The following is a 164,936-nucleotide window of genomic DNA, read 5'->3' on the forward strand; positions in this document are numbered from 1 at the left end:
AAGCCCTTCCACAGATTCATCATATCTGAACCCTTTCGCAGCTGTATACTCCCTTTACAGCTGCACCTTTCTCATTGCTAGCCAGTTATCCCAGGTGGATATCACCGATCCATCCTGTGATCTCCATTTCATCTCCACAATAGGATAAGATCTGAAGATCTTTGCCACAGACCGTTACTTTACCATGGGATGTTCGTAACACCAGCTTTTCACTGGTATATAAAAGAATACCACGATAGTTCTGAATCACAGCCCGCCTATGCCCTGTCACTGTAACCACAGGCTGGCCATAAGCCAGATCCTCTGGGATCCCGGCAGCTTTTACCAGATTATCCTTCCAGTTCAGCCTTTTTTCCATGGCATTTCATTCCCGGCTTTTTCAACATTGTATGCATCTGTTTTTCAAAATATACAGGTAAAGCCATCAGCGGATCAGGATCAGTGAAAACCATAAGATAGTATTCCCGCCAAGATTGTATTCCATGCCCTGTTCTTCCACAATATCACTAACTACCACTCCGTGGCTCTCAAGGCAGGGATGCATCCGATCCGGATACCGGCAGGGTTTGCCTTCTTTGTAGGCGCATTTAGGACAGATATCACAGGATTCTGTAGAAAGAATATAGATCTGAAAGCCTTCCTTTTTCAGAAATTCTCCAACCTGTCCGGTAAGATCCTCATGGGCATGGCGGGTTGAAAGCATCTCCTCCATATTCATGAGATCCGATACCTCTGCCACACTAGAAAAGAAAATCCCCTTGGAAAAGCTGTGGATCTTATCTCCACATTCTTTCAGGCTTCCTACGCCAGGCGGGCACGCCCAGGTAGTTCCATATCTTTCACATTCCTGTCTGCAGATCACCCGAACCCGTTCTTCAATGGCAATGGCCCCGGCGTCCAGGATACGATACTCATATATAGGATAATCTGCAATAAAATTCTCCAATCTGGCTGTATCTAGTTCCATGTGTTCTCTCCTGGTATATTCTTTCCTGAAGTATTCTCTCCTGCTGCATTTTCACCGGATGTGTCATCCTTACTGCCAAATATCAGCTCCTGTTCTGCAAAAAGGCTGGAAACAGCAGCCTGATATTCCTTAAAATGCTGGGCTTTACGGATCTTCTTCAGATATTTTTCATAATTTGTAAAAGACAGTCCCATATAAGACCATAGCTCTTTCATTCGGAAAAGCACATTTTTCTCTCCGGAAAGAAGCTTTTGATAACGGATATAAACCTCCTCATGAAAGGCAGAAAGCCGGTCCTTATCCGGATGGCTTCCCTCCCTGATCTGACTTACAAGCCCCGGATCTGTGATCAGCCCCCGTCCATACATATAACATTCTGTATCCGGAAATTGCCCAGATATCTGTACATAATCTTCCCTGGTAAAAAGATCTCCATTATAACAAAGCGGAAGCGTCCTTTTCTCATATGCTTTTTGGTAAGCCTGAAGTCTTGGCTGATTCTTATAAAAATCCTGACGGATCCTTGGATGGATGATCAGTTCCTTTACCGGATACTTCTCATATATGGAAAAAAGTGCATCCCACTCTTCTTCCTCATCAAAGCCAACCCTTGTTTTTATGGAAATATCCATGTCCGGCAGACCTTCATAGATCTTTTCCAGAAAACGATCCAGCTTCAGGGGAAAGGCCAGGAAGCCAGCCCCCTTTCCTTTTGCTGTTACAGTACCGGAAGGGCATCCCAGGTTCAGATTGATCTCTTTATGTCCGTATTTATCCCGCAGGATCCTGGCTGTATTTATGAAATCATCTGCATTATTTGCCAGAATCTGAGGAACTACATGAAGCCCTTCATTTGTTTCAGGAGAAACCTCACAGATTTCCTTAAAACTTAATTTCTTATCCGGCTTGGCTGACAGGAAAGGGGTAAAATATTTATCCATAGGATGGTAATACCGATGGTAAGCACTGCGGTAAACATGGTTGGTGATCCCCTCCATAGGTGCCATATAATCTTTCACTGCTCTTTTTGTTCTCCTTTCGCCACCCTAAAATATTTTCTTAATTATACATACATTTATGTTTTGAAACAATCCCTATTTTTTCCTTGGTAAATGAGAACGGCAGATGCAAATAAGAGCCAGAATCTGAATCATTTTCTCTTGTCAGATAAAAAACAGGATGATAAAATAAAGCCCGACCCAATATTTTAGGAAAGAAGGAACTTAAGATGCAGTTTTCCAAACGATTGGAACTATTCGGGGATGAGATTTTTGCTGCCCTGAACAACAAAAGGATCCAGCTTGAACAGCAGGGTAAGAAAATTTATAATATGAGTGTTGGAACGCCTGATTTCCATACACCGGATTATATCAAAGAAGCACTGATAGAAGCAGCAAAGGAGGACTCCAGCTGGCGGTACAGCCTGCGGGATCTGCCGGAACTTCTTGATGCTGTCTGTGCTTATTATCAGAAACGTTTTCAGGTAAGTATTACCCCGGATATGGTAATGTCTGTATATGGCAGCCAGGAAGGTATGGGACACCTGGGTATGGCTCTTTGTGACGAAGGAGACATTGTACTCCTGCCAGATCCCTGCTATCCGGTTTTTGCAGCTGGCAGCAAGCTTGGCGGTGCAACTCCTTACTACTATCCGCTGGTAGCAGAGCATGATTTCCTGCCTTATGTAAATGGAATTCCTGAAAATATTGCACAGAAAGCAAAATATATGGTGGTTTCTCTTCCTTCAAACCCGGTAGGCAGTATCGCAACCCCCGGCTTATATGAAGAGATCGTAGCCTTTGCAAAGAAATACAATATTTTGATCATACATGACAATGCCTATAGTGATATTATTTTTGATGGTGTATACGGCGGAAGCTTCCTAGCTACACCAGGCGCAAAAGAAGTAGGTGTTGAATTTTTCAGTCTTTCCAAATCCTTTAATGTAACAGGCGCAAGACTTAGTTTCCTGATTGGCAATCCACAAGTGATTGCTGCCCTTCGAAAACTTCGCAGCCAGATTGATTTCGGTATGTTCCTGCCATTGCAAAAGGCTGCTATCGCAGCGCTTACCGGCCCTCTGGACAATGTAACGGAGCAATGTCGTATGTATCAGGAACGGCGTGACGCCCTTTGTAATGGTCTTCACGAAATTGGCTGGGAAATGCCTAATGGCAAAGGTACCATGTTTGTGTGGGCAAGGATCCCCGGCGGCCGTATGGACAGTATGGCATTTTGTATGGAGCTTATGGAAAAAGCAGGGGTGATCGTAACACCAGGATCCAGCTTCGGACCTCACGGAGAAGGTTATGTACGTTTTGCATTAGTACTCCCGCCTGAGAAGATCCGTGAAGCTGTTGAGGCGATCCGCATCAGCGGGATCTGATAACGATTTCCATTTATTTATGATATGGCTCATGATTGATGATCCTGAAGGAGCGGTAGATCTGCTCCAACAGGATCATTTGCATTAACTGATGTGGAAAGGTCATTGGCGAAAAGCTAAGACTGTAATTTGCCCTCCTAAGGATCTGATCCGAAAGGCCTAAGGATCCGCCGATCACAAATGTGATGGAGCTGGTTCCCTGTACGCCTAAGGCTGCGATCTTCTCTGACAGCTGGACAGAATCAAGCATTTTCCCGTTAATAGCCAATGCGATCACATAATCCTGCTCCCGGATGTGCTTCTGGAGCCGCTCCCCTTCTATTTCCCTGATCTGGGTATTTAAAGCCTCTGAGGCCTTATCTGGGGTCTTTTCGTCCGGTACCTGGATAAATTTAAGCTTGCAGTATCTGCCAAGCCTTTTCGTATACTCCCCGATCCCATCATTCAAATATTTTTCTTTTATTTTCCCTACTGATAAAATACGAATTTCCATTTTTATATTACTTCTATTAGTCCATCATATAATCCATAGCTGCACGATTACAGGTATATGGACGGACGTATGTATTTGCTACATTCTGATGATTTGGATTCACTGCATAAGCAGCTAATGCTTCCGGTGTCTCCAATTCTGTAACAAGACAGAAATCATGACTGCTGGAAGCGAGCGGCTCTGTGATCACAAATGCGCTGATCAGACCAGGTACAACACCTACCAGTGCTTCCAGTTCTTTTTTGGCTTTCTCTTTGATAGCCTTTTTCTCACCTTCCGGAACATCTTCTTTGAAATTCCACATTACAATATGCTTTACCATTTGTAAAATCCTCCTTTTATTGTTGTGAGCTTCCGTCTATATAAGACTGAAATTCTTCTTTACTCATAAGTACCTTCCTGGGTTTAGTACCCTCTTCAGGACCTACTACTCCGGCGTCTGTAAGCTGATCCATGATCCTTGCCGCCCGGTTAAACCCGATCTTAAACATCCGCTGGAGCATACCAATGGACGCTCTTTCTTTTTCGATGATCAATTTACCAGCTTCTTCAAAATATATATCTCTGTCATCCCGGTCAGCCGCTGCACCAGGCATCACCGGTGTATCAACCTGCTGCTGGATCTGGGAACTGTAGGTAACTGCAGGATTCTTGTCAGATAGGAAATTCACCACTGCGCTCACCTCTTCATCTGAAACAAAAGCTCCCTGCAGTCTGGCAGGCTTCTGATAGCCCTGTGGATAAAAAAGCATATCTCCTTTTCCAAGCAGCTTCTCAGCTCCGTTCATGTCAAGGATCGTCCTGGAATCCACACCAGAGGAAACGGAAAAAGCGATCCTTGAAGGCATATTTGCCTTGATCAGGCCTGTAATAACATTTACAGATGGACGCTGTGTAGCTATGATCAGATGGATCCCTGCTGCACGGGCCAACTGTGCCAGCCTGCAAATGGCATCCTCCACTTCTCCAGGTGCCACCATCATAAGATCTGCAAGCTCGTCTACAATAATAATGATCTGAGGCATTTTCTCAGGTGCTGCCTCGTCTTGAGACGCAGGCATAGAATCCACTTTACGGTTATATTCTTCCAGATTACGTACTCCATACTCTGCAAAGGTGTTGTATCTGGTAGTCATTTCTGATACCGCCCAGTTCAGGGCGCCTGCTGCTTTCTTAGGATCTGTTACCACAGGAATAAACAAATGAGGGATCCCGTTATATACACTTAACTCCACCACCTTTGGATCGATCATGATCATCTTTACTTCTTCAGGCTTTGCCTTGTAAAGGATACTCATGATCAGTGTATTGATACAAACAGACTTACCTGATCCTGTAGCTCCTGCGATCAGCAGATGGGGCATCTTGGCAATATCTGTTACTACCGGCTTGCCTGCAATATCCTTACCTGCAGCAAAGGAAAGCTTTGATCTTGCATTCTGAAACTCCGGTGACTGAAGAAGATCCCTTAACATAACCGGACTGTTCTCTTTGTTAGGCACTTCGATTCCTACTGCTGCCTTACCTGGGATCGGTGCCTCGATCCTTACATCGGAAGCAGCAAGATTCAGCTTGATATCATCTGCAAGTCCTACGATCTTGCTCACCTTCACCCCCTGATCCGGTGATAACTCGTATCTGGTAACAGTAGGACCGCAGCTTACATTTGTGATCGTTACATTCACTCCAAAATTGCGAAGGGTTTCCTGCAGCTTCTGGGCTGTTTTTCGCAGATGGGCATCCGAATCCCCCTGGGATTTGCCACTGCCCTTCTTTAACAGAGTCATTGGCGGAAACTGATATTCCTTCTTAACTTCCCCTTCTTTGCTGTTGATCTCATGCTGGATATTGCGAATCCCATTCTCAATCTCTTTCCTGGAGGATTTAGGGTTCTTAGAGGGCTGCCTTGCGGCCTTCTCTTCCGGCAAAGCCTGGGCTTCCTCCGCCAAAGCCTCAGGTCTTATATTATCACTGCTGTCTTCCTGTATCTGAACAGGCTCAGCCCGGTGTATGGAAAACTCCAGCTGTCCCTGGTCACGCTCCGGTGCCTCTACAACAAAGGTATTGGGGCCAGGTCTGTCATTTCGCTTTTCATGATGCCTGGAAGCAGCACCATTTCTTCTTTCTTCCTGTTCCTCTGACTCTATCGCCTCTTCCAGCCTGCGGACTTTCTGTGCACGCTTTTCCTGCTTAGCCTGTGCTTTTGCCCTTGCACGAAGCTCCCTGGCCTTTTCACGGTCAGGACGGCCGTCCAAATAGCTGTCCTTGCCGCCTTTGATCAAAAGCATCAAACGGTCAAACTCACGGAAAACAAATCCGAAAAAGGACTTCTGGGTGATCAGCACCAGGCATACCATCAGCACCATAACGATGATCACACAGCCGCCTACCGTACCAAATGCAGAAGTGGTGGAAATACAGATCGCACCACCGATAAGGCCTCCTCCGGTATGGTATGCAGAACACTCCCTGTAATAATCCTCCAGTGTGGTCCCGCTGATATATCCCTCTGTGATCAGCTGCACAAATCCGCATAATCCAAGAAAAAAGACAGCTGCTGCAGCTACCTTTTTCCGGGCAAGCGGGCTGGTTTTGTTGGAAAGCAGGAAGGCTGCTCCAATGAAAAATACTACAGGAAATGCATAAGCCAGAACTCCCATAATGCCAAAAAAGAAGCTGCTGATTCCATTGCCTACAATGCCTCCAAGACCAAAATCGCTTACAAGAAGGATAATGGACGCAGCCAGGATCACCAGAAGGATAATATCATTTTGAAATCCATTGGCTGCTGCCTGCTTCTTTTTCTTTTTTGAACTGGCTGTACGCCCGGATGTACGTCTTTTGGATGTCTTAGAACCTGCCATCAGTGAACAAACTCCCCTTTACTTTACTTTACTTTACTAAATTAATTATTCAAAATACATGCTACGTTCTTGCTGAATTCTCTACCTGTAATTAATTACCAGTGCAATAATCCCTGCCAGGAAGCAGTAAAATGCAAAATAACGCAGCTTTGTCTTCTGAAGGATAACAAGCAGAAACCGGATGGTAAAAAATCCAGTCACAGCTGCAGCCAGCATCCCAAGAATATAGGTAAAACCAAGTCCTACTGTCATTCCAGGTGATGCAAACTGACCAAGCTCCAGGACCAGAGCACCTGCCACTGCCGGAACGCTCATAATAAAGGAATATTTCACAGCGAACTTACGGCTCAGCCCGCAAAGAAGTCCTGCACAGATGGTCATACCTTCTCTGGAAATCCCTGGAAATACACTCAGTCCCTGGCAGATCCCCATCCACATGGCACTGTCGTACCCGGCTTCCTTGGGGGTCTTGTTCATGCCTGCCTGACCCAGATCTGTTACCAGCAGGAAAATCCCTGTGATCAAAAAACAGATCCCCGGAAGCAGTGGTGAAACAGCCGCCTTTGCAGCCAGTCTGCGGCAGGTATAACCAAGAACCGCTGTAGGAACAGATGATACAAGGATCAGTGCTGCAAACTTACGGTATGTGCCATATACGATCTTTGCATAATGCAGATGCTCTCCTGTCCTTCTGTTATGTATATACAGGTTAAGATTACCTGCAAGATCCATGGCCATGCCAAGAAGCTCTTCTCCTATCCTTTTAAGATCTGACCAGAAAACAATAAATATGGCTGCAAGCGTACCTGTGTGCAACATCACTTCAAAAAGAACACCCGCCTGTCTCTCTGCGCCGAAAAGCTTCTCTACTGTAGCCAAATGGCCAAAGCTGCTTACCGGGAGAAATTCGGTGATCCCCTGTATAATTCCTAACAGAATTGCTAATAATGGTGACATGCTATACTTTCCTTTTCTCAATAGTTTTGTTCATTATAGCACAAGAATCTAAAAGTTACAACTTTTCTCGAACAACTGTTTCTGTTTTGATTCTTCACATTTTTTTAGCATACTTGTACAGATTTTAGGTGATTTTTTCCAATTTTTGCACGGATATTTCTTGCCTGTATATTCATATTTATGGTACTATCATAAGTGTGTTAAACACCCAAATCCAGATATGGATTCAAAGCTACCAATTATGATACCTATGGATTGCTTCGTGCTATGCGCTCCCACAATCCTGCCCTGGTATCTTATGTATGGCAGATTATAAAATACAGGAGGATGGGTATGAATATACAGGAAACCGCAAAATTTGCAGCAACTATACTAACCAATTATTATAATAACGATATCCGGCTCTTTCTGGAATCCTGCCACAAAGATGTATTGTGGATCGGTCCTGCCGAAAAACAGATCATCCGCACTAAAGCAGCGCTGATTGAAGCCTTCAGAAATGAACATCACAACCTTAAATTCATTATTAACAATCTTACAGTTACACCTATTTCCGCCGGAAGTGCCAAGACCTGTGAGATACTTCTGTTTTTCCTGGTGGATACCATCTGGCCGGATAAAAGCGTAAGCCGGGTAAACCAAAGAATACAGCTTACCTTTGTAGAAGAAAACGGGCGGCCACAGATCAAACTTTGCCACATTTCCAATGCCATCACCTATGATGAGCGTGACAATATCTACCCTGTCCATTATGATGAAAATTATGAGCACTATAAACATTATACCATGGCCGGTGAAGCCCGTTCTGAAAGACTAATCATTAAAAGCGTAAACAAATCCCTTTTATATCTGCAATGGCCCAGGATCCTTTATGTGGAAAGCCTTGGCTCCCATACCCTGATCCATACCCTGGACGGTGATTTTGAATCTATTGACAATCTGCTTTCCATTAAAAACCAGTTCAGTGAGCTGTTCTATCAGATTCACAAATGTTATTTGATCAATCCGAAGCATGTACGTGAGATTATAAGATTTCAGGTCACTATGACAGACGGCACCACTCTTCCGATCCCCGAAAAAAAATATACAGCAGTCAAAGCCGATCTTACAAAAACTGCTGACTGATTTTTTATCTGAGATCTTTTATCTAAGATTTTTAATCTGAAATCTTTTATCCTGTATTTGACATCTGGGATTTTTTAACCTGAAAAAAAGCAGGAATTTCCAGTGTATTTTCCTTGGGTCAGCACATACTAGCAATGTAACATCAAACAAAACAACCAAGGAGGAAAATCAAATGACAAATTCTACTTCTTCTAACAAAGCAGTTGTACCAGAAGCCAAAAGTGCTTTAGACCGTTTCAAATTTGAAGTTGCAAATGAACTGGGTGTCCCCCTTACAGATGGATATAACGGAAACCTGACTTCCAAACAGAACGGTTCAGTTGGAGGCTATATGGTCAAAAAAATGATCGAGTCCCAGGAAAGACAGATGTCCGGAAGCCAGGGCGGCCAGTCTTACTAAAGAACAGGCAACGGCAGCGTGTATCTGGCATAGAACACAAATTCAAAAATGCGAAGAATTTCCAAACTGTTGGGGCCAATCCGGCCCCAACTTTCATGTGTGATGCTTATCTAATCCGTTCTCTGCTTTTGCTTTTCTTCCGATCCTGCCGCTGCTGTTCATAATACTGGCTCTGGTCACTTTGTCATTGCCATATTTCAAACGTATGGAGTCCAGGGCAGCATCCAGCTTCCGTCTTTTCTCTTTGTCCCTGGTATCTTCAAACATGCTCATCTGCTCATACATCCCATCGTTAAGTCCTGTCAGGGAAACCCCCACCAGACGTAAAGGCTGCCCCTTCCAGAAATCCAGAAAAAGCTTCTGTGCATATTTGAAAATCTCATCCGTAATATCTGTTGCACTTTCAATGGTCATCTGATGAGAACGGTTTTTAAAATCCAATGTACGGAAAGAAACCGCAATACAGCTGCATTTCTTTTCTTTTTTCCGAAGTCTGGCTGCAAGTATGTCACACTGGGCCAAAAGCACCTGAAAGACCTGCTCCTTCGAAACAAGATCCTCATTAAATGTGGTCTCCACGCTAAGCCCTTTGCTTTCTTCTGCTTCTGCCCGAACAGGAGAGTCATCCCTCCCACAGGAATACTGATACAGCTGATGTCCGTTCTTTGTTCCCAAAAGCATCTGTATATGGGATTCATCTTCATGTGCCAGATCACCGATGGTGTGGATCCCAGCCTCCTCCAGTTTCCGCCGGGATGCTTTTCCAAGGAAAAGAAGCTCCCCCACAGGAAGAGGCCACATCTTTGTGGGGATTTCCTCCGGAAATAAAGTGTGGACTTTATCCGGTTTTTCAAAATCAGAAGCCATCTTAGCCAGAAGCTTGTTTACGGAAATCCCTATATTTACAGTAAACCCCAGTTCTCTGTGGATCTTGTCCTTGATCTCACAGGCCAGGGCTACAGGATCCGGATAAAGCAGGGATGTACCTGTCATATCCAGGAAAACCTCATCAATGGAAAAGGATTCCATTACCGGTGCATAAGATGCACAGATTTCCTTAAAGGCCCTGGAGCACCTTAAAAACAGGCCAAAATCTCCAGGCACAACTACCAGCTCAGGACATTTTTTGAGAGCCATCCCTACAGGCTCCCCTGTACGTACCCCATATTTTTTGGCAGGAATTGATTTGGCTACCACAATCCCTGTCCGGGTCCTGGGATCTCCGCCAATCGCAGAAGGGATCTCCCTCAGATCCGGAAGCCCTTCTTTTACCCGGCGTACTGCTTCCCAGGAAAGAAAAGCACTATTTACATCCACATGAAAAATCAATCGCTCCTGTTCCATAGTCTATTCTCCAACATATACCAGGATCTTATGAAAGGATCCTTCCGTTTCATGTTAAAAAGATTCAATGATCTTATTTTCATTTTCCCATTTATATCCTTTATATCCATGTTTCACTTCGGTTATCAATAAGCAGCATATTCAGTTTTTTCCAGCGCCGGATATCTTCTTTTGTAAATAACAGTCTTTGACGCAATTCCTCTGTAAGTTCCATCTGCTCCAGGGAAACCAGGCACTTAAAAGCACATGGCATAAGGTCCGCACTGGAAATCCCGCATAACAGCCCGTCTGTCAAAGTACGAAATTCCAATGGATTAAAAATATACAAGAGATCTTCCTCCAGTGGATTACACTGGTTTACAAAGGAGAAACGGATCAGCATATCACTGTAAAGCACGTTACCGGTATAGTAGATCTCGCTGCTTCTCCCATTACCGGTCACTGAGCAGATAGAAAAGGTAGCCGGACAGCTTCCTGTCAGCTCCTCGCTTTGGTGGATATCAATGATCCCATCCTTCATACGGTTATAACGTCCATCGTAAAAATAAAAATACAACCTGTCCGCCTGAAAAAAAGGACTTTTCCGTACCTGAAAAGAAGAAGTCAGTTCCTTTTCCCTGACACTTACAGAAAAGTCGTCAAAGCCAGTCAGCTTCCCAACCGAAATCTGCAGTGCCTGGCAGATCTCATACATGGTGGCAATATCAATAGATATTTCCCCATTCTCATATTTACATACAGTGGCCCTGCTTTTATGAATCTCCTCAGAAAGCGTCTGCAATGTCATCCCTGCTGCAAGCCTGTATTTTCGCATTCTCTGTCCCACATGTCTGTTTATGTCACTTACCATCTTGTATCCTTCCCATCCACATTGTTTCACAAAAATATCCAGAAAACACTTTCTGCTTTCCAAACACCACCATTATATCATATATCCAGCCAAAATGTAATGTTTCAAGAAACTTTTTACAAAAAAGTTTCTTTACAAGAAATTCACTACGTTTGCATTTTATTCCTTGTATATTAAAATAAAAGTTAAATATTATAAATGTCTGTCAAAAATCAGTCGTTTAACAAAAGAATATGAATTGAGGTAATATCAATGAAAGAGAAAAAGAGTAACTTCAGTAATTCTATCGGCTTTGTCCTGGCAGCTGCGGGAAGTGCAGTAGGCGTAGGAAATATCTGGCGTTTTCCCTATCTTTGTGCTAAAGATGGGGGCGGACTTTTCCTGATCATCTATCTTGTCCTGGTGCTTACCTTTGGCTTTGTGCTGCTTACCACAGACATTGCCATCGGAAGAAAAACTAAACAAAATGCCCTGAAGGCATTTGGCACTTTGCATCCTAAGTGGAGATTCCTTGGATATCTTACATTCCTTGTACCTGCTTTGATCATGACTTATTACTCTGTGATCGGTGGCTGGATCACCAAGTATTTCTGTGAATATATTATTTCCGATGGATCTGCCCTTTCTAGGGACAGCTATTTTACATCATTTATTACATCCAAGGTTTCACCTATTGTTTTTATGCTTATATTTCTGGCACTAACCGCCTGGATCGTATATCGCGGCGTAGAAAAGGGAATCGAAAAATTCTCCCGCTTCATCATGCCTGGACTGATCATTTTGATCCTTGCCATTGCCATTTTTTCCCTGACCCTTTCCAAAAAAGATACAGACGGCACAGTACGTACAGGCCTTCAGGGATTATGGGTATACCTGTATCCTGATTTTTCCGGTCTGACTGTAAAGCGCTTCCTTGAAATCCTTCTGGATGCTATGAGCCAGTTATTCTTTTCTTTAAGTGTTTCCATGGGTATCATGGTCACTTACGGCTCCTATGTAAAAGATGATGTAAATCTGAATAAATCCATTAACCAGATTGAAATATTTGACACAGGTGTGGCTTTCCTGGCTGGTATGATGATCATCCCTGCAGTATTTGTCTTCCTGGGCACCGATGGAATGGCTTCCGGCCCAAGCCTGATCTTTATTTCTTTGCCTAAGGTTTTTGAAGCTATGGGGCCTGTAGGAAAAATAACAGCCATTGCTTTCTTCTTAATGATGGGCTTTGCTGCACTTACTTCCTGCGTATCCGTTATGGAAACCCTGGTTGCTAACTGCATGGAGATCTTCCATAAAACCCGTAAACAGATGTGCAGCATGATCGGGATCTATTCTCTTATTACAGCTGTGCTGATCTGTCTTGGATATAATGCACTGTACTTTGAACTGCCTCTTCCAAATGGTGCCACTGCACAGCTGCTGGATGTAATGGATTATATTAGCAACAGCTTCCTGATGCCGTTTATCTCCTTCCTTACCAGTATTCTGGTGGGCTGGGTGATCGGTCCTAAATATATTATCAGCGAGGTGGAACGAAACGGGGAACATTTTGGTCGTGCCCGCCTGTACAGCTTTATGATCCGTTTTGTAGTACCTGTAGTAATGCTGGTCCTTTTCCTGGTGTCTACCGGCATCGGAAATCTTTTTTAATAGATTATTTTCAAAATGCCGCCGGATGATTTCCTGTAAAATAATATAAATCTTCTTCTAAGCAAAAACGCCACTTCTTTCCCGGAAGTGACGTTTTTGTTTTTATAACGCTACAGCTTCTGGCCTGGTTCTGATACTTTTATCAGAATAGCTTATTTTACTGTAACTTTTACTTTCTTATAAAGTCCGTTCTGTGCATAACAGTAAACGTAGCATTTACCTTTTGCTTTCGCTTTGATCACACCCTTTTTGCTTACTGTTGCAACAGAAGTGTTGGTAGAAACATAGCGAATATTGCTGGTGTACTTTTTGAATGTACCCTTGGAAGCAATGGCTTTTGCCTTGATGGTGGCTTTCTTACCTTTCTTTAATGTAAAGGCCTTCTTGTTTACAGTCACTTTCTTAATGTCTGCTTTCTTTCCGCCGGTTGTGTTTGTATAGATCACTGCTGACTTGGTGATTCTTCCATAGCTGTCAAAAGCTGCCACATAATACTTATAAGTTGTTCCTTTTTTCAGCTTCTTCTGTGTCCAGGATCTGGTCGTTCCGGATACCGTTTTCAGAAGTTTTACCTTACCGTTATTCTTTGCGCCATAAATCTTGTAATTCTCAACGCCATTTACCTTCGTCCAGCTAAGTGCCACAGATGTTTTGGCTGCTTTTGCTCTGGCAACAAGTACCTGTCCACGTTTCGCAGGTGCCTTTGTAGGCTGAGGTGCCTCTGTTGGATTCGGTGCAGGTGTTACCGTTGGCTTAGGTGCCTCTGTGGGTGTTGCAGGTACTTCTGCTGCTTTTACCTCAATGTCTTTCATAGCCACTGCATAATAGGTATATGGTGCATTGGATACGTATAATCTGTAGGAACCGGCCTTCTCTGCTTTAATTACTGCAGATCCGTTTTCATCTGTTACAGCCTGTGTCTTTTCACCGGTTGCTTTGTTTTCCAGGGTAAGTGTACTTCCTGCCACTAACAGTTCCACAGTATTCCAGTTGGAATCATATCCGTAGGTCTTCAGCGTTACAGCAAATTCTTTTCCAGCCTCTACAGAGGATGGAACATCCTGGAAGAAAAGGTATTTATCGGTCCATCCGGTTGTATCCGCATATACAAAGATGCTGAACTGATCGCCGGTATTTACCACACTGTTATGTGCAGCAGTCATATTTCCACTTGCATCCATAGGATACTTATCATTGATCAGGTAAGAAACATTTGGATTCTGAGCCTTGAAGATGGTAGTGATCTTACCTGTATTGTTTACAGCCAGATATCTGCCCGGATCGTTCTCAAAATCTGTTCCATATAATTCTTTATGGATTGCATAAAGAACATCCACAACAGCCACTTTATTCTTCATTTCCTCCGGCTTTTCATAGCCATAGGATCTGGCTGTATCTGCAGCTACTGTCATGGACAGAAGCTGTCCCGGCTGGTTTGGAGTCTGATTAAGCCTTACTGTGATTGCTGCTGTCACCACATTCTGAGCATCCTGTGCCTCTGCTGCAGCGGCTTTCAGCTCACGGATTGCCTGACGGAGCTCTTCCTCTGTTACATTTTCCTTTACCTGAGCTGCTTTTGCAGTATCCAGAGCCTGCTGAAGCTTTGCCTTTGTTCCAGCCGGATACTGTCCAGGCTCCTGCCCTTCTGCCATAGCATCCAGTATTTCCTGTGTGCTCTGGATCAGATCAGCCAGACCTTCTGCTGCTGATTTGGTACCTACAACAGTAACGGTAACTGAAACAGGCTGTCTGTAAAGCTTCTGCAATGCCTCATTATCCGGATGTTTCTTTGCAAATACACCATACCTCTGACTGCTGAGCAGAGACGAAATGGTGATCTCTGTATCTGTCTCACCAGGATAAACATTCAATGTATCATGATTGATATACCTCTGGTTGGTAGATCTGAAACGATTATATCCAGCGCCCTCCATGATCCATGGATCATCAAAGAAATCATCTGCAATAATGCCTTTTCCTGTTCTGTCAGTAAAACTGTAGATCCATTTTGGATTTCCATTTTCATCCAGAACCATTTCCTGGAACGGATGCAGATTTCCAGTAATAGAACCCTTATCCGCATACCGGCCGTCATTAATACCGTCAAAGTAATGCAGCTTTGCCTGCTCCATCATTGCAAGCTCATCAACAAGAACACTTGCATCAAGAGGCTTCACAGTCATCGGGAATCTCTTTACTGCAGTTACATTTTCCCTGGTAAATGTAACTACAAGATCTCCTGTAATATCCTTGGTATAGAAACCGTCTACATATGTGCGATAACCATTAACTGTAACTGCTTCATTTTCGGAGGTTACAGTGATTTCACCATTGTTAAATACTAAATGATCGTTTTCATCCTTGATTCTGGTGTACCTTGGCAAACTAAAATCAGCCTGGCAATTGTTAAGATCAACAACTTCGTTTTTATTTATAAAATCTGTAAACTGATCTGTTGTATAATACTTATTAAGGATTGCCAGAAGCTCTTCCTCTGTAGGAGGTGCAATGTTTGTCCCTTTTACAGTAACGGTAAAATCCTTGGTGCAGCTTGTAAAAGCATTTACTGTTTCTCCACAATAAGAATTAAGAATCGTATCATTTGCATTAAAAGTAGCTGTAAGTGTAACCTCCGTATCCTTTGCAGGAGCATGGATCACACCTTTTACTGGCTCTGTTACTTTAATGCTGGTTGCATCTTCCACACTGATCACGGTAGGATCAGAAGATGTCCAGGTAATTTGTGACCATGCATAAAATGCACCATCTGTCATGATCTGCGGAAGAGAAAGATCAGATTCAACTTCTGTCTGAGAAGTATTATTGCCCTTGATCATATCCCAGGTAAGGCTGTCTTTTTCCTCTGCCATCTTACGGCTGAAGTGATCTCTGTCCCATCCAACAGTTACCCTTGTAGAATCAGTATCTGCATGTGCTCCATTCAATTCAAATGTAAACACAACATCCAGACTCACACTATTAATATTATTAGATGCCGGTTTCTGAGATGCAATATAATGAATCACACCATCCACTCCAATGACATCTGTATTATCTGATGATTTTACAGCAACCTTGATGCCAGCTGTATCAATGGTGTAAGAAGCAAGCTTGGCTTCTACAAAAGCATTAATATTTTTGTATTTATCATAGCCAGGTCTTAAAGCGCCAAGTTCTTTATTAAACTGGGCAACTGCTGCGTCAACCTTAGCCTGATCTGCAGGATCAATAACCACATCCTTCTGCATTGCAACCGGATATGCGATCTCCACCTGATTTCCGGAAGGTGTATATGTACCTGTTGCATCCTTATAGCCATCTGCCTTAACAGTATAGGTATACTCAACACCCTTACTCAGACTATAGACGCCATTAGTAGGTGTTACTGTTACAGAATATGGGCTGTCATCCCATTCGTCCTCTTCCTCATATGTCACCTTAACTATGGCATTATCAACTGCCTGTCCCAGATAGGTTGGCTGGAAGGTAACTTTATATGTAGAAATCTCCTTGGTCAGCTGGATAAGGATCTCTTCATCCTTTGTTACAGTAAAAACATTATCAATAGAATTTTTATAGTTTTCTACATTTTCTACAGACCATTTATACTCTTTTCCTTCAACAAGAGTATAACTGCCGTCCTCATTGGCCTTAATAGTGTCATAATATCCCAGTTTTACCTGAGCCTTTGCACCAGAAATGACCTCGCCTGTATCCTTATCTACAATCTTAAATGTGATCTTATGATTTACGATTGGAACTAAGGTAACAGTAATCGTTTCGTTCACATCATTGCCTGAAACAGTAATATTATTCGTATATTTATTATATCCGTCTTTTTCTACTGTCAGTTTGTATGATTGTCCCTTTTTTACCTTGTAAGTTCCATCTTGTTCTTTTTTAATGTTCTCATATGGAGACACAACTTCAAGCTGTATAGTAGCATCTGTAATCTCTTCCTGCGCAGGATTCTGCACCTTTACAGACAGAAAATACTCTCTCTCCGCTGCCGCTAATGTGATCGTAAAATCCTGTGAAGCCAAAGCTGCTGCTTCTGCCTGTGTCGCATCATCGATCACATCTGTACTGGTATCTGCTGCAAATAAACGAAGAGTCGCTGTAAAACTCTGGTTTCCTTCTTCTGCGGTTGGACGAGTAATACCTAGACTCCCTGGCGCTGAAGGCTTTTTACTTCCCCAATTAACATATTTACTGTTAATATACCAGCCACTTCTATATGAGCTGGTACTTCTTTCAGTTTTTAATCGCAGAGATGAAATACTCGATCCAGAGGGAGTTGTCAGTCCAACAGTATAGCTTAATCCATCATCACTTTTTACTACATTTGCACCACCTGTGCTAGTGATTTTATTTGTACCATCAATATAATTAGTTTTCAAATACGCTGCCGCTGCCTTGGCATCCTCTGCCTCATCATAAGCAGCATCCGGCTCAGCCAGCTGGAAATCATCTGAATCTTCCAGGATTTCCTCCGGTTCATCCGCAATTACATCTCCGTCAGAAAATGCATCTTCTGCAGATACTTCTTCCCAGGTCTTTTGACCATCTGAAAAAGCGCTGTCAGATGCAAATGCATACGACGGCATCATTGTGAGTGTCATCATTGCAGCCATGGATATAGCTGTCAACCTTTTAAACAGTTCTTTTTTTCTCACGTTTCCTTCTCCTTTTCTTTTTCAAGGTTTATTGTTTGAACAGCCAGAAATACTCCCATTGTCCCTCTCTCATAAGCATAAATGGCAACAAAAAACAGAGCCCCATTGTCCACATGAGTCTCTGTCCTATACAACGTGTTGGAGGCTGACTTAAGGTACCCGCCATACCTTACACAGCATTGGTTCCGGATTCTCACCGGATTTCGTCAAATCAGCCAAAAGGCTGAACCACGCCTGGTTATTCATTGTTTAAAAAGTATAACATTTTGCCCAATAACTGTCAACCTCCAGAACACATTATCGAATTATAATATGTGAACCATTTATCGAATTATATCTCCAGAACATATTATCAAATTTTACCTTTTTCATTTTTATCTTCAGAATCTTTTCTATCTGCCATACTATAAATGATTATCTATATCCCTTGCTCCATACATTAAACGTCGAACTTCCATTACATCGTCAATCACCACATAATAGACAACATAATTTTTTACATAAATTCGATAATAAGGATAGTCTCTTTGTTTTACTGAATGATATGGTTCAAAAGAAACTGGATTATTCAGTCTTTTCAAAATTGCAGCTTCGACATCATTAATTAAACGAAGAGCCGCATCCTCATTTTTTAACACATTAGCAATATAATTCACTGTATTGTTTAAGTCTTGTTCAAATATTGGCAAATATCGAAGCTTATAGGACTTATTTCCCATGAATCATACCCCTTGCATTTTTAAAAACACTTTCGTGAGATAATCGTTCTTCTGTCATTGAAGCCTGGCGATCAGCTTCATCAAGCTTCATTTCGATATTATCGGTCAAATTTGCGTATTCCTGCAAGCTTAAAACTACCATAGCACCATAACCGTTTTTAGTCAGATAAACAGGTTCTCCACTATTTACGATAGTTTCAATCTCCGGAAACTTGTTTCTAAGATCCGAGACAGGACGAATTTGTATCATATCCAAGCACTCCCTTCATTTACATCATCTTGACGTTATCTTAATTTTATCAAAATCTTATCACAAAAGCAATATTGTATTTATTGTAAAATTCATTGGTAGAATGTAGAACCTAAAGAGCTGCATTGTGGAAAAGATCTTGGTTATATATCATGCGAGGCTTTCGCAGATTTCGACTGGGCTAATTTCTCTGTAATTTGCCGTGTCTGAACGCCGCAGGCGTGAGTTTGGCAAATGACAGAGATAATAAATGCCCGGGAGAAATCCGAAAACGAAGCCCTGATATATAAACATATCTTTTCCGCCAAATGCAGCCCATTTAGCTTTAAACATTCTCCAAATGATTTTTACAATCCCCTACCGAACCGTCACCCGTATCACCTTCCTCTTCTTTCCTGACTTAACCGTAATCTTTGCGCTCCCCTTTTTCTTCCCGGTAATCACCCCTCTCTTATTCACGGCCACTATCTTTGAATTGGATGACATATAACTAACCTTTTCCTGGGAAGTAATGGGTGAAAGCACAGGCTTCAACGCCAGCTTTCCTTTTCTTTTCAAAGTCAGCTTTCCTTTCAGCCCGGTAATACTTTTGGTTTTCACAGTCTTAGCTTGCACAGTTACAGTAAGACTTAATTTCTTTCCGCTTGCCAGAACAGCTGTTACAGTGGCTTTTCCCTTACGTAAGCCCTTGATCACACCTTTTTTCGATACAGACACGATTTTCCTGTTAGAACTGGTCCAGGTTTTCACCAAATCCCCGTTAGCCAAACCTGACACTGACACCTTAGATGTAGTCTGCCGAATCTTAAGGGGAATGCGCTTTACATTCAGCTTCCCTGTAGGAGACAGCTTCTCACCCACTGTACGGGTCTGTACAGTACCCTTGCTGCCTGTCCGCTGCTGTACCTCCGGTTCAAACACCGTAGCAGGTGAAAGAGTTGACCAGGTGCCAAAAATCTCTGGTTCATCCGGTACCGGCATAGGTGTTGGCGTAACAATGATCTCTTTTCTTTGGACCGTCAGTATATAATCACCTGTTTTTCCGGTACGGGTACGAACTGTGATCCGTACCTTTGCCTCCTGGATCTCAGGACTTTTATCCAGATAAATGGCGATCCTGCTGGCATTACCGCTTCCTGTGGTTTTGCCAAAAATACTTACCTTCAAGGTTCCCTGGATCCCTGCTGCCGTTACTTCTGCATCTGATTCTTCTGTTTCTGCAAAAATATTGATAAAATCACGGTTTCCGGTATAAAGCACCCGGTATTCCGCTGTATTTCTGTCAAACGCCGGAGAGATTGCCAGCCGTGCCTGAACATTACTGTAAGTATTGCTTGTGCTTACTGTCAGATTCCCAAGCGCCGGAACAGACTGATCCCTTGTAATATGAAATACGTATTTTCTGCTTTTTCCAAGACACTGCGCCAGCACCTGCACCTCTGCCTGTCCTGAAGATACATCAACCGTATAAGCACCGGTAATATTTTGTCCATTCACGGACAAGGTACAGCCATCCAAAGCCTTAAACTGCAAAGTTACAGTTTTTGTTTCCTCCCCGATCAGCAGAGTATGCTCTGTTTTACTTTTCCGGAACATATCCTTCCACTTGATCGTACCTGCATCTGATTGTGCGGTTACACTGTCAATATATGCTCCGTTACATTCCACTGCCATCAGATAATTGGAATCATTCTTGAAATAAAGAGTTCCATCACGGTCAGCACAGATGGTACTGATACAGTATTCTGCCTGATCTTTCTCAGGTCTGAAAATCTCTGCAGCTGTGCCGGAGGTCTGTCCTGGTGCATCTGTCAGCATATAAATACCGCCAGGCTTTGCATTATAAGTAAAATACAGATACACCCGGCCGTCCGGAAGCCCGTCTCCGTTATAATCCCGGTTCTCGTAAGCGGTAGACATCAAGGGGGCAGCCTGAGGGTATCCTGGAATGGAAACATTATAAGCAAGGGACAGACCGGAAGATGTTTCTGTAAGGACCGCAAAATGGTGTCCTCCATCCGGATTAAACTGGCCGCCTGTACCGCATACGCCCACATAAATTCTGCCCTTGTAAATTACAGGAGAAGCAGTTGCCATCCCCCCAAGACTGATGCTGTCCGTCTGACCGAAGGTTCCGTTCTGATTCATGGCGATCCTATATAGATAACCGCCTTTGGTGGTAAAATACACATACCCGTTCTGATAAACGATGGTAGACCGGATATCTCCATTCAGCCCGGTTTTCTGATCTATCAAAAGCCCTGTATGGGTATTGACAGAATACAGAATTGCTGTATTGGTGTAGTCGTTTTCGGCCCCGTCATCTGACCCAAACACAAGATAATCCTTGGATGCATAGGCTCCTGCCCAGTAAAAACCACCTTTATGATTATATTTCCAGGTACAGTATTTCACCTCATCTCCCCTTGTGGGGTCCTCATCTGTAACAGACAGGCAGAAATAAGTTCCTGCTGTTGTTTCATTATCCCAGGTACCTGTATAAATATATCCGTCTTTATATGTAACAGGTGAAATCGTCTGTCCACCTATAGATTCACTGATCCACAGGGACTTAAGGGTAGTGGCACTGATTGCCTGGATTTTTCCGCCTCCAATCTGTGCAAACAGCATCCCTTCTGCATAAGTCAGCGGAATCATAGCATAGACCATGCTTCCTGATAGCGGATCACTGGTTGCCTGGATCTCCCCTGTGTTCCTGTCCAGTCTGTAAATATATTTTCCGGAAGCTACATACAGCTGACCTCCAAGGATCAGCGGCGGAGTTACAGAAGCTTCCCAGCTGCCTCCCAGTTTTTTGGACCATTTTTCCAGTGCAGTTGAAGAGTTTTCCGGAGTTTCCCAGTTCACAACACCATTATTCGTATCACTGTTTCTGAAATTAACCCAGTCATTGTCTTGGATCTCTGTATGGCGTGCAGCAGCTTCCTGAAGGTCTGCCTGGATCAGGGCTGTTTCCCCTCCTGTAAATGTGCCATGGGCACCTACATAACCATAGCAGGAGACTGTCCATGTATAAGCTTCTCCATTTAATATATTATGAAATAAATGCAGATTATCCGAATCTGGTACCTGTCGGCTTCCTGCTGCATCATATACACTGACTACAGCCTGGGAAGGCGTGACCTGAAAGGCAAGATCTGTGCCTGCTTTTCTGGACACTGTCACACAATAATTTCCCTGTGATGTATATGTACTGCCCTGGTAAGCCGGATCCTCATAAGTATCCTGCACTTCCATGGAAAGCTGGATCCTTGTTTCCTCAGTGCCAAGGGGAACATCTACTGGATCGGATGTGGATACCGTGATTCCATTCACCTTCAGCTGGTACCAGTTCTCTTTGAAAGCATTTGCCAGAAGCTTTACGCTTGTATCAACGGCAGGAACAATTGCCTCATATTCTCTGGTTTTTCCTGTAGTATCAAAATTCCGGACCAAATTTTCTGTAAGATCTGTGTCAGAAGATCTGTAGCATCTGATATTCTTAAGATCCAGGCGGCGAAGCACTAGGATTTTATATACCTGGCTGTCTCCTTCAGTTCCTGCTGTAATGGTATAAACTGCCCTTTTTCCACCCTGTGCGCCGGAAGTAAAGATCCTGCTGCCCAGACTGTAACGAAGTCCTTTTGAAGAAGCAGCAACATCCATTTCTGTTGTTTCCTGGGTATGGTCAAGGGTCCATGCAGAAAGTACCGCCTTCGCCTCTTCCGGTGCGGCAGCTGACAGATCTCCAGTCACATAAAAGGAACCTGAATCATAATTGGAGCTGTATTCTACTGTATAAACCTTTCCCTGAAGTTCTTCATCCAGATCCTCCCTGCGGTTCATTTCCAAAGGCGTATTTTCAGAATTGCCGGCATATACCTTCAGACCTGTCAGGTATTCCTCTGACTGGACATTGGTATCCTGTACCTCTTCAAACAAGGACTCCTCTTCTGTTACATCATAAACCTCTTCCGGCTCTGTCGCTTCATCTGCAAACTCTGAAGAATCTTTCCCGAAAGCTTCGCTTTCATCTGAAGTAAAATCTTCGGTAGAAAATACATCCTCCGGCTCTATTGTATCCTGCCGGGATTCCTCTTGTATATCCTCTGCCACATCAACAAACTGTTCTTCCCCATACACCGATGCACTTCCGGTTATAAGTGTTAATGCCAGCAAAGCAGCCATCCATTTTCTCATTTTTCTAGCCATACACCCTCCTTGCTCCTTTTGGGTCATGCCCTTATCCTTCTATCCGTTCTTTTGTACATCCTTTTGTAATGCCTTTTAGCAGCGGTAAAAAGCAGGATATATGCCAGGCCTGCCACTGCGCCTGCCAGCATCAGCTTTGTGGAAAGCCGCAGCCCCTTAAAAGCAGAAAAAATACTTTTTTTACCGGATGAACTGATTTTCTGCAGATCTTTCGTATCAGGTGCCTGACTTTTGTCACCGGTATCCTGGGAAAAAGAAGATTTTATATTTTCCGCTTTGTCTTTTTCACTGCTTTTGGTTTGTTCCTTTGCAGTTTCTTTCTTCTTATCCTTGTTTTTCTTCTTAGCTGTTTCTTTATCTTTAATCTGACTTTTCTTTTTTCCAGTAGCCAACTGAGCAGATCCCATTGCCCCGGCACTGCCTGCTGCCCCGGATGGATTTTTCAGAGATCCTGCAGTTCCCTGTACGTTTTTCAGCTTGTCAATAGATCCGTCCCCGCCAGAACCAGGCTTTGTGGCCTGGGATTTATTCCCTCCGTATCCTGGTCTTGATGCCAGGCTGCCTGATGTGGCAGCTTTTATATCCGGGACCCGGATCACAAGCTGTTCACTAATATTGCCTGCCAGATCCTTCACTGCTATGACCAGATCCTTTTCCCCTGCAGTCAGGCCGGTAAGGGCGATGGTATCTGTTCCTTCACCTACCTGGGTTCCTTTTTGGGAAGTATCCAGCTTTGGCAGGGCTGCACCAGCCTGTGTCACCTGATAATACCGGTAACCTTTTTCACTGGTCTTATATACCACAGAAGCCGTATCCGTGGAAATTCGGCTTGCACTTATTTTCTTTAATACAGGAGGGGTTGTATCCATTGTAGACAGAGTCAGGTAGTAATCCTTTTTCATACCGTCAGAAGCTGTTACCTGGATCCTCACCTCCAGTTTTCTTTCGTTATCTGCAAACACAAGCTTCCAGTATCTATGCCCCATTCTATCATCATGATCTTTGATAGATTCATCCTTTTCCACAGTAGAAGCTTTCACACCGCTTAATGCATATACATGGATCTCACATTCTCCTGCTGCCTCAGGCCACAGATTCAGGCTCTTTCGTTCCCCCTCATAAACTGCTTTATACTTATTGTGCTCTACAGACAGCTGCGGATCCAGCTTCAGGATCCCTTTACCGTAAGTATCAGAACTGGACACGTATAAAGCCTGAAGTACAGGTGTTTCTGTTGGCTGTGGTTCTTCTGTTGGTAATGGTATTTCCGTTGGCAGCGGTGCTTCTGTTGGCAATGGTGCTTCCGTTGGCAATGGTATTTCTGTTGGCAGTGGCGCTTCCGTTGGTAATGGCACTTCTGTTGGTACCGGCGCTTCCGTTGGTAATGGCACTTCTGTTGGTACCGGCGCTTCCGTTGGTACCGGTGCTTCCGTTGGTAATGGCACTTCTGTGGGCAGAGGTACTTTTGTTGGCACTGGTGCTTCTGTTGGTACCGGCACTTCTGTTGGCAATGGCACTTCTGTTGGTGCCGGAATCTCTGTAAGCACAGGTCCTGCTGTAGGCAATGGATTTTCGGTTGGTATCGTTTCTCCTCCTGTTTCGGTTTGCAATGACCCAAGAAGAAGAACGACAAGAAGCATTCCTGTTAATAATCGTTTCATTACCAGTCCCCCCATGTTTCTCCTGTTTGGCCGGCTCCTACATCAGCACCGGAATACAGGGAAAAACGAAGCCGTATCTCATCTCCATCTGCCGGATAATAAGCAGACATTCCCACATTCATATACTCTCCGTTTACAAAGTACAGCCATCCGGATTCCATTGTAAAATCAAATTCTCCGATCCAGTTTGCATCATGCTCTGACAGCTGACAGTTGGCAGCGATCAGATGATCCATCAGATCCTGCGGAATAGCAGCGCTGGCAGCAATCCCACCTCGTCCAATAGCTTTCAGATAAAAGCCTCCGGAAACATCGCCATCATTTCTCCAGTCAAAGCCTTGGGTCTGCAAAAACCTTAAAAGTACGGAAGACAGCTGTTCTCCCTGATAAAACCCTATGGCGGTAGATGGAAGAATAGTTCCAAGACCAATGGTACCAGCTTCGATACTGATGGTCACAGATCCTGCAGGCTGCTGCTCCTCTGAGCCTTTATAAATGGTAAACACAGGAAGAGTGGTACATCTGCCTTCCTCATCTGTGGCACGGATCTCTATGGTATTGGTTCCTTCTGCCAGATCCAGCCGGTAGGCAAAGATTCCATCAGAAGGCTCTCCTCTGGAAGAAAGCCGCTGTCCATTTCCTGTGATCTCAAGTGCCGAAGCCGAAAGGCTGTTGCCATACCAGTCCTTTGCCTGCACATAGAAAGTTCGGTAAGAAGCATTAACCGTCTCTCCATCCGTCAGATCTGTGGCAACCGTGGGATACTGATTTACCGGCTCCTCAGGCACCGGCGAAGGAGCAGGCGTTTCGGTAGGAGCAGGCGTTACCGGTATCTGTGCTCCATCTTGATTACGGTCGTCATCCTGATCAGAAGCATTTTCCTCATGTTCCGTGCTGTTTTCTTCCCCTGAAGGTTCATATACAATGGTATTGGTCTGGGAATCCGGATCCGGCACTGTAGGTGCGTCTGTCACCTGAACAGGGGTTGGATCCGTCTTATCCTGTATTTCTTCTGGATCTGCAGGCGTTGCAGTAGGAACAGGGGAAGGTGTTATTTTTTCTTCTTGGGGTGTTACCGTAGGCTCAGGCAAAGTCTGAGCCTGCTGGATAAAATCCTGTTCTCCCTGACTGTTTCCTTTGTCCTGTCCGCCATATGCATATCCCTTGCCAAGATATCCCTTTAAGGAACTTTGGGCATTGATCCCCTGAATAGGATCTGTCTGGATCTCCTGCTTTTCCTGACGAAATCCGCTGTACAACACAGCCCAAAAAAACATCAGAAATGCCAGTAGAAGAACACTTGTCCATATTTTGTTTTTCCTGTTTTTTCCCTTGCTCCTTTTTTTCATTGCTTTCTTTAATATAGCCTTTCAATATATTTCATAACCCAGTTGTCAAACCAGCTTTTCTGTTTCTTTAATTCCTTTTTCAGGATCCGGATACATTCCCTGCAGGTATCCTTTTCCTGAAGCTGTATTTTGTGCTGGCTGAAAGCCGCCTTCTGCCCAGCCTGATAAACCTGCTGATACAGCTCCTCTGCCCTTTTTGAATACCCATTCTCTCCCCTGTTATAAAGATCCTCTGCGTATCCGGCCATTGCACAAAGGGCTTTCTTATCATCTCTGCTTAAAAACCGTTTCCTGCGCCTGTATGAAACACGTATCCGAAGCATAACCACAGTAAAAATAAAAAGCACGCAGAAGCCATCAAAAACAGCCAGAAAAAGAAGGAAAAACTTTTCTATTCCAAACAAGGCAAGCTTCAGACTCCAATGAGTCTGTATATTTTCCTCTTCCTGCATGGTCTGTGTTTCTTCTGGCACAGCCTTTGCCTGTCTGCCCTTTGCCTCCAGGCCTGTTTTCAGGTCAGCCTCTTCCATAACCCCATAATATTCGGGAGTCATTTCCACGGGTATCCATCCAAGTCCATCAATATAGATTTCTGTCCAGGCATGGCCGTTTTTACCCGGGATATTAATAGTATCTTCTGATGTCTTATCCTGAATGTCAGAAGGAGTGACCAGATATCCTTCCACATACCTGGAAGGAATGCCATAATATCGGAACATTAAGGCAGCTGCTGTTGCAAAATGTACACTATAACCAATCTTCTTATCTTCCAGAAATTCACGGACAAAATCACCACTTTTGCTGTAAGGATCTGCAGCACTGCTGTATGTCATATGCTTTTCCAGATAAGCTCGGATCCTGGTAATGGCTGTATAGTAATCCGTATGTCCCTGATTTCTGTCTCCTGCCTCTCCCAGTTCCTGCTTAAATAAATTTTCAAGAGCTTTTGGCAGCTGCAGGTCATTGGCGTAAACAAAAGCATTATAATAGCTTTCCGCCTGCCTGTATCCCGAATCTTTCCCTGAAGCAAGAAGCTGGTATATCTGCGCCCCCAGGTCTGTAAACTGGCTGGTAAGAGGCTGAACAGTGGTAAAAGAATAGTTTCGCTGGCCCCAAAATCCTTTTGCGCCAACTGTACTGTCTGCCAATCCATCCTCTCCCTGACATCCTTCCGGAAGCAGCTGCATTTCATAGGGTGTATAAAGATATCGGCTGTCCGCAGCCAGATTATTTACGCTGACCTTCTGGCTGCTGATGCTGGTATCTGTAAGCCTGGCGCCACTGGCAAGCTGTGTTTCCCCATAAAAGCCTTTCTCATGCAGCCAGTAAAAAAGATTACGTTCCTGATAAGCACTGGAAGGATCTATGCTTTTCCAGCTGCTGCCATCATACCTGGAGCCCACAAAGCCACGCAGGTACATGGGCTGAGGCTTTTCCATGGAGATCCTGAGAGCTGTTTCATCAGAACCCGTCCAATTTCCTGTATTTTTCAGATTTCCGCTAGTAAGACCATTTAGCTTGCCCTTTTTGAAACGAAGATCATACAAGGCTTCTCCTGCTTTTTCCTTTGCATCAGACACAACTTGCAGATCCTGATATTCTTCCTGTGGAAGCATTCTTACAAGGATCAGGCCTGCAGCCAGGATCACAGCTGCCAAAAAAAGTATCCCCTCCCCAAAAGCCAGGTTCTGTACAAGGGTATCCTTGCCTGTGTGCATCCGGATCAAGCCAAGCACCAGTGAAAAATAAAAAATAACAAAAAGATCAGGATCCGGGAAACTGCCTGTAAGAACCATAAGCACCACAGGCGCCAAACCATACAAAACCAATATCAGGCTGATCCTCCAGTGAAAAAACAGATATCCTGCTGCTCCGGCAGCTATCCCAAGGCAGACCAGAAAAACCGTTGCTGCCAATTCCGTATCCACATCTGTGACAGTCTGATACCGTACAAGATAAATCCCGGCACTGCTCCCAAGCAGATCTGCCCCTTTATTCCAGAATACCACAGCTCCTGCCAGTAAAAACCTGCGAAAGAAAAAAATGCCGGTTCCTGCGATCAGAAAAAGCAGGATTTCTGTAATCTGTCTGCCTTTTTTCATAGTTCCGGCAAATAAACAGACCAGCGCCGTAAAAAACACACTGCATAAAAAAGGCAGTCTGTCTGCGGCCCCTGTAAGCATTTCAAGAAGCAAGAATATCCCTGCCCCGCAAATCCCCAGGATCAGTCCAGCTTCCAGCAAAATACCGGGCAGCTGCTGTCTGTATTTTGTTTTTTGTTTTTGTCCTGGCATTGTAAGCCAAACTTCCATGTAATCTGAACTCCTTCGCTGTCTGAGCCTTTGCCTCCGCACTTCAGGACAGTAACCTGTCCCCTGTTTTTCAGAAACTGTGCAGAGATATCCTCTGGTTCCCCTGTAAGATAGATATACTCTGCAAATCTTACTGTACCTGGATTTTCCAGATATTTCCGTACAACTACCGGTTCATCTTTAGTTCCTGTGCTTTGCAGGAAAAGATAAAGAACTCTTTCCAGATCTTCCCTGGTACCGATCTTCTGTATATGTATCCTTCCTGCAGACCTGTCAAAAACCCCAGCCTGGCAGGAGATCTTACGTTCCATAAAGTCTTCCAGAATTGCAGCAAATACTTCAGCTGCTGCTTCTGCTCTTAATGGGTTTCTATCTTTCTGAAAGCTTTCTGCCAGAAGCAATACTGTGTCATCTACAGGATAGCTTTTTTCCCGGATCATCACGTCATCCAACTTGCCTGTAAGCTTCCAGTGAATCTGACGGATATTGTCCCCTGGCCTGTATGACCGGATATCATATGTTTCTCCAGGATCATCACCGGGACGCATCCCTGAATAGCGGAAGCTTTCCATGTCAAAGCTCTCTCCCAAAAGAAAAGAAAAGCTTTTTTTCTGTCTGTCAGGCATAACTACCACTTCCCTACTTTCTTTTGTCTGCCTTTTTCCTGAAAAAATATGGAAAAGATCCTGGCAGTACCATTTTCCAAAAGTAAAGGCAACACATCCGCACCATCTGCTTTCCCCCTGAAACTCAATGATCTGTTTGCCTTTACTTTGTAAGGAAAAGCTTATGGGAAGCCATCCTTTTTCTCCAGTCAGTGTATTTTCCCACCACAGCTTTCCTTTTCCTGCAAAAACAGGAATGGCCGAAAGATTCCGAACCTGCAGCTCCCCTGTGAATTCCCTGCCTCTTTCTGCTGCTCTTGGCAGTTTGATCTGAACCTGCAGCTTACGTCCTGTACAGATCAGAAGAATTCCGGACATTACAAACGCCACACAGGAAATCAGAAGCAAAGCCATATACAGATATTCCCCTGTAAATACTGATGCAGCCGCCATGCCCGCCAGCCACAGAAGCCAGATCAGCCTGCTTTTCATCATCCGTCTACCCTTGGCACAGGCACCTGTAAAAGGATCTGCTCCAGGATCTGTCTTGGACCTTTGTCCTCATACCTGGCTTTGGTATCCAGCACCATCCTGTGACCTGCCACATCTGCGAATACTGCCTGTACATCCTTTGGCACCACATAATCCCGTTTCTCCATAAAGGCATGAGCCTTGGCCATACGCATCAAAGCCAAAGTACCTCTGGGGCTTAAGCCTAAGGTGATCAACTCATCCGCCCTGGTAGCCTCTGCAAGAGAAACGGCATAGTCCAGCACTGCATCGGATACATATACCTTTTGTACCTGCTCCTGAAGGGAAAGCAGTTCTTCTCTTGTGAGCACAGGTGCTGTATGTTCCAGCGGGTTTTCTTTTTGTCTGTCACGAAGCAGTTCCACCAGGCTGTCATGATCCGGGTACCCCATACTCAGGCTGACCATAAAGCGGTCCAGCTGGGATTCCGGCAAAAGCTGTGTACCAAGGGAGCCTACCGGGTTTTCGGTAGCGATCACCACAAAGGGCTGCGGTACAGGATGGGCTTCCTGATCAACTGTTACCCTTCCTTCTTCCATAACCTCCAGAAGCGCAGACTGGGTCTTGCTGGAGGTACGGTTGATCTCATCTGCAAGAAGCATATTGCACATCACTGCCCCAGGTCTGTAAAGGAACTGGCCAGAAGCTTTGTCATACATTGTAAATCCGGTTACATCTGACGGCACCACATCCGGTGTAAACTGGATCCTGTTAAAATCCATACCCATCAGCCTGCTTAAAGCCAGAGCTGTGGTAGTCTTTCCTACACCGGGTACATCCTCCAGCAGGATATGTCCTTTTGCCAGCACTGCCATCAGCATTTTATCTGTGATCTGTTTTTTACCTTTTATGATTTTCCCAAGCTGTTCCTGCAGCAGGGTGATCTTATCAGCCAATATCCTTTCCTCCCTCTATTTGTTATCGGTCATATTATATAAGCTGTTTTGCTTTTCCTGTAATCTGTGATAGGCTGCCAGGGCACAGAAAGCCTGGTCAGTTGCCAAAGGATCTGCCTCTCCCTTGGGAATATGGGCAAAGCCTCCATCACCCGTTGAAAATTCCATCAGTCTGTCGTAAAGACCCTTCCCGTCTTTTTTAAACCGGCTGTCTTCATTACAGTCCACCCCATGTGTGGAAAGGGCGATCACTGTCTGGGAAATGGATTCTGAGCTTTTTGTACCATATGCAGTGTATCCTCCATCCTTATCCTGGGCATCAGCCAGGAAGGTGATCCCTTTTTCTATGGTTTCTTTTACATCCTTATCCTGCTGATAAGGCTCCAGGCAGGTCAGTGCCATTGCTGTGATATCCACATCTGCTGTATCTGCCTGATCACTCAAAGAAAAACCGCCTTCCGGTTTTTCTTTTTCAAGGATAAAATCCAGATATTGTTTCTCAAGTGGCCCATCCACATCCAAGCGGTCTGCATTCAGGGCAAGAAGTGCAAAAACAGCGCCGTTCAGTCCTTGGGAAACCACGGTGTCATAATCCTCCAAAGCCTTTGTCAGATCATAGCCTGCAACATCTTTCGGATCATCCCCGATGGCTGTCAGGGCAAGGATCGCCCTGGAATATTCCGTATAACGGTTATCGCTTAATACGCCTTCCTGTTCCTTTACTCTTTTTTCCAGGTTGGCTCTGTATTTTTCATAATAATTATCCTCCACCTTAGCACCTGATCTGGCAAGTGCCAGCACCGTCCACTCTCCTCCAAGAGTATTAGATTCAGGAGAAGTAACCGTTTCCATTTCATAAGCAGCTGTTTTCTTAATAGCATCCTGTGGTGTTTTGCTGCTCTTCCCACATCCTGTAAGCATTACTGCCCACAGCCCGGCTAGCAGAAGCCATTTTCTTATTTTATATTCTCTCACCATTATAAGGCTCCTCCTTCCAGTGCTCTGATCTTTTCCCAGCATAGCTGTGCATCCTCTTTTTTCATACATTCAATAGTCCATGTCCGTTCTTCTGTAAGGGGAAGGTTTTCCAGAACCTGCTGATAAGGCAGATTTCCCCGTCCAAGACCTGTATGGGCATCTCTGTCCCCAAGGTTGTCATGTACATGCACATGGGTCACATAAGGTGCAAGGGCTTTCGCCCACTCCCGCACATCCACAGACGAATAGCAGTGTGCATGTCCAATGTCCAGGCAAAGCTTAAAATTAGGGTGATCTACTTTCTTGTATACATCTAACAGTAATTCCCAGTCATCATCAAAAACATTCTCAAGCACAATTTCCAGTTCCTGCCTGCCGTCCATAAATTCACTGAAAAACCGTGACACCTGATCTGCCCAGCCCTGTTTATAATATACATACGGATTCATTCCGGAATGAAAAACGATCTTTCTGGCTCCAAGAAACAAACCAGCCTGATAGCACTGGTCAAACCGCTTCATAGTTACTTCCCGTACCAGTCTGTCATAGGCCGCCGGATTCACATCCAGGAAAGGACCATGGAGAATCAGTTCCCTGGTTCCCATCTTTTTTAATTTTTCCCTGTATACATCTATGGATTCAGAAAAATGATCCAGGTTATCTGCAATTGAAAAGTCAATGCTTTCTACTCCCATCCCGGACTGACGGATCAACTCCTCCATCTGGTCATCCGGAAATAAATGGCTGATATATATCATATATTAGTTTTACCTCATTTCACCGCTGTATAAGCCCGTATTTTGCCTTGATCCTTTCCAGCTTTGTAAGCAGGGGCCGGCTCATGATACACAAAAAGACCACTGTAGATGCTGCATGTACCAGATCTACCGGAAGCCCCGAAATATAAAAAGCCAGCAGGCTTTCCTTTGTAATATGCCCATAGGCCATAAGGATGCTGGCCGGATTCATGATCCCGCCATAAATCAGCACTACGCTTAGAAAACCATAAATACAAAGATCTGCCTTTCTGGCCTTCAGGATTCCTTTTTTATACAGGATTCCTGCAAAAAATCCAATGATTCCAAAGGAAAACATCTGCCATGGTGTCCATGGTCCCTGTCCCATAAACATATTGGAGATCAGCATGATCAGACAGCCTACCAGAAAACCTGCCTCGCCTCCAAAAGAAATCCCGGTAAGGATCACAAAGGCAGCCACAGGCTTAAAGCTTGGCACCATGAAAAAAGCAGCCCTGCCTGAAACTCCAAGTGCAGCCAGTACAGCGATCACCATGATTTCCCTTGCCTTTGGCTTCCTGCCTTCAAACACCATAAAAAAGGGCAGCATAGCCGCAAATACAACGATCAGGCTGCTGATCATATATTTCTTCCCATGGAAGATCCTCACGGACAGATATAACAAAGCAGGCACGATCAGCAGCATCAGCACAAGGGCAAACCAGGTGCGGCGCCCTACCTTACCATCTTTTTCCATCTGTCTGATGATCAGTCCGTCTGTTGGCAGCTGATATTCCTCCAAGTTCTCTTCGGCTTCACTGCTATTCTCTCTTGAAGCCGGTTCTTCCCCAGGTATTGCAAGAAAGCTGTCCAGGAAATGGTCTAATTCCCGTTCTGTAAGCATGCAACCACATCCTTTCCAGTTATTGCATATGGAAAATATTGTCTTGCCATCCGGTTAGCTGCTGTTGTATAGAAATTATTCCCTGCAAAAAAGCTATTTACATCATTCTCAGTTACAATATTTCCTTCAAAAAATAATCCTACACGATCTGCATACTCTGCAACAAATTCTATATCATGTGAAATCATAAATATAGTCATTCCATGAGATTGAAGCTTTTTCAATATTTTTCCCAGTTCTTCCTTATATTCTCCGTCCATTCCCTTTGTTGGCTCATCCATCAGAAGTACCTTTGGCCGCAGAAGAAGCACCTTGGCAAGGGCAAGTCTTTGCTGTTCTCCGCCGCTTAAATCATAGGGATGACGTTCCAGAAGACCTTCCAGCTTTGTCAGGCTTACTATCCCTTCAATTGCTTTTTCTTTTTTCATTTGGGACTGGTATTCCAGAGACATACGCTCCTTCTTCCCTCCGATCACAGAATACAGATCCTCCAGTACCGTCTTCTTCAGGAATATACTTTGAGGATTCTGGGGAAGCACTCCCAGACAGCCAAAATACAGTTCTTTATCCTTATAAGAACGAAGATCTCTGCCATAAAGGCGAATCCTTCCTCTGTACGGCTGATTCACCCTTGACAGCAACGATAAAGTGGTGCTTTTCCCTGTACCATTTCCTCCTACAAGTGCATAGAATTCCCCTTTATTGATCTGCAAGGAAAGATCCCTGACCACATCCTGGCTATCCTTTTCATACCGGAACCACAGATCTTTTGCCTGGATGGCAGGCTCTGTCGAACCTGAAGCTGCCTTCGTTTTCTTTATACCTGTAGGGATCTGGGGATGATCTTTTACATACTCACCCAGCCATTTTCTTCCCTGGCTTACGGTAAGAGGGCATTCTCCTGTTCCTTCCACTGCACTGAAGATCTGTACAGGCACAGGCATGGAAAGAAACATTCCCTTATCAGCATCATGAAGACCAGCTCCAACCTCTCCTGGTGTTCCCTGCATCTGGATCCGCCCATCCGCCATTACATACACCTGATCTGCATATGGAAGGATCTCCTGCAGCCTGTGCTCCGTCAATATCACAGTAGTGCCGATATCCCGGTTGATTTTTTTTACTGTTTCCAGAAAGTCAGAGGCTGCAATCGGATCCAGCTGGGAGGTTGGCTCATCCAGGATCAAAAGAGAAGGATGCATTGCCATAACAGCAGCCAGATTCAGAAGCTGCTTCTGTCCCCCTGACAATTCTGATACATTTTTATAGAACCACTGGTGGATGCCAAAATAGCTGGCCATCTCTGCCACACGAAGCCGGATGGTTTCGCTGTCATAGCCAAGACTTTCCAGACCAAAAGCCAGCTCATGCCATACTTTATCGGTAACGATCTGATTATCCGGATCCTGCATCACAAACCCGATCTCCTGGCTTTGTGTCCTGTGATCTGTTTCAGCCAGACTTTTCCCTTTATAGAGGATCTCCCCTTGGGTTTTCCCATAAGGAGCAAGTGCTGATTTCAGGTGACGTAAAAGGGTACTTTTCCCACATCCACTTCTGCCGCAGATAATGTTTAAAGTGCCCTCTTTGATCTTCAGCTTTGTATGATCCAGTACCCTTTTGGAACTGTCAGGATAGGCAAAGCAAAAGTCACATATCTCCACAATATTCATAAATCTTATCCTTCCTGTTCCAGTTCTTCATAGATCCGCCGGTAGGTCATACCAATATCCGCACCTGCATGCTTTCGGCTGTTTTTCAGATGTATCTGTTCTGTAAACTCCAGGATCACAGGTAAAAAACAAAAAAGTCCATAACACAAATAGGTGGCAGCAGTTAACAAACTGCCCGCCGATACCGGAGACGTCCTGCCCTGGATCGTAAATCCAGCCAGCAGGATCCGTGGGTTATATGAGGCATAAGCTGCCCCTTTAGCAATGCCCACAGTAAAAATCATGGACAAAAAGGCCATGACTGTCCCAAGGATCTTATCTCTGTTTGTAAACCTGTATATGGAAAAAGCAGTCCGTTCTGGAAGGCCATACCCTCGGCTTTTCATGGAATCTGAGGTTTCAATGGCATTCTCCAATGCCCAGGTGATCAAAATAGACAAAATATTCAGCCCATACCGGATACGCCGGAATAAATTGCCTTCAGATACATCTCTGCCCATCCCTTTCTGTCCATTACGGATCACCTTTAGCTGGTGCAAAAACTCCGGCACAAAGCGAAGAGCCATGGATAACACCAAGGACAGAGCAGGAATGATCCTGCCAAACAAATAAACAAACTTGTCGCTGGTCATTACCTGATTGTAACAGGAAAACCATTGTATCACCACAAACATCACCGTCCCAAGTACCACGCCGTATACCAGCGCTTCAAGAGTCACCCAGTTCCCGCTGCTTTCTATATAATAAAGCATGGTAACACCATAATGGTTGAACATAGGATTCAGAAGGGCAATGATCAAAAGGGCAGGCAATGTAAAAAGAAAGCTTTGTCTCAAGGTCTTTCCTGCTCCATTCAGCAGTATCCCATAGCTTACAGCCCCGGCATAGGAAACTGCAAGAATCAGCGGATGCTGACCGAACATGGTAAATATGAGCACAACAGCAAAATAAAAGAAATTCAGCAGCGGATGACACCTGGAAAAGGTATCCGCTGCCTCAAAGGCTTCAGCCTTCCTTTCGGTCTTCTTCACAGATATACTCCCTTTTTAATTCGTATTCATCACAATAAGCGTCTATTTTACTGCCCTTTCTGCATCGGATGGTACAGCTTTTATTCACGATCCAGGGACCAATATACTCAGGATCATGGAAAATATCCAGATATTCCAGCCTGCTGCTGCCATGAAATACCCAGCGTCCCAGCGTTCGCACACTTTGGGGGATCCTTACATGACGCAAGTTCTTACATCTAAAAAATGCGCTATCCCCAATCTCAACCAGTCCTGGCGGCAGAACCAATTCTTCAAGCCCACAAAAATAAAATGCCTGCTCTCCAATAAAACGCAAAGAGGAAGGAAGCTGGATCTTCTTAAGCTCCTTACATCTGTAAAAAGCCATCTTATCGATCACACGCACGCTTTTAGGCAAAATAATTTCATTCAGCCGTACACAGGAATCAAAAGCACCCTCTGGTATAGCTGTACATCTGGAAGGCTGTGAAAAAACAACTTTCTTCAGATTATTACATTCTCTGTATGCCTGTGCTCCAAGAATTTCCAAGGATGAAGGAAATACTGTCTGCCGCAGATTATGGTTCTCTGCAAAAGCACGCTTTTTGATCTCTTTTAATGTATTCGGGAATTGTACGGATTTGCGGAACTGGCATCCTTCAAATGCCTGCCTTCCAATGATCCTGCATTTAGGCGGAAGTATTACCTCTTTGATCTTTCCATTACCCATAAAACACTTGTCATCAACAAAGACATATTCAGGCGGGATCACCCCACACTGTTCTTTTTCCTTTTTGGTATCCTGAAATGTATAGGTACGGGAGTCGAATCTTAATGTATTCCATCCCGGTTCATTCTGATCTATGTACATATATAAGCTGGTTTCTCCTGGAATTTTATCGTTACTTTGCACTCTGTTAAAATGTATTCCCAGTACCTCCGATGACAGCAACTGGGATATTGCCTGTGAATAGTACAAATAAGTAACAAAAACAGAGCCCCACGATCTGCTGTGAGCCTCTGTCCTCTTAACAACGTGTTGGATATGCTGACTCAAAATGCCTCTGTGGCATTTCACACAGTGAAACGGTTCCGGAATCTCACCGGATTTCCTTTAACAGGTCACGCCTGACCTGACCACGCCTGGTAATTTACAATTTTTATATTATATCATTTCGTATTTTTAGTGTCAATAATCAGACTACTTTGCTTCCGCCGGAATAGGACCCCACTCATTAAGTCCCAGGCTTTGTCTGTACCTGGCCTCCTCCATGGTAAGCTTCGGTGTATCCTGAGAAAGATAATCAAGGAGCTCATCTATTCCTTCCCGGGTCACATTGTTCACAAGGAAAATCCGTTCACAGCCGGCATTCTCCAGCCACTGGCGTACCATAGGGATATTGGCATAAGGGGAATCGATCTTCGTGATGATCCCAATAAGAGGACGCAGAATAAAGGACTGGCATCCTTCCCCGAAAAGATTAAATGGCTCGTCTGCGGCCTGTACGATCCCTACTACATCTGCTTCAAAAGAAAAACAGGCCAGACCTACGCTAAATCTCTTGGACTCCGCATATTCTCCCGGGGAATCAATGGTATCCTCATCTGACTTTGTATACTGGGTCTTTTTGTAATGAAGCTCTTCTCCTTTCAGAGCCTGGGTAAGGGATGTTTTCCCGGCTTCACTTCTGCCCATCAAAAATAATTTTCTCATACTGTCTCCCTAGCTTCTGTGAATGGAACAGGTTTTAAAATCCAGAACTTCATCAAAAAATTTAACTACTGATTCTACAGCTGTCTGCACCTGGCTTAACCCTCCGGTAATGATCACAGAGCCACAGAACCTGTCCATAAAACTGATCTGTATATCTGCACTTTTCACTGCCACATCAGCAGCTACCACAACTGCCTCCCAAGGGGTAAAACGGATCATGCCAATGGATTCCCCTGTATGGTCTTCCCCTTCATGGACGCCGATATGAAGCCCCAGGTTCTGGTAAATACTGGTCTGGGAAGAGCTGATAATGTGTGCCAGACATACTTCCTTGCCCGGTACCCTTACCCGGGTCATACGCAGCTTTTTCCCTTTCAGCTTCTCATAGTCTTCATGGAAGATCCGCTCCAGAAGCTCTTCTTTCGTCATTGAACTCATGGAACCACTTCCTATCTTTTTGTAATATTGCAGACAACGTATCCCAGGGTGTCCCTGAAATAATCCACGATCTCTGTCAATGCGGAGATCACATCTGAGATCTCTCCTGTAATGATCAGCGTACCTGTAAAGCGATCTGCAAATCCCAGGTATACATTGCCGCTTTTCACTGCAATGTCAGATGCGATCACTGCAGACTCCGGCGGTGTCATATTCATGATCCCAATGGCAGATGACCGGTAATCCAGCTGGGGATTCAGTCCCAGTTTCTGATAGATCACAGGTGCCGGGCCGCCCATTACATGGGCAAAGGTAATCTCCTTGCCTGCCACAGTCTCCTGTACAATTCTGATCTGCTCTTCATGTTCTTTTCCCATTTGTAAAAACCCTCTCTTTCAATGCATGTACTGCCTGCCGATCTGTGCTGACAGCATCTCTTATACAAATCGTACTATCCCCTATATCTTATGTCAAGTCGATTTTTTACGATAAAATGTAACTTGATTATTGATTATTTACGGTTGCTGCTCACAGTTCACCCCATTTATGATAATCTTTACTTATTTCACCAGATCCTTAATAACCTCTCCTGCAATGATCAGTCCTGCCACAGAAGGCACAAATGCCACAGATCCGGGGATATCTCTCCGCTCTGTACATTTATGTGCCGCCCCTGGCGGACAGATACAGTGGCTCTTGCAGCTGATGGACATATCTTCCAAAGGACGGGTTGGCTTTTCCTGTGAATAAACCACTTTTAATTTTTTAATGCCACGTTTTTTTAATTCCCTGCGCATTACCTTTGCCAGAGGACACACAGATGTTTTATAAATATCTGCCACCTGAAAAGCGGCTGGGTCCAGCTTGTTCCCTGCTCCCATACTGCTGATGATAGGGACTCCTGCTTCTTTTGCATCCATAACCAGCTGGATCTTGGCTGTTACTGTATCCACTGCATCAACCACATAGGAATACTGTGAAAAATCAAATTCGTCTTTGTTCTCCGGAAGATAAAAGCACTTATGAACATTTACCACTGCCTTTGGATTAATATCCAGGATCCTGTCTTTCATCACATCTACTTTATATTTCCCAACCGTACTTCTGGTGGCTATGATCTGACGGTTCAGATTGGTAAGGCATACCTTGTCATCATCGATCAGGTCAATGGCTCCCACGCCGCTTCGTACCAGTGCCTCCACTGTATAACCTCCAACGCCGCCGATCCCGAATACGGCTACTCTGGACTGTTGTAATTTATCCATAGCTGTTTTTCCCAAAAGAAGCTGGGTTCTGGAAAATTGATTCAGCATAATATTGTCTCTCCCTTTATTCTGTCTTACTTTCTATCATAAACCCTGATTAAAATTCTCTTAAGGCTTTCCGTAAAATATTAACATACTTTCTCATTTTTAGCAAAAAAAATCCCGGAAAATCATAAGATTTCCCGGGGATATGTGTGTAAAACAAACAGGATCAAAGATCGATGTAATTACCGTCAGCCTCTCCATTAACAACATAGTAAGCTTTGTTCTCTTCAGGCTTAACATAAACCTGCAGCTCTTTGATGTCTTCTTCTTTTTTTCCTGTCATGCCTGCCCATGCTTTCTTAACATTGGCAACGATTTCTTTTGTCAGTAGTTCCCTTCCCATAAACTGAACATAAACATCTGCAGAAACTTCCTTCTTGGCAACCACTTTCTTTGCCGGAGCTTTCCTTGCAGTGGTTTTCTTTGCAGCAGGTTTCTCAGTCTCTTTTGCTGCAGTAGTCACCTTGGCAGCCTCTTTTACAACCGGTTCTTTTGCAGGCTCTGCTTTTACTGTCTCAGCTTTTGTCTCTGCAGCTTTTACAGTTACCTCTTTTGCTGCTTCCTTAACAACAGGTTTTACAGCAGCCTCTTTTACGGTAGCCTTTGCAGCAGCCTTGGCAGCCATTGTCTCTGCTTTCTTTACGGTTCTTTTTGTAGCCATATAATAGCCTCCTTAAAAGGTGAAGATTAATTTTTACTAATCTAGGATACTACTGTTTTTTTCTTTTTTCAAGTTAGAGTTTTTTCATGTAAAAGCTGATTATCTGTTCCAAATTCAGTAATTTTGTATTTAATTTATGGATTTTCCGGTCATTATCTATAGAAATAACCATTACTTTCCAATAAATATGTGGGTGGGTTGCACATTTTTTTCTGTTTTTCAATAATTTTTCATTTATTTTGTACAGACAGTTTTTCACTTTTTGTGAATACAGAGCCTTAGAATCCGTAAAATTCAAGAATGCCGAGGCATTCTTGCTGCGAGGTGCGCGTCATGCAATTGTATGACATACTTCTCCTGCGCACCTCTACAATCCCAGATTCTCCAGATGGTCTTTCAGGTAGCTGCTCATATGCTTTTTCAGACCTGCATGCTGTGGCAGATCCAGCTCCGGATCCAGTTCCAGGATCTGCCCTCCTGCCTCACTGGCCATCTTCAGTACATCTGCATCATTATAAATATCGCCGATCTTAAATTCCATTAAGCCACTTTGACGGATCCCGAAAAGATCCCCTGGGCCACGAAGTTTTAAATCTTCTCCGGCAATAAAAAATCCATCATTGGATTTGTTCAGGATATCAAGACGCTTAGAGGTTTCTTTTTCCTCATTGCCCTGGATGAAGATGCAGTAAGACTGATACTCACCTCTTCCTACCCGGCCGCGAAGCTGATGCAGCTGAGCAAGCCCGAAGCGTTCTGCATTTTCCACCATCATCACGGTAGCATTAGGCACATTCACCCCCACCTCCACTACAGTGGTAGATACAAGTACCTGGATCTGCCCTGCTGCAAAAGCCTCCATAACAGCATTCTTTTCTTTAGGTTTCATCTTGCCGTGAAGGGCAGCTACTGTAATGTGAGAAGGCAGGATTGCTTTCAGAGATGCAGTATAGTCCGTAACATTTGCTCCATCCATCCCTTCACTTTCTTCCACCATAGGACAGATGATATACGCCTGTCTGCCTTCCTGTATCTGCCGCTCAATAAAAGAATAGGCTTTTGGCCGATATGAGGTGTCCACCACACAGTTCTTAATAGGACGACGTGCTGCAGGCAGTTCATCGATCACAGAAATATCCAAATCTCCATACAAAATAATCGCCAATGTCCTTGGAATCGGAGTGGCACTCATAACCAGTACATGAGGCGACTCACCTCTTGTTGTCAGCGCCTCTCTTTGTTTAACCCCGAATCGGTGCTGCTCATCTGTAATCACAAGCCCCAGATTCTGATAGGTTACTTTTTCCTGGATCAGGGCATGGGTGCCGATGATCACATTGGCCTCCCCTGAATCTATGGCCTGATAGATCTTGCGCTTGGATGCAGCAGTTACAGATCCAGTAAGAAGAACCGGCCTGCAAGAAATGATCTGCTGCTGGTCAAGCAGCTTCTGAAATGCTTCAAAATGCTGATTGGCAAGTACCTCCGTGGGTACCATCAGTGCTGCCTGATATCCATTTTCCACTGTAAGGATCATTGCCAGAAAAGCAAGGATCGTCTTGCCGCTTCCCACATCTCCCTGAATCAGCCTGGACATCAGGGAATGGCTGCACAGATCTCTTTCCACTTCATGCCATACATTCATCTGAGCCCTGGTAAGAGAATAGGGCAGATTATCAATAATATTCTCCGTGGTCCACACAGGCTTCATAGGAAAGGCATTCCTGGCTGTTTCTGTCTTTTCTTTCAGCTGCTGTACAGCCAGGATAAACATAAGGAACTCATCAAATACCAGCCTCTTTCTGGCAGTAAGAAGCTCTGTCATGTTCTTTGGAAAATGAATGGTCTGCAAGGCATAATTACGATCTGCCAGATGAAGCCTTTCCCTCAGGTCTTCAGGAAGAAATTCTTCTTGCAGACTTTCTTCATTCAAAGCCTGATGTACCAGCTTTATAATTGTTTTGTTGGAAAGCCCTGCAGTCAGTCCGTAGATTGGCTGAAGGCTGTGCAGGATCTCTTCATAAGCGCCATGGGTAAAAATCTCCGGGTGCTCCATCAAAAGCCTGCCCTGCTTCCAGACTGCACGACCACGAAATACAAAGCTGCTGCCTCTTTTTAAGGTAGAGCGAAGATAGGGCGTATTAAACCAAGTCACAGGAAGCTTTCCTGTGGCATCTGCAATGGTAACTGTCACTATCTGCAGATTTCGCACTTTATTTACATATACGCTGGAAATAACCGTACCAGAAACAGCGGCAGTCTCTCCCTTGGAAAGACTGCCGATGGTAACAGGTTCTTCATATGCATCATAATTTCTCGGAAAATATTCCAGAAGATCCTCAGTTGTGATCACACCGATCTTCTGAAAAAGCTTTTCTGTTTTATCCCCGACTCCCTTCAGACTGCGGAGTGGTTTCATCATTGTCCTGTCCTCCTGTCTGCCGGATCACTCTACAGAAATAATGTAATAGTAAATAGGCTGTCCACCCATATTTACTTCTACTTCACAGTCCGGATATGCTGCTTCCAGCTCTTCTCCAAGCTTCTCGGCTTCTTCTTCAGGCACATCCTCGCCAAAGTAAATACTGATCACTTCTGCATCCTCTGTATCCATTGCAGCAACCGTATCTTTTGCTACATTGGTACGTCCTTTGCCTACTGCCAGGATACCATGATCTCCAATACCCATTATATCCCCTTCATGGATCTCTTTCTCATCCAGTCTGGTATCACGCACTGCATAAGTGATCTGGCCTGTCTGTACCATAGAGATCGCTTCTGTCATTGCTTCCAGATTCTCTTCCGGGCTCTTCTCAGGCACAAAGCTGATCAAAGCTGAAATACCCTGTGGAATAGTCTTTGTAGGCACAACAATAATGGTCTTGTCCTCTGTCAGATCCCTTGCCTGATTGGCAGCCAGAACAATATTCTTGTTATTAGGTAAAATATAGATGGTTTTTGCATTTACCTGATCAATAGCATTCAGCATATCTTCTGTGCTTGGATTCATGGTCTGTCCGCCTTCGATCAGATAGTCAACTCCAAGATCCTTGAAGATAGCAGAAAGTCCGCTTCCTACGGATACGGAAATAAATCCTACTTCCTTGGCCGGCTTTGTTTCTTTTGCTGCTTCTGCTTCTTCCTGCTCCCTGGCAAGCTTCTCTGCATCCTTGATCAGCTTCTCCTGATGCTCTTCGCGCATGTTATCGATCTTCATACGTGAAAGCGCACCATAGGTAAGTGCACGCTCAAATGCCTGACCCGGATGATTGGTGTGTACATGCACCTTTACGATCTCATCATCTGCTACCAATACAATGGAATCACCAATGGAATTCAGGAATTTCTTGAAGCTGTGAAGCTCCACATCCGGAAGCGGCTTATCCAGAAGAATGATAAACTCTGTACAGTAGCCAAACTTAATGTCCGCTTCTGCCTGGGGAGAAATCTTTGTAACAGCCGAACCTGCAGATGTTCCTGCAAACTCTGTATAATCAATCTCTTTTCCAAGGAATCCGTCAATAGCACCTCTGAACACCTCAAGAAGTCCCTGTCCGCCGGAATCCACAACGCCTGCCTCTTTCAGCACAGGCAGCATATCCGGTGTCCTGGCAAGAGTCTTCTCTGCATGATCAAAGATCTCAAGGAAAAACGGCTCCAGATCCTCTGCTGACTCTGCAATCTCAGCTGCCTTGATGGCTGCTTCCTTTGCTACTGTCAGGATGGTGCCCTCCTTAGGCTTCATAACTGCCTTGTATGCTGTCTCAACGCCCTTCTCCATTGCTGCGGCGATAGCTACTGCATCCAGCTCCTCCAGCATACGTACACCTCTTGTAAAACCACGAAGCAGCTGAGAAAGGATCACACCGGAATTACCTCTTGCGCCTCTTAAGGATCCGGAAGAAATGGCCTTTGCCAGTACCTCCATATTCATCTGGGAAATATTTCCTACTTCAGATGCAGCAGACATGATCGTCAGTGTCATATTGGTACCGGTATCTCCGTCAGGCACAGGAAATACGTTTAATTCGTTGATCCATTCTTTCTTCGCTTCCAGGTTCTTGGCACCAGCCAGAAACATCCTGGAAAGTACATTGGCATCTATGGTCTGTTTACTCACCACAAGTTCCTCCTCTTAATCCTAATCTATGGCACGCACGCCTTCTACGAAAATGTTGATCTTCTCAATCTCAAGTCCTGTGAAAGCTTCTACTTTATATTTTACATTGCTGACAAGATTATCTGCAATCGTACTGATATTCACACCGTATGCCACGATAACATGGAAATCCAGGCGAATCTTATTGTCCTCAGTAATCCGTACATTAATTCCATGCTTCAGGGAATCCCTGCGAAGCAGCTTAACAAGACCATCCTTCATGCTTACTGCTGCCATACCAATAATACCGAAGCACTCCACTGCTACACTTCCGGCATATGTGGCTATTACATCTGTATCAATGACAATCTGACCCAATCCGGAATCTATGCGTCCATTCATATGGTTTACCTCCATAAAATTCATATTCGTGTATCTGTATTATACCCTTTTTCATATCATTTCGCAATGATAGAGTTTTAACTCGTACCATCATATATCAAAAAACTTTCATTTTCAAGGCATTTTAACGGAGAAATAGATCTGTCTTTTAGCGGATAAACAAATTTGTCAAGAAATTATTTTATATTTTTCCTTTTTTTACTTGCAAAAGACCATTTCATCTGTTAAAATAAAATCTGTTGAAAAAAAGCGTCAAGGAGGTGCTATCATGGCTAAATGCGCTATTTGTGAAAAAAGTGCTCATTTCGGAAACAATGTGAGTCATTCCCATAGAAGATCCAATAAGATGTGGAAATCTAACGTGAAATCCGTCAGAGTTAAAACAGAAGGCGGCTCAAAGAAGATGTACGTATGTACTTCCTGCTTAAGATCCGGAAATGTAGAGAGAGCCTAAATGACACCTTACCCTCGCAGAGATGCGAGGGTATTTTTTTGCCATTTTATGTGAAAGGACCGCACTCCCCTTTTAAGATATGCGGTCCTAATACACAACGTATGAAGCTTAATGACAAAACATATGATAACCGCAAAGCATACAGGCGGCTGCCACCATAAAAACTAACAGGCTTTCTGTTACAAGAATCCCAATGACCATCCCGATCCCTATAAAGAACAGGATGAGTCCTAACAGTCTGTTCATCTCTATCCTTTCTTTCTGTGGGATTATTATATCTTATGCAGTTCCCCTGATTTTAGTATCTATTACCCCTGTTCTTCCTTTGGTTTTAGTATCTATTACTCCTGTTCTTCCTGATCTTTGGAAGCAGCTGTATCCGGTGCAAAGCGGTTTACAAAATCCGGAACCATATCAAGCACCTTGGTCAGCCCGTCCTGATTCTTAACATTTACAAGCTTTGTAGTACCATTCTGGATCACCAGTACTGCGCATGGACTCATCTTGCCAGCCAGACCGCCGCCGCCATTATTCTTCTTATCTCCTGCAAATGCTCCGGCACCTACGCCAAAGGAAACATCTACCAGTGGAAGGATAATGGTATCCCCAACATGGATCGCATCACCTACAACGGTTTTAGCTGCTACAAAGCCATCCATTCCTTTAAACAGGGAATTGACAGTTTCTTTAAAATTGTTTTCATTTTCCATAATTCAGATCCTCCTTATGTTTCCACTGGTTAATGATATGCTTTATATTTTTGTTAAAATAAATACGGATTCCTGTTCGCAGCAGGACGAATCCGTAGATCCGTCCTTTCATATTTATTTCCCCTTCCAGAAAACTCTCTTCATTTTCAAAAGCAGGAGAAACCTGGATACAGTTCTTATGAAGGGGAATGCTCATGCCAAGCACTGCAAGGATCATTCCTGTTACTGCCGGATTTTCGCACCCGAATGCTGCGTTTCCACTGATCTTGGTGGGAAAAATGTGTTTCAGAAGGTCTGTACACTGTTCCTTAATAAGGCCAAATGCTTCTTTCATTTCTTCTGACCTTAAAAAGCCCATCCACCATTTTGCCTTTTTCATGATGTGTGCAAATGTTTGCCTGATATTTTTAAGCTTTTTAAAAAATGTCCTAATCCTTTGAAGCACTGTTTTTAGTTTTGCCCTGATTCCAAGGAAAAATCCTTTTCTTTGTGAAGATTGAGATTTCTCAGGCTTTGGAGCAGGTGGTTCTTTGACCTTTCTGTTACCTGATGCTGTATCTGTCTGTTCTGAGTCTGTATGCATTGATACTGTCAGCTTTTCTTCTATTTGCGTTGGCATGGATGGCATTTCATCTGTCTGCTTAGAAACAGGCTTCTTTGGGGCGGTTACTGATTGTACCTGATCAGTTTCAGGCTTCTTTTTTCTTCTTTTTTTCTTTTTTCCAAACAGCGAGATACCAGCAAGCTTCAGACTGTGTTTTTCTTTTCCATCCTGATAACAGATCCGCAAGGATACCAGTCCTAAAAGCCAGCTGACCCTGGCTGTGCACCTGGCATGTTCCCAGTTTCCCCGGTCTTTGCTGCCCCACATCCGATAACGTACCGGACAGAACAGTATAAGAAGTATGACTGCCAAGGCAAGTCCGATCAACACGCCTGCCAGAATCAGTATGAACTTTATGATCGCCCATAATATATGTAACATACGCTCACCTGTTCTTAAAATAATCTTTTACCTGAAAATGACCGGTTGTCTCATAAATCTCTTTTATGATCCCTGCTGCCATATCAATAGCCGCATCCTTGCCTTTCTCCATCCCTACAATCGTAGGGCAGATCCTGGCATATGACTTCTGCACCAGCATAGATGCAGGAATGATCTCCAAAAGATTGCCTGGATTCTCTGACAAAGTGATCAGGTATACATCTACTGTAAGGTGCCCTGCATCAATCTTCTTACGGGTCTTCTTGGGATGCTTGATCCCTGCTCCTATATAATAGTCTGTGATCCATTTTGGCATAAGCCTGTCACCCCTTTATCTGTAATCTGAGCATACCCATATTATCCATGATCTAAACAGGGACTGCTGCACGGATCTGATCACGGATGCAGCAGTCCCTCCTTTAAAAATATTTCTGTCCTCTTGCCCACAGACCTGCACTTCGCATCTCCAGATACTCCTGGTATGCCTTTTCTACGATCTGCTTCTCATTGGAAAAACGCAGCAAATGGTAAATCTCATGAAACTTGTAATAGCCGGAATCCACGAAGAACTCTTCTCTTTGAGGCTTGCTATGATAATTATCAGCCGTCATAAGATACCAGTGTACTTCTTTACTTACCATATCTTCCGGAACTGTAAAATTATACTGGCTTTTCCCGATATATTTTACAATGGAAGCCTTAACATCTGCTTCTTCTTTTACTTCCCGCAGAGCAGTCTGCTCATGGCTTTCTCCCAGCTCCACTGTTCCCTTTGGTAATACCCATCCTTCATAACGGTTTTTGTAGGATTTGTAAAGTGCCAGAATCTTACCTCGATGAATTACCACACCGCCACAGCTCGTTGCTTCTATCATCTTGCAATCCCTCCTGTAATGCGTGTGTTTTACTGCTGTATAGTATACCTCTTTTTTAGAATACTGGCAACCATAAGTTATCAGGAAGCATAATATGCATCGAAAACCTGTCCCGCGATAGGCACTGCAGCTTCACTTCCTGCTCCGCCATTCTCAACGATCACCGCGATCACAAGTTCCGGATTATCTACATTCGTATAACCAACAAACCAGGAATGGCTGTCTCCCTGCTCATTAAACTCTGCAGACCCTGTCTTGCCGGCAACAGTATAGGACCTGCCATTCAACGCAGAAGCTGTACCTGAAGTCACTACCTGGCGCATCATTTTCCCAAGAAGATTGGCCTCATTGGAAGACATCAGCCTTTTGTAGGTACTGCTCTGTGTTCTTTTCACCAGATCACCGGAATCATTCTCGATCCGGTCGATCAGATAAGGCTTCATCAGCATACCATTATTAGCCACTGCAGCTGTGATCAGTGCCATATGCATAGGGGAAACCAGTGTTTCGCCCTGGCCGATGGCGGTTTGCATCACTGTAGAAGTGCCAGACTTTCCATCCAGGGTAAAACTGCTCTTCCTGTAGGAATTAAGAGGAAGTGCCTTATTAAATAAAAGATCCTCGGCAGTATTTCTGATGGATGAACCTCCCAGACTGATCCCTATATCTGCAAAAGCACAATTACAGGAATTTGCAAATGCACTGTAAAAATCTTCCTGTCCATGTACATGGCCATGATAACACTGAATGGTATGGTCTCCTACTGTAATACTTCCCTGACACATATAAGAATATCCTTCAAAGGTGCCTTTTGAGCGGAAATAATCAAGAGCAGTTACAATCTTGAAGGTTGACCCTGGAGGATAGGCTCCATTGGTAGCCCTGTTCAAAAGACTGCTGTCATTCTCATCATTTACAAGTATATCCCAGTTCTGTGACAATGTGTTGGGATCGAAATCAGGTCTGCTTACCTCTGCCAGGATCTTACCTGTAGAAGCCTCCAAAACGACCACTGCCCCTCTCCTGTCACCAAGGGCATTGTAGGCAGTCTGCTGTAATCTGGAATCTAACGTGGATACTACAGTATCTCCCATATTCTTCTGGTTCAGGAACTGATTCTTCATCTGATCCAGGAAAAAGGCATGGGAACTTAAAAGCGAGAAATTAGCCTCAGACTCCAGCCCGCTCTTGCCATTGGTATCATACCCGATCACATGGGCAAACATATTGGAGAAAGGATAATACCGTTCTTCTGTACCGTCCTCAGCCACATTGGTCTGTGCAAGTACCTGTCCGTCTGCGGACAAGATCTTTCCTCTTACCACACGGTCTGAAAAAGTGTCCTGTCTGGTATTGTACGGGCTATTAATAAAATCGTCACTTTTCACAGAATTAAAATAGATCAGATATGCGATCATACTGAAAAAAACAGCTGCAAAGAAATAAGAAACAAAGGCATATTCCCGATTTCTTTTCTTCTTTTTCTTAGTAATCTCCTTCTCTTTGCGCCTGTATTCTTTCTCTAGCTCTCTTTGCCGCTTCTTTTCGGAATCTCTCAATTTCTTCATCCTCGTCTTCTCTGTAAATATATATTCCCTGGATAATGGCAATCATAAGGAGGGTACTTACTACAGAACTTCCTCCATAAGCCACCAAAGGCAGGGTAACTCCGGTCATAGGGATAAATTTAGTAACACCGCCAATGGTCAGGAATACCTGGCAGGCATATTCCGTACCAAGTCCAAGTGCGATCAGCTTATAAAAAGGATTCTTGATTTGCAGTGCAATATTCAGGATCATCAGGAAAAAGCTCATGCATACAAGAATCAGGCAGATTGCAAATATACCGCCCAGTTCCTCACATATGGCGCTGAAAATAAAGTCATTCTTTACTACCGGGATCTTTTCAGGGGAACCCTGGCACAGCCCCATCCCAAACCATCCGCCTGTCCCAATGGCAAACAAAGACTGAACGATTTGGTATCCTTCATTCTTGTAAACAGCCATAGGATCCTTCCATGCGCTCACTCTCTGGCGCACATGGCCGAACAGGAAATAAGCAACCACTGCCGCCCCGCTTCCTCCTGCAACTCCGATTCCCAGAAGTGCCGGGCTTTTGGTAGCTACATAGATCATCACCAGATAGGCAGTAAAGAAGATCATTGCACTTCCAAGGTCCTTGGACAGTACAAGGATCCCTACGTGAAGGCCTGCGATCACAGTGGCCTGGATCACCTTTTTCAGGTTCACATCCCTCCATAAAAGAGATGCCATGAAAAATACAAAAGAAAGCTTAATGGCCTCTGAGGGCTGGATCCCCATCAGGGATAGCTTGGCCCCGTAGCTGGTCTTTGCCAGAAGAAAAACAGCTGCCAGAAGCACAACACCAATCCCTGCATATACCCAGGTCAGATTCTTAAGAAATTTCATCTTGCGGATCATAACCGGTATCAGAAGAGATACCACACTGCCTGCCGCTACGATCAGCAGCTGCTTATTGGCAGACTTGATATCCAGCCGGCAAAGCATAACAAATCCAATGCTTAACAGCATACACATATTATTCAGTAGAAGCAGCGACGCATTCTTGTAGATGATCCGGTACAGAATCTGGATCAGTGCAAAATAAACCATCATCTCCACATAAAACAGGATCACGCTGAAATCAAAGGTCTTCAGATAGATCACAAGAAATGCTGTAAAATCAATAAAGAAAATAAGCATCAGCTGCCTGGTAAGCATCTCCCGCCTCTCTTCCTGATCCTGTCTTCTTACCATATAAAAGCAATGAAAGGTATATACGATCATCAAAGTCAGGATCACATATTTTGACAGTTCAACAATAATATTAATCATAGGCCTTTACTGGGCTCCTCTTTTAAAATGTCCTTTTGTAAACTTCCGGTCCGGCACATCCTGTCCATTCCTGTAAGCGGCTGTAAAATCCTTCAGAATATGGACAGCTTCACCAGGAGACTCCATGGTAAAGGAAAGCCGCACTGAATCTATCCCCAGATTCTTTACCTGCCTGCTTTCTTTCAGAAGTCCAAAAGGAAGTGTATTGTAAATGATATTATAACAGGGCAGAATTTTTTCTGTATTTCCTGTTTTCCAGGGATCGCATTCACATACAACAGGAAACAGATTCTCATATCGATCCTTCAGATATACATCTGCCCTGTCTTTCTTTATTTTCTGCTGTGTGCAGTCAGTTTTCTTGCAGCTATATACATTCCTGCGGACACACTGTGCAGAATACATCAGTGGCAGATAACCATAAACCAGCATCTCACTGCCTTGATTATCCCTGTGTCCCAATTCTCCCTGATTTAATTCCAAGGGGACCGTATTGCCAAGCACCTTCTGCGCTCTCCAGAAATCCACAGCCTGATTGTTCCAGGTATAAAGAGTATGGTCGATCCTGCATTTTTCTCCATATCCCATTTCGGAAAGCATGGCATAGGATTCCAGATTACGTACCAGGAATCCTTTCATCCCCTTTGCAAGCCAGCCTGGTATCTTCTCCTGCACTATATCTGGCATCTGACCTCTGGTAATATAAGGCAGGGCAAGATACATGGAAATCCCTGCTCTGACTCCTTTATCAAGGAAAAATTCCATCAGATCAAAAGGCAGGTACATGCCTTGAAAACCACCAGTCTTCAAAAGTGCCTGTGCAGTATCCCTGTCTTCACAAGATACACTGATCCCCGGAGAGTGAAGTATGCTCTTCTGACTGTCTGTCAAAGCAGAGGGAAGCTTTCCTGTAAGGCTGCGGCGGTAGGGCTTAAGCAATTCTTCCTGAAGCTTGGTAAGCGCATCCCTGCGAATCTGGTTCAATGCACTCATAGGCACAAAAATACTGTCCTCCATCTGGATCTTAAGATCTCCCCAGACAAACGGTGTATTTCCCAGCTTCTCCATCTGCTGCCGGATCCGCTCCTGTGCCATAGGATTATTTCTCGCATACTGAACCTCTCCGCCAGAGACTGTTACCTTCTTACCCTGGCAGGTTATTTCCAGTATAACAGGACTTCCGGGAAAAAGTATTAAATTCCCATAAATTTTTTCTTTACTTTTTCTTAGATTCAGGGAAACCTCCCCTGTTTTCTTCTCATTAGAAAAGGCCATCATGGAAGGTCCGCCCTGCATTTTATAATAGCCTGTACAAGATCCGCCCCTATTAAAGAGATCCAGCAGATATTTCCTGTCTTTTTCTTCCACATGATAGGATTCTTTTCCATTCTTTTCCAGAAGATCCAGATATTTCCTGTATACAGCCGTCACTCCTGCTGTATACTCTGGCTGTTTCATCCGTCCTTCTATCTTAAGAGAAGTCACTCCTGCTTCCAGGATCTCCGGTAATATCTCAATGGTGCAGATATCTTTCAGGCTTAACGGGCACATCTGGCCTTTACCTTTATAATTCTTTCTTCCGTCCAGGGAGGTATCATAAGGAAGGCGGCAGGGCTGTGCACATCTGCCTCTGTTACCGCTTCTGCCGCCAAGAATACTGCTCATCAGACACTGGCCGGAATAGCTGTAGCACAAAGCCCCATGTACAAATGCTTCGATCTCCAGGCTGCTTTCCTGATGCATTCTTTCCAGTTCTTTAAGGGTCAGCTCCCTGGCTGCCACCACTCTGACCGCTCCCTGCTGTTCAAGAAATCTCATCCCCTTAGGTCCTGTTACTGCCATCTGAGTGCTGGCATGAAGATGAAGCAGGGGAAAAGCTTCTTTTAATGCTGTAAAAACTCCAAAATCCTGTATGATCACTCCGTCCAGCCCAGCCTGGTAAAAAGGCTGAAGATACGGGATCAATTCCTCATAAAGTTCTTTATTCTTTAAAAGGGTATTCACTGTAAGATACAGCTTTTTTCCATAAATATGTGCTGTATCAATTGCCTGAAGCAGTTCTTCATCTGAAAAATTTCTGGCATAGGCTCTGGCTCCAAACCTGGTGCCTCCTACATATACTGCATCTGCACCTGCGCCCAAAGCCGCTTCAAAGCCCTGATACGAGCCTGCCGGTGCCAGCAGTTCTATCTTTCTGTCCTGACCCAATATGCTCCCTCCTATAAAAAAGAGGATTACCTGTAAGCAATCCCCCTCGTTCTTATTTCAGCATTTCATCCAGTTCTTTTTCCAGTTCCTTTACTTTGCCTTCCAGACGGTTCTTCTGGTCAATCGCATCCTGCTCTGTCTTTCTGGCTTCCTCCATCTGTATTTTCAGCGAAATCAGTTCATGCTTCAGATCATACATCTCCTGATCCTTCTGCTGCAGATCCTGTTCATAAGTCTCTACCTGCTTTCTTGCCTTAAAATAATCATCTGTAATATTCAGGCTGAGAAGGGTATGCTTCGTCTCCATGGGCTGTCTGCTATAACCTGGCATCTCGCTAAGCTCTGACAGCTTTCTGTTCATATAATTCGCAACCTGCTGAAAATACTCAGAAGATTCGTAACCTCCCAATGTAATGATTTTCCCGCCGATAATAACCTGCGCCGTATTTTTGACCGCCATCCGTACAAGCCTCCTGCTTTTCTTCTATCTGTAATCATTTAACCAATATAAATGGAATAATTTCTCTTTTTGGCACTTCTGCCGTTCTATTATAATCGAAATGTGTAAAAATGTATAGCATTATTTTTCGGATGGTATGGGATACCCCAGATGTTCATAAGCTGCGGCAGTTGCAATACGCCCTCTTGGGGTTCTTCCAAGAAATCCATTCTGCAGAAGATAAGGCTCATATACATCCTCCAGTGTACCTGCATCTTCTCCTAAGGCTGCTGCCAGTGTTTCCAGACCCACAGGACCTCCCTGAAAATTACGGATCATAGTCTGAAGGATCCGTCGATCCAGCTTATCCAGTCCATAGGAATCCACTTCTAACAAGTCCAGTGCAAAATTCGCCACTTCCAGTGTGATCCTTCCGTCATATTTTACCTGAGCAAAATCCCTGACCCTTTTCAAAAGGCGGTTAGCAAGACGGGGAGTACCTCTGGATCGCTTGGCAATCTCAGCAGCTCCCTTTGGATCAATTTCTACTCCAAGTACCTGTGCAGAACGAATTACAATAGTTGTCAGCTCCTGCTGGCTGTAAAACTCCAGATGATGCACCACCCCAAAACGATCCCGTAAAGGTGCCGATAAAAGGCCTGCCCTTGTGGTGGCTCCTACCAGTGTAAACCTGGGAAGATCCAGACGGATGGATCTGGCCGACGCCCCCTTACCGATCATAATATCAATGGCAAAGTCCTCCATAGCAGGATAAAGAACCTCCTCCACCTGCCGGTTCAGCCTGTGGATTTCATCTACAAACAATACATCCCCTTCCTGAAGATTATTCAGTATAGCTGCCATCTCACCCGGCTTCTCAATAGCCGGCCCTGACGTCACCTTCAGGTGGGTGCCCATTTCATTGGCAATAATACCGGAAAGTGTAGTCTTTCCAAGTCCCGGAGGACCGTAAAACAATACGTGATCCAAAGCATCATGTCTTTGCTTTGCTGCTTCTATGTATATCCGCAGGGTATTTTTGGTTTTTTCCTGTCCGATGTACTCCTCCAGGGTTCTTGGACGAAGGCTTCCTTCCAGCGTATAGTCTTCTTCTGTTACATCTGTGGTAATGATCCTGTTCTCCATTTCTTATATTCCCCTTATCTGACGTCAGAAATTCTTAAGAGCTGCTTTCAGAATCTCTTCCACATTCTCCAGATCCACCCCTGCAACAGATCGCACTGCCGCATAAGCCTCTGTGCTGCTGTATCCCAAGGCTGTCAATGCTTCTACCGCTTCTCTTTTGGCATCCGTCATGCCGTCTGAGGATACCACTATCCCTGCGGTCTCATGGGACAGCTTCTGTTCAAAGGCTTCTTCAAGGCTTAACTTATCACGAAGTTCCAGGATCAGTTTCTGGGCAGTCTTTTTCCCGATGCCAGGAGCCTTAGAAACAGTCTTGGCATCATCTGCCAGAATGGCGAATCTTAGTTCATCTGCAGACAGGCCGGACAGAACTCCCAAAGCTCCCTTGGGGCCAATGCCATTCACCCCAAGCAAAAGCCTGAACATAGAAAGATCATCTTTCTGAAGAAATCCAAAAAGAACCATAGCATCTTCCCTCACCTGGAAATACGTATGTATTTTATATTCTTCACCCATATGGATCCTGGAAAGGTCATTTCCTGTCATAAAGATCTCATAGCCAATGCCATGATTCTCAAGGATCACAGATGTTTCTGTCATATCTGCTGCTTTTCCCTTAACAAATGAAATCATGAAGTGCTCCTTAAATCCATAAATTTGTTTTATCATACCACAGGTCAGGAAAAAGTGCAAACATCCATTCGATAAAACAAAGCAGACAAATCCGGCTCAAGTTTCTCAATCCCTGAATTCATATGAAAGACCGCCCCACAGCTTAGCAGGACGGTCTTTCATGTTACAGCTATTTTGTTAGGATTACCGGATGATCCCTCTTGGACAGACTTCTTTACATTGACCGCATCCCGTACATTTGTCAGGATCGATCTGTGCGCAGAAATCTGTTACAGTGATAGCTCCATTCGGGCAGGTCTTCTCGCATTTCTTACAGCCAATACAGCCTACATCACAAGCAGAAGTTACTGCTTTACCCTTTGCATGGGAACTGCATCCCACAAAAATCTGCTGTTCGTATGGAATCAGCTGGATCAGATGTCTTGGACACTTTGCCACACACTTCCCACAGGCTTTACAGGCTTCCCGGTCCACCACTGCCACACCATCGATCACATGGATAGCATCAAAAGGACAGACCTTTACGCAGCTTCCAAAGCCAAGGCAGCCATAAGTGCACATCTTAGCGCCGCCATTTGGCACAAAAGCCATCATCTCGCAGTCTTCCACGCCGGTATACTGATAATAATCCTTTGTTTTATCACAGGTACCTTTGCACTTTACATATGCAGTCTGGCGGATACTTTCTCCTGCTTCCTGTCCCATAATACCGGCAATGATCTTGCCTACCGGTTCGCCGCCTACCGGACAACGGTTCACTGGCGCCTCTCCTTTTGCAATGGCAGCTGCAAGACCGTCACAGCCCGGATATCCGCATCCACCACAGTTATTCCCAGGAAGGGCCTCCCGGATCGCAACTTCTTTTTCATCTACTTCCACAGCAAACTTCTTCCCTGCAGCCCCAAGGAAAATACCAATAAAAAGGCCAACAAGGGCAACGAGTACAGTTGCTGTTACAATCGCCCCAATATTCATCTTACACCCTCCTTAAATCAGTCCGGAAAATCCAAAGAATGCAATGGCCATAAGACCGGCTGTGATCAGCACGATAGGAAAGCCCTGGAATGACTTTGGAATGTTGTTATATGCAATTTTCTCACGGATACCGGCCATAAGTACAATGGAGATCGTAAATCCCACTGCAGTGGCAAAGCCGTTTACAGTTCCCTGAAGGATCCCGTAATCCTTCTGTACATTGATCAGGGCCACACCAAGAACTGCACAGTTAGTAGTAATCAGCGGAAGATACACACCCAGGGCCTTATAGAGGGCCGTCATGTTTTTTTTCAGAAACATCTCCACAAACTGTACCAGTGCTGCAATGATCAGGATAAATACGATGGTCTGCAGATAGGTCAGATCCAGCGGTACAAGAATGAACTTGTAGATCAGGCTTGTAACAAAGGAAGACAATGTGATAACAAAAATAACAGCGCCGCCCATTCCAGCAGCTGTATTTGTAGTCTTAGACACACCAAGGAATGCACAAAGCCCAAGGAATTGGCTAAGTACCACATTATTAACAAGCGCTGCACTTACAATGATCAAAAGCATTTCTTTCATGATTCTTTGCCTCCCTTCCCACTGCACATGGTATTGCCGCAGGCAGCACATCCGCCGCCGCATCCGGAACCGGAATTACTTGGATCGATTCCCCGCTTTGCAGCACCAATCTTAAATTTATTCTGGATGGCCGAAAGGGCTGCAAGTACAAAAAATGCACCTGGTGCAAGAACAAAGATGGTAACCGGCTGATAACCGCCTTTACCTGCCGCATCTGCCAGTGGGATGATCTGATGTCCGAAAAGAGCACCTGCGCCAATCAGCTCCCTCACTGCGCCGATGCAGGTAATACTTACCGTGAAACCAAGTCCCATACCAATGCCGTCAAACAGGGATGCAACCGGCGGATTCTTGGATGCATAGGCCTCTGCCCTTCCAAGGATGATACAGTTTACCACGATCAGCGGAATGTAAATACCAAGGGAAGAATAAAGGGTTGGTATAAAGCCCTGGAGAAGCATCTGAACAATTGTAACAAAAGAAGCAACTACAACAATATATGCGGGCATCCTGACTCTGTCTGGAATGAAATTACGCAGAAGGGAGATCATCAGATTGGAGGCCGCCAGGATCACTGTGGTGGTAAGCCCCATACCAATACCATTCACAGCTGAGGTGGTGATTGCCAGTGTTGGACACATGCCCAGCAGCAGCACAAATGTAGGGTTTTCTTTTATGATTCCGTTATAAAGCCGTTCTGAAGGCGAATTCTGTTTCATCACTGATTGTCCCCCTCTCCTGCCAGCTGCATCTCATAACGATAAGCACACAGTCCGGCATTTACGCCGTTTGTCATGGCATTTGTAGTAATAGTAGCACCGCTTAATGCATCGATCTGATCAGCCCCGGCTGCTCCGGTCTTGGTATATGTGATCTTCTCTGTCTTTCTGTCCTTGAACTGGTCTTTAAAGTCGTCCGTATCTGCACGCATACCCATGCCTGCAGTCTCGCTGATAGAAAGGAAGGAAATACCTGTCATAGTACCATCGTCCTTTACTCCCATAGCAAATTTAATATCTCCGCCATATCCTTCAGATGTGGTAATGGTAAACGCATAACCAAGGACATTACCTGAATCATCCTTTGCAAGCATCACTTCGTTGATGCTTTCACCTTGATATCCCTGATCATCCAGATAAGCTTCCAGATCCGGATCCTCTGTATCGGTTAAAGTTTCAAAAGAAGCTGCATCTGCAAAAACAGCTTTATAGGCCTCTGACTTTTCTTTGGCTTCCTGCTTTGCAATAGGATCCGCAGTAATATCATGAACCAATCCCAGGAGAAGACCTGAGATCAGTGTGATCACAGTCAGGGCAATGGCATCTTTTACGATTCTGTTACTCATGTTTTTTCCCTCCTTTTCCAAAGGCGGTAGGACAGGTAAAACGTTCGATCTGCGGCACAAGAAGATTGCAGAAAATGATCGCATAGGAAACACCCTCTGCTGAAGCGCCAAACAGGCGGAACACACCGGTAACAATACCCAGACAGATACCGTATACATACTGCCCCTTTTGCGTGATCGGCGATGTTACATAATCAGTTGCCATGAACCATGCACCTAGCATCAGACCGCCGGAAAACAGTTCACTAAGCAGATAATTCATATCAAAGCCCTTTCCCCAAAAGCAAAGGTACAGGACTACAAAAACAGAAAATGTACCCAGATATGTAAGCGGGATCTTCAGATCGATCACCTTAAAGGTAAGAAGGATCACTGCACCCAAAAGGATCGCCAGTGCAGAAGTCTCGCCAATGGTTCCCTGTATATTTCCCACAAAAAGATTCCTGATAGGAACAGACCCAGAAACAAACCCATGATCCTTTAATGCTGCCAGTGGTGTAGCACCTGTCACAGTATCCACCACTCCCTTAAAACTGTCTGAAACAGAAAAGTCTGTCATCCTTGCAGAAAAAGAAATCAACAGGAAACATCTGGCAGCCAGAGCAGGATTCATAAAGTTCTGTCCTAATCCTCCAAACAGCTGCTTTACAACAATAATTGCAAAAACACTTCCAAGCACCGGTATCCATAAAGGAATGGAAACCGGCATATTCATGCCAAGCAAAAGTCCTGTAACAGCTGCACTCCAATCCTTTACTGTGTTAGGTTTATGCATGAAATGATCGTAAACCCACTCTGAACAGACTGCTGACAAAACAGACACACACAGCACAAGGAGAGCCCTAAGTCCAAAATTCCATACACCTACTGCAGCTGCCGGAAGCAGTGCCACAAATACCATCTGCATTATTTTTGCTGTTGTCATCCTGTCTCTTACATGAGGATTGGATGACACATGTAACATTTCTCCCATAATGTATGCCCCCTCTATTTCTTTCTACGGTTTGCAAGAACAATCTTACGCATGGACTTAATGCTTTGGGTCAGCGGACGCTTTGCAGGACAAATGTAACTGCAGCATCCACATTCACAGCATTCCATACCATCCATCTTCTGGAAGCCTTCCAGATCCCCATGTTCTGCAAGTGTTGCCAGTCTTGAAGGCATTACATGCCCGGGACAGACTTTTACGCATCGTCCGCAGTTAATACATGCAGTAGCTTCTGATTCGGAAGCAGGATCCTCTGCCATACAAAGAAGTGCGGAGCTTGTCTTTGTACAGGGTACATGCAAATCAAACATGGCAAATCCCATCATTGGACCACCACTGATCACTTTTTTAACATTGTCTTTCAAACCGCCGGCTGCCTGCACCAGCTCCTCCACATTGGTACCGGTAAGCACTTCATAATGTGCAGGATGGCTGATACCGTCACCTGTAATGGTAATGATCCTGCTCATAACCGGGCGTCCCAGCAGTACAGCATTACAGATAGCTACCATGGTCTCTACGTTATCAACCACACACCCCACATCTGCCGGGAGCATGGAAGAATTGATCTCTCTGCCAGTCACTGCATAGATCAAAGTACGCTCACCACCCTGAGGATATTTTGTCATCAGTTCTTTTACTTCGATCCGTGGAATATCCTGTACCAACTCCTTCATCTTCCGGATGCAGTCCGGCTTATTATCCTCAATACAGATGCAGCCCTTGGCATGTTCAAAAAGGGTAAGCACGATCCTCAGCCCGTCCACCACCTTCTGCGGCTCGTCCATCATCCTGCGGTAATCACTGGTAATGTAAGGCTCACATTCTGCCCCGTTCACCAGGATATATTCGATCTTATCAGGATCCTTAGGAGACAGCTTGACCTGGGTGGGAAAGCCTGCACCGCCCATACCCACAACGCCGCCTTCACGGATCCTGTCCAGGATCTCTTCTCTGGACAGATCTTCCAGTCTGGCTGGCACGAATTCTGCTTCTTTATATTCTCCGTCATTCTCAATGATAATGGAACTGACCATAGAACCAGTCGAGGTCAACCGTGGCTCAATCCCCTTTACTGTACCGGATACGGATGCATGCACAGGGGCAGATACAAAACCGCCTGCTTCAGCAATGACCTGACCTGCCAGCACATGATCTCCTTTAGTTACCAGCGGCTTGGCCGGTGCACCGATATGCTGGGAAACCGGATATACCAGTTCTCCTTTAGGCAGATACTTTTCTGTAGGACATTCTTTTGACATGTCTTTTCCGTCAAAAGGATGCACGCCGCCTTTAAAGGTTAAAAATCCCATACTCTTTATTGCCTCCTCCAGTTTATTTTATTTAGCTTCGTGTTCCTGCCGTTCTTTTCTGTGCAGCTTGTAACCTCTGTTCAGATTCGGATATGACTTCACGAAACGTTTTATATTATGACCAAATTTACCGGCCATACTTTCTTTGTATTTCCGAAGCTCTTTGTTGATGTCAGCCATGATGGCAGCCCTTTTCTTCTCAAGCTCCACAAGTACTGCCGGATAATCCGGCTTTAAGGATATTTTCTCTTTCAGTGCCTGCCTTGTAACCCCCATAGACTCTTCCAAGGCATCCATCTTCTGCCTGCCTTTCAGCAAAAGTTCTCCCTGCATCTGCTCCAGAGCCTGCTCCCATGCCGGAATGCGATCTCGCAAATGGAAAGCTGCTGCTGCAGAAAAGCAAAAATCCACTGCGTATACAACTACGATCACATAAATCACAATCTCTCCCACCCTCTGAGGATAAAGAGCAACGATCTTCTCTACTGCCGGATGAAGGATCTTAAATAACCCCACTGTAAAAAATCCCCACCCGACGGAAGCTCCCAAGCAGATCCGACCCTGGAAATTAAACTTCTTATCGCTATAATCCCACCAAGAAGTATGGAAAATGTTCTCCATCAGCACAGCAGTTACATACTCCAGGGCAGTAGCCACGATAACGCCTCCAAAGTACAGAATCAGCAGGTTCTCCTGAAACGGATACAGCACCAGATAAACAGCCAGGGCACCACATCCGTAAATCGTACAAAAAGGGCCATTAATAAAACCACGGTTCACCCATTCCCCTTCCTTTGCAGACACATAGCAGGTCTCCCAAAGCCAGCCTAAAAAGCTGTATATAAAAAACCAGCTGACAAGATGATACATGTCTATGCCTCTAATTGTCAAACTCCACATATGCTCCCCTTTCACAACTTTATCTTTTTATTACTATAACTCATTTTATGAAAAAATTCACTACCATTTTCAAAAAAATTTGTTTATAATAAATAAAAATACATAAAAAGGAACGAGATCAATGATTGTTAAAAAAATGCCGATTTTACAAGGTTTTCCAGACTTTGAGTGTGTCAGAAAATTATCAATTTCAACCGGTCAAACCTCTGATTTCAACCCTGTTTTTTATGATATCGAAACCACCGGACTATCACGAAATTCCACTTTTTTATATTTGATTGGAGTTATCTATTATACCGGTGAAACCTGGCAGATGTGTCAGTGGATGGGCGAATCCCCACAGCAGGAAGAAGAAATTCTCACTGCTTTTTCATCCTTCCTTAAGCCTTTTACCTGCTCCATCCAGTATAATGGGGATCAGTTTGACCAGCCTTATCTTGAAGCACGGCTGGCAGCCCATCAGATGGAAAATCCTTTTACAGAACTTTCTTCTGTTGATCTATATAAGAAATTAAAGCCTGTGAAGGCCCTTCTGAAGCTTCCTGGCATGAAGCAGGAGCAGATGGAAAATTTCCTTGGTATTTCCGCCAGACAGTACTGTAACGGAGGAGAATGTATCCATTTATACAAAGATTACATCAAAAACCAGGATCCGGCACTTCTTTCCTCTTTGCTTGGACACAACCAGGAAGACCTTCTCGGACTTGGCAGCGTCTATGAAATGATGGCCTATCTCTGTCTTCTTGATGGCAGATACACATGCACGGATCTTACCTGTACATCGGACAATCTTATCCTTTCGCTTGAGCTTCCTTATCCCCTTCCTGTTGCCTTTTCCAACAAAATTCAGGATTTTTATATAACAGGAGAAGGGAAAAAAGTTCGTATCCTGATAAATACTTATCAGGGCAAAGCCAGACAATATTATATGAATTACAAGGAATATGATTATATTCCAGGAGAAGATACCATAATGCCCAAAAGCCTGACCCGCTTTATGGACAAAAGCTTGCGAAAGCCAGCCACCAAAAACAACTGTTATACCTGGTTTGACTGCACAGGCGCTTTTCTTACAGATCCGGCCATTCAGAAAAAATACCTGGAGCACACTTTGCCCTGGATCATTCAAACCATTCATTAATGCAGAATAACGCTTACAAATTCTCTTTGATCATGCAAAAAGCCATACAAAAACCGCAGTCAAACCAGATGAACACTCAACTGATTTAACTGCGGTTAATTATTTCTTTGTATTAATCTCTTTGTATGAGCAAAGCATCAGTGTCAAATGATCGATACTGTTTGCTTCGTCCCAAGCAACTTGCCTGGCAGCAGCAGATAGATTATTCTTCTACCGGCTCTTCCTCCTCTGCAGGAGCAGCACTCTCAAGTGCTTTCATGCTAAGGCTGATCTTCTTGTCCTCGCCATTAAAATCAACAACCTTTGCTGTGATCTCCTGACCGATGGATAATACATCAGATGGCTTTGCAACATGCTCACGGGAAATCTGTGATACATGAAGAAGAGCGTCAACACCAGGTGCAAGTTCAACAAATGCACCAAAGTCTGTCATACGTGCAACCTTGCCAGTTACTACATTACCTACTGCAAATTTCTCATCTGCTGTAAGCCATGGATTCTCCTCAGGGAACTTCAGAGAAAGGGCAATCTTGTCACCATTGATATCTTTGATCAGAACAGTCAGCTTCTCTCCAACTGTGAATACTTTCTTAGGATTCTCAACTCTGCCCCAGGACATCTCAGAGATGTGAAGAAGTCCGTCAGCTCCGCCAAGATCAATAAATGCACCGAAATCTGTAACATTCTTAACAACGCCTTCTACCTTATCGCCAACATGGATCTTCTCCATAAGCTCTTTCTGTTTCTGAGCCTTCTCAGCAACCAGAAGCTGCTTGCGATTACCAATAATACGACGTCTTCTAGGATTAAACTCAGTGATCACAAACTCGATCTCCTGTCCTGCATATTTGGACAGATCCTTCTCATATGTGTCAGATACCAGGCTGGCAGGAATAAATACTCTTGTCTCCTCAACATTCACGCATAAACCGCCATCAAGTACCTGTGTTACAGGTGCTTTGAGAACTTCCTGGCTCTCAAATGCCTCTTCAAGGCGCTTGTTGCCTTTCTCTGCTGCAAGTCTCTTGTATGTGAGGATAACCTGACCTTCACCATCATTAACTTTCAGTACCTTTGCTTCCATTGTATCACCTGGATGAACAACTTCTGTTAATACAACATTTGCATCATTAGAGTACTCGCTCTTTGTAATGATACCGTCTGCTTTATAGCCGATATTCAGAATGATCTCGTCCTCTTTCACATCAATGACAGTACCCTGTACAATCTCTCCATTCCTAATAGTTTTTACGGAATCTTCCAGCATTTGTTCAAAACTTAATTCTGACATGTTCTTGAACCTCCTCAATAATTTTCTTTGGGGTGGAAGCCCCTGCTGTAATACCTACATAACTACTGCATTGGAACATTTCAGAATCCAAGTCTACAGGTGTTTGTATATAGTAAGTATTTTCACATTCCTTTTTACATATTTCAAACAGCTTTTGAGTATTGGAACTATGTCGGCCGCCAACAACCAGCATAGTGTCTACCTCTCCGGCTATGTGTTTTGCTTCTTTCTGCCGTTCTTCGGTAGCATTACAAATAGTGTTTAAAATATTGAGAATATTTAAAACAGTATTATCATACCTCTTTTTCCTAAGAATTTCAACTAAATCTTTAAATTTGTTGTAATTAAATGTCGTCTGAGACACAACACAGATCTTTTTACCCATAATTGGTACAAATTGATCTGCATCTTCCTTGTTACGGATCACGGTGAAAGGTCCTGTGCACCAGCCGCAGATCCCCTGCACTTCCGGATGCTCACGATCACCAATGATCACGATCTGTGATCCTGCCAGGCTTTCTCTCTCTACGATCCGATGGATCTTCAGTACAAAAGGACAGGTGGCATCTACATAATCCAGACCCTGTGCTTTGATCCTGTCGTATACATTCTTCCCCACACCATGGGATCGGATCACCACAGTTCCTTCCTGAATCGTCTCCAGCTGGTCTTCCTGGATCACCTGGACTCCTTTTGTCTCCAGGTCTTCCACCACACCCTCATTATGGATGATCGGTCCTAGAGTATAAATCGGTGCCACATTCTGGCTGATCAGCTCATATACCTTATCAACAGCCCTTTGCACGCCAAAACAAAAGCCTGCTGTCTTTGCAGTTACTACTTTCATTAGTCTTCCGCCTTTTCCCGGTAAATATCCAGGATCCGCTGTACTACCTGAGAAATGGTCATATCTGAGGAATCCACAAGCACTCCGTCCTCTGCCTGACGAAGGGGTGAGATTTCCCGCGTCATATCCCTGTGATCCCTGTCGCGGATATCCTGGCAGATTTCTTCAATACTGTGTTTTTCTCCCTTGGCTTCCAACTCCAGGGCACGTCTTTTCCCTCGTGTTTCTACGCTGGCAGTAAGGAAGATTTTTACCTGTGCATCCGGAAGTATGGTAGTACCAATATCCCTTCCATCCATAACCACATTATTCTCTGCTGCCAGAGAACGCTGAAGCTGGAACAGATGCTGGCGTACTGCCGGGACTGCGGAAACCACAGAAGCCATATTACCCACTTCTTCTTTACGGATCTGGCTGCTCACATCCCTGTCATTCAGCCATACCTGCTGTTCCCCATCCACATAACGGATAGAAACATGGGCATCCTGGCATTTTTCACTGATCTGGTCTTTCTGCTCAGCAGTGATGCCAAGCTCCATAAGATATAATGCTACAGCCCGGTACATAGCTCCTGTATCTACGTAGATAAAAGAAAGCTCTTTTGCCACAGCCCTGGCAATTGTACTTTTTCCGGCACCTGCCGGGCCGTCAATGGCTATATTAAAACCCATTTTCAAGTTCCCTCCTTGTAACCATCTAATTCATTCAATTTTACGGGATGGCCTGTGCTGCCAGATAAGCGGTAGACCAGGCGATCTGAAGATTGTAGCCACCGGTAACGCCATCAAGATCCAGTACCTCTCCTGCAAAATATAAGCCTTTCATTTTCTTTGATTCCATTGTCTGTGGGACTATCTCCTTTACAGAAACGCCGCCTCTGGTGATGATTGCCTCCTTAAACTCACCCATACCGGTTATGGTAAAAGGAAATGCTTTCACTACCTCTTCAAAATGCATCCTTTCCTCCCTGGATATATCATGGATCACTTTATCTCCCGGAATCCCGCCAAGAAGCAGCATAACAGGGGTAAGGGAAGAAGGAAACATATGCCCGATCACATTTTTAAACTGTCGGTTCTGTCCACCTTCAAATTCCCGGAGAACTCTGGCATCCAACTGCTCATTTGAAAGAGCAGGCTTCAGATCCAGATATCCTTTCAGTTCTTCTCCCTTGTCCAGATATCTGCCCAGATGCGCACTAGCGGAAAGAATCATAGGGCCGGTTACGCCAAAATGAGTAAACATCATCTCCCCAAAGTCCTGGTAAACCACCTTTTTGCCTGATTTCACAGTAAGCTGTGTGTTCTTCAAGGAAAGCCCCTGCATCATGGGAATATAATCTTCCTTGGTCTTCAGTGGAACAAGTGATGGGGAAAGTCTGGCAATGGTATGTCCTGCATCTTTAGCAAAGCGATACCCATCACCTGTGGAACCGGTAGCCGGGTAAGATAAGCCTCCTGTAGCAATAATCACTGCATCCGCTTCCAATACTTTCCCATGATCAAGGATCACGCCTTCCACATGGTCATCATGAAACTGCAGTTCTTTTACCTTCGTATTCAAATGAATCTGTACGCCTGCCTTTTTCAGTTCTTTTTCCAGGGCTCGGATAATATCTGAAGAATGGTCTGACACAGGAAAAACCCTGCCTCCCCGTTCTACCTTTAAAGGCACCCCTGCTTCTTCAAAGAAGGTATATACATCCTGATTGGTGTAAGTATAAAATGCGCTGTACAGAAACTTTCCATTACTCATCATTGCAGGAAAAAGCTCTTCCACATCACAGGCATTTGTAACATTACACCTGCCTTTTCCTGTAATATATAATTTTTTCCCTAGTTTTTCATTTTTCTCCAGGATATGAACCTGATGCCCCAGTCTTCCGGCATGAACGCCTGCCATCATCCCTGCAGCACCGCCGCCTATGATCAAAACTCTGCTCATAAATTCTCAACTTTCTGTTTTCTGTGTCTCAGTATGGTGATATGGCCTGTTGGAACCATCACTACCTATAAAAAGTAAGGGGTTGTTGTATAAGCCTGCAAACTTATGCCTGCTTATACCCCACCCCCTTATCAATCTGCAAAGCTGCGAAATGTATTCTGTAACTGAAGCGTTACATCATTTCATTATACCGGATATGCTCCGTTCTTTGTATCTGCTTTTGTTTCATCAACCTTTGTTTCCTGAGCCTGACGATATTTGAAGAACTCAGTTGCAACCTGCGGGAACAGTGCATAGGACAGAACATCCTCATCCTGCTCCTTATACTGTGCCATCTCGCTTTCAAGCTTATCCAGCTCATTGTCAAGAAGGTCAGCCGGACGGCATGTGATCGGTGTTGTATCGCCGATGCACTTCTTCTGTACTTCTTCGTTAAACGGTTTTGCTGTAGCACCATATTTACCGGAGAGTACATCCTTTGTCTCTTTTGTTACCATCTTGTATCTCTCGCCAAGGATCACGTTGAATACAGCCTGGGTACCAACGATCTGGGATGACGGAGTAACAAGCGGCGGCTCACCAAGATCTTTACGAACACGTGGAACCTCTTCCAGAACATCATAGAATTTGTCTTCTGCATGCTGTTCCTTCAGCTGAGAGGTCAGGTTAGAAAGCATACCGCCTGGTACCTGATACAGAAGAGTCTTGATATTTACGCCAAGGTTCTTAGGATTGAGAAGGCCGCTGTCAAGAGCTTCATCACGCATTGGGCGGAAGTAATCAGCAATCTCAGCCAGAAGCTTCTGGTCAAATCCTGTGTCATATGGTGTGCCCTTAAAGGTTTCAACCATAACCTCTGTTGCTGGCTGGGAAGTACCAAGTGCAAACGGAGACATAGCTGTATCAATAATATCTACACCAGCCTCAACAGCCTTCAGATATGTCATGGAAGCAACACCTGAAGTGTAATGTGTATGAAGATCGATGGGGATCTTTACAGTCTCTTTCAGGGCTGTTACAAGCTCTGTAGCCTTGTATGGAAGAAGAAGACCAGCCATATCCTTGATGCAGATGGAATCAGCGCCCATCTCCTCGATACGTTTTGCCATGGTTGTCCAGTATTCCATTGTATAAGCATCACCCAGTGTATAGGAAAGAGCTACCTGTGCATGGCCTTTTTCTTTGTTAGCAGCCTTAACTGCTGTCTGAAGATTACGAAGATCATTCATACAGTCAAAAATACGGATGATATCAATACCATTTGCAAGGGATTTCTGTACAAAATACTCTACCACATCATCTGCATATGGACGATATCCAAGGATATTCTGTCCACGGAAAAGCATCTGCAGCTTTGTATTTTTGAATCCGTCACGTAATTTACGAAGTCTGTCCCACGGATCCTCTTTCAGAAAACGAAGGCAGGCATCATAGGTAGCACCACCCCAGCACTCTACTGCGTGATAGCCAACCTGATCCAGTTTATCAACAATGGGAAGCATCTGTTCTGTGGTCATACGTGTTGCGATCAGGGACTGATGTGCATCACGGAGAATGGTTTCCACAATTTTAACAGGTTTTTTTTCAATTTCTGCCATGATTGTACTCCTTATATTATTCTAAAATATTAAACTCCATAAATAGCCATAAATGTACCGGCTGCTACTGCTGTACCGATAACACCTGCCACATTGGGTCCCATAGCATGCATGAGAAGGAAGTTGGTAGGATCTGCCTCTGCACCAACCTTCTGGGATACACGGGCAGCCATAGGCACAGCGGATACACCTGCAGAACCGATCAACGGATTGATCTTGCCGCCGGAAAGCTTGCACATAAGCTTACCAAGCATAACACCGCCAAATGTACCAAATGCAAATGCCACAAGACCAAGAACTACGATCTTCAGTGTAGCAACATTGAGGAATGCTTCAGCACTTGTAGATGCACCTACAGAAGTACCCAGAAGGATAACTACGATGTACATCAAAGCATTGGATGCTGTCTCTGTCAGCTGTTTTACAACGCCAGACTCTCTGAACAGGTTACCAAGCATCAGCATACCTACAAGAGGAGCTGTGGTAGGAAGAATCATACATACTACGATGGTGATCACGATTGGGAAGAGGATCTTCTCAAGCTTGGATACAGGACGAAGCTGATCCATTCTGATCTTACGCTCTTCTTCTGTTGTAAACAACTTCATGATCGGAGGCTGGATGATAGGCACAAGGGACATATAGGAATATGCCGCCACAGCGATAGGTCCCATCAATGAGGACTGTCCCAGCTTACCTGCAAGGAAAATAGATGTAGGACCATCTGCACCGCCGATAATGGAAATAGCTGCTGCTGCCTTTCCGTTGAAGCCAAGGAAGATGGCAAGGAAGTAAGCAACATAAATACCAAGCTGTGCAGCTGCACCCATGATAAAGCTCTTAGGATTGGCGATCAGCGGACCAAAATCTGTCATCGCACCTACACCCATGAAAATAAGGGATGGTAAAATACTCCACTCATCCAAAATGTAAAAATAGTGAAGAAGTCCACCTACACCATTGGACATATCTTCCGGATTAGCCATAATATCCGGATAAATATTAACCAAAAGCATACCAAATGCGATGGGAACCAGAAGAAGCGGTTCAAATCCCTTTGCAATAGCCAGATAAAGGAATACGCATGCAACCACGATCATCAGGTAATTGCCCCATGTCAGATTAAAAAATGCTGTCTGGTGAAGCAGGTTGGACAAAGTATCTGTTACATAAGACATCTGAATACCTCCCGACTTAGTTTAATGTTGCAAGGGTATCTCCATTTTCAACAGAGGCACCTTCTGCCACATCAATACTTGCAACTGTTCCGTCCTGTGGAGCTACTACCGGAATCTCCATCTTCATGGACTCAACGATTACAATGCTGTCACCGGATTTAACAGCCTGTCCTACAGATGCAACGATCTTTAATACTTTTCCAGGCACCTGTGCTGCTACCTTTACGGAACCTGCACCAGCAGCTGCTGCTTTCGGTGCCGGTGCTGCCTTTGGTGCCGGTGCTGCCTTCGGTGCCGGTGCTGCTGCTCTTGGAGCTGCTGCCGGTGCTGCACTTCCATTCTCTTCTACGGTTACATCATATGCAGTTCCATTAACTGTGATTGTATAATTTTTCATTTTGAAATCCTCCTGTTATTTACCATTTCTTACGATTAACTTTGCGGATAGAACGTACAACAAAACTGTCTGTGCTGGTGCCCTCTGCAGCAGCAATAGCAGCTGCGATCACTGCAACCAATTCACCATCGTCTGCTGTTTCTTCAACAACAGGTGCTGCTACTGGTGCCTGTGAAGGAGCCTGTGTCGGTGCTTCTGCTTTTTTCTTGCTGCCATTGGGAATAAAATGGAACAGCCAGATCACAAACATCAGGAAAAACAGAACTCCAAATACGGTAGCAAGACCCATCACTGTATTCATTGCAGCTCTTTTCAGTGTATCACTCATTGAATATTGGATGTCCACATTTACAGATGTAGGAGCACCAGACTCATTAAATACGTATACAAACTTTGCATCTGATTTTTCAAATGCTACAGGAACAGTAATGGTATACTCACCATTTGCCTCAGAGAAGTCTGTCTCTCCGGCATCCTTCTGATCCTCTTTCATGGTTCCAAGCTCATCCTTTGCACTAGCCCATGCTGTCATAGCACTGGTAGTAAAGCTGTCACTGGACTTGGAATAAGCCTCTACCTGATCATCTGTCAGCTGGACAATGGTCTGGGTCAGGCCTTCTGCAGTTGTGATCATCTGCTGCTTCAGCGTATCATCCACATCTGCCCATACAGCTCCGGCTGTACCCAGTACAAGGGCTGCCGCACATAAGATCGAAGCGCAGAAGCAGGATACTTTCTTAAAAATACCTTTCATATGCTCCACCTCACTTAGACCGTTGTGTGTTTCTTGGACGGACGTGCTTCTCTTTTTGTGAAAAGCATCTCAAATGCACCAATCACATATTTTCTTGTGTCTGCAGGGCTGATAATGGTATCTACATATCCTCTCTGTGCAGCAGACTCAACGCTGGACTGAAGTTCTTTGTACTGAGCTGCCTTCTCATTCAATGTAGCTGCATCTGCACCTGCATACATGATCTTGGCTGCCAGGGATGCGTCCATCATACCGATCTGTGCATCTTCCCATGCATAAACCATATCTGCACCAAGGGCTTTACTGTTCATCACTGTATAAGCGCTTCCGAATGCTTTGCCGATGATCACGTTAACCTTCGGTACAGTTGCATCTGCAAAAGCATGTACCAGCTGTCCAAGAGAAGCTGCAAGAGTTCTTTCGTTGCATTTGTCTGCTTTAAAGCCTGTTACATTGGTAAGAGTAAGTACAGGAATCTGGAAAGCATCGCAGAATTTCACAAAATCTGCTGCTTTTCTTGCGCCTCTTGCAGAAAGGCTTCCGTCTAACTCTTCGGACTTGTTGTCCTGTGCATCATAGATCTCGCTTCTGTTGGCAACAGCACCTACAGTAGCTCCGTTCAGACGGATAAATCCTGCTGCAATATCTTTGCCGAAGTCTGGTTTGATCTCAAAGAATTGCTCATTGTCAGCAATCCTTGAAAGTGCAATAGCAGTATCTCCTGTGCAGTTTGCAATATCCTCACATACACGGTTCAGGTCATCTGTGCACTCCATATATGCATCAGAATCCTCATTATTAGACGGCAGGTAGGAAATCAGCTCACGGATCTTCTCAAGGATCTCTTCTTCGGTGCCAACTCCGTCGATCAGTCCTGTCTCACTGCTCTGGAATGCAGCATCAGATGTATCACATTTGTCAATGTGATTGCCTTCCAGTGCATTTGGGGAATTCACAAACATTTTTCCTTTTTTGCTCTCTATAAAAGTAAAATCAGTAAGCGCCGGAACAACAGCCATACCTCCACCGCAAGTACCGAAAATACCTGTAACCTGAGGAATCACTCCGGATGCCAGAGTCTGTTTGAAGTAGATCTCTCCAAAAGCCTCCAGTGCATCGGTAGCTTCCTGAAGACGAAGTCCTGCACAATCGATCAGGCCGATCACCGGTGCGCCTGTCTTAATGGCAAGGTCATAAAGTCTGGTGATCTTCTTGGCATGCATCTCGCCAACTGTACCGTTTAATACGGATACATCCTGGCTGTATACATAAACCAGATTCCCGTCAATGACACCATATCCGGTAATAACTCCGTCAGAAGGTGCTTTTTTTTCAGCTAAGTTGAAATCAGTACTTCTGGCTGTCACACTTTGGCCGATCTCAACAAAACTGTTTGCATCAAGCAAAGAAGTAATTCTTTTGCCTGCTAAGCTTTGTGTTGCATTACTCATTCTTATTTGCCCTCCGTTTTATAAAAATTTAAAAGTATAACCAAAAAATCTGCCGATTGTAATTGTACAATTTTTCAACCTTTTTTTCAAGTCTTTTTATACTGAAACAGCAAAAAAGAGCCTTGCAAAAAGTTCCCTGCAGGAATCTTTCGGCAAAAGCTCCTTTCCATACTTTTTCTTCTTTCTTTTTTTGTTTCAGCTATGAAAAAATAAGTGAAACACCTGATCCACACACCAGAAATAACTGATCCGTTCCACATTCTTATCTGCAACAACCGGATAAGCAGCCAGCAGTTCATCTCTAAGCATGTATCGCACTTCTCCGATCTTCTGTCCCTTTTGCACAGGAGCCTGAAGTTCCTTTTCCAGTTTCAGGCTGCAGCTTACCTTTTCATCGGTACGAACCAGTACTTTTTTCTTTTTATCTGTTTCTTTTGCCCTTAATTTTCCCTGGATCCATACCTTTTGTCCCGGCCTGCTGCCTCCTGTGGTTCCATTTTCAACAGAAATCCTTGGGATCTTAAGCTCTTTCCAGTAATTTTCATATCTGAAACAGGTTTCCCCGTATTTCAGAAGCTTTTTTGCATCCTGCCATTTGTAATTTTTATTACCAGGCCATCCACATCCAAGAAGGGCAATGATAAATGTCCTTTCCTGGTTCTCACAAGCACACACGTAACAGTATCCTGCATTGCCAGTAAATCCTGTTTTTCCTGAAAGCACCCCTTCTTCCATATCAAGGAATGCATTTGCATTATGCAGGGAAAAATGTCTTTTGCCACTTAAATCTGAAAAAGAATAATCCCTTGTCTGAGTGATTTTAAGAAATACCGGATTGGAAATAGCATAATTCATGATCCTTGCCAGATCCTCAGCCGTGGTATGATGTACACCGCCTGCATCCGAAGCATCCAGACCATTTGGTGTAATAAAATAAGTATCCTTGCATCCGATCTCTTTTGCCTTTGCATTCATCATGTCAGCAAAGCCTTCCACGCTGCCGCCGATATGCTCTGCAACTGCCACTGCTGTATCATTATGGCTTTTCAGCATCAGAGAATATAAAAGGTCTTCCAGGTAATACTGTTCTCCTTCATGCAGGTTCAGCCTCACCTCCGGCTGGTAAGCGGCATTTTTTGAAATACTCACATAGTCATCTCCGGATCCGTTTTCCAATGCCAGAATACAGGTAAGCACTTTTGTTGTACTTGCATTTGGTCTTGGTACTTCTCCGTCCTTCTGATAAAGGATCCTGCCGGAATCTCCATCCATCAGCACTGCTGACAGGGAATAGAGACTCCCCGGCTCTTCCGGTTCACTGTTTTCTACCAGATCCACCAGATTGGGGATCATCTGTACCTCCGTAACTTGGCTTTTTCCATATGCCGGAATATAAATAGTTGCAAGAAGCAGCAGACACCAGCACACTGCTGTCTTTTTCAGTATTCCTTTCATCTGACACCCCGCAGCCTGATATCCGGATACACGGATCCAGATACCTGATTTTATAATAATCATATGCAGGCATGTCCTGATTATACCTTAACCGTTATATGTTTTATCCCATCGTTCAGACAGACTGCCCGGCATAAGGGCCAGGCTGTATAATTCCATCAGATCTTTGGGAGCTGCAAGCAAAGCCTTACGGAAGTATTCTTCCAGCTGCCTTACAGGTATCTGACTTTCCTTTACAGGTGCAGGAGTCATAAAGTGCCCCAACATATCCTCCTGGAAATTCTTTCCGCCCAGTCTTAAAATGCGCCCGATCCATTTTCTTCGCATGCCTCCGTCATCACAGACCATAAGATTTGTAAAATATTTCATCATTTTCATGGAAATGCAAATATTACTGCTGCTTACCTGAGGAATCGCCTGATGGATCACCTTTGCATAGCGGATATCCGGCACAACCCCGCAAGAAGGGTAATATGCATAGGGATTTTTACCTGTTTTTTCCATCAGATATCTGTCAAACTCTGTTTCCAGGGTGCTGTGACGCAAAGCTCCGGAGTCATCCACCTGATTTACATAGGGATGACAAACAGAATCCAGAAGATAATGGCACCCAAACCCTATCATATATGCAAACAGCGCATGACTGTCTGTCTCTCTTACTTGTTTCATCCCTGCCTCAAAAAAACCGGCAGCCTTCTGCCGGTGCATGGAAACACCTTTCGCTGTTACCGGATTCGGCGTAACCATAAAGTAAAACAGGATATCTGGCCCATGAACACCGATCCTGAATAATTCTCCGTTTTCCCGGATCAGCTGCTGCAAAGGTGCAGGCAGCTGCCTGTAAACCATTTTTCCAAACAGATCATGTGCATATGTGGTTGGCATTTGTTCATCTCCCTTTACACATCCAGCCGAAGCTGTACTTCCTCTTCTGCTTCTGCCTTAAAATCTTCCAGCTTTACAGGGTCAAGAGCAGGCAGTTCTTCCAGTCCCTGAACACCAAAGGTACGCAAAAATTCCTCTGTTGTACCAAACAAAATCGGTCTTCCCGGCGCATCCAGGCGCCCAAGTTCCTTTACAAGGGAATATTCCACCAGCTTATTCACTGCATGGTCGCTTTTCACCCCACGGATCTTCTCGATCTCTGCCTTTGTGATAGGCTGCTTATATGCAATAATGGAAAGGGTTTCCAGCATTACATCTGTAAGGGATGGTTTCTTAGGCTGCATGGCGATCCGGATCAAATTCCCGTAATATTCTTTTTTGGTACACATCTGAAAGGAGTCCCCCAGTTCAATGATCTGAATCCCCCTGTCTTCTTCCTGGTATCGGTCCATCATATGATGGATCACCTTTCTTGTTGTCTCTTTATCCTGCTCTACTGCTTTTGCGATCTGTGTTAACTCTACAGAATCTCCCATTGTGAAAAGTATGGCCTCGATCGCTGCTTCCATTGTCTTGATCTCCACTTACTAACCTCTTCTATGTTCCATTTATACGGAAGCTGCTTATGCATCCTCCGCAAATTCAGTCAAATTCTTCCATGTGTCAGGATCTGTTACAACATCGATCTGAATATCGTCAAATAATTCTTCCTGCACCACATGGATATGCCCCATCTTCATAAGCTCCAGTACAGAAAGGAAAGTAACGATCACTTGAACTTTGGAACACTGCCTTTCCAATAGCTGTCTGAAGCTGAACTTCCTGTGGCTTTTTGCAAAATCCTTCATCTGAAGCATTTTGTCGGAAAGACTGACTTCTTCCTTCTCAATAGTTCCAAATTTGCTTCGAATAGGATCGATCCTGTCATCCTGTTTTCGTATGATGGATTTGTAGATCTCATTCAGCTTTTCCAGGGTCAATCCTTCAAGAAGAGCAGACGGATCCACAGGCTCTCTGTACTGCAGCACTTCCTTTGGAACCGTAGGTTTTTTGTAATAAATCCCTTCTGCATCGTCCATCTTATCACGAAGTTCATAGGACATATATTTATACATTTTGTATTCAAGAAGCTTCTGCACTAGTTCTGCTCTTGGATCCTCTTCCTCTCCATCTTCATTGACTTCCTTAGGAAGAAGCATCCTGCATTTAATATCCAGAAGTGTGGCTGCCATGACCATAAACTCGCTCATAACACCCAGATCTTCTTTTTCCATAGCATGGATATATTCCATGTACTGATCTGTGATCTCCACGATAGGAATATCATAGATGTCTATTTTATTTTTATCGATCAGGTGAAGGAGCAGATCTAGTGGTCCTTCAAACACATTTAACTTTACAGATATAGCCATTCGTATCGTTCTCCCGGTGTTTCATTTTACATGTTCTGCATGGGATTGTAAAGGGTGGCTTTGCATATTATAAATGTTTCAAGATCCTGTGCCTTCCAGTTCAATGATCAGAAGTTCCCTTGGATTATGGATCCGCACAGGAATGGTATGCTCCCCCAGCCCTGCACTTACCAGAATATATTTTCCTTCTTTTTCAAAATCCCCGCAGCAAAATGGCGGAAACAGCAGATACTGAGGACTGGTCAGGCCACGATGCCTGGACAGCCGTAAAATCCCCCCATGATAATGACCGCAAAGAGTCAGATCTGCATTCCAGGAGAAATAAGCTTTTCCGTATTTGGGATTGTGGGCCAGAAGAATATTCAGTCTGGATGGATCACCTGAGCCCAGTAAATTCTTGATTTGTCCACAGGTCAGCGTTGGCGAATCCGGCTTATGATAATACTCCATAGGGAGTTCCAGTCCGTAAATAGTCAACGGGATATCCCCTATCTTAAGATCCTTCTTTTCATTGTGAAAGATCTTTATGCCGCCTTTTACCAATTCCTCTTCATAATCCGTATAGATTCGGGCAGTCTCCGGCTGAAGCTTCATCCTGCATTCATGATTGCCAAGAGCCATATAAACCGGGAAATCTTCTGAAAGCTTCAAAAGAAGCTCCCTTGCCACCGGAATGGAATGGGGTAATGTACGCACGATCATATCTCCTGCACACAAAACAAGATCCGGCTGCTGCCTGCATATTTCTTCCAACAGCACCTGATTTCCCGGACCGAATTCTCTGCCATGCAGATCTGTAAGAAAAGCTGCTTTCAGTTTTTTCCCTTCAGGGATTTTGGACGATGTAAGCTTGTACACCTGTGTGCGAAAACGGATCATTTGCCAAACCCACAGGTCGGAAAAGTACAGACCTTACAATTCAGGCAAAGTCCGCCCTCGCCATATGCAGCCACTTCCTCTTCGTGGATTTCATCTCCAGCTGCCAGTCTTGGAAGAACAAGGTCAAAAACCGTTCGTTTTGCATACATCACACAGCCTGGCAGTCCGATCACAGGAATACATTTTCCGTCTTTCTCATAATAGGAAATCAGAAGCATAGCTCCAGGAAGCACAGGTGCACCATAAGTTACGATCCTGGCTCCTGTATCTTGGATCCCGCCTGGCGTACGGTCATCCGGATCTACGCTCATCCCACCGCTGCAAAGCACCATATCTGCTCCGTTTTTTATGAACTGAAGGATATCCTCTGTGATCTGAGTTTTATCATCTCCTGGCATAGTCTGGCCTATAACTTCCATGGAGTATTCCTTTAATTTTTCTACCAGCACCGGTGTAAAGGTATCCTTTATCAACCCCTTTTTCACTTCACTTCCTGTAGTTACAACCCCTACTTTCATAGTTCTGTAAGGAAGAATAGAAAAAATCGGATCTGCTCCTGCCGCTTTACAGGCTTTATCCATCTTTTCCTGTTGGATCACAAGAGGAATGATCCTGGTCCCTGCAATCTTGTCGCCTTTCTTCACAGGAAAATCTCCATGTCTTGATGCGATCATCATTTCCCCCTGGCTGTTTACTGCCAGAAGTGCATCCCTTCGGATCTTCAGCACTCCGTCTATATCTGCGATCAGCTCGATCTTTCCCTCACTTACTTCCGTTCCGTGCATATGCTCTCCTGCACATATCTGATATAGGATCTTTGCAGCCTCATTTTCGTGAAGGATCCCTTCTTTTTTCTCCCAGACAAATAAATGCTCTTTTCCCACTGAAAGAAGAAGGGGAATATCCTCTTCCCGGATCACATGGCCTTTTTTAAACAGAACTCCCTTTTTTTCATCTTTAATGATCTGCGTAATATCGTGACACAACACACTACCCACTGCATCCTTGGTACAAATCTCTTTCATATGCCAACCCTCCTTTATAAACCGGCTCTGCAAAGTTTTGCATAAACACCATTCTTTTCCATCAGTTCCTTATGGGTGCCCTCTTCCGCGATCCCATCCTCAGTGAGCACAAGGATCCTTCTTGCATTCCGGATCGTTGACAGCCTGTGTGCAATCACAAATGTGGTCCTGTCTTTTGCCAGCCGTTCCAGCGAATCCTGTACTACCTTCTCACTTTCATTATCCAAAGCAGAAGTTGCTTCATCGAAAATAAGAATGGGCGGATTTTTCAGAAATGCCCTGGCAATTGATAGTCTTTGCTTTTGCCCCCCGGAAAGCTTCACTCCTCTCTGCCCTATGTCTGTATAATAATTATTGTCCATTTCCATAATAAAATCATGTGCATTGGCAGCCTTAGCAGCACGGATCACTTCTTCATCTGACGCATCCGGTCTTCCATAACGGATATTATCCAGAACTGTTCCTGCAAAAAGATAAACATCCTGCTGTACAATACCAATATTATTTCTCAGATCTTTCAGACGGATGTTGCGGATATCCTTTCCATCCAGGTAAATAGCACCACCTGAAACATCATAAAATCTGGGGATCAGACTGCACAAAGTGGTTTTCCCTGCTCCGGAAGAACCTACTAATGCTACATACTCTCCTGGCTTCACTTCCAAGTTCACGTGAGAAAGTACACTCTCCTTATGATCCTCATAGTGAAAGGATACATCCTCAAACCTTATATCCCCTTTCGCATGTTCAAGGGGCTGTGCATCCGGTGTGTCTTCGATATCCGGAGCAATAGACATCATTTCAAGGAAACGGTCATATCCACTGTATCCATTCTGGAATTGTTCTGTAAAATTCACAAGCTTTGTAACCGGCTCCGTAAAATTGTTGATATAAAGCAGGAAGGTAACAAGGTCTGCTGCCAAAATGCTTCCTCCTGCCAAAAACATAGATCCGGAAACCAGTGCTACAACTGTGATCAAAGTAGTAAATGCATCCATTCCGGCATGATATCCTGCCATATAACGATATGATACACTTTTTGCCTCTACAAATCTTTCATTTCCTTTTTTGAATTTCTCAATCTCCCGTTTCTCATTTCCAAAAGACTTTACCACCCTGATCCCTGCCAGGCTGTCTTCGATCTGGCTGTTAATATCCCCAATACGCACACGGTTTTCTTTAAAAGCGGTTTTCATTTTACGGTTATATATAAGAGCATAAATAAGCATTACCAAAACAACTAGGAAACAAAGAAGTGCCATTTTCCAGTTCACATTCATCAAAATGATCAATGCGCCAAACAATTTGATCACGGAAATAATAATATCCTCCGGTCCATGATGCAGCAGCTCACTGATATCAAAAAGATCGCTGGTGATTCTTGAGAGAAGATGGCCTACTTTCTGATTATCATAAAATGCAAAGGAAAGCTTCTGATAGTGACTGAAGATCTCATTACGCATATCATGTTCTATATAAGCTCCCATCATATGACCATAATAGGTGATAAAATATCTGCTTCCCAGCTGCACAAGAATTAGAGCCAGCATACCAATGCCAATATATAAGATGGTCTTCTGTGCCTGTGCAACCGACATAGAACCTATGGAAGTCATAATGTACCTTACCAGCAAAGGAATTACAAGCGTTACGGCTGCGCCCAGGATCGCAAAAAACAAATCGGCAAAAAACAGGCCTTTATAAGGCTTATAATATGCTGCAAGCAATTTTAATTTGTGGTCTTTTCCTTTACCCTTGTTCATGATTCATTTCCTCTTTCCGATTTTAGTACTCCCTATTATAAGCCTATCTGCCTGTTTTTGTCAAAATCAGCCCTTCCTTTTTCCAAAGACTTTTTAACCAGCATTTGCCCTTCACAACTGTGAATGTAGTGGACAATTACGAATATTTAATGAAATGCAAGTTTTCGCACAAGTTTTCCAAGGCTCCAAATCCATGTAGACCTGGGTACGCTTTGATCATACAAGATGTTTACACTGCCAATCTGTTCTTTACCAGCATAATATTCCATTTTTCCTGCCAGCTTTCCCCTTTTTACCGGAGCTGTTACCTGTTCCGGAAGGGAAAGCTTTCGTGTCACTTCTCCAATGTTTTTTCCATCTGTTCCGATCCAGACAAATGTTTTCTCATATTTCAGAGCCACATATTCTTCTTTTCCATTTCGCACCTTTAACCTGGGAAGTTTCATAGGATGATCATCTATGTACCGACTGCACTTTGAAAACCCGTAATTAAATAAAGCAGCTCCATCCCTGAAACGCACCTTATAATCCGGTGCCCCCATCACAACAGCGATCAAGGTGATGTCATTTTTCTGGGCAACAGCAGAAACGCAGTACTTTGCCTTTCCAGTGCTTCCTGTTTTCAGCCCTGTACAGCCCTCATAGCTTCGCAGCAGCTTATTGGTATTTGTCAGTGTAAACTCTTTGGAGCCCTGCTTTGTTACGTGCAGGATATTTTCCATCCATATAGAAGAATATGTGAGAATTTTAGGATACCTGGTGATCAGTTCTCTGCTCATAATGGCAACATCCTTAGCCGTAGTATAATGATTCTCTGAATCGGTCAGTCCACAGCAATCTTCAAAATGAGTATCCTGCATTCCCAGCTGCTCTGCCCGCTGATTCATTCTTTTTACAAACTCCTGCTCACTTCCAGCAATATGCTCTGCCATTGCCACGCTTGCATCATTCCCGGAGGCAATTACAATGCATTTGATCATTGTTTCCACATCCTGGGTCTCTCCTTCTTCCAGGAACACCTGGGAGCCGCCCATGGATTTGGCATATGCACTGGTAGTCACTGTGTCTGTAAGTTTCAGATTCCCATCTGCCAGACTGTCAAAGATCAGCAGAAGAGTCATGATCTTTGTAATGCTGGCAGGGCTTCTTTTCTCTTCCTCGCTTTTTTTATACAACACCGTTCCTGTATCTGCCTCTATCAGGATCCCTGCCGGAGCCTGGATCAGTATATCTTCCTGTACACCATCAGCCTCCTTGTTTTCCTCACCGTAGGCTGTAAGCACTCCATTTCCACAAACCATCAGAATTATGGTCAGAAATAATGCCAGGACTCTTTTCCATTTTCTTTGATTCAAATCATCTTCCCCCTGTATTCCCTTTACTCTATTGTAAAAAAGAACAGGGCTTTTTATGCCTTGATATTGAAAAAGGACGGAGGAATCACCATTTTTCCAGTGATTTCTCCGCCCATTTTCTTTACAGATATACTTTACTTCTTGCTCTGCCTATCCGTTTCATTTATTTATTTTTCTTTTTTGCAGCTTCCAGCCTGCTGCAAGAATTGCAGCAATTGCCATCAGCAGCAGGCACTGCCATAATGCCATATCACTGGTATCTCCTGTTTTTGGAGAAGAAGTTCCTGTGCTGCTGCCACCTGAATATCCACCATAACCGCCGCCTCTATATGAGCTCCCACCTTGTCCAGGAGCCGGTGTATCCGTTGGCTCTTTTTCTTCTGAAACAGGTGTAGCTGTTGGTGTCTTTTCCGGCTTTGGAGTCACTGTCTGAGCTGGAGTTGTTACCTGAGGTGCAGGCTCTGGTGTAGCAGAGATCTGCGGTGTTTCCGTAATGTCCGGTGTTGGCTGCGGCTTGTCCGTAGGCCTTGGTTCCTCAGTCGGAACAGGCGTAGCCGTTGGCGCCGCATACTGGTTAATGATCTCTGTATTTGCCGTGGAGGATACCTTATCTGTAGCGTTTCCCTCGCCTGATAAGCCATCTGAGGACTTCCAGCTTACTGAACACCCTTCCGGATTCTTTTCAGTCACAGAGTAACTCATGCACTCCTGAGGAACGCAGAAATTAATGGTCTGCTTGTCCTTCAACGAAAAACTGTATGTACCTTCTTCTGTCTGGATACTGGTCTTTGCTCCATCTGTAACCTGGTACAGGCTTCCTTTATATGGATCCCCATTTGCCTCAAACAGCTCCAGCACCATATCAAATTTCTGATCTGTTTCTTTACCTTCTACTGTTTTTGTAACAGAAAATTCCTTAAATACAGGCAGGTTAAATTTGATCGCACAGTCTGACAGGGTGCCGCCTCTTTCCAGGTAATAGAATGCAAAGGTATGCTTTGTCCCTGCTGCCCACTCTGAATCGTCAAATGCCCCAATTGCCTTTGGATATCCTGCGAAAATATCAGACAGGGAACCGGTCTGTACATCACCGGTCACACTGCTGGTAACAGTATAGATTCCCTTTGTAAAATTAATGCTTCCGGAAACTGCCTCATGGATACCACCCATATCAAGCACAAGCTGTCCGTCAATGAAAAGCCATGCATCATCATCCCCGCTGAAGGAGAATACCAGGTCTTTCCTGTCATTAACAGTTCCCTGTACATCTGTAACTGCAACAGTTCCGTTTTCCGGGATCAGGAAATCCTTTTCCATGCTCATTCCAAAATGATAATCCACGGTTTTCATCTGATCCAGCAGATAGATTCCTTCCGTGCCTTTATCTGCTGTTCCCCATACGCCTTCATCCTGAAAACTGTTAAACGGCAGGAAACCAGCTCCTTTATTGCCCCATCCGTCAATACCAAGAGCCTTGTCATACTGGTAGATCTTATTTGTGCCAGCATCATAGCCTGCATGGTTCAGACTGCTTTGATAACTGTATTCATTGGAAGCCGGATCATATACAAAATCAAATCCAACATTTGAGTAAACTGTTTTTGTACCCCCATTTACCGGAGTTGCCGCCTGAGTCTGGTCAAACAGTGAAAACGGTGTGGTGTAATTAAGCACCGGAAGCCCATCCTCTCCCAGCTGGTTCTTCACAATCCCCGGGAAAACAGTATTGTAAAAAGAATTCACAGGTGTATTTTTTACATTTACCGGATCGTACCGGAACCTGTACTGTGCACTCTGCTTTGCCAGTTCAAAGCCATCCCAGTTTCCGAAATCATAATCAAACAATGTAACAGGCAAAGATCTTACGTCTGTCAGTCTGGAAGCTGTATCGTTTTCACCGGAAGCTGTATTCTTAGGTGAAGTTGCCAATACCAGATGGGTAGCCGGATTATCCTGATTCGGCCACTGGAAAACTGTGCCTTTATAGGTCTGTCGGCCTGACAACTGTACATCTGCAGGTAGCTGGCATTTCTCCGTGATTATATCAAAATCTTTACTGTTATTCAAAGACACAGTATATGAAAAATCACACAGACGATACTGAGGCAGGATCACAATGGCTTCATTATCTTTCAAATGAGCGTGTACTGTATAGCCATAGTCAGCATCCAGATCCCCTGATTCCCAATAAGCCCAGCCTTTGCCCGGAACTCCCAGGTTGATCCAGTCGCCATAGTCATTTTTATTATCAGCCTTATGCCATACTCCATTTTCGTCCTTCTGATACAGCCAGGCCCAGAAATGCATACGGCCAAGGGAGTATTCGCCTCCGGTTCCCTGTTCTGACATATCCAGGCGAACATTGATCTCTGCCATCTCATCAGAGGTTCCGCCTACATTTTTATTCTGGATCACAAGACCTTCATAGGGAAGGCCGTTTTCACTTAAATCTGTGCAGTAAAGGTATGATGATCCCCAATCAGTTGCCTGAAGCACATGATTTCTTTCTTTCTGATCCCTAAGATCAAGAGTTCCTGAAATGCCATAAGGAGTACGGCTTGTACTGTATGTAACAGGCTCTGTGCTCTCCCAGTTCTGATTCTTCCATCTTTTTATAGATCCAAGATAATAATAACTGTATGCATAACCGGAATCCCAATCCATTTTATATTTCCAGAACCGGTATTTTACCGTACCATTCTGAGGATACAGGATTTTACCACTGCTGTCTGTTTTTTCAAATGGTCCATCAGATTGCTGAAACTCCCGATAAGATGCACCATCGTAATAATCCGATGTAAACGATTTGTTTTTTAAAGCAGCCGATGGAAGGATTGGTCTTATAACCGCCACGATAGAAGGATCTGTTTCTTCATTAACCTTCTTGATCCTGTCCCCTGATTTTTTCGCCTGATATACAGTTACTGTATCAGAATAAGGAGTATAAATCCCATCCTCTCCCTTTTTATAATACTCTTTTATATAATAATCATATTCTCCTGATCCAGGCTGATCTGAAGAAAGCAGCAATTCCTCTTCTCTAACCCCAGGCAGGACAATGATCCCATAATTAGGAAGTCCGTTTTCTCCGATCCCACACTTATCCTCCCTCGTATCTTCCTTTACAGACAATTCTGCTTTCTGAAGACTCAGTCCATCATCACTGACTGACTTGATGCCATAAAAAGCCTGGCCTTCCTTCTGGATCTGTGTATCATCCTGCCCTGTAAGCATAAGGTTCTCTTCATTTCCAGACAATTCTACATTATAATCAAAATTAAAATATCTGATCTTCTGACTGCTTCCATACTGCGCCTCGGAAAGAACCAAACCACCCCATCTATAATATCCGTTAGAATAAACATTTCTTCTATCATAGCTTGAGTTCTCTCTTACAACATAACTTCCCGTATACTCCGGGCTGTAAGGCAGGATACAGATAATATCTCCTTTTTGAAGATTCAAATCTGAAAGATCAAAACCGGTTTTCTTTTCAGAGGAAACATTCAGGATCTGATATTCTTTCTCTTCATAGATTCCCTCATCTCCCAGCCTGTATTGTGCTGCCAGCATCCTGGTTCCGCCCCTGCCGGTGATCTGGTATCGCCATTCATACGTATCAGAACTCCTGTACAGTTCATTTGTACTGTATCCCATTCCGGCTTCGCCATTTTTGTATGCTTCAGGCACTGAGATATTTACCTTCAACAGTCCGTCCAAACCGGTGTCCGGAATATCGCCCACCTCTAATCGAAGTCCGATATTTGGGAGACCATCTGCCCCATACTCCAGAACCGTTCCATCTGTCTGCTCTTCTACGGAAACCATAAGATCTGCCCCTGCAGTACCTTTATGATCTGCCGGATCATGTCCATAGGTCAGCCAGCTTCCTTTTACCATGTCTTCACTGTAATATGGGGTACTTTCTCCGTCCAGGGATGTTACTCCTGTTATCTTCCAATCCTGAGTACTGTTCAGGAATACCTGATACTGAAAACAGTAATTACGGCTGCATTTCTTTAAATAATCTGCTAGCTTATTGGAAGAATATCTAAATTCAACAGGCGCTGTACAATCCAAAGGAATTACTGCCGCTACTTCATCAGGCTCCGGATCTACATAAAAACAATGAACATAATCGGAAGTATCTGTATATGTTTCTATTGCATTAGTAGTATAAGATCCATGTTTTCCTGGTCTCTTGTATTCTTCTTCCAGTTCATACTTTCCGGTTTCCTGATTCAGTTTATAATAAATACACACAGCTCGAAGTGCAGAGTTCTGGTAATTATTTGGCTGATTATTATGATTTTTGTCCCAGCAGGGATTCACCCTTATAAAATACCCTGGATATCTTTCAACCCCATCGTATCCGGTAACTGTTCCGGTATTTGGATCGCCGCGTACAAGAAGCGCATAGTTAGGCAGCCCATTCTCTTTATATGTAGGAAGCGAAGCTTCTTCTGCTTGAATACCAAGTATTGGTGATTCTTCCAGTTCATTATCTGAGGACAGTACAGCGGTCCACTTTTCTCCTGACTGTTTCCACACATTCCCTTCTGTCAGTTCTTTATACTCTATAGACAGTTCCTCTTCCTGAACCTGAGGTTTTATCCATACCTGGTAATTATAAAGAACTGAGACCGGCGCATACACAACGTAATCGTCACCAGGTTTTAATGTTCTTTCATTACTTCCCAAAGAAATAGAAGACCTGCTGTTCTCTATTTCTTTCCAGTTTCCCTGTTCATTTTTCTCATATAATGCGCCTTTCAAGCCACAAGAACGTACCTCCGATGATTTATTGAATATTTTACAGTCCCCATTATTGTCAACAAATTCAGTTTTCCCTGTAAGTTCTACTTCCGCCTTAATTATCACATCCTTTTCACCGGTATTTGTAATCATTACGCTTCCATCTGGAAGTCCGCTTTCTTTATAAGAAACCGCCTTACGTGATTGAATATTCTGAATTTGTGTAACAACACGTAAATCAGAATCGGTTAATCTCACAGAATCTTCAGGCGCAGAATGATTTGTCTCCCAAGCGTCTGGCATCGTTGGCATTGGGCTGCCATTGCCTGCATCTGATATTTGTTTCTTTTCATAAAAAACCAAATTATCAGATACCGAATAATTCATATTATCTATCCATCTGACTTTATATTTTATAAGTATGCTTGCAGGAATATATTTTTTCGGATAGACATGGTAATAAAATGGCATTATTATCATACGATACTTGCTGTATTTATCTGCATCTCCATATTGTTCCAGTTGCTTCAAAAGTCTGATTGTACTCTGACTAATTTCTTTTGCAACTAAAAATTCATACTTCTTTTCTATATCATTCCAGCCATATAAAAGATACCCATGATTTCCTTGATACCATGTGCCATTGTAATACATAGAAGACATATATCTAGAGCTTTCATCTAAGAAAATGTCATTGTATGTTTCATCCAATGTCATACCTGTTGTATCAATATCATAAATAATCCCGCACTCCGGGTTATTCACATCAATTATATCCTCTATCCCATCTACAGGCTGATTGGAGGTTTCAAGCAGGTCCGGATCATCCAGAAATTCCTCTGCTTCTGTATATTCCTGTTCATCCTGGTCTGTGCTCTCTTCCTCCTGGGGCACATCCGTGACTTCCTGTACGTCCTCAGGTGCATCTTCTGCCTCCTGAATCTGGCTGGAAAGATCAGCTTCTTCAGGCTCATTTATGTCTTCAGGTCCTTCTTCATCAGATATATCAATTTCTTCAGGTTCTTCTGCCGGTGATGGATCCGTTTCCTCTGATCCTTTCTGGTTCTGTTCTTCTCCATCAGAAAATTCAGATCCATATGCCATGCTTTCTGTCAAAAAGCCTGCTGCATTTCCGCCCACTGCCATGGAAATGCAAAGCCCTAAGGCTATCATTTTGTTCCATAATTTTCTTCTCAACATGTTTGCCTCCCTCATTGTGTGCCTTTTCAAGTCGAGCAACCTGCAATGCCACTATAAATGATATTATACTTTTCTTCCTTTATCTGCTCTATATAACTTTTCATGGATTCATAACAATTTTCACATTCCTTATTTAAATTTGGCATCATTTATTGCAGAAAAAATCCCTGTAGATCCTTATTGGCAAATCTTACCAACAGGAATCCACAGGGATTTCATTCGCATATTACAACATGGGCGCAAAAAGCCTTAAGATATTCTGCATGATCCGCACAAAAATATTTCGGTTCTTGCAAAATTCTAAAGTCACAGGTGAACAATAATGCAACGTCTCCACAAAGTCCTCTTTAATATCCATAACTACCTTATTACGGCAGATCCATACTCCATCTTCAAAATGAAGATACAGGCTGCGGTAATCTAGGTTGATGGTACCAACAACTCCCAGTTCATCATCACACACAAAGGACTTGGCGTGAAGAAAGCCTGGCTGGTACTCATAAATCTTCACCCCTGCCTCCAGCAGCTGCTTATAGTAGGACTGTGTCAGCAGGAAGACCATCTTCTTATCCGGGATACCCGGTGTCATAATCCTTACATCAATACCACTTTTGGCAGCAAGACATAGAGCAGTCATCATCTCATTATCAATGATCAGATAGGGGGTGCAGATATATACATAATGTTTGGCTCTGTTGATGATATTCAGATATACATTCTCACCAACCGTCTCTCCATCCAGCGGCGTATCACAGAATGGCTGAACAAAGCCGTCACTTTCAAACTGATCCTTGTGCCATGTATGAGGCAGGTAATGGTCAAATTCGGCATAATCTCTGGATCTTGTCACTACCTTCCACATATGAAGGAACATGGCTGTCATATTCCAGACAGCCTCGCCTTTCAGCATAACTGCAGTGTCCTTCCAATGTCCGAACCTTTCCTTCTGGTTAATATACTCGTCTGCAAGATTGATCCCGCCTGTAAATCCCACATATCCGTCAATGATACAGAACTTTCGGTGGTCACGATTGTTCAGGACAATATTCAAAATGGGGCGGAAGGTATTAAATACCTCACACTTGATCCCTTTTTCACGGAGCTGAAGATAATATTTGTGAGGAAGCGTTGTAAGGCATCCCATATCATCATAGATCAGCCGTACATCTACCCCTTCCTTAACCTTCTTCTCTAGGATATCCAGAATGGTCCGCCACATTACTCCATCATGGATAATAAAGTATTCAATAAAAATATAATGCTTTGCCTGATTCAGTTCTTTGATAAGCACAGGAAACATATCGTCACCCACTTGAAAATACTCAGCTGTAGTATTCTCATGTACCGGATATCCGGAAGAACGAAAAATGTAATCCGATTGTATACAGGCCGAGCGATCTGCCGCCTCCAGCTTCTCCCTGGTGTCTGAATCATCTTTCAAATAATCACTGGTCTGTACAAGCATTTCATTAAACTGCATCTGCATGGTCCTGGCGATCCTGGACTGTCCAAACACAAGATAAAGTACCAGTCCGAAAATAGGAAGACTGAGGATCAGCATTGCCCAGGCCAGCTTGTAAGAAGGATTGATCTCTCTGTTTACGATCCACAGCACAACAAGAATGCTTAAGATAGTAAGTCCTACTGAAATATATCTGGAATAGCTGGCAGCTTTTAAGAACAGAAGCAGGAGCCACCCCAGCTGTACAGCCATGGCAAGCACCACATAAAACAATCGATTAAAAATAAGTTTTGTGATTTTCTTCAGTATGATCATAATCTCCTGTCCTTTCCCGCCAGCTTTCCAACTGTTTCCCTATCATGCATAGTGATGCCACCGTCAGAAAGTATATCCGTTTAAAAGTATATCCGTTTAGATAAAAATCCCTGACCGTATCAGTCAGGGATTTCTTGCGCACAATTAATTATATTTACGTTTTCTTGCGGCTTCAGATTTTTTCTTACGACGAACGCTTGGCTTCTCGTAATGCTCTCTCTTACGGATTTCCTGCTGGATACCCGCTTTCGCACAACTTCTCTTAAATCTGCGAAGAGCGCTATCTAAAGTCTCGTTCTCTTTGACGATTACGTTTGACATAGACCCACACCTAACCTCCCTCCAGTTGTAGATTGTGCTGAAATACAACTGTATGGGTATTTTTCTTGCACAAACATTATTATATATCATACCCTGCTGGTTCGTCAACAACTTTTGGCTTTTTTTGCAAAATCTTTTTGCATATTCCTGCCTGGTCTGAATCTTTTTCCAAAAGACGGATTATTTCAGCTGTCCTTCCAGAATACCAGCAGCTGCTGCAATAGCCTCATCTGCTTTTTCAGGATTACGTCCGCCGGCCTGGGCCATATTCGGACGTCCGCCACCGCCGCCGCCAACAATAGCAGCCACAGCTTTTACAAGATTACCTGCATGTGCTCCTGCCTTCTGGGCAGCATCTGTAGCCATGGCAAGTACATTTACCTTACCATCATTCACTGCAGCAAGGACAACTACGCCTTCGCCCAGTTTTTCCTTCAGCTGATCGCCCAGGTCACGAAGTCCGTTCATATCAACGCCCTCTACCTTTGCAGCAAGAAGACGAATGCCCTTCACTTCCACAACCTGATCCATAACGTCCCCAAGTGCTCCCTGTGCCAGCTTACTCTTAAGGGATTCGTTCTCGGAAGATACTGCCTTTAATTCACTCTGCAGATGCTGGATCTTCTCCACTACCTGAGATGGATTTGCCTTTAATGCTTTGGCAGCTTCCTGAAGCATTTCTTCCTGTTTCTTGTAATATTCGATAACACCTTTGCCTGTAAGAGCCTCAATACGGCGTACACCAGCTGCAATACCTGCTTCGGAAACAATCTTGAACAGCATGATCTCCCCTGTATTTGCTACATGGGTACCACCGCAAAGTTCCTTGGAGAAATCCCCCATGGAAACCACACGTACCTTCTGGGCATATTTCTCTCCGAACAATGCCATAGCTCCGGATTTCTTTGCTTCCTCGATGTCCATCACATTTGTATTAACAGGAAGGGATGCCTGGATCTTTTCATTTACAAGATCCTCTACCTTTGACAGCTCTTCACTGGTCATTGCCTGGAAATGAGCAAAATCAAAACGCAGTCTGTCTGGTGTTACAAGGGAACCCTTCTGCTCTACATGTGCACCAAGTACAGCCTTTAATGCCTTCTGAAGCAGATGTGTAGCACTGTGGTTCTTCTCTGTATCTTTTCTTGCCTGGCTGTCCACGATCAGAGAAACGGTCTCTCCCTCTGAGATCATGCCAGACTCCATGTAACCAACATGGCCAAACTTGCCGCCACGAAGCTTAATGGTATCTTCTACAACAAATCTGCCATTTGCAGTCTGGATCACACCAGTGTCGCCAACCTGACCGCCCATAGTTGCATAAAATGGTGTCTGCTCTACAAATACAGTACCCTTCTGTCCTTCCATAAGGGAAGATACTACTTCTGTCTCTGTAGTAAGAACGGTCACCTTGGAATCAAAAGTCAGATGATCATAGCCTACAAACTCAGTAGTAACAGAGGTATCGATCTGGTCATATACTGTAGCATCTGCGCCCATGTAGTTTGTTACTTCACGGGCATCACGAGCTTTTTTCCTCTGCTCATCCATAGCAGCCTTAAAGCCATCCTCGTCTACCTGGTATCCCTTTTCCTCCAGGATCTCTTTTGTAAGATCAAGAGGGAATCCATAAGTATCATACAGCTTGAATGCATTGGCACCGGAAAGTGTCTTCTCCCCTGCCTGGTTCATATCCTCTTCCATGTCGCCAAGGATACGCAGACCCTGGTCAATGGTCTTATTGAACTGATTCTCTTCATTGGTAAGTACCCTGAAGATGAAATCCTTCTTTTCTTCCAGCTCCGGATATCCGTCCTTGGAACCATTGATCACTTCCTCACTAAGCTTGGAAAGGAATGCTCCCTCAATACCAAGAAGGCGTCCATGACGGGCTGCACGGCGGATCAGACGGCGAAGCACATAGCCTCTTCCTTCATTGGTAGGCATAATACCATCAGAGATCATAAATGTAGCAGAACGGATATGGTCTGTGATCAGACGGATAGAAACATCATACTCATGCTTCACGCCGTACTCTTTGCCTGAAATCTTGCTTACAAGATTACGCAGGGAGCAGATGGTATCCACATCAAAAATGGAATCCACATCCTGTACAACTACAGCCAGACGCTCAAGCCCCATACCTGTATCAATATTCTTCTGTTTCAGTTCTGTGTAATTGCCGTTTCCGTCATTCTCAAACTGTGTAAAAACATCGTTCCAGACTTCCATATAGCGGTCACAGTCACAGCCAACTGTACAGCCTGGCTTACCGCAGCCATACTTCTCACCACGGTCATAATAGATCTCTGAACATGGACCGCAAGGACCTGCTCCATGCTCCCAGAAGTTGTCTTCTTTGCCGAATTTGAAAATACGCTCTGCCGGGATGCCGATCTCTTTATTCCAGATCTGGAAAGCTTCATCATCATCCACATATACAGAAGGGTACAACCTGTCCGGATCCAGTCCTACTACCTTTGTAAGGAACTCCCAGGACCAGTTCAGTGCCTCTCTCTTAAAATAATCGCCAAAGGAAAAATTGCCAAGCATCTCAAAAAATGTACCATGACGGGCAGTCTTTCCTACATTCTCAATATCACCTGTACGAATACACTTCTGACAGGTACTTACCCTTGTGCGAGGCGGCTTCTCAGCTCCTGTAAAGTATGGTTTTAAAGGTGTCATACCTGCATTGATCAGAAGAACACTTTTGTCTCCCTGAGGAACCAGGGGAAAGCTTTTCATTACAAGGTGTCCCTTGCTTTCCATGAAATCCAGAAACATCTTTCGAAGTTCGTTCACTCCGTATTTCTTCATTTCTATTTCCTCCTACATCGTTCAAAATGTCCACAGCCACTTGTTTGCAGCTGCGGAAGCACTGTTTTTTATCTTAGCATATCTTATTATTTTAAGCAAACTTTATTGAATTTTTTCTTTCCACGCTTCAGGATCACGCCTTCACCCTGGAAGTCTTCTTTTTTCATGGCATGTCGGATGTCAGTATTCTTCTCTCCGTCAATAGAAACTCCACCCTGTTCAATGGCTCTTCTGCCCTCGGAACGGGTAGGAACAAGACCTGATTTTACAAGAAGAGTGATCAGATCAATGGTCCCATCCTCTGCAAAATCACTTTCCTCAAGCTCTGTACATGGCATATGGGCTGTATCTGCACTGCCGCCGAACAGTGCCTGTGCACCGGCCTGGGCCTTCTTTGCCTCTTCTTCTCCGTGAACAAGTTCTGTCAGCTGGTATGCCAGGATATCTTTGGCTTTGTTCAGCTGGCTTCCTTCCCATTTCTCCATTTCCTGAATCTCCTCCAAAGGAAGGAAGGTAAGAAGCTTCATGCATTTGATCACATCTGCATCATCTACATTACGCCAGTACTGGTAGAAATCAAATGGAGAGGTTTTATTAGGATCCAGCCATACAGCTCCGGACTGGGTTTTGCCCATCTTCTTGCCTTCTGAATTAAGCAGAAGAGTGATGGTCATTGCATAAGCATCTTTGCCCAGCTTTCTGCGGATCAGCTCTGTACCGCCCAGCATGTTGCTCCACTGGTCATCGCCGCCGAACTGCATATTGCAGCCGTATTTCTGGAACAGCATGTAGAAGTCATAGCTCTGCATGATCATGTAGTTAAATTCAAGGAAGCTTAAGCCTCTTTCCATACGCTGCTTGTAACACTCAGCTGTCAGCATTCTGTTGACTGAGAAATGAGGGCCAACCTCTCTTAAAAGCTCTACGTAATTCAGGTTCATCAGCCAGTCTGCATTATTCACCATCATAGCCTTGCCATCTGAAAAATCAATAAAGCGTTCCATCTGCTTCTTGAAACAGTCAATGTTATGCTGAATGGTTTCCTTAGTCATCATCTGACGCATATCTGTTCTGCCGGAAGGATCTCCGATCATACCTGTACCGCCGCCTAACAGTGCGATAGGACGGTTGCCTGCCATCTGAAGACGTTTCATCAGGCAAAGTGCCATAAAGTGTCCTACATGAAGACTGTCTGCTGTGGGGTCAAAGCCAATATAAAATGTAGCCTTACCATTATTTACCAATTCTTTGATCTCGTCCTCGTCTGTCACCTGCGCGATCAGACCTCTCGCTTTCAGTTCTTCCCAAACTGTCATCTTTCTTTCCTCCTGTTAATAAAAAAGTCCCGGCTCCTTGTCCTTTTAGGACGAGAACCGGGATCCCGTGATACCACCTAAATTTGCTGAGAACTCACATTCTCTGCCTCCGCAAGTGACTGGCTCTTATAGCAAATCACTTCAGCCTTGTAACGGACGCCACACCGCCGCAGCCTACTAAGACAGATCATCTGTTGGGTGCGGAACTCCGGGAGGTATTCACATAATTTCCACCTGCGCCTCTCACCCTCCGGCTGCTCTCTGTAGACTTATCCTTATGCTACTCTTTCCCATCCAAGTCTTTTTCTGATATATTTGCAAGTATACAAAGATGCCCCCAAAAAGTCAAGGCTTTTCCAGGGTGCTTTTACAACTTAATGCAATGCAGTCACCGTTTTAAAAGAAATCTGCACCATACCAAAATTATAAAAAATCAGTTTATTGTTCTCCATACACCGGTTCTTTCAAAATTCTCTGCCGCCATTCCTGCTGCTTTTACGATCTTCGGATCGTATCCCAGCATATCCAGAAGACGTATCGCATTTCTGGTGGTTGCCCTTCCTTTTCTCAGGATATAATCAAACACCACTTCATGCTCACGTACCTCTTCCTGAAAATGGTAATTCTCATAAACACCATTCAGGATATAAGAAAGCTCAATATCATGAGTGGCTGCAAAAGGCAGGATCCATTTTTTGTCAAGAGCATTCAGGATCTGAGAGGATGCAGCTATTCTTTCAATCGTATTGGTTCCTCGAAGGACCTCATCAATGATGCACAATAGAGGAACTTCTTTTTTACCTTCATCCAGAATCCTTTTCAGGGATTTGATCTCTACAATAAAATAACTTTCGCCGCCGGACAAATCATCCCTAAGAGCCATGGAAGTCATAACCTTCAAAAAAGGAGCCTTGTAACAGCTGCAGGTACAGGTAAGTAAGGTCTGCGCCAGAATACTGTTTAAAGCCACATTTTTAAGGAATGTAGACTTTCCGGAAGCATTGGAGCCTGTCACAAGTGTGCCGCCCTTAGCCTGGATACTGTTGGCAACTGCTTCTGTAAGAAGGGGATGATACAGATCAGCCGCTTCCAGGGAAACAGGCTGTGCTGTAGTATAAGGCAGAAATTCCGGCCTGCACCAGTAAGACAGCATTTCACGAAAGGATGCTATAGAAATAGCAGCATCCAGTTCTCCGATGCATTGGATCATCTGCAGGATCTGCCCGGTCTTTCCCTGAACCTGATCCAGCAGGCTGTTATATACAAGAATATCTACATGGGTGAGCATACGCACATAGTCCATCACTACCTGAAGGCCATCCCCAGCTCCATTACTGCCAGTGATAAAAACAGATCTTTTCCGAATTTTGTGAAAGGCCTTCCTGCCCTCCCTGATACCATCCATCTGCTCCTTGATTTCCGGCCAATCCACTGGTTCCAATTCATCTGCAGCTGAAAGCATACGTATCAGCTGGGAAAAACAGATAAGGTAGGCTTCGATCAGCTTCCTGTCCCTGCCGGCATAATACACCACCACATTGGTGATCATGATGATCAGCAAAAAGAAAAATCCATAAACCGGCGAAAAAGGAAGGATCACCAGGCTGGCCAGAAGTACCAGAAGAAGGACCGCATGAATCCCTGCATGCACTCTTGGCGCATCCTTTAAGGCCAGTACTGTATCCGAGAGAGAGCCTGCGCCATTTTTGCTGATTTTGGCCAAAGACTGCAAAAGCCTTTCTCTTTTTTGCTGGGAAGCAGCAAAGAACTGAATCAGATCTTCTCTTTTATCTGCTTCTTCTTTTGAAAACACGGGAAGCCTCATCATGGAATAAAGCACATCCTCTCCTGGTGAGGAAATGGTCTGATTCACCATCATATACATACTGTCCAGATCCAGGTCATTCCAGGTAATGTCATCAATATAAAATCGATCTTCTTTTATCCGTTTGTAGTAATGAGAGATCTTATCCAGATCCCCTGGCTCATATCTACGCTGCGACGGCTTTCCGTACGCGTTTCTGATCTTTTGAAGAAGCTGTTTTTGGTTTTTCCTGTTTTCATGCAGTATCCATATGACAAACAGCAGGATAAATCCTGCTGCCATCAAAATCGATGTAAGGTATGAATGGTTCATCCCAGCCTCCTTTATACCCAGTCAACAAAAAACATATGATCCTTATATTGACAGGATTTCACTTTACTGAAATTAAGTGGCTGTTTCCAGTATGCACTGATCGTCATAAAATACATATAATTGAAGTCTTTTGTATCAATGCCTTTCAACGTTCTCTTAGTCCCATTTGTCACATATTCATTAAAAATCTTCATCGCTTCACTGGCTGCCTGATAAGCAAGCTCCCTGTTATCAAACTGCCCATTCAGACGTTTCAGAAGTACTCCATTTGTCACAACTGAATACTGTGGGAACGTGGTGCCATGGTACAGCACATAACGTACACTGGATGGAAACTCCCTGTCTGCCTTAATGGTACGGTTCAGCACGGTAAGTACTACAGCTTCCATACCTACCAGCCCCTGATTGCCAGCCTCAGACTCGCAGAAAGCTGCCAACAGATCCAGATCAGACTTTTCTCCGTTAGCAACACCCGGATGGCTTAAGTATTCCTTCATTACTGTATAATTTCTGGCATTTTTCTCATCATAGACAATCATGGTCTTATCATTGGCAACCACATTTGGAGCAGCAACCTGAGAAGCAACACCGCTGGAGCTGAACTTATAAGATATACCGTCGATCACTGCTGTTGTATTGGTATACATAACCCCTTTGGAATTAAAATAATATGTTTTGCCATTTAATGTAAGCCAACCGGTCTGTGCACGTCCATCCGTTGGATTAAAATAATATTTCTTCTTTGAAATGGTGTAAAAGCCCTTCTGGTAACGGAAGCCTGTTGATTTTACAAAATAGTAATATGCTCCATCTACCTTCTGAAGACCGGTATACATAAAACCGCTCTTTGGGCTGAAATACCGGGCATGCTGTTTGGAATTCACTACCCAGCCTGTAGCCATACGGCCGGAACCGGAGAAGTACCGCTTCCTGCCGGAAACAGTTACCCATCCCTTCAGCATGGCACCTGTGTTCTTTTTAAAATAATACCGGTATCCATTGGCATCTTTCATCCATCCAGTAACCATACGTCCGTTTGCAGGGGAAAAATAACGTGTGATCCCAGACTTGTCCTTTACAAAGCCGGTGGCCATGATCCCTTTGCCCATGGAAAAGTACCGTACTTTCCGGCCCTTACTGTCTAACTGCCAGCCCTTTACCTGTACCCCTGTTTTCTTATTGAAATAATATTTCTTTCCGTTCAGGTTCAGCCAGCCTTTATGCTTCTTGCCGCTGTCATCTATGTAGTATGTTTTCCCTTTTACTGTACGAAATCCCTTGGCAGCAGCCTTTACTTCCCCTGCTCCCATTTGTAATGTGAGTACTGCAGCAAATACCGCTAACAGCACCAGTAAAAAATGATTCCTGGAAAATTTTTTTGCTTTTTCACTCATATCCGTCTCTCCGTTTGTCAAATTATGTCGATTTCATTTCAAAGATTACAAAGTTGTTAAATTTCTTTCATTATATCCTAAGATAATAAATCTGTCAATTCATTGTAATTATGTTGCTGTGCACAGGTGTAATTATGATTCACACAAATCTTGTCCTGTTCATAAGATGAAGTGTAAACAATTTCTGGAGGATTTTAACATGAGTGATTTAGCAGCTACCAACTGTGGATGTTCTGAGGAAAGATCCGGATGCGGATGTGGATGTGACAACGGATGCGGATGCAACAGCAATGGATGCGGATGCGGCAACAATGGATGCGGATGCGGCAACAATGGATGCCTGGGCTTCAACAACCTGAACAACGGGAACTGTAATTGCATACTCTGGCTCATCATCATACTTTGCCTTAGCGGATGCAATGGTTATGGAAACAACTGCAATGGCTGCGGCAGTAATGACTGCAGCTGGCTGATCATTGTACTTTTGCTCCTGTCAGGCTATGGCGGATGCGGATGTGGATGCTGATCATTCCTGTCCTTGGGGCGCTTAATGCGCCCCTTTTGTCTGTGGGTTTCTCTCTTTTTCCCGTTCCTCCTGATCCTTTCTTTTTTGTTCCACACATTCCAGATCTATTTCATAAAAGGCAGTTCCATCAAAAATAATTCGCTGCCTGCCATTCTCTTTCTTTTCCATATCGATCTCCTGCTTTCATTCTTTCTATCAGTTTATGTCACAGGCCGCTGTCCTGTCATATTTTAATAATAAAATCATAAATTAGTAAAGATCACGGGGCAGATCTGCCCCTATTTAAGGAGGTTTTAAATGGATCAAAACTGGAAAGACAACCCTAAACTGTCACAATTAGACCGCGGGAAATTAGATATGCTTTCCCAACTGGCCATGCAGGGAGCAGGGAAAAGCCCTTCCCAGATGCTGCCTTACATCATGAGTGCAGCTGCCCGGGGAAAGCAGGCAGGTATGAATTTTTCAGATAATGAGATTGATACCATCATACAGGTACTAAAAATTGGAAAAAGCCCGGAAGAAACCCGGAAACTGGATCAGGTAATACAACTTATGAAAATGATAAAATGAATATAAAAACAGCCATGAACCAATTTCTGCTGTTCATGGCTGAATCATTTTACTCAGATTTTGAAATACCTTCCATCATGCATTCACGTAAAAAAGCAAGAGCATGTGCAGTTGCCTGCTGTCGGATCTTGGTGCGGTTCCCTGTGAAATGGAACTCCCGTGTAACAACCTTGCCATTATAACAACAGCCCATAAATACAGTGCCCACAGGTGTTTCCTTTGTGCCTCCGTCAGGGCCTGCCAGCCCTGTAATAGAAAGGCAGATGTCAGCCTCTGCCGCATTACATCCTCCCTTTGCCATTTCCTTTGCGCATTTGGCTGAAACAGCACCTTCCAGCTTCAGTGTGGCTTTCTTTACGCCAAGGCATTTTCTCTTGGCACGATTACTGTATGTGACAAAACCATGGGTAAATACCTGGGATGCACCTGGCACATTCACGATCCTGGCTGCAATCTCTCCACCTGTGCAGGACTCAGCCAATGCAAGTGTGAGCTGCTGGTCACGAAGCATATCTACCACCGCTTCTTCCAGTGTTTTCTCTGCCTCAGTTGCAAATATATTTCTGCCAAACCTGCGTTTCAGTTCCCTTACCACAGGTTTGATCAGTTTTTTGCCTTCCTTCTCGTCAGACGCCTTTGCAGTGATCCGCAAATGTACTTCACCTACTTTTGCATAAGGTGCAATGGTAGGATTGGTCTGTGCCTGGATCATATCCTGAATATCCTCTGCCACCTGGCTCTCGCCAATCCCGCAGATCTTCACTACCTGGGAGTAAATGATTTCCGGCTGTTTTTTGCGGAGATAAGGATAAACCTCCTCTGTAAACATAGGCTTTAATTCTACCGGAGGTCCGGGAAGCAGAATGGCAATCTTCCCATCCTTCTCAAGGATCAGCCCAGGAGCTGTCCCATTGTGATTATCCAGTACAAGTGCCCCCTCTGGAATGAGTGCCTGCTTATAGTTATTCGATGTGATGCGGCGCTGGGAATTATTTTTCTTATATTCTTTCATATAGCGCTCGATGCGCTCCTTGGAATGTGCATCCTCAACAAGAGGCATCCCCATCACTTCAGCTGTTACCTCTTTGGTAAGGTCATCCTCTGTAGGTCCAAGACCACCGGTAAGGATCACAACATCAGACCGGTCCAGTGCCGTACGGATCACTGCCTTCATCCGTTCTTCATTGTCTCCTACCACACTCTGATAATATACAGTCAGACCAAGGTTCGCACATTCCACTGCCAGATATGCACTGTTGGTATTCACAATATTACCAAGCAATATCTCGGTTCCTACCGTTACAATCTCTGCAATCATATTTTTTCCTTTCGCAGTTATTATTCCTGCATGGATAATACGTTCTTATTCTCCATAATGTAAGTCAACAGTGAGATAATCGTCAATGCCAGTGAGATCCATACAAAACCACGGGCAAGGATGTGAAAGATGCCATCAAAGTTCAGGATCAGCAAAATGATCATGATCATCTGAGCGGTTGTCTTAAATTTGCCCCAGTAATTGGCTGCGATCACTACTCCGTTCTCAGCTGCGATCAGGCGGAACCCACTGATAATAAATTCTCTGGCGATGATGATGATCACAATCCAGGCCTCCAGACGGTTCAATTCCACCATACAGATCAGGGAAGAGCATACCAGAAGCTTATCAGCCAGAGGATCCATAAACTTTCCAAAATTCGTAACAAGATTATTCTTTCTTGCAAGATGACCGTCCATCCAGTCCGTAATGCTGGCTCCTACAAAAATAACAAGACAGATATAGCGGTTCGCAGCACCTCCCCAGCCTGTAAGGCTGAACAGGACAAAAAACGGCACCATGATCATTCTTGCAACCGTAAGTTTATTCGGTATATTCATCTTCCAATTCTCCTATCAAGTCATATTCCAATGCACCGGTGATCCGTACATTCACAAAATCTCCTGTTACCAGAAGCTCTCCTGTCTGCACAAAAATATAGCCATCTACCTTTGGTGCATCTCCATAAGTCCTGCCAATATAAGCACTTTCTCCTGAAATCTGACCTTCGATCATCACAGATACTACCTGCCCGACCCTCTGCTGGCCCTTTTCCAGGGATATTTCCTGCTGAAGCTCCATCAGCTGATCTTTTCTTTCTTCCTTTAATTCTTCGGGGATCTGTCCCTCCATGGAAGCAGCTGGTGTATCTTCTTCCTGAGAGTAAGTAAAAACTCCCAGACGGTCAAATTCCATCTGATCCACAAAATCCATCAGTTCCTGATAGTCTTCTTCTGTTTCTCCTGGGAAACCGGTGATCAGCGTGGTACGAAGGATAATATCAGGAATCTCACTGCGAAGCTTCTCTATGATTTCCACCAATTCTGCTTTTGTTGTCCTGCGGCCCATTCTTTTCAGAACCGGATCGCTGGCATGCTGGATTGGAAGATCTAGATAATTACATATCTTTTCTTCTTCCTTCATGACCTGGATCAACTCATCATAAATCTCTTCCGGATAGCAATACAGAATACGTATCCATCTGATTCCTTGAATCTTACAAAGCTCTTTCAGAAGGATATGAAGAGATTTCTTACCATAAAGATCCTTGCCATATACTGTAGTCTCCTGGGCTACAAGAATCAGCTCCTTCACACCTTGTTCTGCCATATCCATAGCCTGCTTAAGAAGGCGTTCCATAGGAACACTGCGGTACCTGCCACGCAATTTGGGGATAATGCAGTAAGTGCAGTGCTTATCACAGCCTTCTGCAATCTTCAGATATCCATAATGACCACCTGTAGTAAGCACACGCCTGCCCAGATCTTCCGGCAGATAGTCAATGTCTTTAAATTCCTGGAAATGTTTTCCGGCTTTTGCGGCTTCCATTGCCTTCAGGATCTCCCCATAAGAAGTAGTACCAAGAACGGCGTCTACCTCTGGAATCTCCTGAATAATTTCTTCTTTATAGCGCTGTGCCATACATCCTGTAACGATCAAAACTTTACAGGAACCGGCTTTCTTATATTCTGCCATTTCAAGGATCGTATTCACACTTTCCTCTTTGGCGTCTCCGATAAAGCAGCAGGTATTTACAATAATAGCATCTGCCATTGTCTCATCGTCAACAATCTCATGACCATTCCTGGTAAGAAGCCCCAGCATTTCTTCTGAGTCCACCAGATTCTTGTCACATCCCAGGGAAACAAATAATAATTTCATATAATCATGCCTCTTCTGACAAAGACTCCTCTGCAGAAGCAGTATTCTCCTCTTTTGATGTCTCTGTTGCTGTCTCTTCTGCTGCAGCTACTTCTTCCTCATCCTCATGCTTGCCAGGAAGGATCTTTACTTTTCCTTTGTAAAGTTCATCAATAGCAATGGCCAGAGGTTTCTTTCCGGCTGCTCCTTCTACAAGTGGTTTGGATCCGGCGATCAGCTGGCGTGCACGCTTACTGGTAGCAAGTACCAGAGAATAACGGCTGTTCAGAACCATGCTCTCGTCGTCGTCTTCGTTATTTGTATTGATTGCCTCGATTAATTCTGAATAAGATGGATGAATCATATCTATCCTGCTCCTTTTTATAATTTTATATTGTAAAGTCATTCTCCTGTCCTGACATAGTCCGGACAGGTTCAAACCTTTCACACCTGTAATACGTAAATGTCTGTGATCTTATCTTATCATATTGCACCTTTCAGCCCAGCTGACTGGCCTCCTTACGAAGTTCCTGGATAAAACCAAGATTCCTGCTGATCCGGCTGTGTTCGCTTTGGATGATCCTGTGAAGCTCATCCACACAGATTTCCAGCTCATCATTTAAAAGAAGATAATCATATTCCTCCACACCCTGGGATTCTTCTGCTGCCCTGTGAAGACGGCTCTCGATCACCTGGGGTGTTTCTGTACCTCTGCCAACAAGACGGTTTTTCAGCTCTGACATAGATGGAGGTGCAATAAAGATCAGCAATGCTTCCGGATTCTTTGCTTTGATTTTGCGGGCTCCCTGAATCTCGATCTCAAGGATCACATCCTTACCTGCATTTAGCTGTTCTTCTACATAGGCACGGGGCGTCCCATAATAATTCTTTACATACTGGGCATATTCAATGAGGGCATCCTTTTGGATCAGCTCCTCAAATTCTTCCCTTGTACGGAAGAAATATTCTTTTCCATCTTGCTCTCCCGGTCTGGGGGATCTGGTGGTAACAGAAACAGACAATGCATAATTGTCATATTTTTCCATCAGACGTTTCATTACAGTGCCTTTCCCGGCACCAGAAAATCCAGATACTACAACAAGTATCCCTTTACTCATGGTTCTCTCCCCTGCTTTCATATTCATATACTTCTGCAAATCTTCTGGCAATGGTATCCGGCTGTAATGCCGACAATACAAGGTAATCATCCGATGTGATGATCACTGCTTTTGTCTTTCGTCCCTGTGTGGCATCGATCAGTGAACGGGTGCCTTTGATACTCTGCACCATCCGCTTCACAGGTGCTGCATCCGGGCTTACAACTGCAACAATCTTCTGGGAATTTACCACATTACCAAAACCAATATTAATTAATTTTGCCATAAAACAAATCTCCAGGTTCTTTACTCAATGTTCTGAATCTGCTCACGGATCTTTTCGATCTCTGTTTTCAAATCAATGGCAATATCTGATATCACAAGATCACTGGACTTGGAAAGAATGGTATTGGCTTCCCGGTTCATCTCCTGTGCCATAAAATCCAGCTTACGTCCAATACCGTCGGACTCCTCCAGCATTTTCCTCATCCCGGCAATATGGCTGTGAAGCCGTACTGTCTCTTCATCATTACAGATCTTATCAGAAAACATCACAACCTCAGCTGCGATCCTGGCATCATCAAACTGGGTATCTGCCAGAAGTTCATGAACCTTAGCCTCCAGTTTCTCTTTGTAAGCATCTACTACAAGCGGAGAGCGCTGCTCTACTATCGTCACCTTCTCATCCAGCCCCTGCAGCTTCAAAACCAGATCATTCTTCAGGTGCTCGCCCTCACGTTCCCTGGCTGCAACAAACTTCTCACATGCCTCCATAAGAGGCTGTTCAAGACAGTTCCATAACTCCTCTTCATCCAGTGACTGCTCCTCCATAGTAAAAACATCCGGATATCTGGAAAGTGCGGACACCTTCATGTCGTAGTCCAGACCAAAATCCTGTGCCATTTCTTTCAGATAGCCAAGATATTCCGCTGCCAGTTCTCTGTTATACTTCAGCGATCCCTGGCTCAAGGTATAATCTTCATAGGAAATAAATACATCTACCTTGCCTCTCTGAATATATTTCTTCAGAAGATTTCGCACAGTACTCTCCAGAAAGCTAAGCTTTCTGGGCATCTTTATACTCAGGTCAAGATATCTGTGGTTTACAGATTTTAACTCAACTGTTATTTTTCTTTCTTTCGTGATAACTTCGGCTCGTCCGAAGCCAGTCATGCTTTTTATCATTGTCTTTCTTTTCTTCCTCCGAACATATAGATTTATTATAATTCATTCAATAACCCTAGTCAAACCCTTTTTTTACGTGTATACTAAAGTAAGTGCACAAACAAAGCATTAAGGCTGTTGGAAGCTTTGCCAGGTGCATTTACTTTTTAACGTATATTCCCTCTGAAAGGAGTTTTTCATATGGCATTTGACGGCATCACCATTGCAGCAATGGTAAAAGAACTGAACACCAGCCTGAAAGGCGGCAGGATCAACAAAATCGCCCAGCCTGAAAGCGACGAGCTGCTGATCACAGTCAGAGGCCAGGATGGCCAGAAGCGGCTGCTGCTCTCCGCTTCCCCATCCCTGCCTCTGCTTTACTTTACATCTAAGAACCGTATCAGCCCCCTTACTGCTCCCAATTTCTGCATGCTTTTACGGAAGCATATCGGCAGTGCGCGGATCACAGATATTACACAGTCCGGCATGGAGCGTGTAGTACAGTTCCACCTGGAACATTTAAATGAATTAGGAGATGTATGCCATAAAATACTGATCATGGAGCTTATGGGCAAACACAGCAACCTGATCTTCTGCGATGACAAGGGTATGATCCTGGACAGCATCAAACATGTTTCTTCCAATATGAGTTCTGTCCGCGAAGTCCTTCCAGGCCGTGAATACTTTATTCCCAAAACCCAGGACAAGCTGGATCCGCTTACCATCACAGAAGAAGAATTTATATCCGACATCTGCCCAAAGCCACTTCCGGCGGCCAAAGCCATTTATTCATCCCTTACAGGGATCAGTCCTGTTATGGCTCAGGAAGTCTGCTTCCGTGCATCTATTGACGGAAATGATTCCATGCAGTCTCTTAATGAAGCTGCACGCACTCATCTTTACCATACCTTTGCAAGGATCATGGATCAGGTAAAAGAAGGCAGTTTTACCCCTAATATTATATTCCGGGGGGATGAACCTGTGGAATACGGAGTGCTGGATTTCCAGCAATATGGGCTGGAATACCATAGCGTATCCTTTGACAGCGTTTCCCAGATGCTGGAAACCTACTATGCCTCCAGGGATCTGATCACAAGGATCCGTCAAAAATCTGCTGATCTTCGCAGGATCGTCCAGACAGCCTTGGAACGCAACCGCAAAAAGCTGATGCTTCAGCAAAAACAGATGAAGGATACTGAGAAAAAAGACAAATACAAGATATATGGTGAATTGATCAACACCTATGGTTATGGTCTGGAAGAAGGTGTAAAATCATTTAAAGCTTTGAATTACTATACCAATGAGGAAATTACCATTCCTTTGGATCCTCAACTTACCCCTCAGGAAAATTCCAAAAAGTATTTTGACCGGTACCAGAAGCTGAAACGTACCCAGGAGGCACTTGAAGAACAGATCAAGGAAACCACGGAAGAGATCCAGCATCTGGAATCTATTTCCAATGCATTAGATATTGCCCGCGAGGAAAGTGATCTATCCCAGATCAAAGAGGAACTGACAGAATTTGGTTATATCAAAAAGCATTATACCTCCAAAAAAGGTGCCAAAATGCAGACAAAATCCAAACCCTTCCATTACATATCCAGTGACGGGTATGACATCTATGTGGGAAAGAACAATTATCAGAATGATGAACTGACTTTCAAATTCGCATCCGGAAACGACTGGTGGTTCCATGCAAAGAAAATGCCAGGTTCCCACGTAGTAGTCAAAACAAAGGATGGTACTCTTCCGGACCGCACCTTTGAAGAAGCCGGCAGTCTGGCCGCCTATTATTCTCAGGGCCGTACTGCCCCTAAAGTAGAAATCGATTATCTGCAAAAGAAAAATGTAAAAAAACCAGCTGGCGCAAAGCCAGGATTTGTGGTATATTACACCAACTATTCTCTGATGGCTGTTCCGGATATTTCTTCTCTTTCCGAAGCATAATTCTTTTAGAACAAGCACATTGGTTCAAATACAAAGGAGTTTCATTTTATGAGTATACTAAACGTAGAACATTTGACCCATGGTTTTGGAGACAGAGCCATCTTTCATGATGTGTCCTTCCGCCTTTTAAAAGGGGAGCACATTGGCCTTGTAGGTGCTAACGGCGAGGGCAAATCTACTTTTTTCAATATTGTTACAGGAAAACTGATGCCTGATGAAGGTAAGATAGAATGGTCCAAAAATGTACGGATCGGTTATCTGGACCAGCACTCTGTACTTTTGGCAGGAATGACCATTGAAGATGTATTAAAATCTGCATTTTCCTGGCTTTTCCAGATGGAAGAACGAATGAACAGTATCTGTGATCAGCTAGGGGATGCGTCTCCGGAAGAAATGGAAAATCTGATGGAAGAGCTTGGTACTATCCAGGATACCCTGACTCTTCATGATTTTTACGTAATAGATGCAAAAGTTGAGGAAGTTGCCCGGGCACTGGGGCTTCTGGAGCTTGGCCTTGACCGGGATGTAACGGATCTTAGCGGTGGTCAGCGTACAAAGGTTCTGCTTGCCAAGCTTCTTCTGGAAAAGCCGGATATCCTGCTCCTTGACGAGCCTACCAACTATCTGGATGTAGAGCACATTGCCTGGCTGAAGCGCTACCTTCAGGATTATGAAAATGCTTTTATCCTGATTTCCCATGACATTTCTTTCCTGAATGATGTGATCAATCTGGTTTATCATATGGAAAATCAGGAACTGAACCGTTATGTTGGAGATTATACCCATTTCCAGGAAGTATATGAAGTAAAAAAAGCCCAGCTGGAAGCTGCTTACCGAAAACAGCAGCAGGAAATCAGCGAGCTTAAGGATTTTGTTGCCAGAAATAAAGCAAGAGTGGCCACCAGAAATATGGCCATGTCCAGGCAGAAAAAGTTAGATAAAATGGATCTTATCCAGCTTGCCGCAGAGAAGCCCAAGCCGGAATTTCACTTTAAAGCAGGGCGCACACCAGGTAAATATATTTTTGAAACTAAAGACCTTGTGATCGGATACGACGAGCCCTTGTCCAAGCCCCTTACCATTTCTATGGAAAGAGGGCATAAAATCGCTCTTACCGGTGCGAACGGAATCGGTAAAACTACACTTTTAAAAAGCATCCTGGGTCTGATCCCGCCCCTTTCCGGTTCCTGCGAATTAGGGGACAACCTGCAGATCGGATACTTTGAACAGGAAATAAAGGGCGACAATAAGACCACCTGCATTGATGAGATCTGGGCAGAATTCCCATCCTATACCCAGTATGAAGTGCGTTCTGCACTGGCCAAATGCGGACTTACCACCAAACACATTGAAAGCCAGGTTCGTGTACTCAGTGGTGGAGAACAGGCAAAAGTCCGCCTGTGCAAGCTTGTCAATAAAGAAACCAATGTGCTGCTTCTTGACGAGCCTACCAATCATCTGGATGTGGACGCAAAAGAGGCCCTGAAACAGAGCCTTCTTGAATATCGGGGAAGTATCCTGCTTATCTGTCATGAACCGGAATTCTACCAGGATATTGTTTCTCAGGTATGGGACTGCAGCAAGTGGACCACAAAGATCTTGTGATCCGCTCCTGTGTATCTGCTGCATCCTTAATATTTCTTATACACTTCATAACGATTAATGCCGGGATTATTTTCCCGGCATTCTTATCGTAACATTATTTTCTTGCTTTTCCAAGATAAGCAGCCTTTACGGAATCATTCTCAGACAGTTCCTTACCGGTTCCTGACAACGTGATCCGTCCTGTTTCCATAACATACCCATGATGTGCTGCATTTAATGCCATGTTCGCATTCTGCTCCACCAAAAGGATTGTCTTACCCTGACGGTTGATCTCACGGATAATATCAAACACTCCACGTACAACAATAGGCGCCAGTCCAAGGGAAGGCTCATCCATCATGATCACATCCGGGCGGCTCATCAATGCCCTTGCAATAGCAAGCATCTGCTGCTCTCCTCCGGAAAGAGTACCTGCCAGCTGCCAGCTTCTTTCTTTCAGTCTTGGGAACAGGTCATAACACCAGCGGATATCTTCATCCAGGCTGTCCTTTCTTAGGTAAGCTCCAACCTTCAGGTTCTCAAGCACCGTCAAGTCGGCAAAAACCCTTCTTCCTTCCGGCACAAGGGTAATCCCCTGGGATACAATACTTTCCGGTGTTTTTCCGGCGATTTCCTTTCCATTAAGAAGAACACTGCCAAGGGTAGGTTTCACAAGACCTACAATGGAACGAAGTGTAGAGCTTTTCCCTGCACCGTTGGCTCCGATCAGTGTAACTACTTCACCTTTCGGAACTACAAAGCTGATATCTTTTACTGCCTGGATGCCTCCATAGGAAACACACAGTCCTTTTACTTCCAGTACATTACTCATCTGCTGCACCTCCCAGGTAAGCATCAATTACCCGCTGATTATTCTGAATCTCTTCCGGAACACCTTCAGCAATAGGCTTTCCAAAATCAAGCACATAAATTCTGTCGGAAATCTCCATAACCAGATCCATGTGATGCTCGATCATAAAAATAGTAAGTCCAAAATTATCACGGATTTCTCCAATAAAAGCCGTCAATTCATCGGTTTCCTGTGGGTTCATACCTGCTGCAGGCTCATCCAGAAGAAGCAGGCTTGGATTAGTGGCCAGCGCCCTGGCAATTTCCAGTCTTCTCTGTTTTCCATAGGGAAGAGAGGTAGCCATCTCATTCCTCTCATCTTTTAAACCTACGATTTCCAACAGATGAGTTGCATCCTCCCGCATCTTTTGCTCTTCTTTTCCGTTCAGGTGGAAAGTGGCAGTAAAAAGATTACTGGTTCTTCTCAAATGTTTTGCAATGAGAATGTTCTCAAATACTGTCTGGCTTTTAAAAAGGCGGATGTTCTGGAAGGTCCTTGCAATTCCAAGCTGTGTGATCTTATCCGGGGTAGGTGCAAGCACATGAGTATATTTGCCTGCATTCTGCCCCTGGTATAATTTCTTCATTTTACCCTGTGGATGATTTTCAATGATCTTCTTTCCATTAAAATATACAGCCCCATTGGTTGGTGCATAAACACCGGTGATCACATTAAAAGCCGTTGTTTTCCCTGCACCATTAGGACCGATCAGAGAAACGATCTCACCTTTATCTACAACAATATTCATATTATCAACTGCAACCACACCGCCAAACTGCATCGTTGCATTTTCTACTTTCAGCACATGTTCACTCATTGGAGTTTCCTCCCTTTTTCCTTATTGGATTTTCGCACAAAAAAGTTCCGGATCCCTGCCACTGAAAACTCTTTTGTTCCCATGATACCCTGTCGGAAGAATAGTACAATGATCATAATGATAATAGAAAATACAACCTTTCGGAAACCAGACCGAAGAAGGGGTACATGGAAATCCCCGATATAAGTATCATTATCCAAAAATCTAAGGATCCACTCAGAGCAGGTAATAAACAGGAAGGAACTGATACAGCTTCCTGTCACAGAGCCAATACCTCCGATTACAACGATCAGCAGGATCTCATAAGTCATTGCAGACTTGAACATGGAAGCCTGGATGGTTGTCTGGTACATAGCAAGAAGAGCACCTGAGATCCCTGCAAAAAAGGAACTGACTGTAAAAGCGATCCTTTTATGATGGGCCAGATTGATTCCCATAGCCTCTGCTGCTATCTCATCATCACGAATGGCCTTAAATGCTCTTCCGTAAGTAGAATTGATCAGCATCACGATCACAGCAATACAGATCCCTGATACAATAAACGGGAACAGCACACTTTTGAACGTAGGATAGCTTCTCAAAAGGTTGGAACCATTGGTAAGTGGTCCCAGCTTATCCCACTGGAACACTGCGCGGATGATCTCGGCAAAACCAAGTGTGGCAATTGCCAGATAATCACTTTTCAGACGAAGTACAGGAAGACCGATCAGGTATGCAAAAATAGCAGCTACCACACCGGCAGCCAGGATGCCTATAGCCACAGGAACTGCAAACTGTACGATGCCGCCATCAAAATACTGGTAAACGCTTTCTCTTTGTTCTGTCGGAATGGTAAGGATCCCGTATGTATATGCACCCAGAAGCATGAAGCCTGCCTGCCCAAGGGAAAACAGACCTGTAAAACCGTTTAACAGGTTCATGGAAACAGCAACCAGTGCGTAAATAGCACCTTTTTTCAGGACTGTAAAAATCATGTCTGTAGGATTCATCAGCTGTTCCATAATGTATAAAATCACAAGAAGTCCTGCAATCAGGGCAACATTTATGATCGTTTCTTTTTTCTTTGTCATAATATCCCCTCCTTTTCAGACTTTATCTGTGACTTTCTCACCAAACAAACCTGTTGGCTTGGCAATCAGAATAACGATCAGCAGTGCAAAGGTAAATGCATCCGAAAAGGTGGTCATACCCATTCCTTTAATGATATTCTCGCAGATACCAATGATAAAAGCTCCGATCACGGCTCCCGGGATAGATCCAATCCCACCAAATACAGCGGCAACAAAGGCCTTCAGACCAGGCATAGCACCAGATGTAGGAACAACTCCTGTATAATTAGAAAAATACAGAAGACTGGCAACTGCTGCAAGAAATGATCCAATAATAAAAGTCATGCTGATCACGGAATTGATCTTAATTCCCATAAGCTGGGAGGTTTCAAAATCCTTGGATGCTGCACGCATTGCCATACCGATCTTTGTTTTCTTGATCAGAAATACCAGTGCAAAAACAAGAACAATGGTAAGGATCGGTGTGATCACAGTAACTCTTTTTGTAACAGATCCGAAAATCTCAATCGTGTCACTGATCCACGGAATTGCCGGATACTGCTGTGCCAAGCCTCCTGTAATATAAAGGGCCAGGTTCTGGAGAAGATAAGAAACTCCGATAGCAGAAATCATGATCGACATCCTGGGCGCCTGGCGAAGAGGTTTGTAAGCAACACGTTCAATAAGAAAACCAATAATAACAGTGGCTACGATCATAATGGGGATTGATATGTAAATAGGCAGTGAAGCTGATAAGTAAACCATGATCAGACCTGCTACCATAAAAATATCACCATGTGCAAAGTTGATCAGACGCAGAATACCATAAACCATTGTATATCCAATGGCGATCAGGGCATACTGTCCGCCTACAGAAATACCTGCCAGAAAATATGGCAGATTCTGATTGAACCATTCCATAGAGGAATCCTCCTTTTTCGTTACAGTGTTTTTCCATTTAGCACAGGAAAGGCGGGAACTTGTACCCCGCCTCCTGTGCTATCAAATTCATCAAGTCCTGAAGTTATTATTCTACACCCTGCTCACCAACAAAGTCCCATGCTCCAGTCTCAGTGTTTGCAGTTTTTACATATGCGGTATCTCTCTGCGCATCTCCGTTTTCAGAATCAAACTGTACATTTCCACATACACCTTCATAAGTCACATCCCACAGTGCCTCATTTACTTTAGCCGGATCAGCGGTGCCTGCAGCCTTCAGTGCTTCCAGTGCTACATAATATGCATCATAACCCATTGCAGATACAGCTGCGATCGTATCATCACCACCGTTGTTTGCCAGGTTCTTGGAATCAGAATTGATAAATTCTTTCATGCCATTATCAAAATCTTCGTTACCGCCCTCCTGATAGAAGGTTGTTACATATACCTGTACATCCTTGCCTTCTGCAGCTTTCAGGATAACATTAGAATCCCAGGTATCACCTGCAAGAAGAGGAAGATCCAGTCCCTGTGCCGCTGCCTGCTCAATGATCAGTGCTGCTGCCTCTGTAGAGGTAGGTGCAAAAAATACGTCTGCGCCTGCATTCTTAGCAGATGTAATATAAGATGTGAAATCACTATTTCCATCTGGGAAGGTTTCCTCAACGACTTCACCGCCAAGATCTTCAAAAGCTTTTGTAAAGTAATGTCCAAGTCCTGCGGAATAATCATCTCCCAACTTCGTAAGAACATATGCTTTCTTTGCCTCAAATTTGTCTTTTGCAAAGTTAGCAAGAACAGTGCCCTGGAATGGATCCAGGAAGCAGATACGGAAATAATGAGTATTTCCCTGAGTTACCTGTGGATTGGTGCAGGTAACTCCCAATGCAGGAACACCGCCATCTTTGAAAATATCAGATGCTGCAATGGATACGCCTGAACCATAAGATCCAAGAACGATGGATACTCCGTCACTTACCAGGGTGGAAGCTGCGGAAGGACCTTTATCTGTAGAGGATTCATTGTCAACAATATCAAGTTCCACATTATATTCTTTGCCGTCGATCTCAACGGTAGGTGTTTCACTGTTGGCATACTGGATACCAAGTGTTTCCTGCTTGCCACCTGCTCCATTGTCTCCGGATGCCGGCTCATAAACACCGATCTTTACTGTGTCTGCTGCAAATGCAGGTACGGCTGCGCTAAATACAGTTGCTGCAGCTACTACAGCTGTCATCATTACGGATACTATTTTTTTCTTCATAATTCATTCTCCTCCTTTTTTGTCCCTATAGCAAAGACGTTTGTCTTTACTTCTCGTACATTTTCTGAAATTATACCACGCTTTTATGCTTTAATCAAGTAAAACTTTATCAGCATGGCATATTTTTTTAAATGTAATATAATCGCATTCAAGTGATGCCCATACAGATCATTCATACCTTCTGAATACGAAAAAAGGCGCAGGAGAGATCTCTCCGGCGCCTTTGCCTTTTGATGTATTATACAGCCTGCGTTTTTAAAATGCAAGTATTTTTTATTCTATTGATTGCAATTTACATATTGCATTTTTTCACAGCAGTAATTTTATTTCATTACAAAATTGATGATCTTCTTGGGAACGTAGATTTCCTTGATCACATTACCTGTAAGCTTGCCTTCCAGTGCTTCACGGCCTTTTGCCAGTGCATCCTCCTTGGAGCTGTCTGCAGAAATACTGATAACAACACGGGTCTTTCCATTGATCTGGACCGGTACCTCTACCTCGTCATCTTTCATTGCTTCCTCATCATGCTCCGGCCACTGTGCATGGAAAACAGAATCCTCATGTCCAAGCTTTTCCCAGATTTCTTCGGCCACATGGGGCACAAAAGGAGCCAGAAGGATGGTCATTGTTTCAATCGTCTCTTTATCCACTGCTCCATCAGCATTCTTGGACAGTTCGATCAGCTTGTTGTTATACTCCATGAATTTGGAAATAACTGTATTCAGGCTGAAGCTTTCCAGACGCTGCGTGATGTCATAAACCAGTTTATGGCGTACTTTTATCATCTCTTTGGTTGCAGGAACATCTTTCTCAATACTGTCAAGGGCAAGATTCCAGAATCTCTTCAGGAATTTGGATACACCATCAATACCTCTGTCATCCCACTCAGCATCCAGTTCCGGCGGTCCTACGAACAGTTCATACATTCTCAAGGAATCGCAGCCATAATCTCTTACAAGATCATCCGGTGATACAACATTACCCTTAGATTTACTCATCTTGATCCCATTCTTGCCAGTGATCATACCCTGGTTGAACAGTTTCTTAAATGGCTCATCAAAGTCAATTGCCCCGATATCATACAGGAACTTGGTGTAGAATCTGGAATACAAAAGGTGAAGGACTGCATGCTCCACACCACCGATATACATATCAACTGGCAGGTACTTGTCTGCCTTTTCTTTGGATACCAGCTCTTTATCATTCTTATTATCTACATAACGAAGGAAATACCAGGAAGAACCGGCCCACTGCGGCATGGTATTTGTTTCTCTCTTTGCAGGTGCGCCGCAGCATGGGCAAGTAGTATTTACCCACTCGTCAATTGCAGCCAGTGGAGACTCTCCTGTGCCAGTAGGCTGATAGCTTTCTACCTCCGGCAGGCGCAGGGGCAGCTGATCTTCCGGAACCGGCACTGCTCCGCACTTCGGGCAATGAACGATAGGGATCGGCTCACCCCAGTAACGCTGACGGGAGAATACCCAGTCACGCAGCTTATAATTCACAGTCTTACGGCCAAAGCCTTTCTTCTCGATCATCTCCGGAGCTTCTTTTTTCAGTACAGAAGACTCCATGCCATTCCAGTCACCGGAATTGATCATTGTGCCTACCGCATCTGTGTAGGCTTCTGTCATATTTTCGATCTCTTTACCGTCTTTTGCAATAACCTGGACAATAGGCAGACCGAACTTCTTAGCAAACTCAAAATCACGGTCATCATGGGCAGGTACACACATAATGGCACCTGTACCATAATCTGCAAGTACATAATCAGACAACCAGATGGGTACCTTCTTCCCATTTAACGGATTGATGGCATAGCTTCCTGTAAATACGCCAGTCTTCTCTTTGTCCTGCATACGGTCAACATTGGATCTCATGGAAGAATCAAAAATATACTTCTCCACTGCCTCTCTTGTCTCATCCGTTGCAAGAGATTTGGCAAGGGCGTGTTCAGGTGCAAGAACCATAAATGTAGCGCCATGAAGAGTATCCGGTCTTGTTGTATAAACAGTGATCTTCTCATCTCTTCCATCGATGGGGAATTCCACCTCTGCGCCATAAGACTTGCCGATCCAGTCTGTCTGCATCTTCTTAACCTTTTCCGGCCAGTCAAGCTTATCCAGGTCATTTAACAGACGGTCCGCATATTTGGTGATCCGCAGCATCCACTGACGAAGATTCTTCTTGGTAACAGGAGCACCACATCTTTCACAGCAACCATTTACTACCTCTTCATTTGCAAGTCCTGTCTTACAGGAAGGGCACCAGTTAATTGGGAATTCCTTCTCATAAGCAAGGCCTTTCTTAAACATCTGGACAAAGATCCACTGAGTCCATTTGTAGAAATTAGGATCTGTGGTATTTACTTCCATATCCCAATCGTAAATTGCTGCGATATCATTGATCTGACGCTTAATGTTCTTAACATTGGATGCTGTGGAAATTGCCGGATGAACCCCCATCTTGATCGCATAGTTCTCAGCCGGAAGACCAAATGCATCCCATCCCATAGGATGGATCAGATAATATCCCTGGAGCATTTTGTAACGGCTCCATACATCAGAAATAACATATCCTCTCCAATGGCCTACATGAAGACCATTTCCGGATGGATATGGAAACATATCCAGACAATAGTATTTGGGCTTTTTGCCATCGTTCACATTAATGGGCTTTTCTTCCCATTTGGTGCGCCATTTAGCTTCAATGGCTCTGTGATTATAAGGTGCAGCCATAATTTATTCCTCCTGAATCATTTAAACTAATAGAAAAACTTATAAAACTAGATTTTAGTCTATCATATGAAACAACAATGTCAAGTAAAATTCCCCTGACTGCTGTTCTTTTGTGTATGCAATCTGCAGAATCAGCGGTTATTGATTGCTGTAACAAGGGCATCAATGGATGCACGGATAATATCCGGATCCACACCTGCACCCCATGCCATGGTTCCATCCGGCTTCTTGATTCCCACATAGGCAATTGCCTTGGAGCTTGAACTTTTTTCCAATGCATGCTCCTGATATACTTCCAGAGAATACTTCAGTTCGTATGCTTTCTTTAATGCATTGCTGACAGCATCCAGACGTCCGTTACCAATTGCTTCTGTGGTAATCGTCTTTCCTTTGAAGGTTGATGTAACTCTGGTGGAAATTCCATTTTCTGTCTGCTGGAAATGAACCTCATGAATACTATATGGCTCAACTACATTTTCATAGGTTCTCTTAAACAGTCCGAAGATTTCATCCGGATGGAGCTCTTTATGCAGATGGTCGGATACAGCTTTGGCTGTATAACCCATAGCCTCACGCATTTTCGGTGGAAGATTCAGACCGTACTTGGTTTCCAGGATATAACCTACGCCGCCTTTTCCGGACTGGCTGTTAATACGGATAACATCTGCATCATAATTACGTCCCACATCTGTAGGATCAATAGGCAGATAAGGCACTGTCCAATGGTTAGGATCTTTTTCCTCGATCCAGTGCATTCCTTTTGCAATGGCATCCTGATGGGATCCGGAGAATGCAGCAAATACAAGTGCTCCGCTGTATGGGCTTCTTTCATTGATGTGCATTCCTGTACATGCCTCATAGACCTCACATACGTGTGGCATGTCAGAGAAATCAAGCCCCGGATCCACACCCTGGGAATACATATTCATGGCCAATGTAACAATATCCACGTTACCGGTACGCTCTCCATTTCCAAAAAGAGTACCCTCGATCCTGTCTGCCCCTGCCAGAATACCCATCTCTGTATCTGCCACACCACAGCCTCTGTCATTATGAGGATGAAGGGATACTATCACATTATCTCTGTACTTCATATGTTTACACATATACTCTACCTGACTTGCATATACATGAGGCATTGCCAGTTCTACTGTTACAGGCAGATTGATAATGCATTTATTATCTGGTGTAGGCTGCCATACATCCAGAACTGCATTGCAGACTTCAAGGGCATATTCCGGCTCTGTGCCGGTAAAGCTTTCCGGGCTGTACTCAAACTGGAAATTGCCTTCTGTTTCATCAGCAAGTTCTTTTAACAGTCTGGCACCATCTACAGCAATTTTCAGGATCTCTTCTTTTGACTTTTTAAATACCTGTTCCCTCTGTGCAACAGATGTGGAATTGTAAACATGTACAATGGCCTTTGGTGCACCTTTCACTGCTTCAAAGGTCTTTCGGATAATATGCTCTCTTGCCTGTGTCAGTACCTGGATGGTTACATCTTCAGGAATCAGATTCTGATCGATCAGTGTGCGCAGGAAAGTATATTCTGTTTCAGATGCAGCAGGAAATCCTACTTCGATCTCTTTAAAACCAATCTGTACAAGCAACTTGAAAAACTCCACCTTCTGATCAAGACTCATAGGGATCACCAGCGCCTGGTTGCCATCACGAAGATCTACAGAACACCATGCAGGAGCCTTGTCAACATACTCCTTTTTCGTCCAATCCAGACATACTTCCGGTGGCATATAATACTGTTTCTGATATTTACCTGGGTTCATCATCTTATTATTTCCTCCATTTCTTTTTCTCTTTGTCATTATTAATGAAACAAAAAAATCTTCCATCTTCTGCATTTCTGCAAGAGACGAAAGATCTGATCATCTACGCGGTACCACTCTTATTTCATGAATAAAATTCATACACTCACTGGATACGGAACGAAAATTCATCCTTATATCCATTCCATGTAACGGTGGATACCGTCTGCTCCTACTCTCCATAACACTCTGATATGTATAATAAATGTCAGGCTTTGGGATCAGCTACTCCGAGGCGAGTTCCATAAATTCCATCCACTGCTTTCCACCAGCCAGCAGCTCTCTGTGCTTCGGTTCCTTATGTACTATTCCTCATCTGTGCATTTAAACTATGAAATTATGATCAAGAGTCAAAATATCTCTAACTCTTGAAGTCTTTATCACTATACACCAGAAAAGTGTAAAAATCAAGCATTTTATTTTTTTATAGTAGATGATACATTGTTTCGTATTTTTATTGTATAGTGCTATATTTTTTATGTGTAGACCCATCCCATTATTTGCCGAACAAAGGCTGAAGATGCTGAGGGAGCACCACTTCAAAAATCGTTCCGCCTGACGGATTGTCTTTAACCGTAATGCTTCCATCATGAGCACGCACGATTTCATGTACCAGTGCAAGGCCAAGCCCTACACCACCCAGTTCACGGCTTCTGGATTTGTCTACACGGAAAAATGGTTCAAACACCCGCTCCTTAAGTTCCCTGGGAATACCACTTCCTGTATCCTCTACCGAAAGATAAACGTTTTTGTCTTTTTGATAAGAGGTGACTGTAACCTGACCTCCTGAATGGTTATATTTTATTGCATTCTCAACCAGATTATATACCACCCTGTAAATCAGAATATCGCTTCCCTGCATATTTGCATTCCTGCAATTTCCAATAAGCCGAATATTCTTTTCTATTGCAAGCGGTTCCAGATCTGCGATCACTTCTTCAACAAGTGCATCCACCATGATAATATCATCACGTTCCACACTCTGAAGCTCACTCATATCCAAAAGGGTCTTGATCATTTTACTTAGTTTTTCATTTTGTTCCATGACCATAGTGATTGTCTGTTCTGTACATTCATCATTATGTTTATGCTGAGTGGAATGATATAAATCCAGCTGTACCTGCATCAATGATAAAGGTGTGCGAAGCTCATGAGCTGCATTGGCAGTAAATTGTCTCTGCACATCAAATGCTTCTGAAAGGCGTTCCAGCATCTTGTTATACGACACACTGATCTGGTTTAACTCCTTAACCTCATTTTCTTCCAGCCTGGAGTCTGACAGATTTTGTGCCTGCACTTCTTCCATTTTATCTGCAATTTTTCTTAGTGGTTTTAATGCATGTCCAACTATAAAATATGTAACAACGCCGCCAAGAAGTGCCAGCAGCGTTGAAAACATCAGACTGCTTTTCTTGTAATCAGCTTTGTTATTGTATACCTGAATAGAAAAATCATCAGCAAAATCATTCCATTTATCATCAGGAATATTAATATATATTTCATCTTGTTCCTTACCATTACCCTGATCGCTTTTAGCATCAACTGTATCCTGCAGCAAATCAATATAATATACACCATTCTTATAAACAAACAGGGTAAGACATCCGCATATAATTGCAATAAACAACGTAGTGAGGATCGTAATCCTCCACTGAAGTGACATTTTTCTCATCGCTCTGATTCCTCTCGTATCTTATAGCCTTCACCAACCTTGTTCAGGATCGGATCATAACCAAGCACTGCCTTAAGCTTTTTTCTAAGAGAAGACATGTGCACCCGGATAGACCCGCTAAAGCTGTCCACAGACGCATCCCATACATGTTCCATAAGTTCTTCCTGACTGATCGGCCGACCCTGATTAAGAAGCAGATATTCCAAAATCCCATTTTCTTTTCTGGTTAAATGTACTTTTTCTTCTTTTACGTAAGCCTCACGCTTTCTGGTATCAAACCGTATGTCTCCTGCTTTCAGGCAAACATCTCTTTGTACAAATCTGCGCCGTGTAAGACTTCTGATACGTGCTTCAAGTTCCTGCAGATGAAAAGGCTTTTCCATATAATCATTGGCCCCTGCATCCAGCCCCTCCACCTTATCTGCGATCTGGCTTCTTGCAGACAATATAAGAACCTTTGTATCCTCATTTTTCTTTCTGAGTTCTTTTAAAATATCCATGCCATCCATACCGGGAAGATTCAGATCCAAAACGATCAGATCATAATTCTCTGCCAGAATATAATCAAGCGCCTCTTCCCCATCGTAACAGGTATCCACCTCATATCCTGCATCATATAAACTTTTTGCAACAGTGTCGCATAATTTTTTCTCGTCTTCAACAATTAATAATCTCAAATTTTCCACCTGCTTCTTAACAGAAATTTTACAACAGTTATTGTATAATACAAACATCAGCTGGTCAATATATGCAGGAAATGAAAAGAGCAACGATTATGCAAGAAAAGTATGGCATATATGCCATAAATTAAAAAAGTATCATGTCTGCCAAAACGAAAGGAGTAATAAGATTTTGAAGTGTAAAAAAATGTCTCAACTTGTTTTACTTATTACAGGCATAGCTATGATTAGCTATGGTGCGATAAGAGGCGAAGCCGCCACCGTACTGGGAAAAGCAATAAAATTATGTCTGGAGTGTGTTGGAATTGGATAAAAAAACGAATTTACGATCAAAAAAAATTGCACAGATCCGTGGGTGGATACAGGCAGCTGCCACACTTCTTACCAACATTCACATTCCCAATGTGTTCAAAGGCCAAATATATCAAGGCAAGGCGAAAACTGTATGTGTTCCAGGATTAAACTGCTATTCCTGTCCTGCTGCCACAGGTGCATGCCCAATTGGTGCATTTCAGGCAGTGGTTGGCTCATCCAAGTTTAAATTCTCATATTACATAACCGGTTTTTTTATTTTGCTTGGTGTGCTGCTGGGGCGATTTATCTGTGGATTTTTGTGTCCGTTTGGATGGTTTCAGGATTTACTTCATAAAATCCCCGGAAAGAAATTATCCACAGCCAGGCTGAAGCCTTTAAGATACCTGAAATATATCATTCTTATTGTTTTCGTCATACTTCTGCCAATGCTTGTAACGAACTCGATAGGAATGGGAGATCCATTCTTCTGCAAATATATTTGTCCGCAAGGTGTGCTGGAAGGTGCAATACCATTGTCATTGGGAAATGCAGCTATACGTTCTGCATTGGGAAATTTATTTACATTCAAGTGTCTTATTTTGATTACCGTAGTTATTTTAAGCATCCTGTTTTACAGGCCTTTCTGCAAATGGATATGTCCTCTTGGTGCAGTTTATTCACTGTTTAATAAGGTATCCCTTCTTGGCATTCAGGTGGAAAGCAGCAAATGCGTGGGATGTAACAAATGTGCAAAAGCATGTAAAATGGACGTGGATGTACGCAAAACACCAAACCATATGGAATGTATCCGGTGCGGAGCCTGCATAAAGGCTTGTCCCACAGATGCGATCCATTACCAGTTCATGGGGAAAACATGTACCAAAAAGGACAGCTGCAATAGCCAGCAATAAGAAACAGTTACCTGATTAATACATTAATACAGTTATCCAATTAATCTTATTATAATTATTTAAAGGAGTTTATTATCATGAAAGCAAAAAAAGTACTTATCACACTCTTAGCACTTGGCACCGCATTATCATTTACCGCATGTAACGGAGGAACTACGGAAAAGGAAACTGCAAAAACCGAATCCGCTAAAACTGAATCTTCCAAAACTGAAACCACTAATACAGAAACCACTAATACAGAAACCACGGAAGCAGATAAAACAGAAACTGTAAAAGCAGACACAGAAAATACTGAAACAGAAAATACAGGATCAGATACCGCCCAAATTACTTATGAAGAGACTGACACTGATCCATCTGACAATACTTCAGATCCAGAGCTTGACAATTTGTATCAGCAGGAAAACCAGCTTTTTGCAGACCACAAAGATGCATGGGACAAAGCTTTTGGTCTGATGAGCAAAAGCTCTGCCGATTCAAGTGGAAATTACGCAGATTTTCTTTCTGATACAGTTGAATCAAACAAGGATTCTTTTACAGATGAGCAGTATCAGACCCTTACAGATGATATTGAAACCATACGAAAAATTGAAGAACAGATTGCAGAACTTGAAAAGAAAAATGCAGAAACAGACACTTCAGAAACAAAAACTGCGTCAGATGATTCCTCTCCTTTTAATAACTTTTCCGGAAAAGATTTCGATGGAAATTCAGTTGATGAAAGTCTGTTTTCCAAAAATGCAGTAACAGTTGTTAATTTCTGGTTTACCGGGTGCAAACCTTGCGTAGCTGAATTATCCAAGCTTAACGAATTAAATGATGCCATCAAATCCATGGGCGGAGAAGTAGTAGGCATCAACACAGAGACTTTTGATGGGAATGAAGATGCGATCAAAGAAGCAGCTTCGATTCTTGAAAGTCAGGGAGCAAAATACCGCAATCTTTCCATTGACTCTGATTCTGATGCAGGAAAATATGCCTCAAGTATTATGGCATTTCCCACAACAATTTTAGTAGATCGAAATGGGAATATTGTAGGAGATCCTATGCTGGGCGGAATTGACAACCAGGACAATTACGATGCTCTGATGAAACAGATTCAATCTGTAATTGATGCTGATAGCACAGAGAAATAAATTTCACAAAAACGTTTACAGTCTGAAAGCCACCCACGAACGGGTGGCTTTCAGACTGTAAACAAACTTGAATTGCAAAACGGAAATCATTGAAAACACTGAAAAATCGTAAATACAATAGATTGGAGCAATGAGGTAATCAAAGGCAATCAAAAAGCAAACAAAAAGAGTTCAGTGCAGACGCTCCAAACTCTTGATTTTACTGAATTTAATTTTAATCGGGGCAACAGGATTTGAACCTGCGACCTCACGGCCCCCAGCCGTGCGCGCTACCAAGCTACGCCATACCCCGCAACAGAAAATATTATATCAGCATTCACCTGAAAAAGCAACTGTTTTTTTACTTATATGTATTTTCTTATGAACCTCTCTGTATTTTCTTATTTGACAAAGTTCATAATATTCTTTACATTTATCAAAAACAAAGAAAATCCTGAGAGAACGGATGCAGAATGACTGAAGCAGGATTATTGCAATTGCAGTTTATTGCAATTGCAGATCCTGTACTTTGCCAGATTTATTCTGCTTACGTACTCTCAGGATGTATAAGTATGATGAAAAGTTAGCTGAATCTTATGCCTTCTTGCTGTTAATATAGTTTACAAGGCCTTCTGCTTTAATGATCTTCTGCATGAACTCCGGGAAAGCCTGCCCTTTAAACTCCGTACCTTTTGTGCGGTTGTAGATCATACCGGAATCAAAATCAACCTCTACCTGATCTCCATCCTCAATCCCCTTGCTCGCTTCCGGACATTCAATGATCGGAAGTCCGATATTGATGGCATTTCTGTAAAAAATACGTGCAAAGGTCTCAGCGATCACACAGCTTACTCCTGCTGCCTTAATAGCGATAGGTGCATGCTCACGGGAAGAACCGCAGCCAAAGTTCTTATCTGCTACGATAATATCTCCCTTTTTCACCCTTTTCACAAATGTATTATCAATATCTTCCATGCAGTGGGTAGCCAGTTCTGCCGGATCTGAAGAATTCAGATAACGTGCAGGAATGATTACATCTGTATCTACATTATCTCCATATTTAAAAACAGTTCCTTTTGCCTGCATCTTTTATTCCTCCTTATAATCCCAGTTCTTCCGGTGCAGAAATCTTACCTGTAACAGCACTGGCTGCTGCTACAGCCGGGCTTGCCAGATATACCTCTGAATCCACATGACCCATACGGCCTACAAAGTTACGGTTGGTAGTGGAAATACATCTCTCGCCTGCTGCCAGGATACCCATATAACCGCCAAGACAAGGTCCACAGGTAGGTGTACTTACAACTGCACCTGCTTCAATAAAGATCTTCAAAAGGCCTTCATCCATAGCCTGAAGGTAGATGGCCTGAGTTGCCGGGATCACGATGCAGCGCACGCCCTTTTTTACTTTACGTCCTTTCAGGATCTGAGCTGCCACACGAAGATCATCAATGCGGCCGTTTGTGCAGGAGCCGATCACAGACTGATCGATCACAACAGGCTCTGTGATCTGTGAAATAGTCTTCGTATTCTCCGGAAGATGTGGGAATGCAATGGTAGGCTCCAGTTCACCAAGATCGATGGTATACTCAGCTTCATAAACTGCATCCTCATCTGCCTCATAAATCTTATACGTTCTTACGGAATGCTCCTTCATGTACTGCTTGGTCAGCTCATCTACAGGGAAGATACCGTTCTTTCCTCCTGCCTCGATCGCCATATTTGCAATTGTAAAACGATCATCCATGGAAAGATTCTTAATCCCCTCACCGGTAAACTCCATAGACTTGTAAAGTGCTCCGTCCACACCGATCATGCCGATGATATGTAAGATCACATCTTTTCCGCTGACCCATTTCTTTGGTTTGCCCACAATATTAAATTTAATAGCTGCCGGAACTTTAAACCATGCTTTTCCGGTAGCCATACCAGCTGCCATATCCGTACTTCCCACACCAGTAGAAAATGCACCCAGTGCGCCGTAGGTGCAAGTATGTGAATCCGCACCGATCACTACGTCACCTGCAACCGTAAGACCTTTCTCAGGAAGCAGCGCATGCTCAATTCCCATCTGTCCCACATCAAAATAATTGGTGATATCATGACGACAGGCAAACTCTCTGACACATTTGCAGTGTTCTGCAGATTTGATATCTTTGTTTGGGATAAAATGATCCATTACCAGTGCAATCTTGTCTTTATTAAAAACTGTATCAACAGTCATTTTGTCCATCTCATGAATAGCCACTGGTGAAGTAATATCATTTCCCAGCACCAGATCCAGATCTGCTTCAATCAGCTGTCCTGCTTCCACATGATCCAGTCCTGCATGAGCTGCCAAAATTTTCTGTGTCATTGTCATTCCCATTCTCATATTCCTCCTGTAACATTTCTGTGCAGCTGTCCACTTTCTCCCGGCTGCTCGACTTGAATTTATATTGGTATTCTATCACAGCTTCTGCTATAATGAAAATACATATTTATCATACTTGCTATAAATATTATTTATGGAAGGAGCTTTTATGCAGGAAAATCTTTCACTATACCACATTTTTTATGCTACCGGCCGTACCGGAAATATTTCACAGGCAGCCAGGGAATTGTACATCAGCCAGCCCGCCATCAGCCATGCCATCAAAAAGCTGGAACAGAATCTGGATACCGTTCTTTTCAAACGTAATTCAAGAGGAGTGGAACTGACTGCAGACGGACAACTTCTTTACGAAAAAGTAAAAGAAGCTTTCTCTTTACTTGGAGAAGGAGAAGAATCCATCCTTCATAATCATTCCAGAGAGATCCCAAGGCTGCGGCTTGGAGCCAGCTCCACCTTGTGTAAATACGTACTTATGTCCTATCTTCAAAACTACATCTCTGTGAACCCTCAGGTACGTATTAATATTTCCTGCCAGTCCACTTATCAGACTCTGAAACTTCTGGATGACAACAAGATCGATCTTGGACTGATCGGCAGACCCCATAAGCTTACCGGTTATCATTTCCGTCCACTGCTTGGTATCCAGGATACCTTTGTGGCAACCAGACAATATCTGAAAAACCAGCAGCAGCTTTTCCCTTCTGAACCTTTGATCCATACGGCAACGTTTATGATGCTGGATGAAGATAATATCACCCGCCAGTCAGTAAATTCCCTTTTAAAAGAAAACCGTATAGAATTAAGCCATATTCTGGAGGTAACATCTATGGATCTTCTGATCCAATTTGCAAAGATCGGGCTTGGGATTGCCTGTGTAATCCGGGAATTTGTAGAAGATGACCTGGCAAGCGGTGCTCTTGTGGAAGTACCTATGGGCTTTGCCTTTCCAGTACGGCAGATAGGATTTGTATGCAGAAAAAAAGAAGAAGAACTGCCTCTCCTTAGACAGTTCTTCCGGTAATTGAAATATAAGACAGGTAAAACCTGTTTTGTAAATAACGATTAGTTATTGATCAGCTTGTCCTCGCCATTCCAGCTGTAGAGTTTACGGATCTCCTCGCCAACCTTCTCTGACGGATGCTCTGCAGCTTTCTTTCTCATAGCTTTGAAGTGAACCTGACGGCCTGCCGGGCTCATATCAAGCAGGAATTCTTTTGCAAAAGTACCATCCTGGATATCGGAAAGGATCTTCTTCATAGCTTTCTTTGTATCTTCTGTGATCAGTTTTGGTCCTGTAATATAATCGCCATACTCTGCAGTATTGGAGATAGAATATCTCATACCTGCAAATCCGGACTGATAGATCAGGTCAACGATCAGCTTCATCTCATGGATACACTCAAAGTAAGCATTTCTCGGATCATATCCAGCCTCACAAAGAGTCTCAAATCCAGCCTGCATCAGGGCACATACACCGCCGCAAAGTACAGCCTGCTCACCAAACAGGTCTGTCTCTGTCTCTGTTCTGAAAGTAGTTTCAAGAACTCCGGCTCTTGCTCCACCGATACCAAGTGCATATGCAAGTGCCATATCAAGAGCTTTGCCTGTGTAATCCTGCTCTACAGCTACCAGACACGGAACACCTTTACCAGCCTGATACTCACTTCTTACTGTATGGCCAGGTCCCTTAGGAGCGATCATAGTAACATCTACGAATTTCGGAGGCACGATACATCCAAAATGAATATTGAAGCCATGAGCAAACATCAGCATATTGCCTTCTTCCAGGTTCGGCTCAATGTCTCTCTTATACATATCTGCCTGCTTCTCATCATTGATCAGAATCATAATGATATCAGCCTGCTTTGCAGCCTCTGCTGCTGTGTATACTTTAAAGCCCTGCTCCTCTGCTTTCTTCCAGGAACGGCTTCCTTCATAAAGTCCGATGATCACGTCACATCCTGAATCCTTTAAGTTCAGTGCATGTGCATGACCCTGGCTGCCGTAACCAATGATTGCAATTTTTTTACCCTCAAGCAAAGAAAGGTTACAGTCTTCCTGATAAAAAATTCTTGCTGCCATTATTATTTCCTCCTACTGTTTGTCTATATATTGTTAAGAGTATGCCCAATACCCTGGGATACAGACATCTCCTAGCGAACTGCTTCTGTGGGCTTTCTCTGTTTAAAAGTAGCAAACTCCTCCGCTGCCTCTGGAAAGTCCTGTCACACCGGCTCTTGCCAGCTCCAGTATCTCATAGTCTCCCATAAGATCGATAAAGGCCTCCAGCTTACTCTTGCTTCCTGTCATTTCAACGACCAGAGAATCTCTGCTAACATCAACAATGCTTGCCCTGAAAATATTGGCCACTGAAATGATCCCATCACGCTGCTCCGGCTTCGCTGCAACTTTTACCAGCACTGTCTCACGAACAACGCTCTGCTGTGGATCCAGAACTTTAATATCCCTTACATCCACAAGCTTGGAAAGCTGATTCGTAATCTGACCCAGAATGGCATCATCACCACTGCATACTACTGTAATGCGTGTAAAATTCTCATCTGCTGTCACTCCTGCAGTAATGCTGTCTATATTATAGCCGCGGCGGCTGAACAGACCGGCGATCCGGCTCAGCACACCGGAAGTGTTGTCTACCAGCAAAGATAAAATTCTTTTCTGCAAAATCGACTCCCTCCCGCCACCTATAGGCTTTTTACTTTTTTATCATTATAGCAACAAAATTCTGTTTGTCAATGCGAAATGCCACTTTATTGCATTAATTCATTAAAAATTTTTAATTCCTGGCTCAAAAGTCAAATCAGGTACTTATCTCTAAGCTCTTCCACCGCTCTTGGAGTAAGATACAAGCCTCTTCTAAGGAAACGTTCCACAGTACCGTATTCCTGGCGGATGATCTGAAATACACGATCAATATAGGATTCCTTTACTCTGAAAAAGATACTCATATTCTCGGCAACCCTGGGGCTGTCCATGCCCATTGCTTCCAAATATAAAAGCATATACTGAAGCTCTGCTTCCAAATAGGCATTGGAACGCATGAAATCTTCTCTTACAGTGTCCTCCGGAATATCAAGGGCACAAAGCAAAAGAGCCGTGGCCACTCCTGCCCTGCCCGTGCCGTCCCAGCTGTGCCAGAGCACTGCCCCTTCTTTATGACGGATCAATACATCTAAAAATCTGGCATACTGATTCACAGAGTAACGGTCACGGATCAGATTCTCATACATCTGATCCATGTACTTTTCACCGTCTCCTTGGTAGGTCAAAAGCCGATTACAAACCCTGCCTTCTCCAAACAGCCCCAGATTCTCTTCATCCAAAATGGGAATGTGGTAATATTCCACACCTCGCAGGATCACATCCGGTTTTTCCTTTCGCTCAGTATTGGAGCGGAAATCCACCACGGTTTTTACCCGATACTCTTCTGTAAGCAGCTGCTTATCAGCCTGTGAAGCATGATACAGTTCTCCGCTGCGCAGAAGCTTTCTTGGCAGGATATGCCGGCCATCCCTGGCAGTCAATGCCCCCAGATCCCTGGTATTGGGAAGGGACTGCAACGGAAGCCTGCCACCTCTTGGAAAGCCAACTGCCATCTCCGGGTTCAGAGCTTTCAGAAGGCGGAGACATTCCTGTACCTCTTTCTCTGTCATGTCAAACATATAACGTTTTTTACGCTTGGTAACAACAACCAGATAGTTGGAAATGATCTGTTTCACACTTCCTCCGGGGGAATCGTCTCCCTCCCGACGCATATAAGCCCACACAATGTCCTTACAGGGAAGGCTGTTCAGCATCATGTGGCGGCTGTATGCCAGATAACCATCTTCTATACGTATCTTACCGTATCTCATATATACAATCTTCCTCCATTTTGCTATACTCCGAAAGAATAACACATTCCGGAAAATTTGACAATTCCCACTGTAAGGCTATAATAAAACCACCACACATCTTACTACAGAAAGGAACAAATACTAAAATGGAAAATCTGATCTTTTGTCTTAATGCAACGATTCCTATCTTTCTTACTTTAATGTTGGGACTTTTTTTCAGAAAAGCCGGACTTTTTGATGAGTCTTTTGTAAGCAAAATGAACAAATTTGTTTTTAAAGCGGCCCTTCCTGCTCTTCTTTTCCAGGACATTGCAGATATGGACATCTACAGCGTATGGGACGGCAAGATGGTGCTTTTCTGTTTTTTTGCCACACTGATCAGCATCCTGATCTCAATAGGCTTTTCCTTTCTATTAAAACCCAGGGATATTCAGGGGGAATTTGTCCAGGCATCCTATCGGAGCAGTGCTGCTGTGCTTGGTATTGCCATTATCCAGAATATGTATGGAGATGCAGGAATGGCTCCCCTTATGATCGTTGCCAGCGTACCTCTTTATAACATTATGGCAGTCACTGTACTGTGTCTGTTCCGTCCTGGCAATTCAGGAATTTCCATGCCAGTGATCAAACGCACTCTGAAAGGGATTGCCACCAATCCCATAATCCTTGGGATCGTTGCCGGCTCCATCTGGTCCCTGCTCCGCCTTCCTATGCCTAAAATTCTCTCTACTACCGTTGGAAATCTGGCCAAAACTGCCACACCTCTGGGACTGATGGCAATGGGCGGCGCACTTGAATTCAGAAAAGCATTTTCCAGGATCCGTGCAGTACTTGCCTGCACATTTTTGAAGCTGGTTGGATATACAGCACTTTTCCTGCCGGCAACCATGCATTTCGGTTTTACTAAAGACAAACTGGCGGCCATTCTGATCATGCTTGGATCTGCAACTACTATCAGCTGTTATATTATGGCGAAAAATACGGATTATGAAGGTTCCTTTACCTCAGGTGTAGTTATGCTTACCACCTTGCTAAGTTCCTTTACCCTTACCGGCTGGCTGTTCCTGTGCCGTTCCCTGGGTATGCTTTAAGTCTTTCCCGAATGCCTGTTATACATATTTTCTTATAATCTCATAAAGGGTCTGCACACTAGGAAGAAGGATCCTTTCATCGATCTGAAACTTCGGATGATGAAATGGATGCTCCTCTCCGGGAACTGCTGCAAGAAAAACGCAGAATAGTCCTTTTGTCTGTTGATAATACCGATATGCATTATCTCCTGTAAGAAAAAGTTCATCTTCTCCCTCCAGCAGAAAATGGGATCCGAATATTGTTCTTCCTGTGTCTGCTGCTATGGCAGTAAGAGTAGGGTCATTGGCAAAGGGCAGCACCGGATCTTTTGGGAAGCTTAAACATACCTGTGCCCCGGTTACTTCTTCCACCTTATGGAAGGCCTGCTCCAGGGCCTTTTTTAATTGTTCAAAATCCTCTCTATAGCAGGCTCTGATATTTCCCACCAGCTTCACCTGATCTGAAATAATATTAGGATATTCCCCGCCATGTATGGTGCCGATCCCGGCAACATGAGGTCCTTTTCCCACATAATCGCGGCTGATCTCATGAACCTTCTGGACGACAAGACCAGCTGCATAAATACTGTCAATCCCTTTTTCCGCCTGACACCAGTGACTGGACTTTCCTTTTATCAGAATTTCCATTTTGCCGATCATAGCGGAGGCCTGCCCTTTGTGGACTGCCATACCAAGGGGCTGGTCACAGGCATAATGGAACATTAAAAATCCGTCAGCTTTCCTGCCCTTATCCTTGTCAAGAGCTCCCCCATCCAGCATCCGTACCGTACCCTCTCCAATCTCTTCTGCCGGCTCAAACAAAAAGCGGACAGCCACAGGAAAATCCTTTTGCCCGGAAAGGATCTTTGCCAGAGTCAAAGCCACTGCCAGTATCCCATCGTGACCACAGGCATGCATACAGCCTTTATTCCTGGATGCATAGGCCAGACCTGTACACTCCTGCACAGGAAGTGCATCCATTTCTGCCCGCAGAACCACCATTTTTTCTCTGTTTTTCATACAGGGATGCTCTGCGATCAAACCTGTAGGCGGCACATGCCTGACCTGATACCCCAGTTCTTCCAGATATTTCTGTATAAATGCAGAAGTTTGGAACTCCTGCAAAGCAAGCTCCGGATACTGATGGAAGTGCCGCCGAAGACGGATCACTTCCTCCTCATATTGTGAAAACTCTGTTTTTTTCAACTGAAAAACTCCTCCGCTGCCTGGATCAGATAAGTAGTATCTTTCACCCCTGCTGTCTCAAAGCAGGAATGCATGGCAAGCTGCGGCAGCCCGATATCTACCGTATTGAGTGCTGCTTGATTATTGGAAATATTGCCTAATGTGGAACCTCCTGCAATATCAGAACGATTCACAAAGATCTGATAAGGCACCTGTGCCTGCTGGCAAAGATCCTTAAACACAGCGCCTGTAAGACCATCTGTGCAGTATTTCTGGTTTGCATTATATTTCACCACAATTCCTCCATTGATCACTGGACGATTCACAGGATCTGCTTTTTCAGCATAATTTGGATGAAGCGCATGGGCATTATCAGCAGAGATCATAAAGCTTCCAGCCATTGCAGCCAAATATTCTTCATAGCTTTTTCCAAGGCCCAGATAAATACGAAGGAGACAATCCTTCAAAAAGGTAGAAGCTGCCCCCTGCTTGGTACTGCTGCCAACTTCCTCATTGTCCAGCACACAGTGGACACAGATGGAATTTTCTTTTTTGCCCTTCAGAAAGCCCTCCAGGGAGGCAAAAGCACACTGCAGATCATCCAGCCTTGGAGCGGAAACAAATTCCTCTTCAGGTCCCCAGATACTGCCCTCAGTTCTTGGGTATAGAAACAGATCATGACCAAGAATGTCTTTTTCTTTTACACCTGCTGCCTGCGCGATCCGCTTCATAAAGCTGCCCTTTGCATCTCCAAGTCCGTATAAGGGCAAAAGATCCTTCTGTGCATTATATTTGTATCCATTATTGGCTTCTCTGTTCATATGTATGGCAAGACTGGGAATCAAAGCCATATCCTCATTCATATCCACCAGGATCTGCCGGATCTCCCCCTTTTCCCTGGCGATCACACGTCCTGCCACAGAAAGAGGCCTGTCAAACCAGGGTGCCATCAGCATTCCTCCATAGGGTTCCACATTCAGGCGCACATACATTCCTTCTACATTTATCTCCGGATTCTCTTTGATCTTTAATGCAGGAGAATCACTGTGGCTTGCCAGTATGTGAAAATGGTCTGCCCCTTCTTCCGGTATGGAAAAAGCAGCCAGTGCGGAATGATTCCTTGTTGTAAAATATCTGCCTCCCGGATGGATGTCCCAGCATTCCTTTTCAGACAATTCTGTAAAGCCCTTTTTCAAAAGGCGTTTCTTCATCTGTTCCACTGCCTGAAATGCAGAAGGGCTTTTCTTTATAAATTCAAGTAACTTTTCAGCATTTTTTCTGTACATATCCAAAATCTCCTCATCCGTATGATATTCTGATTATACGCTACATTCCATTTGGCCGCAACCGGAAGGATACAGCACTTAATGTGCCTATTACATAAAAAAGCTGCTGTACCTCCTGAGTACAACAGCCTGTCCGTCAGTCTTTTATGATCAGTGCCATAAAAACAAGATCTGTATTACCTGTATTTGATAATCCGTGACCTTTGCCTGATGAAGTATAGGTAATATCCCCGGCACTCACCGGACGATATGCACCATTATCATTATACTCTCCCTGACCTGCAAGAATATAATAGGTCTCACTTTCCCCATGATGCTCATGATAACCAAGCGAGCATCCCGGCTCCAGTGTTACTTCTGCATACAGACCGCATTTCCCTGCAAGATATGGCTCTTCCAGGATCTCCTTAATGATCACATGGCCATTTCCTTCGCACATATGCTCAATACGGCTTACCTTCATAATGAAACCTCCTTTTCAATTCTGCTGATTGCCTCCAGCGTATTCTCATAGGTACCAAACGCAGTAAGCCGAAAATATCCTTCGCCCTGAGCACCAAAGCCGGAACCAGGAGTTCCTACTACATTTGCTTTTTCCAGCAGATAATCAAAAAACTCCCAGGATGTCATTTTCCCTGGTGTTTTCAGCCAGATATACGGAGCGTTCACACCACCTGAAACGGAAAAGCCTGCATTTGCAAGAGATTCCCGGATCGTTTTAGCATTCCTCATATAATAGCCTACCTGCTCCTTTAACTGTGCCTTGCCTTCCGTAGAATATACAGCTTCCCCTGCACGCTGTACGATGTAAGGAGCACCATTAAACTTAGTGCCATGACGTCTTGCCCACAGATCATGAAGTGCCACACCATCACGGACCAGTTCCTTTGGAATTACGGTAAAGCCAAGCCGCACACCTGTAAAACCTGCATTCTTGGAAAAGCTGCGAAGCTCGATAGCACAGGTTCTTGCACCTTCACACTCATAAATAGTATGTGGTACATTCTCTTCAGAAATATATGCTTCATAGGCTGCATCATAAATGATCACGCAGCCGTTTTTGTTGGCATAATCCACCCATTGCTGAAGTCCCTCTTTTGTAATAGCACCACCTGTGGGGTTATTAGGGAAACAAAGATAGATTAGATCCGGCACTTCTTCCGGCAACTCCGGCAGGAAGCCATTCTCTTCCCTGCAGGGCATGTAGATCACCCCGTCAAAATTCTCACGCTGTGTATTGTAAAAACCTGTACGTCCTGCCATAACATTAGTATCCACGTACACCGGATAAACCGGGTCGCAGACTGCCACCTTATTATCCAGTCCGAAGATCTCCTGGATATTTCCTGAGTCACTTTTGGCTCCATCGGAAACAAAAATCTCATCAGCACAGATTTGACACCCTCTATCCTGATAATCGTTTTTTGCAATGGCATTTCTCAGAAAATCATAGCCAAGATCCGGTGCATAGCCGCGAAAAGTCTCTGCATGAGCCATCTCCTCCACAGCCTTATGAAGGGAATCGATAATCGCCGGTGCCAAAGGCTGGGTCACATCTCCAATCCCAAGACTTATGATTCTTGCATCTGTATGCTCTGCCTGATATGCTTTTACTTTCTTACCGATGGTTGAAAAAAGATAACTGCCCGGTAATTTAATATAATTGTGATTTACTGTTACCATAAATATCTCCTGCCTGCCAGGAGCCTGCTGCTATATGGCCTCCTGGCTTGTTTTAATTTTATTTTCGTTTGCTGATCTCATCAGCAAGAGCCTCCCGAACACCTGCCGGATTTGCTTTTCCCTTTAATTCTTTCATGATCAGTCCTACAAAGTAGCCCATAACCTTATCCTTACCTTCAAGAAGCTGGGCAAGAGGTTCCGGATTCTCATCCAGGATCCTGGTCACAGTACTTTTAAGCAGGCCTGTATCTTCAACAATTTTCAGACCTTTCTCTTCAATGTATACCACAGGATCAATATCCTGGTCAAACACTTTTTCAAATACCCTTTTTGCATTCTGGGCACTAACCTGTTTTTTCTCTACCATATCCAGCAGATCTGCAAGATGCTTTGCACTAAAGTGCACTTTTTCCGGCTCCATTCCCTTTTCTTTTACAAGACGAAGCACCTCACCCATAAACCAGTTTGCTGTTTTTTTCGGATTCCCGGACAGCGTGGCTGTTTCTTCAAACAAATCCGCAAGATGCCTGGATTCTGTAAGGATTTCCGCATCATAAGCCGGAAGCCCGTATTCCTTTTGATAACGCTGCTGCTTTTCTTCACGGAATTCCGGAAGCTGTGCCTTCGTATCCTGGATCCACTGGTCTGAAATATGAATGGGTGGAAGATCCGGATCTGGAAAATACCTATAATCCTTTGCATCTTCCTTAGAACGCATAGCATGGGAAGATTCTTTGTTATCATCCCATCTTCTTGTTTCCTGCACTACAGGTTTTCCCATTTCAAGAAGCTCGATCTGGCGCTCCCGTTCCCCTTCAATCGCTCTTGCAATTGCTTTAAAAGAGTTCAGGTTCTTCATCTCTGTTCTTGTTCCAAATGTTTCAGAACCCGTCTCGCGGATAGAAAGGTTTACATCTGCACGCATAGATCCTTCCTGTAGCTTACAGTCAGAAACGCCCAGGTACTGCATGGTGCAGCGCAGCTTTTCCAGGTATGCGATCACTTCTTCTGCGCTTCGCATATCCGGCTCAGAAACAATCTCGATCAGCGGCACACCACTTCGGTTGTAATCTACAAGAGAACAGTCTTCCCATTCATCATGGATCAGTTTTCCTGCGTCCTCTTCCATGTGCATTTCATGAATACGGATTTTCTTTTTGCCTGCAGAAGTCTGGATCTCTACCCAGCCGTCATAACAGATTGGCAGATACAGCTGGGAAATCTGATAGTTCTGAGGGTTATCCGGATAGAAATAATTCTTTCTGTCAAATTTGCAATACTGGTTAATGCTGCAATTCGTTGCAAGCCCGGCTTTTAATGCAAATTCAACTACTTTTTTATTCAATACAGGAAGAGAGCCTGGCATACCGGTACATACCGGACAAGTGTGTGTATTTGGTGCTCCTCCAAATGCGGTAGAACAACCGCAGAATATTTTTGTTCTGGTAGCAAGCTCTACATGAACCTCCAAACCGATCACTGTTTCATACTGTTTCATGCTCTGGCACCTCCTTCTTCCGGAGTTCCAAAATCTCCTCTTGCCTGCTCATATGCATGTGCTGCGCGCAGGATCTTCTTCTCCATAAAGCAGTCACCGATCATCTGTACGCCGATAGGCAGCCCTGTGTGGTCCTTGCCGCAAGGAACAGAAATCCCAGGCAATCCGCACAGATTAACTGCAACTGTATAAATATCTCCCAGATACATAGCCAGCGGATCCTTCAGGCTTTCTCCGATCTTTGGTGCTGTATAAGGTGCTGCCGGGGCAAGAAGTACATCATATTTTTCAAATGCCTGGTTAAATTCCTGCATGATCAAAGCTTTTGTACGCAAAGCCTTCAGATAATATGCATCGTAATATCCGGAACTAAGTACAAAGGAGCCAAGCATAATACGTCTTTTTACTTCTTCTCCAAAGCCTTCTGTTCTGGAACGCTTGTACATATCATGAAGACCTTCATATTCTTTTGCCCTGTATCCATATTTCACCCCATCAAAGCGCTCCAGATTGGAGCTGGCTTCTGCACTGGCAATGATATAATAAGCAGGGATCATATATTCCATTGTTTTTACTGAGAAAAACTCAACGATTGCCCCAAGCTCTGTAAGTGTTTTCAGCACTTCCATAAAGGCAGCCTTTACTTCCGGATCAATTCCCTCTGCCAGATACTCTTTTGGAACACCAAATTTCATACCTGTGATCTTTCCATTTAAAGCTTCCATAAAATTAAGATCTTCTCTTTTTTGGGATGTACTGTCCTTAGGATCATGACCTGCGATCACCTGAAGAAGTGCTGCACAGTCTGCTACATCCTTTCCTACAGGTCCGATCTGATCCAGGGAAGATGCGTAAGCGATCAGTCCATATCTTGAAACTGTACCATAGGTCGGTTTCAGGCCTGTTACTCCGCAAAAAGAGCTGGGCTGACGGATCGAACCACCGGTATCTGAGCCCAATGCCATGTACGCTTCTCCTGCTGCTACCGCTGCACAAGAGCCGCCGGAAGAACCACCGGGTACATGCTCCAGATTCCATGGGTTTCTTGTGATTCCGTAAGCAGATGTTTCTGTGGTACTTCCCATAGCAAACTCATCCATATTTGTTTTTCCGATAATGATCATCCCTGCCTTTTCCAGCCGATCGATCACCTCTGCCTGGTACTGAGGCTCAAAGCCTTCAAGAATCTTTGAAGCACAGGTAGCAGGCTTGCCCTGTACACAGATATTATCTTTTACTGCAATAGGCACACCTGCAAGCGGGCCTGTATAAGTGCCGTCTGCAATTCCTTTTTCTACCTGTTTTGCTCTCGTATATGCTTCTTTTTTATATAAATCCAGATACGCATGTACTCTGTCTTCTTTTTTCTCGATCTGGTCAAACACAGTCTTTACACCATCAACCACACTGATCTGATGCTGTTTGATCTTTTCCGCCAGAGCCAGCGCTGTCATTTTTTCCAAATCCATGGTTTTCTCTCCTATCCTATGGTCTTGGGCACCTGATATTGTCCATCCTTTGCTTTTGGTGCATTCTTCAGCATTGCCACGCTTTCATCTCCATTTGTCACCACATCCTCACGGAATACATTAGCATTCCCGAAAATATGAGACAGTGGTACCACACCAGATGTATCCAGTTCATCCAGCTTTTCAACATAATCCAGCATTTTCTGCATATCAGCCTTAGCCTTTTCTCTTTCCTGTCCGGAAAGGGACAGCTTTGCCAGAATGCATACATTTTCCATTGTTTCGTCATCTATGATCTTTGCCATTTTTCCATCTCCTCTTATGGCTCCAGCCTGTTCATATCTCTTGGGAACAGGCATGTTTCACGTACATTATCCTCTCCCAGCAGCTGCATGGTAAGACGTTCCAGACCGATTCCCAATCCACCATGTGGCGGCATTCCATGTTTGAAAGTATCCAGATACTCCTCCATTCCTTCGGTTTCCATACCTCGTGCGGCTAACTTGTCACACAGTGCCTGGTAATCATGGATACGCTGCCCTCCTGTGGTGATCTCCAGGCCATGGAACAGAAGATCAAAGCTTAAGGTATACCTGGTATCTTCCGGATCATCCATAGCATAGAAAGGACGTTTTTTAGAAGGATAATGGGTTACAAATACAAAATCCGCATCATATTCTTCTTTAAAGTAACGGCCGATCAAGGCTTCTTCTTCAGGCTCCAGGTCAAATGGATTACGGATCTGACGTTTGTACTTTTCGAACACCAGTTGTTTTGCTTCATCAAAACGTACCTGTGGAATCCTGGACACATCCGGAAGCTGAACCTTCAGCATTTCCAGTTCCTTAGCATAATCCTTTTTCAGAAGCTCCATAGCATACTGAAGATATCCTGTCTCCATGGCCATGATCTCCTGAAAACAGTCAATATATCCCATTTCAAAATCAAGGCTTGTATATTCATTCAGGTGACGTTTGGTATTATGCTTTTCTGCACGGAACACAGGCCCCGTTTCAAACACACGGTCAAATACGCCAACCATCATCTGTTTATAAAACTGCGGGCTTTGTGCAAGAACAGCAGGCTTATGGAAATAACTGAGTTTGAACATATTTGCACCGCCTTCAGCTCCTCTGGAACCGATCTTTGGTGTGTGTATCTCTGTAAATCCCTGTTCATAAAGATAATCTCGAAAGGCCCTTGTAAGACCTTCCTGGATCCTGAATTTTGCCCTTTCCTGAAGGTTACGAAGAGAAATGGAACGGAAGTTCAGCTTTGCTTCCAGAGAAGTATTCAGCTTCCATTTATCAATTGCCAGAGGAAGAGGTTCTGCCGGTGATGACAATACTTCCAGATTTGAGATCAGAAGCTCTCTGCCCTGTGGTGCACGCTCCTCCTGGCTGACAGTTCCTGTCACTCTTACGGTCATGGCTTCTTTCAGATCACGGACAGAAACATTTGCTTTTCCCTCTTCCAGCACCGTCTGAAAAAGCCCTTCTTTTTTTCTTAAGATTACAAATGCAATTTCACCCATATTTCGGATACTGTGAATCGCACCTGCCACACAAGCCTGCTGATTCAGGATGTGGTCACTTAAAAGTTCTTCAAAGCTGCATTCTTTCTTTTCCCATTTACCATCCAAAAATTTCATTTCCTCATCCTCCATATTCACAGTGAATTGCTGCCTTTTCAGGCATTTTCTTAAACTTTATACTTCATCATATAAGAGCATTAGCACCATCTGTGCTGTTTCTACCATATTAGTACCGGAATCCATACTGCATTTCTGTATATAACGGTATGCATCCTCTTCATTCAGATGATTTCGCTCCATTAATAAAAATTTTGCATTAGATATATAATTCTGTTCTTTCCAGCTACGGGGCTTTGGCCGTTTCTTGTCTTTTTTCCATCGTCTTTCCAGCTGTGAAAGTACCATATCAACTGTATTTACCAGATCACTGGCTTTCATAGGCATTTCCACAGATAAGACGGAAGATGGCGCCTCTTTGATCACTCTGGCTGATGCAAGCAGCAACAGCTGAAAATAGGAAGGCAGATATTCCAATATATCCCGGTAATACATATCCGGCAAATGGTAGCCACAGATTAGGACTCCCCCATCTAGTTCAGACATGCTTGCCAAAGCACCTGCACCTGTGCTGCACACTGAAGCCACAGAAAAACCATACCGGATCAGGATCGCCCGTATTTTTTTCGCATCTTTGATCTTAGGCAGCGCAATTACAATGCTGCTATTCATACGTACCCGCCACTCTCTTTCGTCTTTGTTATACAAACCTTCACGCTGGTATTTCGTATTCCTGCTTCATATTCTTAAATACGATACAGATATTCTTCAATCTCCCATTGTGTCACCTGTCTTGTATAACGAAGCCATTCTTTCTTCTTTGCAGCGGTATATTCCTCACAAAATTCCTTGCCAAGAATCTCTTTCATCCACTGGCTGTTCTCAAATTCTTCTACAGCTTCACGAAGATTCTCCGGAAGATTTCCTATATTCATTGCTTTCTGATCAGATTCAGACATGGAACGATTGGAAGACTTTGTAGGATAGGTCTTCTTTTCAATTCCATCCAGTCCTGCAGCCAGACAGCAGGCAAATACAAGATATGGATTGGCTGCCGCATCCGGGCTTCTCAACTCGATCCCTGTATGTTCTCCTCTGGCACCTGGAATCCTGATAAGGGAATTCTGATTGTTTGTAGTCCAGGTAAGCTCTGTAGGTGCCTCATATCCTGGCACCAGACGCTTATAAGAATTCACCACTGGATTGGTGATCACAGCCATTTCCCTACTGTGAGCCAAAAGGCCGCCAACAAAGTAATACGCATCCTCACTTAACTCCTGTGGATTCTTTGGATCTACAAAAATATTTCTGCCCTCTTTAAATAAAGAAAACCGAATATGCATGCCGGATCCGTTAGCATCCACTTTAGGTTTTGGCATAAAGGTAGCATGAAGCCCATGACGCTTTGCAATGGTCCGCACTGCCATTTTAAAGGTCATAATGTGGTCAGCCATTTTACGGATCTCATCACATCTGAAGTCGATCTCATGCTGTGCCGGTGCAGTCTCATGATGGGAGGATTCGATCTCCATGCCCATATCCTCCAGATTCAGCACCATATCTCTTCTTGCATTCTCTCCCAGATCCACAGGACTGATATCCAGATAACCTGCCTTCTCATGAGTCAGTGTGGTAGGTACTCCATTATCGTCTGTATGGAACAGGAAAAATTCACATTCCGGGTCAATATAGCAGGTATAGCCCTTCTGCTCTGCCATTGCAGCTGTTCTTTCTAATATATATCTGGAGCTGCGTTCATTTGGCTTTCCGTCCGGTGTATAAATATCGCACAACAGTCTGGCAACCTTTCCCTGCTGGGGGCGCCATGGGAGGATAGTAAAGGTGTCAAGATCCGGATAAAGATACATATCCGGTTCTTTTTCTCCTGCGATCCCTGCAATAAAAGATCCATCTACCACGCATTCATTATTTAATGCCCTTGGAAGCTCTCTTGCGGTTATGGCTATATTTTTCAATGTTCCAAACATATCCGTAAACTGCAATCGGATAAACTCTACATCTTCATCCTCCGCCATCTGTAAAACTTCTTCTCGTGTATAATTCCCCATCTCATTCTCTCCTTTATAATAAAAAAGAGCATACTTCATACAACATCTGTATGAAGAACGCCCTTGTTCATGTTGAACATTATAGCAACGGCATTATTTGTTGTCAACTCCTTTATCACTGTGAATCAAAAAAAATACAGCCACAAAAGCCTTAAAAAGCTTTGCAGCTGTATCATTATGCCTGCAACTGTGATGGTGCCGGACAGTTACAAGTTTACAGATATGAATATCCCATCAGAGATTCATCCACTGCTTTGGCAGCTTCTCTGCCTTCACGGATCGCCCAAACCACCAAAGACTGGCCTCTATGCATGTCTCCTGCTGTAAACACACGCTCCACACTTGTTTCATATCCATTCGGTTTTGTTTCCACATTGGTACGTCCGTTTACTGCTACCTTAAATGCATCTGTCACATATTTCTGGCTTCCAAGGAAGCCGGCTGCGATCAGTACCAGTTCTGCCGGGATCACTTCTTCTGTTCCTTCTACAGGTACCATCATCATGCGGCCAGTTTTAGGATCTTTCTCACTTTTCAGCTTAACGATCTTTGCCTGGCATACATTTCCGTTTTTATCAGCAATAAATTCCTTTACTGTTGTCTGATAAACCCTTGGATCATGACCGAATACAGCAATGGCCTCTTCCTGACCGTAATCTGTTTTCAGCACTCTTGGCCACTGTGGCCATGGATTATTCGGCGCCCTGTGTACAGGCGGCATTGGCATCATTTCCAGCTGGGTAACGGATTTTGCTCCCAAACGGATGGAAGTACCTACACAGTCATTTCCTGTATCTCCTCCACCGATCACAAGCACATGTTTTCCCTTCGCTTCCTCATAAGGTGCTTTCTGGAAATCAGAATCCAAAAGTGTTTTTGTAACCTTAGAAAGGAAATCTACTGCAAAATAAATACCTTTTGCTTCTCTTCCAGGAACCTTGATATCCCTTGGATTGGATGCACCACAGGCAAGAATCACACGGTCATACTGTTTCAGCAGCTCTGCAGGCGTAATATCCACACCAACATTGACTCCTGTTATGAACTTAACTCCCTCTTCTTCCATTAAGTGGATCCTGCGGTCGATCACAGATTTATCCAGCTTCATATTCGGGATTCCATAGCGGAGCAGCCCGCCGATCCGGTCGTTTCTTTCATATACAGTTACCTGATGGCCTCTACGGTTCAACTGCTGTGCTGCGGCAAGTCCGGAAGGGCCACTGCCAACTACTGCAATGGACTTGCCTGTACGCACCTTTGGAATCTGAGGCTTTACCCAGCCATTTGCATAAGCAGTCTCAATAATGGCACGTTCATTTTCTTTGGTAGATACAGGCTCTCCGTTAATATTACAGGTACATGCAGCCTCGCACAGTGCAGGGCACACCCTTGATGTAAATTCCGGGAAGGAATGGGTCTTGCTCAGTCTTAAGAATGCCTGTTTCCAATTGCCTGTATATACCAGATCATTTGTTTCCGGTACAAGGTTATGCAGCGGACAGCCGGAAGCCATTCCTCCAAGCATCATGCCCGACTGGCAGAAGGGAACTCCGCATGCCATACAGCGTGCCCCCTGAAGTTTTTGTTTTTCTTTATTTAACGGAATACGAAATTCCTTAAAATCAGCAATTCTTACTTTCGGCGGCAGAACCTTTGCCGTCTCTCTGTCGTAATCTAAAAATCCAGTTGGTTTTCCCACGGTTATGCCCTCCTAATACTTTCATAAAACGCTTCCATCTGTGCCTGTTCGCTGTTCAATCCTTTTTCTTCCAGCTTTGCACTTAAAGTCACCATATGTTTATACTCATTTGGAATCAGCTTTTTGAAATGAGGAAGATATTCGTCAAAGTCTGCCAGCACCTTTGCCCCCAGTTTTGAGCCGGTAGCCTGTACATGGGCTTCAATCAGATCCCGCAGTTCCTTTTTATCATATTTGTTCTCAACCTTTTCAATGGAGATCATGGCTTTATTCAGATTCTTGTAAAGCACATTGTCCACGTCCAGCACATAGGCGATACCACCGCTCATACCTGCTGCAAAGTTTTTCCCGGTTTTGCCAAGAACAACCACACGACCGCCGGTCATGTACTCACATCCGTGCTCACCAACACCTTCTACAACTGCATACGCTCCAGAGTTACGTACTGCAAAACGCTCTCCAGCCATTCCGTTAATAAATGCAGTTCCGCTGGTAGCACCATACAGTGCAACATTTCCTACAATAATATTATCCTCTGCTTTGTAACCGGCTTTTTCCGGAACCTTTACTACAAGCTTTCCACCTGAAAGCCCTTTTCCAAAATAATCATTGCTGTCACCAGTAAGCTTCAGGGTAAGCCCCTTAGGAATAAACGCACCAAAACTCTGTCCGCCTGCACCGGTACAGTTGACTACAATTGTATCGTCTGCCAGACCTTTTTTATGATTTCTAGTGATCTCTGCACCCAGAATTGTTCCAAAAGCCCTGTCTGTATTTGTAACATTTACAGAGATTTCTGTTTTGCTTCCACTTACAATATTTTTACCGCATTTTTTAAGAAGCACTTTTTCGTCCAATGTTTTTTCCAGTTCAAAATTGAACTCTGCTTTCGGATCAAAAGTAACCTTTTCCCTTTTTGCTGCATATGGATTATTCAAAATAGCAGTCAGATCCACTTTGCCCTTATGAGGCTCCTTTACCTTATCAGATGCAACCAGAAGATCTGTACGTCCCACCATTTCTTCCAGGGTACGAACGCCTATCTTTGACATATATTCCCTTAATTCTTGTGCGATAAAACGCATGAAATTCTCTACGTATTCTGGTTTTCCTTTAAATCTTTTACGCAGCTCCGGATTCTGTGTTGCCACACCTACCGGGCATGTATCCAGATTACATACACGCATCATCACACAGCCCATTGTTACAAGAGGTGCAGTTGCAAATCCAAATTCCTCTGCTCCAAGGAGAGCTGCCACTGCCACATCTCGACCGCTCATCAGCTTTCCATCTGTTTCAATACGTACACGGTTACGTAATCCGTTCATCAGAAGTGTCTGGTGTGTTTCGGCAAGTCCCAGTTCCCAGGGAAGTCCGGCATTATGGATGGAGCTTCTTGGTGCAGCTCCTGTACCGCCATCATAACCAGAGATCAGGATCACCTGTGCTCCAGCCTTGGCAACACCGGCTGCAACCGTTCCCACACCTGCTTCAGATACAAGCTTTACTGAGATATCTGCATATTTATTGGCATTTTTCAGATCATAGATCAGTTCAGCCAAATCCTCAATGGAATAAATATCATGATGTGGCGGCGGGGAGATCAGACTTACTCCTGGTGTGGAATGCCTGGTCTTGGCTACCCATGGATATACCTTCTTTGCAGGCAGATGTCCGCCTTCACCAGGCTTTGCTCCCTGTGCCATCTTGATCTGGATCTCACGTGCAGATACCAGATAACGGCTGGTAACACCAAAACGTCCGCTGGCAACCTGCTTGATGGCAGAGCAACGATCATTGTCTGTTCCTGCTGAATCCAGACGTTCCTCACTTTCGCCACCCTCTCCTGTATTGGATTTTCCATGAAGATGATTCATGGCAATGGCAAGTGTTTCATGTGCTTCCTGAGAAATGGAACCATAAGACATTGCTCCTGTTTTAAAGTGTTTTACGATCTCATCAACACTTTCCACTTCCTCCATAGGCACAGGCTCTTTGGCGTATTTAAAATCCATCAGGCCTCTTAAATTGCCATGGTTTTCTTCATCAACCTTTTTTGTATATTCTTTAAACAAATCATAGCTGCCTGTCCATGTAGCCTGTTGAAGAAGGGAAATGGTCTGAGGATTGTATTTATGCTCCTCTCCCTGGCTTCTCATCTTATGAGCTCCTACACTGTCAAGAGTAAGATCTGTAGCCAGCCCCAGCGGGTCAAATGCTTCGGAATGGAGACGTTCTACATTGTCCTCAATATCCTCCAGGGTAATACCGCCTACACGGCTGACTGTTCCTGTAAAATATTTATCGATCACATCCTGAGATACACCAATAGCCTCAAAAATCTGAGATCCCTGATAGGACTGAATAGTGGAAATACCCATCTTAGAAGCAATTTTTACAATACCGCCAAGCACTGCCTGATTGTAATCATTGACTGCTGCATAATAGTCTTTTTCCAGCATATGGGTATCGATCAATTCACGGATCGTTTCCTGTGCAAGATATGGGTTAATAGCACTTGCACCATAGCCCAGAAGGGTTGCAAAATGATGTACCTCTCTTGGCTCTCCAGACTCCAGGATAATTGCAAGGGAAGTGCTTTTCTTAGTTTTTACCAAATGCTGATGCACAGCGGATACTGCCAGAAGTGACGGAATAGGCATATGGTTTTCATCTACCCCACGGTCAGAAAGTACCAGAATATTGGCTCCGTCACGATATGCCTTATCTACCTCCACAAACAGTCGGTCAATGGCACGCTCCAGCTTGGTGCTTTTATAATAAAGAGTGGAAACAACGGCGACCTTAAAGCCTTCATAGTGCATTTCCTTGATTTTAAGCATATCTGTATTGGTAAGGATAGGATTGTTGATTTTTAATACCTGACAGTTTTCTGCATTCTGCTCCAACAGGTTTCCATCCTTTCCAACATATACGCTGGTACTGGTAACGATCTCCTCACGGATAGCATCAATAGGTGGATTTGTTACCTGTGCAAAAAGCTGCTTAAAGTAATCAAACAGAGGACGATTTTGTTTGGAAAGAACAGCCAGAGGCGTATCCACACCCATTGCTCCAATACTCTCTGCGCCGTTTAATGCCATATTGCGGATTGAAGTCCGGTATTGCTCATAGGTATATCCGAAAGCCTTCTGAAGGCGGGCTCTTTGTTCTTCTGTGTATTCCTCGATTCTCTCATTTGGGATATGGATGTCCTTCAGATGCAGAAGATTGCTGTCCAGCCACTCTCCGTATGGCTGTTTTTTTGCATACATTTCTTTAAGGTCATTATCATCAATAATCTTGCCCTGTACAGTATCCACAAGAAGCATTTTCCCAGGATGAAGACGTTCTTTTAATACGATTTTTTCTTCCGGCACAGGAAGAACGCCTACCTCAGAAGACAAGATCACATATCCATCAGATGTAACATAGTATCTGGATGGGCGAAGACCATTTCGATCAAGGACAGCTCCCATCACATCACCATCTGAAAACAGAATGGACGCAGGTCCGTCCCATGGCTCCATCATAGTTGCATAATACTGATAAAAATCCCGTTTTTCCTGAGAAATAGTATCATTATTTGCCCATGGCTCAGGAATGGTGATCATCACTGCAAGTGGCAGATCCATGCCGCTCATCATCAGGAACTCCAGCGTATTGTCCAGCATTGCTGAGTCGGAACCGCTTCTGTTCACAACCGGAAGCACCTTAGACATTTCCTGGCTCAAATATGGGGATTCCATATTTTCTTCTCTGGCAAGCATCTTATCTGCATTTCCACGGATCGTATTGATCTCACCATTATGTACGATTAGACGGTTAGGATGTGCACGTTCCCAGCTTGGATTTGTATTAGTACTGAAACGGGAATGAACCACTGCAATGGCAGATTCATAATCCAGGCTCTGAAGATCTTCAAAAAAGGTGCGAAGCTGTCCAACCAGAAACATACCTTTGTATACAATGGTCCTGCTGCTCATAGATACTACATAGGTATTGTCATTGGACTGTTCAAACTCCCTGCGGACAATATACAGTTTTCTGTCAAAATCAAGACCCTTCTCCACATCATCTGGTTTTTTTATAAATGCCTGCATGATATAGGGCATACACTCACGTGCTTTGTGTCCAAGCACATCCGGCACAGTGGGCACTGTACGCCATCCAAGGAATTCCAGACCTTCTTTTTCCACAATGATCTCAAACATTTTCTTTGCCTGGGCACGCTTGATTTCCTGCTGTGGGAAAAAGAACTGTCCAATTCCGTACTCTCTTTCCCCTCCAATCTCAATGCCCTCTTTTTTACAGGCTTTTTTGAAAAATTTATGAGAAATCTGTAAAAGGATTCCCACACCATCTCCGGTTTTTCCTTCTGCATCCTTTCCTGCACGATGATCCAGATTTTCTACAATACGCAGGGCATTTGCAACCGTTTCATGGCTTTTTTTACCTTTAATATTTACAACTGCACCAATTCCGCAGTTATCATGCTCAAATTCCGGGCGGTAAAGACCCTGCTGGTCATTTGCCACTTCTCTCATATTTCCTCATCCTTTCTATATGGTCTTTCTTTCAATTTCTTTTTTTCGGTCTACCGCCGCCTGTACAAATCCACGGAACAGCGGATGCGCATGATTTGGCCTTGACTTAAATTCCGGATGACCCTGGGTTCCTACAAAGAATGGATGACCTGAAATCTCGATCATCTCTACAATATGCCCATCCGGAGATGTACCGGCTATGCTCATTCCCTTTTCATTCAATTCGTCTCTGTATGCGTTATTGACCTCATAACGATGTCTGTGACGTTCCTGTATTTCTTTCTTGCCAAACAGTGCAAGGGATAAAGAATCATCCTTTAATACGCAAGGATAGCTTCCCAGACGGAGGGTTCCCCCCAGATCCTCTACCTGCTCCTGATCCGGCATAAGTGCGATCACCGGATGAGTAGTCTCAGGTGCCAGTTCTATACTGTTAGCATCCTCATACCCAAGCACATGACGGGCAAATTCCACAATCGCCATCTGCATGCCAAGACAGATACCAAGGTAAGGAATCTTGTGAACTCTTGCATACTGTGCAGCCAGGATCATTCCTTCTGTTCCTCTATTGCCAAAGCCGCCTGGAACCAGAATCCCGTCTACGTCATGAAGCTGCTTGTCCAGATTCTTTTCATTTAATTCTTCAGAATCCACCCAGGTAAATTCAACCTTCGCCTTGCAGGAGATCCCGCCATGCTTTAACGCTTCCACAACGCTTAAGTAAGCGTCATGAAGCTGTGTATATTTTCCTACAATAGCAATATTCACACGATCCTCCGGATGCTTCAGATGATCCACCATCTGGATCCAGTCTGTCAGATCCGGCTTCCTGTTTTCCAGGCACAAAGACTGAAGAACCACATCTGCCAGCTTTTCCCTTTCCATTGCAAGGGGTGCCTCATAAAGATATTCCACATCCAGATTCTGAAGCACATGGCTGACAGGCACATTACAGAACAAAGCGATCTTGCCACGAATGTCTTCCGTTAGAGGATACTCGCTTCTGCACACCAGCACATCCGGCTGGATCCCCATTCCCTGTAGTTCCTTAACGCTTGCCTGGGTGGGCTTTGTTTTCATCTCACCAGAAGCCTTCAGATATGGGATCAAAGTGACATGTATCAAAATAGCATTTTCATGTCCCACATCGTGTTGGAACTGACGAATTGATTCCAGAAAAGGCTGGCTTTCAATATCTCCTACTGTACCGCCCACTTCAATAATTGCGATTTTGTCCTCATCCGGTGATTTTGCCCTGTAAAATCGATTTTTGATCTCATTTGTAATGTGCGGGATCACCTGGACAGTTCCTCCGCCAAAATCTCCATGTCTTTCTTTCTGAAGAACAGACCAGTAAATCTTTCCTGTGGTTACGTTTGAGTTTTTATCAAGGCTTTCATCAATAAATCTTTCATAATGTCCCAGGTCCAGGTCCGTTTCCGTACCATCATCTGTAACGAAAACCTCTCCATGCTGGATCGGATTCATTGTACCAGGATCAATATTGATGTAAGGATCGAATTTTTGCATAGTCACCTGATATCCTCTGGCCTTCAAAAGCCGTCCAAGGGATGCAGCAGTGATTCCTTTCCCCAGTCCGGAAACAACGCCTCCTGTAACAAAAACATACTTAATTGCCATTATATATTTCCTCCTCATCCATAAAGCTCTCATCTCATATCTGTACTAAGCCAAACAAAAAGGTGCCAAAACAATCCTTCCGGAGGGGACTATCCCCCGAAAGTTCTGTTCTGACACCTTTGTCATAAAAATCACAGATATAAAAATTTGCTATAATATAACCCATTTTTACATGTTTGTCAATAATAAATCTGTAAAACGACCCACTTTTGATCTGTAAAGCAGCCACACCTAATTCTGATCATATTTTGTGGATCTCATATTCCATGCTTACTGTATGCTCCGGGATCTCCATTGGATAATTCCCGTCAAAGCAGGCTTTACAGATTGGAAGGCCTCCGGCCATTCCCTCCAGATATTCACTTTCCATATATCCCAGAGAATCTGCACCGATCATTTTGCAGATCTCTTCTGTACTGTGTTTGGCTGCGATCAACTGATCATTGCTTGGCACATCGGTTCCGAAATAACAGGGATGTAAAAAAGGCGGTGAACTGATTCTTACATGAACTTCTTTTGCCCCTGCCTCTTTCAGCATGGTGATCAGATTGGCAATGGTAGTGCCTCTCACAATAGAATCATCTACAAGTACAATCCTTTTGCCCTGTACAACCGACTTCAGCACACTTAATTTCAAATGTACACTGGACTCTCTCTCCTTCTGGGTGGGCTTGATAAAAGTCCTTCCTATGTAGGAATTTTTGTAAAAAGCAAGTCCAAATGGAATGCCGGATTCTTCAGAATATCCCTTGGCAGGAATCAGTCCGGACTCCGGAACTCCTGTTACCAGGTCTGCTTCTACAGGATAAGACTTTGCAAGAGACTTTCCGCCACGGATCCTGGCATCGTAAACACTGACTCCGTCAATGGTGCTGTCAAGCCGTGCAAAATAAATATATTCAAAAACACAATGTGCATACTTTTTATTTTCAAAGATCATCTGGGACTTTACTCCCTCCCTGGAAATACTTACCATTTCTCCAGGCTTTATATCACGGATAAAGTCTGCTCCTACCGATGTAAGAGCACAGCTTTCGGAGGCAAGCACATAAGCATTCCCCCTTTTTCCAAGACATAAAGGACGCAGGCCGTAAGGATCCCTGACACCGATCAGCTTTCTGGGGCTCATCACCACCAGACCGTAAGCTCCCTTGATCTTCTTTGCAGTTTTCATCACAGCCTCTTCCACGCTTTTGGACCCTACTCTCTCCCTTGCAATATAAAAAGCAATCACTTCAGAATCTGTAGTTGTATGGAAAACTGCACCGCTCTGAATCAATTCCCACTTCAGCTCCGGGGTATTTACCAGGTTGCCATTATGGGCAAGGGCAAGACTTCCTTTTACGTAAGAAAGCACAAGGGGCTGTGCATTCTCAGCCACAGATGCTCCCGTGGTAGAATATCTCACGTGTCCAATGCCGATATCCCCATCCATCTGACGGATGGTGTTTTCTCTTAAAACTTCACTTACCAGTCCCAGATCCTTATGGAATTTCACGTTTCCAATAGGCCCGTTGGTATCAGATACTGCAATTCCACAGGCTTCCTGTCCTCTGTGCTGCAAAGCTGTAAGCCCGTAGTAGATGGACGTTGCCACATTTTCTCCGTCCAGGTCATAAATACCAAATACACCGCATTCTTCTTTTATCTTAGCCATCTGGTTCCTCCTAGCTGCATAACCGTTCATCGCAAACATCCATATAATATAATTGAAAAAACACATTTGTCAACCCTGGCTTCTGAAAATATTTCCATCACCCTCTGGCAAAATAAAAAATAATTTTTTTCAAAAAAATAGTTGACATCTGTTTTTTTTTGTGTATACTACATCACATAAAGCAAAGGCGCTTTGGATGATACATTTATCGTCCGAAGCGCTTTTTTCGTTTTATAGAAAAAATTATGAGTGAAAGCGAAATGAAAGGAGTACCGAAGTATGGCTCAAAATATTCCTGAAATTTATGGCAGTCTTGTTTTTAATGACAAGATCATGCGAAGCAAATTACCAAAAGATATGTATAAGGCTCTGAAAAAAACAATTGAAAACGGTTCACATCTGGAGCTGGACGTAGCTAACTCCGTAGCCGTTGCAATGAAAGAATGGGCAATTGAAAATGGTGCCACTCATTATACACACTGGTTCCAGCCAATGACCAATGTTACTGCTGAGAAACATGACAGCTTCATTTCTCCTACCGGCGACGGACAGGTGATCATGGATTTCTCCGGTAAAGAACTGGTAAAGGGCGAGCCGGATGCATCCAGCTTCCCGTCAGGTGGTCTTCGTGCTACCTTTGAAGCAAGAGGCTATACAGCATGGGATCCTACTTCTCCAGCATTTATTAAAGACGGAACCCTTTACATCCCTACAGCTTTCTGTTCTTATAGCGGAGAAGCTCTTGATAAAAAAACACCTCTGCTCCGTTCCATGGATACATTGAATAAAGAGGCAGTAAACATTCTGCACATCCTTGGAAATAAAGAAGTAAAGCATGTTTCTACCACAGTAGGACCTGAGCAGGAATATTTCCTGGTAGACAAGGATCTTTATAACAAAAGAAAAGACCTGGTATTCTGCGGACGTACACTTCTTGGTGCACCTGCTCCAAAGGGTCAGGAAATGGAAGATCATTATTTCGGTACTCTGGCTCCAAAGGTTTCCGCTTACATGCACGACCTGGACGTAGAGCTTTGGAAGCTTGGTATTCCAGCAAAAACAAAACATAACGAGGTTGCTCCTGCACAGCATGAGCTTGCTCCTGTATTTGATACTACCAATGTTGCTGTTGACCACAATCAGCTGACTATGGAGATCATGAAAAAAGTAGCTGACAAGCACGGTCTGGTTTGTCTGCTTCATGAGAAACCATTTGAAGGAATCAACGGAAGTGGTAAGCATAATAACTGGTCTATGAGTACTGATACAGGCGTAAATCTTCTGGATCCGGGAAAAACACCAGCTGAAAACATTCAGTTCCTTGTATTTTTGATGGCAGTGATCAAAGCAGTTGATGAGTATGCGGATGTACTTCGTATCTCTGTTGCCAGTGCAGGAAACGATCATCGTCTTGGAGCAAATGAGGCTCCGCCGGCAGTTGTATCTGTATTCCTTGGCGATGAGCTGACTGAGATCATGAAGTCTATCGAGAATGATACATACTTCACCTCTCATGGTGCTGTTCAGATGGATATCGGTGCAAAGGTTCTGCCTCACTTTGTAAAAGACAATACAGACAGAAACCGTACCTCTCCATTTGCTTTTACAGGTAATAAATTTGAATTCCGTATGCTTGGTTCTGCTGCGTCTGTTGCAAATCCAAACATTATCCTGAATACTGCTGTTGCTGAAGCACTTCGTCAGTTTGCACAGGAACTTTCCGGTGTACCGGCAGAGGAAATGGAGCATGCAGTACATGAACTGATCAAACGTGCGATCCGTAAGCATAAACGTGTGATCTTTAACGGAAACGGATATACAGATGAGTGGATCGAAGAAGCCGAAAAGAGAGGTCTTTATAACCTGAAGTCTACTCCTGATGCTCTTCCAATGTGGATTGATGAGAAAAACATTAAGCTGTTTACAGACCACAAGATCTTTACAAAGGAAGAAATCTTCTCCCGTTATGAGATCTGGCTGGAAAATTATTCCAAGACCATCAATATTGAGGCTAATACAATGGCAGAAATGGTCCAGAAAGATCTTCTTCCATCTGTAATGACTTATACAGAAAAAATTGCAGCTGCTGCAAGCGCCAAAAAAGCGGTTGTTGCCGATATTTCTACAGCATGCGAAGCTTCTCTTATTTCAAAGCTTACTGCTTTGGAAGAAAAAATGGCTTCCGGTGTGGAAAAGCTGAAAGCAGATACTGCAACAGCCCTTGCAACAGAAGATCCGCTTGAAAATGCCAAAGCATATCAGTCTGTTGTACTGGAAGATATGGAAGAACTGAGAAAGGCTGCAGATGCTGCCGAGGTTCTTATCCCGGATGCTCTTCTTCCTTATCCTACCTACGGAAAACTTCTGTTTTCTATTTAATCGTTTCAGGTAAATACAGGGGATATCCTTATATGAACTCTACTTCATAATTCATTATCGATTTCCTCATCCATTAATCACACGATAGCGGATATTCCCTGATTTACATATATAAATCCCTGACTTCGATCATCTATGAGCTAAACTATGTAAGCGAGCGAATGGATATTGTACGGGGTTAAAAGTTACTTGTTTTAGTTCGTAAAGAAGCGGAAGAAAGCATATATCCTCTCTCTCGCTTCTTTTTATTTTTTCAAGGGGAAAGAAAGGAGAATAATATATGGACTATTCAGCAGTTAATACTATATGGGTACTTGTAGGTGCAGCCCTTGTCTTCTTTATGCAGGCTGGATTTGCAATGGTTGAAACAGGCTTTACAAGAGCCAAAAACGCTGGAAATATCATCATGAAAAACCTGATGGATTTTTGTATCGGCACACCGGTCTTCTGGCTGGTTGGCTTCGGTATTATGTTTGGTGCAGGAAATGGCTTTTTTGGAAAGATCGGCGGTATTGCCACCGAAGCTAATTATGGAAGCGCAATGCTTCCTGATGGCGTTCCTTTCTGGGCATTTCTTATTTTCCAGACCGTCTTTTGTGCAACCTCTGCTACCATCGTTTCCGGTGCAATGGCAGAACGCACTAAGTTTTCCGCTTACTGTATTTACAGTCTGCTCATCAGTCTTGTAGTGTATCCTGTTTCAGGACACTGGATCTGGGGCGGCGGATTTATTTCACAGATGGGATTCCATGATTTTGCAGGTTCCTGCGCGGTCCATATGGTAGGTGGTGTTGCTGCATTTGTTGGAGCTATTATCCTTGGACCTCGTATTGGTAAATATACCAAAAGCGGAAAATCAAAAGCAATTCCTGGTCATAACCTGACAGTAGGCGCTCTTGGAGTATTTATCCTCTGGTTCTGCTGGTTTGGATTTAATGGTGCTTCCACAGTTTCCATGGAAGGAGATGCTATTATCACTTCCGGCAAGATATTTGTCACTACTAACCTTGCTGCCGCAGTTGCTACTGTTTCAGTTATGCTGATCACATGGGTACGTTACAAAAAACCAGATGTATCCATGTCCCTGAACGGATCCCTGGCTGGTCTTGTTGCCATCACTGCAGGCTGCGATACTGTATCTCCTACTTCCGCAGCGATCATTGGTATCCTGGCTGGTTTCATTGTTGTATTTGGTATTGAATTCATTGATAAAGTGCTGAAGGTTGACGATCCGGTAGGTGCAGTTGGTGTTCATGGCCTGAACGGTGCTTTTGGTACCCTTGCAGTCGGTCTTTTCTCAGATGGAACCGGTACAAACTGGAAAGGTCTTCTGGTAGGCGGCGGCTTCCACGGATTTGGTGTTCAGATTGCAGGTATGTGCATCACGATCCTCTGGGTTACTGTTACAATGACGATTATTTTCCAGGTGATCAAGCATACCATTGTTCTTCGTGTATCCGAAGAAGAAGAGATCCAGGGTCTTGACGTTAAAGAGCATGGTCTTGCAAGTGCTTACGATGGATTTACGATCCGTGATACAGTTGCCAGCGTTCCAGCTCCTATGGGAACCGGCTCCGGTAAACATACCAGCTACCCAATGCCCTCTGCTCCTGCTGAAACCGTACCGGAACTTCCAAGGGAAGGAGTACATAAGCTTACCAAGGTTGTGATCATCACAAGACAGAACAAGCTTGAAGAATTTATGCATGCAATGAATGAGATCGGTGTTACCGGCATCACCATTACCAATGTGCTTGGCTGTGGCGTACAGAAAGGTGCTCCATCCTTCTATCGTGGCGTTGAAATGGATATGAACCTTCTGCCAAAAGTTAAGATTGAAATTGTTGTCAGTCTTGTGCCAGTACAGAAAGTGATCGCTACAGCGAAAAAGGTACTCCACACCGGCCAGATCGGAGACGGAAAAGTATTTGTATACGACATTGAAAATGTAGTAAAGATCCGTACCGGTGAAGAAGGCTACTTAGCTCTTCAGGATACCGCTGAACAATAAGGCTTCACTCATATTTCTATTATAGAAAAAGGTCTGCCTCCCGGCCAATATGCAAATGGATTTCCAATTGCAGGGCTGGTTTGCAGACCTTTTTATTGCAGATTTCTATATACTCTTGTATCCCATCTATCTTGGAAGCTTTGGCAGATTCCATCGATAATGAGCTGCCAGATACCGAATCAGCACTACCACACAGGATCCCATCACCATTGCCCATACAGCCCCAAACTGCTGCATCCACACACATACAATTGCTCCTACAATAGACGCACAGGCATAAATATGACGGACAAAAATATAAGGTGGCACACCTGCCATCATATCTCTTAAAAGACCTCCACCTACGCCTGTGATGGTTCCAACAAAAACCAAAAGAAATACATTGCTTCCGTATCCCTGACGTATCCCTGTATTTACTCCCATCACAGTAAAAATCCCAAGTCCTATGGAATCCATGATCAGAAGGATCCTTTCAAAAGCCTGGGAACTGTGTTGTCCCGGCTCCATCTTCTTCATATAATAAGCAAAGAATACCAGGCAGGAAGTGATCACTGCTGCCAGTGCATACTTTGAATTCAAAAATACAGTAGGCGGCAGGATCCCAAGTACAATATCACGGATCATACCTCCTCCTACCGCTGTTACTACCCCAAGCACACATACTCCGAAAATATCCATAGAGCATCCGGCTCCCACCATAGCCCCGGATGCTGCAAATGCAACTGTCCCGATCATCTCAAGACAAAATGTGATCGCTGTTTGAATATCCATTATCTCTCTCCTGCCATTTTTTCTCTGTAAAAAGGACCCTGCTGTGCAGGATCCTTTTCCTACATATAAAATTATAACAAACCTGCCCTGCTTTGTGTACCCCTTTTATCCTTTCACTCCGCCAAGAGCCACTCCTGCCACAATATATTTTGAAAGAATAAAATAAATGATCACCAATGGGATAATGGTTACAAACAGTCCTACATATACTACTCCGTAATCTGTACGGAACTGGTTAGAACTAAGCAGCTGTACAAACATAGGCAGTGTTTTTTTGGAATCTGTAGTCAGCATAATGGTAGGTGTAAACAGATTATTCCACTGGGCAATGAACTGGAAGATTGCCTGTGTGGCAACTGCCGGCTTCATGATCGGTATAATGATCCGGTTAAAGGTATGCCACTCTCTGGATCCATCAATCCGGGCCGCTTCGATCATCTCAATAGAAAGTGTACTTTCCATATACTGTTTCATAAAGAATACTACCGCCGGACTGGCAATAGCAGGGATGATCAGCGGAATATATGTATCTACCAGCTTCAGATCCAGCATGAACCGGTAAAAACCGATAATAGAAATCTGGCTTGGAACCATCATGATGGCCATAATAAACGCCCATGCAAATTTCTTAAATTTAAAATCATATACATAAATGCCATACGCTGTCATAGAAGAAAAATATACAGCAAGAAAAGTACCTGGTACTGTGATGGTCAGTGAATTTAATGCTGCTTTTTGCAAAGTGATCTGCATACCATTTTGCTTTGCCAGAAGGTTTTTCCAGTTTTCTATCAGATGGCCTGACGGGATGAGGGAAATACCGGATTTGATGGCTTCAGAGCTTCTGGTGGCATTCATGATCAAAAGTAAAAACGGCCCCAGTGCAAGAATACAGAAAATCACACATACTACAGTACGGAAAATCCGCTGCCGCTTTATAGAGCTTGTATAACCATCTTTCATGATCTCTGCCCTGCCTTTCCGGCTTTCTTTGCTGCCTTTTTCATCCTACGCTCCTCCTTGTCACCCATGGTAGCAAAAAGGATCAGGCTGACGATCAATGTTACTGCAAATAGAATCACGGATACTGCTGCCGCTTTTCCAACATCACTGTTATACAGACGCATGATATACATGGCCATTGTTGTAGTCTTATCATCCGGAAGCCCTACCAGGCCTGTTTCAGGAACATTAAACAGCGCTGGAATATCATACATCTGCAGACCGCCGATTGCAGATGTTACCAGGGTATACAGCATGATTGGCTTTAACAGAGGAAGGGTAATGAACCGAAACTTCTTAAATCCGGTAGCTCCGTCAATATCTGCCGCCTCAAACAGTCCAGGATCAATTCCCAGCACTCCTGATATCAGAAGCAGGGTAGTATTTCCAAACCACATCCACCACAAGATCGTGGAAATCAGTCCACGGCTTCCTGCCACGCTGGACATAAAATCAAAGTTTTTCCCAAGAATGCCCCAGTTTTTCAAAGACTGGGTAATCGGTCCATACTGGGAAAACATGGCCTTAAACAATACAGATACAGAAGCTGCAGTGATAATGCTTGGAAGATAAACGATCACCTTCACTGCCCCTGTCCCTTTCACCTTAACCTTTGTGTCAGTAAGCCATACAGCCAGTAAAAGAGAAACAAGGATCTGGGGAACAAAATTGCAGCCCCACATCACCAATGTATTTTTCAGATAGCTAAGTACATAAGGGCGCTCTCCTGCACTTAACCCAAGCACATTCAAAAAATTCTGAATGCCTGCAAAATCCACAAACTGCCTGCCATTTCTCTTATAATAAGAAAGGGTGCTGTAATAGAAAGTATTTATCAGCGGCCACAGTTGAAAGATCAGGTAAGTAATAAAAAAGGGAGCAATAAAATAATATCCGTATCTTCCGTAATTGATTTTTTTCTTTTTCTTCTTATTCATAAATACCTCCTATGAAAGGTACTGCCCCTTCGTAAATGAAGAGGCAGTATCCATACAGGCAGCTGTTGTCAGCCTGGTTTCATTATTATTCTACGCTCAGGTAAGAGAAGGTATCATGGATTGATGCTTTCAGATCTGAAATTGCGGTATCAAGATCTTTTTCACCAGTTGCATAAGCCTTTGTCTGGGTATCCAGAAGAGAAAGGATCTGCTGATCTTCTGCTGTTACGGTAGAAGCATCCAGTCCATCTGCCAGAGGAAGGAAGAATTCCATAAAGTTCTGTCCTGCGTCAGCATACAGATAACCATTTCCGTCTGCGGAAGCGCCGCTTTCAATGATCTTATTAATTGCTTCTGTGTTATTTACATAATCAGAATTCAGTGCATTGATGGCTACCATTCCATCTGTATCACAGGTAAAGAATTTCATGATCTTGCCAGCAAGTTCTGTATCAGCACACTCTGTTGTTGCAGCCAGTCCAGTGCCGCCCCAGTAGCATTTATTTGCTGTTGGAACAAGAATCGTATTGTTTTTCCATGTATCGCTTAAGCACCAGTAAGTAAACCATGGGCATCCCATATAAGCAATGGCTGCATTGCTGCTCTCGCCATCCCCATCCATGTTTGCATACCAGTCAGCATTCCACTGATCTGTATTAAAAGTAAGCTCTTCATCATACATCTTCTTGGCTGTTTCAAGATAAGTGGTGATATTGTCATCCAAAGTGATCACATCGTTCTCATCATAGAAGCCTACAGTTCTGGAGTTTGTCAGCATACGTTTGATCTCATCATAACCAGAGAACAATTTGCACTTTCCACCGGATGCTTCCTTAACTTCTTCTGCTGTTGCGATAATCGTATCAAGATCTTTGAATTTCTCTGCCAGCTCAGCCGGATCTGTAGTTCCAAGATATTTTTCTGCCAGATCTGCACGTACCTGGAAGCATCCTGGTGTTGCCTGCCAGAACAGAGCACGTACATTACCGTCTGCATCTGTACCAAGATCAAGATCATACTGGTACATGTTCTTGTAATCGTCCTCTGTAATGCCCAGGTCTGCAACTGATTTTACCCAGTCACTGTTTACATATTTCTGAACATAATCAACTTCCAGTCCCATAAGATCCGGATATAATTCATTAGAAGGGTCATCCAGTACAGGATCCAATTTGCCCTGATAATAATCAGATCCACCTGTATTTACAAATACGATTCTCTTATAATCATCCGGATATGCCTCTTTGAACGGACCATCCAGAATATTCTTAATGTCATCATTCCAGCCCCACACTACGAATGCATCATCAGCTGCAGAATCACCTGTCACTGTGTTGTCCGGTTCCTGGTCATCTTCAGCCATTACCGGAACTGCATATACGGAAAGTCCTCCAACCATTGCAGCGGTAAGTAAAACACTCATAAGCTTTCTCTTCATTTTTGCTACCTCCTTAATATAATCCTTTTATTATTTACATTCATTTTGGTACTTCTTTTACATTACAGGACTGCTGTAAAAATCACCCCAATTTTTTGACCGATCTGCCCTGAAATAAAGTTCCATCCACTGTATAGGACCGGATCAGCGCTGTCTTCGGCTGTTCAATCAGTTCCACCAGCTTCTCTGCAGCGATCCTTCCAATGGCACTGGTATCCTGACACAATGTGGTAAGCTTTGGTTCCATGATCCTGGCTATGTTATTCCCATCATAGCCTGCAATGGAAATATCCTCCGGAATCTTCAAATCTCTTTCCCGTATCTCATTAAACCCTCCAACTGCTGAAAGATCATCTGGATAAAGGATACAGGTAGGTGGATCTTTAAGTTCCAGCAGCTCCCTGGTCTGCCTTGCAGACAGGTCTGCGTCTAGGTAACGTGCTGGCCTGACATATTCGTCCGGAACCTGGATCCCTTCTCTTTGCATCATCCGGTAAAAGCTGCTGAGACGCTTCTTCGTAACCGAAGTGTCATCTCCATAAATGTATGCAATCTTTCGGTGACCCTGAGAAAAGATATATTCCAGAAGTTTCTCCATTCCCTGTACATTGTTAGATAAAACAGAGATCCTGCCATCACACACATGGTCAATGGTAACAACCGGCACTTCTGATCTTAAAAGTTCCTGCACCTCCTCGCTGTAAAAATCCACGCAAGCCATTACCACCCCGTCCACGCCCCGGTATCTGCAATGCTCATAATAACTCATCTTCTTTCCCGAAACATTTCCGCTAGTAAAGGTAATGTCATATCCCTTGCTCTCTGCTGTACTTTTGAAGCTTTCAAGCACGTGATTAAAATAAGCATGTGTCAGTCCGCTGTGAGCCTGATCTACAAAAAGCACGCCCAGATTGTAGCTTCTTTTTGTTTTCAATGCCCTTGCAGATGAATTTGGCAGATACCCAAGATCTTCTGCGGTTTTCTGGATCAGTGCTTTTGTCTCTTCCCCGATATCCGGATAATCATTTAAAGCTTTGCTGACTGTCGCTACGGAAACATTGCATTTCTTTGCGATTTCCTTCATCGATACCATAAGCCCTGTTGCCTCTTTGCTTTCTTTGTTTTCCTAAATCGTTTTCGCATCTTCACTATATTACTTTATGCACAAATAATCAAGTATATTTTCTCGTTTTTTATGCTTTTTGCTTCCTTTCTCTCTATTTCACAAAATCAGATTTTCAGTTTTTTTCAAATTAAACAAAGTTATCTTCTTTTATCACGAAACTATTTCGTAAAAATTCCTTGCTTTTTTATATTCTCTCAGATATATTAAAGTTAAGATAATTATCCCATCCTTTTATAGGGATAACTTCTTTATATTTTCGCTATTTTATATTGTTTTCTAATGTTTCTTTTATTTCTATTGAATTATCAGAACTCATTCGTTTTCGCATATACTTTTTTTCAGAGCTCCACGCATGATTACAGGCACTGTAGTACATCGTGTCAAGCTCTAATCTTTGACAAGGGAGGATTTCCAATGAAGTTCGGTTTCTTTGACGACGAAAAAAAGGAGTATGTGATCACAACCCCGGACACTCCACTTCCATGGATCAATTATCTGGGATCTCAGGACTTTTTCAGTCTGATCTCCAACACCTGTGGTGGTTACAGTTTCTATAAAGATGCAAAGCTGCTCCGGCTTACCCGTTACCGCTATAATAATCTTCCGGCAGATTCCAACGGAAAATACTATTACATAAAAGAAGGGGACGTGATATGGAATCCTGGTACAATGCCCACCAGAACCCCTCTGGACGAATACCAATGCAGACACGGTCTTGGATACAGCCGTTTCCATGGAATCAAAAACCAGCTTTCTGCTGATCTTCTGGCTTTTGTACCTGTAGACACTCCTTGCGAGATCAATGTACTTACCTTAAAAAACCAATCCGCTTCTTCCAAAAAGCTTTCCCTTTTTTCCTATGTGGAGTTTTGTCTGTGGAATGCAGTAGATGATATGACCAATTTCCAGCGTAATTTAAGTATTGGAGAAGTGGAGATCCAGGGAAGCGCTATTTACCACAAAACAGAATACAGGGAGCGAAGAAATCACTACAGCTTCTTTTCTGTAAATACGCCCATTGACGGTTTTGACACCAGCAGGGATGAATTTCTGGGAGTGCGCCGTGGAAATGACCGGCCTCTGGCCGTAGAGCAGGGAAAATGTACTGGTTCTGTTGCCAGTGGATGGTATCCCATCGCCAGTCACCAGATTGATCTTGTACTTGCCCCAGGGGAAGAGAAAGAACTGATATTCCTTCTTGGGTATTGTGAAAATCCTCGGGAAGAAAAATGGGAAGCACCAAATGTGATCCGCAAGACCACAGCTCTTGCCATGCAGGAAAAATATCATACTTCCGCACAGGTGAAGAAAGCATTCCAGGATCTGAACCATTACTGGGAAGATCTGCTCTCCCGCTTTTTTGTAAACAGCCAGGATCCCCATGTAAACCGTATGGCAAATATCTGGAACCAGTACCAGTGTATGGTAACTTTCAACCTTTCCCGCTCTGCTTCCTACTACGAATCCGGTACAGGAAGAGGCATGGGCTTTCGAGATTCCTGTCAGGATCTTCTTGGCTTTGTACATCTTGTACCTGAACGCGCAAGAGAGCGTATCCTTGATATTGCTGCTACTCAATTTGAAGATGGCAGTGCTTATCATCAGTATCAGCCTCTCACCAAGAAAGGCAATCTGGATATTGGAAGCGGATTTAACGATGACCCGTTATGGCTGATCGCAGCTGCTTCTGCTTACCTGAAGGAAACCGGTGATTTTTCTATTTTAGACGAAATGGTAGCCTTTGACTGCGACACCTCAAAAGCACAGCCCTTTTTCCAGCATCTGCTTCGCAGCTTCCATTATACCTGTACCCACTTAGGTCCCCATAAACTACCATTGATCGGCCGTGCAGACTGGAACGACTGTCTGAACCTGAACTGCTTTTCCAGTGAGCCTGGGGAGCCATTCCAGACTACTGGTCCTTCTGAAGGTCCTGTGGCAGAATCTGTTTTCATTGCAGGAATGTTTGTAAAATACGGCAGGGAATTTCAAACCATCTGTAAAAAATATGGCCACACCGAGGAAGCTCTTCAGGCAAAAGATGCAATTGATGCCATGTACCAGGCAGTGCTTACCTCCGGCTGGGATGGTGACTGGTTTCTTCGCGCCTATGATGCAACATCCCAAAAGATAGGTTCCCATGAATGTGAAGAAGGCCAGATCTTTATTGAGCCTCAGGGATTCTGCGTAATGGCAGGGATCGGTGTAAAGGAAGGCCTGGCAGAAAAAGCACTGGATTCTGTAAAAGAACGGCTGGATACCAAATACGGTATCATGGTACAGCAGCCTGCTTATACCAGATACTACCTGAACCTTGGGGAAATCTCCTCCTATCCGCCAGGTTATAAAGAAAATGCAGGTATTTTCTGCCATAACAATCCCTGGATTTCCATCGGAGAAACCATGATCGGCAGAGGCAACCGTGCTTTTCAGATCTATAAAAAAACCTGTCCTTCCTATATTGAGAATATCAGCCAGATCCACAGGACAGAACCTTATATTTATTCTCAGATGATTGCAGGAAAGGATGCACCACGGCACGGGGAAGCAAAAAACAGCTGGCTTACAGGCACTGCTGCCTGGACATTTGTAAATCTCTCTCAGGCCATCCTTGGCATACAGCCAAGCTATGACGGTTTGTGTGTAGACCCATGTATCCCTGCAGACTTTGGGGATTTCACTGTCACCCGCAGGTTTAGGGGCGCAGTATATCATCTTTTTATCTCAAATCCTGATCATGTTGAAAAGGGGGTAAAATATCTGGAAATCGATGGAAAACAGATTTCAGGTAATCTGATTCCTTTTGAAGAGGGAAAGAAAGAATACCAGGTAACGATCCATATGGGATAAGACATTTTATATGGCATGTAATAAGCCAGTTTGCTCCAGGTGATTCTGAAGGAAACTGGCTTTTCTTTTATTTCTTCAACGGATCGATCTCCGCTCTATAAACATATCTGAGGAACAGCACGCAGATCGCAAAGGAAAACAATTCTGCAATAGGGAATGACCACCAGGTAGCTTTGATCCCGCCTGTCCGTGCCAGAATAAAGGCCGCCGGAAGAAGCACTACCAGCTGTCTTAACACAGATACTGCCAGGCTTAAGAAGCTATGGCACAGGGACTGGTATACAGAGGAGGAAACCACACTGAAACCAGCCAGCAAAAAGCTAAAACTGATAATGCGAAGAGCCGGTATTCCAATCTCCAGCATAGTATCTGAAGCGTTGAAAATATTCAGAAGCTCCTGAGGGAACAGCTGGAATACTGCAAATCCCAGAAGCATGATTCCAACACCCATAGCCACACTGATCCGGATCGTCTTTGTGATACGATCCGGCTTTTTGGCTCCGTAATTGTAAGAAATGATGGGCACCATACCATTATTCAGACCAAATACCGGCATAAATACAAAGCTCTGAAGCTTGAAATAAACACCAAATACTGCGGTTGCAGTAGAGGAAAATCCCATCAGGATCTTATTCATACCAAAGGTCATAACAGATCCTACGGAAGCCATGATAATAGACGGGAACCCAACACTGTAAATATTTTTTACAACATTTGCGGACAGCTTATATTTCACCAGGGAAAGATGAAGTTCCTTATTAATATGATAATTTACAAAATATCCTACAATAGCAGCAATAATCTGCCCCGTTACAGTGGCAAGGGCAGCACCTGCCACCTCCATCCTGGGAAAACCGAAAAGACCAAAAATCATGATCGGATCCAGAATAATATTCAGGATCGCACCCAGAAGCTGGGTCAGCATGGAATAAAACGTCCTTCCGGTTGCCTGCAGCAGTCTTTCAAATACAAGCTGCATAAACAGTCCAAATGACATCATCCCGATGATCCTTACATAGACCGTTCCATAAGAAAGGATCTGGGGATCCTGCGTCTGAACGGCAAAGAATGTATGTCCGAAGACTCCGGTAAGCACGGCAAAAGTCAATGCACTTAACAGGCAAAGGATAATGCCGTTATTAGCAGCCTTGTTGGCATATTCCGTATTCTTTTCGCCCAGAGACCGTGACACAAGGGCATTAATACCTACACCGGTACCTGTACCTACTGCGATCATCAGGTTCTGTACAGGAAAGGCCAGTGAAACAGCTGTCAGTGCATTCTCATTGAGCTTTGCAACAAACATACTGTCTACAATATTATATAATGCCTGAACCAGCATGGAAATCATGATCGGGACAGACATTGATACAAGCAATTTTCCAACAGGCATAACGCCCATTTTGTTTTCTTTTTCCACGGCATTTTTTTCCATGAAAATCCCCCTCTCAATGTGTTTTGATAAATATTTTTGACGCATCCGTTTTTTACGATATCTTTATCTATTCTATAGCAGTGCATCCTATATGTCAATCAAAACATCATAAAAAGAGGAGGAGTGATCTACATCTGATAAAGCATCCGCCGGATCAGGAACAGGATCAGGATATGTGCCGGGTAAAAAACATAGAAAAAATATTTTGCCCATTTTCCTTTAATGAATCCTCTCTGTCCGTTATACATATTGATAGAAAGAAAAGCAAAGCATGCTTTCCACTCATAGATCAGCCAGCTTGTACCGATCACCGCCTGTGCTGCCCTCTTCTCCTTCAGCCAGTACATGATAAGAAGGAATACGTATCCTCTGTAGCTGTAATCTGCTTTCAGGTTCCATGATACAGCAAAAAGCCCGGCCATGCAGATAAGCTGCATCAGCTGATTGTCCTTAAAATAATCAACTGCACAAAAAGCCAGATAACCCAAAAACAGCGTAAAAAACACATTCTGGGTAGACATATCAAAGAATGTACCTTTATGCACCAGGTCCCAGGGAATTTCTGAAATACAGGCAAAGATCAGTAGATTTCTTCCATATTTAAAGCGGTTGTGTGTATGGACAAAGCCCTCCACCAGAAGAAAACAAAAAATGGGAAATGCAGCCCTGCCCACATCCCGCATAATCCTGTAAATCGATATATCCGTGCCTCCAAGAACAAATAAAGTCCTGGTGGCAGCCGCTGATTTCACCAGAAGAAATGCAGCTGTATGGTCGATCAGCATGATCACCATAGCCAGTACTTTTAATGCACTGCCGCTTAAAACCCGGAACTTTTCCGGCATAAATGAATCCTGTAATTGCTTTGTCTGTTCCATCCTGTACTCCTTTAACTTAGGTTTGCTTGTTCCAACTTAATTTCATCTGCAGCCAGCAAAATATCACCAATCGTTGATTTATCTCAGTCGAGAAGACTCCCACCTCTTTCAGGTGGTGAGTAACAGCAAGTTCGTCTCAGTGGGAGTCCAATCTCCGACTGAGATAAACGCTCCGCGAGGATGCGCAGTGATTCTGTAAAGAATATGTCAGCTTACGCTGACCAGAATCACGCGCCAAGTCTCGCGGCTGCTCGACTTGAAATCTGCATGTGTATATCAATTTCTCTCCTCTCCAATGACGCATCCGATAATTGCATTATAGTAAGTAAATCAGAAAAGTAAAGAAAATTTTTTCGGTGGCTGTTGCTCATTTATATTTTTTATCTCAGTCGAGAAGACTCCCACTTCTTTCAGGTGGTGAATAACAGCAAGTTCGTCTCAGTGGGAGTCCAATCTCCGACTGAGATAAACGCTCCGCGAGGATGCGCAGTGATTCTGTAAAGAATATGTCAGCTTACGCTGACCAGAATCACGTGCCAAGTCTCGCGGCTGCTCGACTTGAATCAAGCACTTTCTCTTTTTTCTATGTTTTTTTACAAATTATGACTGGACGAATTGGGCATTTTGTGAGAGAATAACACCAGTAAAGCGTTCCGCTATGGGAGACTCCCTTAAGGAGCGCTACACTGAGTTGTTAGACTTTTAACAACATTAAGTTCACTAATACTGAAAGGAGTCTTAAAATGATTTACACTAAGGAAGTTGAAAACATGTGTCCTGTAGCTAAGGGCGCAAAACATGAGCCTGCTCCAATTCCTGAAGAAGGAAAATGGGTTCATTCCAAAAAAATTGAAGATATTTCTGGTTTTACACACGGCGTTGGCTGGTGTGCTCCACAGCAGGGTGCATGCAAGCTGTCCCTGAATGTAAAAAATGGTGTAATCGAGGAAGCTCTTGTTGAAACGATCGGATGTTCAGGTATGACTCATTCTGCAGCTATGGCAGCTGAGATCCTTCAGGGTAAAACTATCCTGGAAGCTTTAAATACTGACCTTGTCTGTGATGCGATCAACACCGCAATGAGAGAATTATTCCTCCAGATCGTATATGGACGTACTCAGAGTGCTTTCTCTGATGACGGACTTGCTGTAGGTGCCGGACTTGAGGATCTTGGTAAGGGTCTTCGTTCCCAGGTTGGTACTATGTATGCTACAAAAGAAAAAGGTGTTCGTTACCTCGAGATGGCAGAGGGATATGTAACAGGTATCGCTCTTGACGAGGATAATGAAGTAATCGGATATCAGTTCGTTTCTCTTGGAAAGATGACCGACTTCATCAAAAAAGGTGATGATCCTAACACCGCATGGGAAAAAGCAAAAGGTCAGTATGGCCGTGTAGCAGATGCCGTTAAGATTATCGACCCAAGAGAAGAGTAATCAGGAAACGAAAGGAGACGAACATAAAATGGCATTATTTGAAAGTTATGAAAGAAGAATTGACCAGATCAATGCTGTATTAAACAGCTATGGTATCAGCTCTATCGAAGAAGCTGAGAAAATTACAAAAGATGCTGGACTTGACGTATATGATCAGGTAAAGAAGATCCAGCCGATCTGCTTTGAGAACGCTTGCTGGGCATACACTGTAGGTGCTGCCATTGCAATCAAAAAAGGCTGCAGAAAAGCTTCTGACGCTGCTGCTGCTATCGGAGAAGGCCTTCAGGCTTTCTGTATCCCAGGTTCTGTTGCTGACCACAGAAAAGTAGGTCTTGGCCATGGTAACCTTGGTAAAATGCTTCTTGAGGAAGAGACAGAGTGCTTCTGCTTCCTTGCAGGCCATGAGTCCTTCGCAGCTGCTGAGGGTGCCATCGGTATTGCAGAGAAAGCAAACAAAGTACGTCAGAAACCATTACGTGTTATCCTGAACGGTCTTGGAAAAGACGCTGCTCAGATCATTTCCCGTATCAACGGTTTCACATTTGTTGAGACAAAATATGATTACAAAGAAGCTAAATTAAATATTATCTATGAGAAACCATATTCCAACGGTCTTCGTGCTACTGTTAAATGCTACGGTGCAGATGACGTTCAGGAAGGTGTTGCTATCATGCATCACGAGAATGTTGGTGTTTCCATCACAGGTAACTCCACAAACCCGACCCGTTTCCAGCATCCGGTTGCAGGTACATACAAAAAAGAATGTATCGAGCAGGGTAAGAAATACTTCTCCGTTGCTTCCGGCGGTGGTACAGGACGTACACTTCACCCGGACAACATGGCAGCAGGTCCTGCTTCCTACGGTATGACAGATACTATGGGACGTATGCACTCTGATGCTCAGTTCGCTGGTTCTTCTTCTGTACCGGCTCACGTTGAGATGATGGGTCTGATCGGTATGGGTAACAACCCGATGGTTGGTGCTACTGTGGCAGTTGCTGTTTCCGTTGAGGAAGCTGCTAAGGCTGGTAAGTTCTAATTCATTCAAGAATGCCTCGGCATTCTTGCTGCGAGGTGCGCGTCATGCAATTGCATGACGCGCACCTCTGCAATCCTGCCGGAGGCTATATCCTGTCTCTTAT

At 43.9% G+C, this 164,936-nt stretch carries 138 protein-coding genes, 1 tRNA gene, 1 riboswitch and 2 other annotated features (1 of these 142 cut by a window edge); of the genes, 20 read left to right on the forward strand and 119 right to left on the reverse strand.

Annotated features, from left to right (window positions below; translation table 11 throughout):
* The 4 genes from AB5916_RS03550 to AB5916_RS03565 all read right to left on the reverse strand — a co-directional run.
* Positions 1–23, reverse strand: the 5' end (the start) of a protein-coding gene (locus AB5916_RS03550; protein WP_368189271.1) for a sporulation protein YqfD. Its footprint begins 1,174 nt before the window's first position; 23 of the gene's 1,197 nt are visible here — the first part of the coding sequence; its start codon is at positions 21–23; the stop codon falls past the left edge of the window.
* 62 nt (positions 24–85) lie between these two features.
* On the reverse strand, positions 86–358 hold the full coding sequence (locus AB5916_RS03555) for a YabP/YqfC family sporulation protein (protein ID WP_368189272.1): 273 nt from the start codon (positions 356–358) through the stop codon (positions 86–88).
* A gap of 66 nt (positions 359–424) precedes the next feature.
* Complete coding sequence (locus AB5916_RS03560) at positions 425–967, reverse strand: DUF2284 domain-containing protein (protein WP_158420924.1); 543 nt, start codon at positions 965–967, stop codon at positions 425–427.
* A complete protein-coding gene (locus AB5916_RS03565) occupies positions 958–1,986 on the reverse strand; it encodes a tRNA dihydrouridine synthase (RefSeq protein WP_368189273.1) in 1,029 nt (342 codons plus the stop codon). The genes AB5916_RS03560 and AB5916_RS03565 overlap by 10 nt, the downstream gene beginning before the upstream one ends.
* A 209-nt stretch (positions 1,987–2,195) precedes the next feature.
* On the opposite strand from AB5916_RS03565, the gene AB5916_RS03570 reads away from it, so the two are divergent.
* Complete coding sequence (locus tag AB5916_RS03570; RefSeq protein ID WP_158420923.1) at positions 2,196–3,353, forward strand: pyridoxal phosphate-dependent aminotransferase; 1,158 nt, start codon at positions 2,196–2,198, stop codon at positions 3,351–3,353.
* A gap of 13 nt (positions 3,354–3,366) precedes the next feature.
* On the opposite strand, the gene rlmH is transcribed toward AB5916_RS03570, so the two are convergent.
* From rlmH to AB5916_RS03590, 4 genes are all read right to left on the reverse strand, one after another.
* Positions 3,367–3,846 carry a 23S rRNA (pseudouridine(1915)-N(3))-methyltransferase RlmH gene (rlmH, locus tag AB5916_RS03575; protein ID WP_368189275.1) on the reverse strand — a complete coding sequence of 160 codons (480 nt, stop codon included), beginning with the start codon at positions 3,844–3,846 and terminating at the stop codon, positions 3,367–3,369.
* A gap of 16 nt (positions 3,847–3,862) precedes the next feature.
* The gene (locus AB5916_RS03580) at positions 3,863–4,168 is read right to left on the reverse strand and encodes a Dabb family protein (protein ID WP_368189276.1); all 306 of its coding nucleotides are present in this window, start codon (positions 4,166–4,168) and stop codon (positions 3,863–3,865) included.
* Positions 4,169–4,184: 16 nt separating this feature from the next.
* Complete coding sequence (locus AB5916_RS03585; protein WP_368189277.1) at positions 4,185–6,710, reverse strand: DNA translocase FtsK 4TM domain-containing protein; 2,526 nt, start codon at positions 6,708–6,710, stop codon at positions 4,185–4,187.
* An 81-nt stretch (positions 6,711–6,791) separates the two neighbouring features.
* The gene (locus AB5916_RS03590) at positions 6,792–7,667 is read right to left on the reverse strand and encodes an undecaprenyl-diphosphate phosphatase (protein WP_368189278.1); all 876 of its coding nucleotides are present in this window, start codon (positions 7,665–7,667) and stop codon (positions 6,792–6,794) included.
* Between the two features lie 333 nt (positions 7,668–8,000).
* Between AB5916_RS03590 and AB5916_RS03595 the strand changes: the two genes are divergently transcribed.
* Complete coding sequence (locus AB5916_RS03595) at positions 8,001–8,792, forward strand: LytR/AlgR family response regulator transcription factor (RefSeq protein WP_368189279.1); 792 nt, start codon at positions 8,001–8,003, stop codon at positions 8,790–8,792.
* 172 nt (positions 8,793–8,964) lie between these two features.
* On the forward strand, positions 8,965–9,192 hold the full coding sequence (locus tag AB5916_RS03600; RefSeq protein WP_158420916.1) for an alpha/beta-type small acid-soluble spore protein: 228 nt from the start codon (positions 8,965–8,967) through the stop codon (positions 9,190–9,192).
* Positions 9,193–9,285: 93 nt separating this feature from the next.
* Here AB5916_RS03600 and AB5916_RS03605 read toward each other — a convergent pair whose 3' ends face one another.
* On the reverse strand, positions 9,286–10,536 hold the full coding sequence (locus tag AB5916_RS03605; RefSeq protein ID WP_368189280.1) for a DNA polymerase IV: 1,251 nt from the start codon (positions 10,534–10,536) through the stop codon (positions 9,286–9,288).
* 100 nt (positions 10,537–10,636) lie between these two features.
* Positions 10,637–11,416, reverse strand: a complete 780-nt coding sequence (locus AB5916_RS03610) for a helix-turn-helix domain-containing protein (protein ID WP_368189281.1) — start codon at positions 11,414–11,416, stop codon at positions 10,637–10,639.
* Between the two features lie 222 nt (positions 11,417–11,638).
* On the opposite strand from AB5916_RS03610, the gene AB5916_RS03615 reads away from it, so the two are divergent.
* Positions 11,639–13,036: a sodium-dependent transporter gene (locus tag AB5916_RS03615; RefSeq protein WP_368189282.1), complete on the forward strand. Its 1,398-nt coding sequence runs from the start codon at positions 11,639–11,641 to the stop codon at positions 13,034–13,036.
* Between the two features lie 152 nt (positions 13,037–13,188).
* On the opposite strand, the gene AB5916_RS03620 is transcribed toward AB5916_RS03615, so the two are convergent.
* The 23 genes from AB5916_RS03620 to AB5916_RS03730 all read right to left on the reverse strand — a co-directional run bounded on the left by AB5916_RS03620 (position 13,189) and on the right by AB5916_RS03730 (position 44,173).
* The gene (locus AB5916_RS03620) at positions 13,189–17,712 is read right to left on the reverse strand and encodes a fibronectin type III domain-containing protein (protein WP_368189284.1); all 4,524 of its coding nucleotides are present in this window, start codon (positions 17,710–17,712) and stop codon (positions 13,189–13,191) included.
* 404 nt (positions 17,713–18,116) lie between these two features.
* On the reverse strand, positions 18,117–18,431 hold the full coding sequence (locus tag AB5916_RS03625; protein ID WP_368189285.1) for a type II toxin-antitoxin system RelE/ParE family toxin: 315 nt from the start codon (positions 18,429–18,431) through the stop codon (positions 18,117–18,119).
* A complete protein-coding gene (locus AB5916_RS03630; RefSeq protein ID WP_368189286.1) occupies positions 18,421–18,681 on the reverse strand; it encodes a type II toxin-antitoxin system Phd/YefM family antitoxin in 261 nt (86 codons plus the stop codon). Before AB5916_RS03630 ends, AB5916_RS03625 begins: the two co-directional genes overlap by 11 nt.
* Positions 18,682–19,038: 357 nt before the next feature.
* Positions 19,039–22,893: an Ig-like domain-containing protein gene (locus AB5916_RS03635; RefSeq protein WP_368189287.1), complete on the reverse strand. Its 3,855-nt coding sequence runs from the start codon at positions 22,891–22,893 to the stop codon at positions 19,039–19,041.
* Between the two features lie 23 nt (positions 22,894–22,916).
* On the reverse strand, positions 22,917–24,554 hold the full coding sequence (locus AB5916_RS03640; protein WP_368189288.1) for a hypothetical protein: 1,638 nt from the start codon (positions 24,552–24,554) through the stop codon (positions 22,917–22,919).
* Positions 24,554–25,831, reverse strand: a complete 1,278-nt coding sequence (locus AB5916_RS03645; RefSeq protein WP_368189289.1) for a DUF4430 domain-containing protein — start codon at positions 25,829–25,831, stop codon at positions 24,554–24,556. Before AB5916_RS03645 ends, AB5916_RS03640 begins: the two co-directional genes overlap by 1 nt.
* 80 nt (positions 25,832–25,911) lie before the next feature.
* Positions 25,912–28,215: a DUF3488 and transglutaminase-like domain-containing protein gene (locus AB5916_RS03650; protein ID WP_368189290.1), complete on the reverse strand. Its 2,304-nt coding sequence runs from the start codon at positions 28,213–28,215 to the stop codon at positions 25,912–25,914.
* Entirely contained in the window at positions 28,128–29,315 is a 1,188-nt protein-coding gene (locus AB5916_RS03655) for a DUF58 domain-containing protein (protein ID WP_368189292.1), read from the reverse strand. The genes AB5916_RS03650 and AB5916_RS03655 overlap by 88 nt, the downstream gene beginning before the upstream one ends.
* Positions 29,312–30,247, reverse strand: coding sequence for an AAA family ATPase (locus AB5916_RS03660; RefSeq protein ID WP_368189293.1), 936 nt, complete (start codon positions 30,245–30,247; stop codon positions 29,312–29,314). The genes AB5916_RS03655 and AB5916_RS03660 overlap by 4 nt, the downstream gene beginning before the upstream one ends.
* Before the next feature lie 15 nt (positions 30,248–30,262).
* Positions 30,263–31,225, reverse strand: a complete 963-nt coding sequence (locus AB5916_RS03665) for a prenyltransferase/squalene oxidase repeat-containing protein (protein ID WP_368189294.1) — start codon at positions 31,223–31,225, stop codon at positions 30,263–30,265.
* Entirely contained in the window at positions 31,225–31,983 is a 759-nt protein-coding gene (locus tag AB5916_RS03670) for a sugar phosphate isomerase/epimerase family protein (RefSeq protein ID WP_368189295.1), read from the reverse strand. Before AB5916_RS03670 ends, AB5916_RS03665 begins: the two co-directional genes overlap by 1 nt.
* Positions 31,984–32,002: 19 nt before the next feature.
* Entirely contained in the window at positions 32,003–32,866 is an 864-nt protein-coding gene (locus AB5916_RS03675; RefSeq protein ID WP_368189296.1) for an ECF transporter S component, read from the reverse strand.
* A complete protein-coding gene (locus AB5916_RS03680; protein WP_368189297.1) occupies positions 32,845–34,539 on the reverse strand; it encodes an ABC transporter ATP-binding protein in 1,695 nt (564 codons plus the stop codon). The genes AB5916_RS03675 and AB5916_RS03680 overlap by 22 nt, the downstream gene beginning before the upstream one ends.
* A 5-nt stretch (positions 34,540–34,544) precedes the next feature.
* The gene (locus AB5916_RS03685) at positions 34,545–35,570 is read right to left on the reverse strand and encodes an energy-coupling factor transporter transmembrane component T (protein WP_368189298.1); all 1,026 of its coding nucleotides are present in this window, start codon (positions 35,568–35,570) and stop codon (positions 34,545–34,547) included.
* A complete protein-coding gene (locus AB5916_RS03690; RefSeq protein WP_368189299.1) occupies positions 35,545–36,420 on the reverse strand; it encodes a leucine-rich repeat protein in 876 nt (291 codons plus the stop codon). Before AB5916_RS03690 ends, AB5916_RS03685 begins: the two co-directional genes overlap by 26 nt.
* A gap of 149 nt (positions 36,421–36,569) precedes the next feature.
* Positions 36,570–36,706: riboswitch (cobalamin riboswitch) on the reverse strand.
* Positions 36,707–36,750: 44 nt separating this feature from the next.
* The gene (locus AB5916_RS03695) at positions 36,751–37,263 is read right to left on the reverse strand and encodes a EutP/PduV family microcompartment system protein (RefSeq protein ID WP_368189300.1); all 513 of its coding nucleotides are present in this window, start codon (positions 37,261–37,263) and stop codon (positions 36,751–36,753) included.
* A 9-nt stretch (positions 37,264–37,272) separates the two neighbouring features.
* Positions 37,273–37,701: a BMC domain-containing protein gene (locus tag AB5916_RS03700; protein WP_368189301.1), complete on the reverse strand. Its 429-nt coding sequence runs from the start codon at positions 37,699–37,701 to the stop codon at positions 37,273–37,275.
* 11 nt (positions 37,702–37,712) lie between these two features.
* A complete protein-coding gene (locus AB5916_RS03705; protein ID WP_158422782.1) occupies positions 37,713–38,078 on the reverse strand; it encodes a BMC domain-containing protein in 366 nt (121 codons plus the stop codon).
* A gap of 183 nt (positions 38,079–38,261) precedes the next feature.
* The gene (locus AB5916_RS03710) at positions 38,262–39,014 is read right to left on the reverse strand and encodes a ThiF family adenylyltransferase (protein WP_173726587.1); all 753 of its coding nucleotides are present in this window, start codon (positions 39,012–39,014) and stop codon (positions 38,262–38,264) included.
* 163 nt (positions 39,015–39,177) lie between these two features.
* The gene (locus AB5916_RS03715) at positions 39,178–39,672 is read right to left on the reverse strand and encodes a DUF6465 family protein (RefSeq protein ID WP_158420368.1); all 495 of its coding nucleotides are present in this window, start codon (positions 39,670–39,672) and stop codon (positions 39,178–39,180) included.
* Positions 39,673–40,039: 367 nt separating this feature from the next.
* Positions 40,040–42,094: an ATP-dependent DNA helicase RecG gene (gene recG / locus AB5916_RS03720; RefSeq protein WP_158420367.1), complete on the reverse strand. Its 2,055-nt coding sequence runs from the start codon at positions 42,092–42,094 to the stop codon at positions 40,040–40,042.
* A 24-nt stretch (positions 42,095–42,118) separates the two neighbouring features.
* The gene (locus AB5916_RS03725; RefSeq protein WP_368189304.1) at positions 42,119–43,792 is read right to left on the reverse strand and encodes a DAK2 domain-containing protein; all 1,674 of its coding nucleotides are present in this window, start codon (positions 43,790–43,792) and stop codon (positions 42,119–42,121) included.
* A 21-nt stretch (positions 43,793–43,813) separates the two neighbouring features.
* Positions 43,814–44,173: an Asp23/Gls24 family envelope stress response protein gene (locus AB5916_RS03730; protein ID WP_158420365.1), complete on the reverse strand. Its 360-nt coding sequence runs from the start codon at positions 44,171–44,173 to the stop codon at positions 43,814–43,816.
* Between the two features lie 268 nt (positions 44,174–44,441).
* Between AB5916_RS03730 and rpmB the strand changes: the two genes are divergently transcribed.
* Positions 44,442–44,627, forward strand: a complete 186-nt coding sequence (gene rpmB, locus AB5916_RS03735; RefSeq protein WP_158420364.1) for a 50S ribosomal protein L28 — start codon at positions 44,442–44,444, stop codon at positions 44,625–44,627.
* A gap of 108 nt (positions 44,628–44,735) precedes the next feature.
* Here the strand turns inward: rpmB and AB5916_RS03740 are convergent, their stop codons facing one another.
* The 18 genes from AB5916_RS03740 to AB5916_RS03825 form a co-directional block, all read right to left on the reverse strand.
* Positions 44,736–44,873, reverse strand: a complete 138-nt coding sequence (locus tag AB5916_RS03740; RefSeq protein ID WP_173726589.1) for a hypothetical protein — start codon at positions 44,871–44,873, stop codon at positions 44,736–44,738.
* A 95-nt stretch (positions 44,874–44,968) separates the two neighbouring features.
* Positions 44,969–45,337, reverse strand: a complete 369-nt coding sequence (locus AB5916_RS03745; protein ID WP_158420363.1) for a GerW family sporulation protein — start codon at positions 45,335–45,337, stop codon at positions 44,969–44,971.
* On the reverse strand, positions 45,327–46,322 hold the full coding sequence (locus AB5916_RS03750) for a DUF2953 domain-containing protein (RefSeq protein ID WP_368189305.1): 996 nt from the start codon (positions 46,320–46,322) through the stop codon (positions 45,327–45,329). The genes AB5916_RS03745 and AB5916_RS03750 overlap by 11 nt, the downstream gene beginning before the upstream one ends.
* A 4-nt stretch (positions 46,323–46,326) precedes the next feature.
* Positions 46,327–46,638, reverse strand: coding sequence for a hypothetical protein (locus AB5916_RS03755; protein WP_158420361.1), 312 nt, complete (start codon positions 46,636–46,638; stop codon positions 46,327–46,329).
* Positions 46,639–46,741: 103 nt separating this feature from the next.
* Positions 46,742–47,197 carry an NUDIX hydrolase gene (locus AB5916_RS03760; protein ID WP_158420360.1) on the reverse strand — a complete coding sequence of 152 codons (456 nt, stop codon included), beginning with the start codon at positions 47,195–47,197 and terminating at the stop codon, positions 46,742–46,744.
* Positions 47,198–47,277: 80 nt separating this feature from the next.
* The gene (locus AB5916_RS03765; RefSeq protein WP_368189306.1) at positions 47,278–48,765 is read right to left on the reverse strand and encodes a peptidoglycan D,D-transpeptidase FtsI family protein; all 1,488 of its coding nucleotides are present in this window, start codon (positions 48,763–48,765) and stop codon (positions 47,278–47,280) included.
* On the reverse strand, positions 48,683–50,053 hold the full coding sequence (locus AB5916_RS03770; protein ID WP_173726592.1) for an FtsW/RodA/SpoVE family cell cycle protein: 1,371 nt from the start codon (positions 50,051–50,053) through the stop codon (positions 48,683–48,685). The genes AB5916_RS03765 and AB5916_RS03770 overlap by 83 nt, the downstream gene beginning before the upstream one ends.
* A gap of 6 nt (positions 50,054–50,059) precedes the next feature.
* Positions 50,060–52,261, reverse strand: coding sequence for a U32 family peptidase (locus tag AB5916_RS03775; protein ID WP_368189307.1), 2,202 nt, complete (start codon positions 52,259–52,261; stop codon positions 50,060–50,062).
* A gap of 52 nt (positions 52,262–52,313) precedes the next feature.
* Positions 52,314–52,721 (reverse strand): cell division protein ZapA, encoded by a 408-nt coding sequence (zapA, locus tag AB5916_RS03780; protein ID WP_368189308.1) that lies wholly within the window; start codon positions 52,719–52,721, stop codon positions 52,314–52,316.
* Positions 52,722–52,841: 120 nt separating this feature from the next.
* On the reverse strand, positions 52,842–53,846 hold the full coding sequence (ruvB, locus tag AB5916_RS03785) for a Holliday junction branch migration DNA helicase RuvB (protein WP_368189309.1): 1,005 nt from the start codon (positions 53,844–53,846) through the stop codon (positions 52,842–52,844).
* Positions 53,847–53,870: 24 nt separating this feature from the next.
* Complete coding sequence (ruvA, locus tag AB5916_RS03790; protein WP_158420354.1) at positions 53,871–54,479, reverse strand: Holliday junction branch migration protein RuvA; 609 nt, start codon at positions 54,477–54,479, stop codon at positions 53,871–53,873.
* Between the two features lie 183 nt (positions 54,480–54,662).
* A complete protein-coding gene (locus tag AB5916_RS03795) occupies positions 54,663–55,454 on the reverse strand; it encodes an RnfABCDGE type electron transport complex subunit B (RefSeq protein ID WP_173726594.1) in 792 nt (263 codons plus the stop codon).
* Between the two features lie 12 nt (positions 55,455–55,466).
* Positions 55,467–56,042 (reverse strand): electron transport complex subunit RsxA, encoded by a 576-nt coding sequence (rsxA, locus tag AB5916_RS03800; RefSeq protein WP_158420352.1) that lies wholly within the window; start codon positions 56,040–56,042, stop codon positions 55,467–55,469.
* Positions 56,039–56,761 carry an electron transport complex subunit RsxE gene (gene rsxE, locus AB5916_RS03805; protein ID WP_158420351.1) on the reverse strand — a complete coding sequence of 241 codons (723 nt, stop codon included), beginning with the start codon at positions 56,759–56,761 and terminating at the stop codon, positions 56,039–56,041. Before rsxE ends, rsxA begins: the two co-directional genes overlap by 4 nt.
* On the reverse strand, positions 56,761–57,387 hold the full coding sequence (locus AB5916_RS03810; RefSeq protein ID WP_368189310.1) for an RnfABCDGE type electron transport complex subunit G: 627 nt from the start codon (positions 57,385–57,387) through the stop codon (positions 56,761–56,763). The genes rsxE and AB5916_RS03810 overlap by 1 nt, the downstream gene beginning before the upstream one ends.
* Positions 57,380–58,360 (reverse strand): RnfABCDGE type electron transport complex subunit D, encoded by a 981-nt coding sequence (locus AB5916_RS03815; protein WP_368189311.1) that lies wholly within the window; start codon positions 58,358–58,360, stop codon positions 57,380–57,382. The genes AB5916_RS03810 and AB5916_RS03815 overlap by 8 nt, the downstream gene beginning before the upstream one ends.
* A gap of 14 nt (positions 58,361–58,374) precedes the next feature.
* Entirely contained in the window at positions 58,375–59,691 is a 1,317-nt protein-coding gene (gene rsxC, locus AB5916_RS03820) for an electron transport complex subunit RsxC (protein WP_158420348.1), read from the reverse strand.
* A gap of 27 nt (positions 59,692–59,718) precedes the next feature.
* On the reverse strand, positions 59,719–60,591 hold the full coding sequence (locus AB5916_RS03825; RefSeq protein ID WP_368189312.1) for a putative ABC transporter permease: 873 nt from the start codon (positions 60,589–60,591) through the stop codon (positions 59,719–59,721).
* Positions 60,592–60,727: 136 nt separating this feature from the next.
* On the opposite strand from AB5916_RS03825, the gene AB5916_RS03830 reads away from it, so the two are divergent.
* Positions 60,728–61,732: a ribonuclease H-like domain-containing protein gene (locus AB5916_RS03830; RefSeq protein ID WP_368189314.1), complete on the forward strand. Its 1,005-nt coding sequence runs from the start codon at positions 60,728–60,730 to the stop codon at positions 61,730–61,732.
* Positions 61,733–61,934: 202 nt separating this feature from the next.
* Here the strand turns inward: AB5916_RS03830 and rpsA are convergent, their stop codons facing one another.
* From rpsA to AB5916_RS03950, 24 genes are all read right to left on the reverse strand, one after another.
* The gene (gene rpsA, locus AB5916_RS03835) at positions 61,935–63,023 is read right to left on the reverse strand and encodes a 30S ribosomal protein S1 (protein ID WP_158420345.1); all 1,089 of its coding nucleotides are present in this window, start codon (positions 63,021–63,023) and stop codon (positions 61,935–61,937) included.
* The gene (ispH, locus tag AB5916_RS03840; RefSeq protein WP_368189315.1) at positions 63,004–63,870 is read right to left on the reverse strand and encodes a 4-hydroxy-3-methylbut-2-enyl diphosphate reductase; all 867 of its coding nucleotides are present in this window, start codon (positions 63,868–63,870) and stop codon (positions 63,004–63,006) included. Before ispH ends, rpsA begins: the two co-directional genes overlap by 20 nt.
* Complete coding sequence (gene cmk / locus AB5916_RS03845; RefSeq protein WP_158420343.1) at positions 63,870–64,541, reverse strand: (d)CMP kinase; 672 nt, start codon at positions 64,539–64,541, stop codon at positions 63,870–63,872. Before cmk ends, ispH begins: the two co-directional genes overlap by 1 nt.
* Before the next feature lie 40 nt (positions 64,542–64,581).
* Positions 64,582–65,814, reverse strand: a complete 1,233-nt coding sequence (locus tag AB5916_RS03850) for an NAD(P)/FAD-dependent oxidoreductase (RefSeq protein WP_368189317.1) — start codon at positions 65,812–65,814, stop codon at positions 64,582–64,584.
* 185 nt (positions 65,815–65,999) lie between these two features.
* A complete protein-coding gene (locus AB5916_RS03855; RefSeq protein ID WP_158420341.1) occupies positions 66,000–67,412 on the reverse strand; it encodes an oxaloacetate decarboxylase subunit alpha in 1,413 nt (470 codons plus the stop codon).
* 29 nt (positions 67,413–67,441) lie between these two features.
* A complete protein-coding gene (locus AB5916_RS03860; protein WP_158420340.1) occupies positions 67,442–68,590 on the reverse strand; it encodes a sodium ion-translocating decarboxylase subunit beta in 1,149 nt (382 codons plus the stop codon).
* Between the two features lie 16 nt (positions 68,591–68,606).
* Entirely contained in the window at positions 68,607–68,987 is a 381-nt protein-coding gene (locus AB5916_RS03865) for a biotin/lipoyl-binding carrier protein (protein ID WP_368189319.1), read from the reverse strand.
* A gap of 19 nt (positions 68,988–69,006) precedes the next feature.
* A complete protein-coding gene (locus AB5916_RS03870) occupies positions 69,007–69,741 on the reverse strand; it encodes an OadG family protein (protein WP_368189320.1) in 735 nt (244 codons plus the stop codon).
* A 14-nt stretch (positions 69,742–69,755) separates the two neighbouring features.
* The gene (locus AB5916_RS03875) at positions 69,756–71,192 is read right to left on the reverse strand and encodes an acyl-CoA carboxylase subunit beta (RefSeq protein WP_368189321.1); all 1,437 of its coding nucleotides are present in this window, start codon (positions 71,190–71,192) and stop codon (positions 69,756–69,758) included.
* Positions 71,193–71,387: 195 nt separating this feature from the next.
* Complete coding sequence (locus tag AB5916_RS03880; protein WP_368189322.1) at positions 71,388–72,710, reverse strand: D-alanyl-D-alanine carboxypeptidase family protein; 1,323 nt, start codon at positions 72,708–72,710, stop codon at positions 71,388–71,390.
* Positions 72,711–72,734: 24 nt separating this feature from the next.
* Positions 72,735–73,532, reverse strand: a complete 798-nt coding sequence (locus AB5916_RS03885) for a zinc dependent phospholipase C family protein (RefSeq protein WP_368189323.1) — start codon at positions 73,530–73,532, stop codon at positions 72,735–72,737.
* A 14-nt stretch (positions 73,533–73,546) separates the two neighbouring features.
* The gene (gene scpB / locus AB5916_RS03890; protein WP_158420335.1) at positions 73,547–74,116 is read right to left on the reverse strand and encodes an SMC-Scp complex subunit ScpB; all 570 of its coding nucleotides are present in this window, start codon (positions 74,114–74,116) and stop codon (positions 73,547–73,549) included.
* 39 nt (positions 74,117–74,155) lie between these two features.
* Positions 74,156–74,944, reverse strand: coding sequence for a ScpA family protein (locus tag AB5916_RS03895; protein ID WP_158420334.1), 789 nt, complete (start codon positions 74,942–74,944; stop codon positions 74,156–74,158).
* 78 nt (positions 74,945–75,022) lie between these two features.
* Positions 75,023–75,823: a metallophosphoesterase gene (locus AB5916_RS03900; protein WP_368189324.1), complete on the reverse strand. Its 801-nt coding sequence runs from the start codon at positions 75,821–75,823 to the stop codon at positions 75,023–75,025.
* Entirely contained in the window at positions 75,820–76,848 is a 1,029-nt protein-coding gene (locus AB5916_RS03905) for a molybdopterin-binding protein (protein ID WP_368189325.1), read from the reverse strand. Before AB5916_RS03905 ends, AB5916_RS03900 begins: the two co-directional genes overlap by 4 nt.
* Before the next feature lie 14 nt (positions 76,849–76,862).
* Positions 76,863–78,611 carry an ABC transporter ATP-binding protein gene (locus AB5916_RS03910; RefSeq protein ID WP_368189326.1) on the reverse strand — a complete coding sequence of 583 codons (1,749 nt, stop codon included), beginning with the start codon at positions 78,609–78,611 and terminating at the stop codon, positions 76,863–76,865.
* 146 nt (positions 78,612–78,757) lie between these two features.
* A complete protein-coding gene (locus AB5916_RS03915) occupies positions 78,758–79,966 on the reverse strand; it encodes a D-alanyl-D-alanine carboxypeptidase family protein (protein ID WP_368189327.1) in 1,209 nt (402 codons plus the stop codon).
* Between the two features lie 159 nt (positions 79,967–80,125).
* Positions 80,126–85,921: a hypothetical protein gene (locus AB5916_RS03920; protein ID WP_368189329.1), complete on the reverse strand. Its 5,796-nt coding sequence runs from the start codon at positions 85,919–85,921 to the stop codon at positions 80,126–80,128.
* 226 nt (positions 85,922–86,147) lie between these two features.
* Positions 86,148–87,698, reverse strand: coding sequence for a cardiolipin synthase (gene cls, locus AB5916_RS03925; protein WP_368189331.1), 1,551 nt, complete (start codon positions 87,696–87,698; stop codon positions 86,148–86,150).
* A 144-nt stretch (positions 87,699–87,842) separates the two neighbouring features.
* The gene (gene rpsU, locus AB5916_RS03930; RefSeq protein WP_004222305.1) at positions 87,843–88,019 is read right to left on the reverse strand and encodes a 30S ribosomal protein S21; all 177 of its coding nucleotides are present in this window, start codon (positions 88,017–88,019) and stop codon (positions 87,843–87,845) included.
* A gap of 180 nt (positions 88,020–88,199) precedes the next feature.
* Positions 88,200–90,839 (reverse strand): alanine--tRNA ligase, encoded by a 2,640-nt coding sequence (gene alaS / locus AB5916_RS03935; RefSeq protein WP_368189332.1) that lies wholly within the window; start codon positions 90,837–90,839, stop codon positions 88,200–88,202.
* Positions 90,840–90,925: 86 nt separating this feature from the next.
* Positions 90,926–92,155 (reverse strand): tyrosine--tRNA ligase, encoded by a 1,230-nt coding sequence (gene tyrS, locus AB5916_RS03940; RefSeq protein WP_158420327.1) that lies wholly within the window; start codon positions 92,153–92,155, stop codon positions 90,926–90,928.
* A gap of 43 nt (positions 92,156–92,198) precedes the next feature.
* Positions 92,199–92,461 (reverse strand) — a binding site (T-box leader).
* Positions 92,462–92,588: 127 nt separating this feature from the next.
* Positions 92,589–94,292 carry a DNA mismatch repair protein MutS gene (locus AB5916_RS03945; protein WP_368189333.1) on the reverse strand — a complete coding sequence of 568 codons (1,704 nt, stop codon included), beginning with the start codon at positions 94,290–94,292 and terminating at the stop codon, positions 92,589–92,591.
* A gap of 11 nt (positions 94,293–94,303) precedes the next feature.
* A complete protein-coding gene (locus tag AB5916_RS03950; RefSeq protein ID WP_368189334.1) occupies positions 94,304–95,686 on the reverse strand; it encodes an N-acetylmuramoyl-L-alanine amidase family protein in 1,383 nt (460 codons plus the stop codon).
* 199 nt (positions 95,687–95,885) lie between these two features.
* Here AB5916_RS03950 and AB5916_RS03955 point away from each other — a divergent pair, with 199 nt between their 5' ends.
* Positions 95,886–96,212 (forward strand): hypothetical protein, encoded by a 327-nt coding sequence (locus AB5916_RS03955; protein ID WP_368189335.1) that lies wholly within the window; start codon positions 95,886–95,888, stop codon positions 96,210–96,212.
* A 21-nt stretch (positions 96,213–96,233) separates the two neighbouring features.
* On the opposite strand, the gene AB5916_RS03960 is transcribed toward AB5916_RS03955, so the two are convergent.
* The gene (locus AB5916_RS03960) at positions 96,234–96,380 is read right to left on the reverse strand and encodes a hypothetical protein (protein WP_368189336.1); all 147 of its coding nucleotides are present in this window, start codon (positions 96,378–96,380) and stop codon (positions 96,234–96,236) included.
* 129 nt (positions 96,381–96,509) lie between these two features.
* On the opposite strand from AB5916_RS03960, the gene AB5916_RS03965 reads away from it, so the two are divergent.
* Positions 96,510–96,782 carry a hypothetical protein gene (locus tag AB5916_RS03965; RefSeq protein ID WP_158420324.1) on the forward strand — a complete coding sequence of 91 codons (273 nt, stop codon included), beginning with the start codon at positions 96,510–96,512 and terminating at the stop codon, positions 96,780–96,782.
* 49 nt (positions 96,783–96,831) lie between these two features.
* On the opposite strand, the gene AB5916_RS03970 is transcribed toward AB5916_RS03965, so the two are convergent.
* The 7 genes from AB5916_RS03970 to AB5916_RS04000 all read right to left on the reverse strand — a co-directional run bounded on the left by AB5916_RS03970 (position 96,832) and on the right by AB5916_RS04000 (position 102,242).
* On the reverse strand, positions 96,832–98,100 hold the full coding sequence (locus tag AB5916_RS03970) for a competence/damage-inducible protein A (RefSeq protein WP_368189337.1): 1,269 nt from the start codon (positions 98,098–98,100) through the stop codon (positions 96,832–96,834).
* Positions 98,101–98,120: 20 nt separating this feature from the next.
* Complete coding sequence (pgsA, locus tag AB5916_RS03975; RefSeq protein WP_158420322.1) at positions 98,121–98,660, reverse strand: CDP-diacylglycerol--glycerol-3-phosphate 3-phosphatidyltransferase; 540 nt, start codon at positions 98,658–98,660, stop codon at positions 98,121–98,123.
* Positions 98,644–99,981 (reverse strand): 30S ribosomal protein S12 methylthiotransferase RimO, encoded by a 1,338-nt coding sequence (gene rimO, locus AB5916_RS03980; RefSeq protein WP_368189338.1) that lies wholly within the window; start codon positions 99,979–99,981, stop codon positions 98,644–98,646. Before rimO ends, pgsA begins: the two co-directional genes overlap by 17 nt.
* Positions 99,982–99,985: 4 nt before the next feature.
* Complete coding sequence (gene rpoZ, locus AB5916_RS03985) at positions 99,986–100,324, reverse strand: DNA-directed RNA polymerase subunit omega (RefSeq protein WP_368189339.1); 339 nt, start codon at positions 100,322–100,324, stop codon at positions 99,986–99,988.
* A 133-nt stretch (positions 100,325–100,457) separates the two neighbouring features.
* Positions 100,458–101,078: a guanylate kinase gene (gene gmk, locus AB5916_RS03990; protein WP_368189340.1), complete on the reverse strand. Its 621-nt coding sequence runs from the start codon at positions 101,076–101,078 to the stop codon at positions 100,458–100,460.
* On the reverse strand, positions 101,071–101,343 hold the full coding sequence (locus AB5916_RS03995; RefSeq protein WP_158420318.1) for a DUF370 domain-containing protein: 273 nt from the start codon (positions 101,341–101,343) through the stop codon (positions 101,071–101,073). The genes gmk and AB5916_RS03995 overlap by 8 nt, the downstream gene beginning before the upstream one ends.
* A gap of 20 nt (positions 101,344–101,363) precedes the next feature.
* Positions 101,364–102,242 carry a YicC/YloC family endoribonuclease gene (locus AB5916_RS04000; RefSeq protein WP_368189341.1) on the reverse strand — a complete coding sequence of 293 codons (879 nt, stop codon included), beginning with the start codon at positions 102,240–102,242 and terminating at the stop codon, positions 101,364–101,366.
* A 180-nt stretch (positions 102,243–102,422) separates the two neighbouring features.
* Between AB5916_RS04000 and AB5916_RS04005 the strand changes: the two genes are divergently transcribed.
* Positions 102,423–104,168, forward strand: coding sequence for an NFACT family protein (locus AB5916_RS04005; RefSeq protein ID WP_368189342.1), 1,746 nt, complete (start codon positions 102,423–102,425; stop codon positions 104,166–104,168).
* A gap of 48 nt (positions 104,169–104,216) precedes the next feature.
* Positions 104,217–105,773: an ABC-F family ATP-binding cassette domain-containing protein gene (locus tag AB5916_RS04010; RefSeq protein ID WP_368189343.1), complete on the forward strand. Its 1,557-nt coding sequence runs from the start codon at positions 104,217–104,219 to the stop codon at positions 105,771–105,773.
* 94 nt (positions 105,774–105,867) lie between these two features.
* Here the strand turns inward: AB5916_RS04010 and AB5916_RS04015 are convergent, their stop codons facing one another.
* From AB5916_RS04015 to AB5916_RS04055, 9 genes are all read right to left on the reverse strand, one after another.
* Positions 105,868–106,584 carry an ABC transporter ATP-binding protein gene (locus tag AB5916_RS04015; RefSeq protein WP_158420314.1) on the reverse strand — a complete coding sequence of 239 codons (717 nt, stop codon included), beginning with the start codon at positions 106,582–106,584 and terminating at the stop codon, positions 105,868–105,870.
* Positions 106,577–107,419, reverse strand: a complete 843-nt coding sequence (locus tag AB5916_RS04020) for an ABC transporter ATP-binding protein (RefSeq protein ID WP_158420313.1) — start codon at positions 107,417–107,419, stop codon at positions 106,577–106,579. Before AB5916_RS04020 ends, AB5916_RS04015 begins: the two co-directional genes overlap by 8 nt.
* Positions 107,416–108,489, reverse strand: coding sequence for a branched-chain amino acid ABC transporter permease (locus tag AB5916_RS04025; RefSeq protein ID WP_173726620.1), 1,074 nt, complete (start codon positions 108,487–108,489; stop codon positions 107,416–107,418). Before AB5916_RS04025 ends, AB5916_RS04020 begins: the two co-directional genes overlap by 4 nt.
* Positions 108,490–108,504: 15 nt before the next feature.
* Positions 108,505–109,389: a branched-chain amino acid ABC transporter permease gene (locus AB5916_RS04030; protein ID WP_158420311.1), complete on the reverse strand. Its 885-nt coding sequence runs from the start codon at positions 109,387–109,389 to the stop codon at positions 108,505–108,507.
* Positions 109,390–109,495: 106 nt separating this feature from the next.
* Positions 109,496–110,671: an ABC transporter substrate-binding protein gene (locus AB5916_RS04035; protein WP_368189344.1), complete on the reverse strand. Its 1,176-nt coding sequence runs from the start codon at positions 110,669–110,671 to the stop codon at positions 109,496–109,498.
* A 323-nt stretch (positions 110,672–110,994) separates the two neighbouring features.
* Positions 110,995–113,412, reverse strand: a complete 2,418-nt coding sequence (gene leuS, locus AB5916_RS04040; protein ID WP_158420309.1) for a leucine--tRNA ligase — start codon at positions 113,410–113,412, stop codon at positions 110,995–110,997.
* Between the two features lie 131 nt (positions 113,413–113,543).
* Positions 113,544–115,199 carry a 2-isopropylmalate synthase gene (locus AB5916_RS04045; RefSeq protein WP_262582584.1) on the reverse strand — a complete coding sequence of 552 codons (1,656 nt, stop codon included), beginning with the start codon at positions 115,197–115,199 and terminating at the stop codon, positions 113,544–113,546.
* 76 nt (positions 115,200–115,275) lie between these two features.
* Positions 115,276–115,563, reverse strand: a binding site (T-box leader).
* Between the two features lie 168 nt (positions 115,564–115,731).
* On the reverse strand, positions 115,732–116,907 hold the full coding sequence (locus tag AB5916_RS04050; RefSeq protein WP_368189346.1) for a sensor histidine kinase: 1,176 nt from the start codon (positions 116,905–116,907) through the stop codon (positions 115,732–115,734).
* Complete coding sequence (locus AB5916_RS04055) at positions 116,904–117,641, reverse strand: response regulator transcription factor (RefSeq protein ID WP_368189347.1); 738 nt, start codon at positions 117,639–117,641, stop codon at positions 116,904–116,906. Before AB5916_RS04055 ends, AB5916_RS04050 begins: the two co-directional genes overlap by 4 nt.
* Before the next feature lie 133 nt (positions 117,642–117,774).
* On the opposite strand from AB5916_RS04055, the gene AB5916_RS04060 reads away from it, so the two are divergent.
* The 3 genes from AB5916_RS04060 (at position 117,775) to AB5916_RS04070 (ending at position 119,928) form a co-directional block, all read left to right on the forward strand.
* The gene (locus AB5916_RS04060; RefSeq protein WP_244092886.1) at positions 117,775–117,900 is read left to right on the forward strand and encodes a CD1871A family CXXC motif-containing protein; all 126 of its coding nucleotides are present in this window, start codon (positions 117,775–117,777) and stop codon (positions 117,898–117,900) included.
* On the forward strand, positions 117,893–118,792 hold the full coding sequence (locus AB5916_RS04065) for a 4Fe-4S binding protein (RefSeq protein WP_368189378.1): 900 nt from the start codon (positions 117,893–117,895) through the stop codon (positions 118,790–118,792). Before AB5916_RS04060 ends, AB5916_RS04065 begins: the two co-directional genes overlap by 8 nt.
* Before the next feature lie 77 nt (positions 118,793–118,869).
* Positions 118,870–119,928 (forward strand): redoxin domain-containing protein, encoded by a 1,059-nt coding sequence (locus tag AB5916_RS04070; RefSeq protein ID WP_368189349.1) that lies wholly within the window; start codon positions 118,870–118,872, stop codon positions 119,926–119,928.
* Positions 119,929–120,146: 218 nt separating this feature from the next.
* Here the strand turns inward: AB5916_RS04070 and AB5916_RS04075 are convergent.
* From AB5916_RS04075 to leuC, 3 genes are all read right to left on the reverse strand, one after another.
* Positions 120,147–120,220, reverse strand: a tRNA-Pro gene (locus AB5916_RS04075).
* Positions 120,221–120,501: 281 nt separating this feature from the next.
* Positions 120,502–120,993 (reverse strand): 3-isopropylmalate dehydratase small subunit, encoded by a 492-nt coding sequence (leuD, locus tag AB5916_RS04080; protein WP_158420306.1) that lies wholly within the window; start codon positions 120,991–120,993, stop codon positions 120,502–120,504.
* Between the two features lie 13 nt (positions 120,994–121,006).
* Positions 121,007–122,275 carry a 3-isopropylmalate dehydratase large subunit gene (leuC, locus tag AB5916_RS04085; protein WP_158420305.1) on the reverse strand — a complete coding sequence of 423 codons (1,269 nt, stop codon included), beginning with the start codon at positions 122,273–122,275 and terminating at the stop codon, positions 121,007–121,009.
* Positions 122,276–122,429: 154 nt separating this feature from the next.
* On the opposite strand from leuC, the gene AB5916_RS04090 reads away from it, so the two are divergent.
* Positions 122,430–123,302 carry a LysR family transcriptional regulator gene (locus AB5916_RS04090; protein WP_158420304.1) on the forward strand — a complete coding sequence of 291 codons (873 nt, stop codon included), beginning with the start codon at positions 122,430–122,432 and terminating at the stop codon, positions 123,300–123,302.
* 41 nt (positions 123,303–123,343) lie between these two features.
* On the opposite strand, the gene ilvC is transcribed toward AB5916_RS04090, so the two are convergent.
* The 3 genes from ilvC to AB5916_RS04105 all read right to left on the reverse strand — a co-directional run bounded on the left by ilvC (position 123,344) and on the right by AB5916_RS04105 (position 126,153).
* The gene (gene ilvC, locus AB5916_RS04095) at positions 123,344–124,363 is read right to left on the reverse strand and encodes a ketol-acid reductoisomerase (RefSeq protein WP_158420303.1); all 1,020 of its coding nucleotides are present in this window, start codon (positions 124,361–124,363) and stop codon (positions 123,344–123,346) included.
* A gap of 102 nt (positions 124,364–124,465) precedes the next feature.
* Positions 124,466–124,963 (reverse strand): acetolactate synthase small subunit, encoded by a 498-nt coding sequence (gene ilvN / locus AB5916_RS04100; RefSeq protein ID WP_158420302.1) that lies wholly within the window; start codon positions 124,961–124,963, stop codon positions 124,466–124,468.
* A gap of 131 nt (positions 124,964–125,094) precedes the next feature.
* Entirely contained in the window at positions 125,095–126,153 is a 1,059-nt protein-coding gene (locus tag AB5916_RS04105) for a tyrosine-protein phosphatase (RefSeq protein ID WP_368189351.1), read from the reverse strand.
* A gap of 128 nt (positions 126,154–126,281) precedes the next feature.
* On the opposite strand from AB5916_RS04105, the gene AB5916_RS04110 reads away from it, so the two are divergent.
* Positions 126,282–127,226 (forward strand): AEC family transporter, encoded by a 945-nt coding sequence (locus AB5916_RS04110; protein WP_368189352.1) that lies wholly within the window; start codon positions 126,282–126,284, stop codon positions 127,224–127,226.
* A gap of 18 nt (positions 127,227–127,244) precedes the next feature.
* Here the strand turns inward: AB5916_RS04110 and AB5916_RS04115 are convergent, their stop codons facing one another.
* The 14 genes from AB5916_RS04115 to purF form a co-directional block, all read right to left on the reverse strand.
* The gene (locus AB5916_RS04115) at positions 127,245–128,411 is read right to left on the reverse strand and encodes a M20 family metallopeptidase (RefSeq protein WP_368189354.1); all 1,167 of its coding nucleotides are present in this window, start codon (positions 128,409–128,411) and stop codon (positions 127,245–127,247) included.
* Positions 128,408–129,676: a M18 family aminopeptidase gene (locus AB5916_RS04120; RefSeq protein ID WP_368189355.1), complete on the reverse strand. Its 1,269-nt coding sequence runs from the start codon at positions 129,674–129,676 to the stop codon at positions 128,408–128,410. Before AB5916_RS04120 ends, AB5916_RS04115 begins: the two co-directional genes overlap by 4 nt.
* Before the next feature lie 136 nt (positions 129,677–129,812).
* Positions 129,813–130,139 (reverse strand): cupin domain-containing protein, encoded by a 327-nt coding sequence (locus AB5916_RS04125; protein ID WP_158420297.1) that lies wholly within the window; start codon positions 130,137–130,139, stop codon positions 129,813–129,815.
* A complete protein-coding gene (locus tag AB5916_RS04130) occupies positions 130,136–131,359 on the reverse strand; it encodes an LL-diaminopimelate aminotransferase (RefSeq protein WP_368189358.1) in 1,224 nt (407 codons plus the stop codon). The genes AB5916_RS04125 and AB5916_RS04130 overlap by 4 nt, the downstream gene beginning before the upstream one ends.
* 58 nt (positions 131,360–131,417) lie before the next feature.
* Entirely contained in the window at positions 131,418–132,857 is a 1,440-nt protein-coding gene (gene gatB / locus AB5916_RS04135) for an Asp-tRNA(Asn)/Glu-tRNA(Gln) amidotransferase subunit GatB (protein ID WP_368189359.1), read from the reverse strand.
* On the reverse strand, positions 132,854–134,326 hold the full coding sequence (gatA, locus tag AB5916_RS04140; RefSeq protein WP_173726632.1) for an Asp-tRNA(Asn)/Glu-tRNA(Gln) amidotransferase subunit GatA: 1,473 nt from the start codon (positions 134,324–134,326) through the stop codon (positions 132,854–132,856). Before gatA ends, gatB begins: the two co-directional genes overlap by 4 nt.
* An 11-nt stretch (positions 134,327–134,337) precedes the next feature.
* Positions 134,338–134,631 carry an Asp-tRNA(Asn)/Glu-tRNA(Gln) amidotransferase subunit GatC gene (gene gatC / locus AB5916_RS04145; protein WP_158420293.1) on the reverse strand — a complete coding sequence of 98 codons (294 nt, stop codon included), beginning with the start codon at positions 134,629–134,631 and terminating at the stop codon, positions 134,338–134,340.
* 14 nt (positions 134,632–134,645) lie between these two features.
* Positions 134,646–135,977, reverse strand: coding sequence for an aspartate--tRNA(Asn) ligase (gene aspS, locus AB5916_RS04150; RefSeq protein ID WP_368189360.1), 1,332 nt, complete (start codon positions 135,975–135,977; stop codon positions 134,646–134,648).
* A 57-nt stretch (positions 135,978–136,034) separates the two neighbouring features.
* The gene (locus AB5916_RS04155) at positions 136,035–136,589 is read right to left on the reverse strand and encodes an ANTAR domain-containing response regulator (RefSeq protein WP_368189362.1); all 555 of its coding nucleotides are present in this window, start codon (positions 136,587–136,589) and stop codon (positions 136,035–136,037) included.
* Between the two features lie 74 nt (positions 136,590–136,663).
* Positions 136,664–137,986: a glutamine synthetase family protein gene (locus tag AB5916_RS04160; protein WP_368189363.1), complete on the reverse strand. Its 1,323-nt coding sequence runs from the start codon at positions 137,984–137,986 to the stop codon at positions 136,664–136,666.
* Between the two features lie 214 nt (positions 137,987–138,200).
* Positions 138,201–139,685: a glutamate synthase subunit beta gene (locus AB5916_RS04165; RefSeq protein ID WP_158420290.1), complete on the reverse strand. Its 1,485-nt coding sequence runs from the start codon at positions 139,683–139,685 to the stop codon at positions 138,201–138,203.
* A 2-nt stretch (positions 139,686–139,687) separates the two neighbouring features.
* Positions 139,688–144,232 carry a glutamate synthase large subunit gene (gene gltB, locus AB5916_RS04170; protein WP_368189364.1) on the reverse strand — a complete coding sequence of 1,515 codons (4,545 nt, stop codon included), beginning with the start codon at positions 144,230–144,232 and terminating at the stop codon, positions 139,688–139,690.
* A 15-nt stretch (positions 144,233–144,247) separates the two neighbouring features.
* A complete protein-coding gene (locus tag AB5916_RS04175; RefSeq protein WP_368189365.1) occupies positions 144,248–145,873 on the reverse strand; it encodes a CTP synthase in 1,626 nt (541 codons plus the stop codon).
* A gap of 241 nt (positions 145,874–146,114) precedes the next feature.
* Positions 146,115–147,530, reverse strand: a complete 1,416-nt coding sequence (gene purF / locus AB5916_RS04180; protein WP_368189366.1) for an amidophosphoribosyltransferase — start codon at positions 147,528–147,530, stop codon at positions 146,115–146,117.
* A 279-nt stretch (positions 147,531–147,809) separates the two neighbouring features.
* On the opposite strand from purF, the gene AB5916_RS04185 reads away from it, so the two are divergent.
* The gene (locus tag AB5916_RS04185; RefSeq protein ID WP_368189368.1) at positions 147,810–149,909 is read left to right on the forward strand and encodes a glutamine synthetase III; all 2,100 of its coding nucleotides are present in this window, start codon (positions 147,810–147,812) and stop codon (positions 149,907–149,909) included.
* Between the two features lie 280 nt (positions 149,910–150,189).
* Positions 150,190–151,920, forward strand: coding sequence for an ammonium transporter (locus AB5916_RS04190; protein WP_368189369.1), 1,731 nt, complete (start codon positions 150,190–150,192; stop codon positions 151,918–151,920).
* 126 nt (positions 151,921–152,046) lie between these two features.
* Here AB5916_RS04190 and AB5916_RS04195 read toward each other — a convergent pair whose 3' ends face one another.
* From AB5916_RS04195 to AB5916_RS04215, 5 genes are all read right to left on the reverse strand, one after another.
* Entirely contained in the window at positions 152,047–152,691 is a 645-nt protein-coding gene (locus AB5916_RS04195) for a trimeric intracellular cation channel family protein (RefSeq protein WP_368189370.1), read from the reverse strand.
* Positions 152,692–152,796: 105 nt separating this feature from the next.
* Positions 152,797–153,654, reverse strand: a complete 858-nt coding sequence (locus tag AB5916_RS04200) for a carbohydrate ABC transporter permease (protein WP_158420283.1) — start codon at positions 153,652–153,654, stop codon at positions 152,797–152,799.
* Positions 153,651–154,631, reverse strand: coding sequence for a carbohydrate ABC transporter permease (locus AB5916_RS04205; RefSeq protein WP_173726641.1), 981 nt, complete (start codon positions 154,629–154,631; stop codon positions 153,651–153,653). The genes AB5916_RS04200 and AB5916_RS04205 overlap by 4 nt, the downstream gene beginning before the upstream one ends.
* 85 nt (positions 154,632–154,716) lie before the next feature.
* Positions 154,717–156,069, reverse strand: a complete 1,353-nt coding sequence (locus AB5916_RS04210) for a hypothetical protein (RefSeq protein WP_173726642.1) — start codon at positions 156,067–156,069, stop codon at positions 154,717–154,719.
* Positions 156,070–156,151: 82 nt separating this feature from the next.
* Positions 156,152–157,162 carry a LacI family DNA-binding transcriptional regulator gene (locus AB5916_RS04215; protein ID WP_158420280.1) on the reverse strand — a complete coding sequence of 337 codons (1,011 nt, stop codon included), beginning with the start codon at positions 157,160–157,162 and terminating at the stop codon, positions 156,152–156,154.
* A gap of 447 nt (positions 157,163–157,609) precedes the next feature.
* Between AB5916_RS04215 and AB5916_RS04220 the strand changes: the two genes are divergently transcribed.
* Positions 157,610–160,045: a glycosyl transferase gene (locus AB5916_RS04220; RefSeq protein WP_368189372.1), complete on the forward strand. Its 2,436-nt coding sequence runs from the start codon at positions 157,610–157,612 to the stop codon at positions 160,043–160,045.
* Between the two features lie 67 nt (positions 160,046–160,112).
* On the opposite strand, the gene AB5916_RS04225 is transcribed toward AB5916_RS04220, so the two are convergent.
* The gene (locus AB5916_RS04225; RefSeq protein WP_368189373.1) at positions 160,113–161,480 is read right to left on the reverse strand and encodes an MATE family efflux transporter; all 1,368 of its coding nucleotides are present in this window, start codon (positions 161,478–161,480) and stop codon (positions 160,113–160,115) included.
* 128 nt (positions 161,481–161,608) lie between these two features.
* Positions 161,609–162,358 carry a TraX family protein gene (locus AB5916_RS04230; RefSeq protein ID WP_368189374.1) on the reverse strand — a complete coding sequence of 250 codons (750 nt, stop codon included), beginning with the start codon at positions 162,356–162,358 and terminating at the stop codon, positions 161,609–161,611.
* Positions 162,359–163,101: 743 nt separating this feature from the next.
* Here AB5916_RS04230 and AB5916_RS04235 point away from each other — a divergent pair.
* Both AB5916_RS04235 and AB5916_RS04240 read left to right on the forward strand, forming a co-directional pair.
* Positions 163,102–163,794 carry an iron-sulfur cluster assembly scaffold protein gene (locus AB5916_RS04235; RefSeq protein ID WP_158420276.1) on the forward strand — a complete coding sequence of 231 codons (693 nt, stop codon included), beginning with the start codon at positions 163,102–163,104 and terminating at the stop codon, positions 163,792–163,794.
* A gap of 28 nt (positions 163,795–163,822) precedes the next feature.
* Positions 163,823–164,833 (forward strand): GGGtGRT protein, encoded by a 1,011-nt coding sequence (locus tag AB5916_RS04240; RefSeq protein ID WP_173726645.1) that lies wholly within the window; start codon positions 163,823–163,825, stop codon positions 164,831–164,833.
* The last annotated feature ends 103 nt before the right edge of the window (positions 164,834–164,936 follow it).

This window comes from Blautia sp. 1033sp1_1033st1_G9_1033SCRN_220408 (assembly GCF_040929965.1).
Taxonomy (GTDB): domain Bacteria; phylum Bacillota; class Clostridia; order Lachnospirales; family Lachnospiraceae; genus Blautia_A; species Blautia_A ammoniilytica.

What these genes read in the sequence shown, in the direction of transcription:
- AB5916_RS03555 (WP_368189272.1), bottom strand. Translation starts at nt 358, where the DNA reads ATGGAAAAAAGGCTGAACTGGAAGGATAATCTGGTAAAAGCTGCCGGG.
- AB5916_RS03560 (WP_158420924.1), bottom strand. Translation starts at nt 967, where the DNA reads ATGGAACTAGATACAGCCAGATTGGAGAATTTTATTGCAGATTATCCT.
- AB5916_RS03570 (WP_158420923.1), top strand. Translation starts at nt 2,196, where the DNA reads ATGCAGTTTTCCAAACGATTGGAACTATTCGGGGATGAGATTTTTGCT.
- rlmH (WP_368189275.1), bottom strand. Translation starts at nt 3,846, where the DNA reads ATGGAAATTCGTATTTTATCAGTAGGGAAAATAAAAGAAAAATATTTG.
- AB5916_RS03580 (WP_368189276.1), bottom strand. Translation starts at nt 4,168, where the DNA reads ATGGTAAAGCATATTGTAATGTGGAATTTCAAAGAAGATGTTCCGGAA.
- AB5916_RS03585 (WP_368189277.1), bottom strand. Translation starts at nt 6,710, where the DNA reads ATGGCAGGTTCTAAGACATCCAAAAGACGTACATCCGGGCGTACAGCC.
- AB5916_RS03590 (WP_368189278.1), bottom strand. Translation starts at nt 7,667, where the DNA reads ATGTCACCATTATTAGCAATTCTGTTAGGAATTATACAGGGGATCACC.
- AB5916_RS03595 (WP_368189279.1), top strand. Translation starts at nt 8,001, where the DNA reads ATGAATATACAGGAAACCGCAAAATTTGCAGCAACTATACTAACCAAT.
- AB5916_RS03600 (WP_158420916.1), top strand. Translation starts at nt 8,965, where the DNA reads ATGACAAATTCTACTTCTTCTAACAAAGCAGTTGTACCAGAAGCCAAA.
- AB5916_RS03605 (WP_368189280.1), bottom strand. Translation starts at nt 10,536, where the DNA reads ATGGAACAGGAGCGATTGATTTTTCATGTGGATGTAAATAGTGCTTTT.
- AB5916_RS03615 (WP_368189282.1), top strand. Translation starts at nt 11,639, where the DNA reads ATGAAAGAGAAAAAGAGTAACTTCAGTAATTCTATCGGCTTTGTCCTG.
- AB5916_RS03625 (WP_368189285.1), bottom strand. Translation starts at nt 18,431, where the DNA reads ATGGGAAATAAGTCCTATAAGCTTCGATATTTGCCAATATTTGAACAA.
- AB5916_RS03630 (WP_368189286.1), bottom strand. Translation starts at nt 18,681, where the DNA reads ATGATACAAATTCGTCCTGTCTCGGATCTTAGAAACAAGTTTCCGGAG.
- AB5916_RS03635 (WP_368189287.1), bottom strand. Translation starts at nt 22,893, where the DNA reads ATGGCTAGAAAAATGAGAAAATGGATGGCTGCTTTGCTGGCATTAACA.
- AB5916_RS03640 (WP_368189288.1), bottom strand. Translation starts at nt 24,554, where the DNA reads ATGAAACGATTATTAACAGGAATGCTTCTTGTCGTTCTTCTTCTTGGG.
- AB5916_RS03645 (WP_368189289.1), bottom strand. Translation starts at nt 25,831, where the DNA reads ATGTTTTTTTGGGCTGTGTTGTACAGCGGATTTCGTCAGGAAAAGCAG.
- AB5916_RS03650 (WP_368189290.1), bottom strand. Translation starts at nt 28,215, where the DNA reads ATGGAAGTTTGGCTTACAATGCCAGGACAAAAACAAAAAACAAAATAC.
- AB5916_RS03655 (WP_368189292.1), bottom strand. Translation starts at nt 29,315, where the DNA reads ATGATGAAAAGCAGGCTGATCTGGCTTCTGTGGCTGGCGGGCATGGCG.
- AB5916_RS03665 (WP_368189294.1), bottom strand. Translation starts at nt 31,225, where the DNA reads ATGGTGAGAGAATATAAAATAAGAAAATGGCTTCTGCTAGCCGGGCTG.
- AB5916_RS03670 (WP_368189295.1), bottom strand. Translation starts at nt 31,983, where the DNA reads ATGATATATATCAGCCATTTATTTCCGGATGACCAGATGGAGGAGTTG.
- AB5916_RS03675 (WP_368189296.1), bottom strand. Translation starts at nt 32,866, where the DNA reads ATGCTTACAGAACGGGAATTAGACCATTTCCTGGACAGCTTTCTTGCA.
- AB5916_RS03680 (WP_368189297.1), bottom strand. Translation starts at nt 34,539, where the DNA reads ATGAATATTGTGGAGATATGTGACTTTTGCTTTGCCTATCCTGACAGT.
- AB5916_RS03690 (WP_368189299.1), bottom strand. Translation starts at nt 36,420, where the DNA reads ATGTACATAGATCAGAATGAACCGGGATGGAATACATTAAGATTCGAC.
- AB5916_RS03695 (WP_368189300.1), bottom strand. Translation starts at nt 37,263, where the DNA reads ATGAGAAAATTATTTTTGATGGGCAGAAGTGAAGCCGGGAAAACATCC.
- AB5916_RS03700 (WP_368189301.1), bottom strand. Translation starts at nt 37,701, where the DNA reads ATGAGTTCAATGACGAAAGAAGAGCTTCTGGAGCGGATCTTCCATGAA.
- AB5916_RS03705 (WP_158422782.1), bottom strand. Translation starts at nt 38,078, where the DNA reads ATGGGAAAAGAACATGAAGAGCAGATCAGAATTGTACAGGAGACTGTG.
- AB5916_RS03710 (WP_173726587.1), bottom strand. Translation starts at nt 39,014, where the DNA reads ATGCTGAATCAATTTTCCAGAACCCAGCTTCTTTTGGGAAAAACAGCT.
- AB5916_RS03715 (WP_158420368.1), bottom strand. Translation starts at nt 39,672, where the DNA reads ATGGCTACAAAAAGAACCGTAAAGAAAGCAGAGACAATGGCTGCCAAG.
- recG (WP_158420367.1), bottom strand. Translation starts at nt 42,094, where the DNA reads ATGATGAAACCACTCCGCAGTCTGAAGGGAGTCGGGGATAAAACAGAA.
- AB5916_RS03730 (WP_158420365.1), bottom strand. Translation starts at nt 44,173, where the DNA reads ATGAATGGACGCATAGATTCCGGATTGGGTCAGATTGTCATTGATACA.
- rpmB (WP_158420364.1), top strand. Translation starts at nt 44,442, where the DNA reads ATGGCTAAATGCGCTATTTGTGAAAAAAGTGCTCATTTCGGAAACAAT.
- AB5916_RS03740 (WP_173726589.1), bottom strand. Translation starts at nt 44,873, where the DNA reads ATGAACAGACTGTTAGGACTCATCCTGTTCTTTATAGGGATCGGGATG.
- AB5916_RS03745 (WP_158420363.1), bottom strand. Translation starts at nt 45,337, where the DNA reads ATGGAAAATGAAAACAATTTTAAAGAAACTGTCAATTCCCTGTTTAAA.
- AB5916_RS03750 (WP_368189305.1), bottom strand. Translation starts at nt 46,322, where the DNA reads ATGTTACATATATTATGGGCGATCATAAAGTTCATACTGATTCTGGCA.
- AB5916_RS03755 (WP_158420361.1), bottom strand. Translation starts at nt 46,638, where the DNA reads ATGCCAAAATGGATCACAGACTATTATATAGGAGCAGGGATCAAGCAT.
- AB5916_RS03760 (WP_158420360.1), bottom strand. Translation starts at nt 47,197, where the DNA reads ATGATAGAAGCAACGAGCTGTGGCGGTGTGGTAATTCATCGAGGTAAG.
- AB5916_RS03765 (WP_368189306.1), bottom strand. Translation starts at nt 48,765, where the DNA reads ATGAAGAAATTGAGAGATTCCGAAAAGAAGCGGCAAAGAGAGCTAGAG.
- AB5916_RS03770 (WP_173726592.1), bottom strand. Translation starts at nt 50,053, where the DNA reads ATGATTAATATTATTGTTGAACTGTCAAAATATGTGATCCTGACTTTG.
- zapA (WP_368189308.1), bottom strand. Translation starts at nt 52,721, where the DNA reads ATGGCGGTCAAAAATACGGCGCAGGTTATTATCGGCGGGAAAATCATT.
- ruvB (WP_368189309.1), bottom strand. Translation starts at nt 53,846, where the DNA reads ATGGAGAACAGGATCATTACCACAGATGTAACAGAAGAAGACTATACG.
- ruvA (WP_158420354.1), bottom strand. Translation starts at nt 54,479, where the DNA reads ATGATTTCATTTGTTAAGGGAAAAGCAGCAGATATGACAGAAACATCT.
- AB5916_RS03795 (WP_173726594.1), bottom strand. Translation starts at nt 55,454, where the DNA reads ATGAATATTGGGGCGATTGTAACAGCAACTGTACTCGTTGCCCTTGTT.
- rsxA (WP_158420352.1), bottom strand. Translation starts at nt 56,042, where the DNA reads ATGAAAGAAATGCTTTTGATCATTGTAAGTGCAGCGCTTGTTAATAAT.
- rsxE (WP_158420351.1), bottom strand. Translation starts at nt 56,761, where the DNA reads ATGAAACAGAATTCGCCTTCAGAACGGCTTTATAACGGAATCATAAAA.
- AB5916_RS03810 (WP_368189310.1), bottom strand. Translation starts at nt 57,387, where the DNA reads ATGAGTAACAGAATCGTAAAAGATGCCATTGCCCTGACTGTGATCACA.
- AB5916_RS03815 (WP_368189311.1), bottom strand. Translation starts at nt 58,360, where the DNA reads ATGGGAGAAATGTTACATGTGTCATCCAATCCTCATGTAAGAGACAGG.
- rsxC (WP_158420348.1), bottom strand. Translation starts at nt 59,691, where the DNA reads ATGGGATTTTTAACCTTTAAAGGCGGCGTGCATCCTTTTGACGGAAAA.
- AB5916_RS03825 (WP_368189312.1), bottom strand. Translation starts at nt 60,591, where the DNA reads ATGTGGAGTTTGACAATTAGAGGCATAGACATGTATCATCTTGTCAGC.
- AB5916_RS03830 (WP_368189314.1), top strand. Translation starts at nt 60,728, where the DNA reads ATGCCGATTTTACAAGGTTTTCCAGACTTTGAGTGTGTCAGAAAATTA.
- rpsA (WP_158420345.1), bottom strand. Translation starts at nt 63,023, where the DNA reads ATGTCAGAATTAAGTTTTGAACAAATGCTGGAAGATTCCGTAAAAACT.
- ispH (WP_368189315.1), bottom strand. Translation starts at nt 63,870, where the DNA reads ATGAAAGTAGTAACTGCAAAGACAGCAGGCTTTTGTTTTGGCGTGCAA.
- cmk (WP_158420343.1), bottom strand. Translation starts at nt 64,541, where the DNA reads ATGGGTTTTAATATAGCCATTGACGGCCCGGCAGGTGCCGGAAAAAGT.
- AB5916_RS03850 (WP_368189317.1), bottom strand. Translation starts at nt 65,814, where the DNA reads ATGAGCAGAGTTTTGATCATAGGCGGCGGTGCTGCAGGGATGATGGCA.
- AB5916_RS03855 (WP_158420341.1), bottom strand. Translation starts at nt 67,412, where the DNA reads ATGGCAGAAATTGAAAAAAAACCTGTTAAAATTGTGGAAACCATTCTC.
- AB5916_RS03860 (WP_158420340.1), bottom strand. Translation starts at nt 68,590, where the DNA reads ATGTCTTATGTAACAGATACTTTGTCCAACCTGCTTCACCAGACAGCA.
- AB5916_RS03865 (WP_368189319.1), bottom strand. Translation starts at nt 68,987, where the DNA reads ATGAAAAATTATACAATCACAGTTAATGGAACTGCATATGATGTAACC.
- AB5916_RS03870 (WP_368189320.1), bottom strand. Translation starts at nt 69,741, where the DNA reads ATGAAAGGTATTTTTAAGAAAGTATCCTGCTTCTGCGCTTCGATCTTA.
- AB5916_RS03875 (WP_368189321.1), bottom strand. Translation starts at nt 71,192, where the DNA reads ATGAGTAATGCAACACAAAGCTTAGCAGGCAAAAGAATTACTTCTTTG.
- AB5916_RS03880 (WP_368189322.1), bottom strand. Translation starts at nt 72,710, where the DNA reads ATGATTATTATAAAATCAGGTATCTGGATCCGTGTATCCGGATATCAG.
- AB5916_RS03885 (WP_368189323.1), bottom strand. Translation starts at nt 73,532, where the DNA reads ATGCCAACCACATATGCACATGATCTGTTTGGAAAAATGGTTTACAGG.
- AB5916_RS03895 (WP_158420334.1), bottom strand. Translation starts at nt 74,944, where the DNA reads ATGGCTATATCTGTAAAGTTAAATGTGTTTGAAGGACCACTAGATCTG.
- AB5916_RS03900 (WP_368189324.1), bottom strand. Translation starts at nt 75,823, where the DNA reads ATGATCCGTTTTCGCACACAGGTGTACAAGCTTACATCGTCCAAAATC.
- AB5916_RS03905 (WP_368189325.1), bottom strand. Translation starts at nt 76,848, where the DNA reads ATGAAAGAGATTTGTACCAAGGATGCAGTGGGTAGTGTGTTGTGTCAC.
- AB5916_RS03910 (WP_368189326.1), bottom strand. Translation starts at nt 78,611, where the DNA reads ATGAACAAGGGTAAAGGAAAAGACCACAAATTAAAATTGCTTGCAGCA.
- AB5916_RS03920 (WP_368189329.1), bottom strand. Translation starts at nt 85,921, where the DNA reads ATGTTGAGAAGAAAATTATGGAACAAAATGATAGCCTTAGGGCTTTGC.
- cls (WP_368189331.1), bottom strand. Translation starts at nt 87,698, where the DNA reads ATGATCATACTGAAGAAAATCACAAAACTTATTTTTAATCGATTGTTT.
- rpsU (WP_004222305.1), bottom strand. Translation starts at nt 88,019, where the DNA reads ATGTCAAACGTAATCGTCAAAGAGAACGAGACTTTAGATAGCGCTCTT.
- alaS (WP_368189332.1), bottom strand. Translation starts at nt 90,839, where the DNA reads ATGAAGAAATACGGAGTGAACGAACTTCGAAAGATGTTTCTGGATTTC.
- tyrS (WP_158420327.1), bottom strand. Translation starts at nt 92,155, where the DNA reads ATGACAGTTTGGGAAGAACTGAAAGCGAGAGGTCTGATCGCGCAGGTG.
- AB5916_RS03945 (WP_368189333.1), bottom strand. Translation starts at nt 94,292, where the DNA reads ATGAACCATTCATACCTTACATCGATTTTGATGGCAGCAGGATTTATC.
- AB5916_RS03950 (WP_368189334.1), bottom strand. Translation starts at nt 95,686, where the DNA reads ATGAGTGAAAAAGCAAAAAAATTTTCCAGGAATCATTTTTTACTGGTG.
- AB5916_RS03955 (WP_368189335.1), top strand. Translation starts at nt 95,886, where the DNA reads ATGAGTGATTTAGCAGCTACCAACTGTGGATGTTCTGAGGAAAGATCC.
- AB5916_RS03960 (WP_368189336.1), bottom strand. Translation starts at nt 96,380, where the DNA reads ATGGAAAAGAAAGAGAATGGCAGGCAGCGAATTATTTTTGATGGAACT.
- AB5916_RS03965 (WP_158420324.1), top strand. Translation starts at nt 96,510, where the DNA reads ATGGATCAAAACTGGAAAGACAACCCTAAACTGTCACAATTAGACCGC.
- AB5916_RS03970 (WP_368189337.1), bottom strand. Translation starts at nt 98,100, where the DNA reads ATGATTGCAGAGATTGTAACGGTAGGAACCGAGATATTGCTTGGTAAT.
- pgsA (WP_158420322.1), bottom strand. Translation starts at nt 98,660, where the DNA reads ATGAATATACCGAATAAACTTACGGTTGCAAGAATGATCATGGTGCCG.
- rimO (WP_368189338.1), bottom strand. Translation starts at nt 99,981, where the DNA reads ATGAAATTATTATTTGTTTCCCTGGGATGTGACAAGAATCTGGTGGAC.
- rpoZ (WP_368189339.1), bottom strand. Translation starts at nt 100,324, where the DNA reads ATGATTCATCCATCTTATTCAGAATTAATCGAGGCAATCAATACAAAT.
- gmk (WP_368189340.1), bottom strand. Translation starts at nt 101,078, where the DNA reads ATGAGTAAAGGGATACTTGTTGTAGTATCTGGATTTTCTGGTGCCGGG.
- AB5916_RS03995 (WP_158420318.1), bottom strand. Translation starts at nt 101,343, where the DNA reads ATGGCAAAATTAATTAATATTGGTTTTGGTAATGTGGTAAATTCCCAG.
- AB5916_RS04000 (WP_368189341.1), bottom strand. Translation starts at nt 102,242, where the DNA reads ATGATAAAAAGCATGACTGGCTTCGGACGAGCCGAAGTTATCACGAAA.
- AB5916_RS04005 (WP_368189342.1), top strand. Translation starts at nt 102,423, where the DNA reads ATGGCATTTGACGGCATCACCATTGCAGCAATGGTAAAAGAACTGAAC.
- AB5916_RS04010 (WP_368189343.1), top strand. Translation starts at nt 104,217, where the DNA reads ATGAGTATACTAAACGTAGAACATTTGACCCATGGTTTTGGAGACAGA.
- AB5916_RS04015 (WP_158420314.1), bottom strand. Translation starts at nt 106,584, where the DNA reads ATGAGTAATGTACTGGAAGTAAAAGGACTGTGTGTTTCCTATGGAGGC.
- AB5916_RS04020 (WP_158420313.1), bottom strand. Translation starts at nt 107,419, where the DNA reads ATGAGTGAACATGTGCTGAAAGTAGAAAATGCAACGATGCAGTTTGGC.
- AB5916_RS04025 (WP_173726620.1), bottom strand. Translation starts at nt 108,489, where the DNA reads ATGACAAAGAAAAAAGAAACGATCATAAATGTTGCCCTGATTGCAGGA.
- AB5916_RS04030 (WP_158420311.1), bottom strand. Translation starts at nt 109,389, where the DNA reads ATGGAATGGTTCAATCAGAATCTGCCATATTTTCTGGCAGGTATTTCT.
- AB5916_RS04035 (WP_368189344.1), bottom strand. Translation starts at nt 110,671, where the DNA reads ATGAAGAAAAAAATAGTATCCGTAATGATGACAGCTGTAGTAGCTGCA.
- leuS (WP_158420309.1), bottom strand. Translation starts at nt 113,412, where the DNA reads ATGGCTGCACCTTATAATCACAGAGCCATTGAAGCTAAATGGCGCACC.
- AB5916_RS04045 (WP_262582584.1), bottom strand. Translation starts at nt 115,199, where the DNA reads ATGATGAACCCAGGTAAATATCAGAAACAGTATTATATGCCACCGGAA.
- AB5916_RS04050 (WP_368189346.1), bottom strand. Translation starts at nt 116,907, where the DNA reads ATGAGAAAAATGTCACTTCAGTGGAGGATTACGATCCTCACTACGTTG.
- AB5916_RS04055 (WP_368189347.1), bottom strand. Translation starts at nt 117,641, where the DNA reads ATGTTTGTATTATACAATAACTGTTGTAAAATTTCTGTTAAGAAGCAG.
- AB5916_RS04060 (WP_244092886.1), top strand. Translation starts at nt 117,775, where the DNA reads ATGTCTCAACTTGTTTTACTTATTACAGGCATAGCTATGATTAGCTAT.
- AB5916_RS04070 (WP_368189349.1), top strand. Translation starts at nt 118,870, where the DNA reads ATGAAAGCAAAAAAAGTACTTATCACACTCTTAGCACTTGGCACCGCA.
- leuD (WP_158420306.1), bottom strand. Translation starts at nt 120,993, where the DNA reads ATGCAGGCAAAAGGAACTGTTTTTAAATATGGAGATAATGTAGATACA.
- leuC (WP_158420305.1), bottom strand. Translation starts at nt 122,275, where the DNA reads ATGGGAATGACAATGACACAGAAAATTTTGGCAGCTCATGCAGGACTG.
- AB5916_RS04090 (WP_158420304.1), top strand. Translation starts at nt 122,430, where the DNA reads ATGCAGGAAAATCTTTCACTATACCACATTTTTTATGCTACCGGCCGT.
- ilvC (WP_158420303.1), bottom strand. Translation starts at nt 124,363, where the DNA reads ATGGCAGCAAGAATTTTTTATCAGGAAGACTGTAACCTTTCTTTGCTT.
- AB5916_RS04105 (WP_368189351.1), bottom strand. Translation starts at nt 126,153, where the DNA reads ATGAGATACGGTAAGATACGTATAGAAGATGGTTATCTGGCATACAGC.
- AB5916_RS04110 (WP_368189352.1), top strand. Translation starts at nt 126,282, where the DNA reads ATGGAAAATCTGATCTTTTGTCTTAATGCAACGATTCCTATCTTTCTT.
- AB5916_RS04120 (WP_368189355.1), bottom strand. Translation starts at nt 129,676, where the DNA reads ATGTACAGAAAAAATGCTGAAAAGTTACTTGAATTTATAAAGAAAAGC.
- AB5916_RS04125 (WP_158420297.1), bottom strand. Translation starts at nt 130,139, where the DNA reads ATGAAGGTAAGCCGTATTGAGCATATGTGCGAAGGAAATGGCCATGTG.
- AB5916_RS04130 (WP_368189358.1), bottom strand. Translation starts at nt 131,359, where the DNA reads ATGGTAACAGTAAATCACAATTATATTAAATTACCGGGCAGTTATCTT.
- gatB (WP_368189359.1), bottom strand. Translation starts at nt 132,857, where the DNA reads ATGAAACAGTATGAAACAGTGATCGGTTTGGAGGTTCATGTAGAGCTT.
- gatA (WP_173726632.1), bottom strand. Translation starts at nt 134,326, where the DNA reads ATGGATTTGGAAAAAATGACAGCGCTGGCTCTGGCGGAAAAGATCAAA.
- gatC (WP_158420293.1), bottom strand. Translation starts at nt 134,631, where the DNA reads ATGGCAAAGATCATAGATGACGAAACAATGGAAAATGTATGCATTCTG.
- aspS (WP_368189360.1), bottom strand. Translation starts at nt 135,977, where the DNA reads ATGAAATTTTTGGATGGTAAATGGGAAAAGAAAGAATGCAGCTTTGAA.
- AB5916_RS04155 (WP_368189362.1), bottom strand. Translation starts at nt 136,589, where the DNA reads ATGAATAGCAGCATTGTAATTGCGCTGCCTAAGATCAAAGATGCGAAA.
- AB5916_RS04160 (WP_368189363.1), bottom strand. Translation starts at nt 137,986, where the DNA reads ATGGGGAATTATACACGAGAAGAAGTTTTACAGATGGCGGAGGATGAA.
- gltB (WP_368189364.1), bottom strand. Translation starts at nt 144,232, where the DNA reads ATGAGAGAAGTGGCAAATGACCAGCAGGGTCTTTACCGCCCGGAATTT.
- AB5916_RS04175 (WP_368189365.1), bottom strand. Translation starts at nt 145,873, where the DNA reads ATGGCAATTAAGTATGTTTTTGTTACAGGAGGCGTTGTTTCCGGACTG.
- purF (WP_368189366.1), bottom strand. Translation starts at nt 147,530, where the DNA reads ATGGCTAAGATAAAAGAAGAATGCGGTGTATTTGGTATTTATGACCTG.
- AB5916_RS04185 (WP_368189368.1), top strand. Translation starts at nt 147,810, where the DNA reads ATGGCTCAAAATATTCCTGAAATTTATGGCAGTCTTGTTTTTAATGAC.
- AB5916_RS04190 (WP_368189369.1), top strand. Translation starts at nt 150,190, where the DNA reads ATGGACTATTCAGCAGTTAATACTATATGGGTACTTGTAGGTGCAGCC.
- AB5916_RS04195 (WP_368189370.1), bottom strand. Translation starts at nt 152,691, where the DNA reads ATGGATATTCAAACAGCGATCACATTTTGTCTTGAGATGATCGGGACA.
- AB5916_RS04200 (WP_158420283.1), bottom strand. Translation starts at nt 153,654, where the DNA reads ATGAAAGATGGTTATACAAGCTCTATAAAGCGGCAGCGGATTTTCCGT.
- AB5916_RS04205 (WP_173726641.1), bottom strand. Translation starts at nt 154,631, where the DNA reads ATGAATAAGAAGAAAAAGAAAAAAATCAATTACGGAAGATACGGATAT.
- AB5916_RS04210 (WP_173726642.1), bottom strand. Translation starts at nt 156,069, where the DNA reads ATGAAGAGAAAGCTTATGAGTGTTTTACTTACCGCTGCAATGGTTGGA.
- AB5916_RS04215 (WP_158420280.1), bottom strand. Translation starts at nt 157,162, where the DNA reads ATGGTATCGATGAAGGAAATCGCAAAGAAATGCAATGTTTCCGTAGCG.
- AB5916_RS04220 (WP_368189372.1), top strand. Translation starts at nt 157,610, where the DNA reads ATGAAGTTCGGTTTCTTTGACGACGAAAAAAAGGAGTATGTGATCACA.
- AB5916_RS04225 (WP_368189373.1), bottom strand. Translation starts at nt 161,480, where the DNA reads ATGGAAAAAAATGCCGTGGAAAAAGAAAACAAAATGGGCGTTATGCCT.
- AB5916_RS04230 (WP_368189374.1), bottom strand. Translation starts at nt 162,358, where the DNA reads ATGGAACAGACAAAGCAATTACAGGATTCATTTATGCCGGAAAAGTTC.
- AB5916_RS04235 (WP_158420276.1), top strand. Translation starts at nt 163,102, where the DNA reads ATGATTTACACTAAGGAAGTTGAAAACATGTGTCCTGTAGCTAAGGGC.
- AB5916_RS04240 (WP_173726645.1), top strand. Translation starts at nt 163,823, where the DNA reads ATGGCATTATTTGAAAGTTATGAAAGAAGAATTGACCAGATCAATGCT.